Origin of the sequence: Tenacibaculum agarivorans, assembly GCF_001936575.1 — a bacterium.
In the GTDB taxonomy this organism is placed as follows: domain Bacteria; phylum Bacteroidota; class Bacteroidia; order Flavobacteriales; family Flavobacteriaceae; genus Polaribacter; species Polaribacter agarivorans.
The window spans coordinates 57,672-288,357 of sequence record NZ_MSMP01000001.1; the positions used below are offsets into that span (position 1 = coordinate 57,672).

204 protein-coding genes and 3 tRNA genes (2 of these 207 only partly in view) are annotated in these 230,686 nt (G+C 31.0%); 96 read left to right on the forward strand and 111 right to left on the reverse strand.

Annotation, left to right across the window (positions count from 1 at the left end; genetic code table 11):
• A protein-coding gene (locus BVC87_RS00265; protein WP_075340335.1) for a carbohydrate-binding protein crosses the window boundary here: on the reverse strand, positions 1–621 show its 5' end (the start). It extends 3,783 nt beyond the left edge of the window; only the first 621 of its 4,404 coding nucleotides appear in the window; it begins with the start codon at positions 619–621; the stop codon falls past the left edge of the window.
• 795 nt (positions 622–1,416) lie between these two features.
• The gene (locus BVC87_RS00270; RefSeq protein ID WP_075340336.1) at positions 1,417–2,007 is read right to left on the reverse strand and encodes a carboxymuconolactone decarboxylase family protein; all 591 of its coding nucleotides are present in this window, start codon (positions 2,005–2,007) and stop codon (positions 1,417–1,419) included.
• A gap of 56 nt (positions 2,008–2,063) precedes the next feature.
• Between BVC87_RS00270 and BVC87_RS00275 the strand changes: the two genes are divergently transcribed.
• From BVC87_RS00275 to BVC87_RS00285, 3 genes are read left to right on the forward strand one after another with little or no spacing between them, the layout of a single operon-like run.
• Positions 2,064–2,486: an OsmC family protein gene (locus BVC87_RS00275; RefSeq protein WP_075340337.1), complete on the forward strand. Its 423-nt coding sequence runs from the start codon at positions 2,064–2,066 to the stop codon at positions 2,484–2,486.
• Between the two features lie 14 nt (positions 2,487–2,500).
• Entirely contained in the window at positions 2,501–4,186 is a 1,686-nt protein-coding gene (gene recJ / locus BVC87_RS00280; protein WP_075340338.1) for a single-stranded-DNA-specific exonuclease RecJ, read from the forward strand.
• A 56-nt stretch (positions 4,187–4,242) separates the two neighbouring features.
• Complete coding sequence (locus BVC87_RS00285; protein WP_075340339.1) at positions 4,243–4,587, forward strand: hypothetical protein; 345 nt, start codon at positions 4,243–4,245, stop codon at positions 4,585–4,587.
• A 29-nt stretch (positions 4,588–4,616) separates the two neighbouring features.
• Here the strand turns inward: BVC87_RS00285 and BVC87_RS00290 are convergent, their stop codons facing one another.
• On the reverse strand, positions 4,617–5,660 hold the full coding sequence (locus BVC87_RS00290) for an endonuclease/exonuclease/phosphatase family protein (RefSeq protein WP_075340340.1): 1,044 nt from the start codon (positions 5,658–5,660) through the stop codon (positions 4,617–4,619).
• 157 nt (positions 5,661–5,817) lie between these two features.
• Between BVC87_RS00290 and BVC87_RS00295 the strand changes: the two genes are divergently transcribed.
• The 4 genes from BVC87_RS00295 (at position 5,818) to BVC87_RS00310 (ending at position 13,342) form a co-directional block, all read left to right on the forward strand.
• Positions 5,818–8,586, forward strand: coding sequence for a carboxypeptidase-like regulatory domain-containing protein (locus BVC87_RS00295; RefSeq protein WP_075340341.1), 2,769 nt, complete (start codon positions 5,818–5,820; stop codon positions 8,584–8,586).
• A gap of 24 nt (positions 8,587–8,610) precedes the next feature.
• Positions 8,611–10,044 (forward strand): DUF5689 domain-containing protein, encoded by a 1,434-nt coding sequence (locus tag BVC87_RS00300; protein WP_075340342.1) that lies wholly within the window; start codon positions 8,611–8,613, stop codon positions 10,042–10,044.
• Between the two features lie 118 nt (positions 10,045–10,162).
• On the forward strand, positions 10,163–11,005 hold the full coding sequence (locus tag BVC87_RS00305; protein ID WP_234974606.1) for a metallophosphoesterase: 843 nt from the start codon (positions 10,163–10,165) through the stop codon (positions 11,003–11,005).
• A gap of 81 nt (positions 11,006–11,086) precedes the next feature.
• A complete protein-coding gene (locus tag BVC87_RS00310) occupies positions 11,087–13,342 on the forward strand; it encodes an inorganic phosphate transporter (protein ID WP_075340344.1) in 2,256 nt (751 codons plus the stop codon).
• A gap of 42 nt (positions 13,343–13,384) precedes the next feature.
• Here the strand turns inward: BVC87_RS00310 and BVC87_RS00315 are convergent, their stop codons facing one another.
• Positions 13,385–14,707: a serine hydrolase domain-containing protein gene (locus BVC87_RS00315; protein ID WP_075340345.1), complete on the reverse strand. Its 1,323-nt coding sequence runs from the start codon at positions 14,705–14,707 to the stop codon at positions 13,385–13,387.
• Between the two features lie 88 nt (positions 14,708–14,795).
• Between BVC87_RS00315 and BVC87_RS00320 the strand changes: the two genes are divergently transcribed.
• Together BVC87_RS00320 and BVC87_RS00325 are read left to right on the forward strand one after the other, a co-directional pair.
• Positions 14,796–16,007, forward strand: a complete 1,212-nt coding sequence (locus BVC87_RS00320) for an aminotransferase class V-fold PLP-dependent enzyme (RefSeq protein WP_075340346.1) — start codon at positions 14,796–14,798, stop codon at positions 16,005–16,007.
• A 54-nt stretch (positions 16,008–16,061) separates the two neighbouring features.
• Positions 16,062–16,490: a hypothetical protein gene (locus BVC87_RS00325; protein ID WP_075340347.1), complete on the forward strand. Its 429-nt coding sequence runs from the start codon at positions 16,062–16,064 to the stop codon at positions 16,488–16,490.
• Between the two features lie 6 nt (positions 16,491–16,496).
• Here BVC87_RS00325 and BVC87_RS00330 read toward each other — a convergent pair whose 3' ends face one another.
• Together BVC87_RS00330 and purN are read right to left on the reverse strand one after the other, a co-directional pair.
• Complete coding sequence (locus BVC87_RS00330) at positions 16,497–17,135, reverse strand: ribonuclease H1 domain-containing protein (RefSeq protein WP_075340348.1); 639 nt, start codon at positions 17,133–17,135, stop codon at positions 16,497–16,499.
• Complete coding sequence (gene purN, locus BVC87_RS00335) at positions 17,128–17,700, reverse strand: phosphoribosylglycinamide formyltransferase (RefSeq protein ID WP_075340349.1); 573 nt, start codon at positions 17,698–17,700, stop codon at positions 17,128–17,130. Before purN ends, BVC87_RS00330 begins: the two co-directional genes overlap by 8 nt.
• Positions 17,701–17,872: 172 nt before the next feature.
• Between purN and BVC87_RS00340 the strand changes: the two genes are divergently transcribed.
• The 5 genes from BVC87_RS00340 (at position 17,873) to pyk (ending at position 22,103) form a co-directional block, all read left to right on the forward strand.
• On the forward strand, positions 17,873–18,109 hold the full coding sequence (locus BVC87_RS00340; RefSeq protein ID WP_075340350.1) for an acyl carrier protein: 237 nt from the start codon (positions 17,873–17,875) through the stop codon (positions 18,107–18,109).
• Positions 18,110–18,120: 11 nt separating this feature from the next.
• On the forward strand, positions 18,121–19,371 hold the full coding sequence (gene fabF / locus BVC87_RS00345; RefSeq protein ID WP_075340351.1) for a beta-ketoacyl-ACP synthase II: 1,251 nt from the start codon (positions 18,121–18,123) through the stop codon (positions 19,369–19,371).
• 10 nt (positions 19,372–19,381) lie between these two features.
• Positions 19,382–20,119, forward strand: coding sequence for a ribonuclease III (gene rnc, locus BVC87_RS00350; protein WP_075340352.1), 738 nt, complete (start codon positions 19,382–19,384; stop codon positions 20,117–20,119).
• Positions 20,120–20,201: 82 nt separating this feature from the next.
• Entirely contained in the window at positions 20,202–20,672 is a 471-nt protein-coding gene (locus tag BVC87_RS00355) for an IPExxxVDY family protein (protein WP_075340353.1), read from the forward strand.
• Between the two features lie 3 nt (positions 20,673–20,675).
• Entirely contained in the window at positions 20,676–22,103 is a 1,428-nt protein-coding gene (gene pyk / locus BVC87_RS00360; protein ID WP_075340354.1) for a pyruvate kinase, read from the forward strand.
• Between the two features lie 82 nt (positions 22,104–22,185).
• Here pyk and BVC87_RS00365 read toward each other — a convergent pair whose 3' ends face one another.
• The 8 genes from BVC87_RS00365 to BVC87_RS00400 all read right to left on the reverse strand — a co-directional run bounded on the left by BVC87_RS00365 (position 22,186) and on the right by BVC87_RS00400 (position 32,776).
• Positions 22,186–22,479, reverse strand: a complete 294-nt coding sequence (locus BVC87_RS00365; protein WP_075340355.1) for a F0F1 ATP synthase subunit epsilon — start codon at positions 22,477–22,479, stop codon at positions 22,186–22,188.
• Positions 22,480–22,502: 23 nt separating this feature from the next.
• Positions 22,503–24,014 (reverse strand): F0F1 ATP synthase subunit beta, encoded by a 1,512-nt coding sequence (atpD, locus tag BVC87_RS00370; RefSeq protein WP_075340356.1) that lies wholly within the window; start codon positions 24,012–24,014, stop codon positions 22,503–22,505.
• A gap of 188 nt (positions 24,015–24,202) precedes the next feature.
• Positions 24,203–25,597, reverse strand: coding sequence for an OmpA family protein (locus BVC87_RS00375; protein WP_075340357.1), 1,395 nt, complete (start codon positions 25,595–25,597; stop codon positions 24,203–24,205).
• Positions 25,598–25,714: 117 nt separating this feature from the next.
• Positions 25,715–26,911 carry a glycine C-acetyltransferase gene (gene kbl / locus BVC87_RS00380; protein ID WP_075340358.1) on the reverse strand — a complete coding sequence of 399 codons (1,197 nt, stop codon included), beginning with the start codon at positions 26,909–26,911 and terminating at the stop codon, positions 25,715–25,717.
• A 24-nt stretch (positions 26,912–26,935) separates the two neighbouring features.
• Complete coding sequence (locus BVC87_RS00385; protein WP_075340359.1) at positions 26,936–30,058, reverse strand: UvrD-helicase domain-containing protein; 3,123 nt, start codon at positions 30,056–30,058, stop codon at positions 26,936–26,938.
• A 62-nt stretch (positions 30,059–30,120) separates the two neighbouring features.
• On the reverse strand, positions 30,121–30,948 hold the full coding sequence (locus BVC87_RS00390; RefSeq protein ID WP_075340360.1) for a DUF2911 domain-containing protein: 828 nt from the start codon (positions 30,946–30,948) through the stop codon (positions 30,121–30,123).
• Position 30,949: 1 nt separating this feature from the next.
• A complete protein-coding gene (locus BVC87_RS00395; protein ID WP_234974607.1) occupies positions 30,950–31,945 on the reverse strand; it encodes an AraC family transcriptional regulator in 996 nt (331 codons plus the stop codon).
• Between the two features lie 138 nt (positions 31,946–32,083).
• Positions 32,084–32,776: a hypothetical protein gene (locus BVC87_RS00400; protein WP_075340362.1), complete on the reverse strand. Its 693-nt coding sequence runs from the start codon at positions 32,774–32,776 to the stop codon at positions 32,084–32,086.
• Positions 32,777–32,988: 212 nt separating this feature from the next.
• On the opposite strand from BVC87_RS00400, the gene BVC87_RS00405 reads away from it, so the two are divergent.
• Together BVC87_RS00405 and BVC87_RS00410 are read left to right on the forward strand one after the other, a co-directional pair.
• Entirely contained in the window at positions 32,989–33,939 is a 951-nt protein-coding gene (locus BVC87_RS00405) for a carbon-nitrogen hydrolase family protein (RefSeq protein WP_075340363.1), read from the forward strand.
• A gap of 6 nt (positions 33,940–33,945) precedes the next feature.
• A complete protein-coding gene (locus tag BVC87_RS00410; protein ID WP_075340364.1) occupies positions 33,946–34,512 on the forward strand; it encodes a cysteine hydrolase family protein in 567 nt (188 codons plus the stop codon).
• A gap of 1 nt (position 34,513) precedes the next feature.
• Here the strand turns inward: BVC87_RS00410 and BVC87_RS00415 are convergent, their stop codons facing one another.
• Entirely contained in the window at positions 34,514–35,350 is an 837-nt protein-coding gene (locus tag BVC87_RS00415) for a ZIP family metal transporter (RefSeq protein WP_075340365.1), read from the reverse strand.
• Positions 35,347–36,003, reverse strand: a complete 657-nt coding sequence (locus BVC87_RS00420) for a metal-dependent transcriptional regulator (RefSeq protein ID WP_075340366.1) — start codon at positions 36,001–36,003, stop codon at positions 35,347–35,349. Before BVC87_RS00420 ends, BVC87_RS00415 begins: the two co-directional genes overlap by 4 nt.
• Positions 36,004–36,116: 113 nt before the next feature.
• Here BVC87_RS00420 and BVC87_RS00425 point away from each other — a divergent pair, with 113 nt between their 5' ends.
• From BVC87_RS00425 to BVC87_RS00440, 4 genes are all read left to right on the forward strand, one after another.
• Entirely contained in the window at positions 36,117–38,471 is a 2,355-nt protein-coding gene (locus BVC87_RS00425; protein ID WP_075340367.1) for a TonB-dependent receptor, read from the forward strand.
• A 376-nt stretch (positions 38,472–38,847) separates the two neighbouring features.
• The gene (locus tag BVC87_RS00430; RefSeq protein WP_075340368.1) at positions 38,848–39,339 is read left to right on the forward strand and encodes a thioredoxin family protein; all 492 of its coding nucleotides are present in this window, start codon (positions 38,848–38,850) and stop codon (positions 39,337–39,339) included.
• A 1,160-nt stretch (positions 39,340–40,499) separates the two neighbouring features.
• On the forward strand, positions 40,500–43,262 hold the full coding sequence (locus BVC87_RS00435) for a TonB-dependent receptor (RefSeq protein WP_075340369.1): 2,763 nt from the start codon (positions 40,500–40,502) through the stop codon (positions 43,260–43,262).
• 81 nt (positions 43,263–43,343) lie between these two features.
• Positions 43,344–44,573, forward strand: coding sequence for a hypothetical protein (locus BVC87_RS00440; RefSeq protein ID WP_075340370.1), 1,230 nt, complete (start codon positions 43,344–43,346; stop codon positions 44,571–44,573).
• Positions 44,574–44,645: 72 nt separating this feature from the next.
• On the opposite strand, the gene BVC87_RS00445 is transcribed toward BVC87_RS00440, so the two are convergent.
• Positions 44,646–44,993, reverse strand: coding sequence for a toxin-antitoxin system YwqK family antitoxin (locus BVC87_RS00445; RefSeq protein ID WP_075340624.1), 348 nt, complete (start codon positions 44,991–44,993; stop codon positions 44,646–44,648).
• 165 nt (positions 44,994–45,158) lie between these two features.
• Here BVC87_RS00445 and BVC87_RS00450 point away from each other — a divergent pair, with 165 nt between their 5' ends.
• Positions 45,159–45,359 carry a dodecin family protein gene (locus BVC87_RS00450; RefSeq protein ID WP_075340371.1) on the forward strand — a complete coding sequence of 67 codons (201 nt, stop codon included), beginning with the start codon at positions 45,159–45,161 and terminating at the stop codon, positions 45,357–45,359.
• An 82-nt stretch (positions 45,360–45,441) separates the two neighbouring features.
• Entirely contained in the window at positions 45,442–46,248 is an 807-nt protein-coding gene (locus BVC87_RS00455) for a mechanosensitive ion channel family protein (protein WP_075340372.1), read from the forward strand.
• Here the strand turns inward: BVC87_RS00455 and tsaB are convergent.
• The 11 genes from tsaB to cyoE form a co-directional block, all read right to left on the reverse strand.
• Positions 46,245–46,922 (reverse strand): tRNA (adenosine(37)-N6)-threonylcarbamoyltransferase complex dimerization subunit type 1 TsaB, encoded by a 678-nt coding sequence (gene tsaB, locus BVC87_RS00460; protein ID WP_075340373.1) that lies wholly within the window; start codon positions 46,920–46,922, stop codon positions 46,245–46,247. The two genes, BVC87_RS00455 and tsaB, sit on opposite strands and share 4 nt — an antisense overlap.
• 33 nt (positions 46,923–46,955) lie before the next feature.
• Positions 46,956–48,266 carry a serine hydrolase domain-containing protein gene (locus tag BVC87_RS00465; RefSeq protein WP_234974608.1) on the reverse strand — a complete coding sequence of 437 codons (1,311 nt, stop codon included), beginning with the start codon at positions 48,264–48,266 and terminating at the stop codon, positions 46,956–46,958.
• A 27-nt stretch (positions 48,267–48,293) separates the two neighbouring features.
• Positions 48,294–49,634: a TolC family protein gene (locus BVC87_RS00470; RefSeq protein ID WP_075340374.1), complete on the reverse strand. Its 1,341-nt coding sequence runs from the start codon at positions 49,632–49,634 to the stop codon at positions 48,294–48,296.
• 67 nt (positions 49,635–49,701) lie between these two features.
• Positions 49,702–49,848: a hypothetical protein gene (locus tag BVC87_RS00475; protein WP_317041701.1), complete on the reverse strand. Its 147-nt coding sequence runs from the start codon at positions 49,846–49,848 to the stop codon at positions 49,702–49,704.
• Between the two features lie 58 nt (positions 49,849–49,906).
• Complete coding sequence (locus BVC87_RS00480) at positions 49,907–50,440, reverse strand: DUF420 domain-containing protein (protein WP_075340376.1); 534 nt, start codon at positions 50,438–50,440, stop codon at positions 49,907–49,909.
• Entirely contained in the window at positions 50,433–51,080 is a 648-nt protein-coding gene (locus BVC87_RS00485; RefSeq protein WP_075340626.1) for an SCO family protein, read from the reverse strand. Before BVC87_RS00485 ends, BVC87_RS00480 begins: the two co-directional genes overlap by 8 nt.
• Positions 51,067–51,672: a hypothetical protein gene (locus BVC87_RS00490; RefSeq protein WP_083629166.1), complete on the reverse strand. Its 606-nt coding sequence runs from the start codon at positions 51,670–51,672 to the stop codon at positions 51,067–51,069. The genes BVC87_RS00485 and BVC87_RS00490 overlap by 14 nt, the downstream gene beginning before the upstream one ends.
• Positions 51,673–51,810: 138 nt before the next feature.
• Entirely contained in the window at positions 51,811–52,152 is a 342-nt protein-coding gene (locus BVC87_RS00495) for a cytochrome C oxidase subunit IV family protein (RefSeq protein WP_075340378.1), read from the reverse strand.
• Between the two features lie 21 nt (positions 52,153–52,173).
• Complete coding sequence (locus tag BVC87_RS00500; RefSeq protein ID WP_075340379.1) at positions 52,174–53,154, reverse strand: cytochrome c oxidase subunit 3; 981 nt, start codon at positions 53,152–53,154, stop codon at positions 52,174–52,176.
• Between the two features lie 57 nt (positions 53,155–53,211).
• Entirely contained in the window at positions 53,212–53,796 is a 585-nt protein-coding gene (locus tag BVC87_RS00505; protein WP_075340380.1) for a cytochrome c oxidase subunit 3, read from the reverse strand.
• Positions 53,797–54,705: a heme o synthase gene (gene cyoE, locus BVC87_RS00510; RefSeq protein WP_159439291.1), complete on the reverse strand. Its 909-nt coding sequence runs from the start codon at positions 54,703–54,705 to the stop codon at positions 53,797–53,799. It abuts the gene before it with no gap.
• A gap of 165 nt (positions 54,706–54,870) precedes the next feature.
• Between cyoE and BVC87_RS00515 the strand changes: the two genes are divergently transcribed.
• The 14 genes from BVC87_RS00515 to BVC87_RS00580 all read left to right on the forward strand — a co-directional run bounded on the left by BVC87_RS00515 (position 54,871) and on the right by BVC87_RS00580 (position 63,510).
• A tRNA-Gly gene (locus tag BVC87_RS00515) sits at positions 54,871–54,942 on the forward strand.
• A 20-nt stretch (positions 54,943–54,962) separates the two neighbouring features.
• Positions 54,963–55,048 (forward strand) — tRNA-Leu (locus BVC87_RS00520).
• A gap of 57 nt (positions 55,049–55,105) precedes the next feature.
• Positions 55,106–55,191 (forward strand) — tRNA-Leu (locus BVC87_RS00525).
• Positions 55,192–55,528: 337 nt separating this feature from the next.
• Entirely contained in the window at positions 55,529–56,239 is a 711-nt protein-coding gene (locus tag BVC87_RS00530; protein WP_075340382.1) for a DUF547 domain-containing protein, read from the forward strand.
• Between the two features lie 30 nt (positions 56,240–56,269).
• A complete protein-coding gene (locus BVC87_RS00535) occupies positions 56,270–56,605 on the forward strand; it encodes an arsenosugar biosynthesis-associated peroxidase-like protein (RefSeq protein WP_075340383.1) in 336 nt (111 codons plus the stop codon).
• 87 nt (positions 56,606–56,692) lie between these two features.
• On the forward strand, positions 56,693–57,745 hold the full coding sequence (gene arsS, locus BVC87_RS00540) for an arsenosugar biosynthesis radical SAM (seleno)protein ArsS (protein ID WP_075340384.1): 1,053 nt from the start codon (positions 56,693–56,695) through the stop codon (positions 57,743–57,745).
• 49 nt (positions 57,746–57,794) lie between these two features.
• Entirely contained in the window at positions 57,795–58,292 is a 498-nt protein-coding gene (locus BVC87_RS00545; RefSeq protein WP_075340385.1) for a rhodanese-like domain-containing protein, read from the forward strand.
• Positions 58,285–58,890: a TIGR04282 family arsenosugar biosynthesis glycosyltransferase gene (locus BVC87_RS00550; RefSeq protein ID WP_075340386.1), complete on the forward strand. Its 606-nt coding sequence runs from the start codon at positions 58,285–58,287 to the stop codon at positions 58,888–58,890. The genes BVC87_RS00545 and BVC87_RS00550 overlap by 8 nt, the downstream gene beginning before the upstream one ends.
• Complete coding sequence (locus BVC87_RS00555; protein WP_075340387.1) at positions 58,887–59,702, forward strand: purine-nucleoside phosphorylase; 816 nt, start codon at positions 58,887–58,889, stop codon at positions 59,700–59,702. Before BVC87_RS00550 ends, BVC87_RS00555 begins: the two co-directional genes overlap by 4 nt.
• A complete protein-coding gene (locus BVC87_RS00560) occupies positions 59,702–60,115 on the forward strand; it encodes a DoxX family membrane protein (RefSeq protein ID WP_075340388.1) in 414 nt (137 codons plus the stop codon). Before BVC87_RS00555 ends, BVC87_RS00560 begins: the two co-directional genes overlap by 1 nt.
• A gap of 2 nt (positions 60,116–60,117) precedes the next feature.
• The gene (gene arsM / locus BVC87_RS00565; protein ID WP_075340389.1) at positions 60,118–61,086 is read left to right on the forward strand and encodes an arsenosugar biosynthesis arsenite methyltransferase ArsM; all 969 of its coding nucleotides are present in this window, start codon (positions 60,118–60,120) and stop codon (positions 61,084–61,086) included.
• A 211-nt stretch (positions 61,087–61,297) separates the two neighbouring features.
• Positions 61,298–61,870: a hypothetical protein gene (locus BVC87_RS00570; protein WP_143569681.1), complete on the forward strand. Its 573-nt coding sequence runs from the start codon at positions 61,298–61,300 to the stop codon at positions 61,868–61,870.
• Positions 61,871–61,876: 6 nt separating this feature from the next.
• On the forward strand, positions 61,877–62,446 hold the full coding sequence (locus tag BVC87_RS00575; protein ID WP_075340391.1) for a Crp/Fnr family transcriptional regulator: 570 nt from the start codon (positions 61,877–61,879) through the stop codon (positions 62,444–62,446).
• A gap of 53 nt (positions 62,447–62,499) precedes the next feature.
• Positions 62,500–63,510 (forward strand): NAD-dependent epimerase/dehydratase family protein, encoded by a 1,011-nt coding sequence (locus BVC87_RS00580; protein WP_075340392.1) that lies wholly within the window; start codon positions 62,500–62,502, stop codon positions 63,508–63,510.
• Positions 63,511–63,966: 456 nt separating this feature from the next.
• On the opposite strand, the gene hutG is transcribed toward BVC87_RS00580, so the two are convergent.
• The 4 genes from hutG to hutH all read right to left on the reverse strand — a co-directional run bounded on the left by hutG (position 63,967) and on the right by hutH (position 70,013).
• Complete coding sequence (gene hutG / locus BVC87_RS00585) at positions 63,967–64,953, reverse strand: formimidoylglutamase (protein WP_099098821.1); 987 nt, start codon at positions 64,951–64,953, stop codon at positions 63,967–63,969.
• A gap of 206 nt (positions 64,954–65,159) precedes the next feature.
• On the reverse strand, positions 65,160–66,398 hold the full coding sequence (hutI, locus tag BVC87_RS00590; RefSeq protein ID WP_075340393.1) for an imidazolonepropionase: 1,239 nt from the start codon (positions 66,396–66,398) through the stop codon (positions 65,160–65,162).
• Positions 66,398–68,395, reverse strand: coding sequence for a urocanate hydratase (locus BVC87_RS00595; protein ID WP_075340394.1), 1,998 nt, complete (start codon positions 68,393–68,395; stop codon positions 66,398–66,400). The genes hutI and BVC87_RS00595 overlap by 1 nt, the downstream gene beginning before the upstream one ends.
• A 124-nt stretch (positions 68,396–68,519) precedes the next feature.
• The gene (hutH, locus tag BVC87_RS00600) at positions 68,520–70,013 is read right to left on the reverse strand and encodes a histidine ammonia-lyase (RefSeq protein ID WP_075340395.1); all 1,494 of its coding nucleotides are present in this window, start codon (positions 70,011–70,013) and stop codon (positions 68,520–68,522) included.
• Positions 70,014–70,291: 278 nt separating this feature from the next.
• On the opposite strand from hutH, the gene BVC87_RS00605 reads away from it, so the two are divergent.
• The 11 genes from BVC87_RS00605 to BVC87_RS00655 all read left to right on the forward strand — a co-directional run bounded on the left by BVC87_RS00605 (position 70,292) and on the right by BVC87_RS00655 (position 83,099).
• Positions 70,292–71,185 (forward strand): LysR family transcriptional regulator, encoded by an 894-nt coding sequence (locus tag BVC87_RS00605; RefSeq protein ID WP_075340396.1) that lies wholly within the window; start codon positions 70,292–70,294, stop codon positions 71,183–71,185.
• 102 nt (positions 71,186–71,287) lie between these two features.
• Positions 71,288–71,974, forward strand: coding sequence for a TIGR04282 family arsenosugar biosynthesis glycosyltransferase (locus tag BVC87_RS00610; protein ID WP_075340397.1), 687 nt, complete (start codon positions 71,288–71,290; stop codon positions 71,972–71,974).
• Between the two features lie 96 nt (positions 71,975–72,070).
• Entirely contained in the window at positions 72,071–75,181 is a 3,111-nt protein-coding gene (locus BVC87_RS00615) for a TonB-dependent receptor (protein ID WP_075340398.1), read from the forward strand.
• A 112-nt stretch (positions 75,182–75,293) separates the two neighbouring features.
• Positions 75,294–76,010, forward strand: a complete 717-nt coding sequence (locus tag BVC87_RS00620; protein WP_075340399.1) for a hypothetical protein — start codon at positions 75,294–75,296, stop codon at positions 76,008–76,010.
• A gap of 128 nt (positions 76,011–76,138) precedes the next feature.
• Positions 76,139–78,487 carry a penicillin acylase family protein gene (locus BVC87_RS00625; RefSeq protein WP_075340400.1) on the forward strand — a complete coding sequence of 783 codons (2,349 nt, stop codon included), beginning with the start codon at positions 76,139–76,141 and terminating at the stop codon, positions 78,485–78,487.
• A gap of 31 nt (positions 78,488–78,518) precedes the next feature.
• On the forward strand, positions 78,519–79,373 hold the full coding sequence (locus BVC87_RS00630; protein ID WP_075340401.1) for a helix-turn-helix domain-containing protein: 855 nt from the start codon (positions 78,519–78,521) through the stop codon (positions 79,371–79,373).
• 89 nt (positions 79,374–79,462) lie between these two features.
• Positions 79,463–79,855: a hypothetical protein gene (locus BVC87_RS00635; protein WP_075340402.1), complete on the forward strand. Its 393-nt coding sequence runs from the start codon at positions 79,463–79,465 to the stop codon at positions 79,853–79,855.
• Positions 79,852–80,331: an anthrone oxygenase family protein gene (locus BVC87_RS00640; protein WP_075340403.1), complete on the forward strand. Its 480-nt coding sequence runs from the start codon at positions 79,852–79,854 to the stop codon at positions 80,329–80,331. Before BVC87_RS00635 ends, BVC87_RS00640 begins: the two co-directional genes overlap by 4 nt.
• A 14-nt stretch (positions 80,332–80,345) precedes the next feature.
• Positions 80,346–81,170, forward strand: coding sequence for an NmrA family NAD(P)-binding protein (locus BVC87_RS00645; protein WP_075340404.1), 825 nt, complete (start codon positions 80,346–80,348; stop codon positions 81,168–81,170).
• 95 nt (positions 81,171–81,265) lie between these two features.
• Positions 81,266–82,045 (forward strand): DUF2262 domain-containing protein, encoded by a 780-nt coding sequence (locus BVC87_RS00650; protein WP_075340405.1) that lies wholly within the window; start codon positions 81,266–81,268, stop codon positions 82,043–82,045.
• Positions 82,046–82,208: 163 nt separating this feature from the next.
• A complete protein-coding gene (locus BVC87_RS00655) occupies positions 82,209–83,099 on the forward strand; it encodes a sterol desaturase family protein (RefSeq protein WP_075340406.1) in 891 nt (296 codons plus the stop codon).
• 68 nt (positions 83,100–83,167) lie between these two features.
• Here BVC87_RS00655 and BVC87_RS00660 read toward each other — a convergent pair whose 3' ends face one another.
• From BVC87_RS00660 to BVC87_RS00675, 4 genes are read right to left on the reverse strand one after another with little or no spacing between them, the layout of a single operon-like run.
• A complete protein-coding gene (locus tag BVC87_RS00660; protein WP_075340407.1) occupies positions 83,168–84,430 on the reverse strand; it encodes a POTRA domain-containing protein in 1,263 nt (420 codons plus the stop codon).
• A 2-nt stretch (positions 84,431–84,432) separates the two neighbouring features.
• Positions 84,433–85,164 (reverse strand): hypothetical protein, encoded by a 732-nt coding sequence (locus BVC87_RS00665; protein ID WP_143569682.1) that lies wholly within the window; start codon positions 85,162–85,164, stop codon positions 84,433–84,435.
• Positions 85,154–86,155 (reverse strand): glycoside hydrolase family 113, encoded by a 1,002-nt coding sequence (locus BVC87_RS00670; protein ID WP_075340408.1) that lies wholly within the window; start codon positions 86,153–86,155, stop codon positions 85,154–85,156. Before BVC87_RS00670 ends, BVC87_RS00665 begins: the two co-directional genes overlap by 11 nt.
• 32 nt (positions 86,156–86,187) lie before the next feature.
• The gene (locus BVC87_RS00675) at positions 86,188–87,069 is read right to left on the reverse strand and encodes a hypothetical protein (RefSeq protein WP_075340409.1); all 882 of its coding nucleotides are present in this window, start codon (positions 87,067–87,069) and stop codon (positions 86,188–86,190) included.
• A gap of 156 nt (positions 87,070–87,225) precedes the next feature.
• Here BVC87_RS00675 and BVC87_RS00680 point away from each other — a divergent pair, with 156 nt between their 5' ends.
• From BVC87_RS00680 to BVC87_RS00705, 6 genes are read left to right on the forward strand one after another with little or no spacing between them, the layout of a single operon-like run.
• Entirely contained in the window at positions 87,226–88,569 is a 1,344-nt protein-coding gene (locus tag BVC87_RS00680) for an NAD(P)/FAD-dependent oxidoreductase (RefSeq protein WP_075340410.1), read from the forward strand.
• Positions 88,570–88,584: 15 nt separating this feature from the next.
• Entirely contained in the window at positions 88,585–90,207 is a 1,623-nt protein-coding gene (locus BVC87_RS00685) for a 4Fe-4S binding protein (protein ID WP_075340411.1), read from the forward strand.
• On the forward strand, positions 90,197–90,673 hold the full coding sequence (locus BVC87_RS00690) for a toxin-antitoxin system YwqK family antitoxin (RefSeq protein ID WP_075340412.1): 477 nt from the start codon (positions 90,197–90,199) through the stop codon (positions 90,671–90,673). Before BVC87_RS00685 ends, BVC87_RS00690 begins: the two co-directional genes overlap by 11 nt.
• Positions 90,673–91,365, forward strand: a complete 693-nt coding sequence (locus tag BVC87_RS00695) for a glycosyltransferase family 2 protein (protein ID WP_075340413.1) — start codon at positions 90,673–90,675, stop codon at positions 91,363–91,365. The genes BVC87_RS00690 and BVC87_RS00695 overlap by 1 nt, the downstream gene beginning before the upstream one ends.
• Positions 91,365–92,855: a cellulose synthase family protein gene (locus BVC87_RS00700; protein WP_075340414.1), complete on the forward strand. Its 1,491-nt coding sequence runs from the start codon at positions 91,365–91,367 to the stop codon at positions 92,853–92,855. The genes BVC87_RS00695 and BVC87_RS00700 overlap by 1 nt, the downstream gene beginning before the upstream one ends.
• The gene (locus tag BVC87_RS00705) at positions 92,856–94,205 is read left to right on the forward strand and encodes a mannosyltransferase (protein WP_075340415.1); all 1,350 of its coding nucleotides are present in this window, start codon (positions 92,856–92,858) and stop codon (positions 94,203–94,205) included.
• A gap of 274 nt (positions 94,206–94,479) precedes the next feature.
• Here BVC87_RS00705 and BVC87_RS00710 read toward each other — a convergent pair whose 3' ends face one another.
• The 7 genes from BVC87_RS00710 to BVC87_RS00740 form a co-directional block, all read right to left on the reverse strand.
• A complete protein-coding gene (locus BVC87_RS00710) occupies positions 94,480–95,235 on the reverse strand; it encodes an energy transducer TonB (RefSeq protein ID WP_075340416.1) in 756 nt (251 codons plus the stop codon).
• Between the two features lie 109 nt (positions 95,236–95,344).
• Positions 95,345–96,070: an energy transducer TonB gene (locus BVC87_RS00715; RefSeq protein WP_075340417.1), complete on the reverse strand. Its 726-nt coding sequence runs from the start codon at positions 96,068–96,070 to the stop codon at positions 95,345–95,347.
• 47 nt (positions 96,071–96,117) lie between these two features.
• Positions 96,118–96,507, reverse strand: a complete 390-nt coding sequence (locus BVC87_RS00720) for a VanZ family protein (RefSeq protein ID WP_075340418.1) — start codon at positions 96,505–96,507, stop codon at positions 96,118–96,120.
• Positions 96,473–96,853 (reverse strand): glycine cleavage system protein GcvH, encoded by a 381-nt coding sequence (gene gcvH / locus BVC87_RS00725; protein ID WP_075340419.1) that lies wholly within the window; start codon positions 96,851–96,853, stop codon positions 96,473–96,475. The genes BVC87_RS00720 and gcvH overlap by 35 nt, the downstream gene beginning before the upstream one ends.
• Positions 96,854–96,882: 29 nt before the next feature.
• Positions 96,883–104,130 (reverse strand): T9SS outer membrane translocon Sov/SprA, encoded by a 7,248-nt coding sequence (sov, locus tag BVC87_RS00730; RefSeq protein ID WP_075340420.1) that lies wholly within the window; start codon positions 104,128–104,130, stop codon positions 96,883–96,885.
• 6 nt (positions 104,131–104,136) lie between these two features.
• Positions 104,137–104,718 (reverse strand): Holliday junction branch migration protein RuvA, encoded by a 582-nt coding sequence (gene ruvA / locus BVC87_RS00735; RefSeq protein WP_075340421.1) that lies wholly within the window; start codon positions 104,716–104,718, stop codon positions 104,137–104,139.
• A gap of 75 nt (positions 104,719–104,793) precedes the next feature.
• Complete coding sequence (locus tag BVC87_RS00740) at positions 104,794–107,076, reverse strand: NADP-dependent malic enzyme (protein ID WP_075340422.1); 2,283 nt, start codon at positions 107,074–107,076, stop codon at positions 104,794–104,796.
• A 665-nt stretch (positions 107,077–107,741) separates the two neighbouring features.
• Here BVC87_RS00740 and BVC87_RS00745 point away from each other — a divergent pair.
• Positions 107,742–108,353 carry a PAS domain-containing protein gene (locus tag BVC87_RS00745; RefSeq protein ID WP_075340423.1) on the forward strand — a complete coding sequence of 204 codons (612 nt, stop codon included), beginning with the start codon at positions 107,742–107,744 and terminating at the stop codon, positions 108,351–108,353.
• A 107-nt stretch (positions 108,354–108,460) separates the two neighbouring features.
• Here BVC87_RS00745 and BVC87_RS00750 read toward each other — a convergent pair whose 3' ends face one another.
• Together BVC87_RS00750 and queG are read right to left on the reverse strand one after the other, a co-directional pair.
• Positions 108,461–109,333 (reverse strand): O-methyltransferase, encoded by an 873-nt coding sequence (locus tag BVC87_RS00750; protein WP_075340424.1) that lies wholly within the window; start codon positions 109,331–109,333, stop codon positions 108,461–108,463.
• Between the two features lie 141 nt (positions 109,334–109,474).
• On the reverse strand, positions 109,475–110,407 hold the full coding sequence (queG, locus tag BVC87_RS00755; protein ID WP_075340425.1) for a tRNA epoxyqueuosine(34) reductase QueG: 933 nt from the start codon (positions 110,405–110,407) through the stop codon (positions 109,475–109,477).
• A 119-nt stretch (positions 110,408–110,526) separates the two neighbouring features.
• On the opposite strand from queG, the gene BVC87_RS00760 reads away from it, so the two are divergent.
• Together BVC87_RS00760 and BVC87_RS00765 are read left to right on the forward strand one after the other, a co-directional pair.
• Positions 110,527–113,133 carry an AsmA family protein gene (locus tag BVC87_RS00760; RefSeq protein ID WP_075340426.1) on the forward strand — a complete coding sequence of 869 codons (2,607 nt, stop codon included), beginning with the start codon at positions 110,527–110,529 and terminating at the stop codon, positions 113,131–113,133.
• Between the two features lie 474 nt (positions 113,134–113,607).
• Positions 113,608–116,070 (forward strand): DUF5686 and carboxypeptidase regulatory-like domain-containing protein, encoded by a 2,463-nt coding sequence (locus BVC87_RS00765; RefSeq protein ID WP_075340427.1) that lies wholly within the window; start codon positions 113,608–113,610, stop codon positions 116,068–116,070.
• Positions 116,071–116,172: 102 nt separating this feature from the next.
• Here the strand turns inward: BVC87_RS00765 and BVC87_RS00770 are convergent, their stop codons facing one another.
• Genes BVC87_RS00770 through porZ form a run of 5 tightly spaced genes read right to left on the reverse strand, consistent with a single transcriptional unit; the run spans position 116,173 to position 122,592 of the window.
• Positions 116,173–116,445 carry a DUF3817 domain-containing protein gene (locus BVC87_RS00770; protein WP_075340428.1) on the reverse strand — a complete coding sequence of 91 codons (273 nt, stop codon included), beginning with the start codon at positions 116,443–116,445 and terminating at the stop codon, positions 116,173–116,175.
• Between the two features lie 20 nt (positions 116,446–116,465).
• A complete protein-coding gene (locus BVC87_RS00775; protein ID WP_075340429.1) occupies positions 116,466–117,038 on the reverse strand; it encodes an LOG family protein in 573 nt (190 codons plus the stop codon).
• 9 nt (positions 117,039–117,047) lie between these two features.
• Positions 117,048–119,546, reverse strand: a complete 2,499-nt coding sequence (locus BVC87_RS00780) for a TonB-dependent receptor (protein WP_075340430.1) — start codon at positions 119,544–119,546, stop codon at positions 117,048–117,050.
• Positions 119,547–119,548: 2 nt separating this feature from the next.
• Complete coding sequence (gene recO / locus BVC87_RS00785; RefSeq protein WP_075340431.1) at positions 119,549–120,271, reverse strand: DNA repair protein RecO; 723 nt, start codon at positions 120,269–120,271, stop codon at positions 119,549–119,551.
• A complete protein-coding gene (gene porZ, locus BVC87_RS00790) occupies positions 120,271–122,592 on the reverse strand; it encodes a type IX secretion system anionic LPS delivery protein PorZ (RefSeq protein ID WP_075340432.1) in 2,322 nt (773 codons plus the stop codon). The genes recO and porZ overlap by 1 nt, the downstream gene beginning before the upstream one ends.
• A gap of 68 nt (positions 122,593–122,660) precedes the next feature.
• On the opposite strand from porZ, the gene BVC87_RS00795 reads away from it, so the two are divergent.
• The gene (locus BVC87_RS00795) at positions 122,661–123,131 is read left to right on the forward strand and encodes a CYTH domain-containing protein (protein WP_075340433.1); all 471 of its coding nucleotides are present in this window, start codon (positions 122,661–122,663) and stop codon (positions 123,129–123,131) included.
• 40 nt (positions 123,132–123,171) lie between these two features.
• Here the strand turns inward: BVC87_RS00795 and trhA are convergent, their stop codons facing one another.
• A complete protein-coding gene (trhA, locus tag BVC87_RS00800; RefSeq protein WP_075340434.1) occupies positions 123,172–123,813 on the reverse strand; it encodes a PAQR family membrane homeostasis protein TrhA in 642 nt (213 codons plus the stop codon).
• Complete coding sequence (locus BVC87_RS00805; protein WP_075340435.1) at positions 123,788–124,576, reverse strand: lysophospholipid acyltransferase family protein; 789 nt, start codon at positions 124,574–124,576, stop codon at positions 123,788–123,790. Before BVC87_RS00805 ends, trhA begins: the two co-directional genes overlap by 26 nt.
• Positions 124,577–124,696: 120 nt before the next feature.
• On the opposite strand from BVC87_RS00805, the gene trpS reads away from it, so the two are divergent.
• The 3 genes from trpS (at position 124,697) to BVC87_RS00820 (ending at position 127,529) form a co-directional block, all read left to right on the forward strand.
• Entirely contained in the window at positions 124,697–125,665 is a 969-nt protein-coding gene (gene trpS / locus BVC87_RS00810; protein ID WP_075340436.1) for a tryptophan--tRNA ligase, read from the forward strand.
• A gap of 241 nt (positions 125,666–125,906) precedes the next feature.
• Positions 125,907–127,157 carry an outer membrane beta-barrel protein gene (locus BVC87_RS00815; RefSeq protein WP_075340437.1) on the forward strand — a complete coding sequence of 417 codons (1,251 nt, stop codon included), beginning with the start codon at positions 125,907–125,909 and terminating at the stop codon, positions 127,155–127,157.
• 117 nt (positions 127,158–127,274) lie between these two features.
• On the forward strand, positions 127,275–127,529 hold the full coding sequence (locus tag BVC87_RS00820; RefSeq protein ID WP_075340438.1) for a hypothetical protein: 255 nt from the start codon (positions 127,275–127,277) through the stop codon (positions 127,527–127,529).
• Positions 127,530–127,609: 80 nt separating this feature from the next.
• Here BVC87_RS00820 and BVC87_RS00825 read toward each other — a convergent pair whose 3' ends face one another.
• The gene (locus BVC87_RS00825) at positions 127,610–128,650 is read right to left on the reverse strand and encodes an NADP(H)-dependent aldo-keto reductase (protein WP_075340439.1); all 1,041 of its coding nucleotides are present in this window, start codon (positions 128,648–128,650) and stop codon (positions 127,610–127,612) included.
• Between the two features lie 100 nt (positions 128,651–128,750).
• The gene (locus BVC87_RS00830) at positions 128,751–129,938 is read right to left on the reverse strand and encodes a phosphoglycerate kinase (RefSeq protein WP_075340440.1); all 1,188 of its coding nucleotides are present in this window, start codon (positions 129,936–129,938) and stop codon (positions 128,751–128,753) included.
• 264 nt (positions 129,939–130,202) lie between these two features.
• Between BVC87_RS00830 and BVC87_RS00835 the strand changes: the two genes are divergently transcribed.
• Together BVC87_RS00835 and BVC87_RS00840 are read left to right on the forward strand one after the other, a co-directional pair.
• Positions 130,203–131,402: a M57 family metalloprotease gene (locus BVC87_RS00835; RefSeq protein WP_075340441.1), complete on the forward strand. Its 1,200-nt coding sequence runs from the start codon at positions 130,203–130,205 to the stop codon at positions 131,400–131,402.
• Positions 131,403–131,558: 156 nt separating this feature from the next.
• Positions 131,559–132,104, forward strand: coding sequence for a GNAT family N-acetyltransferase (locus BVC87_RS00840; RefSeq protein ID WP_075340442.1), 546 nt, complete (start codon positions 131,559–131,561; stop codon positions 132,102–132,104).
• Here BVC87_RS00840 and BVC87_RS00845 read toward each other — a convergent pair.
• Positions 132,085–134,832 (reverse strand): PD-(D/E)XK nuclease family protein, encoded by a 2,748-nt coding sequence (locus BVC87_RS00845; RefSeq protein ID WP_075340443.1) that lies wholly within the window; start codon positions 134,830–134,832, stop codon positions 132,085–132,087. The two genes, BVC87_RS00840 and BVC87_RS00845, sit on opposite strands and share 20 nt — an antisense overlap.
• A 54-nt stretch (positions 134,833–134,886) precedes the next feature.
• Between BVC87_RS00845 and BVC87_RS00850 the strand changes: the two genes are divergently transcribed.
• The 5 genes from BVC87_RS00850 to BVC87_RS00870 are packed head-to-tail and all read left to right on the forward strand — an operon-like array spanning position 134,887 to position 137,549.
• Complete coding sequence (locus tag BVC87_RS00850; RefSeq protein WP_075340444.1) at positions 134,887–135,417, forward strand: DUF2199 domain-containing protein; 531 nt, start codon at positions 134,887–134,889, stop codon at positions 135,415–135,417.
• 5 nt (positions 135,418–135,422) lie between these two features.
• A complete protein-coding gene (locus BVC87_RS00855; RefSeq protein ID WP_075340445.1) occupies positions 135,423–136,211 on the forward strand; it encodes an amidohydrolase in 789 nt (262 codons plus the stop codon).
• Between the two features lie 6 nt (positions 136,212–136,217).
• Positions 136,218–136,610, forward strand: coding sequence for a hypothetical protein (locus BVC87_RS00860; protein WP_075340446.1), 393 nt, complete (start codon positions 136,218–136,220; stop codon positions 136,608–136,610).
• The gene (locus BVC87_RS00865; RefSeq protein ID WP_075340447.1) at positions 136,610–137,236 is read left to right on the forward strand and encodes an acyloxyacyl hydrolase; all 627 of its coding nucleotides are present in this window, start codon (positions 136,610–136,612) and stop codon (positions 137,234–137,236) included. The genes BVC87_RS00860 and BVC87_RS00865 overlap by 1 nt, the downstream gene beginning before the upstream one ends.
• A 13-nt stretch (positions 137,237–137,249) precedes the next feature.
• Positions 137,250–137,549, forward strand: coding sequence for a DUF1905 domain-containing protein (locus BVC87_RS00870; protein WP_200799145.1), 300 nt, complete (start codon positions 137,250–137,252; stop codon positions 137,547–137,549).
• Positions 137,550–137,925: 376 nt separating this feature from the next.
• Here the strand turns inward: BVC87_RS00870 and BVC87_RS00875 are convergent, their stop codons facing one another.
• From BVC87_RS00875 to BVC87_RS01000, 25 genes are all read right to left on the reverse strand, one after another.
• Complete coding sequence (locus BVC87_RS00875; RefSeq protein WP_075340448.1) at positions 137,926–138,906, reverse strand: acyl-ACP desaturase; 981 nt, start codon at positions 138,904–138,906, stop codon at positions 137,926–137,928.
• Positions 138,893–139,630 carry a lysophospholipid acyltransferase family protein gene (locus BVC87_RS00880; RefSeq protein ID WP_075340449.1) on the reverse strand — a complete coding sequence of 246 codons (738 nt, stop codon included), beginning with the start codon at positions 139,628–139,630 and terminating at the stop codon, positions 138,893–138,895. Before BVC87_RS00880 ends, BVC87_RS00875 begins: the two co-directional genes overlap by 14 nt.
• Before the next feature lie 44 nt (positions 139,631–139,674).
• Positions 139,675–140,088, reverse strand: coding sequence for a hypothetical protein (locus BVC87_RS00885; RefSeq protein ID WP_075340450.1), 414 nt, complete (start codon positions 140,086–140,088; stop codon positions 139,675–139,677).
• 97 nt (positions 140,089–140,185) lie between these two features.
• Complete coding sequence (locus BVC87_RS00890; protein ID WP_075340451.1) at positions 140,186–143,410, reverse strand: TonB-dependent receptor; 3,225 nt, start codon at positions 143,408–143,410, stop codon at positions 140,186–140,188.
• Positions 143,411–143,535: 125 nt separating this feature from the next.
• Positions 143,536–145,104, reverse strand: coding sequence for a glucose-6-phosphate isomerase (pgi, locus tag BVC87_RS00895; protein WP_075340452.1), 1,569 nt, complete (start codon positions 145,102–145,104; stop codon positions 143,536–143,538).
• Positions 145,105–145,114: 10 nt separating this feature from the next.
• Entirely contained in the window at positions 145,115–146,425 is a 1,311-nt protein-coding gene (locus BVC87_RS00900) for a peptidoglycan DD-metalloendopeptidase family protein (RefSeq protein ID WP_075340453.1), read from the reverse strand.
• An 84-nt stretch (positions 146,426–146,509) separates the two neighbouring features.
• Complete coding sequence (locus BVC87_RS00905) at positions 146,510–147,295, reverse strand: DUF3108 domain-containing protein (RefSeq protein WP_075340454.1); 786 nt, start codon at positions 147,293–147,295, stop codon at positions 146,510–146,512.
• 64 nt (positions 147,296–147,359) lie between these two features.
• A complete protein-coding gene (locus BVC87_RS00910; RefSeq protein WP_075340455.1) occupies positions 147,360–149,927 on the reverse strand; it encodes a TonB-dependent receptor in 2,568 nt (855 codons plus the stop codon).
• A 2-nt stretch (positions 149,928–149,929) separates the two neighbouring features.
• Positions 149,930–150,850 (reverse strand): FecR family protein, encoded by a 921-nt coding sequence (locus tag BVC87_RS00915; protein WP_075340456.1) that lies wholly within the window; start codon positions 150,848–150,850, stop codon positions 149,930–149,932.
• Positions 150,851–150,854: 4 nt separating this feature from the next.
• Entirely contained in the window at positions 150,855–151,370 is a 516-nt protein-coding gene (locus BVC87_RS00920) for an RNA polymerase sigma factor (RefSeq protein ID WP_075340457.1), read from the reverse strand.
• A gap of 151 nt (positions 151,371–151,521) precedes the next feature.
• Positions 151,522–152,622, reverse strand: coding sequence for a hypothetical protein (locus tag BVC87_RS00925; RefSeq protein ID WP_075340458.1), 1,101 nt, complete (start codon positions 152,620–152,622; stop codon positions 151,522–151,524).
• Positions 152,623–152,917: 295 nt separating this feature from the next.
• Complete coding sequence (locus tag BVC87_RS00930; RefSeq protein WP_075340459.1) at positions 152,918–153,835, reverse strand: tryptophan 2,3-dioxygenase family protein; 918 nt, start codon at positions 153,833–153,835, stop codon at positions 152,918–152,920.
• A 74-nt stretch (positions 153,836–153,909) separates the two neighbouring features.
• Positions 153,910–154,101, reverse strand: coding sequence for a hypothetical protein (locus tag BVC87_RS00935; RefSeq protein WP_143569683.1), 192 nt, complete (start codon positions 154,099–154,101; stop codon positions 153,910–153,912).
• A 476-nt stretch (positions 154,102–154,577) separates the two neighbouring features.
• Complete coding sequence (gene hppD, locus BVC87_RS00940) at positions 154,578–155,741, reverse strand: 4-hydroxyphenylpyruvate dioxygenase (protein ID WP_075340630.1); 1,164 nt, start codon at positions 155,739–155,741, stop codon at positions 154,578–154,580.
• Between the two features lie 50 nt (positions 155,742–155,791).
• The gene (locus BVC87_RS00945; RefSeq protein ID WP_075340461.1) at positions 155,792–156,151 is read right to left on the reverse strand and encodes a four helix bundle protein; all 360 of its coding nucleotides are present in this window, start codon (positions 156,149–156,151) and stop codon (positions 155,792–155,794) included.
• 50 nt (positions 156,152–156,201) lie between these two features.
• Positions 156,202–157,359 carry a homogentisate 1,2-dioxygenase gene (locus tag BVC87_RS00950; protein WP_075340631.1) on the reverse strand — a complete coding sequence of 386 codons (1,158 nt, stop codon included), beginning with the start codon at positions 157,357–157,359 and terminating at the stop codon, positions 156,202–156,204.
• Positions 157,360–157,648: 289 nt separating this feature from the next.
• Complete coding sequence (locus BVC87_RS00955) at positions 157,649–158,155, reverse strand: ferritin (protein ID WP_075340462.1); 507 nt, start codon at positions 158,153–158,155, stop codon at positions 157,649–157,651.
• 95 nt (positions 158,156–158,250) lie between these two features.
• Positions 158,251–158,553, reverse strand: a complete 303-nt coding sequence (locus BVC87_RS00960; protein WP_075340463.1) for a hypothetical protein — start codon at positions 158,551–158,553, stop codon at positions 158,251–158,253.
• A 36-nt stretch (positions 158,554–158,589) separates the two neighbouring features.
• The gene (locus BVC87_RS00965) at positions 158,590–158,925 is read right to left on the reverse strand and encodes a 2Fe-2S iron-sulfur cluster-binding family protein (RefSeq protein ID WP_075340464.1); all 336 of its coding nucleotides are present in this window, start codon (positions 158,923–158,925) and stop codon (positions 158,590–158,592) included.
• Positions 158,926–159,285: 360 nt separating this feature from the next.
• Positions 159,286–159,522 (reverse strand): NifU family protein, encoded by a 237-nt coding sequence (locus BVC87_RS00975; protein ID WP_075340466.1) that lies wholly within the window; start codon positions 159,520–159,522, stop codon positions 159,286–159,288.
• Between the two features lie 66 nt (positions 159,523–159,588).
• Positions 159,589–160,719: an Mrp/NBP35 family ATP-binding protein gene (locus BVC87_RS00980; RefSeq protein WP_075340467.1), complete on the reverse strand. Its 1,131-nt coding sequence runs from the start codon at positions 160,717–160,719 to the stop codon at positions 159,589–159,591.
• A gap of 102 nt (positions 160,720–160,821) precedes the next feature.
• The gene (locus BVC87_RS00985; protein ID WP_075340468.1) at positions 160,822–161,151 is read right to left on the reverse strand and encodes an MGMT family protein; all 330 of its coding nucleotides are present in this window, start codon (positions 161,149–161,151) and stop codon (positions 160,822–160,824) included.
• A 3-nt stretch (positions 161,152–161,154) separates the two neighbouring features.
• Complete coding sequence (locus BVC87_RS00990) at positions 161,155–161,766, reverse strand: hypothetical protein (protein WP_075340469.1); 612 nt, start codon at positions 161,764–161,766, stop codon at positions 161,155–161,157.
• Between the two features lie 69 nt (positions 161,767–161,835).
• Positions 161,836–162,507: a tRNA (guanosine(46)-N7)-methyltransferase TrmB gene (gene trmB / locus BVC87_RS00995; protein ID WP_075340470.1), complete on the reverse strand. Its 672-nt coding sequence runs from the start codon at positions 162,505–162,507 to the stop codon at positions 161,836–161,838.
• 14 nt (positions 162,508–162,521) lie between these two features.
• A complete protein-coding gene (locus BVC87_RS01000; RefSeq protein WP_075340471.1) occupies positions 162,522–162,740 on the reverse strand; it encodes a DUF6341 family protein in 219 nt (72 codons plus the stop codon).
• A 42-nt stretch (positions 162,741–162,782) separates the two neighbouring features.
• Between BVC87_RS01000 and BVC87_RS01005 the strand changes: the two genes are divergently transcribed.
• On the forward strand, positions 162,783–163,685 hold the full coding sequence (locus BVC87_RS01005) for a DUF6427 family protein (protein ID WP_075340472.1): 903 nt from the start codon (positions 162,783–162,785) through the stop codon (positions 163,683–163,685).
• Here BVC87_RS01005 and upp read toward each other — a convergent pair whose 3' ends face one another.
• Positions 163,686–164,339 (reverse strand): uracil phosphoribosyltransferase, encoded by a 654-nt coding sequence (gene upp / locus BVC87_RS01010; RefSeq protein ID WP_075340473.1) that lies wholly within the window; start codon positions 164,337–164,339, stop codon positions 163,686–163,688.
• A gap of 124 nt (positions 164,340–164,463) precedes the next feature.
• Here upp and BVC87_RS01015 point away from each other — a divergent pair, with 124 nt between their 5' ends.
• Complete coding sequence (locus BVC87_RS01015) at positions 164,464–165,252, forward strand: hypothetical protein (RefSeq protein ID WP_075340474.1); 789 nt, start codon at positions 164,464–164,466, stop codon at positions 165,250–165,252.
• A 454-nt stretch (positions 165,253–165,706) separates the two neighbouring features.
• On the opposite strand, the gene BVC87_RS01020 is transcribed toward BVC87_RS01015, so the two are convergent.
• The 4 genes from BVC87_RS01020 to BVC87_RS01035 form a co-directional block, all read right to left on the reverse strand.
• A complete protein-coding gene (locus tag BVC87_RS01020; protein ID WP_075340475.1) occupies positions 165,707–168,082 on the reverse strand; it encodes a TonB-dependent receptor domain-containing protein in 2,376 nt (791 codons plus the stop codon).
• Positions 168,083–168,215: 133 nt separating this feature from the next.
• A complete protein-coding gene (locus BVC87_RS01025; RefSeq protein WP_075340476.1) occupies positions 168,216–169,334 on the reverse strand; it encodes a helix-turn-helix domain-containing protein in 1,119 nt (372 codons plus the stop codon).
• A gap of 3 nt (positions 169,335–169,337) precedes the next feature.
• On the reverse strand, positions 169,338–170,174 hold the full coding sequence (locus BVC87_RS01030) for a helix-turn-helix domain-containing protein (RefSeq protein ID WP_159439292.1): 837 nt from the start codon (positions 170,172–170,174) through the stop codon (positions 169,338–169,340).
• Positions 170,175–170,478: 304 nt separating this feature from the next.
• Positions 170,479–171,264: an alpha/beta fold hydrolase gene (locus BVC87_RS01035; protein ID WP_075340478.1), complete on the reverse strand. Its 786-nt coding sequence runs from the start codon at positions 171,262–171,264 to the stop codon at positions 170,479–170,481.
• A gap of 45 nt (positions 171,265–171,309) precedes the next feature.
• Here BVC87_RS01035 and BVC87_RS01040 point away from each other — a divergent pair, with 45 nt between their 5' ends.
• Positions 171,310–172,116 carry an alpha/beta fold hydrolase gene (locus BVC87_RS01040; RefSeq protein ID WP_075340479.1) on the forward strand — a complete coding sequence of 269 codons (807 nt, stop codon included), beginning with the start codon at positions 171,310–171,312 and terminating at the stop codon, positions 172,114–172,116.
• Positions 172,103–173,380, forward strand: coding sequence for a branched-chain amino acid transport system II carrier protein (gene brnQ, locus BVC87_RS01045; protein WP_075340480.1), 1,278 nt, complete (start codon positions 172,103–172,105; stop codon positions 173,378–173,380). The genes BVC87_RS01040 and brnQ overlap by 14 nt, the downstream gene beginning before the upstream one ends.
• On the opposite strand, the gene BVC87_RS01050 is transcribed toward brnQ, so the two are convergent.
• From BVC87_RS01050 to BVC87_RS01070, 5 genes are all read right to left on the reverse strand, one after another.
• On the reverse strand, positions 173,377–173,853 hold the full coding sequence (locus BVC87_RS01050) for a hypothetical protein (RefSeq protein ID WP_075340481.1): 477 nt from the start codon (positions 173,851–173,853) through the stop codon (positions 173,377–173,379). The two genes, brnQ and BVC87_RS01050, sit on opposite strands and share 4 nt — an antisense overlap.
• A 310-nt stretch (positions 173,854–174,163) precedes the next feature.
• Complete coding sequence (locus BVC87_RS01055) at positions 174,164–177,538, reverse strand: hypothetical protein (RefSeq protein ID WP_075340482.1); 3,375 nt, start codon at positions 177,536–177,538, stop codon at positions 174,164–174,166.
• A gap of 148 nt (positions 177,539–177,686) precedes the next feature.
• Positions 177,687–177,881: a FeoB-associated Cys-rich membrane protein gene (locus BVC87_RS23905; RefSeq protein WP_317041702.1), complete on the reverse strand. Its 195-nt coding sequence runs from the start codon at positions 177,879–177,881 to the stop codon at positions 177,687–177,689.
• Positions 177,803–179,896, reverse strand: coding sequence for a ferrous iron transport protein B (gene feoB, locus BVC87_RS01065; RefSeq protein WP_075340484.1), 2,094 nt, complete (start codon positions 179,894–179,896; stop codon positions 177,803–177,805). The genes BVC87_RS23905 and feoB overlap by 79 nt, the downstream gene beginning before the upstream one ends.
• Positions 179,883–180,128 carry a FeoA family protein gene (locus tag BVC87_RS01070; protein WP_075340485.1) on the reverse strand — a complete coding sequence of 82 codons (246 nt, stop codon included), beginning with the start codon at positions 180,126–180,128 and terminating at the stop codon, positions 179,883–179,885. The genes feoB and BVC87_RS01070 overlap by 14 nt, the downstream gene beginning before the upstream one ends.
• Positions 180,129–180,254: 126 nt before the next feature.
• Here BVC87_RS01070 and BVC87_RS01075 point away from each other — a divergent pair, with 126 nt between their 5' ends.
• The 6 genes from BVC87_RS01075 to BVC87_RS01100 all read left to right on the forward strand — a co-directional run bounded on the left by BVC87_RS01075 (position 180,255) and on the right by BVC87_RS01100 (position 186,968).
• The gene (locus BVC87_RS01075; protein ID WP_075340486.1) at positions 180,255–181,406 is read left to right on the forward strand and encodes a DNA polymerase III subunit; all 1,152 of its coding nucleotides are present in this window, start codon (positions 180,255–180,257) and stop codon (positions 181,404–181,406) included.
• Between the two features lies 1 nt (position 181,407).
• Complete coding sequence (locus BVC87_RS01080; RefSeq protein ID WP_075340487.1) at positions 181,408–181,902, forward strand: hypothetical protein; 495 nt, start codon at positions 181,408–181,410, stop codon at positions 181,900–181,902.
• A 47-nt stretch (positions 181,903–181,949) separates the two neighbouring features.
• Positions 181,950–183,362 carry a sensor histidine kinase gene (locus BVC87_RS01085; protein ID WP_075340488.1) on the forward strand — a complete coding sequence of 471 codons (1,413 nt, stop codon included), beginning with the start codon at positions 181,950–181,952 and terminating at the stop codon, positions 183,360–183,362.
• A gap of 9 nt (positions 183,363–183,371) precedes the next feature.
• Positions 183,372–184,154 carry an enoyl-CoA hydratase/isomerase family protein gene (locus BVC87_RS01090; RefSeq protein WP_075340489.1) on the forward strand — a complete coding sequence of 261 codons (783 nt, stop codon included), beginning with the start codon at positions 183,372–183,374 and terminating at the stop codon, positions 184,152–184,154.
• Positions 184,155–184,285: 131 nt separating this feature from the next.
• The gene (locus tag BVC87_RS01095; protein ID WP_075340490.1) at positions 184,286–185,029 is read left to right on the forward strand and encodes a LytR/AlgR family response regulator transcription factor; all 744 of its coding nucleotides are present in this window, start codon (positions 184,286–184,288) and stop codon (positions 185,027–185,029) included.
• A gap of 1 nt (position 185,030) precedes the next feature.
• Positions 185,031–186,968: a tetratricopeptide repeat-containing sensor histidine kinase gene (locus BVC87_RS01100; protein WP_075340491.1), complete on the forward strand. Its 1,938-nt coding sequence runs from the start codon at positions 185,031–185,033 to the stop codon at positions 186,966–186,968.
• Here the strand turns inward: BVC87_RS01100 and dinB are convergent.
• On the reverse strand, positions 186,965–188,047 hold the full coding sequence (dinB, locus tag BVC87_RS01105; RefSeq protein ID WP_075340492.1) for a DNA polymerase IV: 1,083 nt from the start codon (positions 188,045–188,047) through the stop codon (positions 186,965–186,967). The two genes, BVC87_RS01100 and dinB, sit on opposite strands and share 4 nt — an antisense overlap.
• A 119-nt stretch (positions 188,048–188,166) precedes the next feature.
• On the opposite strand from dinB, the gene BVC87_RS01110 reads away from it, so the two are divergent.
• Together BVC87_RS01110 and BVC87_RS01115 are read left to right on the forward strand one after the other, a co-directional pair.
• Positions 188,167–189,225 carry a COX15/CtaA family protein gene (locus tag BVC87_RS01110; protein WP_075340493.1) on the forward strand — a complete coding sequence of 353 codons (1,059 nt, stop codon included), beginning with the start codon at positions 188,167–188,169 and terminating at the stop codon, positions 189,223–189,225.
• Between the two features lie 5 nt (positions 189,226–189,230).
• Entirely contained in the window at positions 189,231–189,488 is a 258-nt protein-coding gene (locus tag BVC87_RS01115) for a hypothetical protein (protein WP_075340494.1), read from the forward strand.
• Positions 189,489–189,497: 9 nt separating this feature from the next.
• Here the strand turns inward: BVC87_RS01115 and BVC87_RS01120 are convergent, their stop codons facing one another.
• The 6 genes from BVC87_RS01120 to mutY are packed head-to-tail and all read right to left on the reverse strand — an operon-like array spanning position 189,498 to position 194,085.
• On the reverse strand, positions 189,498–190,292 hold the full coding sequence (locus BVC87_RS01120) for a hypothetical protein (protein WP_075340495.1): 795 nt from the start codon (positions 190,290–190,292) through the stop codon (positions 189,498–189,500).
• On the reverse strand, positions 190,276–190,680 hold the full coding sequence (locus BVC87_RS01125) for a hypothetical protein (RefSeq protein WP_075340496.1): 405 nt from the start codon (positions 190,678–190,680) through the stop codon (positions 190,276–190,278). Before BVC87_RS01125 ends, BVC87_RS01120 begins: the two co-directional genes overlap by 17 nt.
• A 10-nt stretch (positions 190,681–190,690) precedes the next feature.
• Positions 190,691–191,236 carry a gliding motility lipoprotein GldD gene (gene gldD, locus BVC87_RS01130; protein ID WP_075340497.1) on the reverse strand — a complete coding sequence of 182 codons (546 nt, stop codon included), beginning with the start codon at positions 191,234–191,236 and terminating at the stop codon, positions 190,691–190,693.
• Entirely contained in the window at positions 191,229–192,557 is a 1,329-nt protein-coding gene (gene gldE, locus BVC87_RS01135; RefSeq protein WP_075340498.1) for a gliding motility-associated protein GldE, read from the reverse strand. The genes gldD and gldE overlap by 8 nt, the downstream gene beginning before the upstream one ends.
• Positions 192,558–192,576: 19 nt before the next feature.
• Complete coding sequence (locus tag BVC87_RS01140; protein WP_075340499.1) at positions 192,577–193,011, reverse strand: single-stranded DNA-binding protein; 435 nt, start codon at positions 193,009–193,011, stop codon at positions 192,577–192,579.
• A gap of 33 nt (positions 193,012–193,044) precedes the next feature.
• The gene (mutY, locus tag BVC87_RS01145) at positions 193,045–194,085 is read right to left on the reverse strand and encodes an A/G-specific adenine glycosylase (protein ID WP_075340500.1); all 1,041 of its coding nucleotides are present in this window, start codon (positions 194,083–194,085) and stop codon (positions 193,045–193,047) included.
• Positions 194,086–194,190: 105 nt separating this feature from the next.
• Between mutY and BVC87_RS01150 the strand changes: the two genes are divergently transcribed.
• The 6 genes from BVC87_RS01150 (at position 194,191) to BVC87_RS01175 (ending at position 203,525) form a co-directional block, all read left to right on the forward strand.
• Positions 194,191–197,538 (forward strand): SusC/RagA family TonB-linked outer membrane protein, encoded by a 3,348-nt coding sequence (locus BVC87_RS01150; RefSeq protein ID WP_200799147.1) that lies wholly within the window; start codon positions 194,191–194,193, stop codon positions 197,536–197,538.
• A gap of 9 nt (positions 197,539–197,547) precedes the next feature.
• The gene (locus BVC87_RS01155; protein ID WP_075340501.1) at positions 197,548–199,038 is read left to right on the forward strand and encodes a RagB/SusD family nutrient uptake outer membrane protein; all 1,491 of its coding nucleotides are present in this window, start codon (positions 197,548–197,550) and stop codon (positions 199,036–199,038) included.
• A gap of 1 nt (position 199,039) precedes the next feature.
• A complete protein-coding gene (locus BVC87_RS01160; RefSeq protein ID WP_075340502.1) occupies positions 199,040–200,017 on the forward strand; it encodes a substrate import-associated zinc metallohydrolase lipoprotein in 978 nt (325 codons plus the stop codon).
• A gap of 13 nt (positions 200,018–200,030) precedes the next feature.
• Positions 200,031–201,269, forward strand: coding sequence for a DUF4302 domain-containing protein (locus tag BVC87_RS01165; protein ID WP_075340503.1), 1,239 nt, complete (start codon positions 200,031–200,033; stop codon positions 201,267–201,269).
• A gap of 142 nt (positions 201,270–201,411) precedes the next feature.
• A complete protein-coding gene (locus BVC87_RS01170) occupies positions 201,412–201,702 on the forward strand; it encodes an HU family DNA-binding protein (protein WP_075340504.1) in 291 nt (96 codons plus the stop codon).
• A gap of 284 nt (positions 201,703–201,986) precedes the next feature.
• Positions 201,987–203,525 (forward strand): Rne/Rng family ribonuclease, encoded by a 1,539-nt coding sequence (locus BVC87_RS01175; RefSeq protein WP_075340505.1) that lies wholly within the window; start codon positions 201,987–201,989, stop codon positions 203,523–203,525.
• A gap of 61 nt (positions 203,526–203,586) precedes the next feature.
• On the opposite strand, the gene BVC87_RS01180 is transcribed toward BVC87_RS01175, so the two are convergent.
• From BVC87_RS01180 to BVC87_RS01195, 4 genes are all read right to left on the reverse strand, one after another.
• Positions 203,587–205,794 carry a patatin-like phospholipase family protein gene (locus BVC87_RS01180; RefSeq protein ID WP_075340506.1) on the reverse strand — a complete coding sequence of 736 codons (2,208 nt, stop codon included), beginning with the start codon at positions 205,792–205,794 and terminating at the stop codon, positions 203,587–203,589.
• A 2-nt stretch (positions 205,795–205,796) separates the two neighbouring features.
• Complete coding sequence (uvrC, locus tag BVC87_RS01185) at positions 205,797–207,593, reverse strand: excinuclease ABC subunit UvrC (protein ID WP_075340507.1); 1,797 nt, start codon at positions 207,591–207,593, stop codon at positions 205,797–205,799.
• Between the two features lie 87 nt (positions 207,594–207,680).
• Positions 207,681–208,724, reverse strand: coding sequence for a sensor histidine kinase (locus BVC87_RS01190; RefSeq protein WP_075340508.1), 1,044 nt, complete (start codon positions 208,722–208,724; stop codon positions 207,681–207,683).
• A gap of 29 nt (positions 208,725–208,753) precedes the next feature.
• Positions 208,754–209,449, reverse strand: coding sequence for a response regulator transcription factor (locus BVC87_RS01195; RefSeq protein ID WP_075340509.1), 696 nt, complete (start codon positions 209,447–209,449; stop codon positions 208,754–208,756).
• Positions 209,450–209,662: 213 nt separating this feature from the next.
• On the opposite strand from BVC87_RS01195, the gene BVC87_RS01200 reads away from it, so the two are divergent.
• Both BVC87_RS01200 and BVC87_RS01205 read left to right on the forward strand, forming a co-directional pair.
• Positions 209,663–211,477, forward strand: a complete 1,815-nt coding sequence (locus tag BVC87_RS01200) for a T9SS type A sorting domain-containing protein (RefSeq protein WP_083629172.1) — start codon at positions 209,663–209,665, stop codon at positions 211,475–211,477.
• A gap of 79 nt (positions 211,478–211,556) precedes the next feature.
• Complete coding sequence (locus tag BVC87_RS01205; protein WP_075340511.1) at positions 211,557–212,180, forward strand: DUF6973 domain-containing protein; 624 nt, start codon at positions 211,557–211,559, stop codon at positions 212,178–212,180.
• Here BVC87_RS01205 and BVC87_RS01210 read toward each other — a convergent pair.
• The 5 genes from BVC87_RS01210 to BVC87_RS01230 all read right to left on the reverse strand — a co-directional run bounded on the left by BVC87_RS01210 (position 212,177) and on the right by BVC87_RS01230 (position 216,546).
• Complete coding sequence (locus BVC87_RS01210; protein WP_075340512.1) at positions 212,177–213,322, reverse strand: ATP-binding protein; 1,146 nt, start codon at positions 213,320–213,322, stop codon at positions 212,177–212,179. The genes BVC87_RS01205 and BVC87_RS01210 overlap by 4 nt on opposite strands.
• 1 nt (position 213,323) lies before the next feature.
• Positions 213,324–214,196, reverse strand: coding sequence for an aldo/keto reductase (locus tag BVC87_RS01215; protein ID WP_075340513.1), 873 nt, complete (start codon positions 214,194–214,196; stop codon positions 213,324–213,326).
• Positions 214,186–214,941: an SDR family NAD(P)-dependent oxidoreductase gene (locus BVC87_RS01220; RefSeq protein ID WP_075340514.1), complete on the reverse strand. Its 756-nt coding sequence runs from the start codon at positions 214,939–214,941 to the stop codon at positions 214,186–214,188. Before BVC87_RS01220 ends, BVC87_RS01215 begins: the two co-directional genes overlap by 11 nt.
• Positions 214,942–215,073: 132 nt before the next feature.
• A complete protein-coding gene (locus tag BVC87_RS01225) occupies positions 215,074–216,006 on the reverse strand; it encodes a hypothetical protein (protein ID WP_075340515.1) in 933 nt (310 codons plus the stop codon).
• 102 nt (positions 216,007–216,108) lie between these two features.
• A complete protein-coding gene (locus tag BVC87_RS01230; protein WP_143569685.1) occupies positions 216,109–216,546 on the reverse strand; it encodes a hypothetical protein in 438 nt (145 codons plus the stop codon).
• A gap of 78 nt (positions 216,547–216,624) precedes the next feature.
• Between BVC87_RS01230 and BVC87_RS01235 the strand changes: the two genes are divergently transcribed.
• Both BVC87_RS01235 and BVC87_RS01240 read left to right on the forward strand, forming a co-directional pair.
• Positions 216,625–217,734 (forward strand): NAD(P)/FAD-dependent oxidoreductase, encoded by a 1,110-nt coding sequence (locus tag BVC87_RS01235; RefSeq protein WP_075340517.1) that lies wholly within the window; start codon positions 216,625–216,627, stop codon positions 217,732–217,734.
• Positions 217,731–218,180 carry a GreA/GreB family elongation factor gene (locus tag BVC87_RS01240; protein ID WP_075340518.1) on the forward strand — a complete coding sequence of 150 codons (450 nt, stop codon included), beginning with the start codon at positions 217,731–217,733 and terminating at the stop codon, positions 218,178–218,180. Before BVC87_RS01235 ends, BVC87_RS01240 begins: the two co-directional genes overlap by 4 nt.
• Here the strand turns inward: BVC87_RS01240 and BVC87_RS01245 are convergent.
• Entirely contained in the window at positions 218,164–219,096 is a 933-nt protein-coding gene (locus tag BVC87_RS01245; protein WP_075340519.1) for an ABC transporter ATP-binding protein, read from the reverse strand. The two genes, BVC87_RS01240 and BVC87_RS01245, sit on opposite strands and share 17 nt — an antisense overlap.
• Before the next feature lie 134 nt (positions 219,097–219,230).
• Here BVC87_RS01245 and BVC87_RS01250 point away from each other — a divergent pair, with 134 nt between their 5' ends.
• The 3 genes from BVC87_RS01250 to BVC87_RS01260 are packed head-to-tail and all read left to right on the forward strand — an operon-like array spanning position 219,231 to position 220,428.
• Positions 219,231–219,767, forward strand: coding sequence for an RNA polymerase sigma factor (locus tag BVC87_RS01250; RefSeq protein WP_075340520.1), 537 nt, complete (start codon positions 219,231–219,233; stop codon positions 219,765–219,767).
• A gap of 4 nt (positions 219,768–219,771) precedes the next feature.
• Complete coding sequence (locus BVC87_RS01255; protein ID WP_075340521.1) at positions 219,772–220,197, forward strand: hypothetical protein; 426 nt, start codon at positions 219,772–219,774, stop codon at positions 220,195–220,197.
• Positions 220,198–220,209: 12 nt separating this feature from the next.
• Positions 220,210–220,428: a hypothetical protein gene (locus tag BVC87_RS01260; RefSeq protein WP_075340522.1), complete on the forward strand. Its 219-nt coding sequence runs from the start codon at positions 220,210–220,212 to the stop codon at positions 220,426–220,428.
• 55 nt (positions 220,429–220,483) lie between these two features.
• Here the strand turns inward: BVC87_RS01260 and BVC87_RS01265 are convergent, their stop codons facing one another.
• Together BVC87_RS01265 and BVC87_RS01270 are read right to left on the reverse strand one after the other, a co-directional pair.
• Positions 220,484–222,574, reverse strand: a complete 2,091-nt coding sequence (locus BVC87_RS01265; RefSeq protein ID WP_075340523.1) for a M13 family metallopeptidase — start codon at positions 222,572–222,574, stop codon at positions 220,484–220,486.
• 15 nt (positions 222,575–222,589) lie between these two features.
• Entirely contained in the window at positions 222,590–224,743 is a 2,154-nt protein-coding gene (locus tag BVC87_RS01270) for a prolyl oligopeptidase family serine peptidase (RefSeq protein WP_075340524.1), read from the reverse strand.
• A 141-nt stretch (positions 224,744–224,884) separates the two neighbouring features.
• On the opposite strand from BVC87_RS01270, the gene trxA reads away from it, so the two are divergent.
• The 3 genes from trxA (at position 224,885) to BVC87_RS01285 (ending at position 229,214) form a co-directional block, all read left to right on the forward strand.
• A complete protein-coding gene (gene trxA / locus BVC87_RS01275; RefSeq protein WP_075340525.1) occupies positions 224,885–225,244 on the forward strand; it encodes a thioredoxin in 360 nt (119 codons plus the stop codon).
• Positions 225,245–225,755: 511 nt separating this feature from the next.
• Entirely contained in the window at positions 225,756–226,727 is a 972-nt protein-coding gene (locus tag BVC87_RS01280; RefSeq protein ID WP_075340526.1) for a ribonucleotide-diphosphate reductase subunit beta, read from the forward strand.
• 93 nt (positions 226,728–226,820) lie between these two features.
• Entirely contained in the window at positions 226,821–229,214 is a 2,394-nt protein-coding gene (locus BVC87_RS01285; protein ID WP_075340527.1) for a ribonucleoside-diphosphate reductase subunit alpha, read from the forward strand.
• Between the two features lie 216 nt (positions 229,215–229,430).
• On the opposite strand, the gene BVC87_RS01290 is transcribed toward BVC87_RS01285, so the two are convergent.
• Both BVC87_RS01290 and BVC87_RS01295 read right to left on the reverse strand, forming a co-directional pair.
• Positions 229,431–229,760, reverse strand: coding sequence for a hypothetical protein (locus BVC87_RS01290; RefSeq protein WP_075340528.1), 330 nt, complete (start codon positions 229,758–229,760; stop codon positions 229,431–229,433).
• Positions 229,753–230,262 (reverse strand): Panacea domain-containing protein, encoded by a 510-nt coding sequence (locus BVC87_RS01295; RefSeq protein WP_083629173.1) that lies wholly within the window; start codon positions 230,260–230,262, stop codon positions 229,753–229,755. Before BVC87_RS01295 ends, BVC87_RS01290 begins: the two co-directional genes overlap by 8 nt.
• A 179-nt stretch (positions 230,263–230,441) precedes the next feature.
• Here BVC87_RS01295 and BVC87_RS01300 point away from each other — a divergent pair, with 179 nt between their 5' ends.
• Positions 230,442–230,686, forward strand: the start of a protein-coding gene (locus tag BVC87_RS01300) for a deoxyguanosinetriphosphate triphosphohydrolase (protein ID WP_075340530.1). Its footprint extends 1,090 nt past the window's final position; the window shows 245 of its 1,335 coding nt (coding positions 1–245); its start codon is at positions 230,442–230,444; its stop codon lies off the right edge, out of view.

Consider the following 230,686-nt stretch of genomic DNA (forward strand, 5'->3'; position numbering starts at 1 on the left):
ATTCAAGTTGTTATTAAAACTAGGAGTTGCATCAAAATCCACATAGTTGAATGCATTTTCTGGCGAATCAGCTCCTGCTTTTACAAACCAAGGACCATTAGGATTAGAAGGATTAGTTCCAATATGTTTCAGATAATGCTCTCCTACATACTTAAGCCTTCCTAAATTTTTATTTCTAAAATCCTTTCCGGTCTTATTAGATTCTGTAATATTGAAAGATCCTGTGCTTCCATTCATAAAGCCAGCACTAGATCCTCCTCCGTTAATAGCTACATTGCTACCTGTTTTGAAAGATGCACTCCAATTCCAAGTTCCAATATCGTCAGGCGCAAAGTGGACTCTCCACTTATTTCCTGAAGAACAGCTTGTATTTTCCGCATTTCCACAAGCAGCAAAATAACCTGGTACTTTATAGCTTCTATTACTTGATTTATGTGTAAATGTAACTTCTAAATTATAATCTGAAAAAGGATTGGGACTTGCAGTTTCAGAAGTATTAGGTCCATTAAAAGTTAGCGTAATTTTATGCCAACGTTTTAGTTCTCCTGTAGGATTTTGTGCAAAACCTACAGCATAGCAAAATAAAAAAAACAATATGTTTTTTAATTGAGAAATTCTCATAATTTTTCGATTTTTTTTAATAAAATTATTTGGTTTTCAGTAACCTATAATTAATAGGGGAAGTCAAAAAAATGCAGAAATATGTATAGTATTTTATTATCCTACTTGTTAATATTAAAACAACAGAGGAAGCATCCTATTTTTAAATATAAAAATGGAATGTATTAATAACTATTCATATAATTGAATTTTTTAGGGGATCATAGTTATTCAACATCAATGATGAAGTGTAGGGCTAAGGGATCATTTTTTAATACATGGGATTGAAAGATTTAGATTTTTTGGTTGTTATTTAGGATAACGAAAAAAAATAGAAGTTCGTATGAATATATACATTTTCATGAAAGTTTTTTTCAAATAAAAAATATAACGACTTGTATTTTTAATTTTAGGTTGATTATTTAAGAAACTATCACTAAGAATAGGAGATTCATAAAAAATTTAGAAGTATAAACAACTACATGGCCATACATTTACACTTAAGATACTCAAAGTTATAGGTATACCATTAATCTAATTTGTAAGTTAATTTTAAAGTTATTTATAAATGTTAAGTTTTTTTAGGGGTTCGTTTTTTTATCAGCTGATTATTACAAATTTAATACTATATTTTTTCTTTCATTTAAGAAAAACAATCAAACATATAAAGAAAAAATTCAAAGCTAATTAACTACAGGCTTAAAAAGTGTAATTATTTTGGTTTCATAAATTTTCGGCTTTATAAAATAAAAAACACCTTTGCTTGATTTCACAAACAAAGGTGTTTTTATAATAGCTCTTAGCTTAAATTATATTTTAAACATGCTTTCCTTTATTCCAACCATGTTTACCTAAGTATTGTTCACCACTTTCTACAGCCCCATCTTCAATACTTGTTCCCATAGAGTCATTCCATCTATTTAAATAACCGAAAAGAGAAATCACCCCTAACATTTCTACAATTTCACCTTCATCCCAGTGCTCATACAAACGTTTTTTGATTTCTTCATCTACAGCATTTGGCACTCCAGAAGCAAGTAAAGAAAAATCTAATGCTGCTCTCTCAGCTTCAGAAAAAGCAGGGTGCGTTCTATACTCCCAAATATTGTCTAATTTCTCTTGTTCTGCTCCATAACGTTCAGCTGCTCTAATGGCATGAGCCTGACAATATCTACATCCTGTAGAATTACTGCTAACCCAAGCAATCATTCTTTTTAATGCAGATGTTACTCGACCATGATTAGCCATAACAGCTTTATTTAAATTAATAAAAGCTTTTGAAATTTCTGGTCTTCTTTGCATGGTTAAAACTGAATTAGGACAAAAACCTAATGTTTCGTTATAAAAATCTGCTAGTCTCTTTGTTTCCTCATCATGATTAGGATCTAAAGGTGTTACTAATGGCATAATTTATTTTTTTAAGTAGTTTTGTAATCTCACACAATAAACAAAAAAAAACTCATATGACATCAAATATTGTAACTACCGAATGGAAGAAAAATTTACTTTTTAAAAGTGATAATCCTAACGGTGCTTCAGTTTTAATGGATACTTCTTTTGCTAATGGTGGAAATGAAGTTGGCGCTTCACCAAAAGCATTAATGTTATCATCTTTAGCTGGCTGTTCAGGATTAGACGTAGTTAAAATTGCTGAAAAGATGAGAGTTAACTTTGATGATCTTAAAATAGTAGTGAAAGCTAATCTAACTGATGAACATCCTAAATTTTATGATAAAGTTCATGTAAGTTATCATTTTTATGGAGAAGATTTAAATCAAGAAAAATTAGAAAAAGTAGTTAATTTATCAATTGAAAAATATTGTGGCGTTATGGAAATGTTTCGTCAATTCGCTACGGTTACTACTGAAATAATTTACAATAATTAAAATACTTCATTGCTATGAACTGGAAAATGAAAAATAAACCCAATTTAGAATTGGTACATCAACTAGCCAATGAATTAAATATCAATTCAAAATTAGCAACATTACTTGTTCAAAGAGGAATCAGCACTTTTGAAGAAGCTAAAAACTTTTTTAGACCTTCTCTAGAAAATCTTCACGATCCTTTTTTAATGAAGGATATGGATAGAGCTGTAAACAGAATTGAAAATGCTATTTTGAACAATGAAAAAATTCTAATTTACGGGGATTATGATGTTGATGGTACTACTTCTGTTTCTTTATTATATACTTATTTAAAACAATATTATAATTATATTGCTACTTACATCCCTGATCGATATAATGAAGGGTATGGAGTGTCTTTCACTGGAATTGATTTTGCATCTGATAATGATTTCTCATTAATTATTGCATTAGACTGTGGTATAAAAGCCATTGAAAAAGTAGCATATGCTAAGGAAAAAGAAATAGATTTTATTATTTGTGATCATCATAAACCTGGAGATACAATTCCAAATGCAGTTGCTGTTTTAAACCCTAAAAGAGACGATTGTGAATATCCATATAAAGAATTATGCGGATGTGGTGTTGGTTTCAAACTCATACAGGCATTAGCCACTAAAAAAGGAAAAACTACACAAGATCTACTTCCTTTTTTAGATCTAGTTGTTACTGCCATTGCCGCTGATATTGTTCCAATGACAGGAGAAAATAGGATTTTAGCTTACTATGGATTACAGGTAGTGAATACACAACCAAGAATTGGTATAAAAGCTTTAATTCACAATTTAGATAAGAAAGAGCTAACTATTTCTGATGTTGTTTTTGTTATTGCTCCCAGAATTAATGCTGCTGGAAGAATTAAACATGCTGATTTTGCTGTTGAGTTATTGATAGCAGACGATTTAGATACTGCTATTGGTATAGCAGGAGAAATTGAAACATTCAATTTAGATCGGAAAGAATTAGATCGAAGTATAACTAAGGAAGCATTATATCAAATAGAACAGAATAACGAGACTAATACATTTACCACGGTAGTATATGATGAAAATTGGCATAAGGGAGTTATCGGTATTGTTGCATCAAGATTAACTGAAACTTATTACAGGCCTACAGTTGTTTTTACAAAAAGTGGGGATAAATTGACTGCATCAGCCAGATCCGTAAAAGGGTTTGATATTTATAATGCTTTAGATGCTTGTAGTGAATATATTGATCAATTTGGAGGACATAAATACGCCGCAGGATTAACAATATCGATGAAGAATTATGATCATTTCAAAAGAAAGTTTGAAAAAGTTGTAAAAAGTACAATTCCTGAAGAATGTTTAACTCCTGAAATTGAAATCGATGCTGAACTAGAATTTACAGACATTACTCCTAAATTTTATAGAATTGTACAGCAGATGGCCCCTTTTGGTCCGCAAAATAAAAAACCTGTTTTTAGATCTTTATCTGTTAGAGATAATGGATATGGAAAAAGAGTTGGTTCAGATCAATCGCATTTAAAATTAACTTTATTTCAAGGAAAACCAGAATATTGTATTGGAAGTATCGGTTTTAGCTTAGGAGATAAAATTGAAAAAATCGAAAATGATTTTGATATCCTTTATCAAATAGATGAGAATACATGGAATGGTAGAACCTCTTTACAGTTACAACTAAAAGATTTAAAATAAAACTTATTTAGACTTAATAAAAATAATTATATTTGTTGCTATATAAAGTTTATAGCATGGAACAAGTAAAGACCATATATACCAATAATTTTGGAATCTCATTCCAGTGGGTTTATTCAAATAGTAAATTAACTCAAATTGTTTTTAGAGATGTGGGATTTCATCTTACTCAACATGAAATTGAAATTTTCCTAGAAAAAACAATAGATGCGAAAATGCAAAAAACATGTGGTGATTGCACAGCAGGTAACAACTGTAGGTCTATATTATTACAAACCCCTTCTAACAAAGTAAGCATGGCAGTTTCTATGATAGATTTAGGTCAAATAGAAGATTTGTTAAAAGGAACTTTATTCCAACTAAAATTGGATAATTATATAGAAGAAATGTGTAGAAATTAAAAAAGCTCACTAAAAAGTGAGCTTCTAAACTATTTTTTCTCTTTAATTAAATATAAATACACTGGGTAATGATCACTATAACCTCCCGTATATTGTCCATTAGAAAAACTTCGATAAGGATACCCTTTATACCTACCTTTCTTTTGTACTAAAAAACGTTTATTAAAGATTCCCGATTTGAACATTTTATATGATGAAAAATCTTTTTCTCCATCTTTATTAAGTAATGGTGAAGTAAATAAAATCTGATCAAAAAGACTTAAATTATCTCTATACGCTGTAGTATTCAAACCTTTTTCAAACATTTCTTCATAAGGATTGTAGATATCTTTCTCTTTTACTTTGATCTTATTAGATTTAGTTTGTAAAACTTCTTTGAATGACTTATTCATAGGATCATCATTAAAATCTCCCATAATTATAATTTTTGCATTCTCATCATTAGCACGAATCTTTTCAATCATTTGAGTCACTTTATAAGCCGCTTTTTCTCTTAAAGGACTACTTTTAGCCTCTCCACCTCTTCTAGATGGCCAGTGGTTTACTATTATATGTACCAGTTCATCATCTAAATATCCTGATACTAATAAAATATCTCTTGTATATATTTTTTTATTTTCAGCATATATGTTAGGGTTCACCGCTTCATAATGCACTGGTTTAAAGTAACGTTGTTGATATAACAAAGCTACATCAATACCTCTCTTATCCGGCGAATCGAAATGAATAATACCATAACGTTTCTTTTTTAACTTATCACTTTTCACTAAATCTTCTAAAACAGTTTTGTTTTCTATTTCTGCTACACCTAAAATAGCAGGACTAGTTTTGGCTTTTTCTTTACCTAATACATCGATAACTTCACCCAGCTTATTTATTTTGTCCCAATATACCTCAGATCTATTAGCCTTCATTTCCATAATCGGACTAAATTCATCATTTTTAGTGGTATCATTGATAGTATCAAATAAATTCTCTAAATTGTAAAAAGCAACTGTTCTTATTTTATATTCCTTTTGAGCTACAATAGGCACTATTGTGAATAGTGCTAACAAAAAAGTTATTTTTCTCATCTTAATTATCTCTTTGAGTGCCGCAAATGTAAAACAAAATCTAAGCCAACTCATCCTTTTTAAATGGTATATTCTCAAATGTTAATATTAAGTTAACATTAACAGTCTTTAAAAAACATAAGTTTGCACGCATTTTTTTTAAAAAATAACAACTTATATGAAACAAATTATCTTAACAGTATTCCTGAGTTTAGTAACTCTTACGGGATTATTAGCCCAAAGTACTGTAAAAGGAGTTGTAAAAGACAGCAACTCAGAAGAGGTAGTACAAGGAGTTTCAATCAGTATTGAAGGAAGAAAAGAAAGCCAGCTAACTAAGGCAGATGGTACATTTTCTTTACAAGGTTTACCTGATGGAAAATTCATTGTTACACTAAAAAAAGAAGGTTATGAAACACAAAACTATCCTGTTACACTAAGTGGTAGTGTTGTTGATTTAGGTGAAATCTTCATGTATGAAGATGAATTTTCTGAAAATCAAGATTTAAGTACCATCATAATAGCAGATGATGAGTTGAGTGACGATGCAAATGGAGCTGACAATATATCAAGCTTATTGCAATCTTCAAGAGATGTTTATTTACGTGCTGCTGCTTTTGAGTTTAGCTCATCTTTCTTCAGAATTAGAGGATTAGATTCTGATAACGCTAAATTACTTATCAATGGTATTGAAATGAATAAGCTTGAAACTGGTCGTCCTGAATGGGCTAACTGGGGTGGTTTAAATGATGTACTAAGAAATCAAGAATTCACAAATGGTTTAGCTCCTTCTAATTACACTTTCGGAGGTGTTTTAGGATCTACTCACATTAGTACCAGAGCATCACAATATCGTAAAGGAGCTAGAATTTCTTATGCATCTTCTAACAGAAGTTACCGTCATAGAGTAATGGGTACGTATTCTTCTGGTTTATTGAAAGATGGATGGGCATTTACAGTATCTGGTAGTAGAAGAGCTGCTAGCGAAGGATTCGCAGAAGGTACTTCTTATGATGCTACTTCGATGCTTGCTTCTATTGAAAAAGTATTCAATAACCAACACAGTTTAAACTTAACTTCGGTATTTACTTCTAACAAAAGAGGAGTTGGGTCTCCAATTACTCAAGAAGTTTTTGATTTAAAAGGTGTTCGTTATAACGCAAACTGGGGTTTACAAAATGGCGACATTAGAAACTCAAGAATTAAAGATGTGGAAGAGCCATTTGTAATGTTAGGACATTATTGGGATTTGAATGATAAAGTTAGTATTAATACTAATTTATCTTATCAGTTTGGTAAAATTGGTAGAAGTAGAATTGATTTTAATGCAGGACAAAATCCAAACCCTATTGATTTTAGAAACTTACCTAGTTTTTGGATTGATGAAGGTGACTTAGCTCAAGCTTTTGAAGCTGAACAACGCTTTTTAAATGATGGACAATTAGACTGGAATAGTCTTTATAGTGCTAACATAAACAATTCTCAACAAGGTTTAGACGCTGCTTATGTATTAAGTGAAGATAGAATTGATGATAAAGTTTTTAATGCTAATACTATCATTAATGCAGAGATTACAGACAATATTACTATTAATGGTAGATTACAATATACAAATTTAGAATCTGAACGATTTGCTAATGTTTTAGATATGTTAGGAAGTACTACAGGGTATCTTGATATTAACAGGTTTGCAGATATTAGTGCACCTGAAAGACAAAGTGATTTACTAAATCCTAATAGAATAGTAAATAAAGGAGATCGTTTTAAATACAACTATATTATCAACTCTGAAGTAATGAATGGTTTTGTTCAAGGACAATTCAAATTCAATAAAGTTGATTTTTATGTAGCTGCTGATATTACAAGAACTTCACACCAAAGAGAAGGTTTATACCAAAGTGGACGTTTTGAAAACAACTCTTTAGGAAAATCTGAAAAGCAAGATTTTACTACTTTCGGAGCTAAAGGTGGAATTACTTATAAAATATCAGGTAGACATATTTTAGATTTTAATGCGGGATACTTAGAAAAAGCTCCAACTATTAGAAATACATTTACTCAAGTGAGAGAAAGTAATCTAATTACTAATAATCTTACTACGGAAAAAGTATTGTCTTTTGATGCTAGTTACATTGTAAGAACACCTAAATTCACATCAAGAATTACTGGTTACTTCACTCAAATTGAAGATGATATAGATTCCAACTTCTTCTTCTTCCAATCTGAACTATTTAATCAGTTTGTTCAAGAAACTATTACTGGAGCAAATAAGCAACATTTAGGTGTAGAATTAGGATTTGAATATAAAGTTACTCCTACTTTAGCGGTTAAAGGTGCTGCAAATATTGGTGAATATGTGTATACTAATAACCCAACTAATGTTGAATTTTCTACAGAAGATACTGCAGAATCTAGACAACAAGGATTTGTTGGTGGAGTTAGATCTTTTGGAACTACTTTCTTAAAGAACTATCGTTTAAACTCAGGACCGCAAACAGCATATTCGTTAGGTTTAGAATATCGTGATCCAGATTATTGGTGGGTAAGCTTAACAGGAAATTATTTTGATGATACTTTTATTGGTGTTAGCCCAGTTTTAAGAACTAATGCTTTCTTCGAAGATAATGATGGATTACCTATAACTGATTATGATCCTGTAGAAGCAAAGAGATTATTACAGCAAGAAGAGTTTGAAGGTTACTTTATCGCAAATGCTATTGGAGGAAAATCTTGGAAAATAAGTAAAGACAACAAATATGTAGGATTTACTTTAGGGATTAACAATATCTTTGATCAAGTATTTAGAACAGGTGGTTTTGAACAGGCTAGAACAGGTGGATACAATCAACTGAAAGAAGATTTTGATAGAGAGAAAAGATTATTTGGGCCAAGATATTGGTATGGTAGAGGTACTAACTACTTCTTCAATGTTTATTACAGATTCTAAAAAAATAAAACACACATTTCAATCATGAAAAAAAATATATTTAAATCAATAACCGTAATTTTAATTACATTTATGTTATTCTCTTGTGTTGAGGATAGCTTTGATGTTCCAGTTCCAACTGGTAACGAACAAAATAAAGAATTAAGCATTATTTTAGGGAAAATTGCTACTGACGACACTTGGAATTTAGTTAGTATTGCTGATTTAAAATCAAGATTTACCTCTGGAGATGCACCTTTATTAATCGACAAAAATGATGTAGTAAAAGGATATGTAGTATCTTCTGATCGTACTGGTAACTTCTTCCAAGAAATTTACATTCAAGATGCTCCTGAAAACCCAACAGCAGGTATTAAAGTAGCATTAAGCTTAAGAAATAGTTATACTAAATTCAATATTGGTAGAGAAGTATATATCCAATTAAACGGATTATACTTAGGAGAAACAAACTCTGGAGATGGTATTACTACTATTGGAGGAAAAGTAAAAGCTGACGATGCTGATGAAGTAGATGAAATCACTGAAAATCAAATCAATGTATTCAATCATATTTTAAGATCTGATAAAACTGAAGTTATAGTACCAACTGCTATAAAAGCTTCACAAATCAACGGTAACTTAATCGGTACTTTTGTTAGAATAGAAGAGGCTTTCTTCCCAGAAGATTTAAAAGATCAAACTATTGTAGATCCTAAAGAGGACTTTGACACACAGAGAACATTAGCTGCTTGTGGAAATTTAGGAGAAGATAAATTTATTTTAGAAACGAGTTCTTTTGCTAACTTTTCTTCAGTAAAAATTCAAACTGAAAAAGGAGGTACAATTGACGCAGTTGTTACTAAAGATTTTAGAGGAGACAACTTTGTTGTTGTAATTAACGATTACAGTGATATTAACTTCGATAAGGATGTGGATTGTGCTATTGATGCTCTTGCTTGTACTGGTGCTACATCTACTACTAGAGAAATCTTTAATGAAGATTTCCAATCAATTACTAACGAATCTCAATTAGACGGTTTAGGTTGGACTAATATTAATATATCTGGAGGAAGTGAAAGATACGAGCGTAGCTCTTTTAGTGGTGATACTTACTTAAAAATATCTGCTTTTGGTACAGGAGAAGCTCCTTTAGAAGCTTGGTTAGTTAGTCCTGCTATTAATTTAGATAGTAGTACAGAAGAAGAACTTACATTTGAAGTGTCTGCTAACTTTGAAACAGGTAAAATTTTATCTGCATTCATAACTGAAAATTACACTGGAGATCCTACTACTACAGAGTGGACACAATTAAACGCTGATATTCCAGTTGGAGGAAGTAGTTTTGGAAGCTTTGTAAAATCCACTATAAACATCTCTTGTTTAAATGGTGATGTACACGTAGCTTTTAGATATATTGGTAATGCAGGTGCTGATGAAACTAGATATCACATTGACGATATTAAAGTAACGGGAAAATAATTCTTTCCTTATATAAATCAAAACCGAGCTTTTAAAAGCTCGGTTTTTTTATGCATATTTATCAAAAAGAATTATGTCTGCAAATCGAAGAATCACTCGAGCATTTAATAATGCGAAAATGCTTTCTCTAAACGAGGATTCTAAATATATTTTTTTCTCTGATTGTCATAGAGGTGACAATAGTTTTGCAGACGACTTTGCTCGTAATAGAAAAATATACAACCACGCCATGTCCACCTATTTTTCTAAAGGATTCACTTACATAGAACTCGGTGATGGTGATGAATTATGGGAAAATAATTTCACTAGTATTTTTAAAGCGAATAAAGACACTTTTTTAATCTTAAAAAAATTTCATGATTTGAATCGGCTTCACTTTATTTGGGGTAATCATGATATGGACTATAAAAGTTCTAAACACATTCAAAAAAATTTAGCTTCATACTATGAAGATGCTACTGAAGAAAATAAAGAATTTATGCCTAATGCATCATTTTCTGAAGCTATTCAATTACAAAACGATAATGGCAAGTCAATCTTCTTACTTCATGGTCATCAAGCCGATTGGTTTAACTATACGTTCTGGAAATTGAGTAGATTTTTAGTAAGATTTCTATGGAAACCTTTACAAATCATAGGAATAAAAGATCCTACTAGTCCTGCACAAAACTTTAAAGAGTTAATAAAAGTAGAACGACATTTGGAAAAATGGATTAAAAAAAATAACAATCAAGTAATTGTGACTGGTCATACTCATAGGCCTAGGTTCCCACAACCTAATGAATTACCTTATTTCAACGATGGAAGTTGTGTGCATCCTAGATGTATTACTGGTATTGAAATAGAAAATTATGAAATCACATTGATCAAATGGCATTTAACTACACTTGAAAACGGAACCATGAAAATTGTTAAAACTATTCTTGAAGGCCCTCAAAACTTAAGTAATTACTTTGATTAAATTCATTTCATAACAATTAGGTAACATACCCAAAAGCGTAGGTTTTTACTTTTGTCGAGATTTTATAATCTTAGTATTACCATGGGGGATCCATATATTTTAATGTTAGTAGCTTTAGCAGCACTAGCAATTTTAGATTTAGTTGTAGGAGTTAGTAATGATGCCGTTAATTTTTTGAACTCTGCTATTGGTTCAAAGGCAATTCCTATTAAAACTATTATGATTATCGCCAGTGTAGGTGTATTTTTTGGTGCCGTTTCATCAAGTGGAATGATGGAGGTAGCAAGGAAAGGAATTTTCAATCCAAACATGTTTATGTTTGAAGAAATCATGTACATCTTTATGGCTGTAATGATTACCGATATCCTCTTGCTAGATATATTCAATTCTCTAGGAATGCCTACATCAACTACAGTATCAATTGTTTTTGAATTATTAGGAGCCTCAGTTGCTATAGCCTTGATAAAAATTTCAGCAAGTGATACTCAGTCTGTTGCCGATATTTGGTCTTATATTAATGATAAAAAAGCCATTGAAATCATCTTAGGTATTGTAATCTCGGTGATTGTAGCATTTACTGTAGGTGCTATTGTTCAATATTTTTCCAGAGTTATTTATTCTTTTGATTTTGAAAAAAGACCTATTTACATCAATGCTTTATTTGGTGGTTTTGCTATTTCTGCAATTACGTATTTTATTATCATAAAAGGATTAAAAGGAACTCCTTTTTATGTCAATATAAAAGGATTAATCGAAGGAAACTCTGCATTAATTATTGCTGGTAGTTTTATAGTATGGTCATTAATATCTTATGGTTTAATAAAATTTTTAAAGATTAATATCCTAACAGCTATTGTTGCTATTGGAACATTTTCTCTAGCAATGGCTTTTGCTGGTAATGACTTAGTGAATTTTATTGGGGTGCCTATAGCTGCTTTGAACTCTTATGAGGCTTGGCAAGCTTCTGGTGTTGACGCTAATCAATTTTCAATGGGAGTCTTAGCAAAAAAAGTACCTTCAAATACCATTTTATTATTGGTAGCTGGAGCCATTATGGTAATTACTTTATGGACTTCTAAAAAAGCGAAAGCTGTAATAGAAACAGGAATTAACCTTTCTCGTCAAGGAGATGGACATGAAAAGTTTAAACCTAATAATGCTTCTAGAGTAGTAGTAAGATTGGCAATGATTGCTAACAAAGGATTTAATGCATTACTTCCTTTGAAAACACAACAATACATCAACTCTAAATTTGAGAAACCTGTCATTAAACTCCCTAAGGACAAAACATATGAACTTCCTGCTTTTGATTTAGTTAGAGCTTCTGTAAACTTAATTATGGCTAGTATTTTAATCGCTATAGCTACTTCTATGAAGTTACCTCTATCTACTACTTATGTTACATTTATGGTAGCCATGGGTACTTCGTTAGCGGATAGAGCTTGGGGTAGAGAAAGTGCAGTATATAGAGTAGCTGGTGTATTAAATGTAATCGGCGGATGGTTTTTAACAGCTATTATAGCCTTTACTGCCGCAGGAATTGTTGCTACCTTAATACAGTGGCATCAAGCTATGATACCTGTATTATTATTATTGGTCATCTTTATGTTGGTTAGAAGCACCTTACAATACTCTAAGAAAGCTAAAGAAGAAAAAAATCAAGAATTCATAGAACGTGCTGAATTAATTTCTATAAATGAAGTTATTGATGAAAGTGCTGAGCATATCGCCAATGTTGCAGACAGAGCTAATAAATTATACTCGAATGTAGTAACTGATTTAGCTACTCATGACTTAAACAAGCTTAAAAAAACAGAAAAACATGTAACCAAACTTCATGATGAAATTGAAAGTTTAAAAAATGGGGTATTCTATTTTATAAGATCGTTAGATGATACTTCTGTAGAAGCTAGTAAATTCTACATTTTAATTCTTGGATATTTACAAGACGTAACTCAATCTATAAGCTACATCTCTAAAATAACGTATAATCACGTAAACAACAATCATAAGAACCTTAAAAAATCACAACTCAAAGATTTAAGTAGTATAAATGACAAGCTTACTGGATTACTAGATAAAGTAAGTGTTACTTTTCAAAACAAATCATTTGATAATTTAAATGAAGTACTCAACGGTAAAGCAGAATTATTAAATGATTTAACGTCATCAATTGAAAAACAAGTTGAGCGCATTAGAACTGTAGAAACTAGTCCAAAAAACACGACATTATATTTTAGTATCTTATTAGAAACTCAAGATTTAGTTTCTGCATTAATTAGTTTATTAGAAAGCTGTAACGAATTTTACATTTCTTCTAAATCTTTAAATGCTTAACTAAAAATATAAAAAAATCTCGGAAAATTTCCGAGATTTTTTTTATTTAAAAGAGTTTAATATCTCACTTAAAAAACGATTAACATCTGCATTTTTAGTTAATCCTAAACGCACAACTACCATTTCTTGATCTGGTAAAATGAAAACGTTTTGTCCTTGATATCCATTAAAAGAATACATGTTTTTTGGTACGTTAGGATATCTTCCTCCAGCATTCAGCCAAATTTGTGCTCCATACCATCCTTCTGAAGTAGGTGTTGGTGTTGTCGCATATTTTACCCAATCAGCATCAAAAAGTGAATTTCCATTCCATTTACCATTATTCAAGTATAATAGTCCAAACTTTGCCCAATCTCTAGCAGTTGCCCAAGCATAAGAAGAACCTACATAATTTCCACTCATATCTGTTTCTACTACCATAGAGTTCATTCCTATTTTATCTATTAATTCTGTATACCAAAAATCTAAATATTCTTGATGTGTTTTAAATTGTTTTCTCAATATCGCAGAAAGAACATTTGTAGTACCCGAAGAGTAGTTCCATGATTGATTTGGTTTACCCACTAAAGGTTTTTCTATTTGTAATCTTGTAACATCATCTGTTAAAAAAAGCATTTTAGTAACATCAGAAATCGTATTATAATCTTCATTCCACTCCAATCCACTATTCATTTGTAATAAATTATGGATAGTTATATTTTTTCTTTCATCATCTTTCCACTCATCAAAAGGCGCTTGATCATGTACATTAAGCTTACCATCGCATTGTAAAACTCCAAATAAAGTACTCGTTATACTTTTAGTCATGGACCAACCTAGCAATAATGAGTTTTTATCAAAACCAGTATCATATTTCTCAGCTATAATTCTATCCTTGTAAACCACTAAAAAAGCTCTTGTTTTAAATGTATCATTAAACATGTTATCTACAGTAGTATTAAGCTTTTCATAATTTATCTCAGGAAAAACTGAATCCTTTGGTTCTCCATTACCATAAGGAAATGGTGTTTTATTATCGGGTAATGATCTTTTTGGCAGTAATGGTGTTTTATTTAACTCCGATCCATCAACTAATAGCACACTTCCTAGTCCTTTTCTATATTTTGCTTTTCGAGTTAGTAAACCTAAAGCAGAAGAATAAGCTGTTTCCGTATTTTTTTCAACGCTATTCTTTGCTAAGTTTACAGGAGAAAAATTAGTATCAGTACTATCTGTAAATTGCAAATCTCTTTTCGCTAAAAAAACAGACGAAGCTGTGTTTTTTGCTGCATACCCAGCAATAATATTTAACTTAGGATAATTGTAAAAAACGGCAAGTAATAGTATAGCAAATAAGAGTAATAAAACTCTTTTAAAAATTTTCATATTCAGTTTGTTTTAGCAAATGTAAGAATTTAAATGATTGATTGTTCTTTTAATAACATAGCCTTATTTTTGTATAAATATTTAATACATGCTAGATATCAATACTATCCGTAATGATTTTCCTATTTTAAAAAGAAAAGTTCACGGTAAACCTCTAATATATTTCGATAACGGTGCTACTTCGCAAACACCACAAGTTGTTATCGATGCCATAATTGACTATTATACTAACTATAACGCAAATATTCATCGAGGAGTACATACTTTAAGTCAAGAAGCTACAGATAAATACGAAGAAGCTAGAATTAAGATCCAAAAACACTTTAATGCTAAGCATTCTTATGAGATTATTCTAACATCTGGAACTACTGAAAGTGTAAACATTATTGCTTCTGGTTTTTCTTCTCTTCTAAAAAAAGGAGATGAAGTTATTGTTTCTGCATTAGAACATCATTCTAATATAGTACCTTGGCAAATGATGTGCGAGAAAGTAGGTGCTAGCTTGAAAGTAATACCTATGGATGAAGATGGTTCTTTACAAATAGATGTATATAACGAATTATTGAACGATAAAACTAAACTTGTTTTTTGCAATCATGTTTCTAATGCGTTAGGTACTATTAACCCAATTGAAACTATTATAGATAAAGCTCATAAATTTGGAGCATATGTTTTAATAGATGGTGCACAAGCTTGTCCACATATTAAACCAGACCTTCAAAAGTTAGATGTTGACTTTTATGTAGCTTCAGCTCATAAAATGTGCGGACCTACAGGTGTTGGAATGTTATATGGTAAAAAAGAATTATTAGAAATGCTTCCTCCATACCAAGGAGGTGGTGAAATGATTGAAACTGTAACTTTCGAAAAAACCACTTATGCTGGATTACCTCATAAATTTGAAGCAGGCACACCAAATATTTGTGGTGGTATTACCTTCGGAGTTGCTATAGACTACATGAATGCCATTGGTTTTGAGAATATTCAAAATAGAGAAAATCAACTTCTTGAGTATGCTACTGAAAAATTATTAGCCATAGAAGGACTTAAAATTTATGGTACTTCAACAAAAACTTCAGTAATTTCTTTTAATATTGAAGGAATACATCCTTATGATATAGGATCTATACTAGATAAACTGGGAATTGCCGTAAGAACAGGACACCATTGTGCTCAACCTATAATGGACTATTATCAAATTCCAGGAACAGTAAGAGCTTCTTTAAGCTTCTATAACACTACAGAAGAAATTGACATTATGGTTGAAGCAGTTACTAAAGCTAAAATGATGTTAAGTTAAAAATTTATACAAAAAGGTGCTTAATAAGCATCTTTTTGTATAATTTCATTTATTATGATTCCTTTTTTTAAGAAACTATCTTTTTATATATTTTTATTAACAGTTACTTCATGTGTATCTCAAGTTCATAAAGCTACTAATAAAATAAATGAGATTATTCTCAATGCTCAAACTCGAGGTGCATTGCAAAACATTATCTATGTAAACAATACTATTCTTTATAAAACAAACGATTCATCTAAAACCTATTTTTTATCTAAAAAACAAATAGAAAATTTATACGTTGAAGTCTCTAAAATAAATCTTACTACTATCTCTACACTTGAAGCACCTTCTAACAAAAGACTATTTGACGGTGCGCTACATACCACACTTTCATTAAAGATCGACAACAATAAGTACATCTCTAGTCAATTTGATGATGACAACCCACCTAAAGAGCTTAAAGAAATAGTATCTTTATTAAGAAGTTTTATTAAATAAATAGAATTACTTTCTACCAAAATCTGCAGGAATTTCACCCCAAGCTTTAGTTTCCCATTTTAAAATAGGATTTGTAATTGCATTTTCTTTAAGCCATTGTTCTGCACGTTTAATAAGATCCAAAAGCTCTTTATTCTTTTCAGTAAATACAATATTAGTTCTACATTGCTTTTTTTTAACCCAAGACATGGCAATTCTAGAATCTGAATATATTGGATAAGTCGTCATTTTCTTTTTCTTTAGTAAAGCTAATGCGTGTACTAAAGCTAAAAACTCACCTATATTATTTGTTCCTTCCTTAAATGGACCTTGAATAAAAATTTGTTTTTTTGTTTTGGTATCTACACCTCTATATTCCAAAACACCCGGATTACCTGCACAAGCTGCATCCACAGATATGCTTTCTAACAAAGGGATACCTATTTTTTGTAGTTCATCTTTAGAGAGCTTAACCTTTTTAGTGTCTAAACCTTTATAATCGTCATATTTCTTTGTAAACGCTTTTTTTGCTTCTTCTTCATCAGAAAAAGCTTTGTACTGCGCACCTTCGAAACCTGAAATTTGCTTCTTACAGGTATCCCAAGAAGTATAAACTCCTGTTTTTTTTCCTTTCCATACTACATAAAACTTTTTTTTCTTACTCATTCTTAGCTAAAATTACCTGTTCAATAACCTCTGGAAAATGTTTATATTCCAATTCGTGTACTTTTTTAGCTATCATTTCTGGTGTATCAACTTCGTCAATTGATGTTTTTGCTTGAAAAATAATAGCTCCTTCATCATAATTCTCGTTTACATAGTGAATTGTTATACCTGTTTCAGACTCTTTATTTTCTTTTACTGCTTTATGCACATGCATTCCATACATCCCTTTTCCTCCATATTTAGGTAATAATGCAGGATGAATATTTAAAATTTTATTTGGAAAAGCCTTGACTATTTTTTCTGGAATTCTCCATAAAAAACCAGCTAAGATGATGAAATCTGCTTCTTTTTTTAAAAAGTTCAACACCATATCTGACTTAGAAAAGTCATTTCTATCAAAAACTAAACTATTAACATCCAGTTTTTTACAACGATCTAAAACTTTGGCATGTTCGTTGTTAGTAAGCACATGAGTAATTTCGGCAGTTGTTTTAGTTTGAAAAAACCCAATAATATTCTCAGCGTTACTTCCAGAACCTGAAGCAAAAATGACTATACGTTTCATAATCTTAAAAATAGCTATGTTATTACTGCAAAAAAACAATAATTATTAACAACAATGTGGTCCTAAACAAAAGATTTTTTATTTTAGACCCCATATTTTTGACCAAAAATTAGAATTAAATCATGAGATTTGTATTTTTGCGTCGATTTAAAATTTAAAAATTTAGAGAATTATGTCAGACATTGCATCAAGAGTAAAAGCTATTATCGTTGATAAATTAGGAGTTGACGATAACGAAGTAACTAACGAAGCAAGCTTCACTAACGACCTAGGAGCAGATTCGTTAGACACTGTTGAGTTAATTATGGAGTTTGAAAAGGAATTCGATATTCAAATCCCAGACGACCAAGCTGAAAACATCGCAACAGTAGGTCAAGCAATTAGCTATATAGAAGAAGCAAAAAAGTAAAGCAAAAACATATGCAATTAAAACGAGTTGTAGTAACTGGACTTGGCGCATTAACGCCAATAGGAAATGATATTGAACAATATTGGAATGGCTTAGTTAACGGAGTTAGCGGGGCTGCACCTATCACGTATTTTGATGCTGCCAAGTTCAAAACTCGTTTCGCATGTGAGCTTAAAGATTTTGAGGTTAAAGATTTCATCGATAGAAGGGAATCTCGTAGGATGGATAAGTTTGCTCAGTATGCTATGGTAGCTTCTGATGAAGCTATTGCTGATGCTGGTTTACTAATCGATCAATTAAACAAATATCGAGTAGGGGTCATATGGGGAGCAGGAATCGGAGGATTAGAAACATTCCAAAATGAAGTTATTAATTACGCCGCTGGTGATGGCACTCCTAAATTTAACCCTTTCTTTATACCTAAAATGATTGCAGACATTGCACCAGGTAATATTTCCATTAAAAATGGATTTATGGGACCTAACTACACAACTGTGTCTGCTTGTGCATCATCCGCAAATGCGATGATTGATGCTCTAAATTATATTCGCCTTGGACATTGTGATGTTATAGTTACTGGTGGTAGTGAAGCTGCTGTTACCATCGCGGGTATGGGAGGATTTAATGCTATGCATGCTCTTTCTACAAGAAACGAAAGCCCGGAAACAGCATCAAGACCTTTTGATGTTACAAGAGATGGATTTGTTTTAGGAGAAGGTGCTGGCGCATTAGTTCTTGAAGAATATGAACACGCTAAAGCCAGAGGTGCTAAAATTTATGCTGAAGTTATTGGAGGAGGAATGTCTTCCGATGCACATCATATGACTGCACCGCACCCTGAAGGTTTAGGTGTTATTGCAGTGATGAAAAACTGCCTTGAAAATGCTGGAATAAAACCTGAAGAAGTAGATCACATTAATACACATGGAACTTCTACTCCATTAGGTGATGTTGCGGAATTAAAAGCTATATCTGAAGTATTTGGAGATCATGCCAAATCTATTAATATCAATTCAACAAAATCAATGACAGGTCATTTATTGGGAGCTGCTGGAGCTATTGAAGCTATTGCTTCTTTATTAGCAATGCAAAACAGTATTGTACCTCCAACAATAAATCACTCTAGTGTTGATGAAAATATTAATCCTGATTTAAATCTTACTCTGAATAAAGCACAAGAGAGAGAGATTAATGTAGCTCTGAGTAATACTTTTGGATTTGGTGGTCATAATGCTTGTATTGCTTTTAAAAAATTAAAGTAATAGATAGCTTATGAATTTTCTTCGTAGAATAGTTAAACCCAAAACTAAAGAGGACGAAGAATTCTACTACGAGCTTAAATCTTTATTAAATTTCAAACCTATTGTACTTAATCATTACAAAAAGGCCTTTATTCATAGGTCTTTAAAAATGACTGATAGTAAAGGCAAACCTATTAATTACGAAAGACTTGAATTTTTAGGTGATGCTATTTTAGGCTCTGTTATTGCTTCTTTCCTATATAAAGAAGCTCCTAGAGGAAATGAAGGTTACTTAACTCAAATGCGATCAAAAGTTGTAAATAGAGAAAATTTAAATGAGCTTGGAAAAGAACTTAATTTAATTCGATTCGTAAAAAGTAATGTAAATCAGAATCAAGTTGGAGACAATATTCATGGTAATATTTTCGAGGCTTTAATAGGGGCTATTTATCTTGATAGAGGTTACAATTATTGCCATCAATTTATCTATGACCAAATTATAATTCCCTACATAGATCTTCAAAAATTAGAAAATAAAATCACTAGCTACAAAGGTTTCATTATTGAATGGTGTCAAAAAACCAAGAGAAAGTATGCTTTTGAAAGCTATGAAGACACAGGTAAACAATCTCAAAAACATTTTAGTGTTAGAGTAATTATTGACGGGCAGAAAATTGCTAAAGGGAGAGCTACTTCAAAAAAGAAAGCAGAAGAAATGGCTGCTAAACGAGTTTATTACGCTTTTCAAAAGGAAATAAACGATCTATAATTGCACAAAAACAAGAAATCGTTTTCGTTAATTTCACATTATTTTCAAGTTACATTATGTAAATTAGCATAAATTAGATTTTATGCAAATTCATTCCTTAACCCTAGATGACTTCTCCTCTACCGATTATTTTTTGGTTGGCATTCATGCTGCAATGGAAGATTATCGTCTAGCTTATTTATTGAATTTACATTTACATATTAAATTAAAGCGTTCAGATTTTGACTTAGATTCCAAACATAGTAATGGTAACGCCACTTACTCGTTGTTTGAGTACAATAATACAAGTACTGAAAATAATTGGTTTTTAATTTCTAATCGATATAAAGCTAAAATTCAATCGGAAAATTTAAGTCTTTTTTCTGAAAGCCAAACTTTTACTTATTTAATACCTGAGAAGAAAAAAGTTGATTATTTTTTAAAATTAGAGGGGGATTTTACATCAAAAACTATTGAAAAAACAATAGAAAAAATTAACAATTTACCTCAAATAATCACTTCATATACTATAAAAACAAACGAACTAAAATCTAAAGAGTCTTTAATTTTTTAAACTATGCCACACAACAAAAAAACCAAAATTGTTGCAACGTTGGGGCCTGCAACTAACACGAAAGAAATTCTTGCTGAAATGGGAGCTGCAGGAGTAAATGTTTTTAGAATTAACTTTTCGCACGCCGATTACGAAGTTGCGAAAGAACGCATAAAACAAATACGAGAAATCAACAAAGAAAGAGGTTACAACTTAGCCATTTTAGCAGATTTACAAGGACCAAAGTTACGAGTAGGTGTAATGGAGGATAATGTTGAAGTTAAAGCTGGAGATGAGTTTATTTTCACTACTGAAAAATGTACTGGGACTAATAAGAAAGCATTTATGACTTATCAACGTTTCCCTAAGGATGTAAAGCCTGGTGAAAATATTCTTGTTGATGATGGTAAACTGCTATTTGAAGTAATATCTACCGATAAAGATAAGGAGGTATTAACAAAAGTAATTAATGGAGGACCATTAAAATCTAAAAAAGGAGTAAACCTACCTAACACAAACATTTCATTACCTGCACTTACTGAAAAAGACAAAAAAGATGTATTATTTGCTCTAGAACAAGAGGTAGATTGGATTGCTCTATCATTTGTTAGAAATCCTGAAGATTTACGCATACTACGTGATTTAATTAAACAAAAGTCACGTTACAGAGTTCCTGTAATCGCTAAAATTGAAAAACCTGAAGCTGTTGAAAATATTGATGCTTTAATTCCATATTGCGATGGACTTATGGTAGCTCGTGGAGATTTAGGTGTAGAAGTTCCTATGCAAGATGTACCGTTAATTCAGAAAAGCTTGGTAAGAAGAGCTAAAAAAGCTAGAATTCCAGTAATAATTGCCACTCAAATGATGGAAACTATGATTGAAAATAGTGTTCCTACTAGAGCAGAAGTAAATGATGTAGCTAACTCTATAATGGATGGTGCAGATGCTGTAATGTTATCTGGTGAAACTTCAGTTGGAAAACATCCAATAAAAGTAATTCAAAAGATGACCGAAATTATAGGTAGTGTTGAATTTTCTCCTTTAATTAAAGTTCCTGTTGAACCACCTCACATTAGAACAAATAGATTCATCACTAAATCAGTATGTCATCATGCCGCATTAATGGCTAACGACATTAACGCTGCCGCAATTTCAACATTAACCAATAGTGGATATACAGCATTTCAAGTATCAGCATGGCGACCAAAGTCTCACGTAATTGCATTTTCTTCTGAGAAAAGAATATTAGGTAAACTAAACTTATTATGGGGAGTAAGAGCTTTTTATTATGATAGAGAGCTTACTACTGATGCTACAGTAAAAGATGTTAATGAAATAATAAAGGAAAAAGGGTTTGTTAAAAGCGGTGATTTTGTTGTAAACCTAAGTTCTATGCCTGTACAAGAAAAAGGTATGGTAAATACTTTAAGAATATCACAAATAGATTAATTTCAAAAAAGATAACTATATAAAAAAAACCCGTAATTTAATTACGGGTTTTTTATTTATCATTTAAAACAAAAATTTATGCTTAATCAGCAAGTATAATTGCTTTATTATCTTTAATTTCAATAGTTCCAGAATTGATCGCTAAAGTAAGTACTTTATCATCTGCTGGTAATTTTTCTATACTACCATGTAAGTCATCAAAAACTAAATGATTTTGACTGTGAACATGTACTTTAACTACCCCTTCATTCAAAACAGACACTATAGGTGCGTGGTTGTTTAAAACTTGGAACTCTCCATTCACACCAGGTACTACAACAGAATCAATTTCTGATGAGAAAACTACAGCTTCAGGAGTAACGATTTCTAAAAACATAATTAACTATTAAGTAATTAATATTAAGCCTCAGCTAACATTTTCTCTCCAGCTTCAATTGCATCATCAATTGAACCTCTTAAGTTAAATGCTGCTTCTGGGTATTTATCTAACTCACCATCCATGATCATATTGAAACCTTTGATAGTGTCTTTAATATCTACTAATACTCCAGGAATACCCGTAAACTGCTCAGCTACGTGGAATGGTTGAGATAAGAAACGTTGAACACGACGAGCTCTGTGAACTACTAATTTATCTTCCTCAGATAATTCTTCCATACCTAAGATTGCGATAATATCTTGTAATTCTTTATAACGTTGTAATAACTCTTTTACTCTTTGTGCTGTATTATAATGCTCATCTCCTAAGATTTCTGGTGTTAAAATTCTAGAAGTAGAATCTAATGGATCTACTGCTGGGTAAATACCTAATTCCGCAATCTTACGAGATAATACTGTAGTAGCATCTAAGTGAGCAAAAGTTGTAGCCGGTGCAGGGTCAGTTAAATCATCCGCAGGTACATATACTGCCTGTACAGAGGTAATAGATCCTTTCTTTGTAGAAGTAATACGCTCTTGCATTGCACCCATTTCAGTTGCTAATGTTGGTTGGTATCCTACTGCTGATGGCATACGTCCTAATAAGGCTGATACCTCAGAACCTGCTTGTGTAAAACGGAAAATATTATCTACGAAGAATAAAACGTCTTTCCCTTGGTCTTCACCAGCTCCATCACGGAAATACTCTGCAATAGTTAATCCTGATAAAGCAACTCTTGCACGTGCTCCTGGTGGCTCATTCATTTGACCAAATACGAAAGTAGCTTTAGAATCTCTCATTGTAGCTTTATCTACCTTTGATAAATCCCATCCACCTTCTTCCATAGAATGCATAAAATCATCACCATATTTGATAATTCCTGATTCTAACATTTCACGAAGTAAATCATTTCCTTCACGAGTTCTTTCACCTACTCCTGCGAAAACAGATAAACCTCCGTGTCCTTTTGCTATATTGTTAATTAATTCCTGAATTAATACAGTTTTACCTACTCCTGCACCACCGAATAATCCAATTTTACCTCCTTTTGCGTAAGGCTCAATTAAATCAATTACTTTAATTCCAGTAAATAAAACTTCAGTCGACGTAGATAATTCTTCAAACTTTGGAGCTTGACGGTGAATTGGCAATCCATCTTTACCCTCTTTAGGTAAATCACCTAAACCATCGATAGCCTCTCCAGTTACATTAAATAAACGTCCATAAATATCATTTCCTATTGGCATTTGGATTGGGTTACCTGTAGCCAAAACTTCCTGACCTCTTTGTAGTCCATCAGTAGCATCCATAGATATTGTACGTACGATATCCTCACCTATATGTTGTTGAACTTCTAAAACTAATGTTGAACCATCTTCTTTTTTAATTTCAAGAGAATCATAAATCTTTGGAAGTTCAGCATTTTCAGTATTAAACTCAACATCGATAACTGGACCAATAATTTGAGAAACTTTACCTTTTATTGTAGACATTACTTTTTGTAATTAAGTTATTGTATTTATTAAGTGCTTTTTATCTCACTTTTCAGTGCGCAAAGGTAATTTTTTTATAACAATATAAAAAACGTTTATTAAGAATTTTTACTTGAACCTTAATCCATTAAAAAAGCCCCGCAAATGCGAGGCTTTATTTATTTTTAAGGATAACTTAATTCAGTGAATTACTTCTTTAAGTTGATCTCTACACGTCTGTTTTGTGCTCTACCAGCTCTAGTTGAGTTACTAGCAATTGGATAGTCTTCACCAAATCCAACAGAAGATAATCTTCCAGCAGGCACACCAGCTCTACCAACTAAGTAGTCTAATACAGCTTTAGATCTTCTTTCAGATAATTTTAAGTTAGATGAAGCTTTACCAGCGCTATCAGTATGACCTTCGATGTTGAAGTTAGCATCTGGATATTCTTTCATGATACCAGCAATTAAATCTAATTTACCTGTAACACCTGGTCTGAATGAAGATCTTCCAGAGTTGAAGTAGATAGCTCTTGCGAACTCATTTAACTTAGCTTTAGCCTCTTCAGTGATTACTGGCTTAGGCTCAGGACAACCTTGTCTTGAAGCAACACCAGCAACATCTGGACACTTATCTACGTTATCTTTAACTCCGTCGTTATCTTTATCTCCCCAAGGACATCCACCGTTATCAGCTGGACCAGCTTCTTTAGGACACTTATCATTTTGATCAGCAATACCATCACCGTCAGTATCAGGACATCCGTTCATTGCTTTAGTTCCAGCAACTGTAGGACAAGCATCATCTTTATCAGCGATACCATCTCCGTCAGCATCAGGACATCCATTTAACTCAGCTTTACCAGCTTCGTTAGGACAAGCATCATCAGAATCTTTGATACCATCACCATCAGCATCAGGACATCCGTTGAATTCTTTTAATCCAGCAACTTCTGGACAAGCATCGTCTTTATCGTAAACTCCGTCACCGTCAGTATCTTTTCCACCGAAACGGAAAACAACACCTAAACTGTGTTGGAAGTGATCTCTTACTTTGTCAGCAAATTCTTTTTTACCTACTGATTGGAAGTTTAAACCAATGTTCTCATTGAACCAAATGTTGAAACCACCACCAAAGTTTAAAGTACCTTCAGATCCGTCAACAAAGTTAGTTCCTTCTAAAGAACCGAAGTCTACATAACCTCCACCAACGTATACATAAGGATCCCACCATGCAGTGTCTCCAATTAAGTGATTTAAATCCCACTTAACACCTAAATCGATAGCCCAATATAACTCATCGATATCGTCTTCAGTAGCGAAAGTTTTAATTTTGTTTAAAGATCCAGCTAGTTGTAATGTGAAACCATCATTTAAGTATCTCTCAACACTTAACCTTGAAATAGATGGAAGTGTGTTATCACCCCATTCGCTAGTTCCAATGTAATCTTGTAAGTAATCACCAAACTCTTCTGGGATTCTAACATCTACTGTATTAACACCGAAACCTACAACCCAAGGATTGTTTTCATCCTGTGCGTTAACGTTACTGAACGTTAAGAACGCAACCATAGCTAGCATAGCTAATTTTAATTGTTTCATTATCAAAAATTTAAATTAAAAGTTCGTTTATATATAACGCAAATGTAAGTTCTAAAAACTCATTTACAAAAGCAAATCTACAAAAACTTAGATAAAAAACAAGTTTTTGTTCTTCTTTTACGAAATAACATTTAAGGCTTTTCCTACTTTTACAAATGCCTTTACTGCCTTATCTATATGTTCTTTTTCATGAGCTGCTGACAACTGAACCCTTATTCTAGCTTGCTCTTTAGGTACTACTGGATAAAAGAATCCTATTACATATATACCTTCTTCTAATAATTGATTTGCCATTACCTGAGATAACTTTGCATCATATAACATAACAGGAACAATTGCTGAATCTGCCCCTACTAAATCAAACCCTGCTTTTTCCATCTCTGATCTAAAATAATTAGTATTCCATTCTAGCTTATCTCTTAATGAAGTATCATTAGATAGTAAATCAAATACCTTTAAAGACGCCCCTACTATTGCTGGCGCTAATGAATTTGAAAACAAATAAGGTCTAGAGCGTTGTCTTAAAATATCTATAATTTCTTTTCTCCCTGTAGTATAACCTCCCATTGCACCACCTAACGCCTTACCTAAAGTACCTGTTACAATATCAACTTTACCTAATACCTCTTTAAGTTCCAAAGTACCTCTACCTGTTGTTCCAATAAAACCAGCTGCATGACATTCATCTACCATTACTAATGCATCGTATTTCTCTGCTAATGCACAAATTTCATCCAACTTAGCAACTATACCATCCATAGAAAACACTCCATCAGTAACAATTATTTTAAATCTATGGTTTTGTTTATTTGCTTCAATTAACTGTTCTTCCAAAGATTGCATATCATTATTATGGTAACGATATCTAGCAGCTTTACATAAACGCACTCCATCTATTATTGACGCATGATTTAAACTATCTGATATAATTGCATCATCTTTTGTTAATAAAGGCTCAAAAACTCCTCCGTTAGCATCAAAAGCTGCCGCGTATAAAATAGTATCCTCAGCACCATAAAACTCTGCAATTTTTGATTCCAACTCTTTATGAATATCTTGAGTTCCGCATATAAATCGAACTGAAGACATTCCAAAACCATGAGTATCCATGGTATCTTTAGCTGCTTGAATTACTTCTGGATGATTTGATAATCCTAAATAATTATTAGCACAAAAATTAATTACTTCTTCTCCTGTTGAAATTTTGATAACAGCATCCTGCGAAGAAGTTATTATTCTCTCAGTTTTATATAATCCAGCATCTTTAATATCCTGAATTTCTTTTTGTAAATGTTCTTTAATTTTTCCGTACATGGTTTGTTTGTTTGGGCGATAAAATTATACAATTTCTTCTACTAAAACTTCATCATTTATATAGACTAATAATTTTTTATCAATAGTGTAGTTTAATTCAGATAGTTGCTGAGCGTATTTATTAATTTGTTTTTGATGTGCATCTACTTGTTTTCCTGTCTTGTAATCTATAATAGTTACTTTATTATGAGCAAAAACTAATCTATCAGGAATCATAATTTCTTTACTTCTGGATATCATCTCTTTTTCATTAAAAACCACAACATCATCTGCAAAGTATTTTTTTAACTCGGAGTGATTTACAATTTTTAATATTATATCTTCAATATTTTTATAACTTCCCTGAGTTAAATCACCTTGGTTCTTCAAAAAGAAAAGCACATCTTCTACCTCATTAGAGGTTTTTATCTTGGATAAAATTTCATGCAATAAATTTCCATAGCTAACTTCTTCTTCAAATTCCGTATTCCATAACTTAGAAGCACTGGACAGTAATACAATATTATGATCTTGCCAATGTGTAGTTATAAAGTTTTTTTGCTCAGTGACCGAAAGGTCTTTTTCTACTTTACTAGAAATACGGATAGATTTTCCGAAAGTATACTCAAGTTGGTCATCTTTCCATAACTGCATTTTTTTCAAAAAAGAAATAAAAATACCTGAATAATAATTTGTGTTCTCACCTGTTTTGGTAATTCTTTTTTCAGTGATGATATGCAATTGTTCTACAGCTCTAGTAAGTACTACATATAAAAGATTGAAATTATCTAGCTCTAATTCTTCTCTTTGTTGATAATAGATTTCACTTCCTCTATCATTTATGTATTCTATTTTTTTACTGTAATCAACAAGAATTTCACTAAAATTCGAATAATGATCTGGTAATTTATCAAACCAAACTTTAGGTTTAACTTGCCTGTAAATATCTAAATCGTATGGAAAAATAACTACCGGAAATTCCAATCCTTTTGATTTATGAATTGTCATGATATGTACTGCATCCCCTTCCTCAGAAGAAACAATACTTAATGTATTCTTTTTTTGATCCCAAAAATCTAAAAAGTCTTGTATGTTGACACCTTTGTTTTGCTGATCCAAAACAAGATCTAAAAAGAACTGCACATAAGCATCAGATTCTTGAATAAGCTTAAAATCTCTGATTAGCGCCTCTATTTTTTCATAAAAAGGTAATTGAAAGAAATCAACTAAACTGAAATTAATTCCAAAAGGTTTTAAATCTTCAAATAATTCTTGTAGCGTGTTTTTAGCATACTTCGTTAAAAAGTCATGGGCTGAATCTTTGATTTTTAAATGTTGATACAGAAAATATAAAATTTCAAATTTTGTTTCCTCATCATTAGGAAACTGAATGAGATGTAATATCTGAACTAAAAACCTTACTTTTTTACTATTATTTAATAATAATGTTTCAGATGAAATTACATCAATACCTTTTTCTGACAAATAATTAGCAACAGCGATTCCTTCACTCTTTTTTCTAACAATTATACATATTTCATTTAGCAGAAAATCATCTTGTATGTCTTGTATAGTATCATAAACTCTTTTAGGATATTTTATTTTGTCTTCTTCTTTATCTTCTAATTTCTCTAAAAAAGAAATAGAAACATATCCACCTTGTTTTTTATTTTCTTTTTGTTCGTTTCCTTTTGAAAAAAGTAGTTTATATTCTTCATTATTAAAAAAATTAGCTACATGCTGGAAAAAACTATTATTAAACTTTATGACCTCAGAATAACTTCTAAAGTTTCTATCCAAATGCTTTACTTCTTTAGCAGATTGAAACACTTTGCTTTCTTCTCTACTTAATTCAATTAATTGCTCTGCTTTTCCACCTCTCCATCTGTAAATTGCTTGTTTAGCGTCTCCAACTAAAAGCAAACTACTATTCTCTTGCGCTAAAGCATTATCTATTAGAGGGATTAAATTTTGCCATTGCAGTACTGAAGTATCTTGCATTTCATCAATACAATAATGCATAAAGCGTTGTCCTATTCGCTCATAAATAAAAGGAGTAGGTTGATCTTTTATATGATCTGAAATTAGTTGATTAAATTCTGCATTTAATCGAATGTTATTTTCTTCTTTTAATATATTTAGTTCTTGATTAATATTATTTAAAACTGCTAATGGAATAATACTTTTCAATACTAACTGATTCAAGATTAACAATCTGAAAATTGATTCTGACTCAGAATACAATGATAACAACTCTGGGAGAATGCTTTCTATAGCTGTTTTTATGTCATCAGATTTTGACTTTGAATAAAATAAATTCTCTTCAATTCTTTCTTTTAATTTACTTTGATCAAAAAACTTAGCTGTAAAAGGATCTTTTTCTAGAGCTAAAAAATGTTTCGGCAATAATGAATAGTAAAAATCTTTATGCTCTAAATTCATTGAAGCTATAATCTCTAAACCTCTTTTGCCTATTGCTTTTAATTTTTTAATATATTCTTGTTGTCCATTAGCTAAACTCTCTTGTAGCTTATTAAAATCAGCAATAGGAATTTTACTTAATTTTCTAAAGTGTTTTATATCATTTTCATTTAGTAGTACTTTAGCAAATTCTTTTAGCTCATTAGAAATATCCCAAGATTTATCTTCATCTATTTTAGATATCGAATATGATATCAATAAATTTGTTAGTTCTTTTTCTACTCCAATCTTAGACAACAAAACATCAACAGCTTCATTTAATAATGAAACAGCGTCCATTTCTACTTCAAAATTTAAAGACAAACCAAGATCGTAAGCAAAGCTTTTAATAATTTTATGCGTAAAGCTATCAATAGTTGTAATTGAGAATGCAGAATAATTTTGTAAAATCGCATCTAAGACCTTTACACTTCTTGTTTGAATTGTTTGAAGATTTAATGCAGTTTCTTGTAATATCAATTCTAATACATCATTAGCATCTCCCTTTGAAAAAGTATCTAAATTTTTTAATACTCTTTCTTTCATTTCACCTGCTGCTTTATTGGTAAAAGTAACTGCTAAAACTTTTTGAAAATAAAAAACATCACTAGACTGTAATAACACCTTAAGGTATTCTTTCACTAGAGTAAATGTTTTTCCGCTCCCAGCAGAAGCATTATAAACCTGAAAAACAGAACTATTTTGCACAAATTAAATTTTATGCAATTTAAGTAAAAAATACCCCAAGGTATTACTGAAGTTATTTACAATTATTTCAATTCATTTATGATTTTAGTATTGATTTTTATAAAATCAACATTCTTAGCCTTTTCCGAAAGCTTTAATGCCTTTTTAGCTACAGAAATAGCCTCGTTATTTCTTTTTAAATCTTTCAAAATCAAAGCCTCTCTTGTAACCTGAAAAAATAATGCTTTTTCAGATTGTGTCACTTTTTGAATACATGCTAATGCTTTATCTAAGTCAGTTTTTGTTTCGTGATAATACAATGCCGATTTAAAGTAATCCAAATCACTTGGACCTGCTAATGCTTTATCAATAGATTGTATAATTTCTTCTTTTTCATTCACTTTAACAGGGAGCACTATCCTTGTTTTATCCCATTCAATGAAAATATCTGCACTATGTAATGTAGTATTTTGAAAACGTATTTCTAATGTTTCAACTTCTGAAGGTAAATTTACCGTTTCAATTTTCATAGAAACAATGGGGGTTTCTTTTTTATACACATTCCAATTTGTACTTGAATATGAGTACCACTTAATTTCCCAATAATCTTGATTAGGGAAACCTATAATACTATATTCGCCTTTTTCAAATTGTTTTCCATTAATCGTTACCGGTTTAGAAAGTGATACTTTGGTAGCCCTATTAGCCCCTACTCTCCATGGTTGATTATAAGATAATAAATCTCCAAAAATTTCCCTTCCTCTTTTACTCGGTCTGGAATATTCAATTTCTACCATACTCAAACCTATTTTTTGAGAAACTTTGGCATTAGGACTTAAATCAGGCGTTTTAAGTTGACCAAAGACTAGTGTGTTTATACTAAATATTAATATTGTTATATATTTTTTCATTTTAATGATCTTGGTTAAAATAAGCGGATGGTGAAACTCCCATCAAACTTTTAAATGATTTATTAAATGTTGTTTTAGAATTAAATCCAGCTTCTTGAGCTAAACCAAAAAAAGTGAGTTGTTTTCCTTTTTCAGTTTTTGCTAACTGTACAAATTCTTTTATTCTATAGTAATTCACATATTCAAAAAAGTTCATTCCTATATTTTCATTTAGTAATCTGGATAATTCAGGACTATGCACTCCAAGCATTTGAGCTAATTCTGTTTTCAATAACTTACTATTTAAATATGGTTTTTTTTCAAGCATTATTTTTTCCAATTGCAATTTTAATTGATCTAAATCCTGAATACTCAACTTAGATTGATGGTATTTTTTTTCTTTTATTAATGGTATAGATCTTAAAACTTCTGGTTTCAACATCATATAGTAGGTAATGAATAATATTACAAATGTTAATATAATCCATATATAAGGTCGTGCATTTCGTTCTATCATCGAATACCCTAATAAACTAGTAACAAAAAGAACTAACCAAACTAACATACAACAACCAGTAACTATTAAAAACCTGTATATAAAATTGATATAAGGCACATAAGAAATTTCTTTTTTGTATCTGACTGTAAATCTTTGGTATTTTTTATAACCTAACACCCAATAATAACTATTGACAATTATCCCGAATGCATGACAAGTATAAATCACACTCATTAATGGTATAGTTTTGTCTCGTTCTAATTGAAATGAATTTGGTGGTAAAATAAAATATCCCAGAATAAATAACCAGTACAACGTTCCAGGCACATAATGTACTAAATCTCTAGACTTAAACTCTTGCTTAAATAATACTGATTTAATAAACAGAAAAATAGTTGACCCAAATAATAATGCTGAAAATTCAGAAAAAGCAATCAACCTAAAATCTTTATTAAAAAACCCGCTACTATGCAGGATTTTCCCAACTAAACCTAAAGATAATATTACGATCAGTACCATTAAAAAATCATTTATATGTTTCCTATTTTTACGAGAAACTATATAAACTATTATTAAAAGTAAACTTTGAAAAAAACCAAAATATACGAACTGATTTAAGATTGATTGCATAAACTTTTTTCTATTTTATTGATTGATTTAACCAATTACAAATTGATGTACATCTTTGAGTCTATTATAACTAGATATTGGATATTTCTTTGAAAATTGTATAAACTGTTCTTCGCTATCCCATTCCACAATAGATAAAACTTCCGGATTATAATAATATCCTGTTGGAGATTTTCCGTCGGTAAGTTTTAAAATAATTTTTCCTCCATTATCCTCTATTCTTTTTTTCCAATGTTTGTAGAATGTTTTATCATTTTTTTTCTTCACCCAAAACGACGTCACTACATTATATTTTTCTTTGTTTATTGAAAATTTCAAATCTTTATTTATCTCGTAATATGTCAATTCGAAATTAGTAAACAAAGCCCTCCTTTGTTCATGAAAATCTGGCACTTCTTTTTCTACATTTAAAAGAAAATCCTCTCTTTTTTTCACACTTCCCCATTTACCTATTATAAAACTACTAGACAAATGATTCCCTAAAGTAAGTTTATTAATTCTAAAACCTGGTTGTGGTTGATATGAATGTTTAAAAGCAACAGGAAAAGCTGTCTTCTTATACTTATCAAATAATTCTTTATAGTTTGTTTTTGTTGCACTTAATACGATAACATCTAATACCTCTCCCTTTTTAAATTGAAATTCCTTTTTGTTTCCTTGAGCAAAGGAAAAGTAACAAGAAAAAAGTAACACAAGTGACTTTGCTAAAAATAATTTCATTTTTTTTGTTTTAAAATTAATGACACAAAACAACTACATAACATATTGTTATAAAAGCATTTTGAGGTACGTATACGGTATATGTACCTTAAAAAACCATACTTCTTGTTGAAATCCCCACAATCTGAAACAATCTGTTAAAAACCAACTAAGTTTAGCTATCGATATAGTTTTAACCTATCTTAGTTGCACAAACAAACCTTTTAATATAAATGAGCAGTATCTTAAAAATTGGAATGGCACAAATCTCACCTGTTTGGCTAAACAAAGAAAAGACAATCGATAAAGTAAAGTCTTTTGTTATTGATGCCGCTAAAGAAAAGTGTGATCTTGTTATTTTTGGTGAAGGACTATTACCTGGCTATCCTTTTTGGCTATCTATTACTAATGGTTCTGAATTCAATTCTAAAATTCAAAAAGAGATACATGCTCATTATATTAAAAATGCCATAGAAATTGAAAAAGGAGAACTAAAGGAAATTTGTGACATCGCGAAACAATATAACATTGCTATTTATCTTGGAATTATAGAAAGAGCTACCGATAGAGGTAACCATAGTTTATATTGCTCATTGGTTTACATAGATAAGAATGGAGAGATTAAATCTGTCCATAGAAAATTACAACCTACTTATGAAGAACGATTAACTTGGTCTCCAGGAGATGGAAACGGACTTAAAGTTCACTCGCTTGAAGATTTTACAGTAGGCGGATTGAATTGTTGGGAAAACTGGATGCCTTTACCTAGAACTGCATTATATGCCCAAGGAGAAAATTTACATATTGCTGTTTGGCCTGGTGCTGAACGAAATACTTTTGATATCACTAAGTTTATTGCTAAAGAAAGTAGATCTTTTGTAGTTTCTGTAAGTGGATTTATGACTATTGATGATTTTCCTAAAGACACACCTAATTATGATACAATTATAAAAGATGCCCCACAGGTATTAGCCAATGGTGGTTCTTGTATTGCAGGTCCAGATGGTGAATGGGTCATTCCTCCTATGGTAGGAGAAGAAGGGCTTTTTACCGGAGAAATTGATTACCAAAAGGTATTAGAAGAACGACATAATTTTGACTGTGTTGGACACTACTCTAGACCGGATGTAACCAAGCTAACCCTCAATACTGAAAGACAATCTATAATTCATTTTTCAAATTAACTTATTATGAAATTAAGAGAAGTTAACGCTGCTTTATTATTGGTTGATATTCAAAAAGGATTTGAAAACGAGGAATATTGGGGAGGAAATAGAAACAATAAGGATGCTGAACAAAAATGTGCTCTTATTTTAGAACAATGGAGAACCTTAAATCTACCTGTATTTCATATTCAACATAGTTCTCAAAACCCAAATTCTTTACTGCATAAATCTCACCCTGGTTTTGAACTTAAAGATGAAGTAAAACCTTTAGTTAACGAACCTCTTATTGTAAAAGATGTAAATAGCGCATTTATTGGCACTGATTTAAAAGAGCAATTAGATCAAAAAGGGATTAAAAATATAGTTATTGTTGGTTTAACCACGAATCATTGTATTTCTACAACCACAAGAATGGCAGGAAATTTAGGCTTCAATACCATTTTAATTGGTGACGCCACAGCCACTTTCGATCGAAAAGGCATTAACGGAGAAACTTTTTCAGCAGAAATGATTCATCAAACTACATTAGCTAATTTACATGAAGAATTTGCCACAGTAATGACCATGGAAAAATTATTTGAAATAGTTTAATCTATCCTAGTCCAACATCTAAAGACATCATTACGATAAACCCACCTATAAAACCTAATGTGGCGATATCTGTATACTTATCACGCTGTGTTTCTGGAATTACCTCTTCAACAACTACAAAAATCATAGCTCCAGCTGCAAAAGCTAATGCATACGGTAAAATTGGTGTAAAAAACGAAACCGCCAATGCTCCGAAAACCGCAGCAAAAGGCTCAACTACAGCAGAAAGCTGACCGTACCAAAAACTTTTTCTCCTACTCACACCTTGCCTTCTCAATGGCATAGCAACTGCAAATCCTTCAGGGAAATTTTGTATCCCAATTCCAATAGCTAAAGAAATTGCAGCAATTATCATTTCGGTTTGTTCTACCCCCACCAATGTTGATGCTGCCCCAAATAAAACTCCTACCGCCAATCCTTCAGGAATATTATGTAATGTAATCGCTAAAACTAATAATGTTGTTTTATGCCAATTCGTTTTAACACCTTCAGCTTCATCCTCTTTAAAATTGATATGTAAGTGTGGTAACCACTTATCCATACCGAATAAGGCCAATGCCCCTAAAGCAAAACCTATTGCAGATGGAAGTACCTTTACAAAACCTTCACCTGGACTATTTTCAATAGCCGGAGATAATAAACTCCAAAAACTTGCCGCAACCATTACACCGCCTGTAAACCCTAACATTCCATCTAAAACAGCTCTATTCATTTTCTTAAAAAAGAATACTAAAGCAGCTCCCAATGCTGTTAAACCCCAAGTGAATAAAGTAGCATATAATGCTCCTTGAATCGGATGCTCTTTACAAAACTCTACTATTTGATCGAAAAAACTCATATCTTCTTTATGTATAAATTACTCGCTATCTTATTTGATATAGATAACGATTTATTTTTAATTTCTATAGTTAGTGAACCATCAAAAGGCTCTATATCTAAAACTTTAATCTCTGCTCCTAGTCCAATGCCTTGTTTATCTAAAAACTTTAAAAATTCAGAAGAACTATCATTAACCCCAACACAAACACCTGCGTCTCCAACCTGCAAAACAGATAATAAATTCTTCTCCATGTGCTGTATATTTCCATCTTTATCCGGAATAGGATCTCCATGCGGATCATATTTAGGGTACCCTAAAAAAGCATCTAACTCGTCAATTAACTTAGGAGATTTAATATGCTCTAACTGCTCTGCAACCTCATGTACTTCATCCCAAGAAAAATTCAACTTATCTACCAAAAACACTTCCCACAATCTGTGCTTACGAATAATACTGGTTGCAATCTTACTTCCAAAATCGGTTAGCTTAACTCCTTGGTATTTTTTATACACTACTACTTCTTTTTCTGATAGTTTTTTAATCATATCAGTAACAGAAGATGCTTTTGTCTCTAACTGTTTAGCAATGGCATTAGTACTAATTCCTTTATCAGAATCAATAGCTAAATAATAGATAGTTTTTATATAATTTTCTTCAGATTGTGAAAACATATTTCATTTTTAGCTCCCCAAAAATACAAAATTTATATTTATCTATTTTAATTTTTAGACAAGACTAAAAATTAATTTATATTTGCATGAATTTTTATTTAGCATAAAGAAAAATGAAAAACAGATTTTTAATCATAGCATTATTAATAATTTCATCAATCCAAGCACAAATTGCGACATTAAGCGGTACTGTAACATCAGGAAAAGAACCTATACCCTTTGCTACTGTATTAGTTAAGGATAGTAATTTAGCTACTACAACTGACACAAATGGTAACTATAACTTCGAAACACCTATTGGAACAATCACATTAGTGGTAAACTCACAAGGATTTCGTAGTGTAGAAAGGCAAATTACAGTAACAAAAGGAGAAAATAAAAAAGTAAATTTTGAGCTTATTGAAGATGTATTAGGGCTAGATGAAGTGGTTGTAAGCGCAACAAGAAACCGCGTAGAACGAAAAAACACACCAGTTATAGTATCTTCTATAAAACCACGTTTATTAAATGCTACTCAGTCTCTTACCGTCGCAGATGGATTAAACTATGCGCCAGGTGTAAGAGTAGAAACCAATTGTCAAAACTGTGGATTTACACAAGTTAGACTTAACGGTTTAGATGGCGGTTATACACAAATACTTTTAAATAGTCGTCCCGTTTTCAGTTCACTATTAGGAGTATATGGTTTAGAACAAATCCCTACAAACATCATAGATCGTGTAGAAGTAGTACGCAGTGGTGGTTCTGCATTATTTGGTTCTAATGCTATCGCAGGTACAATAAATATCATCACTAAAGATCCAGTACTAAACACTTGGGAGGTTGGTAGTAATTTGGCTATTATTGACGGAGATGCTTTGGATAGTAATGTAACTTTCAATACTTCTAATGTTGCTGATGATTTGAACAGTGGTATTACACTATATGGAACTTATCGCAACAGACAATCTTACGATGCAAATAATGATGGTTTTACTGAGATTGTAGAATTACGCAATACAACTGTAGGTGCAAAAGCTTTTATAAAACCTAATGAGCGTAGTAGAATTTCAGTAAATCTTAATGCCATACGTGAATATAGACGTGGTGGTGATCGTTTAGAATTAGCCCCTCAATTTACAGATATTACAGAAGAGCTTGATCACGATACTTTTATTGGTGGAGCAGATTATGAACTCAACAGTAAAGATAACACTAATAAATTTCAACTATATACATCCGCTTCATACACTAATAGAGACAGTTATTATGGTGGTTTAGGAGGTGGTCGCACAAGACAAGATAGTATCACGGCTAATAATGCATTTGGAACTACCAAAGATTTAGCTTGGATTAATGGTGCTCAATTCACAAAATACTTAAAGAATAATGATGTGCTTACAGCTGGTGCAGAATATAACATAAGTAATACAGAAGATATAATTCCTGGTTACAATAGACTGATTGATCAAAGTGTAAATGCCTTGGGTGCGTATGCACAATACGAATGGAAACCTTCTAAAAAGTTTACAGCGTTATTTGGCACTCGATTAGATCATATAGTTGTTGATGGCAAATACACTATCGGCGGAATATCTAGAGAGGCAGATATTAATCAAACGGCGGTTTCTCCTAGATTGACACTATCTTATCAACTTTCTAAAGAAATAAAACTACGAGGTGGATATGCACGTGGCTTTAGGGCACCGCAGGCATTTAATGAAGATTTACATATTTCTAGTGTAGGAGGAGAACAACTGTTTGTCATTTTATCAGAGGATTTAAATGCTGAGTTTTCCAATGCATTTACATGGTCATTTAATTATTCAAAAACAATTAATTTATTACAAGTCGATCTACTCCTAGAGACATTTTTTACTAGTTTACAAGATCCTTTCACTTTAGTGAGTACAGGTGCTACATTAGCAAATGGTTCTATTCTTGAAGAAGTTCGTAATGGTTCAGATGCTAGTGTTTTTGGTTCTAATTTTGAGTTAGGAATTTCACCAAATCCTAAGTGGCGCTTTCAATTGGGTGGAACTTTACAACGTACCGAGTATGATGAACCACAACTACTTTTTGAAAGCGATGGAACCGTTGGAGAAAACGATATTATTGTAGAAGAATTTGTTAGAGTTCCTAATTTTTATGGATACTTAAATGCTACTTGGCTACCTAGTGAAAAATTCAATGTAGATCTTACAGGTACTTACACAGGTGAAATGATCGTACCATTAGTGGTAAGTGACACAGGATTTTTAGCTTTAAACGAGGTAAATCCATTTTTTGATCTGAATTTGAAGCTTGAAAAACATATAGATTTTAATGATAACTTTATGATCACCTTATCAGGAGGTGTAAATAATCTATTCAATAGTTATCAAGATGATTTTGATACAGGTGCTGGTCGTGATTCTGATTACGTTTATGGTCCTAACCTACCAAGAACATTTTTTGTAGGTATAAAATTTGGAAAGCTTCATAAATAAAATATAACTAAAAGATGTCAGCTCGAGAAGTGAGAAAAAAGTTTTTTCAAGCAGATTTGATGACATCATTTTAAAAACGTCATCACGAATGTAGTGTAACGAAATGAAGTGATCTACTAATCAACAAGTAGATTACTTCTTTCACTATCGCTTCATCGTAATGACGAAACAAAAAAATGTCAGTTCGAGTGCTTTTGAGGTACGAAAAAGTATATCGAGAACTATTACGAGACTAAAATTCTTATTCTCGATAGCTCTACTGAGTAAAGTCGAAGTACTATTTTTACTCATTTTATTCTTAAAAATCACTCGAATTGACAGAATTTTAATACAAAAGCGCATACGCAACGAGTTACAAGCTTTATCTAATACAATTATGCATTTAAAAAAGATAACATTCGTACTACTTTACCTATTATTATCTCAAACAGCAAAAGCTCAAAAAGACAGTAACATCAACTGGATTACATTCCAACAGTTAGAAGATTCACTTGCTGTAAAACCTAAGAAAGTATTTATTGAATTCTATGCAGACTGGTGTATTTACTGTAAAAAAATGGAAAAGGTAGCTTTTAAAAACCCTAAAGTTATTTCAAAATTGAATGCTAATTATTATGCTGTTAAAATGAATGCTGAAAGTACCGATACAATCTTTTTTGGAGGCGATACTTTTATCAATAAACAAATTGGAAAAAAAAGAAATCCCACACATGATATTCCTTTGCTTTTAGCATCACGAAACAACAAAGAGTTTTCACTCCCAGCTATTGTAATTTTAGATGAAAAATTTAAAATTTCAGCAAGATATTTTGAATATTTAGACAACAAGAAAATGTTAAAAGCTATAAAGCAAACCTCTATGAAGTGAAAGTGCTATAGTTTTTGTTATGACTGAAAGTCATTTTTTTATATCAATTTTTGCTTTTAACGCTTGGCTATTAGCTAAAGGCTAATTGCAAATAGCATTCGAGGATAGTTGTAGAAACTGAAAGTGAAATACACTAAAATAACGTGAGTTCGATTTAAGAACAATTCTTAAACATATAAATCAGCACATTACTTCTTTACAAGAAATGAAATATAGTGAAATGATGAGGCAATCTATTAATTTGACGTGAGTCTTGGATAAGAAACCTTTGTCAGTTCGAGAAACCATTTAAACCCTTTAAAAAACGGATAAAATGGCGTATTACTAACAAAACGACCTATTGATAAGAATTTTTAAAAATCAAGACAGCAGGGTTGGCTGAAAGATGAAAAGCTGTTTGAGCGGTAGTGAGTTCTTTTCATCTGTGGCTGTAGATGCCGTAGTATTTTAAAATTCTTATCATTCCAGTCTTGATTTTTGCTCCTTTGTATCAAGACAAAGGAGAGGGAATTATTAATCTATGTATTATTATAAATATCTTATTTTTATCACATTGCAAAAGACGTCAATGATAGTGATTTTACGGAATAATAATGAGGTAAAATTGTACTGAATCAAGTTCAGCAGAGCTATCGAGAACAAAACTATTACTTCTCGATACAAAATTCATTTTCGTTATACTCCAATGAATTTCACTCGAAGTGACACTATATACCTTAAACGAGATTCACGTTAATTTAATAATGAAAATATCGTTTTTAAGACAAAGATTGCTTCATATCACCTTCTCTTTCCTTCGAGAACCTCAGGAAACGTTCAGGGTTCATTCGCAAGGACTTCAAGGTAAAATTACATCGAGTTAAACTACTAACTTTTTTGAATTAAACCCGAATCTATGGAGGAATTCAAAACCTATTTGATAGCTATCAACAAGACTTCGATCAAGGAGTAGATAGAGATGCAAATTACATTTATGGTCCTTCAAGACCACAAACTTTTTTTATTGGTGTGAAATTCACTAATAATTAGTATCTTAGTAGTTACTTCATTTTTTCACTTAACATTAAGGAAACATTCTTATAATGTAACCATAATTCTTAACTAACTATTTCTTCACATTGTCGATGGACTTTTGCACTTGATTTTAGAAAGAAATAAAAATGAAAAAAAATTTATTAATTGCTTTAGTTTGTTTTTGTCAACTAGTAGTTGCACAAAGCAAGGGTACAGTTACGGGGACTGTTACCGATAAGGAATTAAATGGTGAACCTTTACCATTTGCAAATGTATTCATTAAAGGCACTTCTATAGGGGGGAACACTGACCTTGACGGTAAGTATACTATAGCCGTTCCTGAAGGGAGTCATACATTAGTATTTAGTTTTGTTGGATATCAAACTATTGAAAAACCAATCACTGTAGTTGCAGGTCAAACACTTACTGTAAACCAAGAAGTTGGTGCTAGCGGTGGAGAGAAACTTGATGAGGTACAAATTACAGGAACTGTTAATAAAGAAAAGGAAAGCGCTTTGTTGTTAGAGCAGAAGAAAGCTGTGTCTATAAAAACTACTATTGGATCTCAGGAATTGTCTAGAAAAGGAGTTAGTAACGTAGAACAAGCTGTTACCAAAACTACTGGTGTTACCAAAGTAGCTTCTAGAGGTATTTTTGTAAGAGGGCTAGATGAGAGGTATAACTATTTAACTGTAAATGGTCTTCCTGTATCTCCATCTAACTGGGAAAATAAAATACCTTCTTTATCTCAATTCTCTTCTTCTATTTTAAGAAGTGTAGACGTTAATAAAGTTTTTTATCCTAATTTATACGGAGATTTTGCTGGTGCAACTATGAATGTTAACACCAAAGACAGACCTAGAAAGAGTTATTCTAAAATTAGCATTAGCGCTGGTGTTAATTTTCAATCTCTTTCAAACGACTTCTTAACTGATAAAGAAAATGGTAGCCTTAATTATTTAGGCTTTGGAGGAAAGGATGATAGAAGAGGACCCCAAGAAATTAGAAATAGTAATTTTGCTTCTCCTGATTTATATACTGCTTCAGGAACAAAAGCTATTAATGACTTTAGTTCTGATTGGAATACTGAGCAAGTAGATGCTCCTTTTTCAATTGGTTTTGGAGTTGAAAATGCAGGTGTACTTAAGAACAATGACGGTGAGAAAACTGCATATTATGTTGGTTTAAATTACTCTAATTCTTATAACTCTAAAATAGGATCTAACGAATTAAGAAACCCTCAAGGTAGTTTGATAAGAAATGTTAACACAAGTAACTCTTTTGACTTTAGCACTACAAATAACCTTTTATTAGGTATATTTAATAAAACTGAAAAAACAGATTTAAATTTCAACTACATATTCTTAAAAACCACTTCGAATGAAGTAAATGATAACTTTGGTAGATATACAGAAGTAGCTGCAAATTTATTAGGTAGAGATTCTAATTTCAAGCAATCATACTTAAGTCAATTCCAATTCTTAGGTAAAACTAAGTTCAATGAAAATAATATTATCAATTATTCTGCTACTTATGGTGACTCTAACTACAGTCAGCCAGATAACAATATTTTATCATTAGAAGAAATTGGAACTAATGATTATATCTTCTCAGCTAACTCTGGAAAAATGTTTAAATACTTCTTAGATTCAGAAAACTACAATGTTGCTGGAGATGTTTCTTACGATTACTTATTTGACGCTAATAATTCTGAAGAAGACAAGAAGAATAAATTAACTATTGGAGCTAATGCTAATAAAGAAGAACTAGATGTTTTCAACAGGTTTATTGGCGTTAACTTAATCAATGTTGGATCAATTTCTGTAAATCCTGACAATATTGACGCTAGTTTAGTGAATGCTTTCAATAACAATACTGCTGAATATAGAGAAATAGCAGATACTAGATTTACCAACATAGACACTGAAATTTTAGCAGGTTATGTAAGCTATAACCATAACTTTAATGATAAATTTAGTGCACAGTTTGGGGCAAGATTCGAAAACTTCGTAAGAACAGTTTCTGGTCAAAATACTTCTTTTGATTTTAATAAATTCTTTGTTTTACCTTCATTCAACTTAAAGTATATAATGAACGATAATATGAATTTACGTTTAGCTGGTAGTAAAACATATACTAAACCTAAAAACATTGAAATCGTTGACATTACAAGGGAAAATTCTGTTGGAGATTTAATTAAAGGTAATCCTAACTTATTAAACTCTGACAACTATAGTTTAGATTTAAAATGGGAATACTTCCCATCTAGAAACAGCTTATTCAGTGTTAACTTATTTGGTAAATATATAGAAAACCCTATTGAAAGATTAGTTCAAGACGGAGGTTCTTTTATCCAAACAGTATTTAGTAATACTGATGAAGCAACTCTATATGGAGCAGAAGTAGAATTAAAAACTTCATTAGGCTACTTAACAGGAAATGAAAACTTAGAAGGATTAACTTTTGGAGCAAATGTAACCCTAATGCAATCAGAAGTAAATATATCTGATCAAGTACAAAGTGACTTGAACTTAACTAATGCTACTAGGAGACTACAAGGTGCTTCTGATTTCTTAATTAACGCAGATGTATCATATAAATTTAATATTTCTGAAAGTACAGAAAGTCAATTCACTGTATTATTTGATACATTCAGCGAAAGAATTAGCGCTGTTGGTTCTGGTGCATCTACAATTAAATATGATGATGAGTTTGAAAAGCCTTTCAAAAACTTATCACTTACTTGGAAGAACGATATCAACAAAAAGATAGGAATTACAGTTAAGGTTAACAATTTGTTAAACGATACGTATAGCAGACAACTTGAGAGTACACTTGGTGGTGTGGTAGGAGTTAGAGATTATACTATAGGAACTTCTGCTTCATTATCGCTTAGTTACAAATTTTAATTAATATAAACTTAATATTGACATAATGAATCAGTAAACTAAAACTGATTTGTTTGCAACATAAAAATAAATAATATAAAAATGAGAAAAATTGTTTTACCTCTGTTCGCATTATCTTTTGCATTATTCACTTCATGTAGTGATGATGATGTAAAAAAGTTAGTACCTGAAACAACATTAGCTGAGTTAGTTGATGCTGAAGGTAACTGGAATGACGAAGCTGTAGGAAAATTCGGTGAAAAGCTAACAAATAGTACTTCAGCTACTGGTGCTGATATGACTAAGTTTGCTTGGACGGTTGCTAAAGGGGGAACTACTTTACCAACTTCTTTAACTGCTGATGAAGTTTTAGAAGGTGAAATTACTGCTGACACTTCTTTAGATGCTACTAAAGTTTATGAATTAAAAGGAGACGTTTATGTTAGAAGTGGGGCTACTTTAACTATTCCTGCTGGTACTGTTATTTTTGCAGACCCATCTAATAACTTAGACTCTGGTACTACTGATATTAAAGCAGCTGATGTTTTAATCGTAAACAAAGGTGGAAAATTAATCGCTGAAGGTACAGCTGCTGATCCAATCATATTTACTTCTGGTGCTGCAACTCCTGCTGCAGGTGACTGGGGTGGAATTGTAATGTTAGGAGAGGCTCCAATTAATGTTACTAATGGTAATGCTGAAATCGCTGATAACGTATCTGATGACACTTTACCTTACGGTGGTACTAATGCATCTGATAATTCAGGTTCTTTAAAGTATGTAATCTTAGCTTATCCTGGTACTCAAATCAATACTGATGCTGAGTATAATGGATTTTCTTTCTACGCTATAGGTAGTGGAACTAAATTAGATTACTTAGAAGTTGTTCAAGGTAAAGATGATAGTTTTGAGTGGTTTGGTGGTACTGTATCTGCTTCTAACTTATACGGGAATAACTTTGACGATACTTTTGACTGGGCTGAAGGTTTTGTAGGTACTTTAGATAATATTGTTGCTGAGCAACCTGCAGGTGCTGATCACTGTATTGAAGCTGATAACTTAAAAGCTAACAACGCTGCTACTCCATTTTCTAATCCAACTGTTCAGAATGCTACTTTTATGTCTGTTGGTTCTGATGATGCTATCAAGTTAAGAAGAGGTACTAAAGCTCAATTCAACAATATTGTAATTGAAATCGCTTCTGGAACTAAAGCTAATTTTGAAATTGACGATGTTCAAACAGGACAAAATATCTTAGACGGTGAAACTACTTTTACAAATGTAAAAATTGACACTGATAATGCTAAGTTTGCTGGAAACGCTAACTTATAAGATTTCTAAAATCATACAATAAAAAAACCGAGGTATTACCTCGGTTTTTTTATATATAGTAGTTACTTAGTTTTATTTTACTGCTAATTGAGTGTTCTCATTTTTAGTCTGCACATTTGCAACAGCATTATTTTCGTAGCTCACTTCTTTTACTTCATTCTTCGTCCAAACAAACCACTTCCCTACTTTTCTTCCTTTACTGTAATACGCTTCTACTGTTTTTTTTCCACTTTCATCAAAACGTACCCATTTACCATCAAGTAATTTATCTTTATAAAATCCTTGTTCCTTAACGTTACCATTATCATAAAAATGAGTAACCTTAATTATATCTCCGTCTTTCTCGTATTGAGATTCTACTTCTTGCGCCTGCATAACACCTAGTGATAAAAAGCAAACTAAAACTAATATTTTATTCATAACTGACATTTGATGATTTACATTCACTTTACAAATATAAACTTAATTTTACTTTTATGCAACTTTTTGTTAACGTTCACTTAACATTAAAAATGTTGTTGATTTTGCAATTTTAAAAAGCTATATTTATAAACACTTAAATATTAACCTATTAAAATTGTAATTATGGCAGTAATGAAAGTTATTGAGATTTTATCTAACTCAGAAAAGAGTTGGGAAGACGCTACAAGAAAAGCGGTAAAACAAGCTTCTAAATCAGTTAAAAACATTAAATCTGCTTTCGTGCAATCACAAAGTGTTGTGGTAAACGATGATGAAGTTTCAGAGTTTAGAGTGAATTTAAAAGTAACCTTTGAAGTAAAATAATTAACAAAATATATACTACTATTTAAAAATTGCGATTATTTTTAATCGCAATTTTTTATTTAAATAATTTCTAAAATTAATCATGGAACAAAATCTAGCAAACATCAAAAGTATTCTATTAGAATACGCACCTAAAGTTGTATCGGCACTAATTATTTTAATTGTTGGTTTATGGATTATTGGCATGCTAACAAAAGCGGCTAAAAAAATAATGGAGAGTAGAGGCTTAGATGTATCTCTAAGAGGCTTTCTTACTAGCTTAATAAATTGGTCACTTAAAATATTTTTATTTGTTACAGTAGCTGGAAAATTAGGTGTAGAAACAACTTCTTTCGCTGCTATTATAGCTGCTGCTGGTTTAGCAATCGGTATGGCACTACAAGGTTCTTTAGCTAATTTTGCCGGTGGAGCTTTATTAATGGTTTTTAGACCTTTTAAAGTAGGTGATTATATAGAAGCCCAGGGTGAACAAGGAGTGGTAAAAGACATTCAAATATTCACTACAAAATTGAATACTGTAGATAATAAAGAGGTTATTTTACCAAACGGTGCATTATCTAATGGTAATATTATAAATTACTCTTCTGAAGCTCAAAGACGTGTAGATTTAACTTTTGGCGTTTCTTATGATGCAGATATTAAACAAACTAAAGAGGTTTTATTATCTGTTATAAATTCTACACCTTTTACCTTAAAAGATCCTGCTCCTGCTGTTATGGTTGGTGAATTAGCAGATAGTTCAGTAAATTTTATCACAAGAACATGGGTTGAATCTGCTGATTATTGGAATGCTTATTTCCATATTATGGAAAACGTTAAGATTGAATTAGACAAGGCTGGTATTGAAATACCTTATCCACACTCGGTAGAAATTCAAAAAGAAGGTTAAACTTTCTTTTTTTCTTGAGTAACAATAAAGTCTTTCAAATAAAAAGGCTCAAAATAAGCGACATCTTCGATGTCGTTTTTTTTGTACTTCTCATAACTTAAAGTCGCTAATTGAATTGCAGATGGATGCTTATCTTCAATAAAATGAGCATTAGTATGTGTCAGTGTCTCTTTACACTTACTACTCCCATCTCCTAAAAAGTATACTTTCTTATTAAAGTAATCAGCAAAAGAATTTTCATCTATAATTTGTGCTTCGATCTTTCTAACCAAATTATAATGCTGATCGAAAATTGCTGAATATACCTCCATCCTTCTAGCATCTAACATAGGCACTATATATGCCTCATCTTCTATATGTATAGCTCTTGCTAAAGAACTTAAGGTATCTATACTAATTAAAGGTATATTCAATGCAAAACATAAGCCTTTGGCTGCAGAAACACCAATTCTAAGTCCAGTGTAAGATCCTGGACCTTTACTTACCGCTATAGCATCTAAATCTTGTGGAGAGTATTTTGCTTTTTTTATGACTTCATCTATAAAGGGATGTAATTTCTCAGCATGAGAATAATTTAAATCATTCAGTTCTATACTTTCTAATACTTCTCCGCTTTTCGCTATACTTACTGAACAATTTTTTGTTGATGTTTCTATGTTTAAGATTAAAGCCAATGTGTACGATTTTAGCACAAATATACAAAAGGCTTATTCTTTTGTTAAAGTAAAAACGCCTCCCCCTTGTTTTAACGTCATCTCCTGCTTTTCTCTATTAAACTCTAAAACGATACCCGCTTGTTTAAAAGTGAAAACACTATCATTTTTCGCTTTTAACACAAAAGAGGATTGACCTGTAGCTTGAGCCGATAATTTTCCATCTACAACACGTATTGTTATTTTTAATGGAAAACTATTAGAAGCATACACTCCCGTTAACTCGTTAAGCTTATTTTCATCGATCTTTATTTCTGAAAAATCTGGTAAGTCAAACTCTTTCCCATATGCAGCTCTTAACAATACAATAGATAAATCATTTAAAGTGAAATCTGCTACTCCATTAGAAGTTGTTGCAATCCCTATTCTATCTTTAGGAAAATACATTAATACGGAATGAAATCCATCAATTCCACCGTTATGCCCATACCCTTTTTCCTTTCTAAATGGATACGAAAATATTCCTAATCCATAACCCTCATCAAGCTTAATCATTTCTGAGACGCTCTCTTTTGACACTATTTTATATTCAAATAAAGCATCAATAAACATTACCAAATCTGAAGGCGTAGAAATAATACAACCAGCACCTAAAGGAATAGACATGTCCGTTTCAGCTGCTATTCTCCAATTCCCATTTTTCTTATACGAATTACACTCATTACTATTCAAGTTGATTGTAGAGCCTACTTGAGTATTCTTTAAACCTAATGGTGAAACAATATTATCTTGTAATAGAGTCGCATATGATTTTTGATAAATATCTTCTAGTATGAATGAAAGTAATACATAATTAGAATTACTATACGAATGTTTTTCTCCAGGATTAAAACTAGGTTTGAAGCTGTAAATGATATCTAGTATTTCCTTTCTAGTTTTTTCTGAGGTATAATACGTGAGATATGACGCGTCATTTGTGAAATTAAAAATCCCACTAGAATGATTTAAAAGATTTTTTATAGTAATCTTTTTTGCATTTTTGACATCTGGAAAGTAAGTATCTAAAGTAGTTTCTAATTTTATCTTATTAGCTTCTATAGCTTTAAGAATCAAAACAGATGTAAATGTTTTAGTTATGGAACCTATTCTAAATTTAGTATCTACAGTATTCTTTTGGGCTTTACTTATATCAGCATACCCTATAGTTTTTCGATATATAATTTCTCCATTTTTAATAACGGACGAACTACTGAAAAGCTTATCCTTTTCTTCTAATACAGAAAAGTAAGCATCCAGTTTTTTGGCATTAATTTCTTGAGAGAATGTATTTATCCCTATTAGAAATAAAAGCAATATCTTTTTCATAATATTATACATCTGATTACAGTAGCACTAGTCTAAAACATTTTCTCCGTAGTAAAACTTTAAAACTTTGGTTTTAAAAATATAGTCATATTTAGCTCTGATAGATGCTGATTGAGCATTTACCAATCGATTACGAACCTGATCATAATCAAATTGTGTCATTGCTCCATAATCGAAACTTGCTTGTGCATTTTTAAAAGCTTCTTCCTGTGCTTCTAAGGAAATACTAGCTGCTTCGTAAGTTTTTGCTGCTGCTTTAGCATCTAAAAATGCTTGTTCTATGGTTTGCTGTAGACGAAGTTTTTCACTCTCTAAATTATTTTCTGAAATAATCTTGTTAATTTGAGAACGTTCTACATTAGCGTCATTACTAAAACCATTAAAAATTGGTATAGAAACACTAAAACCTAAACCGTAACCTAAATTATTATCCAATTGAGTGAATAGACCTTCATTACTAAAACCTGGAGGTAAATCTAGATTAAAACCATAATTTGTTCCAACACTAGCAGAAGTATTTATAGTAGGTAAATAACCTGCTCTTGCAATTTCTATAGCTAATTTAGAATTTTCAATACCTAACTTAGCTCTCTCTATTTCTGGTCTGTTAGTTAATGCTTTTTGATACACCTCATTTGAAGAACTATATAATAAACTTGCTGAAGGTGAACCTACTTCAATAACTTCAACATCAAAAGCATCATAAGATACTTGCAATAATTGTGCTAATTGTAACAAAGCAAGGTTTAAACTGTTTTCCTGAGTCACTACATTTTGAGCATCATTCGCAGCTGTAGATTGGATATTTAATAAATCTCCTTTTGGAACCGCTCCTGCGTCAAACTGAGCCTGAGCTCTTTTAATTTGATTCCCACTAATTTCTGCTTGTACTCTAGCAGCTTCTAAATTTTCTTTAGCAAACAGTACATTAAGATAAGTATTTACTACCTGAAGTGAAATATCATTCTCAATCACTTCCAAATCCAATTTACTAGCTTCAACTCCCAATTGAGCTTGCTTATAAGTATTTAAATTTCTAAAGCCATTAAAAACAGTATAGCTTGCACTAAGAGATAAAGCCCCACCAAAAGTAGTAGTAGAAACCCTATCATTCGATACAGGATCAAAGGTAGATCCGAAGTTTAAATTACCTCCTGTAGAAGCATTAAGGGATGGTAAAAAATTTGCTTTGCTACTTTTTACATCCTTTTCTGATACTTCAACATTTAGTTTATTTATTTTAACAGTAATATTATTTTTTAACGCGTGGTCAACACACTGTTTCAGTGTCCATTTTTTTTGTCCAAAAGAGAGTGTGGTTGCAAGTAGTAGCGTAGCCGTTAATAGGTTAAGTCTCGTATTTTTCAAAGTATAATTTATTTTGTATCGATATGACGACAAATTACACATTATGTTACAGAAAAAGAATTGATTTTTAGTTTTTAGCTTTTTTCCTATGTCTATACATCATAAAAAACAGTAACCCCACTAGTATGTAAGGAAAAATCATTAAGTAAGTAATCCCATCATTTACGCCTTCTGCAACAGTTTCATTGCCTCCTTCAACAACGGCTTTACACATAGCACACTGACTAGAAATCGATTGTACAATGCATAAAAAAAAGATTAAAAAGATTTTTTTAGTGTACATAATAAGGTGAAATCATGATATAAATAATAACTCCGGTAACCGCTACATATAACCATAAAGGAAATGTAATCTTGGCAATCTTTTTATGCTTCTCAAAATCATTCAATTTTGCTCTCATAAAAGTAAAAAGTACAAATGGTATAATTACAACTGAAAGTAATATATGAGTGATCAAAATAAAATAGTATATATATTTTATAGTTCCTTGACCACCAAAAGGTGTAGAATCTGAAGTCATGTGATAAGCAACATACATCACTAAAAATAGAGCTGAACAAATTATAGCTGTAGTATTTAATTGTTCATGTAATTTTCTATTTCCTTTTTTAATTGCCACTACAGAAGCAACTAGTAATATTGCAGTTAGTCCATTAATACCTGCATAAATAGGCGGTAGAAAAGATAAAGGAGCTACATTAGGTATTTTAATTCCAAATAATGCTGCTACTGCTATTGGAATTACTATAGAAACTATAGTAATAAATTTTTTATATTTTTTTTCTTGTGCAGTTAAATTACTCATTTAATAACAATTTAATATCCTCTTTTAATTCATGAATTTGGTCTTTTAAACCTTCTTCTTCTAATGCTCTATACACAAAAATAGCATTACCATGCTCGTCATATCTAGATCGAATGTATCCATTTTTATCAACCAGCGCAAAACTTCCTGAATGATAAAAACCTCCGTGATCAGTATCTCCTTCACCTGAAGGTAATTTAAATCCATTATTAGAAAAATTATATACTTCTTCAGCGGTTTTACCTGTCAATAAATGCCAGTTTTTATGATTAATATTATGATTTTTAGCATACTCACTTAATACTTGAGGAGTATCTACATGAGGAGTAATAGAAAAAGAGGCAATTCCAAAATTTGGATTTCCTAGAAATTCATTTTGAATAGTCACCATTTTTCTATTCATAATAGGGCATATGGTTGGGCAAGTAGTGAAAAAAAACTCAACTACATATACTTTACCTTTATAATCTTTATTTGTGATAGTCTTTCCATCTTGATTTATATATTCAAAAGACGGGACTTTAGTAAATTTATGTAAATCTCCTTTTTGAAAATGTTTTACAATTTTAGGAACGGAATAAATTCCAAACAATAAAATAATAAAAGATATACCTATATATGAATAGTTAGTTTTTTTCATTTGAGATACTATTTTTCCTTCTTTCGTCACTATTTCTATTCTTTTTTAAAGCAAAACTGTATTCTGCTAATACCACTTTTACATCATCATGCATATCATTCTTCAATTCAGCCACAGAATTCATATCATAACCAAAGAGTTTTTTATCTTTCTGACTCTTAATTGTTGATTTACCTCTTCTTAGATTATCTTCTTTATCAATAATAAAAGCTTTAGAAGAATGTGCATTATCATCTAGAGACCCGGTAGTTTTGAAACTTTGAAATATAGCTTCAAGCTCTGCTTTAGAAGCATAAATAAAGTTCCACTTTACCATGTTAGTAGATAGACTTAATCTTTTCTTTATTTTTTCTGTATTCTTTTCATACCCTTTTTCTACTAAAGCAATCATCTGAAAGTCTGTATATCCATAAAACTTTTTGTAGATTTTTTCATTTAGGTTATATATTTCCCCGTGACTGGCTATAGAATCACTTCCTACAAAGGTAACTACCGATACTTTACCTTTAAATTGAAATGCTTTATCAACATTTGAAACATCAATAACTTCTTTTACCACTACTGGCAACTTTCCAAAGTTGTTTGTTCCCATTTGAAGAAAAATGTAAAATAATAAGGGAACAATAAACAAACAGAATAGTACTACGTATTTTTTACTAATCTTCATTATTAAATATCAGTATAGTTTATTGCAAAAAAAAAGTGGTTTTAACCACCTTTTTTTATTTGATTACCATTTAATTAATGGTGCTAATGTATCGTATAAATAACCTCCTTCAATTAGGACGATTAATAATAAATAACAAATTAAAAATACTCCTGTCCAAACAATTGCTCTTCTGAACCATTTTTTTTCACCTTCTAAGTGCATAAAAGCCCATGCAATATAATATGCCTTAGCTAAGGTTAATATAATGAAGATCCAGTTTAACCAACTTGTTCCAGGACCATGTAAGTGTAATGCCTCTGGCTTAACAATACCTAATCCTACTTCTACTGCAGTGATTACAGATAATATTGCTAATACAATCCAAATTCTTTTTGTATTCGATTCGTGTGTATGACCTGCCATTTTAAATACTTTAAAAATTAATTATACTAAGTAGAAGAAGGTAAATACAAATACCCAAACTAAATCTACAAAGTGCCAATATAAACCTACTTTTTCCACCATTTCGTAATGTCCTCTTTTTTCATAAGTTCCTAAAACCACATTAAAGAAAATAATGATGTTAATTACGATTCCAGAAAATACGTGAAAACCGTGGAAACCTGTGATAAAAAAGAAGAAGTCAGCAAATATTGGATTTCCATATTCATTTACATGAAGGTTAGCTCCTTCAACAACTTGACTAGCTTTAGAAAGTTCTTTAATACTTTCATCTCTAGATAGTATGATTTTTTGTTTCGTTGCTAAATCAATTCTTTCACTTCTAATTTGTAAAGAAGGATCATTCTTAAATGCTTCTTGTACTTGTGCTACTGAATATTGAGAAATAGTGTTCTCTTTTGTAAACCATAACCCATTCTTTCTAGAATGTTGCTCTCTACCATCAGTTCTTTCACCAGTTACAAAATCAGCTAATGCTATCTGGTGTCCATCTTTTACAAACTGTAATATTTTATTATCCTTAGTTTTTACCGCTCCGTATGAACCTTTAATGAATGTTTTCCATTCCCATGCTTGAGATCCTACGAAGATCAAACCAAATATAATGGTAACAAACATGTACAATGCAACTTTCTTTTGTTTCATATGGTGACCAGCATCCACTGCTAATACCATTGTTACAGAAGAAACAATAAGAATAAACGTCATAAACGCTACATAATACATTGGATAATTTCCATGAAAGAAAGGAACGTGAGTAAATACCTCATCTGCGATTGGCCAAGAGTCTATAAATTTAAAACGTGTTAAACCATAAGCCGCTAAAAACCCAGAGAATGTTAATGCATCTGATAAGATGAAAAACCACATCATCATTTTTCCATAACTTGCTCCGAAAGGCTTTGCTCCTCCTCCGCTCCAAGTTTCTTTATTATCAGAATTTACAGCAATATTAGCTTCCATAAATGTCTATATCAGTTAATTTTTGTTAAATCGTCCGCCAAAATTACGCATTTTTACTCACCTAATGAAATAGAAAAAGAAAAATAGATAAATCCATAAAATATCTACAAAATGCCAAAAGATTGCACCTAGTTCAAAACCAAGCATATCAGTAGACGAGTACTTCTTTTTAAAATGATTATAAATAACAACAATTAGTACAATAACACCCGCTATAAGGTGTAAAACGTGCATAAAAGTTATCCCTATGATAAAAGAAGTAGACACGTTACTATCTTTTCCTGTAAAATATAAGCCTACACTTCTTAGTTGTTCAAAACCAACATACTGATACCAAACAAAAAGTAAACCTAAAATAAAGGTCACTATTAACAATATAATTGAGTTTTGATGTTTATCTTTTTTTAAAAATCTTTGAGAGAAAAATAATGTAATACTACTCGCTATAATTAAAAAGGTACTAACATAAAAAGCTTGAGGTAAATCAAAAGTAACCCAATCTTCACGTTTCATACTTACTACATAAGCACTTGTAAGTCCAGCAAAAAACATAACCATACTTACTAATGAAATCCACAACATTGGTTTTGCAGATTTTTTCTTTGCTATTTTTAATTCATTATCTACTTGAACTCTATCCATTTAGTGAAAAAATTTATCTATAACATATATTATTGGCAGTACTGTTATGTAAAAAACACTTGCCAACATTAATTTTCTAGCATCTGTATTCGCTTCAGACTTATATAATTTAATTGCATAAAACAACATTAACCCTCCTAATAAAGCAACTATTATTGCTGTGATAGGATAAATAAATAATCGTCCTGTTGTTTTTAGCACTGGTGCAATTGAAATTAACAACATTACACATGTGTAAAATATCATTTGTATAACAGCGCCTTTATCTTTCTTATCCATAGGAAGCATATGCAATCCTGCTTTCTTATACTCTTCATCTTGTAGCCAACCTATAGCCCAAAAATGAGGAAATTGCCAAAAAAATTGAATCATAAATAAAAAGCCTGCTTCTATACCAAATTTACCTGTAGCTGCAACCCAACCTAACATAAAAGGAATAGCCCCTGGAATAGCTCCTACAAAAACAGCTAAAGGAGTAACTGCTTTTAAAGGAGTGTAAGCACTCGTATATAAAAAGATTGAAATAGCTCCAAATAGTGCACACTTAGGATTGATCGAATATAAAATACCAATACCCATTATGGTAAATGTAATTGCTATAATTAAAGCTGTAGTTACACTCATCCTCCCTGAAGGCAATGGGCGATTTTTTGTTCGTTGCATTACCGCATCTATATCTTTTTCTATTACCTGATTAAATGCATTGGATGCACCTACCATTAAATAGCCACCTATAGCTAATAATACTACTATGGAATAATCTATAGATTCGGCGCCAAGTAAGTAACCTGCTACTGAAGTAAATACTACACTAATTGAAAGACCAACTTTAGTAAGTTGTTTAAAATCTAAAAAAATTGTTTTAATCATCGACTTTTCTGCCATCAAAACGGTTTCCACCTTGCTCATTACAAAATTTTTGCAAAGATATTTTATTTTATCCATTAAAAATAAGGTTTTCATAATTTTGAAACAGAAAAAAAACAAAAACCACTTTGTAATTAAAAAAATGGTGTTATATTTGCACCCGCATTCGAAGCAATGCACATGTTCATTAAAATAATTTTTGACTACGCGAAAGTAGCTCAGGGGTAGAGCATCACCTTGCCAAGGTGAGGGTCGCGGGTTCAAATCCCGTCTTTCGCTCAATCCTTTTAAAAATATACGCTGAAGTGGTGGAATTGGTAGACACGTTGGACTTAAAATCCAATGAGCCGTAATGCTCGTGCGGGTTCAAGTCCCGCCTTCAGTACTAAGCCTCACTTTTATTAGTGAGGCTTAATTTTAAAAGTAGTCAAAAAAAATATACGCTGAAGTGGTGGAATTGGTAGACACGTTGGACTTAAAATCCAATGGGCCGTAATGCCCGTGCGGGTTCAAGTCCCGCCTTCAGTACAAAAGCCGAAACAATTTGTTTCGGCTTTTTTTGTTTACACTTATACTTCCTTCAGTTTATTTTAAAATAATAAAAACTTTTTATTTTGATTATCAATTATTTAAATGAAAATTAAAAAAATAAGTGATTTTCCTATAGTGTTTATTTTAAAAAATGATATATATTTGTAATGTCTCTAAAGACGTTTAGAGATACTTTTTCTTTTTCATAGCAATTTTCCCACTCAATCTTTGAGTGGGTTTTTTTATACTCACAATTTAATAATATAATTTTTTGGAATATTCTTTGTAAAGATGTTGTAACGCATACGTCTAAAACCACAAACAAGTACATATTATGAAGAAAGTAATTTTTATCCTGTCAATATTTTTATCAATCAGCATTTCTGCACAAACCTCAACATTTAATACTTTATTAAATACTCACGTAGATGCAAAAGGCAATGTAAACTATAAAGCTTTTAAACAAGATGAAGCGAAGTTAGATAGTTACTTAACCTATTTAAAGGATACAAAACCGAGCAGTTCATGGTCTAAAAACAAGCAAAAAGCATTTTGGATTAATGCTTATAACGCCTATACTATTAAATTAATCTTACAAAACTACCCTACCAAAAGTATCATGAAGATTAAAAAGAAAGGAAAAACAGCATGGAAAATTCCTTTTGCTGTAGTAGGTGGTAAAACCTATACTTTAGATCATATTGAACATAAAATATTACGTAAAAAATTATTTGACCCAAGAATTCATGTTGGTGTAAATTGTGCATCAGGTTCTTGCCCTAAACTACACAATAAAGCGTTTACCGCTAAAAATATAGACGCAGAATTAGAATCATTAATGAAGCAATTTATTAATGACTCAAAAAGAAATAATTTAGCAAAGAAAGATGTAGTTCAAATTTCAGAAATATTCAATTGGTTTAAAGCTGATTTCACCAAGAAAGGTTCAGTGATTGACTATATTAACAAGTATGCTAACGAAAAAGTAGATGACAATGCTAAAATCCGTTACCTATCTTACGATTGGAGTCTAAATGGAAAATAGTATTTTTATACTACACAAATAAAGTAATACATGTCTAAAACATATTATGATCCTTCAGACTTGCGTAAGTTTGGAAAAATAACAGAATGGAGCGAAGAACTTGGTAACAAGTTCTTTGACTATTATGGAAAAGTATTTGAAGAAGGCACTTTAACCGCCAGAGAAAAAAGTTTAATTGCTTTAGCTGTAGCACATACAGAACAATGTCCGTACTGTATAGATGCTTACACTAAAGACGGTTTACAACGCGGAATCACTAAAGAAGAAATGATGGAAGCCGTACATGTAGGTGCAGCAATTAAAAGTGGCGCTACGTTAGTTCACGGAGTTCAAATGATGAATAAAGTGAATAAATTAGAAATGTAGAATTAAAATTTCTAATGTCACCTCGAGTGCAGTCGAGAGGTTTTTTAATTAGACCTCGACTGAGTTCGACCTAACATAATCTTTAAAATGAAGAAATCGCTTTTAGCAAGAAATAATGATTTAGCAAACACACAGCGACAATTAGAAATATTATCGAACGGTATATTTCAAAGTGGAGAGCTACCAACTTTTGCTAACAAAATAAAAGAGACAAATCAGTTTCCTTTACGACCTAAGAAATTAGAAATCTTACAGATCAACTTAGGATATATGTGCAATCAAGTTTGCGCACATTGTCATGTAGATGCTGGTCCTGATAGAAAAGAAATCATGACACGTGAAACCATGCAACAATGTCTGGATGTCATTAAAAGAACTGGCGCTCACACTTTAGATTTAACAGGTGGCGCTCCAGAAATGAATCCTGACTTCCGTTGGTTTGTAGAAGAAGCTTCGAAAGCAGGGATTAAAGATTTTATTGTTCGTTCTAATCTTACTATAATAAGGGCTAATAAAAAATATTACGATCTACCAGAATTCTTTAAAAAGCACAATGTACATGTTGTCTCTTCAATGCCACACTGGACAAGAGGAAAAACAGATAAACAACGTGGAGATGGTGTTTTTGACAAATCAATTAAAGCTCTACAAATGCTGAATGATGTTGGATACGGAAAAGAAGGAAGTGGATTACAATTAGATTTAGTGTACAATCCTTCAGGAGCGTTCTTACCAGGAGATCAAGCTGCATTAGAAAGTGATTTCAAAAAAGCTTTAGATGAAGATTTCGGAATTATTTTCAATAGTTTATTCGCAATTACAAACTTGCCTATTAGTCGATTTTTAGATTATTTAATTGCTTCTGAAAATTATGAAGATTATATGTATGCTTTAGTTGAAGCGTACAACCCAATGGCTGTTGAAAATGTAATGTGTACCAATACTCTTTCTGTGAGTTGGGATGGTTGGTTGTATGATTGTGATTTCAATCAAATGCTAAATTTAAAAGTGGCTAGTAAAGTAAAACACATTTCAGAATACAACGAAGAGTTATTACAAAATAGAAATATCATCATTAACCAGCATTGTTATGGTTGTACAGCTGGCGCAGGAAGTAGTTGTCAAGGAACAGTAGCATAACGATGATCTGTTGTCATTTAACAATAAATACTTTTTAACTTTTGAAAAAATGAAAAACGTAGTCCTTATTATATCTTGTCTTTTAGCACAAAGTATCTTTTCACAAAAAGGACTACAAAAGTTATTAAAAAAGTACAATCAAGAAACTGTACCTTATATTCATGTAGAAAACTTGAATGAAAAAGATGACAACACCATTCTATTAGATGCTAGAGAACCTAGAGAATTTGAGGTAAGTCATCTTAACAAAGCCATTTGTGTTGGATATGATCATTTTAACTTAAAATCTACCCTACAACAGTTACCAAAAGATAAGAATACAAAAATAGTGGTATATTGTTCGTTAGGTATCCGTTCAGAAGATATAGCCGAACAACTAAAAAAAGCGGGGTTTACTAATGTATTTAATCTCTATGGTGGTATTTTTGAATGGAAAAACAAAGGGAACACGGTAGTAAATAAAGAAAATACTCCAACAGAGAAAGTTCATGCTTTCAATAAAGAATGGGGCGTATGGCTAACCAAAGGAATTAAAATATATGAGTAAAAATCTGTTGATGATTTTTACCAGAAATCCTGAATTAGGAAAGGTAAAAACACGACTCGCAAAATCTTTAGGTAACGAAAAAGCGCTAGAGATTTATAAATTTTTATTAAATAGAACCAAAGAAATAACACAGCAAGTATCTTCAGACAAAGCTGTGTTTTATTCTGTTAAAATACGAGATAACGATATTTGGGATGCCTCTATTTTCCTAAAGTTTCAACAAGAAGGTGACGACTTGGGCGAACGCATGCAAAATGCATTTCAAAAAGCATTTTCAAACGGTTATAATAAAGTCGCCATTATTGGTAGTGACTTATTTGATTTAACCCCTAATCATATTACTAAAGCTTTTGAAGAATTAGATAGAAATGATATTGTTTTAGGCCCTGCAGAAGATGGTGGTTATTATCTACTCGCTTCAAAAAAAGTGCACCCAAAAATATTTAGTAATAAAGAATGGGGTACCTCTTCAGTTCGAAAAGAAACACTGAACGATTTAGAAAAAGAAAGTGTACATTTATTGCCAATGTTAAATGATGTAGATGTAGTAGAAGATATTCAAAATCACCCAGCTTTTCAACAATTTTTAAACTCATGAAAAAACAACAACTACAAGAAACTATAGACTTCCTTTCATCAAAAGGAATTAATCAACCTGAAATTGGTATTGTGTTAGGTACCGGACTAGGAAAACTTGTTGATGAAATTAATATTGAAAAAGAAATAGCCTATAGTGAAATCCCAAATTTCCCTGAAGCTACTGTTGAATTTCATTCAGGAAAACTAATTTTCGGAACCTTATCCGGGAAAAATGTAGTCGTTATGTCTGGTCGTTTTCATTTATATGAAGGATATACTCCATGGGAAGTTACCTATGGAATTAGAACCATGCATGGACTTGGCATCCAGTATTTACTCATTTCAAATGCTGCTGGTGCAATCAATCTTTCCTATAAAAAAGGAGATTTAATGTTAATTGAAGACCATATTAATCTACAAGGAAATTCTCCGCTAGCTTTTAGTGAAGCCAAAGAGTTTGGGAACATTTTTGCAGATATGCTAGAGCCTTATTCAAAAAAATTAAACGAACAACTGAAAGTTATTGCACAAAACAACGACATAACTTTACATGAAGGTGTATATGCAAGTGTATTAGGGCCACAATTAGAAACACGTGCCGAATACAGAATGCTACAAATTCTAGAGACTGATGCTGTTGGAATGAGTACAGTACCAGAGGTTATTGTAGCTAAGCAATTAAATATTCCTTGTTGCGCTATTTCTGTATTAACAGATGAGTGCGACCCTAAAAATTTAGCCCCAGTAGATATTCAAGATATTATTGCTACTGCAGGAAAAGCTGAACCTAAACTGGTAGCTATTTTTAAAGAATTGATTAATAAATTATAATGTTAAATAAACAAATCGCTGTACTTACAATTAGAGTAATTCTTGGTTTTATTTTTTTCTTCCAGGGGTTTGGTAAAGTATTTAAGTTTGGGTTAGACACTGTGTATAAAAACTTTTTCCAAGCAAGTTATGCAGAGTTATTGCCAGACTTTTTATTATTGTTTTCTGCTTATTTTACTTCTTTAGCAGAACTTATAGCGGGTTTTTTATTAATCATTGGCTTTAAAAGAGATTATGCACTGTATAGCTTAGCCTTAGTACTCATAATAGTTACTTTTGGGCACGGATTAAAAGATCCTATATGGGACTTATCTCATGTAATGTATAGAACAATACTTTTGGTTAGTTTATTACTACTCCCAAAAGAACTTGATAAATTTTCTGTAGACTTTTTAATAAAAAAAGACAAGTAAGAATGAGTTATTTAGAAACAACAAAAGATGTATATAAGGAAGCAGCATTAACTCCAGATGTTGGGTTATGCTGTACTACAAACCCTATTTGGGAGTTACCAGGATTAAAAATTCCTAAAATCATGCAAGAGATGAACTACGGATGTGGTTCTACTGTGCACGCTAGAGATTTAACGAATAACCCAAAAGTGTTATACGTTGGTGTTGGTGGCGGAATGGAATTATTACAATTTTCGTACTTCTCTCGTCAAAAAGGTGGTGTAATTGGAGTTGATGTTGTAGATGAAATGTTAGAAGCTTCACGTAAAAACTTTACAGAAGCTGAAGAACAAAACGATTGGTTTAAAAGTGAATTTGTTGATCTAAGAAAAGGAGATGCCTTAAACCTTCCTTTGGAAGATAATTCTATTGATGTAGCTGCTCAAAATTGCTTATTCAATATTTTTAAAGCTGATGATTTGAAGAAAGCTATTGCTGAAATGTATCGTGTATTAAAACCTCACGGACGATTGGTAATGAGTGACCCTACTTGTGAGCAACCTATGAACGAAACGTTACGTAATGACGAGCGTTTACGTGCATTATGCTTAAGTGGAAGTTTACCTATTGCAGAATATGTAAAGATGTTAACAGATGCTGGTTTTGGTACTATTGAAATTAGAGCTAGAAAACCCTATCGAATTTTAGATCCAGTAAATTACCCAACTGATGAATTAATTTATATTGAATCTATTGAAGTTGCTGCAATTAAAGATCCAATGCCAGAGGATGGACCTTGTATTTTTACAGGAAAAGCAGCGATTTACTTTGGTCAAGATGAATATTTTGATGATGGTAAAGGACATACATTATTACAAAATCAACCTTTAGCAGTATGTGATAAAACTGCTGCTGCATTACAAGGCCTAGGGAGAGATGATATTTATTTTTCAGAATCTACATTCCACTATGATGGTGGAGGATGCTGCTAATTATAGTAGCAGTAAGCAGTATTAAAAGTGAGCAGTGAAAATAATGTATTTTTTGAATGAATAAAATTTCATCTGCATTGAATGAATCTTACAATATAATAATTACGGAAAACCGCATTTTAAAATGCGGTTTTCTCCTTTTATAAAATGATCATAAAAGCTTGAAAGACGTAATTACCTATATTTGCATCGGAAAATTTTAATTTAAAATATGATGAAAAAGAATCTTACCTTCTTGTTATTACTATTTGTAATTTCTAATTCTTACGCTCAAATAGATGCGTTAATAATATTTAAAGATGGAACTGAATTAAGGGATGTTTTTAAAAGTAGAGGAAACAAATTAAAGTCTCTCGAAAGTGGTAAAAAATACCATATCAATGATATGCATAAGATAACATATTTCAAAAAAGATACGATTACTTATGACATCATAGACACAAAAATTTACCTGAAATCTAAAAGAAGTAGTAGACAATTATTGAGAATAATTTATAACGGAAAGAACATAAACCTATATGCTTCAACAGAAAGCTATCAATCTGGTGGAACAGTAGGGATGACCACTTATGGAAATATTAGCAAAGCTTTTGTACAAAGAAAAGGTGAAGACTTTGCATATGATATTAGTTATATACATGCAGTTCAACACAAAGGAATTAAAAAAAGATTAAAAGCTTATTTTAAAGATTGCCCAGAATTAATTGAAAAAATTAAAAAGAAAGAAATTCGTAAAAACGAACCTATGAAAATTGTTATCTTTTACGATGAACATTGTAATTAATATATAATGGAATCTCTACTCTCATTTATTAGCTCTGCCATGCCTCTTTCGAAAGATGATATACAGCTTTTGAAAAAGGTGTTTACACCAATACACATGCCAGCTAAATCAGTATTTATTAAAGAAGGTAAAACCGAACAACACTTATACTTTTTAGAGCGTGGCATTGTAAAAGGATATAAGATTAATGATGGAAAAGTTGTTATTGAACACTTAGTAGAAGCTAATAATTTCTTAGCCTCATTAGATAGTTTTTTCTCTCAAACTGCAGCTAAAGAGTATTTTGAAACCATTACCGATTGCGATTTATTTAAAATTTCTAAAGCCGATTTTGATCTATTAAAACAATCAGGAGATCAATGGATTGGTTTTATAGAATCTATCACTAATGAAAGTATGCGTTGCAAACTAGAGAGAGTGAACGACTTTCAGACTTTGACCGCTAAGGAGAGATACTTAAAATTTATTACTAAAACACCCAACCTAGCAGCAAACGTATCTGTTGAAAATATGGCTTCTTATTTAGGAATGGAGCCTCAATCTCTCAGTAGAATACGACGACAAATCACTTTCTAACAAATGTTATTTTTTTCGTTTTAAGTTCATCTCATATTTGTAAAAAAACAAAAATGAGTAACGAAATTTCATTAGTCACTGGTGCAAACGGACATTTAGGTAACAACTTAGTTAGACTTCTTCTATCAAAAGGAATTACAGTTAAGGCATCAGTTAGAAACACTTCAAATAAAGCTCCTTTTTCAGGACTAAATTGTGAATTGGTCCAAGCAGATTTGATGGATAAAAACTCATTAGTTAAAGCTTTTAAAGGAGTTACCAACTTATATGCTGTAGGAGCAGCTTTTAAAATGTGGGCAAAAAATCCTAAAACTGAAATTTATGAAACTAATGTCCAAGGCACTAAAAATTTATTTGAAGCAGCTTCCATTTGTGGAGTACAAAATATTGTTTACGTAAGTTCTGTTGCAGCACTAGACTTCACCAAACTTCCAGCCAAAGAAAGTAACGGATATAATACAGACAGAAGAAATTGGTATTATAATTCTAAAAATGATTCTGATAAACTTGCCTTAGAACTAAGTGTTAAGTACAATATCAGAACAGTACTCATATTACCTTCAGCAATGATTGGTAGTGTGGCTTATAAATTAAGTTATTCCAATCGATTGGTTTGGCAAATTTTAAGCGGCGAAATTCCTGTAGATACCAATATCACTCTCAATTGGATTGATGTTAATGATGTAGCGAAAGGAGCACATAATGCCATGATAAAAGGGAAAAATAGAGAACGATACATACTAGCAAATGAAAAACATTTTTCAATTCAAGAAAGTGTAAAAGTAGCAGCTCAATTATATCCTGAACTAAAATTGAAAACTCCTAAAAAAGTACCTAAATCATTATTATATGCTATTGCCTCATTAATGGAATTTGCAAGTAAGATAACTGGAAAAGAACCTTTATTACAACGTGAATATTTGGATATGTTTTATGGTTTAAAACAAGATTATAATATCAATAAGGCTAAAAAAGAATTAGATTTTAATCCTAAACCTTCAGAACAAGCCCTTATTGATGCCTTGAAATATTTAAAAAACGAATGGCAACAACCAACGTTATAAAATATTATTTTAACATGAATCTCATTTAAAAATAATAGTATCACACAAAAATCTTGTCAAACCGTCATTACGATGAATGAAACATAGTGAAATGAAGAAGTAATCTATTGGTATAAGAACGAAAATATCTTTTTTAGAAAAAGATTACTTCATACGTTGCACTTCTTCACTATGATTTTTGAATTAATAATTTATCCCCTCCTTTGTCTTGATACAAAGGAGCAAAAATCAAGATTTATGATAAAAATTAAAAAATACTACGGTATCTCCAGCCACAGATGAAAAGAACTCGCTATCGCTCAAACAGCTTTTCATCTTAATCCTAACCCTGCTATCTTGATTTTTAGTAATTTTTATCAATAGATCAATGTAGTTACTTAAATGCCATTACAAACGTTTTACAAAAATCTTGTCGAGTGTCTAGAACTAATAAGGATTTCTTATCCGAAACTCACATTATTTCAGCATAGAAACTACATAATTTATAATTCTAGTCGCTAAGTTTGCTGTACTATTGCCTATGTCAAATTCAGGGTTTAGTTCAGCAATATCTAAAGAAATTACTTTCTCTGTTTTTATCAAATAATTTAAAATTGAAAACACAAAAAATGGAGAAAACCCCATAGGTGAAGGAGCACTTACTCCAGGAGCATATGCAGATGAAAAACCATCTAAATCAATGGTAATGTATATCCAATCATTTTGTGTTATAAATGTTTTTAACGGCTCTTTAATACGAGTTAAATTTTCTAAAGTACAATCGTAATTATAAATAAAACTTACTTGATTTTTATTAGCAATATCGAATAATTCTGAAGTATTGGATTCTTCTTGAATTCCAATAGCTAAATAGTCAACATCTCTTCCGTGTTCTTTTAGTATTTGATAAAATGGTGTTCCTGAATTTGGTTCAGTATCTAAGGGACGTAAATCAAAATGTGCATCAAAATTTATAATTCCGATTTTAGGTTTTGATGTATTTTTTACTGCATTCCATACTCCTTTAAAATGACCATAAGCAATATCGTGACCTCCACCAATTACAATTGGAAAAATTTTATTGGCTAATAATTCACTTACTACACTTGACAATTCCTTCTGACAATTTTCCAAGTCTGTATTCTCACATGTTATATCTCCAAAATCAGCCACTTTCTTTTCCGAATGATGATAGGCTAACTTTCCTAAACGTTCTCGTACTGTTTTAGGACCATTTTTAGCACCCACTCTTCCTAAATTTCTTCGCACACCTTCATCACAAGCATATCCTAATAACCCTATATCTGGTTTAGTTTTTGATTTGACTTCATTTAAATCAATCATAGCAATAGCCTGATACCAATATTGAACTCCTAACTCTGGTTTTGTAGCTCTTCCTTTCCAATTTTCTTGATTTGGAGATTGATAAAACTCTCTTGAAAGATTTATTTTTTTTAATTCCATTATTTTATTTTTAGTATCAATCACGTTTAAGAATGAGAGTGTCACTTCGAGTGAAATTTATTGGAGTAGAACAGAAATGAATTTTGTATTTCGATTTTACCTCATTAGCATTCCGTAAAATTACTCGAACTGACATTTCAACATTCACTTTCAAATCTTCAAATTAACAAATTAATATATTGATACATTAGTACATTATTTCATTGTTACATTTTCTTACCCGATATATACACTTCTTCAATTTGATTCATACCAAAAGCATACGGAATTGAAGCATACGAATGTATCGGTTTTGTCAAAATTAAATTCGCTTTTTTTCCTACTGTAATAGAGCCTACTTCCTTTTCTAATCCCATCGCATATGCTCCATTAATAGTAGCTGCATTTATTGCTTCTTCTGGAGTCATTTTCATTTTAATACATGCTGTAGACACTACAAAATTCATATTTCCTGAAGGTGTAGATCCTGGATTATAATCGCTTGCTAAAGCTAACGGTAATCCTGCATTCATTATTTTTCTAGCAGGTGTGTATGAAATACTTAAAAAGTAAGAACATGAAGGTAATGCCACTGGCATAGTTTTGCTTCCTTGCAAAGCTTTAAGATCTTCATCATTTATTAATTCTAAGTGATCTACGGAAAGCGCATCGTTCATTACCGCTGATTGCACACCTCCAATAGCTGTAAATTGGTTTACATGTACTTTAGGAAGTAATCCATATTTTTTTGCTTCTCCTAATACCAACTCCATATCTGCTACTGAGAAATAACCTGTTTCACAAAACACATCAATATAATTGGCTAACTTTTCTTCAGCAACCACTGGTAACACCTCTTTTAGCATCAACTCCAAAAAAGCCTGTTTATTAGTTTTATATGCCGTAGGAATTGCATGAGCTGCTAAAAACGTAGCTTTAATTGGCAATGCATATTCATCATGTAACCGTTTAATTACTCGAAGCATTTTTAGTTCTGCATCTACAGTTAATCCATATCCCGATTTTATTTCAATAGCTCCAGTACCTAATTGAATTACTTCTTCTAATCGATATTTACTTTGTTGATACAAATCTTCCTCTGAAGTTTGTTGTAGTTTTTTTGTTGAATTTAGAATCCCTCCACCATTATTAGCAATTTCTTCATAGGTTTTTCCTTTAATTCGATCTACAAACTCACCTTCTCTATTTCCAGCATACACAATATGGGTATGCGAGTCGCACCATGTGGGTAAAATCATTTTTCCTGTAGCATCTATCACTTCATTTACAGATAACTCGCTAGGACAATTAGGCATTTCTCCAAAATCAGCAATACGTCCATCTTCAATGAGTAAATACGCATTTTTTAGAGTTGGCAAGTCATCCATTTCTACCCCAGCAACAAAAGAAATTGGCGCTGTACGTACCTGTAATAATTCTTTAATATGTGTAAAAAGTGTTCGCATTAAAATAATTTTTTTACAATCGTATCTTCTACTAAATTCGGTATCGTCACTTTGAGATTAGGAGTACGTTCCATTTCTCGTTGTATTGCAAAAATTGCTCCTGAGTTTCTTGCCCAACTTCGTCTTGATATTCCATTATTTACATCGTAAAATAACATGGTTTTTAATCGCTTTTCTGCCTCCTCAGTTCCATCAAGTAACATTCCAAAACCACCATTCATTACTTCTCCCCATCCTACTCCACCTCCATTGTGAATAGACACCCAAGTAGCTCCTCTAAAACTATCTCCAATTACATTATGAATGGCCATATCCGCTGTAAACTTACTTCCATCGTAGATATTAGATGTTTCTCTATACGGAGAATCCGTTCCACTTACATCGTGATGATCTCTTCCCAACACTACAGGACCAATCTCATTATTTGCAATAGCATCGTTGAAAGCTTGTGCAATTTTAGCTCTTCCTTCTGCATCTGCATATAAAATTCGTGCTTGAGAACCTACCACCATTTTATTGTGTTTCGCGTCTTTAATCCAAGTAATATTATCTTGCATTTGCAATTGGATTTCAGCTGGAGCTATTTTCATAATCTCTTGTAAAACTTCCATCGCTATTTGATCCGTTTTATCTAAATCTTCAGGTTTACCAGAAGCACACACCCATCTAAACGGACCAAAACCATAATCGAAACACATAGGACCTAAAATATCTTGTACGTAAGAAGGGTATTTAAAATCAATACCATTTTCGGCAAGTATATTTGCTCCTGCCCTTGATGATTCTAATAAAAATGCATTTCCATAATCAAAGAAATACGTTCCTTTTGCTGTATGTTTATTAATGGCCTTTGCATGTCTACGCAAAGAAGCTTGCACTTTTTCTTTAAATACTTCTGGTTCTTCTCGAATTAATCGATTCGATTCCTCATAAGAAATTCCAACAGGATAATATCCTCCAGTCCATGGAATATGTAATGAGGTTTGGTCTGATCCTACATGAATAAAAATATTTTCTTCATCAAATCGTTCCCAAATTTCTACTACATTTCCAATATAAGCGATAGACACCACTTCTTCTTTTTCTTGAGCTTGTTGTACTCGAGTAATCAATACTTCTATATCATCAATCAAAACATCTACCCAACCTTGTTCATGACGTTTGATAGCTGCTTTCGGATTAACCTCAGCACAAATGGTAATACAGTTGGCAATATTTCCTGCTTTTGGCTGTGCTCCACTCATGCCTCCTAATCCAGCCGTTAGAAAAATCTTTCCTTTAGGACTTTCTCCATTCGATAAAATCTTGCGAAATGCATTCATCACAGTAATGGTAGTTCCATGAACAATTCCTTGTGGACCGATATACATATATGAACCTGCTGTCATTTGTCCATATTGGGTAACTCCTAATGCATTGTACTTTTCCCAATCGTCAGGTTTTGAATAATTTGGAATCATCATCCCATTCGTAACCACAACTCTTGGTGCTCCTACAGAAGAAGGAAACAATCCCATGGGATGACCTGAATACATGTGTAGGGTTTGCTCCTCTGTCATAGTTGCTAAATACTGCATTGTTAACAGATATTGTGCCCAGTTTTGAAATACAGCACCGTTTCCTCCATAAGTAATTAACTCTTCCGGGTGTTGTGCTACAGCTGGATCTAAATTATTCTGAATCATCAACATAATTGCTGCCGCTTGCATAGATTGCGCAGGATATTCTTCTATAGGTCTCGCATAGATTTTATAATCAGGTTTAAAACGATACATATAAATGCGACCATAAGCTGCCAACTCCTGAGCAAACTCTTCTGCTAAAATACTATGCCATGTTTCTGGGAAATAACGTAATGCATTTCGAACTGCTAGTTGTTTTTCTTCAACAGATAAAATATCTTTTCGCTTAGGTGCTCTATTGATATCTTCAGGATATGCTTTCGGAGTAGGTAATTCGTTGGGTATACCTTGTAATATTTGTTTTTGAAATGTCATGATTCAGACTTCTATTTTTTCCAATTATCAATTAAAGTTTATTTTCTCTTTATTTTAAACAAAGAAAAACCGAAACTTTTACACAGTTATTTTTAACTTCTAGCTTCTAGCTTCTAGCAAAAAACTAACTAGTTATAAACACTCTATTTTTCACTAAGCTTATCATCGCATTAATATCATCTTTCAATAATCTATCATCTTCTAATTTCGATACTTTTGTTCTTATTATATCGTGATTTTTCTCGATAATATCAGAACATCTATTGGGTCTTCTAAACTCTAAAGCTTGTGCTGCATACATTAATTCTATAGCTAAAATTTTCTCTAGATTCCCTAGGATTTGATTAAATTTCCTTCCTGAAATACTACCCATAGATACATGATCTTCTTGGCCTAAAGATGTAGGAACACTATCCGCTGATGGAGGAAAACACAAGGATTTATTTTCTGTCACTAAAGCTGCAGTGGTATACTGCGGAATCATAAACCCAGAGTTTAGCCCCCCTTTTTCAGTTAATAAACGTGGTAAACCATATTTTCCTTCCAATAATAAGTAACATCTTCTATCAGAAATATTTCCTAATTCTGCAGCTGCTAATGCCCCATAATCTAAAGCCATCGCTAAAGGTTGTCCGTGAAAATTCCCTCCAGAAATAGCCTCTGTCTCACTAATTATAATTGGATTATCAGTAACTGAATTCATTTCTATTTCAGTTAGTTCTTTTAAATGCTCGTATGCATTTCTAGAGGCTCCATGAACTTGAGGGATACAACGTATAGAATACGGATCTTGCACACGTTCACATTCCAAATGCGAAGCTAAGTTTTGTGAACCTTCTAATAGCATTCGCATTCTTTTAGCTACTTCAATAGTCCCTTTAAAAGGACGAATATGATGTAATGTTTCATGGAATGGTAATGCATTACCTTGAAACCCTTCTAAACTCATAGCACCTGAAACATCGGCCAAATCAAGCACATATTTCATTTTATCTAATCCTAGAATTGCATGTGCTAGAATGAATTGTGTTCCGTTAATTAATGCTAACCCTTCTTTTGCTTCCAGTTGAAGTGGTAATAAACCATATTTCTTATGTACTTCTTTTGCATCAACAATTTCATCATTTACCCAAAACTCTCCTTCTCCAATCAGTGGTAAAAATAAATGTGACAATGGTGCTAAATCTCCTGAAGCTCCAACAGATCCCTGTTCGGGGACTAGAGGCAACAAATTATGTTTTATAAAAAATAACATACGTTCTATAACTACTAGACGTATCCCTGAAAATCCTTGACATAAAGCGTGAACTTTACAAATCATCATCAATTTAGATAATTTTTTATCAATTGGATTTCCTACTCCTACTGCATGAGTTATTAGCAAATTATGTTGTAATACATTTGTTTCTTCGGGAGAAATTTGAGTATCGCAAAGAGGACCAAACCCTGTATTTATTCCATATACAGCTTTGTTAGAATTTGCCATTATCTCTACCTTCTTTCTACATGATATTACTTTTTCTACAGTCTCTTTTGTTAATACTGTTTCCAATTTACCATCTACAATATCTATTATTGTTGATACTGTTAATTGATCTATTCCGTATTTAAATTCCATTTTCATCTGTTCTATTAGATTTAATGTGAATCTCGTTTAAGTATTTCAATGTCACTTCGAGTAATTTTACGGAGTAATAACGTAGTAAAATTGTTCTGAATCAAGTTCAGCAGGACTATCGAGAACATTACTTTACTTCTCGATACAAAATTATTTTTCATTTCATTACAAATAATTTCATTCGAAGTGACAAAAACTTATTCGATCTTCATTAATAATTTAAAATTAAGAGTAAATTTGATGCTCAACAAGACTATTTTAGTTTACAAATAATAACTATGAGTTATCAATTTGAATTACGTCACCTCCGTTATTTTTTGGCCGTTGCTGAAGATTTACATTTTAGAAAAGCTGCAGATCGGCTTTACATTTCACAGCCAGGTTTGAGTAGACAAATAAAAAATTTAGAAGAGGAAATTGGAGTTTCACTCTTTGAACGTAATAATAGAAGAGTAACTTTAACTAAAGCAGGATTGTTTCTTCAAGGAGAGCTCCAAAAACATTTTAATGATTTAGAACGCATTATCGAACACACAAAGCTACTGCATGATGGTTTACAAGGTGATTTAAAATTAGGTTATGTTGGATCTGCTATGCAGGAAATAATTCCAACGTTATTGGTTACATTCAGAAAAAAATATCCTAAAATTCTTTTCAGTCTTAAAGAGATGGATAATTCTCAACAAATAACTCAATTACAATCTCAAGATATTGATCTTGGTTTTGTTCGTATGGAAAGAGTTCCAAGAGGCCTATCTACTTATCCAATAGTTAAAGAACCTTTCTGCCTAGTCTTGCCCGAAAATCATGCTATTACTTCTACAAGTTTTAAAGGCATACATCAACTTAAAGATGAATCATTTATTTTGTTTGATCCTGAATATAGTGCTTCTTACTATGAAAAAGTGCTCCAAATTTTTGATGATAGTGGTTTCACCCCCATAGTCACTCACAATACTATTCATTCTAATTCTATCTATAAATTAGTTGCTCATAATTTCGGTATTTCTATAGTTCCAAAATCACTACAATCTGATTATGTAAAAGGGATAAAATTTATTGAATTGAACAGCATTTCACAGCGAACAGTTCTATCTGCTGTATGGAACATTGAGAATAGAAACCCTATCCTAACAAACTTTTTAACGGAAATCAAAAAAAGCAAATTTTAAATCGCTTATTAATAGAACTTTACTATTAAAAAAACAGTTAAGACTGAGAATCTTGTAATATTTCTCTCTTTTACTCGACTATATACTCCCATAATACTATTTATGTATAATTCAAAAACAGATACTGCTATCCTTTTGTTTTCTAATACTTCTACTTATGAAGCTATAGAAAAACAAATTGCTAATAGTGAGCATCTATTTGAATATTTACATAACAAAGCATTTGATAAAGCTCAAAAAACAAACCTTAACGTTCTTCATTTTAATGAAAAAAATCAAATAGGTAATACTTTTGGTGAACGGATCTCTAATGCTATAGCTTCTGTTTTTAACAAAGGTTATAAAAATGTTATTGTTATTGGTAATGATAGCCCAGAGTTACATGTTAACCATATAATTGATGCTAATAAAAACTTAGAAAAAGGAAAAAATACAATTGGTCCATCATTAGATGGTGGTGTTTATTTATTTTCTATAGCCAAACACCAATTTCACAAAGATAAGTTCGCGGCTCTCCCTTGGAAGACTTCAAAATTATCTAAATCTTTACGTATTTTTTTACGATCGGGTAACACATATGTACAGTTACTTGAATCTCTAAAAGATATAGATTCTGGAAAAGATTTACTGTATTTTTCTACTGCATATAGATATACTACCTCCACACTAAAAAGAATTATTCTAGAAATTACCAAGCTGATTTCTAAAACTATATACTCTAATTTAAATTACAATAGTACTTCATTTACCAAAACCTTTTATAATAAAGGTTCTCCAAGGCTTGTTTAAAATAATTACAACTCATCTTAATCTACTTTTAAAATCCATAAAAAAGTAGTTTTTGTCTATACTTTATAAACAAACCAATTCAATCATTTTCGTTATATGAAAATCAAAATTTTTATTGCTCTTTTTTTTAGCGCACTTTATATAAACGCACAGGAAACAACAGGAAATATAGAAGGTAAAATTACCGATACTAGTGGTATTTCTATTCCTTTTGCGTCTATCATTATTACTGATACAGAAACAAACACTACTTATGGAACAAGTTCTCAAGAATCTGGTCATTATGTAGTTGCCAATATTCCTCCTGGAAACACATACAAACTAGAAGTTCATTTTATAGGCTATCATACCTATATGAAGACTAATGTAACTATTCAACTAGGTAAAACTTTAGCTGTAGACGTTACGCTAGAAGAAGAAAGCGCTACATTGGATGAAGTTGTGATCTCTGCAAAATCAAATAGAATAAACCCTTCCGTAATTAACACTAAACAATTACTAAAAACACCAACTATTAGTAGAAGTGTTCAAGATTTAACTAGAAATTTATCTGAAGCAAACTTAAATTCCTTTGGTGGTGCAAGTAATCGATTTAATAATTTTAATATTGATGGTATAGCAAGTAATGATGTTGTCGGTTTTCAAGAACCTGCTAGTGGAGCTGCGGGGTCTTCGGCTAATGGTACACCAGGAAGTTTATCAAGAAGTCAACCCATAAGTTTTGGAGCTATTAAAGAACTTTCTGTAAAAACTTCTCCATTTGATGTTAGTATTGGAAACTTTACAGGAGCCAATATTAATGTGGTGACTAAAAATGGTACCAATACTACTAAAGCTGAAATTTACGGTTATGGAAACAATCAACTCTTGATAGGTTCTTTTGCTGATGGAATAGAACAGGAAGTAAATAGTTTTTATGACATTCAGTTTGGTGGTGGTGTAGGTGGAGCTATAAAAAAAGATAAGCTGTTTTATTATGTAAATGTTGAACAAGCGCTAAGTAAAACACCTCTTATTGGTGCACCTGGGACTTCGGGTTCAAATATTAGTCAACAAACAGTAGTTGATATCGCCAACAAATTAAAAACCGATTATAATTATGATCCTGGTGCTTTTGAAACTAGCGATATTGAAACTGCATCTACTAAAGTTTTTACGCGTTTGGATTACAATATCTCCAAGAAACATAAATTGACATTCCGTAATAACTTTGTAAAGAGTTTTGCTGATAACTTGGAATGGAATCAAGCTGTTTTTAATTTTGGTAATCAGGGCTATCGTCATAATAGTATTTTAAATGGAACTACTTTAGAATTAAACTCTAGTTTAGCTGAGAATGTGGCTAATATTCTAACTTTAGGATACACTAAAGTAAAAGAAGATCGTTCTTATGATGGACGTGTTTTTCCACATATAGAAATTAACGATTCATCTAACCGAATTTTTGCAGGAACGTATAGAGAAGCTTCTATTTACAATACCAATTTGAATACATTTCAATTGACCAATAAATTAACGTATTATAAAAATAATCATACCATTACTGGAGGATTATTATTTCAATACAATGATATCGATTATGGTTTTTTAACGGCATGGAATGGTCGTTGGGCGTATAGATCTGTTGATGATTTTTTAAACGACAGACCCTCTAGAATTCGTGGTGTGTATCATGTAACAAACAATTCATTTGATTTTGTAAATAACAGACCTTCTGCAACTATAGATGTATTAACTTCGGCATTTTATATTCAAGATAAAATAAGAATTAATGATCAATTTTCTGTAAATTTTGGAGTACGTTTAGACAATCAATTATTGCTCGATAATTTACCTTTAAGCCCATTAGTTAGAAATACACCTGAGTTTAGCCATTTTACCAATCAAATTGATGTAAATCCTCATATTAATCCAAGAGTTAGTTTTGAATACACCTTAGATGAAGACAAAAAGTATAAACTGAGCGGAGGAAGCGGCTTATTTACTGGTAGAATACCTTATTTATGGTTTGCTTATGCAGAATATATTTCAGGTACCGATTATTTTAATGTAGATATTAGACCTAACGGGACTCCTGTGCCACTAGAAGAAAATTTAGGAACTCTGGCTACTCAACAACCCGGGTTAACGGAAATAAATTTGATAGACACTGACTTTGAACTCCCAAGGGAATGGAAAACTCGACTACATTTTGAAGCTAAATTACCTCGCAAATTCAGATTTACTGCGGAAGCAACCTATACAGATGTATTGAAAGGCATCTTTTTTCAATCGATAAATAGACGTCAAGAATTCGGAAATTATTCGGGAGCAGACACTCGTTTATTTTATAATGGAACACGAGTAAATGATAATTTCACTAATGTATTTTTATTAAGTAACACCAACAAAGGATATCGTTACAACATCAATCTTGGGATATACAAAGAAACCGATAATTATTCTGGCTTTTTAGGATATACTCATGGAAAAAGTAAAGAAGTATCAAGTACTGTTCGTAATTCTTCTGCTGCTAATTTTGAGTGGAATCAAGCTATAAATTCTCACGATCCTGATTTATCTTTTTCTAACTTTGACTTACGTCATAAACTAGTTTCTTCTCATAGCTACAACATTAATTTCAAGAACAATCATCAAATACAACTTTCTGCGTTATATACGGGAACTTCCGGAAGCCCTTATTCAGTAGTGTATCAAGGTGACGTCAATAGAGATGGATCTTCAAGAAATGATTTGGTATATATTCCAGCCAATCAAAATGAAATTCAATTACAAGATATTACTGATATTAATGGAAATATTTTAGTTCCTGCTCAAGAGCAATGGAATCGATTAGATACATTTATTGAAAACAATGATTACCTGAGTGAAAATAGAGGACAGTATGCAGAACGAAATGGAGGTAGAACACCATGGAACCATCAGTTAGACGCGAAATTTGTATACAATTTACCCTTTGAGAATAATACAAACTTACAAGTAAGTTTAGATGTTTTTAATGTGCTGAACCTTATTCATAAAAATTGGGGTAGATTAGTTTTTGTTCCTAATGTAACAAACTCCAACTTTAATTTATTAGAATTTAGAGGAGTAGAAAACAATCAACCTGTGTATCAATTCACTTTAGATGAAAATGCGCAACCTTGGGTTTTAGATCCGATTAATTCTCGTTGGAGAGCGCAACTGGGTATAAAATATCAGTTTTAAAACATAATCTATTAATCTTAATTTTCAAACACCAGTATTATTTCTGGTGTTTTTTTATTCAACTAATAACTATAAATTCTTATTGTATATTAGCAATTCAAATTACAACGCTATGAAATATTTAATACTACTTATTACATGTTTAGGATTACTGAATAACAACTCTATAGATGCTGGTGATCCCTCTATACAAGCCGTTTGTAAAATAACTACTAAAAACAACACTACTCATGAAGGCTTTATAACATTAATAAAAGGTGGCTATTGCATGCTTCCGAATGGTTTTTATTTCGAAATTGGAGATGGTAAAACATATAGAAAACTGTATGATTTTAATTTTTATAGTCTTCAAAAAACAAAAGATGGAATATTTAATTTAGGTTATAGCTCATTTAAAGCAAAACGAGCATATTTTATTACCCATACTCCGCATCATGGACACTTTAAAAAAGAACAAAATGATATTGCAATAGATTCTAAAGGAAAAAAGTTAGTTTCAAGAAAATATAATGAGTTCACCTATAAATTATTTGACTCTATTCCACTTTTTAAAGAACTTCCAAGAGAATATCATTTAAGATATGATAAATTAGAAAACCTAACTGAAAAAATTGCTATGTCTGATATTATTTCTGTTGAAATTGTTAAAAAACCTCAACAAATTTGGTTAGATAGAATTGCTAAAGCCAAGAAATTATATTGGGATGATAACGATACTGAAGATTCAACTGGGGATTTCCTTGAACCTACTTGGTATCATGAATTAATTCAGGATCAAAATAAATTTAATACGTTGAAAGACTATTACAATAAATGGAAAAAGCTCTGAATTTTCCAATTGTAATCTGTATAGAACTTATTTTAACTATTCTAACTTTTAAATCCATAGGAGATAATTCCCTATGAATTAATAATAAACTATCTTAGTAATCTTATTTAAGATAAACTAGACTCACTATGAAAAAAGGCAAACTCATTATTGCTTCAATCCTAATTCTCCTAATTATTGCTGCTGTTGTATATATTTCAAATATTAACAACTTTAAAAGAGAAGGAACGGTACAAATTTCAAAAAATACCGCTCCTATACAAATTTATAGAGATGAAAATGGTGTTCCATATGTTATTGCAGAGAATAAAGCGGATGTAATTAGAGGACAAGGGTTTGTATCTGCTCAAGATCGTCTTTTTCAAATAGAATTTTATAGAGCATTAATTAAAGGAGAATTAGCAGAAATAATCGGACCTTCAATGGTACAATCTGATATTAAAATGCGAGTTTTCAATTTACCTCAACTTGCAAAAAATAGCTTTGCTAACTTAAATAAAGAAGCTGTAGATTTTCTGACTTGGTACAGCGAAGGCTTTAATGAATATCTTTCAACTAGTGCAAATGAATTCCCTGTAGAATTAAGTTTACTTAGTATTCAACCTTCAGAAATTAAGCCATTAGACATTATGAGTATTATTATGTTTATCGGTTTTACTCATGGTAGAGATATGGAGGATGAAATCCTAACATTAAATCTTGCCGCAAAATCTACTTTAGATAAAAACACATTTCCATTAAACATAAACCCTGATAGAACAAAACCATTGCTTATTGATTTTAATAAGATTAATGCTGCGCTTTCAGAAAAACTAAATGTTGAGCCAACTAAAATGACGCCAACATTACTACCGCTACCTGAATTTGGCTCTAATAACTGGGCTATTTCTGGTAAAAAATCAGCTTCAGGCAAAGTTATTGTTTGTAATGATCCTCATGTAGATTCTAGATTGCTTCCTGGAATTTTCCATCCTATTGGTTTATCATGTCCAGAATTTAAAAGTGCTGGAATTGCAATTCCAGGTATTCCGGGTATTTTAGGTGGTCGTAACGAGTTTGTTTCTTTTGGGATTACCAATGGTTATGGTGATAGTCAAGATTTATGTATAGAAAAAACCGAAGACGATTTCTATTTTGCTGGAGAGGAAAAACTTCCAATTTCGAAAAGAAAAGAAACTATAAAGGTTAAAGATGGCGAAGATATTGTAATCGAAGTTCGATCAACAGTTCATGGTCCAATAATTTCCGATTTTGACATTTTTGGAATTATGACTCAAGATGTTGTTAGTTTACAATGGTCACTCGCTTATTCGAAAAGTAAATCTATTGGTTTTGAGCGTTTTTTAGAATCTAAAAATGTATCTGAATTCAGAGAAGCATTATTCGGAGTAGATAACATGTTTTTCAACTTTGTTTTCGGAGATATAGAAGGGAATATCGCACATCAAGCCACAGGTCTTATTCCTAAAAGAATAAACAGTCAAGGAATGATTAAAGAAAGTCAAACTTTTGATGAATTTATTCCAAAAGACAGTATGCCACATATGATAAATCCTAAGAAAAATTGGGTAGCGACAGCAAACCATGATACGCGTCCTGATGATTATCCCTTTTATTACTCCGAGCATTTCTCACCGAATTATCGTTACTTAAGAATCAAAGAGGTTTTAGGAGAAAATCGCAAGTTTAGCAAGAATGATTTATGGCAACTCATCCTAGATTGTAAAAGCATGCAAGCTGAAAGATTGGCTCCTATTTTTGTAGCTGCTCTTAACAAAAATGACAAAACAAAGGAACTAGGAGAAATCTTAAGTAACTGGAATCATGTTGATGATGTAAATGCACAAGGTGGAGCTGTTTATAATGTGTTGTATGAGTATTTGGCAACTCTAATTTTAAATGATGAATTACCAGATGAGTTAGAAGATACATTCTGGAGTAGCGGATATTACTGGATGCAAAAATTAGATGATTTTATTGTTACGAATCACAAAGTCATAGATAACATCACTACACCTGAAGTTGAAACATTGGATGATTTAATTGTTGAAGCTGGAATTATGACTACAAAGTATCTTACTAAAGAAATTGGTCCTAATTCCAAAGAATGGACTTGGGGTAAAATTCATAAAATATATTTCGCCAGTCCAATTCGTCAAGATGGTTTTGGTAAATCTTTACTTGGTTTTGAAGAATTCCCTAAAAGTGGTTCTAATCAAACCATAAATAGAGGAATGTATAAAAAATCAAAAGACCTCAACTTTGATACTGGTTGGTTTAGTTCTTTCAGAATGGTTGCTGATTTAAGCGATTCTGAAAAATTTATGGGAGCTCTTGCGGGAGGAAATTCAGCTAGAATATTCCATCCATATTATAAATCTCAAGTGGACATCTGGAAGAATAATACGTGGATTCCATATTGGATTTCTCAAGAGAAAGTACTTGAAAACTCAAAATATAAATTGATTTTAGATTAGTTTCTAGTCGATACTAGTTTATAATAGTGCAATGAATCGTGAAATTATAGACATAAACGATTGTACAATTCTATTAGAGGAAGCAACTACTAATAGTACAAATCTCGTCGATACCTGTTATTTCGACGAACCTGTTATAGCTATTGCCTTTTACGGTTCTGGTGATGTTGGATTGAAAGTCAAATACGATGGAAAGATAAAAGAATTCCAACAAACTAAAGGAATGATTCTGTCTTTCTATGCAGACGAAAAAGTTGCTTTTGAACATCATGTTTCTAACGAAAAACCTTTACAATGCTTGGTAATTGCTACTACCGTTAGAAACCTAGATAAACTTCCGAATGGTGAAGGAGAATTCTTAGAACAGTTTTTATCACAATTAGTACATCCAAAAGATCACTATGTTGAAGGTCCCGTTTTTAAAATGACACCAGAAATGTTTGTTTTGGTAGAGCAGTTTTTCAGCAATTCTTACGAAGGCGGAATTAAAATGATGTTTTATAAAAGTCACATGAGTGCACTGTTATCTCATTATTTTGGGCAACTTGCAAGTCAAAAACCTACGATAATTGAAACTTCTCAATTAGAAAAAATAAATCTCGCTCAGGAAATATTACTTGCTGATTTAGAAAATCCACCTTCATTAACAGAACTCGCTCAAAAAATAGGGACTAATACCAATAAACTTAAAAAAGAATTCAAAGCACAATTTGGAGTTCCTGTTTTTAAATATCTTCAAAATGAGCGATTAAAAAAAGCATATAATCTAATTAAAAAAGAACAAAAAACTATTCAGGAAGCTGCTTGGGCAGTTGGTTATGATAGTTTAGGATCTTTCTCAAATGCCTTTGAAAAAAAGTTTGGTTACAGACCAAGTCAAGTATAAAATTCTTTTCGAATAAATCATTGTTCTTTTCGAATAAGTAACTGTTTTACAGTAGATATAGTTTTGTATCATAATTAAAAAGTAAAATTATGATTCACAATAAAACAAGAGCAATTCTTTCCGCTATTATGGTTTGGATATTAGGCGTTACCGCTTTTCTCCTTTCCTATTCGTTTTCTGTTTTGAGTAATCCAGATGTACAAGCGAACATTACTCTGACTCTTGGAATTATTCCTTCAGTTTGCTTAGGAACTTTCGTGTACTATAAAAAAGGGGAAATTACGCCATCAAACTTGGCCTTCATTTTTATGGGTACATCAGCAATTCTAGATATACTTATCACTGTTCCAATGTTTATTATTCCAGCTGGTGGAAGTTATGCTGAATTCTTTAGTGACCCTATGTTTTACATCATCATGGTAGAATTCTACTTCATCACAACATACACTGGTAATTATTTCATTAAAAAACAACAAGCATGAAAACTATCATCTTTTTTATAACTGTTGTATTAACTGCATTGTCTGCAGGAATCTTTTTCGCATGGTCAGTTTCAGTTATTCCAGGAACTAAAAAAATTACAGATATCTCCTACTTAGAAACCATGCAAAGCATCAATAAGGAAATACTAAATCCCGTATTCTTTGCGGTATTCTTTGGAGGTCTAGTTTTCTTAGTAATAACTACCATAACTCAGTTTAATCATAAACCTACATTTTGGTTAGTATTATCTGCGATGCTTATATACGCCGTTGGAACTTTCGGATGTACAGCTTTGGGAAATGTTCCTTTAAACAATGAGTTAGACGCTCTTAACCTTAAAGAATTAAACCTTTCTGAACTGAAAAATTTCAGAACCTATTATGAAAGATACTGGAATGGATTTCATACAGTTAGAACCATAGCTGGTTTAGTTTCATTCCTACTCTTACTCATCTCAATTTTTATTAAAAAATAATCCATAAAACAATTATGAACACAAATATTTTAGTTATCGGAGGAACTGGTAAGACTGGTCGCCGAGTAGTAGCGCAATTAAAAAACAAAGGAATTGAACCTAGGATTGGTGCAAGAAGTGCAGCAACAGGTTTCGATTGGAACGATAAAAGTACTTGGGAAAACACCTTGGAAGGAGTCGAAAGAATGTATGTTACATACTATCCTGATTTAGCAGTTCCTAGAGCTAAGGAAGCTGTTGAAAGCTTAACCTATTTAGCAAAAGAATTAGGCGTAAAAAAAATGGTGTTATTATCTGGAAAAGGAGAAGCAGAAGCGGAAGCTTGTGAAGAAATTGTTGCAAATTCAGGTTTAAACTACACTATTGTTAGAGCCTCTTGGTTCAATCAAAATTGGAGTGAAAGTTTCTTTTTAGATTCAATTCTTTCTGGAGATGTTGCTTTACCAATGTCAGATATTTTAATTCCATTTGTTGATGCAAATGATATTGCGGAAGTTGTATCTGAAGTTTTAATGAATGACAATTACAATGGACAAATTGTTGAAGTTACAGGTCCTGAATTAATTACATTCAAAGACGTTGTTTCTACCATTGGACTTGCTAGTGACAGAAAATTCAACTTTCATGAAATTACATTAGAACAATATCTTGACGGAATGCGTAAAGCACAAATTCCTGCTGATGTAGTTTGGTTAATTGAATACTTGTTTAGTAATGTATTGACCAATCCAAACAATCAACTTATTTCAACAGATATTGAAAAAGTTCTAGGAAGAAAGGCCAAAACATTTACAGAATATGCTGTAGAAACTGCAAAAACAGGTGTTTGGAATCCATAAAAAATTAACACCTTACTTTTTAAAACGGCTTGAGTTAATACTCAAGTCGTTTATTTGTTTAATTAAAGTATCTTGTTTACCTAAATCAACACAAAATGTTCTCAAAGTTAAAATCGATATTTCAATCAAATAATGTTGAAACTTTTATTGGATTAATAGATGAAAAAGGGGCTGTAATTTCTTACTCAGAAGACAAGCGAACAGTACTATTTAATTTCTGTGCATATTTTGACAATCAAGGTAAATACTATGAAAAACCAATAACTGTTTTTAAAGAATTTCTTGAAGAACAAGAAACAAATCTTGATTTAGACGCTTTAAGTATTATTAAAATTAGTGGGAGAACCATACAATTTTCACAACAAAAACAAATTCAGTTTACATCTGTTATTCAAACTAATGTTAAACATGAAATATTAGATAAACTAATTGAAGAAAGATCAAAACCAACTATTTTTTCCAGCGAATATTTTGGAGAATTTATATTAGATCGAAGATTAAATTGGTTTGAAAAGAAAACTCAATGGCTAGGAAATGAAATTGATTTATTCTTATCAATAGATACTTCTCCTATTTCCGAACTAGAATCTTCAGCAATTAAACTCTTTAAAGATCAAGAAAAGTGGCATAAAAAATTAGTAAATCAAATTACTTTAGATCTGTTAAGTTTGAAAAATGAAAGTTGGCTTGAAGATGATGAAAAAGAATTACAAGAATCTGAATTCAAAAGCAGAATTTCTATAGACAGTATTACAATTCATCCTGATGATGAATTTGAATTTTGGTTCAAAGATGGAGATCTTTTTTGGGGACATTCCATAAATATTGGAGGGAACTTAAACGGACAACTGGAAGAAGCCACAATTAATGGTTAAACTTATCAATTTAAACAATAACAGTGGTTTAATGTTCTACACTAGAATTAATATTTTATAAAGACAAACCATACTTCTTCTGTAGTACTTTAACAATACTGATATAATAAAAAGCTATTGCTCCTCTTCAACTTCTCAGTCCAGAAAGCAGTATCTTAGTAGTATGGAAAAATACCTTGAAATTATATCCAATTCTTATAGTGGCTACTGGAATTACATCAAACAATCTGTTCTTTTCGAATTGAATTGGGAGAATTATTTTTATGGATTAATTATAATTTCATTGGTAGTATGGGGATTAGAAATTGTTTTTCCTTGGCGAAAAAATCAATCTATTTTTAGAAAAGATTTTTGGTTGGATACATTCTACATGTTCTTCAACTTTTTCTTACTAAATCTTATTGTTTTAATAGCTTTATCAAACACTGCTTCTGAGCTATTTAATGATATTTTAGGTACAGTAGGCTTATCGGTAACTAACTTTCAATTATTCGATATTAATGCTTTTCCATATTGGCTAAGAATTTTTACCTTCTTTATTATCATAGATTTTGTACAATGGTATACACATACTCTTTTACACAAATATGAGTTTCTATGGAACTTTCATAAGGTGCACCATTCCGTGAAAGAAATGGGCTTTGCAGCACATTTACGTTACCATTGGATGGAACCTGTGGTATATAAATCGATGAAATATATTCCACTAGCTATTATGGGAGGATTTACAGCGCAAGACGTTGCTATAGTTCATTTTTTTAATATTACCATTGGACACTTAAATCATGCCAATATTAATTGGGATTATGGGTTTTTAAAGTATGTACTCAATAATCCAAAAATGCACATTTGGCATCATGCAAAAGAATTACCAGAAGACCGAAAAAATGGAGTAAATTTTGGAATCACTTTAAGTATTTGGGATTATCTTTTTAAAACAAATTATATTCCACATTCTGGTAGAGATATTGAGATTGGTTTTAATGGAGATGAAAAATTCCCTAAGAGTTTTATTGGACAGGAATTGTATCCTATAGGAAATAATCAGGAATAAAACTTGGATAAAAATCTAAATTTATTCAACAAAAAAACACTCCTTTTCCTTCTTAACCTGTAAAGGCATTAAAAATACTGTCCTATACCGAAGACTAAACCTCTAGTTTGATCTCTTAAACTAAATCCATAGTCTATTCTAAAAATAGCATTATATATTTTCTTATTGATAAATCGTAAACCAACACCAGAAAATATTCTTACATTCTCACTTTTAAAAAGATCATTCAATTCTCCTCCTGGTTGTCGCCAAGTACCTGCATCAATAAATGCATTCCCTTGAATAGTTAGCCATTTTTTATCATATAGTGTATGACGATATTCTGTGTTGTATACAACAACACCAGTTCCTCTATCTACAAGAATACCTACACCTCTAAGATTAAGATTATTGTCCAAAGCAAATGGAGCAAACGGAGAATTATTATTACTTGAAAAACCTATTCGTAATCGATTTGCCCAATTTCCTTGAGACCATAGTCTACGATAGTAAAAGAAATCGTTCCAAGCAATAAAAAATGTATCCTGAAAATCGTTGGTAGAAGTTACATATTCAACGTTTAGTAAACTTTTAAATCCTTCTAAACGATGAAAGTAATATTTAAGATCATTGTAGTTATATAAAAATTTATATAGTATTTTATCTACACTCAAATTTTGAGGTACAGAAGGACTTACAGCTCCAAATAGATATCTATAATTCTCTTCAAAAACATTGACACCAAATGTAAATTGATGATTAAAATTAAGTTGATATAGCCCTAAAACCTCTGTTGAAATGTTGTTGTATAAATAATTTGCTGAAGAATTATCAAAAAACAAAGGTTCTTCACTTTTCCAATTCAAATGATTAACGGCTAAACCCCATTTCTTTGAAAACAAATTTGGAGCTCTAAAATTAACTGCATAAGTATCATATCCATTATTTTGATAAAATCCTCCAATGGCTATATTTCTTCCTAAAAAGTTATAATCATATACTCCTATTTTGTAGGCGAATCTATTATTTGTGGTAGTCCAAAAAGCTAATTCTGGTAAAATAGTAGAACTCTCATATACATTATAAATTAAATCATAACTAGTTTCTTTTTTATCTGATGTAATTTCAACATGATAAATTGCAGGTAGTCTTTTTAGAGTTGTAATATCCTCTTCTAGCTGTAGTGAGTTTAATTTCTCTCCTTCTTTACTTCCTATTATTCGCTTTAAAAAAGACGCTTTAGTTCTTTTTAAACCTTTAAAAGTTATTGAATTTATAATATAATTTTCTTCTTGCGAAAATCCCAATACATGGATTACTAAAATCGATAAGAGTATAACTTTTTTTATCACTACTACTTTGCTATAAATTGATTTTCATATTGTATGTTCACCCAATTATCTTCACTCACACCTAAAATAGTAATTCCATATTCTTTATTCTCTACAAGTGTTAAAGGAGTATCAGAATTTATAGTTAAAACTACGTTATTAGTGTTATAATAACGAAAAAACAAATCAAAAGTATACGTTCCAGATATAAAAGAATCATTATCTGTTATGGCTTGAAAATAAATAGCATCACTATTATAACTACTAGTATTCCATGAAAACCTAGGAGAAAGAGGCATTGAAAAATCAATTACAATATTTGAATCAAATTCAGTGGGATTGGACTTCTGTTTTAATCGAATTGGATTCGATTTATGAATTTTCCCCTCAGAAAGGTAAGTGACTATTCCCCAAGCTTCATTATCTAAATCTCTTATAAATCTGGATAACTTATCTTTTAAAAAACCTTCACTTGGAAATTCTTTTAGTTTATAATTTGAAAAATCATCAGGATCTATAGCTGTATTTTCAGTTTCATAATATCTAAAATCTGAACTCCCTTCTATCGGATAAAAATAAACAAACACTTTCTCCTTACTTTCTTTATCATTACCTGCGCAGGCTATGACTTCATCTAACTTTTTTTCAGCATGAATTTGCAAGTATTCATTCAATACGTTCTCTGATAGGTTTATCTTTTCTTGTGTAGAACAAGAACATAGTAGTATTACCAAAAAATATATACTATTGCGCATATAACTGTTGAATTAGTTTTTCTGTAGGTTTATTTTGTGGTGTAAATCGATTATTCGTTTTACCACCAACGTCATTATGATTATGAAACCATTTCCATAAAAAACCACCAGCAAACCATTTTTCTTTCCAAAATTGATTATAAATAGCTTGTGTTGCGTTCTCTTGAGCTTTTAAATTTACTTCACCAGAAATTCTATTTGCACTCCAAGGCTCTTTACCTGTAAAGTTTACACTTCTATATCCAAACTCAGTAAATAAAATCGGTTTTTTATATCTATCGTAGATCTCTTTTATGGTTTTCTTATGTGGCTGCCAACCTTGTTCAAATTCATCAACGGTTGGAGATTTTTTTTCACTTAAGGGGAAATATGCATCCACACCGATGAAATCTAGTTGATTCCAAAAAGGAACTCTTTTAAATTCATCCCAATTTGCAGCGTACGTTAATTTTCCTGAATATATTTTTTTAATTTCCTGTATTAAGTTTTTCCAATATTCAGGTCTATTTATTACAAATTGCTCTAATTCTGTACCTATGCAAAAAATTTCAGCTTTTATTTCTTCAGCCACTTCAGCATAATCTAGAATAAATGATTTGTAAGATTCTTCTAAGAGTTTCCAGTTTTCTTCAGTATTCATTTCAATATAGCCTGTAAACTCTCCTCTCCAAACCCAAATTTGTGGTTTTATCATCAACTTAATATTGGTATTTCTAAATTCAGAAGCATATTGTTTTACTCCTTTTTTAGTTTCTCCAAACCATTGTCTAGATTCATTATACCGTACTTCAGGAGATTTTAAATCTTTTATAAAGCCAAAAGGCATCAGAGAAACATAATTCGCTGATGCCTTTTTTACGGGTTGTATATGTGTGTTATTTATTGCTTCAGAAGAGGCTACAAAGCTTAATCCATTTACCTTCTTATGTTGTCCACTACAAGAAAGAAAAAGTATTAATAGTGGCAGTATACATACTTGTTTTATTTTCATGGATTAAAAATAACCATAAATTTTAATGCCTTTTAAAATAAAGCTCTTAAACCAATACTATAAGTTTCACCTAAACCTTGGAAATTATAACCTCTAACAATATTACTGTATAAAACTTCTAAGTTTAATACGTCAGTTAACTGATATTTTCCTCCAAAACCAATAGCTGTATTATCTTGTTGAAAGTCTCCAAATCTTTCAGAATGTTGAACAAATCCTAATACCGTAGCATCTTGTGTTGGAAAATAACTCATAAATACTCCAGGTACTACTAAGAATGTATTATTAGCAAAACTTTGATCGTCTCCAAAACCATATTCTGTATTTAACTCCGTAAATAATTGCCATTTACCACTTGGAAATGTGTAATCATAAAAGAATCTATTTTGAAATGACCAAGCTGTTTGATCTAAAAAACCATTAGGATTTCCTTCATCTCCACTTTCTAATAACGGAATATGAATAGAACTCTGTATCGAAAAATTACCTATATTTTCAAAAGGTTGTACTTTTACAGATGGTGCTATAGATGAAATCCCTTTTCTATCTGAAGTTGTATCTTCTAAACTGAATACTGAAAGCGCTTGTCTTCCACCAAAAGTATTTGAACGAAACTCAATAATTCCACCAACATTAACTCTATTATTATCAGAAATCCCTGTAAATACTTCTAATGTAGAAGTAAAAAAGTTAGATCTAGCTACATCTGCTCCTTCACTATTCTCTCTGCCTGTTTCTCTAGTTTGAGTATACAAGCCATTAAACCATTTAATATCCCACTGACCTTTGTTAAGTAATTTTGAAGGTGTAAATACTTGTAAGTTGTTTTTTTCTTCTTGATCTTGATCTTCCTCTTGAGCAAATGCAAGGAAATTAAGGAATAATAGTCCTAATAAAATTGAAATTCTTTTCATTATCGTAGTTTTAATGATCTTGACCTAAGTCGAACAAATTATTTCACCATTACATAAAATTTATAATCAGCCCCCTTATTTAAAACTATTCTAAATTTAGAACGAAAGTAAATTCTTACCTTTTGTTTCGACATAAGTTACATCAATTCACAAATTATGGAGCACATCGTTATCATTGGTAATGGTATTTCTGGAGTTACTGCTGCCAGACATATCAGGAAACTATCAGACAAAAAAATCACTATTATTTCTTCAGAAACTGAACATTTTTTTTCAAGAACTGCTTTAATGTATATATACATGGGGCATATGAAATTTGAAAACACAAAACCTTATGAAGATTCATTCTGGAAGAAAAATCGAATTAAATTGAAGAAAGCGCTGGTAAAAACCATAGACTCAAAAAACAAACAATTAGTCTTAGATAACGATCAATTATTTGCTTATGACAAATTAATTATCGCTACAGGTTCTAAACCTAATAAGTTTGGTTGGCCTGGTCAGGATTTAGATGGTGTTATGGGAATGTACCATAAACAGGATTTAGAAAATCTTGAGAAATACGCACCTAATAATAAGGTTTGTAAACGTGCGGTTATTGTTGGTGGTGGGCTTATTGGAATTGAATTTGCTGAAATGATGCACAGTAGAAACATACCTGTTACTTTTTTAGTAAGAGAAAGTAGTTTTTGGAATGGTGTTTTACCAGATCAAGAATCCGCACTTATTAATAAAGAGATTTTAGATAATCATATTGATTTACGATTAGGGGTAAATTTAAAAGAAATTAAAGCAGATAAAAACGGTAGAGCTAAATCTATAGTTATAGCTGAAACCGGAGAAGAAATTGCTTGTGATGTAGTTGGGTTAACTGCAGGTGTATCTCCAAACATCAATTTTGTAAAAGAATCTGAAATTGAAACCAACAGAGGTGTTATAGTAAATCGTTTTCTAGAAACTAGTGTGAAAGATATTTACGCTATCGGTGACTGTGCTGAACAACGAGAAGCAATTGGACAAAGAAGACCTATTGAAGCGGTTTGGTACACTGGTAGAATGATGGGAGAAACTGTTGCGCAAACTATTTGTGGAAATAGAATTGAATATAAACCTGGACACTGGTTTAACTCTGCTAAATTTATGGATGTTGAATATCAAACCTACGGTTGGGTTTGGGCTAAACCTAGAGAAAACGAAGCTAGATTCTACTGGGAGCATAAAGATGGAAAAAAAGCGATACACCTAAATTTTGATAAAGAAACTCATGAATTTATTGGAATAAATACATTTGGTATTCGATTACGTCATGAGTTTTTTGATCGAGTATTAACCGAAAAAAAATCTGTAGAATATGTCTTAGAATACTTGGCCGATGCCAATTTTGATCCTGAGTTTTATAAACAATATGAATCGGAAATTGTAGCTCAATTTAATAAAGAGCATGGCACAGCTATTAAAGTGCAAAAGAAAAGTTGGAAACGTATATTTAGTAAGGCATAAAAATTAAAGAATACCATGAAAGTAATTAAAAACATAGGACTAATCATCTTTTTAGTTGGTTTATCAATTTTCACAGGAAGTATTTTCTTAGGATCATTTAACTTAACTTCTGATCAATTAGAAGCTTTTATCAAAGAAAAAAATTATAAAAATGAGCTTATAAAAGATGAACTTAGCAAAGCAATTGTAACTTCTGAAAATTTAAATATATTCGAATTTTCTAGTCGTGTTAGAAATGCTTATAAAACTTCAAATGCACACTACGATGCCTTAATTGCTAAATATGATGCTGAAAAGAATTGGGATAAAAAAGGAGAACAATATCAGTATAAAATTTCTGGAAAATTACATTCTTTAAGTTTCGATTTAGCTAAAAAAGCAGGAAAAGGTTTTGTAAGAGAAAATCAAGGTTTACTTTGGTGGCTCACCTTTGGTTTAGGTATTTTAGGTGCTTTACTATTTATTTTTCCTAATTATAAATTACTAGGAAATCCAGGAATAAAAAACAATGGTATTTATTTAGAATCTAGCACTAATAGAGGTTTAATTGCTTGGTTAGTTCTTATATACCTAGTTGGATTTTATTTGCTTTTATACTTTATGCCTGATTATGTAGTCAATTGGACCTATATAGTTGACCCTATTAGTACTTTCTTAAGTGGAGGATTAGCAAGTCAATGGTTTGTTTATGGTTTCTTATACTGTGTTATTATGGTGGTAATGGGTGTAAGAATGTATATAAAATACAGGCACAATAAATATCAGGTAGTAAGAACAACTTCTGTATTATTCTTTCAAATCGTTTTTGCTTTCTTAATTCCTGAGATTATGACAAGCTTAAATATGCCTGGTTATGACTTTAAAAATGCTTTTCCATTAGATTATGATTTCTTTTTTGAATGGAACTTAGATAGTTTAAGAAGTAGTGGAGCTATTGGTTTATTCATTTTAGTATGGGGTATAGTACTTACTTTAGTAATTGTACCTGTTATGGTATATTTCTTTGGTAAAAGATGGTACTGTTCATGGGTTTGTGGTTGTGGTGGTTTAGCAGAAACTTTAGGAGATCCATATAGACAACATTCTGACAAAAGTTTAAAAGCATGGAAACTAGAGCGCTGGTTAATCCATTCAGTATTGGCTTTCTCTTTAGTGATGACAATAGTAACGCTTTACTGTTATTTTACAGGTGCATATTCGTTTTTAGGAATTAAATCTCAATTTATAAAAGATACCTACAGCTTTTTAATAGGATCTTGGTTTGCAGGAGTAATTGGAACAGGTTTTTACCCAATTTTTGGTAACCGTGTATGGTGTCGTTTTGGTTGTCCTTTAGCTGCTTATATGGGATTAGTACAACGTTTTAAATCTCGTTTCAGAATTACAACTAATGGAGGACAATGTATTTCTTGTGGAAATTGTTCTACGTATTGTGAGCAAGGAATAGACGTTAGATCTTATGCGCAAAAAGGAGAAAACATTGTACGCGCTAGTTGCGTAGGATGTGGTATTTGTTCTGCTGTTTGTCCTAGAGGAGTATTAAAATTAGAAAACGGTCCTGAAAAAGGTAGAATTAATCCTACAGATGTATTACTAGGTAATGATGTAGATTTATTAAAGTTAATGAATGAAAAATAAGTTTTTACTTCTTTTCTTATTTGTTAGTATTATAGGAATTGCCCAAAAAGTATATCAGAAAAACTATTATCCAGATGGTTCAATTCAAGAAGAAGGTTGGATAAAAGATAATGTAAAACATGATTTTTGGAAATTCTATTATCAAAATGGTAAAATCAAGGAAAAAGGTCATTATAAAAATGGCTTAAAACATAAATATTGGTATTTTTATCGCGAAAATTCTTCTAAAATAAAAGAAGGACATTACGTAAACGGAATAGAAAATAAATGGTGGTCTTATTTTAATAAAGATGGACAACTAATCCATAAATGTCAATTAAGAGATAATAAAAAAAATGGATACTGTTTAGTTTACAAACAAAACAAACTCGTTAAAGCATCAAAATTTGTGAACGATAAAAAAATAAAGGAATGGACGGATTTCTCATCTTTTAAAAGAGAGAATAATCTTAATGATTTAAAATAATGACGCCTTTAATTAAAGTAATTATACCTGCATATAACGAGGAAGATTCTATTGGTAAGGTAATTAATGATATTCCTAATCATGTAGATGAAGTTATTGTAGTCAGTAATAATTCAACAGATAGCACCGAAGAAAATGCAAAAAATGCAGGTGCTACTGTACTTACTGAGCAACGAAAAGGATATGGGTACGCCTGTTTGAAAGGTATGGAATACATAGCTGCACAAAATAATACACCCAATATTATCGTTTTTTTAGATGGAGACTACTCCGATTACCCAGAACAACTTGACGAAATAATAGCACCTATAATCAATCAGGATATAGATTTTGTAATTGGCGCTAGAGTTAAACGACTACGTGAACAAGGGTCTATGACCCCGCAACAAGTTTTTGGTAATTGGCTTGCTACTTTTTTAATGAAATTATTTTTTGGTGCTAAATTCTCAGATTTAGGACCATTTAGAGCAATTAAGTACGACAAGTTATTAGCATTAGAAATGGAAGATAAAACTTATGGGTGGACAGTTGAAATGCAATTGAAAGCACTAAAGAAAAAATTTTCCTATGTAGAAATACCTGTAAAATACAGGAATAGAATTGGTGTCTCTAAAGTTTCTGGTACTGTAAAAGGAACTATATTAGCAGGCGTTAAAATATTAAGTTGGATTTTTAAATATAGTTTTAAATAATGATTTTAGAGTACATCATTATAAGTTTATATAGCTTATCATTATTATTGGTCTTCATGTATGCATTAGCTCAATTAAATTTATTATTTAATTATCTTTCTTCTAAAAGAAAAGTTGATACATCTCCAAAATTTGACTTGTCTAAAGATGAAGAAGTACCTTACGTAACTATTCAATTACCTGTATACAATGAATTGTATGTAATGGAGCGGTTATTAGACAATATCGCTAAAATAAAATACCCTAGACAAAAATTGGAAATCCAAGTATTGGATGATTCTACTGATGAATCTGTAGAAACTACAGCCTCTCATATTGAAAAATTACAAGCTACTGGGTTAGATATTCAACATATAAGAAGAGAAAATAGAGTTGGCTTTAAGGCTGGTGCCCTAAAAGAAGGTTTAAAAACTGCGAAAGGTGAATTTATTGCCATTTTTGATGCTGACTTTTTACCTAAACCATGTTGGTTAGAAAAAACTGTAACCTACTTTAAGGATTCAGAAATTGGAGTTGTACAGACTAGATGGGGCCATATCAATAGAGATTATTCTACATTAACCAAAGTACAAGCTTTTGCACTTGACGCACACTTTTCTTTAGAACAAGTCGGAAGAAACAGCAAAGGACACTTCATTAACTTTAATGGTACTGCTGGTATTTGGAGAAAAGAATGTATTATAGATGCAGGAAACTGGGAAGGAGATACACTTACCGAAGATTTAGATTTAAGTTACAGAGCTCAACTTAAGCAATGGAAATTCAAATACTTAGAAGATGTGATAACACCTGCTGAGTTACCTGTAGTAATTAGCGCAGCAAAATCTCAGCAATTCAGATGGAATAAAGGTGGTGCAGAGAATTTTCAAAAAATGATGGCTAGAGTTATTACAAGTAAGAATATAAACTTCAAAACTAAAATCCATAGTTTATTGCATTTACTAAATAGTTCTATGTTTACATGTATATTTTTAATGGGAGTTTTAAGTATTCCAATGCTATACATCAAAAACAAGTATGAAGATTTAGAGGTATTCTTTTGGGTTATGAGCTTTTTTGTAAGTAGTACACTAATTTTCTTTACCTGTTACTGGTTTATGTATAAAAACTCATTTGGTGGAGGGATTAAAAACTTTATCAAGTATATAGGAGCCTTTTTTACTTTCTTCTCTATCGCAATGGGATTCTCGTTACATAACACTATAGCTGTTTTAGAAGGTCATTTAGGAAAGAAAAGTGAATTTGTAAGAACTCCAAAATTCAACATCAAATCATTGAAAGACAGCTGGAAAAACAACAAATACATAAAAAAGAAACCTTCTTTAAATGTTATTATTGAAGGATTACTAGTACTTTATTTTGCATTTGGTTTATATAGTGCTTTTATAGTAGGCGACCAAGGTGGTGATTTTGGACTATTCCCTTTCCATTTAATGTTGTTTATTGGTTTTGGTTATGTGTTTTTTAAATCTGTTTTTTCTAAAGCATAAATGGATTTTTTAAAGAAGAATTCCTTTTTTTTACTAGCTATATTTTCAGGTATACTCTATTATATTTTCGCATACCAGATTGAAAGAACGGAATTTACTACTTTATTAATTTTATGGGGATTACTATTTTCTAGTTATTATCTATTAACTAGAAACTACAAGGTATCTGTTTCATATTACACCGCCCTTTTTATTGTTTTACGATTAATTTTTTTAATTACAATACCTAATCTTTCTCAAGATTTCTATCGGTTTATTTGGGATGGAAGAATGATTTATGAGGGATTAAATCCTTATATTTCTCTACCTGAAACCTATATCAACACTGGGAACTATCCAATTCCACAAGCAGAGGAACTATATGCTGGTATGGGAAAAATGAATGGAAGCCATTTTACTAATTATCCACCTATAAATCAGTTGTGTTTTTTAATTGCCGCACTATTTTCCAATACTTCAATTTTGGGAGCAGCAATAGTAATGAGATCTTTACTAATACTAGCTGATATTGGAATCTTTCATTTTGGATCCAAATTACTTAAAAAACTTAATTTAAATCCTAATTTAATATTCCTTTACCTTTTAAATCCGTTTATAATTATTGAATTAACTGGGAATTTACATTTTGAACCTGTTATGTTATTCTTTTTAGTTTGGTCTTTATATCAACTACAAAAAAGGAATTGGATCATAGCTGCAGTTTTATTAGCTATATCTATTAACGTAAAATTAATCCCATTACTATTTCTTCCTTTGTTTTTAAAATGGTTTTTAATTAATGATGAGGGAAATATAGTCTGGAAAAACATCAAGAATCTGATAGCATTCTATGCTATAGTTATTTGTACTTGTATTGCTTTATTTCTACCTTTTTTCTCCAGTGAATTAATTGATAGCTATTCTAATTCAATAGGCCTTTGGTTTAGAAATTTTGAATTCAATGCTAGTTTCTATTACGTTTTTAGAGAAATTGGATATTTATTTAGAGGATATAACGAAATTGCTGTTATTGGTAAAATAACACCTGTTCTTACTATTCTATTCTTGCTAGCAGTTACTTTTATCAAAAAAAATAAAACTGCAAAAGAATTGATTACTTCAATGCTTTTTGCACTTTCTTTTTACTATTTCACTACAACTACCATGCATCCTTGGTATTTATCAACTTTAATCATTTTATCAATATTTACTAAATATAAGTTTCCTTTAGTATGGTCTTTAGTAATTATTTTAAGTTATCAAGCGTATGCTAATATTCCTTGGAAAGAAAATTTATGGTTCGTGTTTGTTGAGTATGTAGTTGTGTATAGCTTTTTGATTTATGAAATAAAAAAACCCACTCACGTCTGAGTGGGAAAAATTGCTATGAAAAAGAAAAAGAAAGTGGTTTATAACCACATAGCAAATATATAGCATTAATCTCCTTTCCCAAAAATAATTAACATTTTATTCTTAAATTTTTAACATTTGTATATCACAACACCTAGTTAAAAAAGAACATAATTTATTTTTTATCCATTTTTTCGTATTTAAAAGTGTCAATTCATCAAATTATACGATTTCCTATAGCAATATTAACTGTTAAAAATATCTCTAAACTACATCGTTTTAGTGTTTGCAATTTTTACTCTACCATAAAAGCTATTGGTAAAGTATATCTAACCTTCACATTTTCATTATTTTGAACTCCTGGCGTGAATTTTGGAATCTTTTTAATAATTCTACTGGTTTCTTTTTTTAATCTTGGATGTGGAGCTCTAATTTGAATATCGGTTATAAACCCGTTTTTATCAATTACAAATTGAGTTAAAATCTTCTTCTTTCCTCGCGCTAATCCTAGATCATTTGCTAATTCTGTATCAAAATGACGCTGTACAAGCTTTTTCATCTTCTTTTCAAAGCAAATTCTATTCTCTGCTTCAGATAATCCCTCACAACCTTTAAAAACAGGTGCTTTTTGGACAAAAGACATAGAAACTGGATCGTCATTCTTATCAATATCCTCTTCTTCATGAATAGTATTTACATTATCTAAGAAGTTTTTAGTTTCTGAATCTTTTGGTTGTACCTCTGGTTCTACAACTTTTGGATCATCATTATCTACAACCTCTGGTGGTAGATCAGGTAAAACTTCTCTTCTTGGTATTCTTTCTTGAGGTTGCTCAATCTTTATTTCCTTTCGTTGCAAGATTGGTATATCATCAATATCGACAATATCTCCTCTGTGAAAGTCAAAAGTAGTTACACTAGCTTGTGCTTTTTCTGTTTTATACTCTAAGCTTAGAAATGTGACAAAGAGTACTAGTACCAAACCCAATTGCATAAAAATAGTTGAAAATTTTTCTAGCTGTTTTCTTGGACTTTTTTTTGGCTTTTTCATAATAAAATAGTTTTAAATAATTAGTATTAACTTAAAACTCCAAAAAACATGCCATAAAAAAAGCAGCCTTAAAAAAGACTGCTTTAATTTTTATCTGTAGAACTAAAAATTATTCTACATTGAAAGTAATTGGTAAGGTATACCCTACTCTTACTGGTTTTCCTCTTTGTCTACCCGGGATCATTTTAGGTAACTTCTTAGCTATTCTAATAGCTTCCTTTTTTAATCTTGGGTGTGGAGCTCTTGCATTTACACTAGTAATAGAACCATCTTTGTCAATCTTGAATTGAACATAGATTCTCTTTTTTCCTGGTGCTAATCCTAACTCATTTGCTAATTCAGCATCAAAGTTTCTTTGAACGTGCTTACGCATCTTTTTATTCAAACAATCTTTCTTTTGCTGATTAGTTCCTTTACAACCTGGAAATACTGGTACTTGCTCAATGATTGAGAAAGGTACATCTTCTACCACTTCCTCTTCCTCTTCTGCTTCAACAATCTCTTCAACTTCTACAGCTTCAGATTCATCAGTTTCAGTAGATTCAATCACCGTTTCTTCAACTTCCTTATCGTCTTCAACAACCTCTATTTTCTCTGGTGTTGGTGGTGGCGGAGCTGGTGGTGGTGGCGGTGGTGGTGGTGGTGCATTGATTACTAAAGTCTCTTCTTCAACTTCAGAACCTAGATCAGCACTACCTAATTCACCATAGTCTTTCTCGTATGTTTTATGCTCTATTCCTTTATAGGTAATAAATAAAGCCAAAACTAGACCAAGCTGAACGAATATCTTGCTATAATTTTCTAGATTAGATTTTGGATTTTTCTTTATTTCCATCCTTTTAGTTTTACTGGTTTGCTAATTTAGTTAATTTCTTCCAACATTTACAAGCTATTTAACATATTGATTAGTTTTTTTTCAATTATGCTAAAAATTAGTAAAGCTAAGAGTACTCCAAAGGTATTTGCGATCATATCATAATAATCAAACATTCTATAGTTTGTTAGTATTGATTGTAAGCATTCCATAAGTATCCCGTAGATGATACAACCTAGTATGATAATCGCTTTTTGCTCTCTTTTTATAAAAGAAAATAACCAAACCATAGTTAATACAAAATAAGCTATGGCATGTGCTACTTTATCTTTATACTTAAAACTAATTGTTGGTAATGTTGAAAGTTTCGCTAAACTTAATACTGCTATTGCTACCGTAATAGCTATAGCAAAATAAATTGCATTATCCTTCAATAAGCTTTTGATACGCCTCAGCATCTAATAAACCTTCTATCTGTGCAGTATCAGAAATTTTAACCTTTATCATCCATCCTTTCCCATAAGGATCAGAATTCACCAATTCTGGCTCATCTTCTAAAGTTTCATTAAACTCAATAACTTCTCCTGTTAATGGCATGAATAAATCTGAAACTGTTTTTACTGCTTCAACAGATCCAAACACTTCCTCAATTTCTACAGTATCGTCTAATGTATCTACATCTACGTAAACGATATCTCCTAATTCACTTTGTGCAAAGTCTGTAATTCCAATTGTAGCAACATCACCATCAATTTTAACCCACTCATGGTCTTTTGTATATTTCAATTCTGCTGGAATATTCATTGTAATTTTGTTTTAATATATTATTGTTTTTAATTTCCTAAAGTATACACTAAGTTAAATCCACCATTAATAGATTGTCTTGGGAAATTGGTAGATATAGCATAATCAAATGTATTATGGTTATAATAAAAAGATACCGTTAAATTTTGATTCAAATTATAATCTGCTAAAAACTTCAAACCAAACAAACGTTCTCCTCCTGTAATTTGATTATTATCTTCATCTATAGATCTAATTAACGTTAAATTATCTCGTAAAGAAACATCTGCTCTAAAATTAATATCTCCTTTTAATGTTTCTTTTTTCCCTGTAATTCTCGTTTTAAACTTAACATCTTTTATTCTATATCCTAGTCCTAATACATATTCAGTTCCGTTAATATCTGTCAATGTATTATTATTTAAGTTTAATGTTAAACTTCTATCCCTTTTAATTTCTCCTCTAAAAGAAAGTGCATTACGCAACTTCATATCTACTTTAATTAAAGGAGAAAATTCATCTATTAATGTTGCTGACGAAATTAATAATTCTGGTTGATAATTTCCTGAATTATTTACTGCCGTCAAATCACGGCTATCGTACTGTAAATTATTTGTATAGTTAAGAATACTGTATGAAGATTTATAACTGTGTGATAAGGTAAATGCAGAAAAATGCTTTTTGATCCACTTAAACTTCATTAATCCATTATATCTCATCGTCCAGTTTGGTAATGGTATATTTCTAAATAATCCAGTGTCTACTTTATTAGGATTTACCCCTGAATATGCAGCTAAAAATGCTGGTAACATTGCTTGCTGTCCTTCTTTTCTAAATCCAGCAAAAACTCCGTTAGGTTGTGCTGCTGTTTCTAATCTATCAGAAATTAATCTTCTATACCCAATAAATTTTTGATATAAGGCATCTCCATCTTCAAACATAGTTCCTAACATAAAATGACTAATACTGAAGTTTCCAGTTTCGAAAGCTTTAAGTTCTTCGTTTTGAGAAACACTGCCATCATCCCTTCTTATAATATCTAATTGTTGACTTGTATTTGATGTTTTTATTCTATTTCCTCTTAAATCAATAGTGAAATCTTTAAACGGTTTAATAGAGATATTATAGTCTAATTTATTTGCTTGTGTTTTTGCAAAGTTTTTATTAAAATATTCCTCATCATTTCTTCGTTCTACCAACCAACCATTTTCTATACCTTGTTGGATAATATCAGACTGACTACCAAAAACAAAACCTAATGATGGTGCTAAACCACCATTATAATTACTTCTACCTAAGAAACCAACAGAGGGTCTATATCCTTCTAATAAAGTTCCATTTTCTTGTGAGTAACCTATTTTTGCTCTTTTTACTGAAGTAACTACGTCATATACTCCCTTCAATAATTTCTTTCCAAAAGATGCATTTTTCTTTAGCTTTACCTTACCAGTAGATGGTTGTTTTTTAGCAACAGAAACGCCTCCTTTTTTCTTAGCACCTTTATTCTTCTTTTTCTTACTGAATAAAAGCTTATCAAGTTTTATAGTTTTGTAAAAGCGATTAAAATCTAACGTAGCGTTTATATTATGCTTATTAGAGTTTTGGATCATATTACCAATTTTATCTTCGATACTTACCTCCTTCTCAGCTCCAGGTATATCAGGATCAGGCTCAGTAATAGTACTTTGCGAAGCCGCTCTCCAGTCAAAGTTAGCTGTATATCCATAATCCGAAGAAATAAAGTTTAAGTATGGTAACTTATTAATTGGTAATTTATAGGTAGCATTTAAAGTTTGATGGTATTGATTTCTTCTACCAAAATTGAAGAACTTATCAAAAATCTCTAACTCTTCATCTGCTCCAAAACTATCGTAGATATAATTGTTCGTTGCATTAAAATTTAACTTTAATGAACGAGTCAAGTCGAAACCTACTGTATAATCCCAATCAAATAGAAACCTACGTTGAATTAATTCTGGTTGAGCTGTTAACCCTTGAATTAAATTTCTTGATTGCTGTAGATTATAATTTCTATTGATTTTTGAGTTAATCGATAAGTTATTAGGAACTGGATTAAAGTTTAAATCTTTTATAAACTTCCAATATTTTCCTTTTAGTTTTTCAGATTTTTTAAATGGTTCTAAAACCCAAGGCGCAAAATTAAAATTATAACTCACTCCCGCCATCAAATTTTGGTTTACAAACCTTTCAATATTATAATCTTTGTGAAATTCCTCATTAAATGAATAAGATACTGCAACGTTTTCTACATCATAAAATTTAGGCTTTTTATCACTCTTAGGATTTCTATTTTTCTTAACATTAATAAAGCTGATGCTTTTTCTTCGGGTATAATCTTGGGCATTTTCAGCGTTTCTTTTTACCTGATCAGATCCAGATTCTATAGCATCGGCTAGCTCTACGTCTTGGTACTGAGGGTCAAATTTAGGATCTATAAAATGTTCTCCATAGCTATAACTCATAGGCACTTGCATATTCCATTTTTTAGGCATCATTTTTCCTAACTGAATATTCGTAGATACACTATATTGTTTGTTTTCTTCAAGGCTTCTTTCTTGTACACGTTGATCTACATTACCAAAACCAACCGTAGACATTCTACCTGCTAAAGCAACATCTGCCACATCTGCAAAATTAGCATCAGCATTTAATACGGCTGCCCATCCTCCTTTATTATCAAAACCAACAGATCGTAATTCGTTAAACCAAACTTCAACACTTCTTTGAGTTGATGCATTATTTTTTACCCCTAACATTACCGATCTAATTTGAGCCAAAGTAGGATTACCTTTTACTCTTAGGATTAAATCATCATTAGGCGATTGACTTGGGTCTGTGTATAATTGTGTTACCAGATTAGGGTCATTTGCTCCGTCTCTTTGTAATTTCAGCTTTGCTAATTGACCTAAAATAACATCTAAATTATTTGCTTCTGGCCATACATCTGCCTGATTTGGACCTCCAGGTGTTGATATTGGATTTGGAGATTTAGTTAATCTTTTTTCAATTTGATAATAGTTCTCAGACAAGTCCGTTCCTAATCGGATAACTGCAGATACCTCTCCATTAGTAAATGTAGATCCCGTTACTTCCTGAGCATGTAAGAACATTCGTAAATTTTTATAGCGACGAAGATCAATACTAATATTCTTAAAAATGAATCGTGTATCGTCAGGTGCTAAATCTGAAACTTTTAATGTAGACGATTGCTCATTTTGGCGTTGAATTCTATTTGTTCCTTGTAATTGTTCTCTAGGTATACCTGGCGGAAGTTCGTAGATATCTCTATTTTGCTCTATACTTACTACTCCAACTTCAAAATTGCTTAAATCTGCATCTGATAAATCATTATTTGGATTATCTTGTTGTTTCGTATATCTTCTCCAATCTCCTCGAACTAACTCCAACTCCGCAAAACGTAATACCACTGGCATATTAAATCCTGTTAAGTACATACGCATAAAACGAATACTATTAAAATCTGTAATTCCTCCTATTTTTCTCGCCAAAGCTGTACGTACTGGAATTCTAAATTGATACCAAGTTGTTCTTCTTGGACTTCCATCAGCTAACGTAGTTTCTCTTGTTTCTTTAGAAACAATGAAATTATTCTGACCTATTTCTAAATCATTAGACTTTAATGATAATTCATATTCGAAATATGAACTTACCGCATCCATCGTTTGATCTCGGTTTAAATCTTCAGTATCTGGATATGTATTTGCTGATGTAGGAAAACTCTCATTAGATTGGTCTATGGTTGGTGAGTTTCCTTGAGTTCCGTTAAAATCTTTATATCGTGTTAAAATAGAAGCATCTACTGCATCTAACTCACTTCCTCTAAAAAATTGGAAGTTATCTCCTGCAGGGTCATCTAAACTAGCAAAAGCCGGGTATTTAGCTTTTTCCTCTTCATCATTTAGTCCGTCTAAACCAACATCTTGTTGTGCTCGTTCATCAGGATCAGCACTAAATGCATATAAAATAGAAGGGTTCTGTGGAACTTTTGCCAAATTAGTTTCTATTGTAGGTGCAGGGTTTTGAGTTGTTGATAATCCATTTTCGAATTGCTTTTGAGAATCTCTTAAAATATCTTCAGAAATTCTTCCTAAATTGATACGTAACACCCCTTGATTAATAGGATTTGTTGGATCTACACCAGACTGTAATCCTTCTTCTGGACGAATCGAATATCCTTCATAAGGGTCCATTAACCAAAATTGAATATATTCTACGTTAGCTTGTTCAAAATTATTAACCGTAGTTAAAGCACGCATAATTCCTCCCCAGTTGTTTGCTGCATTTTGAGTTGCTGGATCAAAATCTCCAGTGGTTTGATTAAAGTTATACGGTCCCCTTTCATGTGGGAAATATGCTAAGTCAAGTGTTCGTACTAAGTTTAACTGTGTAATATCTAAATCAGTATTAGGGAATAATTCCGAAAAACTAATTTGTCGTGTTTCATTTCTTGACAATTCTATATCATCAATATTTGTTGGTCTATTCGCTGTATTCGAATAAAATAATTGATCTACGTTATACCAAGCTAATTTTGCTCTCTTAAAATTATACGCAATGTTATCTGTTGACCCTCCATTATAACTATCGCTTCCTGTTCCATCATCAATAGGTGTACTTGCTAAAAACCATTGTTGTGGAGAACCTAAATTGATAGGAATTTGTGTAGCCTCAAAATCATCTAAATACGAAGTTGCTGTACCATTTACATCTATACCGCTAGGTGAACCTGGCAATAAATATGCAAAATCTCCACGTACAGACACATTAGAAGGTGCATCAGTTTCTACAAACGGTAATTTATTGGCTAACTTGGTTAAATACGGTACTTCTGTGGAGAAATCAATATTTAATCCTAACATTACATTATCTATAGGCTCCGCTCCAAAGTTTACTTTAGGCGTTATAGGACGTTCTGTTACATTTATAAAAGTACCTCCAAGAATAAAGTTTTCATTAAAACGATGTTCAATATCAACTCCTAAGAATGTTTTTCGTTGCTGATTGAAGAACGTATTATTTTCTACAGAAGCATTAATTGGAACTCCTGAAGCTTCTAAACCTGGATCTAAAATTTGTACTCTTCCTAATTGGTAATCTACTACATAATCCACTCCTTCAACTAACGTTCTTCCTTCTGCTGTAACTCGTACAGATCCACGAGGTATGTTAAAGGCTCCTAAAGAAATACCTCTACTTGCTTCCGATTTAAAATATCCTTTTAAGAAGAATTTATCTAAATTTTGAAAATCATTTTGTGCTTGGACTTTAGTAGTTAAATATAAATCTTTAAACACAAACCTACCTTGGTCTCCTGCATCTGTTAATTTCGCTTCTAAATCTTCTCCGAATGGTTCTGGAGAAGGGAAATAAATTAATCCTCGTGCTGAATTCACTGTAATTCCTTCTACATAATCGAAGAAACCATCTCCATTATCTACTTTAAATTGACTTTGATCTAACTTATCAATATCAAAAAGATTCAATAAGGTTCTGTTATGAAGGTCAGTTGCATTAGCACTTTGTAACGTATTCTGTAAAATCCCTGTACCATCATCACGATACAATAATTCAAATCTAAACCCTTCTTGACGTAAAGGTACTGCTCCTAAAGCATAAACGTTTTTCATCATTAAACGCCAAGTTGGAAAAGCTAGTGACTGATTTGGTGCATCTCTTACGGTTTTCAAAATTTCACTACGTAGCAACTTTACCGCAATGTTTGAAGGTGCATTAACCCCATCATTAGAAAATTCTCCTACTTTAAATATAGTTTCGTCAACTCGTCCTCCATTATTTTGAGCTCCAACTACGGTATACTCATAAGCAACGGCTAATACTTCACCATCATTTAATCTTCTATTTAAAGATATAAACCCTAACTGCGGATGTAATGTATATTCATTCGATTGTAATTTTCTTGCATTCTGTAAGTACGAGTAATCAACACCTTGTGTCATTTGTACTGGTAATGTTCCGTCTAATGATGCAACATTTCTAATTCCACTGTTTTCCGTTAGTAGTGAATTCAAATCATTTACACCATTATAGGGTAAATTTTTATTGACGAGTGATCCGTTTTCACGAGTAGAAATACGAATAGGATCGTTAATCACATCTACATAACCTTCTTGTGGTGTACCTGCAACAAAGTTTGAACTAACCATACTTTCAAGTTCAGATTCTCCAAGATCGGCCAAAGCTACTATACTTCTAAAATCAGTAACATTTTGATTTCTGTTAGTGATCCATACCTCAACTCGGTTTATGGTAATTGGACTATTAATTAAAGGATAATTTTTTAATGCATTTTGATAGTTCTCTCTAAAGAATTGTCCTAAAAAGAAGTGACGATCATTATCATAATCAGTAGCTCGTAGTTCAAATTCTTCCACTACCGAACCTCCTTGAGCAGTAACCGTTCTTGGTTGAGAATTTTGCTGCGAAAACACCGTTTTAATGGTTGTTTTTCCAAATTGAAAATCTGCTCGAACCCCAAATAAGGCTTGAGCTCCGTTAATTAATGAGTTTTTTACAGGTAAGTTTACGTTACCTGCATCTATTTTTTGGATGATATCGTCTTCAGTAGGTGTATATTCTAATCGGATAATATTTTGAAAGTCAAAAGTAGATTGAGTGTCATAATTTGCGGTAACTTGTAACCTCTTTCCTACTTTGGCTTGTAAACTTGTACTTATTTGCTGATCAAAATCGAAAGTAAAGCTACTTTGGTTTTCTACAGATACTACTGGATTTTCTGTATTTTGATAAATTCCTCCTAATTGAATACTAATTTGCCCTGAAGGAATCACCTCTACTTCACTACCTCCAAAAACAGATTCGAAAAACTTAGAGTTTACATAGTATTTTGGCAATAAATTTTTTCTGGCTTTCTCGTTTTTTTTATTGGGATTTGCAGCATCTATTTTTTCTCTAAAGTAGGTCTTTACATCATCTTTAAGTTTGTACTTATCATACTCTCTTGGTGTGAGGTAAATTGGAGTTCCAATACGGTAATTCCCGATTTTTTCAATGATTACAAACTTATTTATAGACTCATCATAACTAATTTCAGTAGTTGTGGGATTGTTTAAAAAAAGATGTGCTTTTTGATCAAATTTAAAGTTATACTTTAAAGGTATAACGGTATCCTTTTTAATGGAAATGGTATCTTGCTTCTTAGTGTTTTGAGCAAATAAAACTACATTTACTAGCAACGCAAGTGCTGTAAAACATTTATTCCGAAAATTTTTTTTCAACGTTTATTACAAGTTTTTTAATGCCTTTTTAATCAACTCTTCAACACTAGCTGATGGCAATTCTTTTAAAATATCATTCACAACCTTACCCGCCTGCTTTCTAGCAAATCCTAAAACCTCTAATGCAGATAACGCTTCTTCTTTGTTTGTATTGTTTTCAGTTACAGAAACTTCGTCAATATCAAAGGTCTTTAGTATTTTTTGCTTCAAATCAATAATCACACGTTGTGCTGTTTTAGCTCCAATTCCTTTTACTGATTGAATTACTGCTACATTTTCTGATGCAATAGCTTGCTGAACTTCTTCAGCTGTCATAGAAGACAACATCGTTCTGGCAATACTAGGACCAACACCTGATACTGAAATCAGTAACTTAAATACTTCACGTTCTACTTTATTAATAAATCCGTAAAGCGTATGCGCATCTTCTCTAATTGATAAATGCGTATACAAGGTTATATTTTCATCTGCGGGGATAGAAGAGAATGTATTTAATGAAACGTGCAATAAGTAACCCACTCCATTACAGTCAACAACTACATAAGTAGGATTTTTTTCAACAAGTCTACCTTTTATTTGTGTAATCATTGCGCTCTCTTAACAGACGCCTAAAGTAGTAAATTTTTTACGATTGTAAAACCAATACTTTAGGCCCTTGTTATATTATTTTGTTTGTGCTTTTTCTCGTTCTTGTGCATCTACAATTGCTACGGCCGCCATGTTCACCATTTCATCTACACTAGCTCCTAATTGTAATACGTGAACCGGTTTACTTAACCCTAATAAAATTGGACCAATAGATTCAACTCCATTCACTTCTTTCATTAATTTATAAGTAATATTAGCTGATTCTAAGTTTGGAAAAATCAAGACATTAACTTTTTGTCCATTTAACTTAGAAAACGAAAATTCTTTAGACAGCATTTCTGCATTTAAAGCAAAGTCTGCTTGTAATTCTCCATCTACTATTAAATCAGGATAATTTTCGTGCATATAAGCTACTGCTTCTCGAATTTTAGCTGATGTTTCTGATTTTGTTGATCCAAAATTTGAGAATCCTAACATCGCTACTTTAGGCTGCATACCAAACATTCTTGCAAGTATGCTTGTATAGCGTGTTATTTTTGCTAGTTCTTTTGCAGAAGGGTTGATATTTACCGTAGTATCTGCTAAAAACATTGGCCCTTGCTTGGTTAGCATTAAGTTTGTAGCCGCTATTTTCTGTACACCTTTATCTCTATCTACTAATTCTAAAATAGGTTTTAATACCGAAGAATATGGTCTAGAATATCCCGTAATTAAAGCATCTGCTTCTCCTTCATTTACCATCATAGATGCAAAATAATTACGTTGACGCATCCACTTTTCTGCTTCTAATAAGGTCATTCCTTTACGCTGGCGCTTTTCCCATAATAATTTCCCAAAACGTTTGATACGATCAGCTTCTTCTGGTGCTTTAGGATCTATAATTTGTACATCAGCATCAAAACCTAATTCTTCTTTTAATTCAAAAATAATTTCTTTATTTCCTAAAAGAATTGGGTGTCCTAACTTTTCATCATATACACGTTGTGCTGCTTTTAACACATCTAAATGATCTGCTTCTGCAAACACTACACGTTTCGGATTGGTTCTAGCTCTGTTATGCAGGATACGAACTTCTTTACTACCAGAACCTGACCTATCCATTAATTCATATCTGTATTTTTCCCAATCCTGAATTGGCTCTTGAGCTACACCACTTTCCATAGCCGCTCTCGCAATGGCTGGTGGAATTTCATAAATTAATCTTGGATCAAAAGGTTTTGGAATGATGTATTCTTTCCCAAAAGAAAGACTTACTTCATCATATACAATATTTACTTGCTCTGGTACAGATTTTTTAGCTAATTCTGCTAATGCATGTACCGCTGCCATTTTCATTTCTTCATTAATCTTAGTTGCCCTAACATCTAAAGCCCCTCTGAAGATAAATGGAAAACCAAGTACATTATTCACCTGATTTGGATGATCTGATCTACCTGTAGCCATAATAATATCATCTCTAGTGGCTACTGCTATATCGTAATTGATTTCTGGTTCTGGATTAGCCATGGCAAAAACAATAGGGTTTTTAGCCATAGTTAATAACATTTCAGGACTTACCACATTTCCTTTAGATAAACCAATAAACACATCTGAATTTTGCATCGCTTCTTCTAATGTATTCAAATCTCTATCTGTAGCAAATTCTGCTTTTTGAGGTGTTAAGTTATCTCTATCTTTTCTGATTACTCCTTTACTATCGCACATCACCACATTTTCACGTTTAGCTCCTAAGGCTAAATATAAACGTGTACATGAAATAGCTGCCGCCCCTGCTCCGTTAACTACAATTTGTATATCTTCAATATTTTTCCCATTGATTTCTAATGCATTTTTTAACGCAGCCGCTGATATGATAGCTGTACCGTGTTGATCATCGTGCATTACAGGAATGTCTAATTCTTCTTTTAAGCGTCTTTCAATTTCAAAAGCTTCAGGCGCTTTAATATCCTCTAAATTGATTCCTCCGAAAGTTGGAGCAATTGCTTTTACTGTTTCTATAAATTTATCTACATCAGTAGCATCTACTTCAATATCAAAAACATCAATATCTGCAAAGATTTTAAATAATAATCCTTTCCCTTCCATTACAGGTTTTGAGGCTTCAGGACCAATATCACCTAAACCTAAAACTGCTGTACCGTTAGAAATTACAGCTACTAAATTTCCTTTTGCTGTGTATTTATAAACATTGTTTTTGTTTTTAGCAATTTCTAAACATGGCTCAGCTACTCCTGGCGAATAGGCCAGTGATAAGTCGTGTTGCGTAGCATACTTTTTAGTAGGTACTACTGCTATTTTTCCTGGATTTGGCTTAGCGTGGTATAATAAAGCTTCGCGTCTTTTTCTAGATTGACTCATACATTCTTAGTTGATGATTGGAAAAACAAATATAGGTTTTTAGTTGGTTGAGCAAAAAGTTTATGGATAGTAATCAATATGTAGTTACTAATTGTCTATTGATGAAAGGTATCTATTAGTAATTATAAAGATTATCATTGAAATCTTTTTTTAATATTGAAAAATAAAGACTTACACTAACATTCAAAATAAACTATATTTCCTCTCCTTTGTCTATCATATGACCAAGTTATAAGGATTCGTACTTTTTATAAGCTTCCTGTTCATTTTTTTGCTTGTCCAAAAAAACCCTTCGACTTCGCTCAGGATAAACCAAGCCAAAAAAAGACACTTCTTCAATGAATTTTTTAGCAAATGCTAGAAACCAAATTTCATTTCTAAAATCTCTCCAAGGCTTCGAGATTTCTTAACAAAATCAAATTTTACTCTGCGAAGAAGATTCAAAAGCGCTGCTTTTAATCGCTTTATAACATATTCAGTTATTTAAAATTCTTATCAATAGGTCGTTTTCTAGGTGGCATGTCATTACAGTTGTTTCACAAAATTTTTGTTGAGGATTTTAAAAGATACTATTATTTTACAATGCATATACTAAAAATGACAAATATCATTTTACATTTTTCTATTCTTCTTAAACTTTGTATCACTAATTTTAATAACCCGATATGAATACTATAACTACACCCCCGACAATTATAAATGAAGAAATTACATGGGATACAAACAAAACTATTGTAAGTAAAACTGATGTGTTTGGCACTATCTTATATGCGAATGATATTTTTTCTGAAGCAAGTGAGTATAGTACTTTAGAGTTAATTGGAGAACCTCATAATATTATTAGACATCCGGACATGCCTAAAGTTACTTTTACATTATTATGGCAAGCATTAAAGAATGAAGAGAATTTTCATGCTATTGTAAAAAACTTAACCAAATATGGAAAATATTATTGGGTAATCACGGATTTCACTATCGATAGAGATGATACTGGAAAAGTAACTGGTTATACTGCAAGAAGAAAATCTGTACCCAAAAGCGTTGTAGAAAAAATAGCTCCTTTGTATAAAACCTTATTGGATATTGAAAAAAATAAAGGTGAGAAAGTAAGTGAAATGTATTTTCATGCGTATCTCAATGAAGAAATTGGTAAATCGTATGATGATTTTGTTGTAGATTTATTTGAAGAGGAGTCTAAGAAAGAAAAGAAACTACAAAATAAAGCCAAACGAATTAAAGGGCTACAATGGTTTTTCTTTAGTGAGTATGAATCATAAAATTTTGTCTCCGTTGGTGCAGTCGACAAGTAATTTGTTAAATAATTTAATGAAGTTTCGACTGCGCTCAACCAGACATCCTCCTAACATCATTGCTTTTACTCCGTTTATATTCTTAATTCGAAATGGTTTTCAATAGTATTCTCTTTTGTTTTATCTATAAAGCAAATTCCCCATTGATAAACATCAAATGAAAGGTCTATTCGATTGCTCTTATAGATATTTGACCAAGCATTTTTCATACCCTGAGACCAATTGATATCATCAAAAATCACAATAGCATTGTCAGACAAATATGGATACATCATATTGAAATATGTTTCTGTAGCTTCTTCATCGTGATGACCATCAATGAACACAAAATCAATCAACTTGTTTTTATCTAGAATACTAGGTAGTACTTCAGAAAATTTTCCATTGATTATTTTATGATTTGAAAACTGAAAGTCTGTTAAGTTTTTATTAGCGAGTTCTGCTTGTTGACTTGAACCTTCTATACTCGTCAAAAAACCTTTATTATTAAGTTGTAATGCGGTAATTTGGTATGCAGCAGAAACCCCTAAACAAGTACCTAACTCTAAACATTCAGTAGGTTGAAACGTTCTGATTAATTTAAAAATTAAATGCCCCCACTTTCTTTTACTAGAAGCCATTTTATGAATGTATGAAATCTTTTCCGTAGTGATAACTCCATCTTCTTGTGTTTGTTGACTTCTATCAAAATCTGGTTCTCCAGCCCCATAATCCACTACATCTATCCTCTCAGAAGTATTTGCATATTTTTGTTCTAAGGCATATACTTTTGTTAAAGCTCCTTCTGATATTTCTTTTCTTGAGATGACTTCTTCAAGAATTAGCGCCATTTTTTGAACCCGAACATCATTGTGTTTTTTAAGCTGTTGAAGTTCTTTTTTAGTTTTAGCTCTTCCTTTTTCTCTTGCTACTAAAAATTGAATTTTCTGTATTATTTTTTGTATCACTTATTCTTTTTTAAAACTAAATATATACACATAATTACTAAAATTAATTGAATAGTGATTTGGGATTTTTGATTTACAATGATACTTGGATGTAAAATTTAGGAGACATATAGTAAAATCTCTAGATTTATAATTCTTAAATCAAAGCTTCTCTTTCAAAAACTGAATATTCTTGGTTAATCCTGAGAATTTTGCTCTTTTTACCGCAGATTTTTTAAATACTTTACCAAAAGTTTCTTCTGTGAGTTCTTGCCAATCAGAGGTAGTCATATCTAACATATTTTCTTTTGGCTGAAACAGTGGTTCTTGGTGGGCTTTGGAGAAACGGTTCCATGGACAAACATCTTGACAAATATCGCAACCAAACATCCAATCTTGCATTTTGTTTTTAAATTGATTAGGTATATTATCGCGTAATTCAATGGTTAGATAGGATATACATTTACTACCATCCAATTGGTTATTTGGTAAAATTGCCTGTGTAGGACAAGCATCAATACATCGTGTGCATTTTCCGCAATGATCTGTAGTAAATGGCGCATCATAAGCCAATTCTAAATCGATAATCAATTCTGCTAAAAAGAAAAAAGAGCCTTGTTTCTTTTGTATTAATAAAGTATGTTTTCCGTTCCAACCCAAACCTGCTTTTTCAGCCCAAGCTCTTTCTAGTACTGGAGCAGAATCTACAAAACAACGTCCATTAATTTCACCTATTTCTTCTTGTAAAATTGCTAATAACTCAAACAGCTTGTTTTTAATTACATGATGGTAATCTTCTCCATAAGCGTATTTTGCAATTTTATAACTTTCTTCAGTCTGCTGTTCTTCAGGAAAATAATTATACGATAACGAGATTACCGATTTTGCACCATCTACTAATAATCTTGGATCTAAACGCTTATCAAAATGGTTTTCCATGTATCGCATTTCTCCATGAAAACCATGTTGCAACCAGGCTTCTAATCGTGGTGCCTCTTCTTCTAAAAAGTCCGCCTTAGCTATACCACAAGCTAAAAAACCCAAGCGTTTCGCTTGTTCTTTAATAAAGTGTGAATATTCTTCGGTTTTTTTCAAAAAATTAAACTTTTTATTAACTGCAATATTAGGGATAACTTTTAACTTTGTGGTGTTATCACTGTGTTTGATTCCAATAAATCACTGGTGTAAAGCGTTTTAATATAAACTTTAGCATTATGAAGAAAATCCTCAAAATTTCAGCCATTAGTTTCGTAGTTATTCTTATAGCTTTAATTGCTATTCCTTATTTATTTCAAGATAAATTGGTTGCGCTAATTAAAGAAACTATTAATAACAATGTAAATGCAAAAGTAGAGTTTTCTGATGCTAATTTAAGTTTTCTAAAAAGCTTTCCTAAGGCTTCTGTAGAACTAAGCGATGTATTAGTTACCAACTTTGCTCCTTTTGAAGGTGATACATTAGTATATAGTGAGCGTATTCAATTAAAATTAAAACTTACAGAGGTTTTCAAAAGTACAAGTGAAGGATTACACCTTAATTCTTTTGCTATGGATAATATACTAGTAAATGTTAAAGTGGATGAAAAGGGAAATGCTAACTATGATATTGCTAAGAAAGAAACTTCAGACAAAGTTGAAGAGGAAACAACACATAGTGCTAGCGATTTTAGTTTATCGTTAAATTCATATGGTTTTTCTAATGCTACTATAAAATACAGTGACGCTCAAGGAAAAATGAACGTAGTACTTTCAGATTTTAATCATTCCGGAAGTGGAGATTTTTCTCAAAAAAACACAGAACTTGATACTAAAACTACTACTAGTATTCTATTTGAAAAAGATGGAAACGCTTTGGTTAATAATCAACATTTAGATTTAAATGCTGTATTGGCTTTAGACTTAGAAAACGGAAAATATTCATTTTTAAAAAACGAAGCGCATATTAATCAACTCGCTTTAATTTTTGATGGATTTGTACAATTACATAAAGATAATAGTCAAGAAGTACATTTAAATTTTAAAACACCTTCTTCAGATTTTAAAAACTTTTTAGCGTTAATCCCTGAGCAGTATGCAAAAAACATTGCTGATGTTAAAACTACTGGAGACTTTAGTGTAGTGGGAAAAATAGATGGTAAAGTTACCGAAACTACTATCCCTAAAATTGACGTTACTATTGCCTCAAATAATGCTTCTTTTAAATACCCTAGTTTACCTAAAAGTGTTGAAAGTATTCGAATTAACACACAAATTAAAAACACTACAGGAAATGTAGATGATACTTTTGTGAATTTAGAAAGGCTAGCTTTTAAAATAGACCAGAATGAATTTAGTGGAAAAGCATTAATCAAAAACCTAACTAAAAATCCGTATATCAATTCTACAGTAAACGGAAAAATTGATTTAAGTCATTTGAATGATGTATATCCTTTAGAATTAAAAAATAAATTAAACGGTGTTATCACGGCTAATTTGAATGCTAGTTTTGATATGGATGCCGTAAAAAACAACAAATACCAACGTATACAAACAAATGGTAAAGTAGCTATTGCTGATTTCTTATTTAGTGGAGATGCAATGGCTAAACCTTTACAGATTAATGAGGCCATAGTAGATTTTAAACCTACTAAAATATCACTAACTAATTTTGATGCGAAAACGGGTGATAGCGATTTAAAAGCTACGGGTACATTAAACAATTTACTAGGTTTTTTACTATCTGATAAAAACTTAGAAGGAAGTTTCAACCTGAACTCTAATTCTTTCAAAGTAAGTGATTTTATGGTTGCGGGTACTGAAGAATCTCCAACTTCAGAAGAAGAAAAAACCGAAGACCCAAATGCTCCAAAGGAAAAATTAAAGATCCCAGCTTTCTTGGATTGTGTGGTAAATGCTTCTGCTAAGGAGGTGTACTACGATAACTTGAAATTATCTGATGTAAAAGGAACATTAATTATAAAAGACGAGAAAGCAACTTTAAAAGGTGTAAATGGAAATATGTTTGGTGGAAACATTGCGTTAAACGGTGCGGTAAATACTAAACCTGAACAACCTGTTTTTGATATGAACATGGGTATTAAATCGTTTAACATCAGTGATTCATTTAAACAAATTGAATTGTTTAAAATGTTATCTCCAATTGCAGATATATTACAAGGAAAATTAAATACTAACGTGAACTTAGCTGGGAATTTAAATGATGACTTTACACCTAATCTTAAATCTGTATCAGGAAAAGCTTTAGCTGAAGTATTAGCAACCAATGTAGAACCTAAAAACTCAAAGGCATTAAGTTTATTGGATCAAAACTTAGGATTTGTTGATTTAAAACAATTGAATTTAAATGATATTAAAACCAATTTTTCTTTTGAAAATGGTAAGGTAAATGTTAAACCTTTCAACGTAAAATACAAAGATATAGATATTGAAATTGCTGGTGGACATAGTTTTGAACAGCTGATGGATTACAAAGCTACATTTAATGTTCCTGCAAAATATCTTGGTTCTGAAGTGAGTAGTTTGTTAGCTAAACTCGATCCAAAAGAAAAAAACACAAAAGTACCTGTTACTGCTAATTTTTCAGGAAGTTTTACTAATCCTTCTGTAAAAACAGATTTAACTTCCGCAGTAAGTAACCTGACAACTCAATTAGTAGCGAAACAAAAAAATAAGCTTATAGACAGCGCTGTATCTGGATTATTAGGCGGTAAAAGTAACGACACTAAATCTTCAGCTACCGATACTAAAAAAGACAATACTGCTGATAAGGTAAAAGATGTATTAGGAGGCTTATTTGGAAAAAAGAAAAAAAAGAAAAAATAATTTGTTAAATATTGATTTTCAGAGTTTTATTTTTTATATTTATGTAAATTAATTTCTATCTAATTTAGAAAACAAAAATCCCCCAATGATGAGAAATTTATACTTTCTTTATTATACTTTGTTTCCAAAACAAGTATTATTAGTTTAACTACGATTTAGCTAATTATAATCCTTTTTTATAAAGATTATAAAATCATTCTATATCATTTAATGTTAGAAGCATTACCTGGGTTATGTAAAAATTACGTGTATTCAATTACAGAATGCAGCGTTAAGTTACCTTAATAGTCCCTTTTATTAGCAGTAGTAATGCGTATGTAATTAGTCCCTTACTGAAAGAGTACAATAGCACCAAAACAAAGCCCCTTGCTATTGTACTCTTTTACATTCCTCCAAGTTGGATTCTTTAACATTTCCTAAGTAAAATTTCTAAATAATTACTTTAAGTTTGTCATTCTTTTTAAAGGACTGATAATGAACAAAATTACACTGCTACTCCTATGCTTATTTTCTTATACTATTACAGCTCAAATTAAAGGTAAGGTTATAGATAAAAATAATGCTCCTTTACCTTATGTTAGTATTTATTTGGAAAATTCATTGGCAGGAACCACCACAAATGATGGAGGGTTTTATGAATTAGAAGCTTCTAAAAAAGGGGATTATACTGTAGTGTTTCAAATTTTAGGATTTAAAACCATAAAAAAAACGATAACTGTTACTCAATTCCCTTTTGAATTGAATGTAAAAATGACTGAAAAAGAAGAGCTATTGGATGAAGTTAATGTTTCTTCAAAAGAAAATCCTGCTAATGCTATTATTAGAAAAGTCATCGCAAATAAAGAAAAAAACACCAATAAATTAGGAAAATACACTGCTGATTTTTACTCTAGAGGTTTATTTAAAATTAAAAACGCTCCTAAAAAAATATTAGGGCAAGAAATTGGTGATTTAGGAGGCGGATTAGATTCTACACGAAGTGGTATCATTTATCTATCTGAAACTATTTCTAAAATCTGGCACCAGAAAAAACCTCAAAATTTTAAAGAAGTTATTGTCGCTTCTAAAGTTAGTGGTAGAGATAATGGGGTATCTTTTAATAGAGCTGCTGAAGTGAATTTCAGCTTGTATAAAAATCTAGTTCCAGTAGCAGAAACAGATCTTTTTTCTCCTATATCTAATTATACCTTTAGCTATTATCGATTTAAATTAGTAGGGAGCTTTTATGATAAAGGAGGGAAATTAGTGAATAAGATAGCTATTCTACCTAAACGTAAAAATGATAGAGTTTTTTCTGGTTTTATATACATAGTTGAAGAAGACTGGGCTATTTACGGAGCTGACTTGGAAGTGACAGGAGCGCAAATAAATAATCCAGCTATAGATGTTTTACATATTAAACAAAACTACAATTATGAAACCAATACTGGAATTTGGGCCTTGATTTTACAAACTATTGATTTTAAAATAGGTTTTTTAGGGTTTAATTTTGATGGCCGTTTTTCCGCTTCTTATAAGAACTATAATTTTCAACCTATATTCTCAGAAGATACTTTTGGTAAAGAAATCTTATCTTTTGAAAAGAATGCTACCAAAAAGGATACTGTATATTGGAATGAATTAAGAAGTGTTCCACTAACCTTAGAAGAGCAAAAGGATTATGTTGTAAAGGATAGTATAAAAATAGTTAGGCAATCTAAAAAACATCTAGACTCTTTAGATACTAAAAACAACAAATTCAATTTAATGTCTCCCATTTTAGGATACTCCTATCAAAACAGCTATGAAAAATGGGCATTTAATTTCGACGGATTTTTAGAAAATATAAGTTTTAATACGGTTCAAGGATTCAATATCTCCACTCGATTTTCATATAACAAACGAATAAACGATAAAGGGAATCAATGGAGTACGGGTATCAAATTAAATTATGGCTTTTCGGATCAGAGATTACGTCCTTCTTTCTATTATGCAAAAAGATGGAATAACATTAATAAACCTAAATTCTCTGTCACTGGTGGTATAGATGTAGTTCAGTTTGATGAAAGAAACCCGATAAATCCGCTACCTAATTCTTTTTACTCTTTATTTAACAAACGAAATTTTGCCAAACTGTACGAGAAGGCTTTTGCTAAAGTGAATTTTTCTCAAGAAGTGTATCCTGGTATTGAAGTATTTTCCAATCTTGAGTTTGCGGATAGAAAACCATTAACCAATACTACTGATTATTCTTTCCTCAATAGAGATAGAATCTTTGAAACTAACAATCCTATTGATCCTCTATCGGTAAGTCCTTCTTTTACTCCTCATCATATTTTTAAAGCTCAAGTAGCCACAACCATAAATTTTGGCAGTAAGTATATTAGCTATCCAGATTCAAGGTTTACGGTAAGAAACACTAAATACCCAACGCTAACTCTAGGATATAGAACAACATTTGGGTCTCAAAATTCAAATTTTCATTCTAATTTAGTGTTCAGTAGATTATCGCAAAGTATTCGTTTGGGCAATTTTGGAGATTTTGATTATAATATTAGAGGAGGAATGTTTTTAGAAAAGAAAGACATCCCTTTTATGGATTACTATCATCCTTTAGCCAATGAAATAGATTTATCACCTTCTGATCGTTTAAGCAGCTTTTTTGAAATGCCTTACTATGATTTTAGCACTAATGATGCTTATGCAGAGTTTCATACCCAACATAATTTTAAAGGTTTTTTACTCAGCAAAGTCCCATTATTAAACAAACTGAACTTTCATACCGTTATTGGAGCTAAAAGTTACATGTCTGCCGATAGAAAGCCATATTATGAATATACTATTGGCTTAGATAATTTAGGATGGGGAAAATGGCGTTTTCTACAAATAGATTATGTACAATCCTTTTATAACGGAAATACTGAAACTGGTTTTGTTTTTAGGTTTGGCCTGTTTTAATTAGGCTGTTGGCTGTTGGCTGTTGGCTGTTGGCTGTTGGCTGTTGGCTGTTGGCTGTTGGCTAGTATAAATTTTTCAGTCTAGTTTTTAAGTTGAAAACTTTTATTTTTTCAAATACTTTCCTACAAAAAAAGTTCCGAATGGAATTATAGATAATAAACAAACATTTATAAACTCTTTGTTTGTCCATTTGAAATCAAATTTAAGAACAATTGCTAAAGCTATATATAACATGAAGAATAACCCATGTGGCATACCTAACCATTTTACATATGTAGGATCTTTATATAGGTATTTTATAGGCGTAGCAATAAACAATAAAAGGATATAAGATATTCCTTCTAACCAACTTACAATTTTGAATATTTGAACCATACTATAAATGTATTTGACAGCTACTTATCTACTTTTGTAGCCTTGAAGTTTTTCATTTTAAACAATAAATCATCGATATTATTACTAACCAACAACATATCCTTATTCACACCTTTTAAAAAGCCTTTGTCTACCATATTAGAAAGTAAACCTATTAAATGATCATAAAAACCATTTATGTTTAGTATTCCTATTGGCTTTATATGCAAACTTAATTGTCTCCATGTTAGTATTTCAAAAAGCTCTTCAAGTGTTCCATATCCTCCTGGAAGCGCTATAAAACCGTCTGCCAAATCACTCATCATAGCTTTTCTTTCATGCATAGTATTTACAAAACTTAAGTTTGTTAATCGTTCATGAGCAATTTCTCTAGACTTTAAAAAATTAGGTAATACTCCCATTACATTCCCTTTTTGGCTTAAAGCTCCATCTGCTAAAGCTCCCATTAAACCAACATTTGCACCACCATACACCAAAGCTATTTTTTCTTCCGCTAATCGTTTACCTAAAAGCGTAGCTTGATCTTTAAAAATTTGCTCAGTTCCATCACTAGAACCACAAAAAACAGCTATTGATTTTATTGCATTTTCCATTTCCTTATTTTAAAAATTGGCAAATACACTTAAAGATAAGTTCCTCCCTGGTGCAGAAACTCCTGAAGCAAATTCTCTATAGTGTTCATCAAAAATATTATCTAACCTACCTTGCACACTTATGTTTTTACTTAAATTATACCTAGTAAAAACACTCATTGTCTGCCAACTTGGCGAACCAAAATATTTTTCTTTGGCTAAAGAAGCATCAGGATCAACGATTGGGGTTTGTTCTACATTATCTATTCCTTCATTTACATTAAAATCTTCAATATCTTTTCTAGCATTAAATCGGAAATTAATCCCTGCTTCAAGTTTATCATTTACATAATTAACGTCAAAATTTCCAAATAACGGTGGTATAGACGACATTGCTTCATCAGTATCAAATGTATTTCCTTTAGTATATGTAATCGATCCTACTGTAGACCAATTTTTGAATAGCTTTCCTTGATAATTTAGCGTAAACCCTGTAACGTAAGCATTTTTCCTATTTACATTCGCTAATATGTCGAAACTTTCAACATTATCAGTACTAAACTGATCCCCGTCATAATCTAACACTAAAGCAGGAGTAGTCATAGGTAAAGGGTCTCTATAAATATAATTATCTAGCAATGTATAATAGATATTAGCCCCAATCTTAAACTTTCTATTGTTAAAAAATTTATTGAATCCAACTTCGGCACTATAGGCATGCTCAGGTTTTAAATCAACATTAGGAATAGTTAATCTATTAGATTTTTCTCTTATCTTTCCTACATCATCTATGTTTGGTGATCTAAATCCTGAAGATAAAACCGCATTAAACTGCCAATCTCTCACAGGTTTATATACATACCCTAATGTAGCTGTAACTGCCGTATTATTCAAACTAATGTCAGCATCTGGCAATGTAATAAAAGTAGTATCAATCCATTTTGCTTCTAAATGTGTATTAGTAAATCGTATACCTGAACTTAAGGTAGATTTAGTAGAAATATCTTGTCTATAATCTACATACAGCGCAGAACTTAGATAGCTACTCCCTCCATCAGGATAACGAGATTGCACAGCAAAATCACCATTAAAACCAGCTATTTTATTATTTACAATATTTAATACTTTTCCAAACGAATTTGAATTTACATCATTATAATCTACTTCAAAACCATATCCTAGATTCCTATTCTTTGCTAATGGAACTGAAAAATCTCCATTAATACTAAAAATATCTACCTCTTCTTCTCTGTAAGATCTTTCTAGACTTCCAAATTTTCTTTGAATTCTACTCTCTTTAATATTTTGGTATGCTAATGTAAACACACCTCTTTGCATCCATTTTTTCTTTGGATGAATTTCCAATTGTGGTGAAATTAATAATCGTTCTTGTGGACCATAATACCATTCTGCAAATTTTAATGAAGATGGATCAGATTCATCATTTAACTCAGTAAGACGATCAAATCTAGGAATATCAGAAGATGTAGAATATTGAATATTTAACTTAAGATCTGTGTTCTTAGAAAGAGGCACATAAAATTTTTGCAACACATCTGTTTGATTATATCCTGTATTTCGTTGCACATTGCTATCAGGATTTAGTGTTGGGAATTCATTATAATTTCCATTCACATTTTCTGAAAAGTATGTTACTTTTCCCCAATCATTAAATCCATGAGAACGATTTTTACCCATTGTCAAATCTTCAAAATTACTATGAGAAACGCTAGTAAAACTTGCCCATTTTGGAAATCTAAGCTCTATTGACCCTTGATTTGTTGTTTCATTATTCACCGTTGAATAACGAGAAAAGAGACTAGCTTTTACCTCTTTTTTCTCCGATATTTTGGGTGTTTTAGTATAATAATGGATAACTCCTCCCAAAGCATCTGACCCGTATATAACAGAGGTAGGCCCGAAAACAACTTCAGTTCTATCTAACATATTTGGAGCTACAGTTATTGCATTTTGTAGATGCCCTTTTCTGTAAATAGCATTATTCATTCGTACACCATCAACCACTAGTAAAACACGGTTGCTCTCCATTCCTCTTAATACTGGACTTCCTCCCCCAAATTGTGATCTTTGCACTCGAATCCCGGGAATAGATGCCAATACATCTGCAGAGCTTTGCGCTGTTATTTTCTGGATCTCTTTGGCTTTAATTACCTCTATCTGCTCCGCAATTCTTTTTGTTTTCGCTTTGTTTTTTAATACCGAAACTACCACCTCATCTAATTGTTCTGATTCTTTAGATAAGTACACTGTATTTTCGTTCAATACAATTGTGCTCTTAGTACTTGAGAATTCTGCATAAGATACATGAGCAAAATAGATGACTTCTTTTTCAGAAAAATCAGAAATATCCACTCTACCATTTTCATTAGTAACTCCAGATTTTGTTTTTGCCATATTAAATATAGCCACACTCTCAATTACTTTACCAGTTTCAGCGTCGTAAACGGTAATTTGTTGAGAAAAAACATTTGAAAATGTAAATATAAAAAGTAATAAAATCCACTTCATTGTTAGCTAAACACTGTTTCTAAAACGTCTAAAGATTTTGGTTTTTTAAAGCCCTCCAAATGTAATTCAAAATATTGGATTATTATCTTCAGTACTATCTGTCTTTCTGTCTTATTGAAAGAAATTGTATGTATTGCATCAAAATTTGTGCCTAACAACCTTTTAAACAGAAGAAAATTTTCTCCTATTACCGTTGATTTTTCATGAGTAGATAGCGTGAAGTTACCTTCTAATAAATTAAAAGCTGTACCATGTTGGTTTGATGTGTCGGGGTAAAATCCTAAATAACGTGATAAGTTTAATAAAAATAATAAATGAAAGTTTGCAATAGAATTGTGTGTATCTAACCAGATTAAAGATGTTTCTATATAGTTAAACAAACTCTCATTTTTTTCTTCTTCTTGAATAATACTTGACAAAATTTCCGCAATAAAAAGTACTATAGTTTGCTTAATCACTGAAGTATGAATAGTTTCATATAAATATGAAACTTGAGCTTCTCTGATTGAATTTAACGTACCTTTATTATTATGATTTGCTGTAAGTAGTAATTGGGTTAACGGCTGAAAATATGCCGCTTTTAACTTTCCTTTTTTAGCCTTTAACACTCCTTTAATCATATATGTTTTTACACCTTCTTCTAACGTAAAACATTTTACAATTAAACTTGTATCTCCGTATTTTATAGCGCTAAAAACAATAGCTTTTGTAGTAATGGCTGCCATTAATTTACAATGGCAATTTTAGTGGAAGAAGACTCACTTCCATCGTCTGTAGCTAAAAGTACTATGTATACTCCTGTTGCTACTTTCTGTCCAGCTAAATTCCTTTTATTCCACACTACTTTTCCTCCTTGAATTTCTTGGCCTTCAACTACATTAGTTTCGTATACCAAATTTCCAGAAGCATCTACTATTTTCACATTTGTTCCTTTAGGTAAATTTGTTCCATTTCTTCCATTAATGGTAACCGTATCGTGATTTTTTAATACAGGATTCGGATATGCGTATACTACTCCTAGTTCGTTACCAAAAGGAGCAACATTACTGTTATACGCTACAATACCTTTATCAGTTGCGAAAAACACTTTTCCTGAAGATTCATCAACAGCTATTTTTAAAATTTTATTCGATGGTAGCGGTGAGTTGTCTTTAGTAAAACTAGCTAAAGTATTTTGACCATCTGCATTTGTGTATAACACACCTGCACTTTCAGTACCAAACCATTTGTTATTAGCCCCATCTACCTTGATAGAATTTATCGTTTGGTCTCCCAATAATCGTTTTGGAATTCCTTCATCCAAGATAATAACTGGTTCTGCATCGAAAGTTGTTGAGTTAAAAATAGACGTCGGATTATTGAAAACAACCATTCCTGTTAAGGTACCAATCCATAATCTATTATTCTTATCTACCGCTATGGTTCTTGTGTTTCTATTTGGTAAACTTCCTCTAGTAGGCTCTTCTGTTAATGCAGCTTTTCTATTTCCATTTTCATTATACGCAAATAATCCATTACTACGTGTAGCAATCCAAACTGTATTTGCATTATCTACTACTACTTCACCCATACCTGGTCTGTTTTCTAGATATAATTCGTTGATATTATATCCCACCCAACTCCCTTCTGGGGTTAACTTTTTTAATCTAGAATTTGCAATTAAATTTGTCACCCAAAGATTTCCTTCTCTATCAAATGCGGTTCCAGCTATACGAACAGTAACACGATTAGGGTCTGTAGGTTCAATATCTTCTAATGGACTATTTAAATGGTTATAAAATTGACTTATGTTATCATCTACCACTTCGTATAAACCTCCTGTCAATCTTGTTGTAAGTTCTCCAGTATCTCCAAATGAACTGATAAAAACTCTATTATCACTATTCTTGTCTATGGTAACATTTACTAGATCTCCAAATGGATTAGTCGGATTAAATGGCGTATTTAGCCATGTGTTTCCATTAAAATGTGAAAATCCCTGTCTAATTTGAGATGGTGTAAATGTAGCATCGTATCCTCCATACACTACCCATAAATTATTATTATGAACGTCTATTGAAAAAACCTGATTAGATAATGGTCCTTCTGGATGAATTTCAACATACGACTGTGAAGTAATCGGAGCTGTTAAGATTCCAAACTCTGATGTTCCTAAAAACATATTTCCATTATTAACTACACTCGTATTTAAGCTAAAATCAAATGTAGTACTTGTTATATTTGATCCTGTTTGAATTAAAGATGTATCATAGACTAACGTTGATTTTGACAACGTCACTACTAAACTTGTTTCAGCAACAGTCATATCAACTATATTTTCCGCAAATGACAATACGTTTTGTGATGTTGCCCCATCTAAACGAACTATATTTTGACCTGATACTGCATAAATTCCTCCACTAAATGATGTAATATTTTGATAACTCCCTGTAAATCTTTGTTCCCAATTACTTGCGTCTATTAAGTTTGCATTATCTACATCTGCTACTAAGATTCCGATATCAGTAGCCGCAAAAATTTCATTATTTGCTACAGTGATTTGGTTGATGTTAATTGAAGAAGATCCTGGACCTATAAAATAGGTATCTCCAAATTCTAACTTTTCAATATCATAAATAATAATTGCAAATGAAGTTGCTATGAATAACTTTTGTTCGTATTCAAAAATGGCATTGATTCTTTTTAAACCTGATTGATTGAAATTAACTATATCAGGAGAAACAGTTACAGAACCATCATTATCCACAACCTCTATCAATCCATTATCATAACCAATTACAATTCTATTAAATTCTTCATTGTAATGAATTGCTGAAGTTGTTTCACCAGAAAGTCCATTAACAGAAGATAGTTTATTCAACTCTTGAGTAGTTGTATTATATGAAAAAACAGCATTATCTGCTAACGCAAAAATTACGTCATTAGTAATTACAAAATCTTTTACATTGTTGTAAGAAAAAAAATCTTCCCAATTATCACTGAAATCGATTTGCGCCTGTGAAACACTATAAGATAATAGAATTAAAAAAGTTATAATTTTCTTCATAATCGTTTCAAAGATATCTAATAATAACGACAAAAGCGATACATTCGTACAAATTTGAATTCAGTAGTATGAGCGTAGAAATTGAACGTAAATTCTTAGTAAAAAATGATCTTTTCAAAGAACAATCTGAAAAGAAAGTATATATAAAACAAGGGTTTTTAAATTCTGATAAAGAACGTGTAGTCCGAGTTCGCTTAAAAGATGAACAAGGGTTTTTAACTATTAAAGGAGCTTCTAATATTTCTGGTACTACTCGTTTTGAATGGGAAAAGGAAATAACAAAACAAGAAGCTTTGGATTTATTCAAATTATGTGAAAAAGGAAATATTGAAAAATACAGGTACTTAGTAACTATAGATCGTCATACTTATGAAGTTGATGAGTTTTTAGATGACAATTTAGGATTAATTGTTGCTGAAATAGAACTCTCTTCTGAAGATGAAATTTTCACCAAACCTGATTGGCTCGGTGAAGAAGTTACTGGTCAGGCTAAATATTATAATTCTAATCTAAGTAAATACCCATTCAATAAATGGTAGTTGTATAGTCTACGTAGAAGTTTCTTGTAAAAAAATAGTATCACAGATTATAAATTGCCCAAAAGTGACAAATACTTCCTAAAAGCACAAAAACGTGAAAAATTGCGTGATTATAAGGTATTTTTTTAATAGAATATAGTATTGCTCCTATAGTATAAAATATTCCACCAGCAATTAAGTACTCTACTCCCTCTTTCGATAAACTTTCTATTAACGACTGGATAAAAAATACTACTAACCATCCCATGGCTACGTACATTACTGTAGACACATGTTTTAATTTACCTGTGAAGAATAATTTGAATAGGATACCTACAAACGCAAAAGTCCAAACCGTAAAAAATATATTCCATCCTAGTTGTGAATCTAAAGCTACTAGACAAAACGGGGTATAACTTCCAGCAATTAACACAAAGATTGCTGCATGATCAAAAACTTTTAATCGTTTTCTTTTCACAGGGTCTGTTTCTTTATGATAAAAAGTAGAAGCTGCATATAAAATAATTAAGCTGAATCCGTATACAATAAAACTTAATCGATACCAAAATTCGATATAACAAAAAGCTTTTTGAATCAAAATTGGTAAGGCAACTAAACTTGCCATAAGACCAAAGCCATGCGTAAGAACATTCAAATGCTCTTCTTCTTTACTATATTCATTCAATAATTCTTTGTTTTTCATTTTTTACCTTGTTAGTATCTTTCATGTAACGCTCATCATTCGTCAACTCATTATACATCAAATCAAAAACTTGTTTTTTTAACTCAAATCTATCTTCAAGCTTTAGTTTAGCTGTAGGTATAAAATTATATTGCTTAGCTCGTAAAGTAGTTGGTCCTCCTTTAAAAATATCCCAAGAAAAAGATCTCTTACAATCAAAATAAACCTGAGGAACAATTGGAATTTGATGCTCAATAGCCAAGCTAAAAGCTCCATTTTTAAAAGGCGCTAAAACAATATCTTCTTCAGGCACTAATCCTTCTGGATAAATAGCTACACTAGTTCCGTTTTTCAATCGTTTTTTTGCTAGACCATATACTTTTCTTCTACTACTTGCATTGCCTCTATCAACCATAATGACTACTCTTTTGTAAAAGAAGCCGAATACTGGAATTTTAACCAATTCTTTTTTCCCTACAAAAACAATTGGATTTTTACTCATGATAATCATCAACCAAATATCAAAAAAGGATGTGTGATTTGCACAAAAAACGTAACTCTTATTGCTATTAATTTCTTGTTCTCTTTCAATATTGAGTCTAAAACCCATTCCGTACACCAACAAATACGAAAAAATCCGAACTACTTTCCAAAAATACGGATAGAGTTTTTCACTAGAGGATAAAATAATAAGCACTGGAGACATGAGTACAATACCCAAAAACATGAGTACATAAAACCATGCACGCCACAATAAAAGAAAGGGAATTTTTATGTACTTCATATTTGCTAATGTAGTAATTTCTTTTGTTTGATAGATTTAAATAGTACTTTTGTTTCCTTTAAATACTATATTATTTCTCTATAATTATATATCGAAATAATTTAAACAAACAATCAAATAATGTCAAGGATTTTAACTGGTGTACAGAGTACAGGAACTCCACATTTAGGAAATTTATTAGGTGCTATTTTACCTGCTATAGAAATGGCAAATCAGCCTGAAAATGAATCGTTTTTATTTATTGCTGATATGCATTCTTTAACTCAAATTAAAGATGGAAACTTACTACGTGAAAACACCTACAGTACTGCGGCTACATGGTTAGCTTGTGGTATTGACATTAATAAAACTGTTTTTTATCGTCAGAGTGACATTCCAGAGGTTACGGAATTAACTTGGTATTTAAATTGTTATTTCCCATACCAACGTTTAACCTTAGCACATAGTTTTAAAGATAAAGCTGACCGCTTAGAAGATGTTAATGCAGGATTATTCACCTATCCCATGCTAATGGCTGCTGATATTTTACTATATGATGCAGAGATTGTTCCAGTAGGTAAGGATCAGTTACAACATTTAGAGATGACTCGTGATGTTGCAAACAGGTTAAATAATGTTGTAGGTGAAACATTAGTTCCGCCTCAAGCTAAAATTCAAGAACACACGCAGTTAGTTCCTGGTGTTGATGGAGAGAAGATGAGTAAGTCTCGTGACAATGTAATTAATATCTTTTTACCAGATAAAAAATTACGTAAACAGGTTATGAAAATTCAAACAGATAGTACACCTTTAGAAGACCCTAAAGATCCAGATACTGATAATGTTTTCGCGTTATATAAATTATTAGCTACTGAAGAACAGATTGCAGAAATGAGAGCAAACTATGAAGGTGGTAATTACGGATACGGCCATGCTAAACAAGCACTATATGAGTTGATTATAGATAAGTTTGCAGATATTAGAGCTAAATACAATCATTATATGGAAAACAAAAATGAGATTGATGAAGCTTTAGCTATTGGTGCAGAAAAAGCTAGAAAAGTTGCTCAAGATGTTTTACAAAGAGTACGTACTAAAGTTGGGTATTAATAATTCCTATCTAAATTTTACAATCTTTACATACTTGAAATACCACCTTAGGTGATCCAATACTTATTTAGATTGTATCGAGAGCAATTTTAATGCTTTTCGATACAATTTTATTTCATTACAATATATATACCGCTATAATTAACATAGTTAATTAAGTACTAATAATATGAACTAAGATTATTAGCATTCTAATAGAAAATTATATATTTGCCGCCAGTTTTAATAAAAAAATTTAATTATGAAAAAGAAAATATTCTTTTCGGTGATTTTTATTGCCGTTTTCAAACTGTATGCACAAACAACTTTTCAAAAAGGTTATTTTATCACAAAATCTGGAGAGAAAATAGATTGTTTAATCAAAAATGAAGATTGGCGATACAACCCTACAAAATTCACCTATCAATTACTTAATAGTGATCAAATAAAAACCGGGAATATTGAAACAGTACAAGAGTTTTCTATTCCAACAAAATTTAAATACGTAAAAAAAGAGGTTGATATTGATAAATCAAGTGATGGAGTTGAAAACCTTAGTACTAACCGTACTCCTTCTTTCCAAAAGGAGATCTTATTCCTAAATCACCTAGTTCAGGGAGAAGCAAATTTATTCTCATATTATAAACCTGGTTTACAGCGCTTTTTTTATGATGTAAACGACACTAATGTGAAACAACTTATTTACAAACGATATAAGTTCTCGGCTTTCAAAAACGGATATTATCAAAATGAAAAGATTGCCAAAAATGAACGATTTAAACAACAATTATTAAAGGATTTAAACTGTAATGATTTAAATACAAATAGTGTAAAAAGATTAGACTATTCTAAACAAAGCTTAGTAAATTATTTTGTTAAATATAATACTTGCAAAAATCCTAATACATCACTTGTTGTAAACAACAAAAAAAAGAAAAACCAATTTCACCTATACCTCAAAGGTGGAGTGAGCAATACTTCACTAGAGCTTAAAAATCCTGTTTCAGTTTTTGGCACATCAGATTTTGGAAGTAAAATTGGATTTCGTATTGGTGCTGAATTAGAGTATATTTTGCCTTTCAATAACGATAAATGGGGCTTATTTATAAAACCAACATATCAATCTTTTTCTGGTGAGGTAGAAGCATTAAGAGATGATATTCTAATGGTAGGTGATTTATTGGTCAAAACTAAAGTAGACTACAGTTCTATTGAAGTTCCTGTAGGTGTACGTCACTATTTCTTTTTAAACAAAAACTCTAAAATATTTGCTAACATAGCTTATGTTGCAGATTTTTCAAGTAGTGATCCTATCACTTTTTCTAGAGAAAATGGCGATATTTTAAATGAATTAGAAATTAACCCTACTAGTGGTTTTGCATTTGGTTTTGGATTCAGATATAAAAAGTTCAGTATTGAACTTGAATATATCAAAAGAGATATTATTAATGCTGTTTCTTGGAATACTAGTTATTCAGCTGGTAATATTATATTAGGGTATACCATATTTTAAGAGAAAAACACTTTTTAAATCTTAGGTTAAACACGATATAAATAACAGGCTTATAGCCTGTTATTTCTTTTTTAAACTATAGTAATTTTACCTTGTAATTAACCAAAACTTAAAACTATGCCACATTTTGCACAAGGGACTACGGGCTGGACCAAATTAAAAAGCTATCAGGCTTTATGGGATCCAAAAATTGATTTAGGGAAATTTTACTTCACTACCTTTCAAGGAAAAAGAGAAGAAACACCATATATGACTGCTGAAAATTTTGCTAGGGTTATTGACATTTTACGAAATGAAACTCCTGTGTATGGGAACGCAACAACAGGATCAGTAACGACTCAAACTGAAGCAGTAGGGGAAGAAGAGAGTTAATTAAACTACACAACCAAAGCAAAAACCCCGAAGTCTTAGCTTTGGGGTTTTTTATATTATGTAAATAGAGATATTTTTAGTTAAGGCGCTGGATTTGGCATCGCAGCATGTACTCCCTCTATTTCATTTAAAATCGTATCCGATAATTCTACATGAATAGAACCAATATTTTCTTTTAATTGATCCATTCTAGTAGCGCCAATAATATTACTGGTTACAAATGGCAATTGATTAATATACGCTAATGCTAATTCAGACAGTGTTAATCCATGTTTTTCTGCTATAGCTAAATACGCTTTTACTGCATTTTGAGATCCATCTCCCATATATCTAGCAATGAATCTTGGAAATAAAGTTCCTCTTGCTCCTTCCGGTTTTCCTCCATTTAAATACTTTCCAGAAAGTACACCTTGTGCTAAAGGAGAATAGGCAAGTAAACCAATATCTTCACGTAAAGATACTTCAGACATTCCATATTCATAACCACGGTGAATTAACGAATATGAGTTTTGAATAGTTACCATTCTAGGCAATCCATTATCTTCAGCAGCTTGTAAATATTTCATAGTTCCCCAAGGAGTTTCATTAGATAAACCTACATGCTTTATTTTTCCTTCCTTGATTAAATCCGCTAAGGTTTCTAAAATCTCAATATGATTTTCCGCTTCTTTCGCAGAAGTTTTATATGGATAATCTCTAACTCCAAAGCAGTTTACACCTCTATTTGGCCAATGCAGTTGGTATAAATCAATATAATCTGTTTGTAAACGTTGTAAACTTCCTTCTACGGCTTTTTTAATATTTTCTCCTGTTAATCCTCCAGATCTAATATGAGCTGTATAGTCACCACCTCCCGCAACTTTAGAAGCTAATACTACTTTATCTCTGTTTCCTGTTTTTTTAAACCAGTTTCCGATAATTTTTTCTGTAGATCCATAAGTTTCTGGAGTGGCAGGTACTGAATACAGTTCAGCAGTATCAAAAAAGTTTACACCTTGATCTAAGGCATAATCCATTTGTTCAAAACCTTCTGCTTCTGTATTCTGATTTCCCCAAGTCATAGTTCCTAAACAAATTTTAGAAACTTTTACATCAGTATTGGGTAATGTTGTGTATTTCATGTATTTCAATTGTTTAATATACTAATGTAATAATATATCAATTAACCAACTCAAGATACATTGTTCCATTAATACATTACTAAATTATAAAATTGATATATTAATTTAAAATTGCATCAATTCCTGGTAGAACCTTTCCTTCTAAGCTTTCTAACATAGCTCCTCCACCAGTAGATACATAACTTACTTTATCTGCAAATCCGAATTGTTTAACTGCAGCAACAGAATCTCCTCCGCCTACTAAAGAAAATGCTCCGTTTTTAGTTGCATTATCAATATAGTTTCCTAAGGCAATTGTTCCTTTAGCAAAGCTCTCCATCTCAAAAACACCTAGAGGACCATTCCATAATATGGTTTTACATTGATTTACTACTTCTTCAAAGTTTGCTAATGATTTTGGTCCTGCGTCTAAACCTTGCCAATTGTCAGGGATTGCCATCACATCAGCGATTTGTGTTTCAGCATTGTTATCAAAAGCATTTGCTGCTACAACATCTACAGGAATATGTATTTGTACATTTTTAGCCTTTGCTTTTTCTAAAATTTCAAGTGCTAAATCCATTTTATCGTCTTCACAAATAGAGTCTCCTACTTTACCACCTTGTGCCTTTATAAAAGTAAACGTCATACCTCCTCCAATAATAAGATGATCTACTTTATCTAAAATATTTTCTATGACTGTAATTTTAGAAGAAACTTTTGCTCCACCAAGTACAGCTAATACAGGCTTTTCAGAATTGTTTAATACCTTATCTATACTTTCAATTTCTTTAGCTAATAAATGTCCAAAACATTTTTTCTCTGGGAAAAATTGTGCAACAACAGCTGTTGAAGCATGCGCTCTGTGTGCAGTTCCAAAAGCATCATTCACATATATATCTCCTAACTTAGATAATTGTTCTGCAAAAGCTTTATCTCCCGCTTTTTCTTCTCCGTGAAAACGTAAATTTTCTAATAATAAGATTTCTCCGTTCTTTAGGTTTGCTACAGCTTCTTCAACAGATGCTCCTACGCAATCGTTTACAAATTTTACTTGCACACCAATTACTTCACTTACTTTATCTACAATATGTTGTAATGAAAACTTTTCATCAACTCCTTTTGGACGACCTAGGTGCGACATTAATACACAGCTTCCACCATCTTCTAAAATTTTAATTATGGTAGATTTAGCAGATTGAATTCTAGTATCATCAGTTACTTTAAACTCATCATTTAATGGCACATTAAAATCTACGCGGATTAACGCTTTTTTATCTTCAAAATTAAAATCGTTGATTGTTTTCATTATTCTATGTTTTAGAAGTTTGCTCTTTTGTTGATTTCAACAAAAATAATTATTCTAAATTAGAAAAAACATGATTAAAAAAGCTTATTTCTCTAAATTTATAACGAAAACGTTTGCCAAAAACTATATAACTTTAATTCTTCACTAAAAAAGACAAAACTTGTTAAGTTTATATTAAAAAGACAGCAATTTCCTTCATTTTTTGATAACCTTAGAAACAATTACATTAACTAGATTTATCACAAATATTAAACCGAAATTATTATGAAAAAAACCAAAAAAATCTTCTTATTATTTGCTATTACTTTAATCACTTTCTTTTCTTGTAATAAAGATAACACAATAGTTCAATCTGATAATAATGATTCAGCATTAACCGCAAGTGACAGGAGCAACCCTGTAGTACAAAAATTAATAGCACACGGAACAAAATATGAGGATATACTTGAAAGTGAAAATTTCTTTCATGTTAAAGATCTTTTATTTTCAAAAAATATTGAAGATTATCAATATCAAGATGAAATAAATACTGTTCCTAATAAGTCTATTACAGCTAAACAGTACAGAAGTGAAGGCTTGGTTTCTCTTTTTAATTTAAGAATTAAAATTTACCTACACCCTTCATTAAGAAACTTCTACTTAGGTTCTTTGCAAAATGCAATTAGAAGGTATAATAATATTACTGATTGTGGATTATTTCTAGAATATGTAGAATCTAGATCTTCTGCATCAATAGAAGTTGACCCTAAAGATTTAGGAGGAAGGGATGATGAACAATTAATAATAAGAGCTAATGCTCAACTACCAACTGGTGGTAGACCAGGTAGGCAAATGTTTATTAATATAAATTCTGATATTACAGAAACTGTTGATGTAACAAGAACAAAAGTTGAATTGTTCTTACATGAAATAGGGCATTCTATTGGTCTAAAACATACTAACTGGAGAAGTAATGGTGAGGGGAGTTATGGATTTGTTCCAGATTTATTAGGTATTTCACCTGATGAACCAATTCACATACCTGATACGCCTTCTGATGAAAGTGATACTAAATCTATTATGTGGTCTAGTATTGATACTGGTTTCTATGGTTTTACTAATTTTGATTTAGTAGCTCTTAGGTATTTATATCCGCATGCTTATAAGTTTAGACAGATTACCGATTTCTATTATACTGAACCTGATGGCGAGTATGAATTAAGTGAAGATGTATACGCAGATGTTTATACAGATGCCTCTTATTCTTCTCGTTTAACATTAACAAGCAGTACTATCATTAATTATTTCTTGGTTACTGAAAATTCAAATGCTTCTAATTCTGCATACAGTAGACCTATTTCACAAACTCTTGCTCCTGGTAGAAATACGTATTTCTTAAGGAATGTGTATAGCCAATGTTCACCATACCAAGGTGAAGTTTGTACAAGTGAATATTTAAATTGTTGTCCTGTTTTAAGGAACTAATAGTAATATAGACTTACAATACTAAAAAAAACCTCTGTTTTACCAGAGGTTTTTTTTAGTATTCATTATAATAGAAAAATATATTAACTGGTTAATTTAATTCTCATTTTTCTTACTTTTATTACAAAAAATTTAGCCAAATCAATTAACTCTCCAATGATTATTTTTACTAAAACTTCTACCCAGTTAGAATTAGAACAAATATTACAGTTACAGCAACGTAACTTACCCAAACAACTTTCTGAAGAAGAAAAGAAAACTCAAGGTTTTGTTACTGTAGAACATGATCTGGACATACTTTCTAAAATGCATGATTTTCATCCTCATATTATTGCAAAAGATAAGAATAAAGTGGTGGCTTATGCATTATCTATGTCTACTACATTTAAACGTGAAATTCCTGTGTTAATTCCTATGTTTAATGAATTGGATAAACTCCAAATAGATCCTAATTTTATAGTAATGGGACAGGTTTGTGTTGATAAAGCTTACCGAGGTAAAGGGATTTTTAGAGGGTTATATACTACAATGGCGACTACTTTTTCTAATAAATTTAAAAGTATTATTACAGAAATTGATAGTACAAACACTAGATCTTTACAAGCTCATGAAGCTGTTGGTTTTAAAGAAATTTGTGAATATAAATCGGGAAAACAAGTTTGGAAAATAGTATCCTTAAAAATTAAAAAGGCAACTCACTAGGTTCTATAAAAGCAATTTCAGGGTTATAAATTTCTAACAACAACTCCTTTATTTGGGCTATAAAATCTGTTATTCGTTCTGGTGTTACTAGATGATCTTTTCCTCTATATTTTTCTGAAAAATTCAATTTCATAAATCCAGATTTCAATCTTTTAAATGAAATGATTCCTGCCTCTAATGGAGTGCTTACAACTTCACTTTCACTGAACATATATGCATATAATAATACCTGTATTGCTTTGCTATATTTAAAGTCCATGATATGGTCTGCTCCTCCAATTTTTAAATCCGTTTCATTAACCAATCCTGTCTTATAATCAATGATTCTAGTAACTCCATTCAATTGATCTACCCTATCCACTTGTCCATGAATTTTAATAGGAAAGTCTATTCCTTCAACAGTTACAAAAGCTTCGTAGTTTTTTTCTAGTTCTAAAATTTTTAACTCATTATTTTCATCAGCAAGTAATTCTATTTCTTGATTTAAAAAATTAGTCACAAACCGAACTGCAACTTCAAAAATAAGTCGATTTTTACCCGTAGAAACATCTCCATTTTTAAAATACTCAGAAAAATATTTATGTGATAATTGGTTTACTTTTCCTTTCATTTCTTCAACATCAGATTTCGATAAATAATTGCCCCTCATCGGCTCGTAAAGTTCTCGTAATGTTTCATGCACTACAGTTCCTAACGTATTAAACGCTACTTCTTCTTCTAAATCGTCAAACTCACGAATTTTCAACACCTTTTGTTGATAGAAAGCTATAGGATTGTATAAATAATTGGTTAACGCTGATGGAGAAATTCCTTTTCCTGCTAATTCTTTCAATGTTTCTGCAATAGCGTCATTCTTTTTTATCTCCTTTTTTTCCGTAGTGTTTGCTGAAATCTTGGGACTTACTATGGTGTGCTGAATGTTTTCTTTAAGCAATTCTAATTGTGTAATAAATCTACTTTTTTCTCCTCCTCCAAAAGTATCGCTTTCTGTATTATAAAGTAAAAACACATTTTCTGCTCTTTGTATTAACCTGAAAAAATGATAAGAAAAAATAGCATCTTTTTCTCGATATGTAGGGAGTCCGTAAGCTACTTTAGCATCAAAAGGAATGAATGAAATTTGCTTATTATTTGCTGGAAAAACACCTTCGTTAACTGAAGTTACAATGATATTTTTAAAATCTAACAAACGGGTCTCTAACATTCCCATTAATTGTAACCCTTGTAACGGTTCTCCTTGAAAAGATAGGTTTTCAGAATTGATTAATTGTTTAAAAAACTGATACAGTGTTTTTATATCTGAAAAATACCCGAACTCTATTTGTAAATTTTGTAACTGATTAAAGACAGTGTAATACCTGAATAAAAATTCTTTTTCTAGGCCCTCTACATCATTTTTAACAGCTTCAATTAAATTCAAAATTCTTACTAAAAAATCATCTATAGTCTTAAACTCTGTTACTAAAGATAATAGTAAATCTTTTTTGTTTTCGGAAATTTCTTGTAGAAAAGAGGCTATATAGGATTTGTCTACAAATGTTCTATTTTCTTTAAAAATAGTAGTTACAATTTCATCAGAAATTGAATTATTATCCTTTAATAGTAATCGGTATAATAAAGGTGCTTTAATCAGCTTTATTACTTCTTTGTAATAAAATACTTTTGCCTCTTTTTTTTGTAATTTTTCTTGACTAATAAAAAGTTGAAAAATGGATAAAAACAAACTCGTAGAAGGAATATCTTTTAAAGGATACCCCATAGTAATGTTTATTGATGAAACATTTTCTGGTAACGAATTTAATGTGATAGGCAATAACGATTCGTCCGCTAATACTAAAGCTGTATTGTTATAATTTGGAAATTGAGTTAGTAATTCTCCTGCATATTTTTGTTGCGAAACATTTTTAGCGGCTCCAATAACTCTGATGTTTTTGGGTTGAGAAAACCAATTTCCAATGGTTTTTATTTCATTATTTTTATAATAATTCCAACTGGTTTTGTATTTTCTAATAAAATTCCCTGCTTGATGATTTGAGTATAAAAATGCTTCATCTATGTCCCAATACACCTCCGTATTCCCTTCGGAGAGCATTGTTTTTAAGATATATTCTTCAGCTTTATTCAGCGCATTAAAACCAATAAAAAAGAATTTTCTGTCTTTTGTGTTTTTTAAAAAATCTTCTAGCCTTTTTGTTGCTTCTCTATATAAACAACCTTGGTATCCAATTTTATTATCTAGTAAAAACTTATAAAAAGCCGTATAGTATTCATTCAATCTTTCTGTAAACGCAAAATGATCTTTCATCAATTCTGTTTCTTGAAATGTCCCCTTAACAGACCATTTTTTTAACCGTTGTACATCTCTTATGTATATAAAGACTTCTTCTGCATTGACCAAGTGCTGATCTATTTCATTAAAATCTTGTAATACTGTTAATGCCCAAGAAGAAAAAACATCAAAAGTATCAGGATTAGATTCTTGACTTTTGTATGTCTTATAAAAATAAAATAATAGCTGTATACTATCTATTTTTCTAATTGAGGATACTTGTTCAGTAAATCCTTCAATAGTTAAAATTTCAGGTAAAAACCCTACAACACCTTCATTTTTTAGTGCTTGTTTTACAAATACTCCTGCACGATTAGAAGGTAAAACAAAGGTTACATTATTAAATGTAGTATTTGTTTTTAAAATATCTTGAATGGTTTCCTGAATAAACGTTTGCATAACTCGAAAGTACAATAATTATGTTATTTTTGATAGACATCTTACCAAGAAGATATGTTCTGGAAAAAAAAGAAAAATAAAGAATTTAGATGTTCTGTATGTGGTGAAATACATAACGAATGGCCTGCTTTAGCTTATGCTTCTCCATCAAGTTATTTTCAGTTAACTGAAGAAGAAAAAAACAATATTGCTAAAATAAATGATGATTTCTGTATTATTAATTATGAAGATCAAACAGATCGATTTATTAGGGTGGTATTGAAGCAAAAAATTGTAGATTATGATGATATATTAGAATATGGATTATGGGTTTCTCTAAGTGAGAAAAGTTTTAAAGATTATAAAACTAATTTCAAAAACACGAACCATGAAAATCAATATTTTGGCTGGTTATCTAATTATTTACCTGATTATACATTTACGAAGAATATTCCTACAACTGTTGTAACTAAAACTGGTAATGAAAGGCCTGAAATTTTTCCTCACAAAGATTTTGATGATCCCTTTATTAAAGATTATTATAATGGCATTACAAAGAAAGAAGCTGAAAAAAGAATACATGAAATGCTAAAAAACGATTACTAAACCATATGGACACAATGCATGTTTCACTACTTCAATCTAACTTAGTTTGGGAAAATCCAAAAGCTAATTTGGAACACTTTACCTCTAAAATAAATGTAATTGATAATACTGTTGATCTTATAGTACTTCCTGAAATGTTCACTACTGGATTCTCCATGAATGCAAAATCTTTAGCAGAAGATATGGTTGGTGAAACTATACAATGGATGCTACACATGGCTGCTCAAAAAGACGCTGCTATAGTAGGGAGCATTATTATTGAAGAAAATAACACCTTTTATAATCGATTACTTTTTGTATTGCCCAATAGTGAAATTAGTTATTATGATAAACGACACACGTTCACATTAGCTAAAGAACATGAAACTTATACTTCTGGTGCTGAAAAAATAATTGTGGAGTATAAAGGTTGGAAAATTTGTCCTTTAATTTGTTATGATTTACGTTTTCCTGTTTGGGCAAGAAATACAGAAGATTATGATCTGTTGCTTTATATAGCAAGTTGGCCTAAAAAAAGGATTAACGCATGGGATGCTTTATTAAAGGCTAGAGCCATAGAAAACATGAGTTATACTATTGGTGTAAATAGAGTGGGTATGGATGGTAACGATTATGAATATGTAGGACATTCTGCTGTCTATGACAGTCTTGGGAATTGTTTATCTACAGAACACAATGAACAAGAAGAAACTATCTCAGTGGTATTACATAAAGATAATCAAAACACTATTCGAAAAAAATTAGGATTTCTTAATGATCGAGATGAATTTAGAATAATGAATATGAATTCATAATATAAAATGCAGGATATATTCAAACTAACCCGTATTCAATTTATTATTATAGTCTTATTTGTTCTTTTCAAGCTTTTACGACCAATTGTTTTACAACATACCTCAATTGAATTTTTAAAGATTTTAGTATTATCCTTACCTAACTTTTTTGAAGGTATTTTAGGTGTTTTACTATTGACAGGTATAGGATTATTGGTAACGAAAAGATCTAATATCAATAAAAAATTGATGTATTTGACGGCCTTAGTTATAGCTTCTGTCTATACAATTACTCAAGAATTTAAAATTCATAACTTAGGAGGGAATAATGTTTTTGATCTAAATGATGTGTTATTTTCAATAGTAGGTTTATTACTAGGATATTTTATTGTTACTAAATTAAAACCTGAAATTAATTAATGAAAAGGTATCTCTTTTACTTTTGTTTATGTTTTTTAAATTATAATAGTTTATACGCTCAAGAAGCCAAAAATAGATACTCTTTAGGTTTAAACTATGGACAAGCTTCTCAAAATCTTTTTCCTCTTAATGATTCTGACTATTTGTACAATAATCAATTTCTAAAACTACAAGTCAATTACAAACTCACCCAAAAACAGAATTTCAATTTTGAACTTTTATTGGAACCTAGTGTCTATTTTGTGAATTATCAATTATTGAATGAACAATTTATTCGCTCTGAAACAGATAATTATTTAGCTCTTAGGCGACTTTATACTCAAAGGAGAAAATTTTTAGAATATGCACTCAATATTGGAATTCTTCTACGCTACAACATTACAAATAATTTTAGCTCATATCTATTAGCTAGTGTAGGCCCGATGGTTTCAGGTGCAGATACAGAGCGATTAAAAAAAGGATTTGCTTTTTCAGATGTTGTAGGTTTAGGTTTTGCTTTACAGCAAAATCGAATAACATTTGATTTTAGAATTACCCTCAGACATAATTCTAATTTAGATTTTGCTTTCCCAAATAGTGGACATAATAGTTCTGGAATAGAGTCAGGTATTTCTTTTCAATTATAAAATAAAAGGGTCTATGAATGGAAAAATTACATATGAATTCTCTAGTATATTATGGAAACACAGCTCATCTGGTGGGTGGCACTTTGTTTCTCTTCCTAAAGATATATCAAAAGAAATAAGAACTCATCATCAATGGTTAGAAGAAGGATGGGGAAGAATGAAAACAACTGCTAAGATTAATGGTTTCGCTTGGGAAACTTCTATTTGGTTCGATACAAAGTTAGACACATATCTACTACCTGTTAAAGCAGAAATACGAAAAAAAGCAAAACTAGCTATTGGTCAAGATATTAAAATCAGCATCACTATTTAATAATTCTTAAAATCACCCAAAACGGGTGATTCTTTTCACTTATGCTGTATGTAAATTTGAGTTTATCAAAAAAACCAAATTATATATAATTCTAACTTTAAATATGTTGAATTATAGATGGTAAATTAATTAAAAGTGGGGAGTATGGAGTGTCCTGTTTGTAGTTCTAAATTACTAAGGAGAAAAAGAAGGTCTATCTTTCAAAAAATAGTAATGCCACATATGAAATTGTACAAATGTGGGGTGTGTAAAAGTTCGTTTTATAAAACAAGAACAACTGTTAAACTTATAAAGAAAACAGAAAGTGTTTTACACTAACTGCCCTTAGCATGGGATGATGACCAAAAAAACCGAGTTTAAAACTCGGTTTTTTGTTTTATGCTGGAATCATCCATTTAAATTTAAAATCTGTATCAGGAATCACAATACGTTCTGTAATTCTATACATTCTTTCTGGAAGCTTCATTAAATAATCTCTAGCTTTTTCTGCTTCTGCAGTTAATCCTGTTATTTTATCTATCTCCCAAGTCTCATTCAACTTCTTTAAAATATCTACATAGTCAAATCCTGTATATACACCTATACGTTGAGCTACTGTAGAAAAGTCATCAAATAAACTTCCCTTTGCATTAAACGACTCTCGTAAATGCATTGCCGGCATTACTATTTTATGTCTCATCATTTTTTCAAAAGCCAACATCATTTCACTAGGATCTATTTTGAAAATTTCCTTCACAAACTCAGTGTATGCTTTGTGATGACGCATTTCATCTCCTGCAATAATCTTAGACATTCTAGCTAATAGCTTATGTCCTTTTTTACGAGCTATTTTTGCTACGTTATTATGTGAAATATACGTTGCTAATTCTTGAAAACTTGTATACACGAAATTCTTATACGGATCAGTAGACGTACCTATATCAAAACCATCTGCAATTAGATACTGTGTAGATATTTCCACTTCTCTCATATTTACTCTTCCTGAAAGATATAAATACTTGTTTAAAACATCTCCGTGTCTATTTTCTTCAGCTGTCCAAGCTCTCACCCATTTAGCCCAACCATTATCTGGATCTTGAGTAACTCCATCTAAATCTAACAACCAAGACTCATAAGTAGGTAAAGCTTCTTCAGTTATCGTATCTCCGACTAAAACTACCCAAAAATCATCGTCTAACTCTTTAGATATTTCTCTAATTTCTTTTACCTCCTCTATAAAATTATCACTTTGAGAGTTTGGTAAAAAATCTGTAGGTTGCCAAATTTTTTCTACGGGGATTAAAAAATCTTCTACAAAACCATGGATTTTAGTCTCCAAGGTCTTCATCACTTCCTTTCTAATATTATGTATTGACATTAATTTTACTTTTTATTTGTGCTTCTACATTTGTAAGAACTTCATCTATATTCTGATCTTTCAAATGAATAGGTTTATGTACTTCTAGTGTTAATGGACTAAATACTCCTAAAGGAAATTTTCCATACTTAAAAATCTTCCAAGAATTATTTATAGATACAGGTACTATATATGCTTCAGGATTAAACTTAATTATAGTTTTTAATCCACCTGTAGAAAACTTCTTGGGTGCTCCATTTCTACTTCTCGTTCCTTCAGGAAAAATTACTGCTGACCAAGCATTACTATGTATTCTTTTCGCAAAGTTTTTCAATTCTCCTAAAGCTTGTGCTCTATCTTTTCTATCTATTAAAGCTGCTCCTCCATGTCTTAAATTATATGAAATACTAGGAATTCCTTTACCTAGTTCTATTTTTGAAACAAATTTTGGATGATGTTTTCTTAAATACCAGATTAACGGTGGAATATCAAACATACTTTGATGGTTAGACGCAAAGATTATAGTGGTATTTTCAGGAATCTCATGTTCATTTTTAAATCGAACTGGAATACCTAACACTAATAAATTCTTTACTAAACACCAATTCAAAAGGTCTACAGATGCTTTATGTGCTTTATAACCGAATACATTAAAACAAACCCATTGAATAGGATGAAAGACCAATAAAATCAGAAAAAACGTTACTCCATAAATTGAAGAAAGTATATAACTTATAATTTTCATACGCTTCTAAAAGTAAGATTCCCGCTACTGCGGGAATTCAATTTTTAAAACCAATTAGACCATGGAATTCTGGATAGCACTAAGACCAATCCTAGTCCATAGAAAATGGCAAATTTCTTAAATTTTGATTCGCTTTTTACTTGTTTCTTATGTTTAGACCATCCCATTGTTATTAAAACAATAGCTAAAATCATCATTATTGGGTGTTCTAACGATAGTAATCTTGCCTCTGGAATTTTCATAGTTTCTCCAAAGTTATTATATCTACCTTCAGAAATATAAAGAATAACACCTATTAAAAATTGTATATGTGTAGTGATTAGTGTGAATAACCCTAATCTAAAATCTTTATGAGTAAACTCTTTTTTTTGTACTAATCCAATAATGGCATTGATAACCGTAAAAACTAAGATTGCTAATACAATGTAAGCCCAATAGGAATGAACTGTTTTTATCATAACGTTGGTTGTTTAAATATGATGCAAAAGTACTGATTTTTACGCACAAAAAAACCACCTCGATTGAGGTGGTTTTAATTTTTATGATTCTTTAAAATTAATCAAAGATATATCTAAGACCAATTTGAGCTTGCCATCTAGAAGATTGGATTCCTCTATCATCTACTTGGTCAATTACTCTTGTACCAGGGTCGAAGTTAAATTCAGGATTTGCAGTACCTGAACCATTAGCAACATCTATAAGTCTAAAGTCGCTAGCAAAGAATGTTTTACCCCATTCTTTATTTAACAAGTTAGTAAAATTAAAAATATCTGCACTCAACTGTAATGTGTGAGTTTTACCAAATGCTTTAAGTTTAAAATCTTGTAATAACTTTAAATCAACAACATGACTCCATCTAGCTCTATCTCCATTTCTTTCAACATATTGTCCTCTTCTACTTCTTAAATACTCATCATTTTCAATAAAAGTATTTAAAGCAGTCCATTGATCAGCAGCAGTAACAGTTGTTCCATTATCTACAAAATCTACTAAGTTAATTTCTGAAGCATCAGATGGAATATATACTAATGCATTATCTCTTGAATCATCACCTAATATACCATCTCCTCCATATACATAAGAGAATGGATTACCTTGATTACCGTTATAAAATAAACCTACAGTAGTTTTAAAGTTTTCGTTCCATTTAAAATCTGCACTAACGTTAGCTAATACTCTATGTCCTTGAGCAAAACCAGATCTTCCTAATTGTGGGTTTCCGTTTTTACCATTAACAGTAACTATACCTCTCCATTGAGAAATATTTCTTGAAGAAGTACCATCAAAAATACTCGAAGATTCTCCAAATGAGTAAGTAGCTGTAGAGTATACATCTATTAACTCACTCTTAAATGTATTTCTAGCAGTGAATGAAGTATTCCATGAGCTACCTACATTAGTATTAGATGCCAATATAACACTAGTATATGTACCATCTATTCTAGATCTACTATAGAATGGTCTGTTATCAGCTCCTGCCAAATTACCTAATGCATTTCCGATGTTTAAGTTTTCATAGAAAATAGCAGATAAGTTATCATTGTATACAAAGTCAGCAGAAACAGAGAAACCTTTTGGTAACTTTCGATCTACAGCAATATTATATTTAATTACTTGTGGTAATTGGAAATCTGGAGTAAACAAATCAATAGCACCACCTGTAAATCCTGATCCAGGAGCTACACCTACTGGTTGAGTTCCAACATTTGGATTGAAAGTTAAACCTGTAGCATCATCTCTTTCTGCAGCAGTAACCCCATTATTATTGTATGTTGCTCCAGGCCAAACTAATGGTAATCTAGAAACAAAGATACCCATACCTCCTCTAACTTGAGTTTTAGCGTTTCCGTTTACATCCCAATTAAATCCTAACCTTGGAGAAATGTATAATCTAGTATTTACCCCTTGACCAACTCTAGCTCCTTTTAAGTCTTTACCAGCAGCTTGTAATAAAGGAATTGTTCTTGTGTTAAAATCATCATTTACCGTACCGTCTTCCCATACTGGAACATCAAAACGTAAACCAGCTGTAATTTTAAGATTTTCTGTAAAGTCTACAGCATCCTGTAAATAAAAACCAAATTGTTTAGTACCAAACTCTGCAGCTCCAGAAGAATCATCTCCAAAACTATTAGAAACTAAAGAATATGATCTTTCGAAGTCTTGTAAGTTCGTATTATTAATGAAATCGTCTATAGTGTCATAAACATATAAACCGTAGTTAGATGCAAAGAATAAGTTTTTAACATCTGTAAATTCATTATGCGTACCGATAGTGAATGTATGAGCTCCGTAGTAAATTTCGAAGTTATTTGTTATCGTAAATACATCAGTATTTAATAAGTTAGCTGTAGAAAAACGCTCAGCACCGAATCTAAGTCCTGAGAAAGAACTTCCTCCAGTACCATCATTAATAGTTACACTAGGGAATGGATTTCCGTTAGGATCTCTATCATCTCTAACTCTAGTATATCCTAATAATAAATTGTTTGCTATTTTATTTCCTTGGTAACTCCATTCTAATGAACTAGAATTTGTATTACTGTTGAAAAATTCTGAACCGTTAGAAAAACCTAATTCATTATTATCTGAACCTCTAGTTTCAAGATTTTCTGCTCTTACAAAAGTATGCTTTAATAAAAGTTTATTCTTGTCATCAATGTTCCAGTCAATTTTAGCAGTAAGTTTATCACTCTCTAATGTTCTTAATGCGTTTTCAAAATTCCCTATGTCATATCCATAAGTATTGAATACGTGATCGCTTAATCTAGCAATATCAGCTGCAGTAGCATCTCCACTATAGTTTTCGATAGCGAAAGGTTGTGGTTGCTCTTCATCTTGCTTTTCGTAGTTTACGAAGAAGAATAACTTATCTTCAATAATTGGTCCTCCTATTCTTACACCATAAGTATTCGCAGTAAACTCTCCTAATTTTTGTCTACCATTAGCACCAACTAAATCTACTGGAGTTTTACCTGCTAAGTTTTCATTTCTTGTGAAGAAATATGCAGATCCTTCAAAGTTATTTGTACCAGATCTAGTAATTGCGTTAATTGCTCCTCCTGTAAAACCAGCTTGCTTTACATCAAATGGTGCAATATTAACTTGAAACTGCTCAATTGCATCAATAGAAAATGGGCTAACTCCTGTTTGACCTCCATTAGTTCCTGAATCTGCTAAACCAAATACGTCATTATTAACAGCACCATCAATATAGATAGAGTTATATCTGTTATTTTGACCACCAATAGAAATTGAGAAACCATCATCATCTTCAGAGATTTGAGCTTGAGGTGTTAACCTTACAAAGTCAGCTATAGAACGAGAAGCTGAAGCAAGAGTAGCTATCTCTCTTTTACCAATCGTAGTTTCTGATCCAGTTTTGTTACCGTCAATTAAACCATCTCTTTGTGCGTTGATTACAACCTCTTCTAACTGATTAGATTCTTCACTCAACGATAAATTGATTTTCTTAGTTTGTCCTAATGATAAGAAAATACCATCAGTTTCTACTGTTTGAAATCCTACAAAAGAGATATTAACCTTATATGGTCCACCAACTCTCATGTTTGAAATTCTGAAGAATCCATCAAAATCAGTAGATGCTCCATATTTAGTTCCTGAAGGTGTATGTACTAAAAGTACATTAGCACCTGGTAATGGCTCTCCATTATTATCGGTAATTTTACCCGATACAGAAGAAGAAGTAACCCCTTGACCTAAAACTGTAGTTACTACAAATAGTAGCGCTACAATTAAAGCGTTTTTAAAATTGTTCATTGTCCTTTTTATAATTGTTATTAAAACGTAGCAAAATTCTATCTTTTTAAGAATTTCAATATTAACTAAATGTTAACTTTTTTAACTTCTTTTTAAAACAACTGTCCTAGAACAACGAAAAACGACTACTTTTTTAAGATTTTTTTAGCTAATTCTTTACCTAGTTCAACGCCAAACTGATCATAAGAATATATATTCCAAATAATTCCTTGTACAAAAATCTTATGCTCGTACAATGCTATTAACTTCCCTAAGGCTTTAGGAGTTAACTTTTCAAATAGTATTGCATTACTTGGTCTATTTCCTTGAAAAACTTTGTATGGTAGTAATGAATTAATTTTATCTAGATCTCCAGATGTTTTTAATTCTAAATGTACTTCTTCTTTAGTTTTACCAAATGCTAGAGCGTCCATTTGAGCTTTATAGTTCGCCATCAACTTTTCATGATGATCTTCCAAACCATGTAATGACGTTTTAAAACCAATGAAATCTGCAGGAATTAATTTTGTTCCTTGATGTACTAATTGCATGAAAGCATGTTGCATATTAGTACCTGTACTACCCCAAACTATAGTTCCTGTTTGGTAGCTTACTTCTTCTCCATTTCTATCTACTCCCTTACCATTACTTTCCATTACGGCTTGTTGTAAATATGATGGTAATTTAGATAAATATTGAGTATAAGGAAGTATTGCTTCAGTTTCTGCTCCATAGAAATTATTATACCAAACACTTAATAAAGCTAGTACTACTGGAATATTTTCTTCAAAATTAGCGGTTCTAAAGTGATTATCCATTTCTTCAGCACCATCTAACAGTCCTCTGAAATGATCGAAACCAACCGCTAAACTAATTGACAATCCTACTGCAGACCACAATGAAAAACGACCTCCAACCCAATTCCACATAGGGAATACGTTATTTTTATCTATTCCGAAATCATATACAGCATCTAAATTGGTAGATACAGCTACAAAGTGTTTGGCTACATCAAAAATTGATGCTGATTTTAAAAACCAGTTTTTAATTGTATTAGCATTACTTATTGTTTCTTGCGTAGTAAATGTTTTTGAAACAATAACGAAAAGTGTTGTTTCTGGATTTAAATTTCTTAACACTTCAGAAACGTGATCACCATCTACATTAGATACAAAGTGTGTGTTTAGTTTATTTTTATAGAATTTAAGTGATTCAACCACCATATCTGGTCCTAAATCTGAACCTCCAATACCTATATTAACAACATCTGTAATCGATTTACCGGTATACCCTTTCCACTTACCAGAGATTACTTTATTACTGAATGCTCTTATTTTTCTAAGTGTAGTTTGGATTTTCGGCTTAATATCTTTACCATCTACTAAAATTGCATCTTCATTAGTGCTTCTTAAAGCAGTGTGTAAAACAGCTCTACCTTCAGTAGCATTGATAATTTCACCTGTAAAATATTTTTCTATGGCATCTTTTAACTCAACCTCATTAGCTAATTCTACTAATAAATCTATAGTTTCTTGTGTGATTTTATTTTTAGAATAGTCAACCTCAAGATCATCTAAAACAATAGAAAATTTTCCTTTTCTATTTTCTTCATTTTGAAATAATTCTTTTAGAACTATGTTTTGAGATGCATTAAAATGTTCAGATAATTTATACCAACTATTAGTTTTTGTTGGGTTATAGTTTTTCAGAGCCATGATTAGATGATTAGTTGTTGTTTGCGATAATTTGTTCCTCTGTTGTAGGATGTTCATCCTTTATTTCTTCATTTTTTAAAGGTAAAGGAATATTATCTAATTGTTTTCTCAGCGGGTTAATAAATTCGAAATATTTTGGTTTCAAGCTATCTGCCATTGGTTTTGCTGTAGGTAGCTTTTGCCTAAAAGGATCTACTTGCCTTCCATTCTTCCAGAAACGATAACATACATGTGGACCACTAGTATTACCTGTCATACCTACCCAACCTATAATATCTCCTTGTTTTACATAATCTCCTACTCTAACTTTACGCCTTTTCATGTGTAAATATTGAGTGCTATACGTACTATTATGTTTTACTTTTACATAATTACCATTCCCACCTCTTCTTGCCGATTCTACAACCGTTCCACTTGCAGTTGTCATGATTGGTGTTCCATATGCTGCTGCAAAATCTGTACCTCTATGTGGTCTTACTTTATTTCCATAAAGAGCTATTCGTCTTCTTAAATTATATCTTGAAGAAATTCGGTATTGGAATTTAATTGGTGATTTTAAAAATTGCCTTCTCAATAATCCTGCTTCATCATCATAATAATCTACATCTCCTTTGATTGAATCAGCTACATAACGATATGCGTATAAATCATTACTCTTGTGATTAAATACTGCTGCTTTAACTTTCCCATAGCCTACAGGAACTGTATCATTAATAAACTTTTGCTCAAAAACAATCTTGAAAGTATCATCTTTTTGAAGTCGGTAAAAATCAACCGTCCATGAGTAAATATCTGCAACTTCGTTAGCTAAAGTAGGTCCATAACCTAATGTATCTAAAGCTTGTGAGAAATTATCTATAATTCTTCCTGATATTTCTCTTTCGATTATTCTAACTGGTTGCTTATATCTATAAGCTTTAATAATTGAGTCTTGGAAATTAATTACTGTAGATTCTATTTTATTATGCTTGTAAATAAATACCTGAGCAATTTCAGAAGTATCTTTAGAAGCTAGAATTGTATAGGGTTTCCCTGCTCTTACTTTTCTAACGTCAAAAGTATCTTTTATAGTGGTTGAAATTTCATTAATTTTAGGGTAAAAGACATGATGTCTATCCAATATAATTCCAAAACTTTCACCACTTTTTATAGTATCATTGATTACCTTGTAGTTATCAAAGTTAAAACCATATCTAATATCCGGTTCAGGTACAACAACCTCAGCAACTTCTTCCGGAGTTTCTTCTGGTTTTTCTTGCTTACAAGATGAAAATAAAAAAATAGTTAATAGTAATATATAGAAATAGTAATTGGCCTTCAATTGTCGCTCTTTTTAGATCTCCTCAAAAGGCAAATGTACAAATAAAAGCATATGAAATAACCAATTTAACACTATGTAAACAAATTAGCTTTTATCGAAAATGATTTCGAAAGGATTTGCCAATCCCTTATAAGCCTCTAATTCGGCTCTTAGAGATCCTACTGAAAGTGATGCACTTAGCTTTACAGGAATTTTATTATCGTCTGCTGTAATCCATATCGTAACACTCTCTTGAGCTTTAAATACTCGTCCTGCTTGTACTAGGGGTCTAAATTTTTGAGTTCTAACCTTACCGAATTTTGTTTCTAATGTTTCGAAACCTAAACAACGTAATTTGAAAGGAAATGATTTTTCATCAAAAAACATATCAACATCTATTTCATCTCCATTTTTAAGTTCTTTTGTGTTTTGACTTCTAAGAAAATAAAATGTAGAAATCATGTCTTGAGGACTCTTTACAGAAATCACACTGTCTCTGTTTTTCAAAAGATCTTTAACATGTGCAGTTTCTTTATTATGATCAAATTTAATCTCTCTTTTCATTCTGAAACCTCCTTCTCTTACCTTTCTTTTAAAGAATAGTGGCAATACCTCAGTACTATCAAAATAACTTTCGTACTTATCATCAACTTTAAAAAACCAACCAATGACACTAGAAGTTTCTCCTTTTCCTATAGCATGGAGTACAGATTTGCCTTCATAATTGGTTTCCTTTAATTCTAATGTAGCAGTTCCTGCTTTTAAGAATCCACTATAACTCATTCTATAACTAAGCCACTCTCCTCCTTTAAACGCAGGAGTGGTAGTTTCTTGTGAATTAAGTAGTAGTACACTACTGAATACGACTAAAAATGTGAATAACCTTCTCATATCTTCAAACTTATAAAAAAAGTATGACAATTATTGTTCCAAAAAAATAATTAGCTTTTTTTAACTAAAATCTAACTCTAAAAACAAAGTTTGGTGTAAAACCTAAAGAAAAGGTATCTACAGTATTAATTACCTTTGATCCTGTTAATTCATCTACGTCTTTTTCGTAGGTTCTTCTAAGAATATTTTTCCTGTCGTAAATATTAATTAAGGATACTCCTATTTTAGATTTTACTTTTCTTTTCTTACTCCAATAAAAATCATAAGTTGCAGAAGCATCTAAACGATGGTAACTTGGTAACTTTTTATCGTTTAATGGTCCTAGTTCTTGTCCAAGGGAAACTTGCTCAACATCAAATCCTCTATCTAAAACTTCACTGAAGGGTAAACCTGTTCTATGCGACCAACCTAAGGAAAAATCAAATTTTCCAAACTTTACTTGCTGTGCTATATATACTGAATTAGAAATATTAAAGTTACCACTAAATGTATTTCCTTTATTTAGCCCTGCAAAATTAGATTCATTTTCACCAATTGCATAACTCACCCATGTACTTATATTATTTGACCATTTCTTTTTAAGCAAAAAATCCGCTCCTAAAACTCTTATACTTCCATTATAAATGGTTTCTCCCGTAGTTGTATCTTCAAAGCCAGTAGATAAAGTCGTTAACCCATCTATGTTTTTATAATAAGCTTCAGCATCAATCAACCAGCCTTTTTTATCAAACAATACACCTAAAGTTACCTGTTTACTTTGTAAAACTGGTATTTCTTTACCATTAGATATTGCCCATAATTCGTTTTCTAAACCAAAATCAGATGTAAATATCTCAGTAATTCTACTTGTATATTGTTGTTTTATTTCTGCCGAAGTATTTATCCAAAAAGAAGGTAAAACCATAATCCTACCATATATTCTTGGTTCAAAAAATGTCTTATCTAATAATGGCATATAACTAGTTCTCAAACCAACATTTACATTGTATTTTTTTGATTTGTTTAATACGAGTTCTGCTAAAAGTGTCTGTTGATTGTTTGTTTTTCGATCTCTATTATCTGATCTTGTAAACAAATCAAGGTTTTCTTGTTCTAAATTAAATGAAATATTACTATTTGTAAACTCATATCCGAAGTTCAATTCACTTATTGCATTTAATTTCTGACTAAACACAGTACTAAAAGCAACTTCTTTTATTTCATTATTCTTAATAGTAAAATCATAAACAGCATTGTCTCGTTGTTTATTTCCATCATAGAATAATGTATAATTTGTATAATGTACACTGGTATTTTGCGATAAATTAGTATTCCATTTTTTGTTCCATGTTATACCATATCCTTCATTTTGAATATCTATAAAATCAAATCGTCTTTCATTATCATCGTTATTATCTAATATATATTTTAGATCATTTTTGATTCTAATTTGTTGTAATGAAAATGTATTATTGCTGTTAGGTTTAAAGATGACTTTAGTATTAAAGTCAATAAAACTAAAGTTATTTTCATTTTCTATAAAAGGTTGTTCTTCTGCTAATGTTTTTCCTTCTGCAATAACAGTATTTTGAAATACTTTTTGCGAAAGTCTATCAAATGTTGGAGTATTTAAAAGATCAGATATTGAACGCCTAAAGGAAAATTGAATTCCTACTTTTTCTCCAATGGGAAAGGTTGTGTTTACATCTGCATTTGTAAAATTGAATCCTGCTCCAGCACTTATTTTTTTAGGCACATCAGTCATCGTTTTAATATCGATAACTCCAGAAATATGATTTCCATACTTTACATTAGATGCATTTTTATACACCGTTACATTATCTACTACATAAGGATTGAATGCTGAGATGGAACCAAAAAAGTGTGACGTATTATACAATTTAATACCATCAAATAAAATTAAATTCTGGTCTGGTGTACCCCCTCGAATGTGAATACCTGAAGCATTTTCAATAGGACTTTGTATTCCTGGTAATTGCTGAGTACTCAATAACACATCAGCCTCTGTCAACCCAGGTAAAACTCCTTGTTTTCTTGGTGTTAACACTATTGACCCATCGTTATTTTTAGCAACTCCGGTAGTTAAATAACTAGAAATTATAACTTCATTTAAAACATTTTCTGCTTCATTTAAATATATAATTTTACATGTTTTAGCACGTAATTCTGATACTGTTTTTTGGATAGGAGTATACCCCACATAAGAAAATGAAAGTGTATCTGTTTCTTTAAGGTTTTTCACTTTAAAATACCCTTTCTCATCAGTACTTACTCCTGTATTTTTTGCTAAAACAGTTACATTTATTAGTGGGTCCTTAGAATTTAAATCTAAAATATATCCACAAACTTCTATGTTTTTATTTGTTGAAACAGTATAGTAACGGTTGTTTATCTTTTTTATTAGCAACCCTGTTTTTTGCTCAATTTCAGTTAGAATCGTAGCTAATACATCTCCATCATTACTGATTTCAATAGATTTACCTTGAATTAATTCTTCAGAAAATGAAAATTTAATATTGAATGTCTTTTCTATAGTTTGTAAGACTTCCTTTAATGTTTCTTGCTCTTTTTTTTGTGAAAAGAGTACTATTGAACATAAAAAACTTATGATGAATACTTTTACTTTTAACATTACTACTGTTGTGGACGTAATACTACTTTTTTGTTGTTTAAGTTGTATGTTAAGTTCATTGAAGTGGTAATAGTTTCTAGAGCAACTGTAATATTTCTTGTAGGGTAACTACCTGAAAAACGTTTATTTAAATCTATATTATCTGTAACAACAGTTACACCATATGTCTTTATTAAGTTCTCTACTACGTATCTAAGCGGTGTATTTGTAAAACTACTCTCAAACATTTTCCATGTAGGTGCAGTATTTATAAAATTCCACTTTTCAAGTGTTTGATCTTTAATTTGTCTAACAGCTTCTCCTCTAACTAAAATTACTTCATTGTCATTTCTTTCTACCTTCACTTTACCTTCAAAACACTGTACTTCTAAAAAATTTTTATGTTGATTTACATTAAACTGAGTACCTAACACACTTACTGTTCCTTCTACTGTTTCTACTTTAAATTGACTTCCTTTTTGAACTTTAAAATAAGCTTCTCCTTCAAGTTCTACTTTTCTATTATTATCCCAGCTCCCTTTGTTAAATTTAAGAGAAGAATCTGAATTTAATTGAACTTTTGATCCATCTGGTAAAACAACTGCTAATTGCTCTCCAAAACCTGTTGTATACGTTTCATTAGTATTTAGGAATTGAAATAACCCAAAAAACAATAGCAAAGATGCTGCTATACCACTTAAAATATATGTTCGATTTAACTTTCTAACTGGAGTTGGTTTTATTTCTTTTCCTGCAGTTTTCTTCATGAAATTATTAAACGACTCATCTTCGTCAATATGAGGTGTCGAAAATTCTGAAGAAGCTTCAAGGATTTTTTGATATGAATTGAATCCTTTTTGAGTTTCTAGTTTAGAAAACTCTTCCGAAGAGATCGTTCCTTCAATAAATTTATTTAATAATATGTCAAACTCTTGATTTTCCATCAATCTATATTCCTTCTATTTTCTGTCTTAACTGCTTTAGAGCACTGCTCATTCTCTTTTCAACTGTTTTAATTGAAATCTGCAATAAATCTGCTATCTCCCTATATTTCTTCTTATCAATTCTATTTAATAAAAATACTTCTCTATCTTTTTCAGGTAAATCAGCAATAGCTGATTGAAGTTTACTTAAAAATTCCTTTTCCTCAAGCACAAATTCAGGATTTTCGTTTGTGTAATCACTATTCGGTTTTAGTTTTTGATGCTCAAGAATTACTTTTTTGTGCTTTACTGTATTTAAAAAGGAATTTGTCGCCATTCTATACAGTAATGATTTTACACTATCTACTATAATATCAGCACAATTATTCCAAATTTTCATGAAGCAATCTTGCACAACATCTTCTGCTACATCTATGTCTCCAGATTTGTAATATACATAATCACGTAATGCAGTGACATGACTTTTATAAACTTGCTCGAAAACCTCCGAATTACATAATGATTTTTCATCTTGCTTCATCGAGGCAAAGATAACATCTTTTGTATCAACTCTTATCCTTTTTTATTCTTAGTTTATCTTGAGAAGTCAAGGCACACAAGACAGGTCTTATGTAACCTTGAACTTCTGTTTTAAAGTAAGAAACTTCTTAATTACTCTTAAAATTTATGACCTAATTTCCTTGATTCTCATCTTCATCATCTTGGTCATTATCATTCTCGCCATTTTGACCATCATTGTCTTGATCATTATCACCGTCCTGACCATCGTTATCGCCATTACCTTGATCATTGTTACCATCCTGACCATCATTATCGCCATTATCATCTTGATCATTGTCACCATCCTGACCATCATTATCGCCATTGTCATCTTGATCATTATCACCATCCTGACCATCGTTATCGCCATTACCTTGATCATTGTCGCCATCCTGACCATCATTATCGCCATTGTCATCTTGATCATTGTCACCGTCCTGACCATCATTATCGCCATTGTCATCTTGATCATTGTCACCGTCCTGACCATCATTATCGCCATTATCGTCTTGATCGTTATTTCCAACAGGCTTTGTTAACTTTATATCATCAATAGCCGCAGATGCCCCAACAATTCTAACGATAACACTATATTCTCCTGCATCTATAGATGTTGGTATTACTTCTGAAAAATCTACCCAGCCATCTTGATTTACTTCTGGTGAAAACCTTACTAATACATCTTCAAAATTAGGATCATTACTGAAATCATTGTTAGAATTTGCATATTCGATAATAACATTCATGATATAACTGTTATCCCAACCTGTAAAATTTCCGGGCATATAATACTTGAAAGAAAGTGTTGCTTCACCTTGTTCCAAGCTCTCTTCAAGATAAAAACTTGTTTCTACAACAGCTTCAAAGAAACCTTCACAAGCCCCCATATCTAGACCCATAAAGTTAGTTTCGTTACCTTTGAAATCATAACCTCTCCATGGCGTGAAATCTTCGGTTTTACCTCTAAAAAGAGTCCCACAAGTATTATCTACTTGCCCTCTATCATTTACCGGTTCATTTGCAGGAAAATCTCCTGAAGAATGTGTTACAAAGTCTTCATTTCCTTGTTCAAAGTCAAATGCAAAAATTAATTCTTCTTGATCATTTTGGTCATTACCGCCTTGTTGATCTTGATTTGATTGTTCGTCTTCAATAGGAGTGAATTCAGCATCAGCACAACTCATGAAGAAAGCCAAACTTAAACCAAATACTAATGTTTGAATGTGTTTCATTTTAAACTATTTTTTATTTATACATGTTTAATACAATTGACTTTTTTTTTACCCTATGTATTTTTTAAAAAAAATAATTATCTGTTTCTAAATACGTTGCCAATACTACAATGCATCCTAATAATAGTAGACAAAATTCACTTGAGTATATCATTTTTAATATGTTTTTATTTTTTTATGATGTTTACATATCTAATACTACTGAAATTAAAAATACCCTACACTTTTTTGTAAAAAACAAAGAAGACCGACATATTTTGCCGATCTTCTTTGTTTAATTTTATGGATTTTCTACTTAAAAAGTACCCCAGTTCTCTAATTCTTGTTCGCTCCATAAGTATGGAAAAAAGACTCTTCTTTGATATTTAGGATGTAAATATTTTCGCCAACTACTCCCTCCTGTTGCTTCTAAATCCTTCTCACTTCCACCAAGATACTTTCCTGCTGCATTATAATGTGCCATCACCCATTTTACATTTACCGTATAATCATAATGCCTCATTGCTTTTATTAATGCTTCATCTTCTTGAATATCTTTAGGTAGTTGTTGAAACTTTTTAGATAAATTAATATCATTATAGTCTTCCATAAATTCTATAAACTCACCCATATATTTTTTCTCAAACAACTTCAGAAGTGTTGTTTTTTGTCCGGTACTATAATTTTTACCAGCTGCTTGCCAGTACAAGTGATCGTAAGCATTTTTAAATGAAGAACTTTGATCTATAGTTGCTCTAAAACGAATATCAATTAAATTGATTAATTCTGTAGAAGCAAATTCAATTTTTCTGTATTGCGCACTTTGAAAGCCACTTGCAGGCGTTAATGTATTACGGAATTTCAGATATTGCTCTAGGTCCATTCCTTCTCCCATTACATTGAAAGAATTACATAATACATCAAAGTATCTACTTATTCGCATTAAATGTTTTGAAAACTTTTCTGCGGTAACCTCAGCACTTTTTGCTACTTGATCTATTTCCCAAAGAATCATCTTAAACAACAATTCATTCACCTGATGATACATAATAAATACCATTTCATCTGGCTCTGTTGTTCTAGGAATTTGTAAGCCTAATAAAGCATCTGTTTGAATATAGTCCCAATATGTTATGGGTTTACTCCACAACAATCCTTCTAGCATAGCTTCTACAGGAACTCCTAACTTATCATATTTTTCCTCTATAGCTTTTAATAATTCTTCTCTATTCATTTGTTGTTTCTAGATTCAAGACTCTGAGAGCAAAGACAAAAGACTTTATCTTATCCTCAAAATTATATTTATAATTAAAAATGTAAGATGTCTCCAAATTTAGCTTTTTTTATTTCCTCAATAATATTTTCTCCTTCTTTTATGGTATTACAAGGAATAATTATCTTATTAGGTGCATTTTTTATGTCATTAATTACAGCATAATCACCAGATAACATCATATTTACTCTTAAAGTACCGATTATTTTAGGTCTTTTAAATCGCATTATAATACATTTTTGGAATACAATTTCGCATAAATATTTTGTCGAGAATCTATCATTGACATTTTTTTTTAATACTGAAAAAACAATCATTTACACAAATAACCTATACTTCCTCTCCTTTGCCTTGATGCAACCTTTCGACTGCGCTCAAGACAGGATTCACAAAAATCAAGACTGAAATGATAAGAATTTAAAAATACTACGGTATCACCAACCACAGATGAAAAGAACTCGCTATCGCTCAAACAGCTTTTCATCCTTCAGCCAACCCTACTACCTTGATTTTTACAAATTCTTATCAATAGGTCGTTTTTTTAGTAATATGTCACTACAGCCGTTTCTCAAATTTTTTGTCGAGGATCTTGAATTAATGTATACATAAAAATTAATCGTAAATCGTATAATTCTATTTACACAAAAGAAAAAGAACCAAGAAAGATATTACCTTCTTGGTTCTGATCTTCAAAACTATATAGCTATAGCGTTCCTCTTCGTTGTTGTTCTCTTTCTATAGATTCAAATAGCGCTTTAAAATTTCCTGCTCCAAAACCTCTTGCTCCCATTCTTTGAATAATTTCAAAGAATAATGTTGGTCTATCTTCAACTGGTTTGGTAAAAATTTGTAATAAATATCCTTCTTCATCTGCATCTACTAAAATTGATAATTCTTGTAACTTAGATATATCTTCTTTCATCATATCTTTATGAGCACCTAAGCGTTCAGGAATCATATCGTAATAAGCTTGCGGCGGAGGCGGTAAAAACTCTACCCCATTTGCTTTTAGCTGTGCCACTGTTTTGATAATATCATCTGTAGCTACAGCAATATGTTGAACTCCTTCTCCTTCATAAAAATCTAAATATTCTTCAATTTGCGAACGTTTTGCTGCTTTAGCTGGCTCATTAATTGGGAATTTCACTCGACCGTTTCCATTACTCATCACTTTACTCATTAATGCTGAGTATTCTGTATGGATTTGTTTATCATCAAATGATAAAAAATTTTCAAATCCCATTACATCTTCATACCATTTCACCCATGTATTCATTTGCCCCCAACCTACATTTCCGACCATATGATCAATGTATTTTAAACCTGCTGAAGGTGGGTTATAATCAGACTTCCATTCCATAAATCCTGGCATAAACATACCCTTGTAATTCTTACGTTCTACAAACATATGTACAGTTTCTCCATACGTATAAATACCAGAACGTACTACTTCTCCTTGTTCATCTTTAGTTACCGTAGGTTCCATATAGGATTTAGCTCCTCTTTTTGTAGTTTCTTCCCAAGCTGAACGTGCATCTTCTACCCAAAGTGCTACTACCTTAACACCATCTCCATGCTTTACAATATGATCATTAATTGGCGATTTACTGTTTAATGGAGTCGTTAATACTAAACGTATTTTATCTTGTACTAACACATAACTTACCTCATCTTTTGATCCTGTTTCTAAACCTTTATATGCTAAAGACTGGAAACCAAATGCTGTTTTATAAAAATGAGCTGCTTGTTTTGCATTTCCTACGTAAAATTCAACGTAATCTGTACCTAAAAGTGGAAGGAAATCTTGTGCTCCTTCAAATATTTTTTCTAAACCGTAGTTTACTGATTTTTTTTCTTTGTTACTCATCTTAACTCTGAATTTGAATAGAGAAGTTAGAATAGAGAGAAGAGACATATTTATAGTTTATTCTGAAAACTCATTGTCATTTTCTGAAACTCTGCTATTTTATCTTCTATTTTTTTAATTTGTGTGTTTGTTATATAATTCCTTTTAAAAGCAATTATTAATTGTGTTTCTAACTCAAATGATGAGCCCAACGAAACATCTATAAAATGAGAAAAAGACTTATCCGTTCTAGATGATCCTTCAGCTATATTACTAGGAATCGAAACTGAACATCTATTAATTTGAGATACTAAACCAAATTTTTCTTCTTTAGGAAACAAATCTGTAATCTTATATACATCATCTACGATTTCAATACCCAAACTCCAAATTTTAAGGTTTTTATAATTATGTCTTTTTCTATTTTTCATTTAATTTATCTTTTTTCTTGATTCTCTTTTCTAGCAGTCTAAGTTTAACTTTATTCAAGCCAAGACTGATAATACGTATCATCAGCTATCTTCATTGCTTCTTCTGTTACCATTAATGGCTTAAAGGTATCTACCATTACAGCTAATTCTTCAGTCTCTGTTTTTCCTATACTTCTTTCTGTTGCTCCAGGGTGTGGACCATGAGGAATACCAGCAGGGTGTAATGAAATATGTCCTGCATCAATATCATTTCTACTCATAAAATCACCATCTACGTAATATAAAACTTCATCAGAATCAATATTACTATGATTGTAAGGAGCTGGAATTGCTTGCGGATGATAATCGTATAATCTTGGTACAAAACTACAGATTACAAAAGCGTCTGTTTCAAAAGTTTGATGTACTGGCGGCGGCTGATGTACTCTTCCCGTTATTGGTTCGAAGTCGTGAATAGAAAATGCATATGGATAATTGAATCCATCATAACCAACAACATCAAAAGGATGTGTAGCGTACACCATTTCTATGATCTCGTCCTGTTTTTTAATTTTTATTAAAAAGTCTCCCTTTTGATTATGAGTTTCTAACTCTTGTGGTTGACGAATATCTCTCTCGCAAAAAGGAGCATGCTCTAATAATTGCCCGAACCAATTACGGTATCTTTTTGGAGTATATACAGGTCGATAGGATTCTACAATAAACAAACGATTGTCTTCCGTATCGAAATCTAATTTGTAAATCATACCACGTGGAATTACCAAGTAATCTCCATATTTGAAATCTAAATTCCCCATATGTGTTCTTAGTTTACCTGTTCCTCTATGCACAAAAATCACTTCATCTGCGTCTGTATTCTTATAAAAATAATTTTCAGTAGAGGATTTTGGTGCTGATAAAATAATATTACAATCAGAATTTGTTAGTACAATTTTTCTACTCTCTAGATAATCTTGTACTTGAGGAACTTGAAATCCTCTAAAACGATATGACTGAATATTATTTTTCTTTGCGATTTTCGGCGCAACTGAGTATTGTTCTTTTATTTCTTTTACCTGAGTTGGTCTATGTTCATGGTATAAGTTTGATGACATTCCATCAAATCCGATAGTACCAAATAACTGTTCATAATATAAACTTCCGTCTTCTTTACGGAATTGTGTATGACGTTTTGGTGGTATTTTTCCTAATTTGTGATAAAAAGGCATTTTGTAATGTATTAATTCGTTAATATAGCTATGCAAGGATGGATAATGTAGTACATCCATTACATTTTTTAATTGACTAATAGCTACATTGAAAACTATTCAGGATTTCGCTTAATCAAAAATTTTAAGTGTGATAATAAGCCTAACCAATACATTTTAAGCGATTTAGTTGTTGCAGTACAAATATAAGAAAAGTAGAAAAGATTTTGGCTTTTATTCTAAATCTCTAGTATTATTTCATAAAAAAACCGAAGCAATTTAGCTTCGGTTTTTTTATAAGGTAAGAAAATTATTCTTTTGGTAATCTTTCGTCTATCATTTTTAACGGCATTCCTTCCATTAAATCGAAAACATCAATGATACTTCTCATTGTATCTTCTTCTTCAGATTGTTCTGAAATGAACCATTGTAAAAACACTTCCGTTACAAAATCATCTTCTTTTCTAGCTGTTTTGAAGATTTTAAAGATTGACTCAGTTACATTAATTTCTTGCTCTAATGACATTTCATAAATCGCTCTTAAACTCTCGAAATCATTATTTACATTTTCTACACTTGGAGAGATTGCTGCTCCTCCATTATCATTGATAAACGTAAATATTTTCATTGCATGCTCTCTTTCTTCTTCTGCTTGCTTATAGAAAAACGATTTACTATTTAATAGCTCTCTTTGATCACACCATGAAGCCATAGCTAAATAAGACGCAGAGGCTTTCATTTCTAATGCTATTTGACTATTTAATAAATCCATAACAACAGGATTTATTGTCATTTGTTTTCTTATTGCTGTTTTCATGATATTCTAATTTTGTGTTTTACAAAAATACGACAATACATAACCGTAAAAAACTGGCTATCAAAATTTAAAGGAAGTCTAAATAAGGATATTATTTAGACTGAAACTGATTTAAAACTATAAAAAAATGAATCTATAGTATTTCTTAAGTTTAAGATTTGAGGAATATCTAAGTAAATTAAATGCTGTTTGTCAGCTACAAAAAGCAATACAAAATTCTCTGAATCAATAACATCATATAAAGTTTCTGGCTTTGTAAGGCTGTAAACATTTTTTCTCAATTGTAATAATTGAGGGAATGATAACAAGATTCTTTTATTGATTGTTTTTAACTCGTACTTACAAAATGTGATCTCTTTAAGATCTATTTCGTATTCAACTCTTACATCTACATTCATATTGCAAATGTAAGACTTATTTAGAATAAATTAAAATTAACTTTCAGGAGCTATCTCAACTTCTAATCCATCTAATTCTGGAGTCATATGAATTTGACAACCTAAACGACTGTTATCTTCTACATAAAAAGCCTCTGCTAACATAGCATCTTCATCATCAGTCATTTCTGGGAGATCATGATCTGATTTCACATAGCATTGACACGAAGCACACATAGTCATTCCCCCACAAATACCAATGGTTCCTTCTGGAGCTAATTCGTAAGAGCGAATTACTTCCATTAAATTCATATTCATATCTGTAGGCGCTTGAATATCGTGAGTTACTCCTTCACGATCTGTGATCTTTAAAGTAATATCTTGACTTTCCATATCATAAAAAATAATCGACACCTAGCAATTTATATAATGGAGTGAATATTGCACATAAAATAAGCACATAAATTAAAAGTTTATTCCAAATCGAAACTGTTTTTTCTTCTACTAGACTATTTAGCCTTAAAGTTTTTGGCTGTAACAAAACATCTTTTGTCTCATAAAAAATTGGAGAATTTAACTGTTTTCCTTTTTCTAAATTCGTACTAGATACTACATTCATCAATCTTTTGTAATAAGAAAGTAAAAGATAGATAATGATAACTGAAAACACACTAAATAAACCTAAATCTGACCAAGTAAGACTAGAATCTTCGTAACCGAAACAATTAATTACAAGGTATAACATAATGTTTATTATGCTACATTAATTACTTCTTCAATTTCCGGAGCATGTCTTTTTATGGTAGCTTCTACTCCATTTTTAAGCGTCATTTGGTTTACTGAACAACCACTACAAGCTCCTTCCAATTGTACTTTTACTATATTATCTTCTACAGATAAGAGTTTAATGTTTCCTCCATCACTTATTAAGAAAGGTCTAATTTCTTCTAACGCTTTTTCTACTTTGTCTTGTATTTCTTGTACTGACATAAAATTCAATTTTGATTACTGAATTACGATTTACGAATTTTTAAATTTATAAACTGAATTCTAAATTTATTTTGTGCTACATCCGCTCATTGTTGTAATACGTACAACTTCTGTAGGCGGCAAGTTAGCATTTCTTTTTAATAATTGTGATACTACTTCTTGTGTTATTTCTTTAAACGATGTTTCAAGAGTTGTTCCGTTTTGTAACGCAACAGGATGACCAACATCTCCTGCTTCTCTTATACTCTGCACTATTGGAATTTCTCCCAAAAATGCTGTTTCTAGATCTTCTGATAAGTTCTTAGCTCCATTCTTACCAAAAATATAATATTTATTATCTGGTAATTCTTCTGGAGTGAAATATGCCATGTTTTCAATAATACCTAATACAGGTACGTTGATTGATTCTTGCTGGAACATCGCTACCCCTTTTTTAGCATCAGCTAAAGCGATATTTTGTGGTGTACTTACTACTACAGCTCCTGTAATTGGTAATGCTTGAACAATTGAAAGATGAACATCTCCTGTACCTGGAGGCAAATCAATTAGTAAGAAATCAAGCTCTCCCCAATCAGCATCAAAAATTAATTGATTTAATGCTTTTGAAGCCATTGGTCCTCTCCAAATCACTGCCTGATCTGGATTTGTAAAGAAACCTAGAGATAATAACTTAACACCGTAATTTTCTACAGGTTTCATTTTAGACCTACCTTCTACTTTAACTGATAATGGTCTTTCTCGTTCAACATCAAACATAATATGTTGTGATGGACCATAAACGTCAGCATCTAAAACTCCAACATTGAATCCCATTTTAGCTAATGAAATAGCAACATTTGCTGTAACTGTAGATTTACCTACACCACCTTTACCAGAGGCAATTGCTATAATATTCTTGATATTAGGAATTTCTTTACCTCTGATTTGATTTACGGTTTCTTTTGGTTTTACCTCAGCTTTTACATTCACTTTTACATCAATCTTCTGATCTACATGTTGATGTATAGCTTTCATGATTTCAACTTCAACTTTCTTCTTCGCTTGTAATGATGGATTTCCAATAACAACATCTACTATAACTTCATTACCAAAAGTAACTACATTTTTAACGTTTTCATTTTCCACTAAACTTTTACCTTCTCCAGGTGCAGTAATGGTTTCTAACGCTTTATATATTTCCTGCTTTGTAAAGCTCATTTCCTTTATATTAATTCTAAATTACAAAGATAATGCTTAGAGTTAACATACTAAAGTCTGCGAATTGCGATTGTTTATGGCTTGATAAACTTTAATGATTATTTAAGATAATTCTTTCATCGGATCCCAAAAAATCGTTTCAAAATCTTGGATTTGATTTTCTATTACTACAATACCTTCGCTTTCTAACAATTGTTGCATTAAATTTGTGCCTTCAAAATGATGTTTACCAGTTAATATCCCTTTCCTGTTAACTACTCTATGTGCTGGCACCTCTTTTCCTGAAGAATTATTCATTGCCCAACCAACCATTCTTGCGGAACGTGCCGCTCCTAAATATTTAGCAATTGCACCATAACTAGTTACTCTTCCAAAAGGAATTAAACGTGCAACCTCATATACTTTATCGAAAAAGTTTTTAGAATCTTCCATTTTTTAAAAATACAATTTAATTATAGTTAGCACCGCTAAAAATCCAGTAATAGCACTCATTAAAGGATTAAAAAACACCATGACTTTTGAAACTCTATTTTCCATCTTTTTAATTAATAAAATATAACTAGATAGCACAGCTATTACCCCTAATGAAGTTCCAAAAGCAAAAACTAACAGATAGCTGTATGCATCTAAAATCAGACCTTTATTAGCAAGAAAAGAATACATTAATGCAAAAAAAGGAATGGCAAACATATTAATAAATGACAATTTTATTCCATATGAGAAACAGTTCTCTTGACTACAAACTTGTTGTATTTTCTTTTTTGAAGAAAATTCTTTATTCAAATAGAAAAAGGAAAGATATATAAATACTAGTATTGCTATATTTTTGATCCAAAATAGTATGTCTGGATTTTTATGAATAAGTGAAATAACCACTATACTAGAAAGAAATTGAAAAAAAACTACAATTGCAGCCCCAAAAATAAAACGACGGGCTGCCTTTTTATTTTCATCGATAAAAATCTTTCCAACTGTTAGATTTAACATACTTGGCGGCGTAAATCCAAGATATGATGTTATAAAACCTAGGATAAAATGAGTGAGCATTACTAAAACTATTTATTTACAATTTTAGACGCTTACCTCAACCATAACTTTCTTAAATAACTTATCGAATTAGTAATTCAACTTAAATTTAATATACGTTATAGGCTTTCCTTGTTCAAGATATTGCTGTTCATAAAATGTTTGTGTGCTGGTTACTTCTTCTGGAGAATAATAATTTTTATAGACATCATGATTTGAATGCAAAATCTCATGTCCTTCTCCATGCAAAAGACCTAAAGTATAACCATGCATAAACTCACTATCTGTTTTTAAGTTGATACATGAATCTTGTTTAAGAATTTTATGATATTTCTTTAAGAAATCGGTATTGGTAAGTCTATGCTTTGTTCTTTTATACTTGATTTGTGGATCTGGAAACGTAATCCAAATTTCATTAACTTCATTATCTCCAAAAATGAAATCAATAAGTTCTATTTGTGTTCGAATAAAGGCAACGTTTTGCATATCATTTTCAATAGCAGTTTTAGCTCCTCTCCAAAAACGTGCTCCTTTGATGTCTATACCAATGAAGTTTTTATCAGGATTTTTTTCTGCTAGTGCAATTGTATACTCTCCTTTACCGCAACCTAACTCTAAAACTATAGGATTTTCATTTTTAAAAAATGAATTCCACTTTCCTTTCAAAGAAAAATTATTAACTACTTCTTCTCTTGTAGGTTGAATTACGTTAGCAAAGGTTTCGTTTTCTTTAAAACGCTTTAATTTGTTTTTGCTTCCCAAAATGCAGAAATGAATTAGGCTCTGTCCTCAGTACCTTCTTTTTGGAATTTAAGTGCTTGACCTATCCAATAGGTTAATAATAAAAGAAGTACTACTAAGAAAATCCAGTTGATAGCATTAGAAGTCCACCATCCTGCTGCGCCTTTAGCTAATGTTAAACGAATCCACTCGAAAGGGATAAATAAAACTTGAAATAAATCGCCAATTAATCTAAAAATATTTAATGCTAACATAACTTGATTATATTTACGTTTGCAAAAGTATAAAAAGAAAAAATGTTAACCAACTTTTTCAGCACAACTAAACCTGTAAATTCAGTATTTATAATACTTCTTTTCGCTTGTTATACAGTTGCGAGTTACTATACAGGGAATATTAACAATTTGAATTTTGGGTTTTCCTTATGGTTTCTACTCCTTTTTGGATTAGTAAATTTTGTAAACTCAAGAAATGGATTAACGTTTGATAATTCATTCTTTTTCTTAATTTTCGTCATTTTACTAGGCTATTTCCCTAGTGTATTAAAAATCGACAACTTTTTTTACTCCAATTTAGTTTTGGTAATTTACCTACGAAGAGTATATAGTTTGCAATCTAAAAAAAATGTTATAAAAAAGCTTTTTGATAGTGGCTTATGGATTGGTGTTTCTTTTTTAATAGAACCTTTTTCTATTGTTTTCTTTCCTCTTACATTTTTATCCATCACAATGTATCAACATATAGATTTTAGGCGTTTGTTTACACCTATTTTAGGTTCTTCTGTTCCTTTAATTCTATATTTCACTTATCTATTTTGGTATAACAATACTGATGAGTTTTTGAATCTTTTTACTTGGTCTTTTACCTTTGATTTTACCATTTATGATGCTTTAGTGAACAAATTGTTATTAAGCTTTTCTGGACTATTAACCTTTATAGCTTTAACATTAAAAAGTCCTAAAGCCTTAGCTGTTAAAAATCTTTTTAGGAAGAGTTGGATTCTAATTTTTTTCCATTTTATAACAGCTATACTATTGGTAATTTTAGTTCAAAATAGAACTGGAAGTGAAATTTTATATTTGCTTTTCCCATCTGCGTTAATTATAGCTAATGGGTTTGAATTATTTCAAAAAAAATGGTTTGCCGATTTTATTTTACTATTGATTTTTAGCGGATCTATCCTTGTGTATTTTTTATAATTACATTTTTTGACCAAATGCTAAATCTCCAGCATCTCCTAAACCAGGAACTATATATCCTTTTTCATTAAGATCTCTATCAATATCAGCGATCCAAAGTGAAGTATGTACCGGAAAATGATTTTTAATATAATCTATACCATCTAAAGAACCTATTACAGAAACAATATGTATCTTCTTAGGTTTACCGTATTGTTTTAATGCTGAATATACTGATACTAATGATCTTCCTGTAGCTAACATTGGATCTATAAGTATTAGTGTTTTGTTATCAATAGGTGGAGATGCAAAATACTCAACTATAATTTCAAAATCTTCATCATTATTTGGATGATATCGATAAGCAGAAATAAATGCATTTTCTGCATCGTCAAAATAATTTAGCACACCATTGTGTAAAGGTAAACCAGCTCTCAAAATGGAACACAAAACCACTTCATCAGATATAGTTTGTGTAGATTTTGTACCTAAAGACGTCACTATTTCTTCAGAAGAAAACTCTAATTTTTTACTTAATTCGTAGCCTAATACCTCGCCAATCCTTTCGATATTTCTACGAAACCTCATCGCATCTTTTTGAATTTCTTGGTCTCGTATTTCTTTCAAAAACTTGTTTAAAATAGAGTTCTGATGGGATAAATGATATACTTTCATTGTTTAGAATGGGCTGATTAAATACTAACAGAAAAATGTTAATTAACCCTTAAAGTTAACAATCGGATTGATATTTCAAAATTTAGGGTATAAAAATTGATAAAAAAAGAGAAACCGAAAAACTATGAAACACAAATTACTATTACTATTTTTTATCCCTTACCTTTCATTTTCCCAAAGTACTTTAGGAAAAGCTAAAGAAAGTCTTAGCAAAAGTTCTAAGAGCGTAAGTACAACTACAAGGAGTTCTAATTCCTCTAGTGAAGATGATGACCCTAGTTTTTTTGAACTATTTTTTGAAAGCTTTGTTTTAGAACTAGCGTATTATACCACTTTGGGTGTAGCTTTTGGAAGTGCTGATTATACTGAAATTAATCCGTATCCGTATTATAATGGCGATGGGGAGTACACCAGAGATTTCCATGATGATACACAATCCGTAAACTTTAAAATTGGCGCTAATTATTTAGCTAGCAGAGTTAATGGACTAGAGTTTAATGCTGTTTTTAAACCATTACCTATAATTGGTCTTGAGTTTTCTCATGTAAATTTTTCTGAAAAAACATTATTGAATTCTGAGTCGTTACCTATTTCTTCTTTTAATGTCAATTATTATAGAGTACGGGAAGATCACTTTTCTCTTTGGTGGGGAATTGGAGGAACTTATGTTGGAGATTCCGTAGATACTTGGGGATTTTCATATAATTTAGGATTAGATGTTTATCCTGTAAAACCAATTAGTTTACATGTAGGCTGGAAACAAAGCTTTATAAATGATGATAAGGTGAATGTCTTTAAAAGTCAAGTCAAATATCATATCCGAAAAACGGCTTTATATACCGGTTATCATAATTTTAGATTGGGAAGTGAAACTGTTTCTGGATTGGTACTGGGAGTAGAGTATACTTTTTAATGCTATATAAACTATAATAGTTAAATAAATTACTCTTGACTGAACTATCATTGATGCCTTTTCTTTAAACACTGAAAAACTAACACTTACACTAACATTCAAAACAACCTCTATTTCACTCTCCTTTGCCTTGATGCAAAGGAGCAAAAATCAAGACTCAAATGATAAGAATTTAAAAATACTACGGTATCTCCAGCCACAGATGAAAAGAACTCGCTAACGCTCAAACAGCTTTTCATCTTTCAGTCAACCCTGCTCCCTTGATTTTTACAAATTCTTATCAATAGGTCGTTTTTTTTAGTAACATGTCATTACAACCTTTCTCAATTTTTTATTGAAGGTCTCGAAATGATAACTCTGTAAATCAATTTCAAAAAATAAGATTCCTGCCATTGCAGGAATCTTAAAACAAAAACACCTTTAACAAGCATTTTCCCTACTCATATTTATTGATTTAATTACTTCTTCTTCGTTCATCGTCGTTACCAAATTTTCTATCTCTTACCTTTATTTTTTTGTTTCCAAAACTGTATGACAAAGAAATTCTTACGTTTCTATTACTATCATTTTGTCCGTAAACTTGTTCTACTCCATCAACAATTGAAGTCAAATTATTTAATGCACTAGTATTAAAAATATCATTTGCAAAAACAGACAGTTTTATATTGTTCTTAAAACTATGTTGAAAACCAAGAGATACACTATACATTTCTCCAACACTGAATAAACCTCCATTGTAAGCAGAACTATACCATGAATTCATTAAAAGTTTTGATTTTTTAGCTATTGAAAATGTATTATTTGAAGATACTCTTACTTGAACACCATTTCTTGGAGTAGCTCCAATATCTTTTTGAAACTTTGAATAATACCCTAAAATATTAAAGCTATTTTGGCTTTCCCACCAAGAAAAAAGGTTGGCATTGTAATTCTCTGAAATTCCATAATTGTATTGAGTAATATAATTATCTCTTGTTACTATTTGAGTTTGAGCTACTGGATCTGAAGTGAAAATTACACCAAAACCATCTGTTGTTACGTTTAAAAACACATTTGAACTTAACTTTCTTTTATACGTATGAGACAACTCAAAACTATCTGTGAATGATGGTTGTAGAAATGGGTTTCCTTCTCCAAAACTATTATCGTTAATATAATATCTAAACGGATTCAAATCTGAAAATCTTGGACGATCTATACGTCTTCCATAAGAAAATGAAAATGTATGATTATCATTTTTAGTATACGATGCATACACTGTCGGAAACAGTTTTGTGAATTCATTCTCGATCTCTTGATTTGCTTGTTCACTAATACCTTTTGTATTGGTATTTTCTAATCTAACCCCTAATTTTAATTCTAATTTTGCTGTTAAACTTGTAGCCGCAGAAACATAAGCTGCTAAATTATTCTCTTGATATTCAAAGTTATTAGATCTTGATGGATCTAAAACTTGATCTCCTGAAAGTGTATCAAAAAATAAAATATCACTCTTTGTATTTGTAAAACTTACTTTTCCTCCAAATGATAAATTTACTTTGTTAATTGGATAGTTCACATCAACTTTTGAGCTATAATTTTCTATATCTTGATCTGAAATATTCAGTGCAGCAGAAGTTATCCCCATTGAATCACCATTACTTCCGAAAACTTCTGTTGTAAAATCTCTATTATTTTTTGAATTGTAGTTGAAATAATCTGCATCGATAGCAATAGATCTACCTAACGTGTCTAATTTTGTTTCTGCATGAAAATTTATAGCATTATTTCTTCTATCAATGTTATTATCTCCTTTATTATCTATCCACCTATCCAATTGATTATTTTCATCAAAAACTGTAGAAGTTACCGTGGTGAATCCACCTGGCTTTGTAATATTCCCTAAATATTGCATTCCTAAAGTAGTTTTTTCTGAAGCTTGATAATCTAACTGAAACCTTCCTGAATAATTTTCATTTCTTTCTTTAGATTCTATAGCAATATCCCAAAAGTTTTGTGGGTATTGAATTTGTAAATCTTCTGTATGTCTAAAATGACCTTTAGTTGCATTAATACTTGCCACTAAAGAAAGTTTATTTTTATTATATGAAAAGTTATTTCGAAGCGAGCCAAAATTATATTCATTTTGATTGTAAACTACTCTGGAAGTATTATTCCAAGAATTTAACTTTGATCTTTTTAATATAATATTAATTAAACCACCTCTACCTGCTGCTTCAAATTTTGCTGGAGGTGTAGTAATTACTTCAATTGTTTTAATATCATTAGCATTTAACCCTTCTAAAAAAGCAGTCAATTCTTCTCCTTCTAATGGTGATAAACGACCATTAATTAACACTCTAGATGGTCCTTTCCCTAAAATCTCTAATACTCCATTTTGAATTTGAACTCTTGGAGCTACATTTAAAATATCAACGCCATTTCCTCCTTCTGCAACAACACTCTTTTCTACATCAAAGATTAATCGATCTACTTTTTGTTGGATCACTCTTCTTTTAGACTGAATAACAACCTCTTCTAAATTTTCTGTATCTTCTACCAAGGTGATTATTCCTAAATCTATTGTTGTATTAGTTACTGATATTTGTTTCGTCCAATTTGTATATCCTAAGAAAGAAATTACTACAGTATATTCACCTTTTGGACTCTTAAGAAGAAAGACTCCTTCATCGTTAGAATTGGTTCCCGCGATAATTTTTCCTGAATTATCTTTTAATATTATATCTGCAAAAGCAATATTTCCTAAGTTATCTACTACCTTTCCTTTTATACTTTGTGCATGGGAAAATAAAGAAATACATAAAAGTGTTACTAAAGCTAAACGTTTCATAATTTTTGTGTTTTTGTTTTGATGACACAAAAGTGCTTTAGACTTTCATTTTATGCGACCGAGAACACAAAGTCGAACTTTTTTCTTCTTTAAAAATTGGTTCGACTATTTTTTTAAAACGTTCGACTTTACGCTAACAAATTGATTTTCTGTATTGTGTAGGAGTTTTACCCGTGTGTTTTTTAAATGCAGTATTAAATGATGATTTTGAGTTAAAACCAACTTCATATAAGATTTCCAAAACTGTTACTTTACTTTTTGTAGCATCTGAAAGTATGTTTTTCGCTTTTTCGATTCGGTATTCATTTATAAAATCAAAGAAATGTTGATTCAATTTTTGATTGATTAACACAGACAATTCTCTCATGGGCATTTTCATATGTTCAGCAAGTTTTCGAATCGTTAAATCTGGATTTAAATAAGGTTCTTCTTTTTCCATATAACTTTTCAAATCTTGAATTTTACTATCATCTTCTTCAACTTCCTTTTGTATTTCTTTAGATGTAGAAAGGTGTACATCAACACCTCTAAATAGTTTAGGAGAGTTTAATGCTTTTAAGAATAACCAAAAAATAAAAAACACACCAAAGAGTAATACTACAATTCTCAAAGTTTGAGTTATTTCATCATTTCCAATTGTATCTCTCGCATAACCTTTTATCAATGTTAATATATGTCCAATTGTTATTAAAATCAGTAATTGCTTCAACCATTTATAGTTTTTTAAAACATCTGAATTTGTATAATTCTCTAAAATCAATTTTCGATATCGTAACACATAATACAAAGTTGCCAAGAAGTAGCCTAAAGAAACAAAATAACCAATAAGATCTAAAAATTTAACTTCCCATTTTGTATCATAATTTGCAAAAAAAGACTCTTTAACAGCATTATCTGCAAGGAAAAAATTAGGAAAGAGGATTATAATGCTTACTACCCAAAACAAACCATGTAGTACATGAATTTTTCGAAGTTTAAAATTGGAGTATATTACTGAAAGTACATATAAAAACAACAGTGGATCTTTAAAAGCTGATAGTTTAATACGTAACATTTCTAGAGTCAGATTTGGTGTTACAAGTACTGAATAAAAAAAGACACTGATATCTAAGGCTGTAACAGTTAAGAAACAAGCTAATAAAATGTTACTTAATTTTTTATTTGTTTTTACAGTTAATAAAAAGCCCGCAAAAAATAAGAATAATAAGAAAATGATGAATCCTAATACTGCTATTATCGAAACTTTATCCATATCTTAAGAATTAAGCGCCTGTTTTCTAAACTGTGTAGGAGTTAAATTGGTATACTTTTTAAACGCTGTATTGAATGATGACTTTGAATTGAAACCTACCTCGTATAAAATTTCGAGTACTGTTAGTTTAGGTTGATGTTTATCTGTTAATAAATTCATTGCTCTTTTTATTCGATATTCATTTACAAAATCAAAAAAATGCTGATTCAGATCATGATTAATTGCTATTGAAAGTTCTCTTGGAGCAATCTTCATTTGATGCGCTAAATTTCGGATCGATAGTGAAGGATTTAAAAATGGCTTTTCTTCCTCCATAAATATTCTTAAGCGACCTATTATATTTTGATGCTCCTCATTTTTACCTATTTCTTCCAATAAATCTTTAGTGAGCTTTGTTTTAGAATCTACTCCTTTAAATAAATCAGGATTATTCAATGCTTTTAAGATATACCAACACGTAACTAATAAAATAGCAAATATTAAGACTACTTGTGAATTAGAGAAAATAGTAGTTTCTACGTGTGAGTATTTAAGTATGTTTTTAATGATTGCTATGGTAAAAATTATAATCCAAAAAATTACAATTTGATATAACCACTTGTATGCTTGAATTGTGTTATTAGAATGGTTCTCAAAAAATATATTTTTTGCACGTTTCAATACAACTATACTCATGATATAATAATATATTGATTGAATATGCATAGATATATGCATAAATATGACTTCCCAAGTATGTATTACATCCAAAGAAATGGTGGCTATTTGCTCGCTTTTCCCCATATAAAATCTCGGAATCATTACTATATTTCCAATAACAAAAGGAAGTAAGTGCCACAAATGTTTCTTTTTAAACCTAAAATCGGAATAGCAAACTGAGCAAACGTAAAAATAAAATACTGGAGTAATTAAATAGTAAATAGTGTTTTTAAACATTAAAACACCCAATGAAGTCATAAAAAAATCGTGTATAAAAAAACCACTTATTTCAATAGAACTTAGAATCAAAAAGATACCAAACAAGCGATTACTCAATTTATTTTCAGCCTTTACTGAGAAAATAAATATGGCAAAAAGCAATGTTATAAAAGTAGCAAGGATTCCTATAAATACCCTTAAATCTAAATCATTCATTTTTGTAGCTTCAATTCAAATATAAATCTTTTAAACTACTTAACAATTCTTTACTATTTTCTATATGGCTCATGTGACCTTTAGATAAGGTTACTATAGATGTATTTGTTCGATTTGCTTCACTTTTAATAGCATCAATAGCTAAAACTGGATCTTTTTCTCCTGTTATGATCAATTTTTCAAAACTCCCTTCTTTTAAAACTACCTCTCTATTTTTTCGCAATTTCATTCCTTCTGAACAAGCTATGTAACCTTGAATTTGTGTTGCTAATGCTTGTTTTTTACATTCTTCTATCTCTTTTTGGAACTGTTTATTAGTTTCTGAGGCAAATAAGTTTTGTATAGACATGGATACTAAGGCTGAATAATTCGTTTTAGCCATCTGTATGGCTCTATTTCTAATTTGTTTTCTTTCCTCAGCGTCTGCTTGTGATGTAGAATTCAACAAACATAAAGCTCCAACACAATCTGGATATTGTTCTGCTAAAGCCAATGCTACATAACCCCCCATGGAATGACCAATAAAGCTAGCTCTATTAATGTTTTCTGCTTTCAATACTTCATAAACTGATGCTGCAATATCCTCCATAGTATGAACATATCCAACACATTCAGAATTCCCATGCCCTAATAAATCCACACAAATTATGTTATATCGAGCTGAAAACTCTTCAATTACTAGCTCCCACATACTTGAGTTCTCTAAAAACCCATGTAGTAAAACTAAGTTTTCTTTGCCTGTTCCATATCTAAAATAAGTAACCTTAGCTTTTTTAAAAGTAATTGAATTTTCCATATGACAAAAATATGTATCTTCATCCTATAAATAAAAATACAATAGTTGTTATACTACAATACATACTTACATGAAACTGCTAAAGATTGGGTAACTTTTGTACATGGTGCAGGAGGGAGTAGTACAATTTGGTACAAGCAGGTTCGGGTATTTAAAAAATACTATAATGTTCTAATTCTTGATTTAAGGGGTCATGGTAGAAGCAAACCTTCTTTAGGAAAGCTCTTTAAAAATGACTATACTTTTGATTGTGTTACTAAAGATATTATAGAAGTACTAGAGTATCTGAAAATTAAAAAATCACATTTTGTAGGTATTTCATTGGGTTCTATATTGATTAGAAATCTTGCAGAAAAAAAACCTGATTTGGTTAAAAGTATGGTGTTGGGGGGTGCTATTTTAAAGTTAGATATTAGATCTCAATTATTGATGAAATTTGGTAATGTTTGTAAGTCTATTATTCCATATATGTTACTTTATAAACTCTTTGCTTTTATTATAATGCCAAGAAAAAATCACAAAAGATCAAGATTATTATTCATTAATGAGGCAAAAAAACTATACCAAAAAGAGTTTTTAAAATGGTTTAAACTTACTTCTGAAATTAATCCTTTGTTGCGCTTTTTTAGGACTAAAGATATTAAAATACCTACATTATACGTAATGGGAGCCGAAGATCATTTATTTTTACCTCCTATAAAAAGAGTAGTTCAAAATCATACTCATTCATCGTTATTCGTAATTAAAAAGTGTGGACATGTCGTTAATATAGAACAACCAATAATTTTTAATGACAAAACTATAACTTTCATCAACTCCTTAAATTCTAAATCTACTAATGCAGAACTTTAAAAAACAAATTCTAATTACTGGATTCGCCTTATTCTCTATGTTTTTTGGTGCAGGAAATTTAATCCTCCCGCCTTTTTTAGGAAAAAATGCTGCAGATATGTGGTTTTGGGTTACTATTGGTTTTTTTATTACTGCTGTTTTTATTCCTATTCTTGGTATTCTAGCCCATGCGCGTTTACAAGGAACAATGTATGATTTTGGTAAAAAAGTATCTCCTATATTTAGTTTAGTATATTGTTTAATTGTCTACGCTATTTCTATTGCTTTACCTGCCCCAAGGACTGCTTCTGTAACTCATGAAATGGCAATTCAACCATACTTTGAAATCAACTCGTTAATCACAAGTACTATATATTTTATACTTGTGTTTTCATTTGTAATGAATAGAAGTAAAATTTTGAACCTTATTGGGCGATTTTTAACTCCTTTAATCGTTTTAATTTTACTTTCTGTAATTTTCATTGGAATATTTTCTTCCAATAGTATAATCTCACCTTCTATTTTTAATACTCCTATTATAGATGGGCTTTTAGAAGGGTATCAGACATTTGATGCTATTGGTGCTGTGGTTATTGGTGGTGTACTCGTAATTTCTATGAATTTTAATACAAATACTTCTTTTGAAGCTAAAAAAGAATTAATTACTAAGTCAGGATTTGTAGCTGGTTTAGGGTTACTGATAATTTATGCAGGACTTATATATAATGGCGCATTGTTTGGCAGTTTTTTTGGTGATAAAGCAAGCAGAACAGAGGTTTTATCAGGGTTAAGCACAAAAACTTTAGGTAATATAGGAACCACTTTCTTGAGTATTTTAGTTGCTTTAGCTTGTTTCACAACTGCTGTAGGAATTATTACGGGTACTGCTGATTACTTTAAAGGTATATTCAAAAACAATCAAAAAGCATATACCATAACTGCTCTGGTAGGTTGTCTGTTAGGTATTGTTGTTGGGCAGTTTGATGTACATTACATTATAAATATTGCATTACCAGCACTAATGTTTATCTATCCTATTACTATTGTACTAATCTTACTAAATCTTCTGCCTGAGAAACTAGCAACACCAACTCTATTTAGAACTGTTGTGATCGTTGCTTTTATATTTAGTATTCCAGATTTTTTACAGTTTATCATTGATAAAAAACACTTAAGCGGAGTACAAGAACTTATACCACTAGCTAAGCATCACTTAGGTTGGGTATTACCTGCATTACTTACTTTTATAATCGTTTCTTTTTTGGAAAAAAGGATCAAAATTTAGAATCGGTAACCAACGCTTAACCCAACTCTTGGCACCACAGCAGGTGATCTTTCAGTGAATAGGTTTCTACCTAAACCACCAACAATGCTCACCATTAATCCACCGTTGGACACGTATTTAGAACCCGCAGAAATACCAAGTGCACCGTCAGTATACGAAACTCTACTATCATCTTTCCCTGAATTTAATCCAAAGAAAATCTCTCCAAAATAGTTCCAGTTTTTAGCAGTAGTGAAATAGTGGCGGAAGAAAGGTGTAAACATGTTATCTTCATTATATCTGAAATCTGCATTGTCATTTTCAAAATTGAAAAGCCCAGAAATACCTACAGAAGATTGATCGCTGATATAATATTCATAATTAACCTCTACTGTTTTCATTACTAAAGCATCTGTTAAATCTAAACTAATTTCTTGTTGAGCTTGCACTAAAAAACTCATTAAAAATGCGAAAACTGCAATTACCTTTTTCATTATACGTTGAATTGTTGGATTATTATTTGTCTAACACGAATCTTAGATAAAAAAATTTGTCAGTTCGAATAATTTTACAAAATGAAAATAAAATTGTATCGAGAACAAGGCTATTACTTCTCGATATAAAATTATTTTTCATTGCATTACAAATAATTTCACTCGAAGTGACACTATTATTCTTAAATGAGATTCACGTGATCTACTAATTATGGTAACAAAAATACACTTTTATTATAATGGTTTAGTTAAAGTGAGTGTTATGTTATCTTCAGTTTATGTTCAAAAATTGAACCAAAGTTTATATTTCTTAAAAAATAGCTTTTAACTGTACCGTACCAGAATGTACTGCTTTAGAACTTTCGCTTTTTCTCCCAAAATAATTTAAACTCAAGTTTAAAAAAGAATTTAATTTTTGATTAAATACTACATTCCACGTGAAATTTTCACCTGTTTGTAAACCTTCTAACATTTGATAACCAACAGGAGAATTGGAATTCCCTGTAAAATCATTTAGAAACATGGTAAAATCGGCAGAAATCTGTTGTTTCTTTTCATTCAAATAAAAATATTCCAATCCTAATTTTTGTTGATTCAATTCTTCTAATCCTAATTGGGTATTTCTTTTATCTTTTACATGGTAAAAAATAGAAAATCGATGATCTTTATTAAATAAGTAACTCAGCTTGGGCTGCAATTCTTTTAGAATTAAATTATAATTCCTATTGGCAAAATTCTCGGTTTGCAAATCGTTCTCACTGTAAGAGGTTATAAACTCAAATAACCACAATGGAGAAAGTTTATGCTGAAATTCTAATTGATGGATAAAAGATGTATTTTCTTGTGCTCCAATGGAAAATTGCTGCTTATTTTTAGTATTACCATACGTATAAATCCAACTATACTTTTGTAGGTTTCTATTGAAAAAGAAACTATTTCTAATATTAAACTGAAGACTTACCAATTCACCTTCATTTAAATCAAATGGATTAAAATTGAATTGATCTCCAACCCTTCTTTGTTCATTATTAATGCTTAAAAAAGTTTGATTATAAAAATGAGAACTGATTTTTTTCCATCCTTTTTTATCCTTCCATAACTGTGGATTAAGAATTATAGATTGTTTTAAGCCAACTTTTTGTGTAGGTAAAAATCGTAAATTCGGTAACGGAACTCTTAGGTATTCTGCTTGGTCTTGAAATTCAGCAATTTCAAATTCTTCAAATTGCTGTTCTCCATCATTATTGTAATCGTTCCAAGTATAAAAACCTTGACCTGGTTCTGTTTTTACATAGACAAAATCTTGTTGCGCAATGTTCCCAGAAGATGTTTCATATACGGTTCCTAAACTCAAAAAGTTTTTAAAAAAACGCTGGTTATAAGTTATTTTAGAATTTAATGCTTGTTCATTTTCCGTAAACTTATTGTCTGTAAATCTATAATTCGCATATAATGATAAGTTGGTGGTTTTATTCTGAATCAATCTACTTTGTAAATACAGCGTATTTCTATTGTTAATTTGAGTAAAACGATTCGTTCTTATACTATCATTCGTTCTATAATTCAGTCCTATTTTAGCAAAAACTTTAGTAGAATCGCCAATTCCATAATACCCTTCATATTCTTGAAATTGATGACTTAAATTACTAAACTCATTTGTAGTTCTGTTTTTAATTTCATTAGATTCTACACCTAAAAAACCACCAATCCACGACTTTCCTAAACTACGTTCTATTTTTGTGTTTAGCCTAAAAAACGCATCTTTTTCTATGGTAGATGTATTCGATAAAAAACTACTTTTTAACGTAAATCTTGTTTTTTGATTTCCTAAACTTGATTGTATTTCGTGTTTGTTTCCATTAAAACTTTTTGAAAAATTCAGATGATTAAAACTATAGAAAACAAAATTGGTATCGTTACTTTTTAAGGTTAAACCAGTTGCTATTTGCTGTTGGTTTCCTAGTTGTTCTCTTACATTCCAATCTCTATTGAATTCCACTGCTCTAAAACGCTGTACGGTTCTAAAGTTTTCTTGTACAAATTCGTAGTCAACCTTGCTAGACAATTTCCATTTTCGATCGAGTATTACTTGATTCCAGTTCAATTTTGATGCAACTTGCTGGTTCTTTTCATCATCGATGGACGAAAATAAATTTTGATCTGAATTGCTATATGCTAATTCTCCTTGAATAACTGTTTTTTCTGAAGGTTTGTAAGTTGAATTTACTGCAGCAACTTGTAAGCTTGTTGGCGCTATTAATCGTACTACAGGATCAAAACTACCTAAATTAGGTCCCATATATCTATAAATTGTTCCTGTAGCAATTGCCCTGTCTACAACATAACTTCCTTGATTTACTCCAACATTAGAAAAGGTAACAGAAAATAACTCTTCATTTTCATCAGTTGAAAACTCAAAGGTTTCGACACCACTTACCATTATTTTTCGGTATTGGATTCGATTTTCAGAAAACACATCTGCAAAGGCACTAGGTGATACCATCTGAGAAATATCATTACCTACATTGGCTAAAATTTGTTTTTGATTATCACTTAAGCCTTGTTGAATGGGTTGATTTTTAGCATCATTTTCATTGTAAAAATAGCCTGTGATTGAAAATTTATCATTTTGATATTGTGCTTTTTCATACGTAATAAAACGAGTATAGTTTTGATCGGAAAACTGGAATTCTACACGAATTCTCATATCGTTTGTAATTGGATATGTAGTATTGAATCGAATTTCTGCCAAATTATAATCAATAACATAGTCCTTATTTTCACCTCGCTCAATTTTACTTCCATTGACAAAAACAGCATCACTACCAGCAACAATAACTATATTCCCTTCGTTATTGGGACCGAATATTTTATAGGGACCTTGATTACCTTCTACTCCTACAAAATTAAATGCTGAAAATCGTCCTCTAACAATAGCTCCAGATGCAGAAACTTTTGTATTTGGACTTAAGTTTGCCTCAGCTTCTAAACCAGAAACTTGCTTTTCAAAATTTAGAAAGTAACTATCAGTATTCGCTAAAGAAACATCCCCTCCTTTAACCCGCCAATTTTTACTGAATAATTCAATGAATATGCGATCGAAATTAGTGATGCTTTGTGAAAATCCGTTTTGCTGTAACGGAAAATTATTATCAAAAATATTCGCTTTAATAGATACATCTTTAGACAATTTACCTTCTAAAGTTAAATCCAATGAAGCATTAGTTACTGCATTCTGATTGTTTCCCGTGGTAATCCCTCTAGCAATAAAACCCTGCGTTTTTAGTCCATCAAAAAGTTTAAAATCTTTTTTCTTTTTATTCGTAGTTAGGCTATATAGTTTTCCTGTGTTATTTGCGTTAGGAACAATGAGTTTTTCATCTAAAGGCGTATATGTTTTGGTAATAAAATCTGGAAAACGCAAGTACTCTATGGTAATTTCAGAAAACTCATTTTTATCAATGATTAACTCTGCTTTAGGGAAATTTACCTTGTATTTATCAGCTGGAATACTCTCATTTTTCGAAGTACTTATTCTAAAAAAAGTTGGGTTAATACTAAGGGAGTCTATTTGGATAGTATCATTTTTAACTTTAATCTTTTTTGATCGAAATTCTTTGAGATTTCGCTGAGCAAAACCAGTACTCCCTACTAACAGCAAAAAAACAAGTACTTTTCTAATCATATTATCTACCAACGAAATCTTGGTAAAAATAGTTTATTCATTTTTTACAGTTATAATAGCTTCTGAACTTTTAATTTTATCAGGAAGTATTGTAATTGAAGTCTTATATAATTTCCTCTATTTTCCTTTATAGACTTAGCCTTCAAAATCAATCACATCCACAATCAGGACCACAACCCTTATTACTTTTTGCATTAAAGAAAAACTTTCGTACTAAAAACAAAACTGCAAAAATTACTATTCCGTATGTGATAAAATCTTGTATCATTGTAATAATTGATAAACTAGTAATGCCGAAACGTATGCTAAAATACCCATTCCAACTAATTGTAGTAGTGGCCATCTCCAACTTTTAGTTTCTCTTTGTACAATAGCTAGCGTAGCCATACATTGCATAGCAAAAGCATAAAAGATCAATAAAGACATCCCTGTGGCAAAATTAAAACGTTTACCTCCTGTTTTTGGATTAATTTCTGCTTCCATTCGTTCCTTTATAGTTCCTTCGTCTTCTACACCTTCAATACTATAAATAGTCGCTAAAGTCCCAATAAACACCTCTCTGGCCGCAAAAGAGGTAATCAATCCTATTCCTATTTTCCAATCATAACCTAAAGGCTTTACTATGGGCTCAATGGTTTTACCCGCTATTCCTATATATGATTTTTCTAATTTTAAAGATGCTATTTGCTGTGCTAATTCTTCGGCTGTTAATTGCTCACTAATTGATGCATTAAACTCCTCTTCTACTTTAGTATAGGAAGATGGTCCATGAGTAGCTAAAAACCAAAGTAAAATAGAAATTGGTAAAATAATTTTACCTGCTTCCAACACAAAACTTTTTGTTTTTTCTAATACTGTAAAAAGTATATTTTTTAGTGATGGTAGTTTATAATCTGGCATCTCGATCACAAAAAACGATTTACTCTTCACCTTTAAGGTTTTATGTAAAATAAATGCTGCTATTAATGCAGTTATGAAACCTAATCCATATAAACCTAATAAAGTTAATCCCTGTAAATTGAAAATCCCTAAGACTTTTTTACTTGGAATAATAATAGCAATTAGTATAGCATATACTGGTAAACGTGCAGAACAGGTAGTAAAAGGTGTTATTAAGATTGTGATTAACCGCTCTTTCCAACTACTAATTGTTCTTGTTGCCATTACTGCTGGAATTGCACAAGCTGTACCTGAAATTAAAGGAATTACACTCTTACCACTTAATCCAAATGGACGCATAATTTTATCCATTAAAAAAACCACTCTACTCATATAACCAGATTCTTCCAGTACAGCAATCAAGAAAAATAAAATAGCAATTTGTGGAATAAAAATCAATACACCTCCAATACCTGGAATAATTCCATCAGTTAATAAATCAGTTAGCTTTCCCTCAGGTAATGTTCCTTTGATAACTTCGGATAAACTTCCAAAAAGTTCATCAATAAAGTCCATTGGTATTGTTGCCCAATTAAAAATCGACTGAAAAATAAGTACAAGTATTGTTAAGAAAATTAGATACCCCCCAATTTTATGTGTGAAAATTTTATCTAGAAAGCTTCTTAAATCTTGCCCTTTACTTCTATCTATAGTATAATTATCTTTTAAAATACTATTAATATACTGGTAACGATAAATAGTTTCTTTATGCTGGTATTGGTTAAGTTTAGAAACATCATCAGAAAAATCAGAAAAATCTTCGTTGTGAGCTATTACAACATTTTTTTGTGTCAACCCCAACCATAATTCATAAATTGATTTTTTAGGGTTTACTTCTTGTAACCTATCAAAATAAGTAGCATCTATTTTTTTAGCCGTTTCTTTAAAATTAGCATTCGATTTTAATGATTGATAATTTTCAATTGCTACTTTTAAATTTTGTATTCCTCTATTTTTTTTAGCAGAAATCAAAATTACCTTAGTTTGTAATTTTCTTTCTAGGCCTTCAAAATCAATTGAAATCCCCTTTTTTTCCATCTGATCAGCCATATTGATCACTAAAATGGTAGGAATTCCAAAATCTTGCACTTGAGTAAACAGTAATAAATTTCTCTTTAAATTCTCAGCGTCAGCTACTACAACAAGTACATCAGGAAAATTAGAATTGCTTGTATCTTGTAATACTTTTAATGCAACACTTTCATCTATAGAAGTAGGATTAATACTATAAGTACCTGGTAAATCTGTAATAATAGCTTCTTTACCTTCTGAAAGCTTACAAGCTCCCTGTTTTTTATCCACCGTAATACCAGGATAGTTCCCTACTTTTTGATGTAAACCTGTCAGTGAATTAAATAATGATGTTTTTCCTGTATTGGGATTACCAATCAATGAAACTTGAATCTTACTTTTCCCCATCAGTGCAGTCTAAATTGGTAATTTTAATTTTTGAAGCAACTTCTTTTCTAATAGCAACGTGACTTCCATTTACACAAATATACATGGGATCATTCAATGGAGCTACTTGTATCATTTCTACTTCCGCTCCTGGTAAACAACCCATTTCTAATAATTTTAAAGGAATTGAATGTTGATTCTCTTCTACTATAATACCTAATTGTCCTACTTTTAAAGATGCTATTGTACTCAAAAATATCTTGTTTTATACAATGATTCCCGCCAAAGCGGGAATACATAATGAATACAAAGATACTAAATTAGAATCGTTCTAAAGAAGTTGTTTTCTTCTCTTTTAAGAAGTACCTATATTTGTTCTATGACTTTTGAAGATATAATTGGTCAACAGCACATCAAAAAACATTTAATTGCTTCAACTGAAAATGGAAGAATTCCACATGCGCAATTATTTGTAGGAAAAGAAGGTTCTGGTACATTACCTTTAGCTATTGCTTACGCACAATTTCTATTGTGTAATTTTTCTAATGACAAAGCTGCTTGTAACTTAAAATGTAGTAAACTACAACATCCTGATTTACATTTTGCTTTTCCCGTAACCACTAACGACAGTGTTAAAAAACACCCAATTAGTAATTTATTCTTAGACGATTGGAGAACTTTTATTGAACAAACCCCTTATGGTAGTTTGTTTGATTGGTTAAAACATATTGGTGTTGAAAATAAACAAGGACAGATTGGCGTTGATGAAGCAGAAGATATTGTAAAAAAATTATCATTAAAATCATATGAAGGTGGTTTTAAAGTAATGATTATTTGGATGGCAGAAAAGATGAATATTGCAGCATCCAATAAACTATTAAAACTAATTGAAGAACCTCCTTCGAAAACCATTTTTTTATTGGTTACTGAAGATGAAGGGCAAATTATTAACACCATAAAATCTCGCTGTCAAGCATTACACTTTCCTGCATTATCAGAAAATGACATTGTTAGCTTTTTAACTGAAAATAAACAAGTTGGCACTAATGAAGCACAAAGAATTGCACAACAAGCTGAAGGAAATTTAAATAAATCCTTACATCTTTTACATAATGACTCTAACGATTTGGTATTTGAAGAGTGGTTTATTACATGGATAAGAAGTGCCTTTAAAGCAAAGGGAAATGCTGCTGTAATTCAAGATTTAATTCAGTGGAGTGAGATCATTGCAAAATCAGGTAGAGAAACCCAAAAACAATTTATTCAATACTGCTTACATTTCTTTAGACAAGCATTACTACTAAATTATGGAACTCCTGACTTAGTATATCTAGTGCCACAAACAGCGAATTTTGCTTTAGAGAAATTTGCTCCTTTTGTGCATAGTGGAAATATAGTTACGATTGAAAAAGAATTAAATGATGCACAATACCATATTGAAAGAAATGGGAATGCTAAAATTATTTTATTAGATTTATCTATTAAATTAACACGATTACTCCATACCAAAGAAGAAAAAATCAACACATAAAATGAAGTCACTTTTTTACACTATAGCCATTTGTTTTACATTAGCTTTTGGAGCTTGTAAAACTGAAAGTAAGGAACCTAAAAACACATCACTAAACGAAGTAAAGTCATTACATGAATTTATGGTTGGTTCTTGGGAAACTACTTACATTAAAATAGAATATCCTACTTACCAAAAAGCTGATAGTAGCTTTGTTTTTGAGGATGACTTCAGCAATCCTAAATCAGGAAGAGCTCAATCTAAATACAATAACGACGGAACATTTACCGCTTGGTTTAAACAACCTGACAGTAGTAAAGTTGGCGAATCTAATGGGAAATGGAAAGTAAAAGGAGATAGTTTACTTGTAGATTATTTTTATCTAGGTAAGCAAGTACAGGCTTGGTATACTATTCAAAAAAGTAAAAATAGTTTTGAAGGAAAAGTAATTTATGATTGGGATAATGATGGTGATTTTGATGATATCTTGTTGATGAAATCTAAACGAATAAAATAGTGCTAACCTTGAATAATATATCGCTACGAATTAGAATCTTCATATCAATGATACTTTTAGTATTGTTGGCATCAATCCTTATCGTTACTGTAACTATTTATCAATACGATGAGCAAACCAAAGATTACAATGTTCAACGTTTTGCCAGAAAAGAAAAAGCTACTAGAAACAATATTGATATTGAATTAAGACGAAAAACTACCTATCCGGTAACTACACAAAATTTGTCAAAAATATTTCAAGATCGAATTTATGAAATCGCAAACATTCATAATCTTACTATAAGCATGTATGATATGAATGGAAAACTTTTAAAATCATCTATACCATACAGTTTTGAAGAAATAGACGAGACTCCTCTACCGAAAAACACCGTTTCTGAGCTAGCAAATAATTCAGATTACAGAATCTCTAAAATGAGAACTGTAAGAGGTATTTCTTATCAGTCTTCATATACTTATATTAATGATCCTCGTTTCAAACGTATAGGAATATTAGAGTTAAAAATTGCCCAAGACAATGGTGAACAGAAAAAGGAGCTTAGAGAATTTATGACTAGACTTTTAGCTGTTTATATTCTAATGTTTGTGGCTGCAATTGCTTTAGCGTATTTCCTATCGAGCTACATTACAAGATCTATACAAACTATTTCTAGCAAAATAAAAGAAACAACACTAAACAAGCGTAATGAAAAAATAACGTTAAACGCGGCTAGTTCTGAGATAAACTCTTTAGTTGATGCATATAATAATATGATTGACCAATTAGAAGACAGTGCTGCAAAATTAGCACAGAGCGAACGTGAGCAAGCTTGGAGAGAAATGGCAAAACAAGTGGCGCATGAAATAAAAAATCCGCTCACGCCTATGCGACTAACAGTTCAGAGTTTTTTGCGAAAATTTGATCCTTCAGATCCTAAAATAAAAGAAAAAATAGCAGAATATAGTGAAACTTTAATCCAACAAATAGACGTGATGAGCTCTATTGCTTCTGCTTTCTCTGATTTTGCTAAAATGCCAACACAACGAAAGGAAAATCTTGATGTTATTGATATAGTTAAACATGCTTTAGATATTTTTAATGAAGGTTTTATACACTATTATCCTCAAGAGGATGAATTACATGCTCATTTAGATAAAACTCAATTAATTAGAATTATTACCAACTTAGTAAAAAATGCTACGCAAGCTATGAGGGAAGAAGAAACTCATCCAAGAATTGAAGTTAAAGTAGCCTCAAAAAACGAAAGTGTTGTTATTACTGTTACCGATAACGGAAAAGGAATTTCTGAAGAAAATAAAAAGCTAATTTTTGAACCTAAATTTACTACTAAGACTAGTGGTATGGGATTAGGTTTACCTATGATAAAAAATATTATAGAAGCCTATAACGGTAGTATAACTTTTTCTTCTACGTTAGGCGTTGGAACTGTTTTTACTGTAACTTTACCAAAAACTTAATTTTTTACGATGAATTTTGAAAACATTTTAGTTGAACAAGCTAATGAAATAGCAACAATTACTATTAATAGACCCAAAAAATTAAACGCTTTAAATAAAGCTACTATTGAGGAATTACATCAAGCTTTTGACACACTTAATAAAGAAGTAAATACTAAAGTAATTTTATTAACTGGAAGTGGAGAAAAAGCATTTGTTGCTGGCGCAGACATCTCTGAGTTTGCTCATTTTTCTGAAGCTGAAGGAGGAAAATTAGCCGCTAAAGGACAAGAATTATTATTTGATTTTGTAGAAAACCTATCTACTCCAGTAATAGCATTGATAAATGGATTTGCTTTAGGTGGTGGTTTAGAATTAGCTATGGCTTGCCATTTTAGAATTGCTTCTGATAACGCTAAAATGGGATTACCTGAAACATCTTTAGGTGTAATACCTGGATATGGTGGTACACAACGCTTACCTCAACTTGTAGGAAAAGGGAGGGCCTTAGAACTTATTATGACTGCGGGTATGATTTCTGCTGATGAAGCTAAAGCTTCTGGTTTAGTTAATCATGTAGTAACTCTAGAAGAACTTTTACCACTAGGACAAAAGTTAGCTAGTAAAATTTTAAGAAATTCTTCTGTAGCTATCGGAAAAGCTATTAAAGCTGTAAACTCTGGATATAAAGATGGTGAAAATGGGTATGCTTCAGAAATTAATGCCTTTGGAGAATGTTTTGGAACTGAAGATTTTAAAGAAGGAACCACTGCATTTTTAGAAAAAAGAAAACCAGATTTTCCAAATAAATAAATAAAAACACGTATTCTGTTTTTATTTTTTATTCAATATAACTCTTTAAACACCGGTTTTTACTCAAAAAAAACCGGTTTTTTGTATGAATGGTCGCTTTTTTTGTATAAATTGCAAGAAAAATATTTACAATGTTAAAAGCAATCATTGTTGACGATGAAGATAAGGCCATAAAAAGTTTATCTTGGGAACTTTCTAACTTTAATGACGAAGTTGAAATTCTTGATACTTTTTCGAATCCTTTAAAAGCTCTAGATTTTATTAGCACTAATAAAATTGACTGTCTTTTTTTGGATATTGAAATGCCTACTATGGATGGTTTTCAGTTTATTGAAAAACTTCCAAACAAAGATTTTGCTATTGTAATCACTACTGCATATAATGAGTATGCAATTAAAGCTTTAAAAAAAGAAGCTATTGATTATCTTTTAAAACCAGTAGATACTGATGACTTAGAACTGTGTTTAAAAAAGATATCAAAATTCTCTAAAAGAGCTTCTGCTATTGATACAAACGAAAAGTTTGAGAAAATCCTTTATAGCTTTAATCAACAATTAAAAGAAAAAAAAGTAGTCATAAATGCTGATGGTCGCTTAATTTTTCTTCTACCTTCTGAGATACTTTGCATTGAATCAGACGGAAACTATAGTTCTATTTACACAACTGAAGGAAAAAAAATAGTAGTTTCTAAAAAACTAAAAGATGTAAACAGCTTACTTCCTGAAAACTTATTTTTTAGAATACATAACTCTTATGTTATAAACCTTAGTAAAGTGAAAGAATATTACAAAACTGATGGTTATGTAATGTTAGAAATGAATCATAAAATTCCTGTATCTAGACAACGAAAAACTGAATTTTTAGACAAGTTTTAAAATGAAGAATATAATAAGTGTTTTTATTTTAACCTTCCTTTCACTTTCAATATCTTCACAAGAATCTGATAAAGACAGTGTTAATGATGTGCTAGCTAAAATAGTTACTCAAAAACAAGGAGACTATTTTAAAATTGACTCTATAATTGGGAATAAATACAATTTAAGAACTATTCCTGAAGAAAGTTTTTACAAGCTCTATGAGAACAGTTTAAAAAACAAATATCTTATAGGGCAAATTTATGCGTATAATAATATTGGACGATTATTAAGAAGAAAATCACAATATCGACAGTCCATTAAATACCACAAAAAAGCACTTGATTTAGCTGAAAGCTTAGATAATATTAATATTAGAGTTCATACTCTAAATCTGTTAGGTACATGTTACCGAAGACAAGATGATGTAAAAAACGCATTAAACCTTCATCAATCAGCACTATCTCTAAGCAAGCGAGTAAAATCTGAAAGTATTGTAAGTAAAAGAAACACAAGTGTTTCTATTAATAGTATTGGTAATATTTATTTAACTCTTCAACAATACGATTTAGCTTTAGATCAATTTGAAAAATCTCTACTCATTGCCAAAGAATTACAAAATAAACTTGGACTAGCAATTAACTATCAAAATATTGGTTTTAGCCAAGAAAATTTAGGCTACTACGATAAAGCTATTCAAAACTATAACAAGTCTTTAGAAATAAATAAAGAAATTAATTCCGATAAAGGAAAAATAATTTGCTACAACAGTTTATCTAGTATTTATATTAAAAAGAGAGAGTATGATATGGCTTTACAACTTATGGAAGAGATTTATCCTTTGGCCATATCTCATGAGAATAACTTTTATACCGCTAGAACCTTAACAAATTTAGGTACCGCTTATCTTAAAAATGAAAATTTTGATAAAGCAGAAAAATATTTAAAAGAAGCTTCTGATTTATCTCAAAAACATGGATTCAAAAAAACACTGATTCAAAGCAATTACACACTAGCTGAACTTTATGAAGTAAAAGAAAAACCTAAATTAGCTTTTGATTACTACAAAAAGGCTGTAGATATTGAAAGAAATACTATCGGTGAAAAAAACATTTCTTACGTTAATAACTTAATTTCAAAGTACAACTTAGACAATAAAAACAAAGAGATTAGCTATTTGGAATCAAAAACTAAAATTGAATCATTACTATACTCTAGAAATAGAAATATTTTAATCATTACCTTAGTTACAATTGCACTATCAAGTATAGCTTTATACTCTGTTTATCGACAACGATTAATTAACAATGATAGAAAAATATTATTATTAGAACAACAAGCATTACAAACCCAAATGAACCCTCATTTTATTTTTAATGCTTTAAATTCAATCAAGTTGTACGTAATAAATAACGATCAGAAACAAGCTGTTTATTACCTAAACAAGTTCTCTAAACTGATTAGAAATATTCTAGAAGTTTCTAAGGTTAAAGAAGTCAGTTTGAAGGAAGAACTTTCTACAATGGAATTGTATATGACTATAGAAAATATTCGTTTTTCTAATGAAATAAACTATAGTGTAGATATAAATACAGACCTAAATACAGATACGATAAAAGTTCCTCCATTAGTATTACAGCCATTTTTAGAAAATGCAATATGGCATGGACTTTCTTCTAAAGAAGGAGAGAAAAAAATTACACTTACGGCTGATCGACTATCTAATGATTTGGTAGCTGTTAATATTACTGATAATGGTATTGGTAGAGAAGCAGCTAATAAAATTAAAAAATCGAAGTCATTAAAACGAAAATCTGTAGGAATAGACCTAACTATTGAACGTTTAAAAACCTTTGCTGAAGATTATGATGAGGAATTTAAATTAACGTATCATGACCTTAAAAATGATGATGGCTCTCCAGCAGGAACTAAAGTCTCTATTGAATTCCCAGCTGTTTAAAACTCAAATTGTAATTGAATCCAAATAGGTTTCTTTTTCTCTGTATCTAGATTACTAAAAGAAATTCCAAGCAATCGTACTGAGTTATTCAATTTATCTTGAAGTAATAATTGTTTGATTAAAGGAAAAAAATCATCTTTTTTATACATAAAATATTCTACCGTTTTGCTTCTAGTTTGTTGAGTAAAATCACTGTATTTTATTTTTAACGTTACTGTTTTTCCTTTAGTTTTAGATCTCTCCATTCTCCTTTCTAGTTCATCCGCTATACTTTCTAACTTTTCCAACATAAAAATCTCGGAAGAAAGATTTTCATTAAATGTTCTTTCTGCTGCAATAGATTTACGTATTCTATTAGGTTTAACGGCACTATTATGAATTCCTCTAACAATATTGTAGTAATGTGAACCTGACTTACCAAAAAGAGCTGAAAGCTCTTCTAAACTCTTATTTTTTAAATCTATTCCTTTAAAAATACCATGATTATGCATTTTTGCTTTAGTAACTTTTCCTACACCATAGAATTTGCCTACAGGAAGTTCTTCTAAAAAAGGAATTACTTCTTCTGGATTAATTGTTTTTTGTCCGTTTGGTTTGTTAATATCTGAAGCTACTTTAGCTAAAAATTTATTGATAGATATCCCCGCCGAAGCCCTTAACTCTAACTCTTCCCAGATTCTATCTCTGATCTCTTTAGCAATTAGACTTGCGGATGGATTCCCTTTTTTGTTTTCAGTAACATCTAAATAAGCTTCATCTAATGAAAGAGGCTCAACCAAATCTGTATAATCGTAAAATATTTGCCGAATTTGAGATGAAATTTCCTTATACCTTGCATATCTCGGCTTTACAAAAATCAAATGCGGACATTTTTTTTTCGCCAAAACCCCACTCATTGCAGAACGTACTCCAAATTTTCTAGCTTCATAACTTGCCGCTGAAACCACACCTCTAACTTCACTTCCTCCCACAGCTACAGCTTTTCCTCTTAAATCAGGATTATCCAATTGCTCTACAGATGCATAAAACGCATCCATATCTACATGAATAATTTTTCTAAAAGGTGGTTGTAATTCCATCCTATAAAATTAAAAAAAGTATAATTTAAACTCATTTTAAAATAAAATGCTTTTTACTTCATTAATTATGATCCTTGCTTTTGACGTATCTTTGCTGAAATTTGACTATTATTATTTTTATGATCAATTCTTTTCTTTCATATTTAAAATCGAATTTCCATAAAATTGCAAAAATCACATTAATTTCTGTTTATCTTATTTTTTTAGCTGGTGCTGTAGTTAGAATGACTGGATCTGGAATGGGATGCCCTGACTGGCCAAAATGTTTTGGATATCTAATCCCTCCTACATCTGAAGAACAAATTACTTGGCAACCTAATAAAGAATTTAAAAAAGGAATGATCATTGTAAAAGATGAAGTATTATTTGTTGCTCAAAATGACATTAGAACTGCATCTAATTTCAATATAAAAAATTGGGAAAAATATACAAAGCACGATTATGCAAAGTTCAACAAATATCATACATGGACTGAATATATTAATCGATTAGCTTCTGTAGTTTCTGGATTTATATTCATTTTTTTAGTTTTGGGGTCCTTAAAATTTTGGAAAGAAAGAAAATCTATTACGCTATTATCTTTCTTTGCTTTGTTTTTAATGGGATTTGAAGCTTGGCTAGGAAAAACTGTAGTAGACACCAATTTAAAACCCACAGTAATTACAATTCATATGGTTGTTGGTTTGGTAATAGTAGCTATATTACTATACATTGTATTTGAAGTGTCTGAAAGAAGAAAACAATTCACTTATAACTCTCTATTTAGCAAATTACTAATTCTATCTGTAATTTTTTCTTTAATTCAAATTGCTATGGGGACTCAAGTACGTCAGTTTATAGATGAACAGGTAAAACAATTTGGTTTTGAGCATAAACAATATAGCTTACTAAATCCTAGTTTTAAATTCTACTTCCATCGTTCATTTACTATAGCCATTGTATTGGTAAACTTTGGTTTATTCTATTTAAATCAAATGAAAAATTTAGGTTATAAATTAGTCAACTGGATTGTGTTTTTAATCTTTTTAGAAACTATTACAGGAATATTAATGTACTATGCTGAATTCCCTATTGGTACTCAAGCTACACACTTATTAGCTGGCGCCATTTTATTTGGATTACAATTTTACTTATGGATGCAAAGCAGAAAAGTTAAACCAACTATAACTCAAAAGTAATTTTAATGACTGAAGAAGAAAAAAATAGATTGAAAAGAAAGAATGCTCCACTCACTTACGAAGAGTGGTTAGGTTTTTTCTTTGTTCCACAACAAAAATCTAATACCTTATTTCCTTCTGATGATTTTAACGATACTGAAATAGAGAGATTTAAAAAATTTGGTTTTGATAAAAAACTAAAACAAGCATATAGAGCTCAATTCTTAGGTACAATCTTCTATATCTTAGTTATACTTATTAGTATTATTCTTATTAAACTATAAGTTATTAACTTAATATAATTGTAAATGAATATGATCATCATGCCGTACTGCCTGACAACCATGATATCGTATCTTTTTATTCACCAGTTGTAATCGAGATTTTAAATGGGGTTCAATAAATAATTTACCAATCTTTCTTTGCTGTACTATTAGCTGAATCAATGACTTTGTTCCTTTTTTAGAAAATTCAATATTCTTATTAATCCTTCCAAAAGTTAGGTGTTTTGGAAAATCGTATTGCCATTTCCTTTTATTCTTACAGACACTAATTTGATCAAATTCTCCCTTTTTAGGCCCTTCAAAAACTCCATATCCACTTATTGAAGGCTTCTTATTGGTTAACCCTTTTTCATCTTTATAAACCAAAGAAAGATCTATCTTTTCCCCATCATTATGACTTAAATGTGGTAACAGAGGAAATCCATCCAAAAAAGGAAAATTTGCATCCAAATATACCAACTGTATTCCATTGTATCTCTCATGCAACTTTTTAGAAACCTTATCTAAAACAGTATTTAATTCAGGCACTACGTAATTCCGATTGGCTAAAATGTAAATAAACGAATTCGCTTTTATCAATTCTGTATTTTTAATCTTTTCACGACCAAATAACGGAGCAATTTTAGGAACTAAAAATAATGATACAAACGAATAAGATAACATAAAAATTAGTAGTCTTATTTTCCTTTTTTTCCTTCTAAAAAACACGAAGCATATTAAGTAGACAATTCCTCCTATTTGAGTGGTAATTGTAAGAAATAAAACAATTAAAAAATGAAATATACTCTTAAAAATCTTTTTCATATGCTCTTTTTTTAAAATCTATAAAATGATCTAAAAAAAGTTCTTTTTCTTTTCTTCCTTTAAGTCGAAAGCTTAGTAATAACCCTAATTCTAGAAAAAGTAAAATCAAAACCACAAACCAATTTTTTTGAAAAATAAAAAATACAATTGCTATTGAAATAATAGCTAAAAAAATTCTAAAACTATAATTCGTTGGAAATTTATAATCGTAAGTAATATCGAAATCTCCTTCTTCATTTAATTTTCCTAAAACCCTAATATTATTGGGGAAATTATCTCTTAGCAATTCAAATTGATTAGGACTTATATTACCTTCATAATATTTATCAAGAATTAACTTATTTAAGATTCTAAATAGTTCTTTATTATTTTTTAAAACCGTTTTCATAGCTGGTTTTTTACTTCCATTCTAATGTTTCCATTATTTGTATCATATCTTTTTTGATATGCTCTACAGCAGGCAAAACACTATCATAGTTCGGTTTTGAATAAAAAAACAATGAGGCTTTTAAAAAATGTTTTGTGCTATCTGTAACGTGAAATTGTAATTGTGAAGCTGCGTTCCCTGAAATTTCACACATTTTCCCATATACTTTTCTTTCAGCATTAGCATAATCTCTCCAAGAAATATTATCTGCCTTTATAGTATGCTCAAAAACTAATTTTTCAGCTTCCATTAATAATTCCTTTAAATTATTGTTCACGGGTCTATATGTAATATCAACTGAAGCTTTTAATGCAGGGTATTGAATCTTTAACCATTGCTTTGGTAATTCTACAATATTTGCTGTTGTAGGAATATCGAATTCATATGGCCTAACAATTTTTAGCTTGTCATATAAACTTTGTGGGTAATCTAAACTTAAATATGCTTTTGGTTTAGGTATTGTTTCTCCACCGCAACCCACTAAAATTAACAGAATAATACATAAATATTTATACATTTCGAGTGACCTTGATTTGTTTAATTCTTTTTCTATCTAACGCTTCAATGGTAAATGTGTAGTTTTTAAAACTAATTTTTTCAGATTTTCTTGGAAACTTCCCTGAAATTTCAAGTATAAAGCCAGCCAAAGTTTCACTTTCCCCTTTACCATCTTCAAAAACTTCTTCATCTTCATCCAATACTCTACAAAGATCTCTGATAGTTATTTTTCCTTCAAAAATAAAATTGTTTTCATCTAATTTAGAGTAAGATAAATCATCATCATCAAACTCATCATTAATATCTCCTACGATCTCTTCAATCACATCTTCTAAGGTAACTATTCCACTAGTACCACCATACTCATCTACCACAATTGCCAAATGATTCTTTCTCTCTTGAAAATCTTTTAATAAATCATCCAACTTTTTATTCTCTGGCACAAAGAAAGGTTCTCTCAATAACGATTGCCATTTGAAATCTTTCTTATGTAAATGTGCCAACAAATCTTTAGCGTAAAGAATTCCTTTTATATTATCAATATTTTCTTCATAAACTGGATTTCTAGAATATCCGTTTTTAAGTATGGTCTCTAGAACTTTATCATAATTATCTGTATTAGAAATAGCACAAACATCAGTTCTAGGTTTCATAATTTGAACCGTTTCAGTATTACCGAAAGTCACTATTCCTTCAAGTATCTTTTGTTCTTCTTTTGTTGTAGCATTATCCGATGTAAGCTCTAAAGCTTGAGACAATCTTTCTACTGATAAATTATTATTTTTATTTCCAAGCTTAGCTTCAATTGCATTGGTTAGTCCTGTTAATGGAATATTTACAGGAGTTAAAATAGCATTTAAAATATTTAGAGGTTTAGCCATGAAATTGGCAAACTGCAATGATTTTCGACTTGCATATACTTTAGGTAATACTTCACCAAATAATAAAATCAAAAACGTAACTAAACCAACTTGAATACTAATTTTAACTACAGAAGCAGGAATAATGAATAACCCAAAATCAAGAGAAAAATTAAGATTCCCAAACATAAATTCCTCTAGAGAAGCAAAAATCAATACAACTAAAATATTTATAAAGTTATTAGTGATCAGTATAGTTCCTAATAATTTTTTAGGTTTTTCTAATAATTTTACAACCGTACTTTTCCCTTTAGTTTCTTCAGAAAGTTCATCCAAATCACTCTGCGATAATGAGAAAAAAGCAACTTCTGCTCCTGAAACTAATGCAGAACTAATCAAAAGAATTAATAAAACTATTAAACTTACTGAATTTACTATTATTGAACTTGATATAAATAAAAGATGGGGCTCTGGATCCAATTATTAAATTTTGGTTAAACTAAAATGGTAAATCATCCTCCTGAGTAGGAACATTTTGATTATTAATTGAAGGAGTTGGTGTAGATGCTTGCATATTATCATTTGAAGAGTTCAGTTCCTTCTTAGTAGACAAAAATGTCATTTCTTGAACATGAATTTCAGTAGTATACCTTTTTTGTCCTTCAAATTCATATTGCCGATTTTTAATCCTTCCTTCAAGATATACCTTATCTCCTTTACTCAAATACTTCTCACAAATTTCAGCCAGTTTATTACGAACAACAATATTATGCCAATCAGTGTTGGTAACTCGCTCTCCAGTTTGTCTATTTGTGTAGGTTTCATTAGTGGCTAATGGAAAACGTCCTACTGCATTTCCTTCATCAAATCTGTACATTTTAATTTCGTCTCCTAAATGTCCAATTAAAATTACTTTATTTATCGTCCCTGCCATTATTTACTTTTGTGTAATATCAAATATACGAATTTAGTCAATCTCAACTTTAAATTCTTTTAAAAAGTTATGAATCAACACAGGAACTGGATATGACATAATTTCCTTCCAAGAAATGCTTTTACCTTTAATACTATTGGTTTCTATCACCCAAAACTTTGTATGTAAATGTTGATGTGAGAGTTTGTGGATAATGTTTTCATTATTATGAAGTTTGATATTTACTTCATTAGAAAATAAAGTAATGAATTTTTCGTCATTAACTAATTCTTCAATTTCTATTGATTTTTGAGTTTCAATTAGTGGAAATTCAAATAGTCCTTGCCAGATTCCCTTCCCCACTCTTTCATGTATCACAGTTTGTTTATCTGAAATCACAACTAGATAATTAAAATATCTATGTTTTATTTTTATTTTTTTCTCTTTTACAGGCAACGTATCGACTAAATTTTTCTCCAAAGCAACACAACTTTCTGACAAAGGACAACTTGTACAATCTGGACTTTTAGGCTTACATTGCATAGCTCCAAAATCCATAATAGCCTGATTATACATCCCGGGATCTCTTTGATCTATTAGACTTTGTGCTAATTCTTTAAACTCTTTGACTCCTTTAGTAGAATTTATAGGCATAGCAATTCCAAAATAACGAGAAAGCACTCTATACACATTACCATCTACCACAGCTACTGGTTCATTGTAACAAATGGATGCAATAGCCGAAGCCGTGTAATCTCCAACTCCTTTGAGTTTTAACAACCCTTTATAGTCCTTTGGAAATTCGCCATTAAGTTCATCTGCAATAAACTTAGCCGTAAAGTGTAAATTTCTAGCTCTTGAGTAATATCCTAAACCTTGCCATAATTTTAATACATAACCTTCATCTGCCTTAGCTAAATCGAAAACTGAAGGAAAAGCCTCTGAAAATTTCAAGAAATATGGTAAGCCTTGCGCTACTCTTGTTTGCTGTAACATAATTTCACTCAACCATATATAATAAGGAGTTTTAGTTTTTCTCCATGGCAGTACTCTTTTATTCTTAGAGTACCATTTTTTTAAAGATTCCGCAAACATTTGAATAAACTTGTTAAATTTCTATGTTAAAACGCTGTTAATTTTGTTTTTTACCGAAAAAAAACACACATTTGCAAACTTAATAATCCTTATAAGATTAAAACAATGATTTTAAAAATTACTAAAAATTTACTATTCGTAGTATTTATGTTAACAGTTTCTGTTGTTTTTGGGCAACAAAAAACTGTAACAGGTACAGTATCTGATGAAACAGGTCCTTTACCTGGTGTAACTGTTCTAATACAAGGAACTACTAGAGGTACCGAAACTGACTTTGACGGTAACTATAGTATTTCTGTAAAAGAAGGCGATGTTATCGTTTTCAGCTTTATTGGAATGGAAACTCAAGAAAAAGTTGTTGGCGCTTCCAACAACATAAATGTTTCTATGGTTCAATCATCTGAATTGTTAACAGAAATAGAAGTTATTGCTACAGGTTTTGATAATATCAAAAAAGGAGCATTTACAGGTTCTGCAACAACAGTTAAAGCTGCTGACTTAAAAATTGATGGTATTGTAGATGTTACAAGAATGATTGAAGGTAGAGCTGCTGGTGTAAATGTTCAAAACATTACGGGAACATTTGGTGCGGCACCTAGAATTACCATACGTGGTTCTTCTTCTATTTTTGGGAACAACAATCCTCTTTATGTAATTGACGGAGTTGTACAAGAAGATATTGTAGAACAAAACTTAGATCAGTTGACTTCTGGAGATGCTTCAACTTTAATTAGTTCTACAATAGCAGGTATAAATGCTAATGACATTGAAAAGATTGACTTATTGAAAGATGCATCTGCTACTTCTTTATATGGAGCAAGAGCTCGTAATGGTGTGGTAGTAATTACGACTAAGAGTGGTAGAAAATCTACACCAATTACCGTGAAATATAATTTAGAACAAACAGTTAGAGAAATACCAAACTATTCTCAATACGATATTTTAGATTCTAAGGAAACTATTTCTGTTCTAGAAAATTTAAGAAGCCAAGGGTTTTTAAGATTCCCTGATGTTGGTAACGCTAGATTTTCAGGTGTTTATGGAATCTTAGAAAGAAGAATAAACACTTTATTAGATAATGGCCAATTTGATGTTACAAACGTAGTTGAAGCCAGAAATCGTGCTTTACAAGAATATGAACTTGCTAATACAGACTGGTTTAAAACATTATTTAACCAATCTGTAACTTTAAATCACTCATTGAGTTTTACTGGTGGTGGTGAAAACAATGCTTTTTATGCTTCTTTAAGTTTTTTAGATGATCCGGGATGGACTGTAGCTGATGAAGTGAATAGAATTACAGCTAATCTTAGAAATACTTTTTATTTTTCAGATAAGTTCAACCTAACGTTAACATCAGTGGCATCTGTTAGAGACCAAAGAGCCCCAGGTACATTCCAAAGAGAAGCTAATGTAGTGGATGGTCAATTCTCTAGGGACTTTGATATTAATCCATTTAGTTATGCTTTAAATACTTCTAGAGCGCTAAGACCAAGAGATAGCAATGGTAATTTAGAATATTACACTAATAACTGGGCTCCTTTCAATATTCTTGAAGAACTTGAAAATAACTTTATTGATTTAAATGTAAAAGATATACGTTTACAGTTAGATGCTTCTTACAAAGTAACTGATAATCTTACATATGAATTTAATGGTTCTGCTAGATATGTAGACAGTAGAACAGAGCACCAAATTCAAGAAAATTCGAATGTAGTAAGAGCTTATAATGCTGATGATACTCCGGTCATTGCTAATGCAAATATATTTTTATATGATGATCCGAATGACCCAAATGACATTCCTGTACCTGTATTCCCTGAAGGAGGACTATATATAAAGAATACAAATACTTTAACATCTTTTTATATTAGAAACAGTCTTAAGTACAACAATACTTTTGGTGATAATCATAATTTAGATGTATTATTAGGTCAAGAATTAAGATATATTGATAGAGACACTGATAACTTTACTGGTTATGGTTTACAATTTAACAATGGATTCACTCCTTTTACTGACCCAAGATTACTTGAAAAAATTATTACTGAAGGTGGTAACTATTTTGGGGTAAATAGAGAACGTGAGAGAACAGTTGCTTTCTTTAGTAAAATAACTTATGATTATGACAACAGGTATACTTTTTCTGTGACTGGTAGATATGATGGTTCTAACAGACAAGGTAGAAGTGCAAGTTCTAGATGGTTACCAACTGGTACAATTAGTGGAAAATGGAATGCTAGTAAAGAGGACTTTTTAATCGATTCTAAAACTATTAACAATCTTCAATTAAGAGCTTCTTATGGTTTAGTAGCAACACCTGGTAATGCTACTAATGCTCTTGCAATTTTTAGAAGTGAAAATACTATTAGACCGATCCCTACAGAAAGAGAGACATTCTTAAATATTGAAGATTTAGAAAACTCAGAACTTACTTGGGAAAAACAATACGAATTCAACTTGGGTGTTGACTTAGGCTTATTTAATAATAGAGTAAGTTTATCTGCTGATGTTTATCAAAGAGATATATTTGATAATATAGATTTAGTTCGTACTTCAGGTATTGGTGGAGAGTTATTCAAATTTGGAAATAATTCTGATGCTGAAACTAGAGGTTTTGAAATTGGTATAAACACTAGAAATATAGTTACAGACAACTTCACTTGGTCTTCTGCTGTTAACTTTTCTTATTTTGAACAAGAAATAACAAAATTAGAAAATGAACCAAGAGTAATTGACGTAGTTGGTTTACAAGGTGGTAACGTAGAAGGTTTTCCTTTTAATTCATTATTTTCTTTAGAATTTACAGGCTTAAATTCTGAAGGTTTACCAATGTTTAATCTTCCTGACGGACAAGATCCTACAGAGGACGTGGATTTCCAAGATTCTGATAACATTACTGACTACTTGGTATTTAGTGGATCTGTGTTACCTAACATGTTTGGTGGTATTACAAATAACTTTAAATATAAAAATTGGGATCTATCTGTATTAGTGACAGGTTCTGGTGGTAATGTAGTGCGTTTAAATCCATCTCAGGATAATTTTTATTCTGGAACAAATGTATTTTCTAAAGACGCAATAAATAGATGGATTCGTCCAGGAGATGAAAATATAACCAACATTCCTAAGTTAGTAGATATAAGAGATAATAACTTATTTGGAAATGGTGACCTTTCCAGAGCTTATAATGCATACAATTTTTCTACTGAAAGAGTAGCTAGTGGTGATTTCTTACGTTTAAAAAACGTATCTTTAGGATATAATTTAGATCGTGAATTAGTTGAAAAATTAGGGTTAAGTTCATTTAGAGTACAATTACAAGGAACTAATTTATTTTTATTATACTCTGATTCAAAATTAAATGGTCAAGATCCTGAATTTTATGGAACTGGTGGAGTTGCTTTACCTATTACAAGACAATATACAATGTCATTAAATATTGGAATTTAAAAAATAAAGATGAAACTAATAAACAAGTACACAAAATTAAGCATACTAACTATTTTACTAGTTTCTTTAGTTAGTTGTAATGAGTTTTTGTCTGAATTGCCAGACAATAGAGCTGAAATAGATTCTCCAGAGAAGATCAGTGCTTTAGTTACTGGTGCTTATCCTGACGGAAACTATATGTTAATAGGTGAATTAATGTCTGACAACGCTGTCTCTAAAAACACTACCAATGGGGTAATAAATCAGAGGCTACATGAAGACATGTTTAACTGGAGAACAAGTAACGATGACAACCAAGATACTCCTATTGGATATTGGTCTAGTTGTTATGAAGCTATCTCTCAAGCAAATCAAGCTTTGGTTTCTATTGAAGAACTAAAGGGTGAATTTAATTTAAATAGTCAAAAAGGTGAAGCTTTATTAGCTAGAGCATATGCTCATTTCATGCTAGTAAATTTCTGGGCTAAACATTATGATCCTAATACCGCTTCAACAGATTTAGGTATTCCATATGTAGATGAGCCAGAAAACGTTCTTTTAAAAGAATACAAGAGGAATACTGTACAAGAAGTTTATGATCGAATAGAAAAAGATATGTTAGAAGGTATTTCTTTAGTTACTGCTAGAGAAAATAACCCTAAATTTCATTTCTCTAAAGAATCTGGTAATGCATTTGCTACTAGGTTTTACACATTCAAAGGTGAATGGGCAAAAGTTATAGAACATGCTTCTAAAGTTATTAGTGATCCAAGAAACGAATTAAGAGATCAAATAGAATTAAGAACTTTATCATATGGTGAGCAAACTGCTAGATATAATAGTACTTTAGAAAGATCTAATCTTTTAGTAGGAGCTCCTCTTTCATGGTGGGCTAGAACATTTGCTTCAATTAATTTCGGATTACCATCAGGCTCTCAGATTTTTAATACTAATAATCCTTTCGGAAAACCTTGGGGATATCAAGTATTTGGCGGAAGTAGATTTGCTAATAGACCAAAATTTGATGAGTTTTTTAATGTAACTAATCAAAGTGCTGGTACAGGTTTTGGATATGCTCCTGTAGTTTATTTTGCTAAAGACGAAGTTTTATTAAATAGAGCTGAAGCTTATGCAATGTTAGATGATTTTACTAATGCCAATCAAGATTTAACTGATTATTTATCATTAAAAACAAGAGGTTTTGATCCTGCTACTGATATATTAACAACAGCTGATATTACAACTACTTTTCCTGTTGTTGCTGATGAGTTAACACCTCCTTATTTAATGACTGATACTCAAACTTCTTATGTTAAAGCTATTTTAGATTTTAAACAAAAAGAGTTTTACCATGAAGGTATGAGATGGTTTGATGTTAGACGTTTTAACATAGCTATAACAAGAGATTTCATAGATGGTGAATCTACAACCGAAATCACTTTGCCAAAAAATGATAATCGTAGGCAATTACAAATACCAGAGTCTGCTCAAAAAGTAGGTTTAACCCCTAATCCAAGATAAAATGAAAAATATATATATTTATTTAATATCCGCTTTATCGATATTCACATCTTGTGATTATCAAGAAGATCCAATTACTGATAGTAATTTAGATACTACAACGCCAGAACTAAGTACTACTGATGTATGGTTAAGAGATAATTATGCCATTCCGTATAATATAGATGTGACATATCAGTGGGATGAAGGGAGAGTAGATTTGAATAGATTTTTATTCCCTCCATTCTTAGATAATGTTGTACCAGCTATGAATGCTGTTAAAACAATTTGGATAGATAGTTATAATCAAGTAGGAGGTGTAGATTTTGTAAGAAAAGTGGCTCCTAGAGAATTGGTTTTAGTTGGTGGATTTAATTTGAATGAAGACGGAACTAGAACATTAGGTTTTGCTGAAGGTGGTAAGAATATTGTGTTATTTGAAGTTGATTTAATCGATTTCTCTAATAGAGCAAGTGTTATTGAGTTTGTTAAAACCGTACAACACGAATATACCCACATCTTAAATCAAACTATACGCTTTGATGAAGAGGCTTTTCAGCAAATAACTCCTGCAGATTATACTGCACAGTGGTTTAATCCTGCTGATACACAAGAACGTTTTGATATTGCTAATAGTTTAGGTTTTATCACAGATTATGCTAGGTTGAATCATACCGAGGATTTTGCTGAAATGGTAGAAACACTACTTTCTAATACTGCTACGGAGTATGCAGCAATATTAGATAACATCAAAACCAGAATCATACAAAATGCTGTTAGCCAAGCTATTACTAATTTAGGTCCTGGAGCTACTGCAGAAGATATAGCAATAGCTACTAATGCTGCTACTGTTACTGCTCAACCTGAGGCTGACAGAGCAGTAAATTTAATTCGTCAGAAAGAAGCAATCGTAGCTGACTATTACGCTAGACAGCTTAATATTGATATTTATGAGCTTCAGAAAGTTGTGGCTGAAAATGTAGATAAGGTTATAAATTAAAAAAGAACATCAAATGAAATTAATCAAATCATATATATCAATCATTTCTATTATAATTTTCTCATTATTAATAGTTGGTTGTGAAGATAACAATGATCCTGAATTACTTTTTGACGACACACCTGCAGTGAGAATTCAAAAAGATATAGATGAACTAAGAAATACGTTAAAATCATCTCCTGATGGTTGGAAAATAAATTATTTCACTGGAGTTGATAGAGGTCTAGGAGGTTTTACCTTTTTATTTAATTTTCTTAATAATAAGGAAGTGATCATGGATTCTGATTTTGGAAATCCTGATATTAATAGAAGAAGTTTATACGATATTACATTAGGTTCTACTGTAAAACTTACATTTACTACAAGAAATGTACTTCATGAGCTTTCTGATGGTGCGAATTTCCCTAATAATGACTTTATAGGTCAAGGTTATAGAGGTGATTTTGAGTTTTTGTTAGTATCTTATGAAGGTGATGATATTATCTTCAAATCTAACAGAAATCGTTCAAATATCATAAGATTCACTAGAGCAACAGCTGATGATTGGACAAATTTAGATACACATCAAACCATTATGGATGTACTTGCAAACTCAGGTGGTAGTTTAGGTTACGATAATGCTGGAAATGTTAGTAAATTTAACTTCGATTCTGCCACAAGATATGCAACAAATACAGATGGCACTGCTCCTGATTTTGGTATAGCTTATACTCCTACTGGAATAATTATTAGTCCTGCTGTTGAAGTTAATGGTATTGAGTATAGTGAGTTTACAATGAGTGCTGATGAAACTAAATTTACATCTTCTGATGGATTGTTTAGTATAGAAATTATTAAAGCTCCGATTGACATGAGTCAAGCTTGGCTTACAGCGGCTAGACCTGGATTCGTGCCTCAAGCTTTTATAGATTTATTTACTGCAGCTAAAACAACTCATGATGCAACTTTTGCTGCTTTTCCTTTATCTGACATTTTTGATGTAGGAGGTTCTACTTTAAGTATAACATTTGGGATTGGTGGAACCATCGCTAGACATGGCTTAAACTTTTCAGGTGTTATTGGAGATCCTACTTTATTAGATGTTTCTGTAGGTGCGCCAGGAACAAACTGGCAATTTGTACCATGGTTTGATCCAATGGTCAATTATATTGCTGATAATGCTCCGTATCAAGTTAATCAAACGAGTCCTACTCGAGTTGAACTAACTAGTGAAGCAGATCCTACTATTACTTTTGTATTGCTTATACTATAAACATCACTTTTATAGTGCAAAAATATAAGACCAAGACTTTGAAAGTCTTGGTTTTTTTAATTTTAACTTTTTGAAATAGATTAAATTATCATATATTTGCACCCTCGTAAAATTTAAACTCACAATATAAAATATATATATAATGACAAAAGCAGATATCGTATCGAAGATTTCAGACAAAACAGGAATAGAAAAAGCAGATGTTTTAGCTACTGTTGAAGCATTTATGTCTGAAGTTAAAGATTCTTTAGAGAGTGGAGATAACGTATATTTAAGAGGTTTTGGAAGCTTTATTATTAAAACTAGAGCTGAAAAAACAGGTAGAAATATTTCTAAGAATACTACAATTAAAATTCCAGCACACAACATTCCAGCTTTTAAACCAGCTAAAACATTTACTGAAGGTGTAAAGGCTAAGGTTGCTGTTAAGTAAAAATATTAACGTACTCTTTTTAGAGTTTTAAAAACATTTTTAATATGCCTAGTGGTAAAAAAAGAAAGAGAGCTAAGATCTCTACACACAAAAGAAAGAAAAGAGCGAGAGCAAATCGTCACAAGAAAAAGTAAGTAAGTTTTACTTACTTTTTCTTTTACTTTCTAAAAAGACAAAGTTCTTTGAAATTTGAGGTTTTCAAAACCTCTTTTGGTATTTAAAATACCTGCTTAAAATCTTAATCAGTTTTTGTATCTATTTACAAAAGCATAAAACGTATTCAGATGAAAACAGAATTAATTATTCGTTCAAATTCTTCTGATATTGATTTTGCCTTATTAAGAGATGGTAGGCTTGTAGAGTTGAATAAAGAAGTTAGCGGCAACAAATTCTCTGTCGGCGATATTTTTCTAGCTAAAATAGGAAAAGTTATGACGGGTTTAAACGCTGCTTTTGTAAATGTTGGTTATCCTAAAGATGGTTTTTTACATTATCATGATTTGGGACCTCAAGTTCAATCTCTCAACAAGTTTATTAAAAAAGTAAGCACAGGTAAATTTAAAGAGTTCACTTTAAGAAACTTCCGCTCTGAAGAAGACATCGACAAAGACGGAGGCATTAACGAAGTACTAAAATCAGGTCAAAATTTATTAGTACAGATTGTAAAAGAACCCATATCTACAAAAGGCCCTAGAATAAGCTCAGAATTATCAATAGCCGGTAGATATTTAGTATTAGTTCCTTTTTCAAACAGAGTATCGGTATCACAAAAAATTACCGATAATAAAGAAAAAGAACGTTTAAAGAAATTAGCAAAAAGTATAAAACCAAAAGGTTTTGGACTTATTTTGCGTACTGTTGCCGAAGGAAAAAAGGTAGCAGAACTAGATAAAGATTTAAAAAACTCACTAGATAGATGGAAATCTTTGTGCAAAAGAATTCCTAATTCAAATACACCTAAAAAAGTATTAAGTGAGTTAGATAGAGCTTCATCAATCTTAAGAGATGTGATGAACGATTCTTTTACAAGTATTGTAACAAACGATGAGAGTTTAAAAATAGAAATTAAGGAATATTTACAAGAAATATATCCTGAAAAAGAAAATATAGTTAAACTCCATAGATCTAACATTCCAATCTTTGAAAAATACGGTATAGAACGCCAAATTAAAACTTCTTTTGGTAAAACCGTATCCATGAGTAAAGGTGCCTATTTAGTAATTGAACATACTGAAGCTTTACATGTTATTGATGTAAACAGTGGTAACCGCTCAAATAAAGCAAAAAATCAAGAAGAAACTGCTTTAGAAGTGAATTTAATTGCTGCAACTGAAATTGCAAGACAATTACAACTTCGTGATATGGGAGGAATTATTGTTGTTGATTTTATTGATATGAAGTCTGCAGAAAACAGACAAAAATTATTTCAACACTTTAGAGAAGTTATGGCTTTAGATAGAACAAAGCATAAAATCTTACCTCCAAGTAAATTTGGTTTAGTCCAAATAACTAGACAACGAGTTAGACCTGAACTCGAAATTAAAACACGTGAACCAAATCCTAATAAAAATGGAGAGGTAGAACCTCCAGTAGTTTTAATTGATAAAATTGAAGCTGAATTGGATAAAATTCTAAATAGTGAAACGGCGTATAAGGATATCGTTTTAAATGTACATCCTTTCATTTTCGCTTACCTTACTAAAGGAATCAATTCTATTCGTTTTAAATGGCTTTTAAGACATAAAAAATGGATTAAAATTATACCTAGGGATGCTTACCTGTATTTACAATACCATTTCTCTTACAAAAAGAAAAATAAATAAGGTAATTTTCTTATTATGAAATTAAAAACCTGCTTGAATTCCAAGTGGGTTTTTTTTATTTCTAAAACCAAAAACCTAAATTAAAAAACCAGAATCTATCATTATGATCTGGAGACCAACTGTATTTTAACTCAATAGGTCCTATTATTGTTTCTAGCCCATAACCTACTGCATAACCAGATCTTACATCTTTTAACAGCTCACCTCTTTGTAATACATTTTTTGCAGCTCTTCCGTAGTTTGCAATTGCACTTAAATAATGCTTATTAAACGGTTTATATCTTAAATGGAATTCAGATTTCCAAAACGATTGATCTGTTAACGAAGAAATATCATACCCATAGAAATAAATGAAATTATTTATATAATTTTTATTGTAACCACCTAGACGATAATCAAATATCTCGGAATCCTCTTCTCCCAGAGTAAAACCTACTTCATAAGTATTTAAAAAAGTAAACTTATCCTCCCAAAAAGTAGTCGCAAAACTAAATTGTCCATCAATTTGAGAATATTGATTAAAACCTACACTTCCATTAGCTAAATTAGGTAAATCCTCATTTCTATTAGACCACATAAACCATCTAAAATTAGCATCTACATAAAAACCTTTAGTAGGAAACATTGATTTATCGAACGTATCAATTCTTAAAAAACCAAATGAATTTAGATAATTACTATCATCGAAAATAGTTTCTTCGTCATTGGTTAAGAATGTATCTGATGAAATTTTCAGGTTTATAAGTTCTAAACCAAAGCCAAAAGCTGTTCTTTTGTTTATAGTGGTTTGTGCAAAAATTCTATTGGTAAAATCACTATACTCAACATTTATTTTATTCAGATTATTCTCGTTAAACAACACATTACTTTCAAATGAATTAAAACGCGAAGTAAAGCCATAACTCAGTAAAAAACCATTATCAATAAAGTACTGTAAATTATATCGTATATCATCACCAACTACAAAATCTAATGCCAATTCATCATTAGCAAATAATAACTTCTTATGATTATAATTTAAAAGGACTCCTGTTTTATAGACCAGATCGTAGTGTAAACCAGCACTTAAAAATGTTTTTACATCATTTTCTTTAACAAACAATTCTAATTTTTTTCCTTGGAAAGAATTCTTCAAATTATAATCTATCCGCTGAAAATTTTTTGTCGCTGTTAATGTGTTTATCTTCTTAGAAATGTCTCTATACGAAACTGAATCTCCTTCTTTTAATCTTAATTTACCCAAAATGTAATCCTGGGTATAACTTTTATTTCCTTTAAGAATAATTCGATCTATTAAAAAACACTTTTCCGTATTATTATCAATAATTGATTTTTTCTTTTTTACTATCTGTTGATCCGCAATACTTTTAAAAACACTTCTAAAAGCCTTTCCTGATTGTACACCTTCTTTAAGAATTGCTTCTTTAGCGTTAAAAGAAACCACTGTAAACTCATTTACATCCGGGTGAATATGTATATCTAGTTTTTCAACTTGCTGGTCAGATTTTTTATACATCTGAAAGTTAACAATCTGACTTAGTAAGGAAGCAACGGATGTTAATTCATCTCTTTTTAGTAGAGTACCCTGAACATTAATACCAATAATAATATCTACTCCTTTTTCTTCCATTCTATCCACAGGAAAATTATTCGCGACTCCACCATCCATTAATAGTTGATTGTCAATTTCTACCGGATTTAATAATGAAGGAAATGAACCACTTGCTCTTAGTGCTAAAGGCAATGATCCTTTTTCCAAAACAACTTCTTTACCAGTTTCTATATCGGTAGCTACACAAAAGAAAGGAATTGGTAATTTAGAAAAATCATTAATATTATCAACTGGGGCCAATAATTCAGTTAAAAAATTTAACACATTTTGTCCTTTAGAGAGTCCTAGAGGTAAACCAATACTTCCATTTTTAACTGGTAAACTCAATGCTGTTTTTTCTAGATAAGCTTTTTCAAAATAAGATTTATCTTCCCTAGAAATATTATCTTGAATGAGTGATAACAAATCTACATCTAAGATTATTTTTTCAATTTGAGATGGAGAATAACCTGCTGCGTACATTCCGCCAATAATAGCCCCCATACTTGTACCACCGATATAATCTATTTGTAACCCTGCTTTTTCTATTTCTTTAAGTACACCAACATGAGCAAATCCTTTAGCCCCACCTCCACTTAGTACTAAACCAACTCTTGGTTGTTTTTGAGCGTAAGCTAAAATCGGTATAATTAATAATAATAGTAATTTTTTTTTCATGTTCATTTCTTTTCCTTTTTGTAATAGTTATATACTATTTGAGCTCTTGAATTTCCTACTACCTCAATTAACTCATCTAAACTAGCACTTTTTACTCTTTTAGCTGATTTAAATTTTCGTAATAAATTTGTTATGGTTTGTTTACCAATATTTGGAATTTGTTCTAATTCTGATTGAATAGCACTTTTACTTCTCTTGTTACGGTGAAAAGTAATTCCAAATCGATGTGCTTCGTTACGTAAGTGCTGTATTATTTTTAGGGTTTCGGATTTTTTATCTAAATACAAAGGAACACTATCTCCTGGGTAATAAATCTCTTCTAATCTTTTAGCAATTCCAATTATAGCTATCTTTCCTCTTAAACCCAAAACATCTAAACTTTTTAATGCAGACGAAAGCTGTCCTTTTCCTCCATCTATAACAATTAATTGAGGTAACGGCTTATTTTCCTCTAATAATCTTCTATAACGTCTAAAAACTACTTCTTCCATAGAAGCAAAATCATCAGGACCTTCTACTGTTTTAATATTAAAGTGCCTGTATTCTTTTTTATTTGGTTTTCCATCCTTAAAAACAACACAAGCAGCTACTGGATGCGTTCCTTGAATATTAGAATTATCGAAACATTCAATATTTCTAGGCTCTTTAGACAATCGTAAATCTTTTTGCATTTGTGCCATAATCCTTTTAGTGTGGCGATCTGGATCTACAATTTTTATTTGTTTAAATTGTTCTTGTCTATAATATTTAGCGTTACGTTGTGATAGTTCTATGATACGCTTTTTATCTCCTAGTTTTGGTATAGTTACCTTTATATTTTGTCCAACTTCAACTTCAAAGGGAACATAGATTTCTCTTGAGAGTGAATTAAAACGCTGGCGTGTTTCAATAATAAATAGTTCCAATAACTCTTTATCTGTTTCCTCTAACTTTTTCTTAATTTCAGTAGTGTAAGATTGGATAATTGCTCCATTCATTATTTTAAAGAAGTTAGCATATCCATGTGTTTCATCAGAAATAATAGAAAAAATATCTACGTTATTAATACTTGGATTTACTATAGTAGATTTAGCTTGATAGTTCTTTAAAGAATCTAATTTTTCTTTAATTCGCTGTGCTTCTTCAAAATTCATTTCCTCAGCATAACCCATCATAATCTCATGCAAACTATCGATACTTTCTTTAAAGTTTCCTTTAATAATGTTACGTATTGTTTTTATATGATCAGTATACGATTCTTCATCTTGAAAAGCTTCACATGGACCTTTACAGTTCTTTAAATGATACTCTAAGCATACTTTATATTTACCAGAATCAATTTTAGATTGACTCAAATCATAATTACATGTTCGTAATGGATACAGTTGTTTAATTAAATCCAAAAGGTTATGAACTGTTTTTACACTCGTATAAGGCCCATAATATTCCGAACCGTCTTTGATCACTCTTCTGGTCATAAATACTCTAGGGAATCGTTCTTTTTTGATACAAATCCATGGATATGATTTATCATCTTTCAACATCACATTATACCTTGGTTGGTATTTTTTGATCAAATTGTTTTCCAACAAAAGGGCATCTGTTTCAGTATCTACAACAATATGCTGAATTTTAACGATTTTTTTTACTAAGACTCTAGTTTTACCGTATTCATGATTCTTGGTAAAGTAGGAAGAAACTCTTTTTTTTAAGTTTTTTGCCTTACCAACATATATAATAGTATCTTCTTTATCAAAATATTGATAAACTCCTGGTAAATTAGGTAGGGTTTTTACTTGAAGTTCTAAATCTGTAGGCATGTAACGAAGATATAACTTATAGAATAAACTGCTAATGAATATAACAATTTAGGCTATAAATGTCCTACTCTTGATAAAAAAAATGTTTTACAAGGATTTCTCTAAAGTGAATGAAAACTCTGAACCTTCTCCAAAAGTACTTTTAAGAAGAATTGTTTCATTATGTGCCTCAATGATGTGTTTTACTATGGATAAACCTAATCCTGAACCTCCTTGTTCTCTAGATCTACTCTGATCCACTCTATAGAAACGTTCAAATAACCTAGGTATATGCTCTTGTTTGATGCCTTCTCCGTCATCAATAATTTTTATAACAAGTTTATTCTCATTGTAAGTCTCAACACTTGCAATTGTATTTCCTCCTACTTTACCATATTTGATAGAATTAACAATCAAGTTGATTAATACCTGTTCTATCCTTTCTATGTCTCCTTTAACAAATAATGGATATTCATAATGTTTATCGAAAGCTAACTTAATATTTCGTTTTTTAGCTTTCATTTCAAATAAATCAAAAACAGATTGGATGAGCTCTATGATATTGAATGGTTCAATCTTCATCTTCATTCCATCTGTTTCTAATTTAGCGATCATATCTAAATCTTTAACTATTGACGTTAATCGCTCTACTCCTTTATTAGCTCTTTCTAAATATTTATCTCTAATCTCTCTATCGTCTGCTGCCCCTTCAATTAGAGTTAAAATATAACCTTGTACAGTAAAAAGAGGAGTCTTTAGTTCATGTGCTACATTACCTAAAAAATCTCTACGAAAAGAATCTCGTTCTGTAAGATTAGCTATTTCCTCTTTTTTATCTTCAACGTACTCTTGCACCGTCTTTGTAAAATCATCAATATCAGTAGTAACCTTATCTCGCTTCAAATCATCAACATCCAAAATTGATATTTCTTCATATAATCGTTTCAAACGTTTATATATAAAATGTTCTGCTCTATATTGGATTACAAAAAATGAAACTATAAATAATAGTATTCCAAAAATTATGATAGCTATTACACCTAAGGTCTTAAAAAAAGACAAGTAAGAAACGACTGCAATTACAACAGAAATTATTGTAAGATATAATGCAGAAGTTAGTGCGTATTTATATGTTTTTTTTAACTTCTTCAAAAAGTAGATTTAAATAACGTTTAGTTGTTTTATTTATCTGTTTCTAAAACAAACTTATATCCAACTCCTTTAACTGTTTTAAAGTGATGATCACCTATTTTCTCTCTTAGTTTACGTATGTGTACATCTATAGTTCTACCACCCACGACAACTTCATTTCCCCATACGCTATCTAAAATTGTTTCTCTTTTAAATACTTTTCCTGGCTTAGAAGTTAATAGAGAAAATAGTTCAAACTCTTTTCTAGGTAAGGTTATTTTTTCATCTCCTTTAAATACCACATACTCATCTCTATTAATTAAGATGTCTCCTATTTTAGTTGTAGCTTCAGAAACACTGTCTGTTTTTAACCTTCTTAACAAAGATTTTACTTTACTAACTAATACTTTTGGTTTAATAGGTTTTGTAATATAATCATCAGCACCTGCATCAAAACCAGCAACTTGAGAGTAATCTTCACCTCTAGCCGTTAAAAAAGAAATAATTACATTTTCTAAAGGTTTGATATCTCTTATTTTCTCACATGCTTCAATACCATCCATTTCTGGCATCATTATATCTAGTAAGATTAAATGAGGAGTAATTTTTCTAGCTATTTTAACTCCTTCTACTCCATTAGTAGCAGTAAAAACTTGGTAGCCTTCAGATCTTAAATTATAACCAACTATTTCTAGAATATCTGGTTCATCGTCAACTAATAAAATTTTGATATCGTTAGTGTTCATGTTCAGTAGTAATTATTTTGCGAAACAACCCAAAAGTAACGATAAAATAACAAAAACAGTTAAAGCCACTTTAACTTAATGTTGATTTAATATTAACAAAACAACCTTAGTTTAACATTAGTATTCAGATACTTAACATTATGGTAAACTGTACTTGTTCAACCTAAAAGGCTTAATTTTCTAATTTTGAGAGCATTCAAAAAACGGGATAATATGAAAAAACATTACTTTTTAACTTTACTAATTTGCTGTATCAGCTTTATGTCTTTTGGACAAACAACACTATTTCAAGAATCTTTTGAAACAGGAAATAGTGGGACACCATCTATCACTTGTAATGATGGGGCTGGAGATTTTTTCACTAGAACGGATGGAAGTGATATCGGTTCTTTTTATGAAGTCACTGGACAAGATGGTAACTTTTACTTTGCTGCTATGGATATTGATGCCACCGAATGTGGAGGATCAGGAGGAGATATACAAACATTAGTATTTGATGACATTGATATTTCTTCAGCTACAAACTTAAACTTAGCTATTTTATTAGCCGAAGATCAACCTAGCGATAGTAAATTTGATTGGGATGGTGGTGATTTATTCTATGTTGAAGTAGATTACGATAATTCTGGTAGTTTTACGAAAGTGTTACAATTTGCTACTACTGCAACTTCAGGAGCAAATGCTTCTGCTCCTATGCAAGATACTGATTTAGATGGTATAGGTGACGGACAAACATTAACAGCTGCATTTTCTGAGTTTATAATTTCATTAGGAACTGGTAACCTTGTAGATATAAGACTTGTTTTCGATGGTTTAGGTGCTGGTGACGAAGATATTGCTGTAGATAACATAAGATTGGTTGATGGTACTGTAGTTACACCACCAACGATAGCTATCACTTCTCCATCAAACAATACTGTTTTAACGCCAGGTACAACAAGTACCGATGTTGCAATTGCAGTAAACAACTTTAATGTTGCTTCTGGTGGATCTGGTGATGGTTTCATTAAGTACACTATTAATTCTGGAACTCCAGTAGATAAATTCGATACCAATGCTATTTCTTTAACTGGTCTAACTTCTGGAGACTATACAATAAAGGTAGAACTTGTAGACAACAGTGGAAATCCTTTATCTCCTGCCGTATCTGCTTCTGTTGATTTTTCAATTGCTGCATATACTCAGGTTTCTAACTTAATGATGTTAAGAGCAGGTACTGAAGGTGAGTATTATGAACTTACAGGTGATGTAATATTAACGTATGCTAGAAGTTCAAGAAATCAAAAATATATTCAAGACGCAACTGCAGGTATTTTAATTGATGATAGTGCAGGAACAATCACAACAACATATAATACTTATGATGGAATTACAGGTTTAAAAGGACGATTAGGTTCTTTTGGTGGGGTTTTACAATTGATTCCTACTGAAGATCCTGGTGCGCCTTCTTCAACAGGAAATATGATTACCCCTGAAGTAGTTACATTAGCTGATTTTGAAGCAAATGCTAAAAATTATGAATCGGAACTTATAAAAATAGAAAACGTTTCTTTCACTGATGCAGGAGCTACCTTTGAAACAAGTAAAGATTACGAAATTACTAGTGGTAGTACAACTTCGAGCTTTAGAACTAATTTTTCTGAAGCTGACTACATTGGAACTACAATCCCTTCTAGTTCAGTTGACATGACAGTTTTAGGTTCTAGTTTTACAAATTCATCTGGTACAACAAATCAAGTTATAGCTATAAATTTAGCTGGATTAGTTTTAGGTGTTGTGGAAAATAATATTGATGGATTTGCTGTATTTCCTAATCCTTTAAATTTTGAAAAGACATTTACATTGACTTCTGCTTCTTTTGAGAAAAAAGATATTACCATTTTTAATATGTTAGGAAAAGAAGTATTTGAAACTTCTGTATCAGGAACAAGAGAAACCGTTGATGTTTCTAAACTTAGCACTGGTGTTTATATTTTAAATGTAACAGAATTAGATAAAATAGCTACTCAAAAATTAATTATTAGATAATTAATTAAAATATATTTTCATTACAAAAAAGAGAGGGTTACTTACCTCTCTTTTTTTATTTTAATTTAGATTTGACCTTATGAGAATAGTACTTGTTTTACTTTTTACTTTTTCGATTAGTATTGGCTTCTCTCAATCTAATTATAAAAAGTTTAAAAAATTATCATCTCCCAAAAAATGGTGGGTTATTTTTCATGCATTTAAAGCAAAAAAAGCCCTACAGATTTCTAACGAAGCCAATAAGGTTTCTGACAGTATTAGAAAAACAAATTTACTAGACAAAGATCATGCTGGTGGACAGGTTGATGCTTTTAGACATGCCTATTGGATGGCACGTTTGCGTCAAGAAATTGGTAAATCAGCTGCCAGATCACTTGGTAAAGCTCACGAAAAAGAAAACTATTTAATGTATAAAAAACGTAAGCTTGAAGAAGGCATCATTCCAGATGAAATTTCATCTGAGATGGATTTATTTAATAATGAAATAGGATTGACATTAACCATTAAAGGAGCTAAAACATCTAAAAAAGGACTTATTTATAAAGTAGCTAACGCCATTACAAAAGGTAAAATGAAGATCATTAAAAAAGATCTAAAGGGTAATTTTTTAACTTGTGATGGTAAAATAATTTCTCAAGATTCTTTAAAAGGAAAATGGAAAAATAATAAATGTTTAGTCTCTTCCAATTACAAACGGACTTAATGATATTTTACTTTTCTAAGTACTCTAACTACATCTTTATATTTTATATACGTAGTTTTATCTTCTAAGTTTTTAATATATTTTTTTGCTTTTTCTAGTTGTTCTTTTGCATCTAAAAAACCATTTAAATAACAAATTAAATAGTTATTAGGTAATCTATATACATCTTCATGTTCCGTTACTGATAAAGGAACATTGTTTTCAATATTGTTTATTATACTATTACTACTTTCATAAATATGATCTATAATAGTTTGGTCATACGTTGGAGGTTCAAATAGAAACTCTTTAATAATTTCTATTTTACCATTATTTTTAAAATGAATGATTGTCTTTTCTAAGGGATAACGAATTTCATTTTTCTCCAAACCTAGCATGATATATTCAATAATGATAAAAGAGTGTTTATTAATAATGATTTGAACTTCATCTAGTGCAGAATAAAATAAACGTACTTGTTCATTTATCAATTCTATATCTACTCTAGAATAGTATTCCTCATCTTTAACTTTTATTTTCTTACCTGCCCAGCACAACACAAACTGCTCTTTAAACACTTGATATTTTGGCCGATATTCTTCTTTGTGTTTATTTAAAAAATCGAAAACTCCATCTAGCATTAACTGAATATTATTACTTGAGTTTTTCTCTATACCTTCAACAATATCTTGATTACTATTACGATTGGGTATTTCAACCTCATCTAGCATAGGAATAGAATTACTACCTCTTCTATAAAAAACAGTACCTCTCGGATATTTCCAAGCAAACTTTGATAGATATGATATCTTTTCTTTAGGATGAATAGTTACTAAGCCAATAACTTTATATCTAGGTAAACCAGGAAAAGGAATATTTTCATACTGAATTTTCGGCGGGTGAATTAAATAAGCATTTACAAGGTTTTGAATCTTACTATCATCAAAAAAATCTACTCCAAGAATTTCATTATCTTCATCTCTAACCCCAACTAAAATATAAGAGTTATTATCAGGGTTAGAGTTTGATAATGCACAAATATGCTTTATGAATTTTGCTTTTCCTTCTTTACTTCCTAATGATAATTTTTGTTTTTTATCATAAAAACTATTTTCATCATTATGAGAAAGCAAATTTTTTATGAGTAGCCTTTTATTAATCATCTTAAGCTACTTTATGACCTCTACTTGCTTCATATAGAATGAACCAATCTTGTAGGTCTAAATCAATTTTTCTAGCCAAATTTGAGGTTTGTATCCGGTTTTTATTCGAAGTTCCAATAACAGGAATTACATTACTTGGATGCTTTAGAATCCATGCTAAGAGTAATTGATCATGAGTCGCATCATACTTTTTAGATAGTATTTGCAATACTTCTCTCACTCGCTCAGCTTGTTCTCCCTCTAAATTGAAAAAACCTCCTAAAGGGCTCCAACTCATCACTTTCATATCATTCTTCAACAAATAATCTAATGTTCCATGATCGATTGCTGAATTTTGGATCAATGAAAATTCCAACTGATTATAATTTAATGTAATTTTATCAGCTAGTAACTCCATTTGTGAAGCATTAAAATTTGAAACTCCGAAATCTAAAATTTTCCCTTCTGCTTGTAACTGTAGTATCGCTTCTGCAATTTCATCAGGTTCCATTAACGGACTTGGTCTATGTAGTAATAGTACATCTAAATAATCTGTCTTCAAATTCTTAAGCGACTCTTCTACACTCCAAATAATATACTCTTTTGAATAATTATAATGCTTAACTCTATTTTTAGTTCTTGTTTCCGTTATGTATTGGATTCCACATTTAGAAATTAATTGAATTTGTTCTCTTTCTACACCACTTTTTACAAAAGCTTCTCCAAACTCTGCTTCGGTAGTATATCCACCGTAAATATCTGCATGATCAAAAGTTGTATTTCCTTCTTCAATACAAAAGTGTATTAAGTCTGTCATTTCTTGGGTAGAATAGTTTTTTCCCCATACTCCCCAATTCATACACCCTATTATAATATCTGATAATTTAGTTTTCATCTTTGTTTAAAATTGTAGCACTGGCCTGTGCTGTTGGATATACCACAAGATCTTCAATATTTACATGGTATGGACGACTTACCACAAAATATATAATATCTGCAATATCTTCAGCCTGAAGTGCTTTATAACCTTGATATACTTTTTCTGCTCTCTCTGTATCTCCTTTAAATCGTACTTCTGAGAATTCTGTTGCTACTAATCCTGGATGGACTCCGCTTACTCGTATATTGTGTTTATTTAAATCTAATCGCATAGCTTTATTTAAAGCGTTTACCGCAAATTTAGAAGCACAATATACATTTCCGTTTGGATACACTTCTTTTCCAGCTATAGAGCCTATATTCACAATAAAACCTGAGCTTTTAGCTATCATGATAGGTAAAATTGCTTTTGAAACATATAGCAAACCTTTTACATTTCCATCAATCATAGCATCCCAATCTTCCAAACTTCCTTCTTGGATGGAATGTAATCCATGTGCATTTCCTGCATTATTAATTAAAACGTCTATATCTTTAAAATTCTCTGGAATACTATCTATAGCTTTAAAAACCTCTTCTTTAAAACGTACATCAAACTGTAATGTATGTACGGCTGTCTGCTTAGATAACTTACTCTTAAGCTTTGTTAACTTTTCTTCACGACGGCCACATAATATCAAATTAAATTTATTCTTAGCAAATAGATGAGCACATGCTTCACCGATACCCGAAGTAGCACCAGTAATAAAAACTGTAGGCATAAATTATAATGTTTTTATAAAGGTAAAATATTTAATGTAAATCTTATGTTATAAAATAAAGAAAACCGCCCTAGCGGGCGGCTTCTCTAATTGGTTATAGAAATAACCAACCAAAAATCAACTAACCAAACTTTATTTTAATACTTTTCTTGTAATTTCTTTTCTTTTAACTTTAGTACGAATTCTATCTGCATTCCTTACTGGTTTTGTAGAAGTTTTATTTTTTCCTCCTTTTAGAATTTGTACGTATCCTCTACCTGTAAATTCGTACTTTGTTTTTGTACTCAAATGGAACAACTCTATCTGTCCATCATTTAGAACGCTTAACTCAAACTCCTCAGTATCACCGTTATCATAATTTAGTGTTAAAAACTTAAGATTATCAAAACCTGTAATATTATCTATGGTATACCCTCCTACAAAGTCCCACTGAATCAAATCAATATCTGTGCCAAATGAATCATGAGAAGAATAAAATGTTGTTATATTTTCTGGCGTAAATTGTAAAAAATGTTCATCATCAAACGGATTAGCTACTCCATCTCTTGTTCCTGTTCTTTCCCAAGCTATATACTCTTGCAAGAAGAATTCAATATTATCATAAAACAATCTATCATAATCAAAATCATTAGCTTGATAACCTACTAAATAATAGCTTACATTTCTTCTTAAATCGTCTAATCTAATTTCATTATTACTAAGTTCAATTACTTCAAAACTGTAATCACCGTCCCTAGTATGAAAGGTTTCTATAACACCATCATCAAAAGTTCTATAACTTCCAACTCGTATTCCTAAACCATCTCCTGTTCTACCTATATCTACAATATTGTTATTAGCATACATACTTCCATTTAAAAATGACACTGTAAATGCTTTTGATAAAAATGGGATATCTGCTGTTCCTTGGGTTCTATGAATATCTACATACCATAAATCATAACCTGAAACTATTTCTTCTGTAGGAATAAAATTCGCTGCTGGTAATTCATTATTAGCTACTACACAAGAACTCAGTGTTGTTATTGAAACTAGTATTCCTAAAAGTAATTTTATCGTTTTCATATAATATCTGTTTTGGTTACGATAAATAGATTTCAAAATGCGTGCCAAAAAAAATGAACCACTAAAAAGTGATTCATTTCTACTATCTATTTTTATTACTATTTATTCAATTTTCGTAACCTTCTCAATTTTATAATACATCGTTTGCTCTCCTTCTTTATAACTTATCGCAACTTCACCTCCTTCTAATCTAAAAGGGATTTTTTCTTTTGGTACTTTCGGTTTATTTCCAAATTCTTTTAGAGGATCGCTATCTAAAATAACATCAGAAAAGGTTTGTTGAGAAAATGATGCCAAGATCTTCTTACTTTCACTAGATTCATCGTAAGCTACTTCAGCAGTTTCATCTAAATAATACATCTTCTCAAAAGTAATCTCTTTATCAGAGGTATATTCAATTTCAATAATTCTTTCACCATTATCACTTGTTGTAAACGCAGAGATAATAGTAAAAGGTGGATTGCTTTCAAATTTAAAACTAGCACAGCTCATAACTATAAAACTTAATACTAAAAATAGTACTGCTTTAATTACTTTCATTGTATTCTTTTTAATTAGATTTTCAAGTATTATACCAATGTACAAATTTATAGTAAACTTTTTCATAGTTTTAACCTCATGGTAAGTTTAAGTTATTGGGAAATTAAAGAATGGTTTAGCAATATTGATTATACTATTATTGGTAGCGGTATTGTGGGATTAAATTGTGCTTTACAATTAAGAAATCGCTTCCCAAAAGCTAAAATAGTTATTCTAGAAAAAGGTATTCTCCCTCAAGGGGCTAGTACAAAAAATGCGGGTTTTGCTTGTTTCGGAAGTATTTCTGAACTCGTGAAAGATTTGCAAAATCATTCTGAAGAAGAAGTAGTTCACCTAGTGAAAAAAAGATGGAAAGGACTGCAATTACTTCGACAAAACTTAGGTGATTCCAATATTGATTTTCAAGCAAACAAAGGGTTTGAATTATTTAACAACGCTGAACTGTATGAAGTCTGTTTAGCCCAAAAACAATATATAAATTCCTTATTAACTCCTATTTTTAAAGCTCCTGTTTTTTCTGAACATCAAAATAGTTTTAACTTTCAAAATATTGAAGAGAACTATATTGTCAATCAATTTGAAGGCCAAATTGATACTGGGAAAATGATGCAACAGCTTGTTAAAAAAGTGCAAGCAGCAGGTATAAAAATTATCAATAACATTACTGTACACCAAATAGAAGAGCTTACTAATTCCGTTTCAGTTACAACTGATCTAATTGAATTCAAAGCCCGAAAAGTATGTATTGCTACTAATGGTTTTTCAAAAGATTTGATAGAAGAAAATGTTGTTCCTGCAAGAGCACAAGTATTAATCACTAAGCCGATTAGAAACCTTCATATTAAAGGAACTTTTCATTTAGATGAAGGATATTATTATTTCAGAAATATTGATGACCGTATTTTATTAGGAGGTGGTAGAAATTTGGATTTTAAAACTGAAGAAACGACATCTTTTGAGCTAACAGATCTTGTACAATCTAAATTAGAAGAATTATTAAAAACTACTATTTTACCTAACACTACCGTTGAGATAGCGTATAGATGGAGTGGAATTATGGGAGTAGGCAATCAGAAAAAAAGCATCGTTAAAAGGATTTCCGAAAATGTATATTGTGGAGTTAGATTAGGTGGAATGGGAGTAGCCATTGGCAGTTTAGTCGGTAAGGAATTAGCTGATTTAATATGAACATAAAAGAGGAATTATTTAAAGAATGTCTTTTGTATGTTGAAAAAAGACGAAAGACTATTGAGGATATTATAACTTCCAATAAAAAAGCACTGTTATCAGAAACTAAAAGTTCTGCTGGAGACAAACACGAAACTGGAAGAGCAATGCTTCAATTAGAAATGGAAAAAGCCGGTCAACAGATTCAAAATGTTGAAAAAATGAGTGAAACATTACATAAAATGGATATTTCTAAACCCTCAGATTTTGCTCGTATTGGAAGTATTATTTACACAGAAAAAGCAAACTATTTTTTAGCCATTAGCATAGGACAAATAGTAGTTGATCAAACCTCTTATTTTGTTATTTCAAGTGCTTCTCCTATAGGAAAACTATTACTAGGAAAACGAAAAGGAGATCGTATTAATTTTAATGGAAATTCAATTAAAATCAGCTCAATTCAGTAATATTCAAGTATACTTTAGTATCTAACAGAATAGAATTTGTATGGCTTAAAAAATAGCTTTCATTCTCTAATTCAACCTCTATTAACCAATAAAAACCTTTAAAATAGTTATTTCTAACTATAGCTTCTATTTCGGAATTTTCAACAATTTGTATTTGATGAGGATATACTAATCTTTTATTTCCATCTAGGATCAGTTCATTTACATCATCAAAAAGAGATGCTACGTATTTATGTGTAAGTTCTTTATATATCTCGATTGGATTTCCCTGTGAAAGAATTGTATGATCTTTAATTACAATTAATTGATCTGAAAAAGATAGCGCATCACTTCCATCATGAGTAGCCACAATACAAGCTATGTTTTTTTCTTTTAAATAATGGAATAACTTTCTTCTTAAAGAATTCTTTTTAAAGTTATCTATCTGACTAAACGGTTCATCTAGCAATAATAGTTCTGGTTCTCTAGCTAATGATTTTGCTATGGCAACTCGTTGTTGTTGACCTCCACTTAAATTTTTCACTTTACTATTTGCGTACTCCTTCATTTCTATCACTTCCAATAACTCTTCTGTTCTTCGTTGAGCCTCTTCAGGAAAAAAACGCGACAGATATTTAGAAATATTTTCAGCAACCGTAATAAATGGCATCAGGTCAAAATCTTGAGGTACATATTTAAAAAAATCCATACCTGGCACTAAATGAAACGCTGGTCCCAAAACCTGTTGATCTTTCCAAAAAATATCACCTTTGTTAAGATCTAATAGCCCATAGATAATTTTCAGTAACGTAGATTTTCCGCATCCACTTTCTCCCATAATACTTAAATGTTCTCCAGGTGATAATGAAAAACTAATATTCTTGAGGGTTTGCTTATTATCAGGGTAAGAAAAAGAGATATTATTTACTACTAGCATGAAACAAAAATAAACAAAGCAATACTTATTACTGTATAGGTTTCATCATATATTATTTCATAAAGATTAAAAAAAATGCAATCAATAGAAAGATTATCGTCTTTATAAGTAAGAAGCGACTCAAAAGCTCGTAAATGAATCAACAAACTGAAAATAATAAAAAGTTAAAAGCATTTTTTAATACGGAATATAACGCTCTTACATCTTATGTAAAAGTTAGGATTCGAGAAAGTATTGATCAGAATGCAGAAGATATTATTCAGGATGTTGCACTTAAATTATTTTCTGGAGCTAACGGATATTCCCCTATTAATAATGTAGCCAGTTTTGTATATCGATCATTAAAAAATAAGATCATTGACCTTAGAAGAAAAAAGAAATACAGTAACTACACTATTGATGAAATACATCATAAAAATCTTAAAGAAGTTGTAGAAGAAAACTTAGATGACATCTTATACTCAAAAAAACTAGAAGAACAGCTTAAGCAAAGCATTTTAAATCTAAAGCAAGTATATAGGGATGTAATTATCGCTATTGATTTACAAGGATACACTTATAAAGAGTTATCCGAAAGCACAGGAATATCTAAAGGAACTCTGATGTCTAGAAGGCATAGAGCCTTAGGAATACTATTAAAGAACTTAAAAAATAACAAAATAAAAAATTAAACAAATGGAGCATTATTTTAAAAAACAACACAGAGAAGAAGGTGCCGCTGGTGTATTTATCGCAAAAATTATACTCGGTATTATTATGGTAATTGGTTTAGCTATTCTTTTTGGATTTATCATCATGTGGTTATGGAATAGTTTAATGCCTGAAATTTTCGGATTACCAGAAGTTGGTTATTGGCAAGCTGTAGGCTTATTTATTTTATCAAAAATTTTATTCACCTCCGGAGGAAATGGACATAAAAACCACCCCAAAAAACCTTCTAAAAGTAAGATAAAGCACAAATTAAGATCTTTCTGTGATAAAAACCATATTAAGGAATGGGATTATTACGAGCAATTTTGGCAAGAAGAAGGAAGCGAAGCTTTTGAGAAATACATTGAAAGGATTAACCATGAAAAAAACAACGAAACTACTGAACATTAATAGATAAACGTTATGAAACTATTCATCTTTAAAACAGATATTGATACCCCAGCAAAAGTAGATTCTATCAATTCCATATTCAATAACAATAATAATATTATTGATGTAAGTATCGATTTAGAAGATATAGATAATGTATTAAGAATTGAAGCTGAAGATACGGTAAGTAAAACTTATTTAACTCATCAAGTAATAAACAAAGGTTTTAACTGTGAAGAGTTAGCTGATTAATAAAAAAGCCGACATAAATTATGTCGGCTTACAAAATAATATCTCTGTATTGTTTTTACCAAATTCTAACTCTTTCTTCTGGCTTTAAATACATTTTATCTCCTTCTTTAATGTCAAACGCTTCATAAAAAGCATCTACATTTTTTAATGGCATATAAGCTCTAAATTTTCCAGGAGAATGCGGATCAGTTTTTATTTGATTTTTAATTGCTTCTGGACGCGCCTTTGTTCTCCAGATTGTTCCCCATGAAAGGAAGAAACGTTGTTCTGGTGTGAATCCATCAATTTTTTCTGGACGACCATTTTTTGCTAAGAAAACTTGTAACCCTTCATATGCAGAATTTACACCTCCTAAATCACCTATATTTTCTCCTAATGTAAATGTTCCATTAACATGTACACTATCTATTGCAATTAATGCATCAAATTGCCCGATTAAAGCTTTACCTTCTTCAGCAAACTTCTTTGAGTCTTCCTCAGTCCACCAGTTATTTAAATTTCCATCAGCATCAAAACGAGCACCAGAATCATCAAAACAGTGAGAAATTTCATGACCAATTACAGCTCCAATACCACCATAATTTACTGCCTCATCTGCTTGATAATTATAAAATGGTGGTTGTAAAATAGCTGCTGGGAATACGATTTCATTATTTACAGGGTTAAAATAAGCGTTCACTGTTTGAGGAGACATTCCCCACTCAGTTCTATCTACAGGCTTCCCTATCTTAGCGATATCCTCTTCATAATTCCATTTTGTAACATTAATAGCATTTTCAAAGTAACTACCTCCTTCTTTTATTCCTTTTACTTGTAATGCTGTATAGTCTTTCCATTTATCAGGATACGCAATTTTAACCGTTAATCTATTCAGTTTTTCTAATGCTTTTTTCTTAGTAGAATCACTCATCCACGTTAAACCATTAATACGCTTTTCGAAACCTAAAAGTACATTATCAATCATTTCTTTAGCTTTCTGTTTTGCTTCTGGCGGGAATTTTTTATCTACATATAATTTCCCAATTGCCTCACCTATTGAACCATTTACTGAAGCTAAAGCTCTTTCATTACGTGGCCTTTGCTTTTTAGCTCCTCTTAAATCTCTACTATAAAATTCCCAATTCGCTTTTTCTAAATCAGTACTTAATAATCTTGCTGCTCCGTTAATAGCATTCCAACGTAACAATGTTTTAATATCTTCTATAGAACGTTGAGTAAAAATATCATTCATTGCTTTAAAGTAATTTGGATCAGTAACAATTACTTTATCAATATTTTCGATACCAATTCCTTTTAAATGCGCATTCCAATCAACTACTGGAACTAAAGTTTGTAATTCTTCAACCGACATTGGGTTATACATCTTTCTTGCATCTCTCCTATCCTCTTTAGTCATCATCGGCTTTGCTAAACTACTTTCAAGGCTTACAACGGTAGCAGCATTTTTAGCTGCAGTAGCTTCATCATCACCAAGTTTTCCAAACATTTTAGCTACAAAACCTTCGTATTTTTTTAGTTTTCCTTTGGTATCATCATCTTCATCTACATAATAATCACGAGATAATCCTAATTGTGCTGCACCTAAATATCCAGCATTCATATTACTATTCTTCAAATCATTAAAAACACCTATACCATAAAAAGCTCCTCCTCCATAAGGTGCCATTTGAGTAATGTAGTTTTGTACATCTTTCTTTGTTTTTATCTCGTTAATTTTAGCTAAATAAGGTTTCAAAGGAGCAATTCCTTGCTGATTACGAGCTACTGTATCCATAATACTCTCGTAATAATTTACTGCCTTTTCTTGATCGCTGTCAATCTCGTTTCCTTGTCCATCTTTTATTTTTGGAAAGTTTCCTTCTTTGATAGCATCCCCTAAAATAGCTAATACATCTGCATCAGTTTTTTTACGTAACTCACCAAAACCTCCCCAAGAAGTTCTATCCGCTGGTATTTCTGTTTTATCAAACCAACTTCCGTTTACATATCTAAAGAAATCATCAGAAGGCTTTACAGAAGTATCCATATTTTCTAATACAATCCCTGGAATCTTTTCTACAGCATCAGTCTTAGATTCCGTTTTACAGCTAACTATTGCTAAAGAAGCCAATGCTGCGGTAAATACTACTTTTTTAAGATTTTTCATCTTTTATTAATTTGATTACAGTTTAATTTTTTCTTGTGTTGGGTTTGGTAACTTATCAAATCCCATGTTAAACAATGTAAAACCGAAGATATCGGCAAATTGTTCTATTGTTTTGGCAACTGGTGTTCCAGCACCATGACCTGCATTAGTTTCAATTCTAATTAATACAGGATTAGTTCCTTTATGTTTATCTTGTAATTCCGCAGCAAATTTAAAGCTATGCGCTGGTACAACTCTATCATCATGATCTCCGGTAGTCACCATAGCTGCAGGATAAGATACTCCCTCTTTAACATTATGTACTGGTGAATATCCTTTTAAATACTCAAACATTTCTTTAGTATCCTCAGCAGTACCATAGTCATAAGCCCAACCTGCTCCAGCAGTAAATGTATGATAACGTAACATATCTAGCACTCCAACAGCTGGTAATGCTACCTTCATTAAATCTGGACGTTGTGTCATTGTAGCCCCCACTAAAAGTCCTCCGTTAGAACCTCCTCTGATAGCTAAGTAATCTGAAGAAGTATATTTTTCAGCAATTAAATATTCAGCTGCAGCAATAAAATCGTCAAAAACATTTTGCTTTTGCATTTTTGTTCCTGCCACATGCCATTTTTTACCATACTCTCCCCCTCCTCTTAAATTTGGAACTGCATAAACTCCTCCTTGTTCCATCCAAACAGCATTAGCTACATTAAAACTCGGAGTTAAGCTGATATTGAAACCTCCATAACCATATAAAATAGTTGGATTTTTACCATTTAATTCAATTCCTTTCTTATATGTAATAATCATAGGAACTTTAGTTCCATCTTTAGATGTATAAAAAACTTGCTTACTTTCATAATCATTAGGATTAAACGCTATGTTCGGCTCCCAATACTTTTTATAAGTTCCATCCTCTGTGTTAAGCTTAAAAGAAGATCCTGGTGTTTTATAGTTTGTAAAAGAAAAGTATAAATCTTTAGCCTCTTTCTTTCCTCTAAATCCTCCTGCAGAACCTACCCCAGGAAGTTTAATTTCACGTATTAATTTTCCATTATAATCATATTGTAAAACTTTAGATACAGCATCAACCATGTATTCCGTAAAAAAATAACCCCCTCCTATAGAAGGCCTTAATACATTCTCTGTTTCAGCTATAAAGTCTTTCCAATTTTCTGGTGACGGATTAGAAACATCTGTAGTAACAATTTTTTGATTAGGTGCATTTAAGTTTGTTACTAAATACAATTTAGACCCCTGATTGTCTATTACGTAAGTATCACTATCAAAATTATCAGAAATAGTTACCAATTCACTATTGGGTTTAGATAAGTCCTTTATAAATAACTTATTTCCTGATGTTGAAGTTGAAGCAGTAATAACTAAATAGTTGTCATCTTCAGTAACACTTCCACTAACATATCTGTGCTTTTCTTCTTTTTTACCACCAAAAATTACCTGATCGGTTTTCTGAGCTGTACCAAGTTTGTGGTAATATAATTTATGCTGATCTGTTTTTGCGGAAAGTTCACTTCCTTTAGGCTTATCATAACTCGAATAATAAAAACCTTCATTACCCTTCCAAGAAATTCCCGAAAACTTAACATCTACTAAAGTATCTTCTTTTATTTCTTTGGATTTTACATCCATTATAATGATCTTTCTCCAATCACTACCTCCTTCAGAAATTGCATAAGCTACAGTATTTCCATCTTTAGAAAAACTTACGGTACTTAAAGAAGTAGTACCATCTTCGGCAAAACCATTCGGATCTAAGAAAACTTCCTCGTCTCCTTCTCCCTTTTTTCTGTACAATACATAATGATTTTGTAAACCATCATTTTTATAAAAGTAAGTATAATCTCCTTCTTCAAAAGGAACACTTACTTTTTCAAAGTTCCATAATTCAGACAATCTATTTTTTAACTGTTCTCTATACGGTATTTTACTTAAGTAGTCAAATGTTACTTGGTTTTCAGATTTAACCCATGCTTCTGTTTCTGCACTTCTATCATCTTCTAACCATCTATAATTATCTGTAACCTTTGCACCAAAATACTCATCTATAACAGGTTTTTTTTCTGTTTTGGGGTATTCCACTGTAATACTATTGTTTGGTTTTTCAGTTTTGCAAGCTATAAAGAATATAGCAAACAATACTAATGATATGATTTGTTTCATTGTTTAGTTGGATTTAGTAGTCTCAAAATTAGACGAAAAAAACAATGACTGTTACAATTTAAGAGCTTTTTAACATAAATGTTCCTAAATTGTAATTTTTACTTACTTTTTCGTCTAACCAAATAATCACAAACAAGACACATGACAGAATTATTATCAAAAGACGCTTTTTTAGAAAAAGTCTTTAACTATGAAAAAAATAAAGAATGGAATTTTTCAGGAGACATTCCTGCTATTATTGACTTTTATGCAGATTGGTGCGGACCTTGTAAAATGCTTGCTCCAGTTTTAGAACAATTAAGCGAAGAATATAAAGATAAAATAAAAATTTATAAAGTAGACACCGAAGCTGAACAAGAATTATCTGCAATTTTTGGTATTAGAAGTATTCCTTCTATGCTCTTTTGCCCTATAGGTGAAGATCCTCAAATGGCTAATGGAGCACTTCCAAAACCACAAATAGAAAAAATTATTCAAGATGTGTTAAAAGTCTCAAAATAACACCTTTTTACATCAAGAATTATCCCTTAATCTCATTTTTTTTGTCGTTAAAATACCAAATACACAAAAAATCAAACCATTTATACAAAAAATAAATTTAAACTTACTTAAACTATGTATATTTGCAGCGTACTTTTATGTATTCAACATTTACACAATCATAAATCGTAATATTGGGGATTATTCGAATTATGGAATCAAAAGCAACGTTTCTCAGACGTTGCTTTTTTATTTTTTTAAATGTTCTATTTTTATCTCATTTTTTTTTCAAATTTTCCTAAAACAAAAACGTAATCAACACTCTTCTTAACACCTAAGAAACCAACATAAAAAACTGTAAAACAAAATCTTAAACTACAAAAAACACCTTCATCAACCATCAGTTCTAATCTTATTTGTTAAAAACTTCAAGGACTTTGTGGATAAGTAAATCTTTATTTTTTCTTCAATTTTTTGAATCTTTGTTCTCCCCTCCGAGATCGTTTTTTTTAATAAAATTGAAACTATAAAAATGGCAGCAGTAGAACCTATTTTACAAGAAAATAAAGACAGATTTGTTATATTTCCTATCCAACATAATGACTTATGGGATTGGTATAAAAAACAACAAGCTTGTTTTTGGACTGCTGAAGAAATTGATTTACATCAAGACTTAGACGATTGGAACAATAAACTAACAGATGACGAACGTTATTTTATAAAACATATTTTAGCTTTTTTCGCAGCTTCTGATGGAATTGTAAATGAAAATTTAGCTGAAAACTTTGTTAACGAGGTTCAATATTCTGAAGCAAAATTCTTTTATGGTTTTCAAATCATGATGGAAAATATTCATTCTGAAACTTATTCTTTATTAATAGATACCTATATAAAGAAAGATGAAGAAAAAAATCAACTTTTTAAAGCAATTGAAGTATTTCCTGCAATAAAAAAGAAAGCAGACTGGGCATTAAAATGGATTGAATCTGACTCTTTTGCAGAACGATTAATCGCATTTGCTGCAGTAGAAGGCATTTTCTTCTCTGGTTCTTTTTGTTCTATTTTCTGGTTAAAGAAAAGAGGATTGTTACCTGGTTTAACATTTTCTAATGAATTAATTTCCAGAGACGAAGGAATGCATTGTGATTTTGCTGTACATTTACACAATAATCACCTAAAAAATAAAGTTTCTAAAGAAAGGATAAAAGAAATTATTATCTCAGCTTTAGATATAGAACGTGAATTTATCACTGAATCATTACCTGTTAGTTTAATAGGGATGAATGCAAAATTAATGACTCAATATTTAGAGTTTGTAACAGACAGATTGTTATTAGAGTTTGGCTGTGAAAAAGAATATAATTCAACTAATCCTTTTGATTTCATGGAAATGATTTCTTTGGAAGGAAAAACAAATTTCTTCGAAAAAAGAGTATCTGAATATCAAAAGGCAGGAGTAAAATCTGGGGGAACAGGATCTATCAGTTTTGACGCTGATTTTTAATATCTTATAATCATATATCGACATATTAAAACAATTCAATCTTAAGGATTTTTTATCCTTAGGGCTAACCTATATAAAATCATAATTTACCATATGTATGTAGTAAAAAGAGACGGCAGAAAAGAACCTGTGATGTTTGATAAGATCACAGAAAGAGTAAAAAAGATGTGTTACGGATTAAACCAAATTGTTGATCCCGTTAAAGTTGCAATGCGAGTAATTGAAGGTTTATATGATGGAGTGACTACTTCAGAATTGGATAATTTAGCAGCCGAAGTTGCTGCTACTATGACTACTGCGCATCCTGACTATGCTAAATTAGCTGCAAGAATTGCCGTTTCAAACTTACACAAGAATACTAAAAAGTCATTTACAGAAACAATGACTGATTTGTATCAATATGTAAATCCTCGTACAGGAAAGAAAGCTCCATTATTAGCTGATGATGTATACAAAATCATTATGGATAATTCGGAAAAATTAGACTCTACAATTATATATAGTAGAGATTTTAATTATGATTATTTTGGTTTTAAAACATTAGAGCGCTCTTACTTACTTAAATTAAATGGACAAATTGCTGAACGCCCTCAGCAAATGTTAATGCGTGTTTCTATAGGTATTCATAAAGAAGATATCGATGAAGCAATTGCTACATATGAATTAATGAGTAAAAAATATTTTACTCATGCTACGCCTACATTATTTAATTCTGGTACACCTAAACCTCAAATGTCTTCTTGCTTCTTATTACAAATGCAAGACGATAGTATTGACGGAATCTACAATACATTAAAACAAACTGCTAAAATATCTCAATCTGCAGGAGGTATTGGTTTATCTATACATAACATTCGTGCTACTGGTAGTTATATCGCAGGAACTAATGGGACTTCTAACGGAATTGTTCCTATGTTACGTGTATTTAATGATACAGCTCGTTATGTAGATCAAGGTGGAGGAAAACGTAAAGGTTCTTTTGCTATGTATTTAGAGCCTTGGCATGCTGATATTTTTGATTTTCTTGATTTAAAGAAGAATCACGGTAAAGAAGAAATGAGAGCTAGAGACTTATTCTATGCGATGTGGATTTCTGATTTATTCATGAAACGTGTTCAAGAAGATGGCAACTGGACCCTAATGTGCCCACATGAATGCCCACACTTATATGACACTTACGGAGAAGAATTTGAACGTTTATACACAAGTTACGAACAAGCTGGTAAAGGCAGAAAAACTATCAAAGCTCGTGACTTATGGGAAAAGATATTAGAATCTCAAATAGAAACAGGTACTCCGTACATGTTATATAAAGATGCTGCAAACCGTAAATCAAACCAGAAAAATTTAGGAACTATTCGTTCTTCTAATTTATGTACGGAGATCATGGAATATACTGCAGAAGATGAAGTTGCTGTATGTAACTTAGCATCTATAGCAATTCCAATGTTTGTTAGCGAAGATGAGAACGGAAACAAATCTTTCGATCATCAAAAATTATTTGATGTTACCAAAAAAGTAATTCGAAACCTAGATACTGTAATCGATAGAAATTTCTATCCTGTAGTTGAGGCTGAAAATTCTAATATGCGTCACCGTCCTGTAGGATTAGGTATACAAGGATTAGCAGATGCTTTTATCATGTTACGCTTACCATTTACAAGTGAGGAAGCTAAAAAATTGAACCAAGAAATATTTGAAACACTTTATTTTGCTGCTGTGACTTCTTCTATGGAAATGGCTAAGGCAAAAGGAACCTATTCTACTTATGAAGGTTCGCCAATGTCTCAAGGAGAATTCCAGCACAATATGTGGGGAATAAAAGATGAAGAATTAAGTGGTCGTTGGGATTGGAATGCATTACGCGAAGAAGTTAAAGAGCACGGTGTTAGAAACTCATTATTAGTAGCTCCAATGCCAACAGCTTCTACCTCTCAAATCTTAGGAAATAATGAAGCTTTTGAACCTTATACTTCTAATATTTATACACGTAGAGTGTTATCTGGAGAGTTTATTGTAGTAAATAAACACTTATTAGAAGATTTAGTAGAACTTGGACTTTGGAATAATGATATGAAAGAAGATATCATGCGTGCAAATGGATCTATCCAACATATAGATATTATTCCACAAGATCTTAAAGATTTATATAGAACTGTTTGGGAAATGAGCATGAAAGATATCATCGATATGGCTCGCCATAGAGGATATTTTATTGATCAGTCTCAGTCACTAAACTTATTTATGAAAGATCCTGATTTCGCTAAATTAACTTCTATGCATTTTTATGCTTGGAAGAGCGGTTTAAAAACAGGAATGTACTATTTACGTACAAAATCGGCAGTAAACGCTATTCAGTTTACATTATCTAAAGAGAAAAACACTGAAGACAAAGACAAGCCTATGAGTCCAGAAGAATTCAAAGCAATGGTTGAAGCATCAAAAAATGCTGAAGGACCAGAAGATTGTTTAATGTGTGGATCTTAAAATTTTAAATCAAATTAAAAGGGAGTAAAAAGGAGAAGTTTAATAGACTTCTCCTTTTATTTTATATTAATTTTCTATGTACAATGAAAAAAGTTCAGAAACTATTATAATACCACTGACATTTAAAATACTTGTGGTCATATTTATGCCTTGAACTTAGGTCAGGGGCTTTTTATTCCAATAGCAAAAGAAGATCTAAAGCCTTCCTTTAGTCTTCTATCTAAATAAGTAGCGCATCACTAAAATAAATATACCAACTATACTAGCTAGTGACGATGTTATTAATGCTATTAAAACAGTATTATCTAGATTAAAATTTATCGCTTGAGAAAACCCTGCTCCTATTATTATTAATAGAATTATAGCAGTAAAACAACTTAAGAAAATAAACGTTCTATATGCATATTTTTTACGTTCTTCTCTATCTTGAATTCTATCGGAAATTTCTTGTTGAGTAAGATTGACATCTAAATCAATCTCATTAGCAGCATCTACTTCAGCACCATCAAACTCTTCTAACAGATCGTCTAATTCTGAATTATGCACTCCTAGAGTAATTTTTTAAGTTAGCTACAAATTGATCGTAGTATTTTTTAATCAACCTATTATCAATAACTCTACTTTGACCATATCTGTAAGTTAAACTCCATGGTGTTCCTGGTCTATGTGTAGAAGAAGCTAAATCTTTAGCTGAAGTATTTTTATATAAATTCCAAGTTAACTTAACTATCTTTTTATCATCTTCATCAGTTAATTCAGGTTCAAAAGAATTTTCCCATTTATTATCTAATGTAACTGATTTTGAAGTGATAGGTTTTGATTTAAAATGCTTAAACTCATGGTAAATACTAGGCACAACCGGTCCATATTTCCAAGCCTCAATTTGATCATCTTTAAATATAGGTCTTTCTAAAATAGACAAAGATAGCCCTTGAGCCACATACATCAGCTTTACTAACTTCATATTAGTAAGCTCTGACTTATCTGCGTTAGCAATATTTATAAATTCATTAGCAACCGATCCTGCTGTTCCCATATACCTTACCATTTTTGTAAAGTTAATTACATTTTTTTATTCCCCCAATAAAAATGCAATATTAACTTTTTTTATCTATAAATCAAATAGTTAACCAAATTTAACAAATTTTGAAGAATAATTGCTTACGATTCATAATTAAAAATGAAAAGATTAGATAACTTTGCTTCAACTAAGGGTTAAAAACACATATGAACTGGGAGCAATTACTTTCACTTAAACGTTTTGGAGACACTCAAAAACGCGAACGATTAAAACAAGACGAAACTCGATTAGGTTTTGAAGTAGACTTTGATAGAATTATTTTTTCTTCTGCATTTCGAAGTTTACAAGACAAAACACAAGTAATTCCTTTATCTAAAACAGATTTCGTTCATACTAGACTAACCCATAGTTTAGAAGTATCTGTAGTGGGAAGAACCTTAGGAAGAAGAGT

Excerpts from the sequence above, each read along its gene's own strand:
- BVC87_RS00270 (WP_075340336.1), bottom strand. The coding sequence starts at position 2,007 with ATGCCATTAGTAACACCTTTAGATCCTAATCATGATGAGGAAACAAAG.
- BVC87_RS00275 (WP_075340337.1), top strand. The coding sequence starts at position 2,064 with ATGACATCAAATATTGTAACTACCGAATGGAAGAAAAATTTACTTTTT.
- recJ (WP_075340338.1), top strand. The coding sequence starts at position 2,501 with ATGAACTGGAAAATGAAAAATAAACCCAATTTAGAATTGGTACATCAA.
- BVC87_RS00285 (WP_075340339.1), top strand. The coding sequence starts at position 4,243 with ATGGAACAAGTAAAGACCATATATACCAATAATTTTGGAATCTCATTC.
- BVC87_RS00290 (WP_075340340.1), bottom strand. The coding sequence starts at position 5,660 with ATGAGAAAAATAACTTTTTTGTTAGCACTATTCACAATAGTGCCTATT.
- BVC87_RS00295 (WP_075340341.1), top strand. The coding sequence starts at position 5,818 with ATGAAACAAATTATCTTAACAGTATTCCTGAGTTTAGTAACTCTTACG.
- BVC87_RS00300 (WP_075340342.1), top strand. The coding sequence starts at position 8,611 with ATGAAAAAAAATATATTTAAATCAATAACCGTAATTTTAATTACATTT.
- BVC87_RS00305 (WP_234974606.1), top strand. The coding sequence starts at position 10,163 with ATGCTTTCTCTAAACGAGGATTCTAAATATATTTTTTTCTCTGATTGT.
- BVC87_RS00310 (WP_075340344.1), top strand. The coding sequence starts at position 11,087 with ATGGGGGATCCATATATTTTAATGTTAGTAGCTTTAGCAGCACTAGCA.
- BVC87_RS00315 (WP_075340345.1), bottom strand. The coding sequence starts at position 14,707 with ATGAAAATTTTTAAAAGAGTTTTATTACTCTTATTTGCTATACTATTA.
- BVC87_RS00320 (WP_075340346.1), top strand. The coding sequence starts at position 14,796 with ATGCTAGATATCAATACTATCCGTAATGATTTTCCTATTTTAAAAAGA.
- BVC87_RS00325 (WP_075340347.1), top strand. The coding sequence starts at position 16,062 with ATGATTCCTTTTTTTAAGAAACTATCTTTTTATATATTTTTATTAACA.
- BVC87_RS00330 (WP_075340348.1), bottom strand. The coding sequence starts at position 17,135 with ATGAGTAAGAAAAAAAAGTTTTATGTAGTATGGAAAGGAAAAAAAACA.
- purN (WP_075340349.1), bottom strand. The coding sequence starts at position 17,700 with ATGAAACGTATAGTCATTTTTGCTTCAGGTTCTGGAAGTAACGCTGAG.
- BVC87_RS00340 (WP_075340350.1), top strand. The coding sequence starts at position 17,873 with ATGTCAGACATTGCATCAAGAGTAAAAGCTATTATCGTTGATAAATTA.
- fabF (WP_075340351.1), top strand. The coding sequence starts at position 18,121 with ATGCAATTAAAACGAGTTGTAGTAACTGGACTTGGCGCATTAACGCCA.
- rnc (WP_075340352.1), top strand. The coding sequence starts at position 19,382 with ATGAATTTTCTTCGTAGAATAGTTAAACCCAAAACTAAAGAGGACGAA.
- BVC87_RS00355 (WP_075340353.1), top strand. The coding sequence starts at position 20,202 with ATGCAAATTCATTCCTTAACCCTAGATGACTTCTCCTCTACCGATTAT.
- pyk (WP_075340354.1), top strand. The coding sequence starts at position 20,676 with ATGCCACACAACAAAAAAACCAAAATTGTTGCAACGTTGGGGCCTGCA.
- BVC87_RS00365 (WP_075340355.1), bottom strand. The coding sequence starts at position 22,479 with ATGTTTTTAGAAATCGTTACTCCTGAAGCTGTAGTTTTCTCATCAGAA.
- atpD (WP_075340356.1), bottom strand. The coding sequence starts at position 24,014 with ATGTCTACAATAAAAGGTAAAGTTTCTCAAATTATTGGTCCAGTTATC.
- BVC87_RS00375 (WP_075340357.1), bottom strand. The coding sequence starts at position 25,597 with ATGAAACAATTAAAATTAGCTATGCTAGCTATGGTTGCGTTCTTAACG.
- kbl (WP_075340358.1), bottom strand. The coding sequence starts at position 26,911 with ATGTACGGAAAAATTAAAGAACATTTACAAAAAGAAATTCAGGATATT.
- BVC87_RS00390 (WP_075340360.1), bottom strand. The coding sequence starts at position 30,948 with ATGAAAAAATATATAACAATATTAATATTTAGTATAAACACACTAGTC.
- BVC87_RS00395 (WP_234974607.1), bottom strand. The coding sequence starts at position 31,945 with ATGGTACTGATCGTAATATTATCTTTAGGTTTAGTTGGGAAAATCCTG.
- BVC87_RS00400 (WP_075340362.1), bottom strand. The coding sequence starts at position 32,776 with ATGAAATTATTTTTAGCAAAGTCACTTGTGTTACTTTTTTCTTGTTAC.
- BVC87_RS00405 (WP_075340363.1), top strand. The coding sequence starts at position 32,989 with ATGAGCAGTATCTTAAAAATTGGAATGGCACAAATCTCACCTGTTTGG.
- BVC87_RS00410 (WP_075340364.1), top strand. The coding sequence starts at position 33,946 with ATGAAATTAAGAGAAGTTAACGCTGCTTTATTATTGGTTGATATTCAA.
- BVC87_RS00415 (WP_075340365.1), bottom strand. The coding sequence starts at position 35,350 with ATGAGTTTTTTCGATCAAATAGTAGAGTTTTGTAAAGAGCATCCGATT.
- BVC87_RS00420 (WP_075340366.1), bottom strand. The coding sequence starts at position 36,003 with ATGTTTTCACAATCTGAAGAAAATTATATAAAAACTATCTATTATTTA.
- BVC87_RS00425 (WP_075340367.1), top strand. The coding sequence starts at position 36,117 with ATGAAAAACAGATTTTTAATCATAGCATTATTAATAATTTCATCAATC.
- BVC87_RS00430 (WP_075340368.1), top strand. The coding sequence starts at position 38,848 with ATGCATTTAAAAAAGATAACATTCGTACTACTTTACCTATTATTATCT.
- BVC87_RS00435 (WP_075340369.1), top strand. The coding sequence starts at position 40,500 with ATGAAAAAAAATTTATTAATTGCTTTAGTTTGTTTTTGTCAACTAGTA.
- BVC87_RS00440 (WP_075340370.1), top strand. The coding sequence starts at position 43,344 with ATGAGAAAAATTGTTTTACCTCTGTTCGCATTATCTTTTGCATTATTC.
- BVC87_RS00445 (WP_075340624.1), bottom strand. The coding sequence starts at position 44,993 with ATGAATAAAATATTAGTTTTAGTTTGCTTTTTATCACTAGGTGTTATG.
- BVC87_RS00450 (WP_075340371.1), top strand. The coding sequence starts at position 45,159 with ATGGCAGTAATGAAAGTTATTGAGATTTTATCTAACTCAGAAAAGAGT.
- BVC87_RS00455 (WP_075340372.1), top strand. The coding sequence starts at position 45,442 with ATGGAACAAAATCTAGCAAACATCAAAAGTATTCTATTAGAATACGCA.
- BVC87_RS00465 (WP_234974608.1), bottom strand. The coding sequence starts at position 48,266 with ATGAAAAAGATATTGCTTTTATTTCTAATAGGGATAAATACATTCTCT.
- BVC87_RS00475 (WP_317041701.1), bottom strand. The coding sequence starts at position 49,848 with ATGTGTAAAGCCGTTGTTGAAGGAGGCAATGAAACTGTTGCAGAAGGC.
- BVC87_RS00480 (WP_075340376.1), bottom strand. The coding sequence starts at position 50,440 with ATGAGTAATTTAACTGCACAAGAAAAAAAATATAAAAAATTTATTACT.
- BVC87_RS00485 (WP_075340626.1), bottom strand. The coding sequence starts at position 51,080 with ATGAAAAAAACTAACTATTCATATATAGGTATATCTTTTATTATTTTA.
- BVC87_RS00490 (WP_083629166.1), bottom strand. The coding sequence starts at position 51,672 with ATGGGAACAAACAACTTTGGAAAGTTGCCAGTAGTGGTAAAAGAAGTT.
- BVC87_RS00495 (WP_075340378.1), bottom strand. The coding sequence starts at position 52,152 with ATGGCAGGTCATACACACGAATCGAATACAAAAAGAATTTGGATTGTA.
- BVC87_RS00500 (WP_075340379.1), bottom strand. The coding sequence starts at position 53,154 with ATGGAAGCTAATATTGCTGTAAATTCTGATAATAAAGAAACTTGGAGC.
- BVC87_RS00505 (WP_075340380.1), bottom strand. The coding sequence starts at position 53,796 with ATGGATAGAGTTCAAGTAGATAATGAATTAAAAATAGCAAAGAAAAAA.
- cyoE (WP_159439291.1), bottom strand. The coding sequence starts at position 54,705 with ATGAGCAAGGTGGAAACCGTTTTGATGGCAGAAAAGTCGATGATTAAA.
- BVC87_RS00530 (WP_075340382.1), top strand. The coding sequence starts at position 55,529 with ATGAAGAAAGTAATTTTTATCCTGTCAATATTTTTATCAATCAGCATT.
- BVC87_RS00535 (WP_075340383.1), top strand. The coding sequence starts at position 56,270 with ATGTCTAAAACATATTATGATCCTTCAGACTTGCGTAAGTTTGGAAAA.
- arsS (WP_075340384.1), top strand. The coding sequence starts at position 56,693 with ATGAAGAAATCGCTTTTAGCAAGAAATAATGATTTAGCAAACACACAG.
- BVC87_RS00545 (WP_075340385.1), top strand. The coding sequence starts at position 57,795 with ATGAAAAACGTAGTCCTTATTATATCTTGTCTTTTAGCACAAAGTATC.
- BVC87_RS00550 (WP_075340386.1), top strand. The coding sequence starts at position 58,285 with ATGAGTAAAAATCTGTTGATGATTTTTACCAGAAATCCTGAATTAGGA.
- BVC87_RS00555 (WP_075340387.1), top strand. The coding sequence starts at position 58,887 with ATGAAAAAACAACAACTACAAGAAACTATAGACTTCCTTTCATCAAAA.
- BVC87_RS00560 (WP_075340388.1), top strand. The coding sequence starts at position 59,702 with ATGTTAAATAAACAAATCGCTGTACTTACAATTAGAGTAATTCTTGGT.
- arsM (WP_075340389.1), top strand. The coding sequence starts at position 60,118 with ATGAGTTATTTAGAAACAACAAAAGATGTATATAAGGAAGCAGCATTA.
- BVC87_RS00570 (WP_143569681.1), top strand. The coding sequence starts at position 61,298 with ATGATGAAAAAGAATCTTACCTTCTTGTTATTACTATTTGTAATTTCT.
- BVC87_RS00575 (WP_075340391.1), top strand. The coding sequence starts at position 61,877 with ATGGAATCTCTACTCTCATTTATTAGCTCTGCCATGCCTCTTTCGAAA.
- BVC87_RS00580 (WP_075340392.1), top strand. The coding sequence starts at position 62,500 with ATGAGTAACGAAATTTCATTAGTCACTGGTGCAAACGGACATTTAGGT.
- hutG (WP_099098821.1), bottom strand. The coding sequence starts at position 64,953 with ATGGAATTAAAAAAAATAAATCTTTCAAGAGAGTTTTATCAATCTCCA.
- hutI (WP_075340393.1), bottom strand. The coding sequence starts at position 66,398 with ATGCGAACACTTTTTACACATATTAAAGAATTATTACAGGTACGTACA.
- BVC87_RS00595 (WP_075340394.1), bottom strand. The coding sequence starts at position 68,395 with ATGACATTTCAAAAACAAATATTACAAGGTATACCCAACGAATTACCT.
- hutH (WP_075340395.1), bottom strand. The coding sequence starts at position 70,013 with ATGGAATTTAAATACGGAATAGATCAATTAACAGTATCAACAATAATA.
- BVC87_RS00605 (WP_075340396.1), top strand. The coding sequence starts at position 70,292 with ATGAGTTATCAATTTGAATTACGTCACCTCCGTTATTTTTTGGCCGTT.
- BVC87_RS00610 (WP_075340397.1), top strand. The coding sequence starts at position 71,288 with ATGTATAATTCAAAAACAGATACTGCTATCCTTTTGTTTTCTAATACT.
- BVC87_RS00615 (WP_075340398.1), top strand. The coding sequence starts at position 72,071 with ATGAAAATCAAAATTTTTATTGCTCTTTTTTTTAGCGCACTTTATATA.
- BVC87_RS00620 (WP_075340399.1), top strand. The coding sequence starts at position 75,294 with ATGAAATATTTAATACTACTTATTACATGTTTAGGATTACTGAATAAC.
- BVC87_RS00625 (WP_075340400.1), top strand. The coding sequence starts at position 76,139 with ATGAAAAAAGGCAAACTCATTATTGCTTCAATCCTAATTCTCCTAATT.
- BVC87_RS00630 (WP_075340401.1), top strand. The coding sequence starts at position 78,519 with ATGAATCGTGAAATTATAGACATAAACGATTGTACAATTCTATTAGAG.
- BVC87_RS00635 (WP_075340402.1), top strand. The coding sequence starts at position 79,463 with ATGATTCACAATAAAACAAGAGCAATTCTTTCCGCTATTATGGTTTGG.
- BVC87_RS00640 (WP_075340403.1), top strand. The coding sequence starts at position 79,852 with ATGAAAACTATCATCTTTTTTATAACTGTTGTATTAACTGCATTGTCT.
- BVC87_RS00645 (WP_075340404.1), top strand. The coding sequence starts at position 80,346 with ATGAACACAAATATTTTAGTTATCGGAGGAACTGGTAAGACTGGTCGC.
- BVC87_RS00650 (WP_075340405.1), top strand. The coding sequence starts at position 81,266 with ATGTTCTCAAAGTTAAAATCGATATTTCAATCAAATAATGTTGAAACT.
- BVC87_RS00655 (WP_075340406.1), top strand. The coding sequence starts at position 82,209 with ATGGAAAAATACCTTGAAATTATATCCAATTCTTATAGTGGCTACTGG.
- BVC87_RS00665 (WP_143569682.1), bottom strand. The coding sequence starts at position 85,164 with ATGCGCAATAGTATATATTTTTTGGTAATACTACTATGTTCTTGTTCT.
- BVC87_RS00670 (WP_075340408.1), bottom strand. The coding sequence starts at position 86,155 with ATGAAAATAAAACAAGTATGTATACTGCCACTATTAATACTTTTTCTT.
- BVC87_RS00675 (WP_075340409.1), bottom strand. The coding sequence starts at position 87,069 with ATGAAAAGAATTTCAATTTTATTAGGACTATTATTCCTTAATTTCCTT.
- BVC87_RS00680 (WP_075340410.1), top strand. The coding sequence starts at position 87,226 with ATGGAGCACATCGTTATCATTGGTAATGGTATTTCTGGAGTTACTGCT.
- BVC87_RS00685 (WP_075340411.1), top strand. The coding sequence starts at position 88,585 with ATGAAAGTAATTAAAAACATAGGACTAATCATCTTTTTAGTTGGTTTA.
- BVC87_RS00690 (WP_075340412.1), top strand. The coding sequence starts at position 90,197 with ATGAAAAATAAGTTTTTACTTCTTTTCTTATTTGTTAGTATTATAGGA.
- BVC87_RS00695 (WP_075340413.1), top strand. The coding sequence starts at position 90,673 with ATGACGCCTTTAATTAAAGTAATTATACCTGCATATAACGAGGAAGAT.
- BVC87_RS00700 (WP_075340414.1), top strand. The coding sequence starts at position 91,365 with ATGATTTTAGAGTACATCATTATAAGTTTATATAGCTTATCATTATTA.
- BVC87_RS00705 (WP_075340415.1), top strand. The coding sequence starts at position 92,856 with ATGGATTTTTTAAAGAAGAATTCCTTTTTTTTACTAGCTATATTTTCA.
- BVC87_RS00710 (WP_075340416.1), bottom strand. The coding sequence starts at position 95,235 with ATGAAAAAGCCAAAAAAAAGTCCAAGAAAACAGCTAGAAAAATTTTCA.
- BVC87_RS00715 (WP_075340417.1), bottom strand. The coding sequence starts at position 96,070 with ATGGAAATAAAGAAAAATCCAAAATCTAATCTAGAAAATTATAGCAAG.
- BVC87_RS00720 (WP_075340418.1), bottom strand. The coding sequence starts at position 96,507 with ATGCTGAGGCGTATCAAAAGCTTATTGAAGGATAATGCAATTTATTTT.
- gcvH (WP_075340419.1), bottom strand. The coding sequence starts at position 96,853 with ATGAATATTCCAGCAGAATTGAAATATACAAAAGACCATGAGTGGGTT.
- ruvA (WP_075340421.1), bottom strand. The coding sequence starts at position 104,718 with ATGATTACACAAATAAAAGGTAGACTTGTTGAAAAAAATCCTACTTAT.
- BVC87_RS00740 (WP_075340422.1), bottom strand. The coding sequence starts at position 107,076 with ATGAGTCAATCTAGAAAAAGACGCGAAGCTTTATTATACCACGCTAAG.
- BVC87_RS00745 (WP_075340423.1), top strand. The coding sequence starts at position 107,742 with ATGAATACTATAACTACACCCCCGACAATTATAAATGAAGAAATTACA.
- BVC87_RS00760 (WP_075340426.1), top strand. The coding sequence starts at position 110,527 with ATGAAGAAAATCCTCAAAATTTCAGCCATTAGTTTCGTAGTTATTCTT.
- BVC87_RS00765 (WP_075340427.1), top strand. The coding sequence starts at position 113,608 with ATGAACAAAATTACACTGCTACTCCTATGCTTATTTTCTTATACTATT.
- BVC87_RS00770 (WP_075340428.1), bottom strand. The coding sequence starts at position 116,445 with ATGGTTCAAATATTCAAAATTGTAAGTTGGTTAGAAGGAATATCTTAT.
- BVC87_RS00775 (WP_075340429.1), bottom strand. The coding sequence starts at position 117,038 with ATGGAAAATGCAATAAAATCAATAGCTGTTTTTTGTGGTTCTAGTGAT.
- BVC87_RS00780 (WP_075340430.1), bottom strand. The coding sequence starts at position 119,546 with ATGAAGTGGATTTTATTACTTTTTATATTTACATTTTCAAATGTTTTT.
- recO (WP_075340431.1), bottom strand. The coding sequence starts at position 120,271 with ATGGCAGCCATTACTACAAAAGCTATTGTTTTTAGCGCTATAAAATAC.
- porZ (WP_075340432.1), bottom strand. The coding sequence starts at position 122,592 with ATGAAGAAAATTATAACTTTTTTAATTCTATTATCTTATAGTGTTTCA.
- BVC87_RS00795 (WP_075340433.1), top strand. The coding sequence starts at position 122,661 with ATGAGCGTAGAAATTGAACGTAAATTCTTAGTAAAAAATGATCTTTTC.
- trhA (WP_075340434.1), bottom strand. The coding sequence starts at position 123,813 with ATGAAAAACAAAGAATTATTGAATGAATATAGTAAAGAAGAAGAGCAT.
- BVC87_RS00805 (WP_075340435.1), bottom strand. The coding sequence starts at position 124,576 with ATGAAGTACATAAAAATTCCCTTTCTTTTATTGTGGCGTGCATGGTTT.
- trpS (WP_075340436.1), top strand. The coding sequence starts at position 124,697 with ATGTCAAGGATTTTAACTGGTGTACAGAGTACAGGAACTCCACATTTA.
- BVC87_RS00815 (WP_075340437.1), top strand. The coding sequence starts at position 125,907 with ATGAAAAAGAAAATATTCTTTTCGGTGATTTTTATTGCCGTTTTCAAA.
- BVC87_RS00820 (WP_075340438.1), top strand. The coding sequence starts at position 127,275 with ATGCCACATTTTGCACAAGGGACTACGGGCTGGACCAAATTAAAAAGC.
- BVC87_RS00825 (WP_075340439.1), bottom strand. The coding sequence starts at position 128,650 with ATGAAATACACAACATTACCCAATACTGATGTAAAAGTTTCTAAAATT.
- BVC87_RS00830 (WP_075340440.1), bottom strand. The coding sequence starts at position 129,938 with ATGAAAACAATCAACGATTTTAATTTTGAAGATAAAAAAGCGTTAATC.
- BVC87_RS00835 (WP_075340441.1), top strand. The coding sequence starts at position 130,203 with ATGAAAAAAACCAAAAAAATCTTCTTATTATTTGCTATTACTTTAATC.
- BVC87_RS00840 (WP_075340442.1), top strand. The coding sequence starts at position 131,559 with ATGATTATTTTTACTAAAACTTCTACCCAGTTAGAATTAGAACAAATA.
- BVC87_RS00845 (WP_075340443.1), bottom strand. The coding sequence starts at position 134,832 with ATGCAAACGTTTATTCAGGAAACCATTCAAGATATTTTAAAAACAAAT.
- BVC87_RS00850 (WP_075340444.1), top strand. The coding sequence starts at position 134,887 with ATGTTCTGGAAAAAAAAGAAAAATAAAGAATTTAGATGTTCTGTATGT.
- BVC87_RS00855 (WP_075340445.1), top strand. The coding sequence starts at position 135,423 with ATGGACACAATGCATGTTTCACTACTTCAATCTAACTTAGTTTGGGAA.
- BVC87_RS00860 (WP_075340446.1), top strand. The coding sequence starts at position 136,218 with ATGCAGGATATATTCAAACTAACCCGTATTCAATTTATTATTATAGTC.
- BVC87_RS00865 (WP_075340447.1), top strand. The coding sequence starts at position 136,610 with ATGAAAAGGTATCTCTTTTACTTTTGTTTATGTTTTTTAAATTATAAT.
- BVC87_RS00870 (WP_200799145.1), top strand. The coding sequence starts at position 137,250 with ATGAATGGAAAAATTACATATGAATTCTCTAGTATATTATGGAAACAC.
- BVC87_RS00875 (WP_075340448.1), bottom strand. The coding sequence starts at position 138,906 with ATGTCAATACATAATATTAGAAAGGAAGTGATGAAGACCTTGGAGACT.
- BVC87_RS00880 (WP_075340449.1), bottom strand. The coding sequence starts at position 139,630 with ATGAAAATTATAAGTTATATACTTTCTTCAATTTATGGAGTAACGTTT.
- BVC87_RS00885 (WP_075340450.1), bottom strand. The coding sequence starts at position 140,088 with ATGATAAAAACAGTTCATTCCTATTGGGCTTACATTGTATTAGCAATC.
- BVC87_RS00890 (WP_075340451.1), bottom strand. The coding sequence starts at position 143,410 with ATGAACAATTTTAAAAACGCTTTAATTGTAGCGCTACTATTTGTAGTA.
- pgi (WP_075340452.1), bottom strand. The coding sequence starts at position 145,104 with ATGGCTCTGAAAAACTATAACCCAACAAAAACTAATAGTTGGTATAAA.
- BVC87_RS00905 (WP_075340454.1), bottom strand. The coding sequence starts at position 147,295 with ATGAGAAGGTTATTCACATTTTTAGTCGTATTCAGTAGTGTACTACTA.
- BVC87_RS00910 (WP_075340455.1), bottom strand. The coding sequence starts at position 149,927 with ATGTTAAAAGTAAAAGTATTCATCATAAGTTTTTTATGTTCAATAGTA.
- BVC87_RS00915 (WP_075340456.1), bottom strand. The coding sequence starts at position 150,850 with ATGGAAAATCAAGAGTTTGACATATTATTAAATAAATTTATTGAAGGA.
- BVC87_RS00920 (WP_075340457.1), bottom strand. The coding sequence starts at position 151,370 with ATGAAGCAAGATGAAAAATCATTATGTAATTCGGAGGTTTTCGAGCAA.
- BVC87_RS00925 (WP_075340458.1), bottom strand. The coding sequence starts at position 152,622 with ATGAAACACATTCAAACATTAGTATTTGGTTTAAGTTTGGCTTTCTTC.
- BVC87_RS00930 (WP_075340459.1), bottom strand. The coding sequence starts at position 153,835 with ATGAATAGAGAAGAATTATTAAAAGCTATAGAGGAAAAATATGATAAG.
- BVC87_RS00935 (WP_143569683.1), bottom strand. The coding sequence starts at position 154,101 with ATGCGATTTAAAAGACCTAAAATAATCGGTACTTTAAGAGTAAATATG.
- hppD (WP_075340630.1), bottom strand. The coding sequence starts at position 155,741 with ATGAGTAACAAAGAAAAAAAATCAGTAAACTACGGTTTAGAAAAAATA.
- BVC87_RS00945 (WP_075340461.1), bottom strand. The coding sequence starts at position 156,151 with ATGAAAAATAGAAAAAGACATAATTATAAAAACCTTAAAATTTGGAGT.
- BVC87_RS00950 (WP_075340631.1), bottom strand. The coding sequence starts at position 157,359 with ATGCCTTTTTATCACAAATTAGGAAAAATACCACCAAAACGTCATACA.
- BVC87_RS00955 (WP_075340462.1), bottom strand. The coding sequence starts at position 158,155 with ATGAAAACAGCAATAAGAAAACAAATGACAATAAATCCTGTTGTTATG.
- BVC87_RS00960 (WP_075340463.1), bottom strand. The coding sequence starts at position 158,553 with ATGAATGTAGATGTAAGAGTTGAATACGAAATAGATCTTAAAGAGATC.
- BVC87_RS00965 (WP_075340464.1), bottom strand. The coding sequence starts at position 158,925 with ATGGAAAGTCAAGATATTACTTTAAAGATCACAGATCGTGAAGGAGTA.
- BVC87_RS00975 (WP_075340466.1), bottom strand. The coding sequence starts at position 159,522 with ATGTCAGTACAAGAAATACAAGACAAAGTAGAAAAAGCGTTAGAAGAA.
- BVC87_RS00980 (WP_075340467.1), bottom strand. The coding sequence starts at position 160,719 with ATGAGCTTTACAAAGCAGGAAATATATAAAGCGTTAGAAACCATTACT.
- BVC87_RS00985 (WP_075340468.1), bottom strand. The coding sequence starts at position 161,151 with ATGGAAGATTCTAAAAACTTTTTCGATAAAGTATATGAGGTTGCACGT.
- BVC87_RS00990 (WP_075340469.1), bottom strand. The coding sequence starts at position 161,766 with ATGCTCACTCATTTTATCCTAGGTTTTATAACATCATATCTTGGATTT.
- BVC87_RS01000 (WP_075340471.1), bottom strand. The coding sequence starts at position 162,740 with ATGTTAGCATTAAATATTTTTAGATTAATTGGCGATTTATTTCAAGTT.
- BVC87_RS01005 (WP_075340472.1), top strand. The coding sequence starts at position 162,783 with ATGTTAACCAACTTTTTCAGCACAACTAAACCTGTAAATTCAGTATTT.
- upp (WP_075340473.1), bottom strand. The coding sequence starts at position 164,339 with ATGAAAGTATATCATTTATCCCATCAGAACTCTATTTTAAACAAGTTT.
- BVC87_RS01015 (WP_075340474.1), top strand. The coding sequence starts at position 164,464 with ATGAAACACAAATTACTATTACTATTTTTTATCCCTTACCTTTCATTT.
- BVC87_RS01020 (WP_075340475.1), bottom strand. The coding sequence starts at position 168,082 with ATGAAACGTTTAGCTTTAGTAACACTTTTATGTATTTCTTTATTTTCC.
- BVC87_RS01025 (WP_075340476.1), bottom strand. The coding sequence starts at position 169,334 with ATGGATAAAGTTTCGATAATAGCAGTATTAGGATTCATCATTTTCTTA.
- BVC87_RS01035 (WP_075340478.1), bottom strand. The coding sequence starts at position 171,264 with ATGGAAAATTCAATTACTTTTAAAAAAGCTAAGGTTACTTATTTTAGA.
- brnQ (WP_075340480.1), top strand. The coding sequence starts at position 172,103 with ATGCAGAACTTTAAAAAACAAATTCTAATTACTGGATTCGCCTTATTC.
- BVC87_RS01050 (WP_075340481.1), bottom strand. The coding sequence starts at position 173,853 with ATGAAAAAGGTAATTGCAGTTTTCGCATTTTTAATGAGTTTTTTAGTG.
- BVC87_RS01055 (WP_075340482.1), bottom strand. The coding sequence starts at position 177,538 with ATGATTAGAAAAGTACTTGTTTTTTTGCTGTTAGTAGGGAGTACTGGT.
- BVC87_RS23905 (WP_317041702.1), bottom strand. The coding sequence starts at position 177,881 with ATGGCCACTACTACAATTAGTTGGAATGGGTATTTTAGCATACGTTTC.
- feoB (WP_075340484.1), bottom strand. The coding sequence starts at position 179,896 with ATGGGGAAAAGTAAGATTCAAGTTTCATTGATTGGTAATCCCAATACA.
- BVC87_RS01075 (WP_075340486.1), top strand. The coding sequence starts at position 180,255 with ATGACTTTTGAAGATATAATTGGTCAACAGCACATCAAAAAACATTTA.
- BVC87_RS01080 (WP_075340487.1), top strand. The coding sequence starts at position 181,408 with ATGAAGTCACTTTTTTACACTATAGCCATTTGTTTTACATTAGCTTTT.
- BVC87_RS01085 (WP_075340488.1), top strand. The coding sequence starts at position 181,950 with ATGATACTTTTAGTATTGTTGGCATCAATCCTTATCGTTACTGTAACT.
- BVC87_RS01090 (WP_075340489.1), top strand. The coding sequence starts at position 183,372 with ATGAATTTTGAAAACATTTTAGTTGAACAAGCTAATGAAATAGCAACA.
- BVC87_RS01095 (WP_075340490.1), top strand. The coding sequence starts at position 184,286 with ATGTTAAAAGCAATCATTGTTGACGATGAAGATAAGGCCATAAAAAGT.
- BVC87_RS01100 (WP_075340491.1), top strand. The coding sequence starts at position 185,031 with ATGAAGAATATAATAAGTGTTTTTATTTTAACCTTCCTTTCACTTTCA.
- dinB (WP_075340492.1), bottom strand. The coding sequence starts at position 188,047 with ATGGAATTACAACCACCTTTTAGAAAAATTATTCATGTAGATATGGAT.
- BVC87_RS01110 (WP_075340493.1), top strand. The coding sequence starts at position 188,167 with ATGATCAATTCTTTTCTTTCATATTTAAAATCGAATTTCCATAAAATT.
- BVC87_RS01115 (WP_075340494.1), top strand. The coding sequence starts at position 189,231 with ATGACTGAAGAAGAAAAAAATAGATTGAAAAGAAAGAATGCTCCACTC.
- BVC87_RS01120 (WP_075340495.1), bottom strand. The coding sequence starts at position 190,292 with ATGAAAAAGATTTTTAAGAGTATATTTCATTTTTTAATTGTTTTATTT.
- BVC87_RS01125 (WP_075340496.1), bottom strand. The coding sequence starts at position 190,680 with ATGAAAACGGTTTTAAAAAATAATAAAGAACTATTTAGAATCTTAAAT.
- gldD (WP_075340497.1), bottom strand. The coding sequence starts at position 191,236 with ATGTATAAATATTTATGTATTATTCTGTTAATTTTAGTGGGTTGCGGT.
- BVC87_RS01140 (WP_075340499.1), bottom strand. The coding sequence starts at position 193,011 with ATGGCAGGGACGATAAATAAAGTAATTTTAATTGGACATTTAGGAGAC.
- mutY (WP_075340500.1), bottom strand. The coding sequence starts at position 194,085 with ATGTTTGCGGAATCTTTAAAAAAATGGTACTCTAAGAATAAAAGAGTA.
- BVC87_RS01150 (WP_200799147.1), top strand. The coding sequence starts at position 194,191 with ATGATTTTAAAAATTACTAAAAATTTACTATTCGTAGTATTTATGTTA.
- BVC87_RS01155 (WP_075340501.1), top strand. The coding sequence starts at position 197,548 with ATGAAACTAATAAACAAGTACACAAAATTAAGCATACTAACTATTTTA.
- BVC87_RS01160 (WP_075340502.1), top strand. The coding sequence starts at position 199,040 with ATGAAAAATATATATATTTATTTAATATCCGCTTTATCGATATTCACA.
- BVC87_RS01165 (WP_075340503.1), top strand. The coding sequence starts at position 200,031 with ATGAAATTAATCAAATCATATATATCAATCATTTCTATTATAATTTTC.
- BVC87_RS01170 (WP_075340504.1), top strand. The coding sequence starts at position 201,412 with ATGACAAAAGCAGATATCGTATCGAAGATTTCAGACAAAACAGGAATA.
- BVC87_RS01175 (WP_075340505.1), top strand. The coding sequence starts at position 201,987 with ATGAAAACAGAATTAATTATTCGTTCAAATTCTTCTGATATTGATTTT.
- BVC87_RS01180 (WP_075340506.1), bottom strand. The coding sequence starts at position 205,794 with ATGAAAAAAAAATTACTATTATTATTAATTATACCGATTTTAGCTTAC.
- uvrC (WP_075340507.1), bottom strand. The coding sequence starts at position 207,593 with ATGCCTACAGATTTAGAACTTCAAGTAAAAACCCTACCTAATTTACCA.
- BVC87_RS01195 (WP_075340509.1), bottom strand. The coding sequence starts at position 209,449 with ATGAACACTAACGATATCAAAATTTTATTAGTTGACGATGAACCAGAT.
- BVC87_RS01200 (WP_083629172.1), top strand. The coding sequence starts at position 209,663 with ATGAAAAAACATTACTTTTTAACTTTACTAATTTGCTGTATCAGCTTT.
- BVC87_RS01205 (WP_075340511.1), top strand. The coding sequence starts at position 211,557 with ATGAGAATAGTACTTGTTTTACTTTTTACTTTTTCGATTAGTATTGGC.
- BVC87_RS01210 (WP_075340512.1), bottom strand. The coding sequence starts at position 213,322 with ATGATTAATAAAAGGCTACTCATAAAAAATTTGCTTTCTCATAATGAT.
- BVC87_RS01215 (WP_075340513.1), bottom strand. The coding sequence starts at position 214,196 with ATGAAAACTAAATTATCAGATATTATAATAGGGTGTATGAATTGGGGA.
- BVC87_RS01220 (WP_075340514.1), bottom strand. The coding sequence starts at position 214,941 with ATGCCTACAGTTTTTATTACTGGTGCTACTTCGGGTATCGGTGAAGCA.
- BVC87_RS01225 (WP_075340515.1), bottom strand. The coding sequence starts at position 216,006 with ATGAAAACGATAAAATTACTTTTAGGAATACTAGTTTCAATAACAACA.
- BVC87_RS01230 (WP_143569685.1), bottom strand. The coding sequence starts at position 216,546 with ATGAAAGTAATTAAAGCAGTACTATTTTTAGTATTAAGTTTTATAGTT.
- BVC87_RS01235 (WP_075340517.1), top strand. The coding sequence starts at position 216,625 with ATGGTAAGTTTAAGTTATTGGGAAATTAAAGAATGGTTTAGCAATATT.
- BVC87_RS01240 (WP_075340518.1), top strand. The coding sequence starts at position 217,731 with ATGAACATAAAAGAGGAATTATTTAAAGAATGTCTTTTGTATGTTGAA.
- BVC87_RS01245 (WP_075340519.1), bottom strand. The coding sequence starts at position 219,096 with ATGCTAGTAGTAAATAATATCTCTTTTTCTTACCCTGATAATAAGCAA.
- BVC87_RS01250 (WP_075340520.1), top strand. The coding sequence starts at position 219,231 with ATGAATCAACAAACTGAAAATAATAAAAAGTTAAAAGCATTTTTTAAT.
- BVC87_RS01255 (WP_075340521.1), top strand. The coding sequence starts at position 219,772 with ATGGAGCATTATTTTAAAAAACAACACAGAGAAGAAGGTGCCGCTGGT.
- BVC87_RS01260 (WP_075340522.1), top strand. The coding sequence starts at position 220,210 with ATGAAACTATTCATCTTTAAAACAGATATTGATACCCCAGCAAAAGTA.
- BVC87_RS01265 (WP_075340523.1), bottom strand. The coding sequence starts at position 222,574 with ATGAAAAATCTTAAAAAAGTAGTATTTACCGCAGCATTGGCTTCTTTA.
- BVC87_RS01270 (WP_075340524.1), bottom strand. The coding sequence starts at position 224,743 with ATGAAACAAATCATATCATTAGTATTGTTTGCTATATTCTTTATAGCT.
- trxA (WP_075340525.1), top strand. The coding sequence starts at position 224,885 with ATGACAGAATTATTATCAAAAGACGCTTTTTTAGAAAAAGTCTTTAAC.
- BVC87_RS01280 (WP_075340526.1), top strand. The coding sequence starts at position 225,756 with ATGGCAGCAGTAGAACCTATTTTACAAGAAAATAAAGACAGATTTGTT.
- BVC87_RS01285 (WP_075340527.1), top strand. The coding sequence starts at position 226,821 with ATGTATGTAGTAAAAAGAGACGGCAGAAAAGAACCTGTGATGTTTGAT.
- BVC87_RS01295 (WP_083629173.1), bottom strand. The coding sequence starts at position 230,262 with ATGGTAAGGTATATGGGAACAGCAGGATCGGTTGCTAATGAATTTATA.